The sequence below is a fragment of the Arthrobacter arabinosi genome (assembly GCF_054511115.1).
This window is the reverse complement of the sequence record NZ_JBTNDF010000002.1, coordinates 56,104-286,789: the sequence shown is the minus strand read 5'-3', so window position 1 is coordinate 286,789 and position 230,686 is coordinate 56,104. Positions and strand designations below refer to the sequence as shown.

The window sequence follows — 230,686 nt, the reverse complement described above, 5'->3', positions numbered from 1 at the left end:
CGGCCTACGAGGTCGTGGCGCTCAACGGCGGGATGGCCCAGGCGCGGCTGTCGGCGATCGCGGAGGACGCCGTGGCGCAGCACCTCGTGCGGCGCGGGCTGCTGCGCGCGCCCGGTGCGGCCGCTCGCTCCCTCAGGGTGGCGCACCCCATGATGGCGCGCGTCGTCCGGGCCCTCGTCCCCGCCGGGCGCAGCGCGGACCTGCGCAGCCGCGTCCTCGACGACGGCTTCCACCTGCCGGGCGTCGACGAGGGAATGATCGACTATCTGGACTGGGCCCTCGACTGCGGGGTGACGGTGCAGCCGGACGTCCTTCTGGTGGCTGCCCGGACCGCCGCGCACGTCTCCCGCCCGGAGTCCGCCCTGCGGTTCGCGAACGCTGCACGGAGAGCCGGGGAGGAGTGGGCGGGGGCGGTCGAGGAAGCCCGGGTCCGCGTCACCCTCGGGGAGTACGCCGTCGCCCTGGAACTGCTCGATCGGGTCCTGGCGGGCCCCGCACGCCCGGTCGTCGCCGCCGATGCCGCCGCGCTCAAGGCTCTGGCCTGCCTCCAGCGGGGCGACCATCCGGCCGTCGTGCACACGATCGCCGACGCGTGCGCGGAGCGATCGACCGCCGTGTCCGATCAGGAGCAGGCAGGGCATGCCCACGAGATCGGGCAGGCCCGGCAGGCACTGGGGTTGCTGCATGTCCTCGGGTGGATCCTCGAGGGTGAGTTCGAGACTGCCCGCGCCGAGGTGGACGCCCTCGACGCCACCGCCGTTCCTGCGGAGGCAGAAGGGACCGGGTCACCACTGCCGGTGCTCGTGTTGCTCTTCCGTGGCGAAGCCGATGCCGCGCTCGGCCGGTACGACTCCGCCCTGGCCGAGATCCGGACGGCCGTGGACGCCGTGGACCGGTCCCGCGGAGACCTGGAGCACCTGCGTCCGCGCGCCGTGGCGTGGTACGTCAGCACGCTGATCCATGCCGGCGAGTTCGCCGCCGCACGTGAGGCGCTGGAGGAGTACCGGCAGCGACCTGTCGTGGACCTCGGCTACATCGGCGGTCCCTTGGCGGCGCTCGAGGCCATCCTCGAGGCGCGTCGCGGCAAGTTCCGCACCGCGCTGCACCTCCTCGAGCCCGCCCTCGCATCCCTGCGCCAGGTGGACTCCGAGATGCTGCTGCCGTATACGCTCGGTGTCGCGGCGTGGGCGGCGCATTCCCTGGGGGAGTCCGGGGCTGCTGCGGCCTTCGAGAAGGAGTTCAGCGGCGTGGCCTCGATCGGGAGCCGCCCGCGGCTCCTCCTCGCCCGGGCGTTCCTCGCCGCCGCGAGCACCGGCGGGTCCGACGGCCCGGGCGATTTCAGCCGGCTCGAAGAACTGGCCGAGTCCGCGCGGGAGGCGTCCTTCCGCTCGTGCGAGAAGGACGTGCTGGAACTCCTCGCGGTACTCGGCGACACGGCGACGGCGTGGCGTCTGGCCGAACTGGCCGACCAGTTCGAGGGCTCGGAGGCGCAGGTCCTCTCCCGGTACGCGCACGCCCTCGCCGACCAGGATGCGGACGCCCTGCTCGCAGCGGCGGACCGCGCGGAGGGTATCCAGAAGGTCCCCCTCGCGGCGGAGGCGTCGGCGAGGGCCATGCACCTCTTCGACGTGCGGGGCGACGGCCGGGCCCGGCGCATGGCCCTGCGGGCGGTCCGCCGCCGGCAGTCCATGCTCGAGGGGTTGCTGCCGCACGAGGAAGGTGACCTCCGCGGTTCCCACGAACTGACGGCCAGGGAGCGGGAGATCGCCCGACTCGCAGCGGACGGCGCCTCGAACCGCGCGATCGCCGAGGCTCTCGTCCTGTCCACGCGGACGGTGGAGGGGCACCTCTACCGCATCTACGGGAAGCTCGGGATCACCACCCGTGAGGAACTCGTGGGCGAGATGAACGCCTACAACGATGAGCATTGAGCTCCGTCGTGGCGTCCACGTAGTCAGCATCCCGCGTTGAGGTAGTACGAGAGCGATCTTGCGTATTCTCCCTCAGAACACGAGTAGTCGGCACTGGTGAGCGGTTCCCATGCGCTGCGTAGGGTTGCATTTGTTGAACCGATGACGCTTCGACAGCAGGGCTTCGGCCCTTACTCGCCTGAAGAGCGGGTCCCGGATCGGGGCCAGCGGCAAAGGAGTCTTCCTGAGACCAAGACTCCGTCCCCAGCTGCCGCTGGCCTCTTCCCGTTTAACCCTGACATTTGTGCCGGACACGCAAAGGCCGGGTCGGAGCAGATGCTCCGACCCGGCCTTGAGTACGCAGTATTGCGAGGGTTATGCCTCGGCGGAGCGGCGACGTGCCACGAGGATGCTGCCGGCGCCCAGGCCGAGTGCACCGATGCCGGCAGCTCCCCAGAGAAGCATTGCGGAGTCGACGCCGGTGTTGGCCAGGCCATTGGACGAAGACGACGTGCCGCCGGTGGTTCCGGCGGTCGTGCCGCCGACAGCGTTCGCGGAGTCGACGACCACACGGGCGGTGACCACAGGGGAGCCGTCCAGTGCAGCGGCGGTCAGCGTGTAGTCGCCTTCTTCGGTGAGCTGGACGTCGAAGGAGAAGTTGCCGTTGGCATCGGCGTTGATGGTCTTCTCCAGGACGATCTGGTTGAGCACGATCAGGCCTCCGCGGGCCGAAGCAGCACCGCCGGGGCCGAAGCCGGCGGCCGAGGGCGTCCCGGCGGTGCGGTCGACGGTGATGCGGATGGCTTCGCCGGGCTCGAAGAGGCCGTCCGTGCTGCTGAAGGTGACGGTCTCGCCGGGAGCGACGGTGCCGTCGCTGACGGTGCCCGTCTCGCCGGTGACGTAAGCGGGGGTGGAGACGGGAGCGGCCTGCGCTGCGCCGGCTCCGAGGAGTGCGATGGTTCCGGCGATGGTCAGGACTGAAGCGGTCTTGTTCATGATGTGGTCCCCATAAAGGTGTTCGAGACGAGAAAAGCGTGGAGTGACCGGGCGGTCGTTCCCCAAACGCCCGGCGCCTACTTCCGTCACCCTATAGGACCCGCCCCAATTACTCGAATTAGGAGGGCTTACTACTTGGATCTGGTAGTACGCCTACTTAGAAGATAGCAACGAACCCTAGGTGGCGGAAGACCTGGATGGCTCCTGGCCGCGATGTAACGCAGTGTTAATCTGGGGGTCGCGTCGACGGTCGGGCCCGGCGTTCTCAGCCGCAGGACTTGAGGCCCTCGGAGGGTAGGAGGACGTCGGCGGGGTCCTGCACGGTGGGCGTGACGTCGAGGACCGGTTCCGTCTCCTGCACCACCTTGGAGAAGTCCATCTCGAGGGTCACGGTCTCGCCCGGGCCTATTTCCGTGGTGAGGATGCCGACGGGCCGGTTACCGTGTGCGAAGGACCCGACCGGTACGTCCTCACCGTTGATCCTCGCCTGCTGCAGGAGCGACTGCGCGGGTCCGTAGCTGACCGTGTTGGTCTTGATGCGTCCGGGGTCCACCCCGAAGCCTCCGTTGCCGGTGACGTACGCCGGTAGAGACATCGCTGCGTCCTCAGGGGCCGTGTTGGTCAGCGTCACCTTGGCCGTGTACAGGGAGTACCCGTCGCCCGGGCAGCTCTTCACGAGCTGCACGGTCCGGCGTACGTAGTAGTCCATCTTGGCGCCGGTGCCGTCGTTGAAGTACACCCCGAATGCCGCTCCGCCCACCGTGGCGCCGAGGGCCGCCCCGGCCAGGCCGGTCCGGGAGATGACGTCCTGCTCGTCCGCGGTGGCCGACCACACGTACAGGCGGCCCTGCGCGGCGCTGGTCACCAGGGCGTCGACGAGCTGCGTGCCGTCGCCCTGCACGTCCGTGAGCGCACCGAAGACCCTGCCCGCCACTGCCGCGAAGTACTCGTCCTGCAGGGCCGGCTCCTCGATCTCGGCATAGACGTCCGAGAGGAGGGTGGGCACCACGTTGGTGGAATCGAGCGCCGTGGGCAGGGAGGTCTGCGCGACCAGGGCGTCGACGACTGGATCGCCGACGCTCCCGAGTTCCACGGGTCCGGTTGCCCCGAGGATGTTCGCGAGGACCACGGGATCCAGGGCGATCACCCCGTCGATCCGGGAGTCAGGGTGCCGGTCCTGCCACATCTGCCGTGCGGTCGACGCGGCGGTGGGGAAATCGGGTGTGAGGTTGACGCTCTGCATGAAGGTGGCCATGCGGTAGGAGTAGATCTGTTCCTGTCCGGGGTCCACCGGGACCGCGGGGGCAAACCTTCCCATCTCGGAGGCGCTGCCCTGATCGGTCAGGGTTATCCGCCCGTCATCGACGGTGAGCACCACCAATGCGCCGGAGATGCCGCCCGTGGCGCGGACCTCGGCGCTGTTCTGCACCAGCACGAGGTAGTTGCGGGTCCCCTCGGCACCGAGCATGGAGGGCAGCAGCTCGCCGGCCCGGGAGGCGCTGCCGAGGGGGCCGCGCACCTCGCCGATCGCTTCGACGGCGTCCTCGAGCGGAGCAGCGATCTGCGGGAGCAGGTCCGAGCGGTCGATTCCTTCGAGGCGGCCGTATGACAGCTCGATGGTCGTGGCCGCTGTGGACAGGGTCGGCGCGATGTCCGCCAGGGGAGCGGTGTCGATGCGGCCGTCGACGGGTGCCAGGGAGTTCCAGTCCAGGGCCGCGGTCTTGTCGACCATGGGGGCAACGGCGCGTTGCACGACGTCGTCGGCCGACGCCGTCACCTCCGACACCGCGCGGAAATTCTGCCCGACGAAGGGGACGAGGCCGGCGGCTTTCCACAGCGGGTCCGTGCCGGCGGCACGTGCTGCGGTCGTGTGGTCCTGCAGTCGAGAGGTCACCGCGCCGGCCCGGTCGGTATCACGCCCGACGACGGCCGCCCGCAGTTCGGGGATGAGGGCCATGCTGCTCTCGAGGTTGCTGTGGATCTGCTGGGCCCTGTGGGCCAGCCACCCCCCGACTATCGCGAGAACCAGCAGCGCGATACCTGCGCCCACCAGGACCCGCCGAAGCACCGGACGGCCGGATCCCGGCGAGCGTTGGGTGCGAATCCTCGGCGCGCGCTCGTCTGCTCGTGCTGCTGCCGTGGGGCTGCTCGGTGTCACTCGTGGTCCTATCGTGCGGCACGCCGGTACACAGGGTGCGGGGAGGGTTTGACGGTCAGGCCGCGCCGTGGCCGGCGAAGACCGCCTTGAAGGTCTTGAAGAGGATGACGATGTCCTGCATGAGGGACCAGTTCTCCACGTAGTACAGGTCCAGCTTGATGGACTCCTCCCACGTGAGGTTGGACCGGCCGCTGACCTGCCAGAGGCCGCTCATCCCCGGGCTGACGTAGAGGCGGCGATGCGCGGCGTCGTCGTACAGTGCCACTTCGCCTGCTCGCTGGGGCCGCGGACCGACGAGGCTCATGCTTCCTCGCAGGACGTTGAACAGTTGGGGGAGCTCGTCGAGCGAGTACTTGCGGAGCGCCCTGCCGACACGCGTGATGCGGGGATCGTCCTTCACCTTGAACAGGGGTGTGTCCGCACTGCCCTGGGAAACCAGGAGCGTGGCGAGCTGCGCGTCGGCGTCCTGTTTCATCGAACGGAACTTGATCATCCTGAAGGTGGCGCCGCCCACCCCGATGCGTTCCTGGGTGTAGAAGACGGGGCCGGGGCTGCTCAGTTTCACGAGGACGGCGAGGACCAGCAGGAGTGGCGAGAAGACGATCAACAGGCCGGCGCTGCCGGTGATGTCGAACAGGCGCTTGAGGACACGCGATCCGCCGGTCAGCTTCGGCGTCGAGACATGGACCAGGGGCAGTCCGGCCACCGGCTGCGTGTGGATGCGGGGCCCGGCGATGTCGGTCAATGCGGGGGCGAGGATGAGGCGGGTCTCCTGTGCGGCCAAGGCCCATCCCAGCCTGCGGAGGACATCCGGATCGAGATTGGACCCGGCCGAGACGGCAACGGAGTCGGCTCGGCACGCTTCGATGGCGTGCATGATCGACGCGACATCCGATCCGGATCCGATCACGGCGATGTCCGGGTTGGCGCGCAACGAACCGCTGCTACCACTGGTTACATAGGCGGCGACCGGGGTGTACCCGGCGAGGGGGTTCTTGCGCAGCGAGGTGGCCAGGTGGTCGACGGCGTTGGCGCCGCCCACGATCAGGACCTGCGACGAGCTCCTGCCGTGCCGGCGCTCGCCGCTGAGAATCTGGCGGACCATCCACCGAGCCACGAGCAATCCGATCACGCCTGCGGGCAGCGCAAGGCCCACGTATCCGCGTGCCGTGTCGTAGCGGAACGCGTAGGAAAGGATGGCGATGAGGCCGAACAGCCAGAGCGAGGCACCGAACACCCGCTTGTACTCCTCGGCACCGGATCCCAGCACGCGGGGACTGCGCGAGTCCCAGGCGCCGAGCATGACCCACCACGCGAGACTCAGGATCACGCTGAACACGGCATAGGTCTGGAGCGGTTCGGCCCCCGTGTCATCGGCGAGACCGAACCGGATGAGGAAAGCCCCGGCGGTGGCCCAGATGACCACGACGGCGTCGATCACGGCGAGGCGCCGAGGATAGCGCCTCATCCAAGTGAGACCTTGTCCCACGGTATGCTCCTTCCCCACAGCGGGAGCGTCGTGCAGCACTAGTCGCGTGCCGAACGGTGTAGTGGTTGTGGTCTCAGTCCCAGCGCCTCGTCGAAGGGAGCCCGCTGGGGAACCGCCGTGGTGACGGGGGCGCCGGCCTGGTCCTCCAGAGCGAGGTGGGAGTCCGGATGGGACTCGTACGAGTGGTAGCTGTAGGAGTAGGCGTCCGGGCCCTTGGTCGGCAGGAAGTTGATCACCACTCCGAGCAGGTCGGCGTCTACCATCTCCAGGTTTCCGAGCGACTTCTGCAGGTCGGGGAGCTTCACTTTCGAGGAGCCGATGACCACGACCACCCCGCCCACCTGCCGCGAGAGAACCGCCGCATCGGTCACCGGGAGCAGGGGAGGGGCATCGATGATGACGGCATCGAACTTCTCCTCGAGCCGGGAGATCAGCTGCTTCATGGCGTCGGACCCGAGAAGTTCACTGGGATTCGGGGGAATCTGCCCGGCCGTCAGGATGTACAGCTCGTCCGTACCCCAGGGCTGGAGAAGGTCTTCGACATCGGCCCGGCCGATCAGCGCTGTGGTCAGACCGGCATTGCGCTCGAGCCCCAAATATTCGTCAACTCGGGGACGGCGAAGATCGGCGTCGACCAGTACGACCGACTGGCCACCCTGAGCAATGGCGATCGCCAGGTTGGTGGCGGTCGTGGTCTTCCCTTCACCGGGAAGGGATGACGTCACGAGCATGGCCTTGGACCTGTGGCTCACGTGTGCGAACTGGAGATTGGTCCGGATCTGACGGAAGGACTCGGCGCGAGGGCTCTGCGTGGGTGCCTGCGTCAGGAGGGGCTTCTTCTGCGCGTCCGCGTCGAACGAGATACCGCCCAGCAGAGGCGCATCGCTGATACGGCGTACATCGGATTCGCTGCGAACCCGAGTGTCCAGGGTGGTTCGCAGGACGGCGGCGCCGACGCCGAGTGCCAGGCCCACCAGCAGTCCCAACGCGAGATTGAGCCGTGTGTTCGGGGCGGAAGGCTCCGATGGCGCCGTAGCCGGCGTGATGACCGTCAGGTTGACGGGGGAGGCCGCGCCGTCACCCGTGCTCTCGAGGCTCTCGACCGACTGCACCAGGCTCTCCGCCGTGGCCTGTGCGATGGCCGCTGCCTGCACAGGGGACGTGTCTTCCACGACGATGGTGATGATGACGGTGTTGAGGTCGGCCGTGGCAGTGACCTTGTCGGAGAGCTGTGCAGGGGTGAAATCGAGTCCGAGGGAGTCGACCACCGGCTGCAGGACCAAAGGTTCAGTGACGGTCTCCACGTAGGACTGGACGCGCGCCTGTGTGAAGGTGTTGCCCTGCTGGAGCTCCTGCACGCTTCCGGAGTTCTGCGTCGCCACGAAGAGCTTCGTCTGGGCGGTGTAGGTGGGCCGAATCGCGAAAGAAGCCGCGGCTCCTAAGAGCAGGCCGGTCATGGCGCAAATGGTGATCAGCAGCCAATTGCGCCGCAGAATCCGAAGGTAGTCGCTCAGCTCCAAAGGAGACCTCTCTAGATACTTGCTTCTGAGACCGGTGCCACAGAGACCGATGGCTGTATCGAGCAGCAGGACTGTGCTCGACAGCGAGTGTATCCGCCAATCGGCAGCAGCCGCGGATGATCGCCTCGCAGAGCCGCAAATGATCACCTCGGCGAGCCGCGCAGACGAGCGCATCGTCCTCCTATCCCGACACCAGAACGTGTCGCAGCAGCTAGGCTCATGCGGTTACTCAGCGAGGGGCTTGCTGATACGCACTTCCCGGTCGTGTCACTGAGTTCAGGTCGTCTGGTCCAGTGCGTACTGCCAATCACTCGCGATCAACCAACACCTTCCGTTCCTCCGGCCCTGGCAGTGGTACTGTCTGCACCGAACAAGACCGACTGACCAAGTTCAGGATGGGCCGAACTCGACCAGTTGGAATGGGGATGGAATGACAGGCCTCGTAGTACATGAATGGATTGAAAGCGCCGGAGGCTCCGAGAACGTAGTTGAAGCTGCTTTAAAAGCACTTCCGAGCCCCGAACTGTACTGTCTATGGAACGACGACCCGACCCGCTTTCCGCATGTGGAGGTCACGGAGACTTGGCTTTCGCGCACGCCGCTTCGCCGAAGCAAGGCTATTGCCCTTCCATTCCTGATTCCGACGTGGAGGCGATCCCGCCTGGCTAAGCAATACGAGTGGATGTTAGTAAGTTCCCACTCGTTCGCGCACCACGTTACTCTCGGTGATCAACCGGACATCCCCAAGTTCGTGTACGTCCACACGCCTGCCCGATATGTCTGGGAGCCCAGCGTCGACCATCGAGGTCGAAACCCGCTGGGTCCGCTCATCCGACCTCATCTCAGGAGAATTGATAGGCGGGGGGCACAACAAGACAAAGCAAGCCACCTTGTAGCCAACAGCCATTACATCAGCGAGCGGATAGGCCGGTGCTGGGGACGGGAATCACAGGTTATCTACCCTCCAGTTGAGGCTAGGGCGATTGCTAGCGTCGAAGATTGGACGATCCACCTGACCGACGGTGAGGCAGATGCACTGCATGACCTCCCGGAGCAATTTATCCTCGGCGCTTCTAGGCTCGTCCCCTACAAGAGGCTGGACGCGGTTATAAATTTCGGCAATGCTGTGGATACTCCCGTAGTGATTGCCGGGGCCGGGCCAGACGCGGCCCGGCTTCAAGCTCTCGCTGATGAATCATCAGTGCCGGTAACATTTCTGGGACGGGTGAGCAATCCACTTTTGTATGCCCTCTATCAGAGAAGCCTAGCACTCGTGTTTCCACCGGTAGAAGATTTTGGAATCATGCCGGTCGAGGCAATGGCCGCGGGCACCCCCGTTATTGGATTACGCGCAGGCGGCGTGGCTGAAAGCGTGCTCCATGGAACAAGCGGTTATCTCCTGGAGGATTTTGGCGACGAGTCAGCGATGGTAGAGGCGATGGAAGGAGCTTTGGCTGTGCGACCCGAGTCATGCAGAAAGCAGGCGGAAACCTTCGACGTCGCCGTTTTTCAAGCCGCAATCCGCTCTTGGGTAGTGGGCGGTGCGACTCTGTGAGCCAAGAGTCGGATGTCCAGCGCAAACAATCGTTCGCTTGCGCCCGTTCGTTCGTGGTTGACGACCGCTGGACTGGGCACTCCGGGATCGGTCGGTATTCAACGGAAGTGCTCGGCAGGATCGAGCTCCCCTTCAGCCGGTTGACCTCCAAAATCTCACCCTCGTCACCTGTTGACGTTCTCAGCCCCGGACGCATGCGAGTCGCAGCAAACAGCATCATTTACAACCCTGGGTACAACGCCGGCATTGCCCGTTGCACGCAACTCATAACGCTCCACGACCTTATACACCTATCGGGCAATGACACGTCGAGCAGACTCAAAAGGCGTTATTACGATCATGTTGTGAGGCCAGCGGTCGATCGTGCCGGAGCTGTCATGACCGTCTCGGCTACTTCGGCCGAGGCGATCACAAAGTGGCTAGGTGATCCCCACATAGAAGTAGTGAACGTTGGCAATGGCTGCTCCGACGTATTTTTGCAACCGGCGAGGGAGGAAGTTCGCCAGAAGAACTCCTTTCTCTATGTGGGGAATCTTAAATCACATAAGAACGTGCCGACTCTTATCGGCGCGCTACTGCTCCGCCCCACCGCAAAACTTACCGCCGTGATCGGCGATACAGAGCGGGCAAAGCAGATATTCTTGGAGGCAGGCGTCATGAACCGAGTGAAGTTACTCAGCAACGTTTCCGACCCTGAGTTGGCGTCTATCTACCGTCGATCGACCGCTCTCCTGATGCCCTCGTCGCTCGAGGGTTTTGGACTGCCAGCGGTTGAGGCTCTTGCGACACAGACCCCCGTCTGCTACTGGCAGGGATGTTCAAGCATCGCCGAAATTGTGGGGGAGAGAGGATTGGCTTTAACGAGTGCGAACGACGCGGAAGAATGGTCTCAGTCCCTGGATATCTTGAATGACTTCGGGCCCATTTTAGGCAACGTCGAAGACGTCAGAACGCGATTCAGTTGGGCCTCCGTGGCCGGGCGAGTTGGAGGTTTCTTGAGTGATTACGTCAATAGTTGAAGTCTTGTCAAAGCCGATTGATGTTCTCTTTCTTAGCCACTCGCCTGATGACGGCACCTTCAAAGTTGGCAGTCATCACTTGGCCCGTGAATTCTCGAAGTCAGGTCTGAGGGTGGTTCACCTTTCCACGCAGCGATCAGTCATACATCTGCTGAGAAATGTTGCGAGAGGGACCCCCATCTCGACGCGCGGACTGTGGACGGACGAACACGGGACCGTGCACTTTGTGCCAACAAGTCTTCTGCCTGCACAGTGGACACCGGCGTTGCACCCGACTCTGATTGAGAGGGTCTACGACTCCATGAAACCTGAAGTCGTTCTCGTCGATCAACCGCTCCTTTCAGGACTGCCGCGGAAGTATTTCCCGACGGCAAAGCTTGTCTACCGCCCGACTGATACATATAGCAAGGGTGCGGCGGCGTCTCGCCAGGAACATCTGCTCAAGCGGGCGAGCGGGATCATCGCAACCTCACTTCCCGTATATGCTGCTCTGGACGCCGATCCTTCGCTTCCCTATAAGGTCGTGGAGAACGGTGTTGAACTTAGTCGCTTCAGTCTGGTCGAATCCTATGAACGGCAGGGCTTTGTATACATTGGGGCGCTAGATTATCGATTCGACTGGGCGCTAGTAAAGACTCTTGCAGAGAAGTTCCCGTCCGAGCGAATAGATCTTTACGGGCGAGTGTCGGTGCCTCATCCAAACCTACCGTCGAATGCAACATTGCATGGACCCATCAGTTACAACTATATTCCTAGCATTTTAAATCAGTACCGAGTAGGGCTCATTCCGCTCGGACCAGCCGATGTCAATGCAGGACGCAGTCCAATGAAGTACTTTGAGTACCTCGCGGCTGGGTTATATGTCGTTGCTACGTCTACACCAGCCCTTAGTGGGCGGGGCGTCCCAGGAGTTTTTCTCTATTCTGACCCAAATTCCGCCATTGCGGCAGCGAGTGAGGCAATATCCTTTCCGCACCACAACGTGCCGGGAATTAAAGCGGCAGCACTCGAAGATTGGAGCGAGAAGTCGAAACAAATCCTGGCCTTCGTCCAACGGTTGTAAATTCGAGCGAGCATCCTCGTGTTGGTTTGATGGCGGCCGTCTCTTTCGCGTTTATATTGCTAATGATCTCGAGATCAGTGTTTTCGCCAGGCGTAGTCACTGCGTACGCTCCTTTGTTGGCGTCTGTTGCGCTTATAGTCTTGGGAGCGAAGGCTGCATTCTCAATGTTGCTTCCGCCCAGTGTGCTCTGGCTTCTTCTATTTTCACTGCTGTACGTTGCGGTGACCGCATTGAACGGGGATTTGTCTAAAACGGCCGTGGCCGCCTCCCAAGCCGTCATGTGGGTCGCAGTAAATCTGTACTTCAGTAACTTGAACAATGCCGAACTGAAGCTCTTACTGCGTGCGGGACTTACAATCGCTGCTCTGCAGGTGTTGATCGCCGTGTTTGAATCCGTCTTTCAAACCGGATGGGTGCAGCAGTCAATCGCTGCAGCAGTGGACCGCGGTTATCCTTTCCGGTCGAACCGAATCCTCGGACTACCATTCATCAGGGCGCAAGGCACGTTTGGCTATCCGATTGCCTTTGGCCACTTTGCCGCCCTTGGCGCTCTTGCTTCATTTATATTCAGCGTGAGGTGTCGAAGCAGGTCGGCAGGCCTGCTAACGCTCTTCCTATTCGGCGGCGTCCTTCTAAGTGGGACTCGGTCGGCGCTTGTGGCGCTGATCTTCTCGGTCATCGTTTACGCCTCCCTTTCCTTCGCCCGCAACTCATTATTGAAGAGGGCGAGTATGGTTCTCGGAGTGACAACTTCTGCTGCGTTCGTGGTCCTGACGTTAGGCCAAGATTTTCTGGCGGACGACATCTCCGTGCTGCATCGGGCGGGGGTCATTTCAGCTCTACCACGTTTCCGCCTATTGGACTTCACTCAGGTACTTTTCGGCTCGGGTTACGATTCTCATGAGACTCTATTCCAGTCGGGCATTATTCCGAACCACGGTACGTACGCTGTTGACAATGCATTCATTACTTTCCTCATTACCAGTGGTTTAGTAGGACTGGTCTTGATTTTGTTCCTGTTGGTGGGCGCATGGCGCAGGGGAGACAATGCGGCAAAGGCAACGTTGGTGCTCTTTGTAGCTATGTTCATGTCCTATGACGTGCAGAACTGGCATGCAGTTTCCTTCTTGCTCTTTGCGTGCACGGGAATTGCCTATCGCAGCAGAGTAAGTGCCTTGATCTCATCGCCGACCAAAAGAGTCCACGAACAGGCGGGTGCCGGTTTTTATGGGAGAAACTAATGGCAGCGTGGCTATCGTGGCGTCTACTGAGTATTTGGGCGGCGCGGAGCTCTACATCGCTCGTTTAGCCTCGTTGCTTCACAACGAGGGAATGAACGTGCGCCTTATTGGTAGCCTCCGCAGTTGGCCGTGCGAGCTTCCGCAGGACGATCCCGGATTCGGATCAAAGTGGTCCCTGCGTACCCTTCCTTTGGGCCTACTGAGAAGTTTGAGCGAGCGGCGCAGGCTGAAGGGTACATTGAGATCTACAAAAGCAAAGGTATTCAACTGCCATTTTAAGCGTGAGCAGATCGCGCTGACCTCGGTACTCGCCCGTAATGGACGGGTAGTGTGGACCGAGCACGGACTTTTCCCCTCCGGTATTTTCGGATTCCTAATCCGTCCTCTTTACTGGTTTGCCGCCCGCAACTGCTCAGAAATCGTGTGCGTATCGGATCGGGTCGCGTTGAGCATCTTACCTAGGGTGCCCAGGGGCACCCCCATCCGCACGATCGCGAGTGCGGTCGATCTGAGTAGGTGGAACTCAGCTAGCGAAGGTGACGCGGAGGCGGCGAGACGGGAACTGGGGATCAGTAACACCAGTCGTGTCTGCGTCTTCGTCGGCCGCCTAGATCCGGGAAAGAGGCCCGACCTGGCTATTGAGGCGGCACTGGCCTCAAGGTCGACCATCGTGTTGGCGGGGGATGGTGCCATGGCTGAAGCGCTCAAGCAGCGCTACCGGGACAATGAACGCGTCCTCTTCCTCGGGCACACCGCCGATCTTCGGTTCGTCTACTCGGCTGCGAATTTTCATTTGTTCACCTCCAATGGGAAAGGCGAAGGATTCCCCACCGTGCTATTAGAGGCAGCTGCAAGCGCAGTTCCGACGGTTGCTTGCGACGATGCTGGATTCTCCGCGGAAATTCTGCGGGCGGGCGGAAAGGTTGCGCGGCCCACAGTTTCGGAGTTGTCTCGAGCCATCGAGGGAATGACTGTTATACAGGAGCGTCGAGACGCTGCTCGAGCGTGGGCCATGACTAGAGACCTTGAAGGATGGATTCGGTCCTATTCAGAGGTGTTCCGCGCCCGTAACGACGCTGGTGGAGGCGTGGCGCGGCAAATTGGTTAGTGGCGCCAACGCGAGGAACGCGGCAGTGAGTATCGGTGGCCAGGCCGCCCGGTTCCTTGTGAAATTCATCGGACTGGCTGCTATCAGTCGCATCCTTGAACCGGATGAGGTGGGACTCGCAGCTCTCGCATTAGCCATCGTCGGCATAGCCGGCATCGTCGGTGACTTCGGTCTGTCTTTGGCAGCTATTGCTGCCCCTGCTTTGAGCCAGAAGCAGAGCAGCAACCTCTTCTGGTGCAACCTGTTAATAGGCGCTTGCCTCGCAACTGCCATGGTGTTCATGTCGCCATTAGTTGCCGAGTTATATGGGCGAGATGACTTACGGCTTGTGATCGTGGGGCTAGCGCCCGTTTTCTTGCTTACAAGCGCGGGCGTACAACACCGAGTGCTCCTGACACGGAGTCTCAGCTATCGCACATTGGCAGTATGTGAGGCGCTAGCTCCGCTAGGCGGGGTTACCATCGGAGTCATCTGCGCTCTAAACGGCGCCGGAGTTTTCGCGCTGGTAATTCAGGAGCTCGGAATTGCGGTTTTATTGCTTGCCGGTTACTACATGGGATCTCGCTGGGTGCCCTCGCCGCCAAGCCGGGCTGCAGGCATTCGACAGTTCTTTGGCTTCAGTATGGCTACAACTGCAACGCAGATTGTTAATTACGTGAGCACATATATGCCGCAATGGATTCTGGGAGCCGTTTTCAGTCCTGCTGCTGTTGGTCAATTCTCCAGAGCATTTCAAATCCTCATGCTTCCAATTCAGCAGTTTGCAGGCCCGCTCACGCGCGTAGCCCTACCGCTCCTGTCCCGGTCTGACGACGCAGCTTTCCGTGAGAGTTTTCACAAAGTGCAGACGCTCCTTACCTACGTTCTCTGCATTCCACTCCTCGTTATTTCGATCTTGGCACATCCAATCGTCTTGCTGGCACTCGGTCCGGGCTGGGAGACTGCAGCGTCAATTCTAGCGATTCTCTGCGTAGGCGGGTGCTTCCAAAGCGCAGGTTACGCGCTGTACTGGGGTTTTCTGGCAAGAAACAAAGCCCGAGAACTTTTCGTTGCGGAGATGTATGGTCGCGTCCCAATGATGGGTCTCATCGTTGTGGGCTCATCAATCGGCGTCGAAGCGGTGGCGGCAGCTTTCTCGGCCGGACTTGCTCTGGTGTGGCTTGCTAGCTCAATCTACGCAGGAGTGAAGCTCCCTATATCGGGGAGACGTAGTTTCGAGGTCTTCTGCAGAGGCGCAGGAGCAGGCTTGGCTGCATATGGCGTAGCGCGAGTGACAACCGTTTTTTTTGCCGCGAACATACCGACGGGGGTTGCCCCCTACGTCACACTAGTGCTTTTCCTGGGCCTGTATGCTCTTACACTCCTGTCAGCGAAAGTGCGGGCAGATTTGGCGCTTGTACTTTCAGTCTTGACCTCTCTCCGGCAACGATGATACTGCCTTTCGTTTTCCCGGGTATTCTGCCGTTCCACTATTTCCATCAGTTCTGAAATGCAATCGTTCGAAGCGATTCCAACAATTTCGCTGTGTGCTCTGGCCTACCAGGCCTTGGAATCCGTTCCGGTTGATGGTTCGCCATCTTGAATATTGCGCGCTGGAGAACTTTCGACCAAATTGCTGGATCGAGGCTCTCCACTTCGAAGTCAAGTTGCTCGCCGAGACCCCCGACTCGGTGCCCGATCACTTTCGCTCCATACGCGTGAGCAAGGGCGGCCACTCCCGATTGACTCGCGACGCTGTAGGGAAGAGCAACAAGTCCGCACGAGGATACAAGAGCGGCCATCTCCTCAATCGGATAGTAGCCCGGGAAGAGCAGATCCTCTCCCAGTCCGAGGAGGGACAACTCAGCTTTCACATCGGCGAGACCGCCCGTGTCCTGACCCATGATTGCTACATGGCTTCCTGCCTTTGATGCTGCCAACGCGAGCATCGGCAAGTTCTTGTCAGTTCTGATCTGTCCTACTGAACAAACGCCGACTCCATGACGAGCTATCAAGGCGGTCCATCTAGTCATGATCTCCTCTGGTATGACGGGTGCATAAGCGAAAAGATGGGTTTGCATCGCCCTTCTGCTCCGACGCCGCAAAATTTGGTAGTCGACGTCGTTGTATGCCATCACCGCGGGGGAATTCAGCACACACAGATTGAGAAGAATTTGGTCCACCCTCCCCCCGTGCCGGCTGAACAGGTTGTGCGGGCTGAATAGTGTTTTTTTCCGCAGTGCAGCAGATAGCATTATCAGCAGAAGTGTGAGAGGTGTTCGAAAGGTCCCTTGAATCCAGAGTATTCCCTTCTGAGCAAGGATATGAGGTATGGTACGCAATGCGTACCAGGCTGCTCTCTTTATCCCGCGACTCGATCCTTTATACTCGTCCCATCGGATACAGTGACAATAATCAACTCGAGCGTCTTTTATTTCGGGTGAACTTGCGGTGTGGAGAATTACGTTCTGGCCACTCTCGGAAAGGAGGGCAGCCAAGGCCAGTGAGTGTTGGAAAACGCCCCCTTCTCCTCCTGGTTCGAATAAGTGAACGGAAATGGTTTCGCTGGAACTGTTCACGGCTTAGTTTCACCATGTAGAAAGTTAGAGCCGTCATTCCCGGCGGTCGTTGCAACCAGACGAGCTGGGTTCCCGGCCCATACTTCGTGGTCCTGAATGTCGGTTAAAACGACGGCATTCGCACCAACCATGGCTCCTTGGCCAATTCGAAGCGTCGACCCTGAACGGAATAGTACGGCCGCGCCAGCTCCAATGATCGCGTTGTCTCCGATCGAAATTCCTCCGCCGGGCCGCAACAAGTGCTCGGGCAGATGTACGTCGGCTCTCCCCAAAGTTACGTTTTGATAAAGAGTGACGTTATCTCCAATGACACTGTCTTGGTGTAGAACCAGGCCGAATGAGTTGTGGGGAAGCTTGAGATTCTCGCCGATCTGTACAGTGGGCGGAACACTTAGACCCAGGGCGAGGAGAATGCCGCGGGCCACTCGGCCCAGTAGTGGAACATTCCGAAGGCTAATTATCCGTCCGATGGCGTTCATGGCTCCTCATTCTTCGATTTTCGACTGACAGTCGTCTTCGTCGTTTATGGCTCTCACCAGTTGGTCAGCGCGAGGATCGCGGGATTCAACTGGTCGAGCATCCGCCTGTACACATCGTCGGTCCGTCCATAGGGATCGACCACATCGTCTTCCTCGGGGGGGCCTGCGTGAATCGACCGGACGCGCAGTGCCTTAGGTGGAGTGGCGCTCCATCGGTCTGGTCCCTGGAGGGCATCCTCTATCGCGATCCTCGGCAGCAGACGTGCCAACTCGCGGAGGGTGAAGGTCTTCCGAAGCATTATTGGCGACATTTCGACGATCCTGCTGCGATGCTCGCGGGTGAGCGCTAGTACCAAATCCTGTCCCTGAAGGATCTGCGGGCTCAGTTGTCGAGCGGCGAACTGGTCCGCATTTCCGCCGAGAACCCGGACGAAGCCGGCTACGCGAGGATCGATCGCGTTTCCTACGAGGGCGTTGGTACCCGCGCTCTCGACAACGAACTGAGCCGGGAAACGCGCGTCCAGCCCTGCCTGCAGCAGTCGCTCCGCCATTGGGGACCGGCAGATGTTGCCCGTACACACCGTGAGGATACGAAAAGGGGATGTCCCGCGTGGTGTCTCGGCGCGGATGTCTCTCATGGCCTACGGCCTGCCGATTCCCTTGTAGTTCCAGCCCGCGGCGCGCCAGATCGACGGGTCCATCACATTGCGGCCGTCGAGGATGTTCCTGGTGCGCACGAGGGGGTTGACCTGCTTCGGTGTGAGGTCCCGGTATTCCTGCCATTCGGTCAGGAGGAGGAGTGCATCGGCCTTCTCAATGGCGCGGTTCATGTCCTCTTCGTAAGTGAGCTCGGGGAAGCGGTTACGAGCGCCCTCAATGGCTTCCGGGTCGGTCACCGTCACGTCTGCCCCCTGTAGCTGCAGCTGAGCCGCGATGCTGAGCGCGGGGGAGTCGCGGACGTCGTCGCTATTGGGCTTGAACGCCGCTCCGAGTACGGTGATGCGCTTGCCGAGGAGGGAACCGCCGACGAGGACACGGGCGAGTTCGACGACTCGGATGCGGCGGCGGACGTTGATGTCGTCAACTTCGCGGAGGAAGGTGAGTGCTTGATCCGCACCGAGCTCGCCCGCGCGCGCCATGAATGCTCGGATGTCTTTGGGCAAGCACCCTCCGCCGAAGCCGATGCCTGCGTTGAGAAATTTGCGCCCGATGCGCTCGTCCATGCCTATGGCATCGGCGAGGACAGTCACGTCGGCGCCGGTCACCTCGCACACCTCGGCCATTGCGTTGATGAAGGAGATTTTCGTCGCCAGGAAGGAGTTGGCCGCGGCCTTGACTAGTTCGGCCGTGGCGTAGTCAGCAATGAGCCGCCGTGTGCCCATTGAGAGGGGAGTGTTGTACACCTCATCGAGGGCCGTCGTCGCGCGGGCGCCCGCATCCCCATCGGGTACTCCGTAAACGAAGCGATCGGGGGAGAGGGTGTCCTTCACGGCGAAACCTTCGCGGAGGAATTCCGGGTTCCAGGCGAGGACTGCGTCCGGGTGGGACTCTGCAAGCTCATCGGCCAAGCGGGTGGCTGTACCAACGGGAACCGTCGACTTGCCTACGATCACGTTGCCGGGCTCGAGGGAGTCCAGCAGGGACCGAAAGGCAACATCCACGTAACGCATGTCCGCTGCATACTCGCCCTTGCGTTGAGGGGTGCCAACGCACAGGAAGTGGACTTCGGCTCCCTTGGCATCGTCCAAATTGGAGCTGAATTTCAGCCGACCAGTGGCGAGTACTTCATCGAGGAGTTCAGGGAGCCCCGGCTCGAAGAATGGCGCACGGCCAGACTGCAATTCGTCGATCTTCCGCGCGTCGACGTCTATGCCCACCACGTCATGCCCCAATTTGGCCATGCACGCTGCGTGCACTGCCCCCAGATAGCCGCAACCGATCACGGATATGCGCATGTGCTTGTCCCCCAAAAGAAGTTCCCCAGTGAGCACGATCCTAATGGAGCAGTTGAAGCCCGGCCGTTCCCCACGCCCGCCTGAAGGGCAAATACCCCGTGAACTACCGCGGCGCAGAACTGATTGCGGGCCGTATACGGAGCAGCAGCCAGCCCGTTCCGCAGCCCAGAACAGCGCCGAGAGTGTTGGCGAGCACGTCCGATGGCGTCGCAACGCGCTGGGGAAGTAGGAGGAACTGCGTCAACTCGATCAGGAACGACAACACGAATCCGGCCAGAGGCCCGGCCCAGCGCCAGCCCCGCGGCGCGAGAATGAACCAGAAGAGGCCGAACGGCACGAACATCAGGATGTTGGACGCGAATTCGACCTTCCTGTAGGTGATGGCGCCCGGCAGGCCGCGGGCGTGCAGATCGTTGAGAACGCGGCTCAGCCACTCTCCGCCGGCTCGGTCCACCGGCGTCGGCCACAGCACGATCAGCGCCACCGTCAGGAGCCACACCACGCACAGGGCGGCGGTCACGGTCCTGTAGCGGGGGGAGGGAAGCGGTGCAGTACTCAGGGGAATCCTTCGGGCGCGGGCCGGGCGGCGATGATGGAGAGGCTTCATTATGGCGGACCGGGGCCGGGTGCAGCCCACCGCTCGCGCTCCTGTAGGATAGACCGCGATGCCTAGGCGAGGGAGCGGGCCGGATCGCAGGATTTCCGGCCGTACTCCGTGATCGACGGTGGCTAGCGACTCGACTTGTTTCTAGACAACTGCCCCACTCGCGTGTTCCTTCCGCCCCGGCTCTTGTCCCAGCGCTCACGCAACCCTGCGGGGAGCCGCACTACGTCCAGGAGAAGCCATGTCCGAGCAGAAGCTCGCAGCACACGTCCGCACCGAATTCGGCAAGGGTTCGGCCCGCCAGGCCCGCCGTGCCAACATGATCCCCGCCGTCATCTACGGCCACGGCGCGGATCCCATCCACGTGCTCCTGCCCTCCAAGGCCACCACCCTGGCCGTGCGCACGCCCAACGCACTGCTCACGCTCGAGATCGACGGCGAGGACCACCTGGCCCTCGTCAAGGACATCCAGCGCAACCAGCTCAAGCGCATCGTCGAGCACCTCGACCTCCTGACCGTCCGCCGCGGCGAGAAGGTCCAGGTCGACGTCGCCGTGCACGTCGAGGGCGAGCCCGCCGTCGACGTCGTCTACAACCTCGAGGCGACCACTGTCCTCGTCGAGGCCGAGGCCACGCACCTTCCCGAGACCGTCACGGTCAGCGTCGAAGGTCGCGAGATCGGCGAGCACCTCCACGCCTCGGACATCGTTCTGCCCTCCGGCGTCACCCTGCTCACCGATCCCGAGACGCTCGTCGTCAACGTCATGGCGCCCACCGTCCAGGATCTCGGCGAGACCGACGAGGCCGACGTCGACACCGAGGCCACCGCCGAAGGCGCGACCGCCGGCGACGCCGACGAGAACGCCGTCGTCACCGACGCCGACGAGAAGTAAGCAAGGACCGGTGTCCACCGACACCTGGCTCGTGGTCGGGCTCGGGAATCCCGGGCCCGGCTACGCGGGCAACCGCCACAACGTGGGCCAGATGGTCCTCGACCTGCTCGCCTCCCGGATGAGCGGCCGCTTCACGTCCTCTAAGGCGCAGGCCGTCACCCTCGAAGGCCGTCTAAACATCGGCGGCCCGCGCCTTGTCCTGGCGAAGCCGCTCACCTACATGAACATCACCGGCGGTCCCGTCTCCACGCTGGCCCGCTTCCACGACGTCGCGCCCGATCACGTGATCGCCGTGCACGACGAGATCGACATCCCCTTCAACACGCTGAAGCTCAAGCTCGGCGGCGGGGAAGGCGGCCACAACGGTCTGCGCGACATCAGCAAGGCCCTCGGCACGAAGGACTACCATCGGGTGCGCGTGGGTGTGGGACGCCCGCCGGGGCGCCAGGATGCCGCTGACTTCGTGCTGAAGGACTTCGGCACGGTGGAGAAGAAGGAACTGCCGTTCCTGCTCGACGACGCCGCGGACGCCGTCGAGCTCCTCATCCGCGACGGTCTCCTCGAAGCCCAGCAGAAGTTCCACCCCCAGAAGTAGCCGGAGCACGAGACCGGCGCCCACGACTCCGCCAGCCCGGCCCGCGTAGGGCCGGACCGCTTCTGAGTAGTTCCCCGCCCAGCACTGCGGGTGAGACGAGTACCACCCCTCCGACCCTCGGTAGGTCCCACTCGTGTCCCCGGACCACCCTCTTCCTAGGGTGAAGGCAGGTCTTTCGCTGCATTCTCTGGGGACAGGACGGCGCCACTGTGGAGTCTCGGACGCACGCTTTCATCGGCACGGATACGCCCGCCCTCGCTGCGCCCACGGCCGGTTCGCCGGGGGAGCAGGCCTTCTTCGCGGTGCGGACGGACCTGATCGACGCCGTGCTGGAACGCATCCAGGGGCCCGGGCACGGGGGCGCCGTGCTCAGGGGCGAGGAGGGCAGCGGCAAGACGGCGATCCTCCGGGCCGTCGCCCACCGCGCCTCCCGGACCCACCACGTGGTGCGGATCTGGGCCTCCCGACGCGCCTCGGCGGAGCCCTACCGGGCGATCGCCTTCCTGCTCGCGGAGCTCGAGTCCGGGGACACCCACCATCCCCTGACCATCATCCAGGGAGTCCGGGCCCTCCTCGAGGAACAGTCCGCCGGACGCCCTGTGCTCCTCGCCATCGACAACGCCGCCTACCTCGACGCCGAATCCGCGCTGGTCGTCAGCCGGCTCGTGGTCGCCGGGACGGCGTCCCTGCTTATCGCCGCCGAATCGCTCCGGACCGTGGACGCCTCCTTCTCGGACCTGTGGCGCGACGGCGACCTCGAGTGCTTCGACCTCCCGCGCCTCGGCCGGCAGCAGATCCGCGCCATCGCCGAGGCGGCGCTGGGGGCCCCCGTGTCCCCGGACGGCGTCGCGCTGCTGGAGAGCTCGAGCGAGGGCAACGCCCGCAACCTCTGCTCCGCCCTCGAGGACCTGCCGCAGCAGGGCATCACGCTGCGGGGCGGGGCGTGGGTCGCCGCCTCGGACCGGCTCCTCGTCCCCTCCGCCGTGCGGGACAGCGCACGCTCCACCCTGGCTGCCCTGCACGAGTGCGAGCAGCGGGTCGTGCTGGCGCTCGCGTTCGCCGGCTCGCTTCCCATGGCCGCCGTCCGGCACCTCGCGGGCGGGCCGGATACACCGCCGGATCCGCCGTCGCACGAGTCGTGGAGGGCAACGACAGGCACGGGCGCTGAGGCAGCCCATCTCGACGCCCTGCAGCCCCTCATCGTGACCGGGGGTAGCGGGGGAGCCTCCATGGTGAGCCTGCGCTCCGCACTCTTCGCGGCGGCGATCCGCGAGCAGACGAGGTCGGAGGAGGCCGCGGCGCTCCACACGCTCCTGCTCGGCGCTTCGGGCCGCGCCGTCGATCCCGCCGCCGTCGAGCCGGCGGTGCTGGACCCGGCGGAACTCGACCCTGTGCTGCACGCGGACTGGCTGCTCGCCGCCGGCCTCGCGGTCCCCGCGGACCTGTCCCTCGCGGCCGCGCGTCGATGCGCCCTGCTCGGCCTCCACGGACGGGCACTGTTCTGGGCCTCCCGGCACTCCGACGACGGCCCGGAGCACCTGCTCGTGGCGGCAAGCGCCGCCCTCGCCCTCGGGCACGGCGAGGAGGCCGAGGCACTGCTGGCGCAGGGACCGGTGGCGCCGGACGGCGCGTCCGTTCCCGTGCAGGTCGCGCTCCTCCTGCTCCGCAGCCGCGCCTCACGCCTCACCGGCGGGCCCGCGGCCACGCGGACAGCGCTGCTCGACGACGCCGACGGGCTTCTCGTGCGCGCCGAGCGGCGATCCGGCGCGTCGGGCCGCCCGGACCGTCAGCTCCTCGCGTGCCGCGGCGACGTGACCGTCGAGCGTGCGGAGGATGCTGCGTTCGACGGCGACTACCCCGCGGTCCTCAGGCTGCTGCAGGGCACCGACCGCACCGGGTGGACCCCGGACCAGGAGGTGCTCGGCGACGGGCTCCTGTGCGAGGCCCTCGCGCTGACGGACCAGCAGCTCTCCGCCGTCGGACTGGCCCGGGGACTGCGGGCCCGCCGCGAGGCGTCCACGTCCAGCCGGTGGGTCCACGACGTCACGCGTCTGCGGATCGCCGTCGCCCGGTACGCGGCGGGCAGCGCCGAGCGTGCGGGAGCGGGCGGACCGGACACCGTGGCCGGATCCTCATCCGGCCCGACGGCGGCCGCCCGCGCAGGTGTGTCCGCATCCGGCCCCGACATGCTGCAGGACCTGGTCACCGGGGTGGGCGCGGTGCTCCAGGGCCGGCCCGCCGAGGCACGCGCGCTCCTCCTACCGGTGGCACGTCAGCTCGAGCTGCTGGATCCGTACGGCCTCCTGCCCCTGGCCTCGGTGGTGCTCACCGGCAGCGACGGCCCGGTGGGAGCGGGGGAGGGCCCGGTCGCTCTGCCCCGGGTGCGGGCCGCACGCCCGTCGTCGTGGCTGGTGACCGCCGTGGCCGGCCATCTGCGGGCGGTGTCGGCGGGGCCCCGTGACCCCCGGGCGGAGACCTCCGCACGGCTCGACCGCCTCGCGCAGGCGGCGGAGTCGCGGGGGGCGTCCCTGCTGGCGATGACACACCGGCTGGCCGAGGTCCGATCGGGCGATACGCGGGCCGCCACGTCCCTGGCTTCAGCGGCCGCCCGTATCGAAGGGGCCTACGCCGACGCCTGTGAGCTGTACGCGAAAGCGGTCGGCGCCTCGGACGCGGAGTTGTTCGCCCAGGCGATGGAGGGCGCGGCGCGCGCGGGGGACAGCGGCCTGTCACGGGAGTGCGCGGCCCAGGCGTTGCAGACCGCGCAGCTCTCCGGCGCCCGCGGTGTCCTGCGGGACATCCAGCGGCGCGCCCGCGGGCTCTTCGGCGACACCTCGGACCTGGAACTGGGGGCAGCGCTGGAACGCCTCACGCGGCGGGAGCGGGAGGTCGCGCAGCTGGTCGCCGCCGGGCAGAACAACAGGGACATCGCCCTCGCGATCGGCGTCACCACCCGGACCGTCGAGGGGCATCTCTACCAGATCTTCTCGAAGCTCCACCTCAGCGCCCGCAGCGAGCTCGCCGACCTCGTCCCGGCCGGGGGGCGATGAACTTCCTCCGCACCGACGACCTGCTGCCCTGCCGGCAACCCGTCGTCGACACGCTGCTGGAGGTCCTGCGGCGGGAGGATCGGCAGGGGGCGCTGGTCCTCGGAGAGACCGGCATGGGCAAGACGTTCCTGCTCCGGGCGCTTGAGCGCTCCCTCCCCTCCGGCGGACGCCGCCAGCTGGTGCGCGCAACCCGCGCGCTGCGCACCGTGCCCTACGGTGCCCTCGGCGACGTCCTCGCCCGTGTCCCGGCACGGGACCTCGCCGGTCCCGTGCCCATGCTGCGCGCCGCACGGCAGCGGCTGCGCGGGTCCGAGGGCGGCGACGTCGGCACGGTGCTCGTGGATGATGCGCAGTTCCTGGACGAGGAGAGCACGTACGTGCTGACGCAGCTCGTGGTCATGGGAGTGATCCGGCTGGTCGCCTTCGCCGACCACTCCCTGCCCTCGTCCGCCGGGCTCCACGGCTTCGCCGCCGAGGGATACCTCGACCGGGTGCAGCTCGAATCGCTCACCGATGCCACCCTGCGCGCGGTGGCGGAACACGCGCTGGGGTCCGGTCCGCTGGGAACCCGCGCCCTCCTGCGCCTCCGGGAGGCAACCGGCGGCAACCCGATGCTGCTCAGGGCAGTGCTCGACCACCGCGCGTCGGAGGGCGCGGAGACCGCGGAGACCGCGGAGGTCGTGGAGGACCGGACATGGTCCCTGGACGTCGGGCGCCACCCGCCGGGCGGCGCCCCGGCCGATCTCGTCGCGTCGGTCCTCACGCCACTGTCCGAGGCCCAGCGCACGGCCCTGGACCTCCTGGCCCTCGGCGGAGCGGTGCCCGCGGCCGACGTCGAGCGCCTGACCGGGAGCGAGGCCGTCCGCTCCCTGGTGGACCAGCGGTTCGTGGTCCCGCACCCCGCCGACGCCCGCTACCTGGCGTTGCGTCACGGCCTGTACGGCGAGACCCTTAGGGCAACCCTGCCCCTCGGGCGGAAGGTCCTGCTGCGCGAGGAGCTCTGCGGCCCTGCGTTCGTTCTTCCCCCGTACGGGTGCCACCGCCTCCGCCACCTCGAGTGGGCGGTGGAGACGGGGGCGCCGGTGGAGGCGGCAGTGCTCGTCGATGCGGCGAGGGTCGCCACCGAGCTGGGACGGCTGGAGGCGTCGGACCTGTTCCTGCACGCCGTCCCCGCGGGGCACGGCGCCGCCGTCGAGCGCGCACGCCTCCTCACCGCACAGGGTCGCCCGGCGGAGGCCGTGCACCTGCTCGCCGGGAGGAACGCGGGGGATCAGGACGTCATCGCGCAGGGGGCGGCGCTGCGGCTCGCCGGTGCATGCCCGTCCACCGTCCTGGCCCTGCTCGATTCCGCCACCGCCCGCACCGACACCCGGGTCGACGTCGCGGCCCTGCCCGACTCCGAGACCGCCCGTCGCGGTGCGCACCGCACCGTCGACGCCGGGCCGCTCGCAGCGGACCTCCTGAGGGCGCAGCTCCTCCTCGACCAGGGGGAGCCCGCCGCTGCGGACCGGCTCCTGACCGGGGACCTGCAGCGGACCGAGGACTGCCCGCGCCCTGCGGCGTCGCGCGCTGTCGCCCTCTCGTTGCGCGGCGAGGCCCTGGGGATGCTGGGCCGGTCGGTCGATGCCGCGCAGTGGACGCAGGGCGCCCTCGACGCCGTCGTCGCGGATCCGTACCGGCTCGCCCACGTCCACGAGGAGGTCCTGGCCCGGCACGTCCTCGTTCTGGCGCACGCCGGCGGAGCCGGCCAGGCGCTCGCCGCGCTCGAGGAGGCCGAGACGGCCGCCCTGCCCTTCGGTCCGGTGGACGCCCTGCGGGGCATCGTGCTCGTCCGGCAGGGGTTCTTCGGGGCCGGCCTCCGCGCCCTGGTACCGGCGCTCGCCCGGCTGCGCAGGGTGGATCGGCAGCTCCTGCTGCCCTACGCGCTCGGGGTGGCCGCCTGGGGCGCCGCGGTGCTCGGCGAGAGGGAGCAGGCCGCAGCGCTGATCGAGGAGCACCGGGCGCTGCCATCCCGCGGTCGCCTCGACCTCGGGGTCCTGGGCCGTGCCTTCGCGGCGGCCGCGGCTTCCGTGGGGCGGCGAGGTCCGCAGCCCGCGCGCGTCGCCGCACTGGTCGCCGAGGACCGGCCCCCGCAGCTCCGTGCCTGCGAGAAGGACGTCCTCGTGCTCGCCGTCCTGCTCGGGGCGGCCGGTGCCGCCGGCCGGCTGGCCCGCGCGGCCGGCAACCTGCAGGGGGAGGAGGCCCTGATCCTCGCGGACTTCGCCGGGGCCGCGGGTGCGGGTGACGGCGCGCTGTTGGGTGAGGTCGCCGATCGTGCTGCCGCGGCCGGGTTGCCCCTGATCGCCCTGACTGCCGCGGCGCGGGCGGGGGAGCTCCAGGGGGAGTCCGGTCCCGGTGCCGACCGCCGCGCCGTGACCCGACGCCTCGGCCGGTACAGCGAGTCCTTCGCGGGAACATGGTTCGAGGTGCCAGGCGGCGCACGGCGGCTGACGGATCTCACGAGGAGCGAGAACGCCGTTGCGCGCCTGGTCGCGGGCGGGGGGAGCAACAGGGATGTCGCGGAGGCGCTCTGCGTCTCCGTCCGCACGATCGAGGGCCACCTGCACCGGATCTACGTGAAGCTCGGGCTCAGCGGCCGGGCCGACCTGATCAGGGAGGTGAAGGAGCGGGGGCCGAGCCTGCTGCAGAGCACTACCTAGGCGCCGCGGCGTGTCCACCGGGTACGAGGCGCTGTGACAGAGCAGGCTTCGCGCGGTACGAGCGGGTAATACAGCACTCGTTAAGTATTGGTGCGGGTAGACAATGACGTTATCTCGCGTATGATTCGGCGAGACCAACGTAGTGGCGGCGGGCCCTTCCCGAGGCGGGTGGGGGAGTCGATGCCCAGTCATACGGTCGATGGGGATGAGCGATGACGAAGCCAGGAGACACCGGGGGCCCACGCCGTGGGGTCACGCGCCGTGCTGGCGCACGGCCCGAACGCGGCGTCGATCATGCATGAGCCCATGGCGGGGGGTACCTGGCCCCTGGTGGGCCGCACCGCCGAGACGGATCGGGTGACGTCCGCCCTCCTCGACGCGGAGTGCTCGGGCGTGCTGCTCGTGGGGGCCGCCGGCCAGGGCAAGACGGCGGTGGCCCGACACGCCGTGCACGCCCTGCCCACCCAGCAGGAGATCCTGTACATCCGCGGTTCCAGCCTCGGTGGCCCCGTGGCCTATAGTGCGCTGACCGTGCTCCTCGTCGATCTCGACGAGGAGGTGACCGGCAATCCGCTGGCCCTGCTCACAGCACTCCAGACGCTGTTCACGCGCCTGCCCGGGGGCCGGCCCGTCGTCGTCGTCGACAACGTGGAGGACCTGGACCCGGAGTCCGCCACAGCCCTGGCGTTCCTCGCCTCGGCCGGGTCCCTGCGGCTCGTCGTCGTCACCGAGCAGCTCGCGCGCACCCCTGAGCCCTTCCTCGAGCTGTGGCGGAACCAGGTACTGGTGCGGGTCGACATCGAACCACTGACCTTCGACCAGACCCGGGACCTGCTGCGGAAGGTCCTCGACGGGGAGGTGTCCCGCGCCCTGGCCGTCGCCATGTGGCGGGCGAGCGGCGGCAAGGCAGGCACCCTCCGCGACCTGGTCCCGCTGGCACTGGAGTCCGGACGGATGGAGCGCCGGGACGGGATCTGGACGCAGTGCAGCGAGCGGACGGGGGAGGGCCTTCCCGACGCCGTCCTCGGGACGAGCGCCCTCGACGCCGCGACTGGCGCCGCCCGGCTCGCCCTCGCCCTCCTGTCGGTGCTGGAGGCGATGCCCGTACGGATGCTCCTCCAGTACATCCCCCAGGAGGAGATCGACGCCCTCCAGCAGCGCGGGGTCGTCGGCGTGGAGTGGAGCGAGGACCCCACGGCGGCCGTCGCGGACGCCTTCGCCGCAGCCGAACTCCGTGCCGCCCTCGCGCGCTCGCCGGAGCCCGCGGTCCTCGAGGTCCTCGACGAGATCGAACGGAACGGCAGCCTCCCGCCCGCTGCGGATGTAGCCCTCACCGCATGGCTGCTCGATGCGGGCGCCGCAGTCCCGGATCGGCGCCTCCTGCGGGCCGGGAAGCATGCGAACCAGCTCGCACGTCCCCGCGCGGCGCGGCGTCTCCTCTCCGCGCTCGACGACTGGCGGCAGCACCCGGCCGGGGTCGTCCAGTATGCGCGCCTGCCCCTCGACGACGCCGGCGCGTGTGTCGCCCGCACCGCGATCGGTACGCTCCTGGAGGATCCCTTCCTGACCCCGGCCGAACGGGCAGAGCTGCGACTGGAGGACGCACGGATGCGCCTTCGCCACGGACCCCCGGACCATGAGCTGCTGGAGGTGCTGGACCGGTGCGAGGCCGACTGCTCGGCCGTGCAGGGGCAGGACCGCGAGCACCTGCTGGCGGAGCTGACCCTCCTGCGCCTCGGGCTCGACCTGATCGAGGGGCGCTACCGTGAAGTCGTCCGCGACGCCTCGGAGCTGGGCGCCTCGATCCTCGACTCCTCGTCGAGGGCGATCCGCGCCAAAGGCATGCTCATGGTCGCCCTCGCCGCGACGGGGGAGCATGAGCGCGCCGACGTGCTCGGCACGGTCCTGGCGCAGAACCTGCAGACCGTCTCCCACCCCCGGGACGGCGAGGAGGCCCACCGGGCCGTCGTGCTGTCCCTCGCCCTGGCGGGACGCCTCGACGAGGCGATCGCACGGATGCACAGCCTCTCCGCCTCGCGGCGCGACGTGCAGGACGAGGCGTGGGCCGAGGCGCTGACGGGCATCCTGCTGGCGGGAGCGGGCCGCAGCCGGGAGGCACTCGCGGTGCTCCTGCCCGCGATGGCCGAGCTCGGGACCGAGGACCGCTCGGGGATGCTCCCCGCGGCCGAGGCCGGTGCGGCGTACGCGTACGCGCTGGACGGTCAGGACGCGGCGGCCCGGCGCTGCCTCGACACCGCGCGGCGGGACGGCCGCCCTACCGGCTGGCCCGCGGGGCGCTTCGTCGACTACTTCGCCGTCCTCACCGCGTCCCTGCTCGATGACCAGGGAGGCGCCGGGCAGGCCATGCTGCAGTTCGCGAATCGGGAGCGGGCGCTCGGCAGCAAGGGCCTCGAACTCCTCTTCCTCCTGCAGGCGGTCCGCCTCGGGGAGGCGTCGTCGGCGCACCGCCTGCTGGTGCGGTCGGGCGAGCTCGGGGGCCCGCTCGCCCACCTGTCCCGGCTCTTCAGCAGAGGCGTCCTCGCCCAGGACCCGGCGCTGCTGCTGGAGGCGGCCGAGGCAGCCCTCACCGCCGGCCACCACGACCTCGCCGGTTCGTCGTCCCTGCTCGCGGTGCAGCTGCGCGCGCGCGAGGACGACCCCCTGGTCTTCGTCCGCGCGGAACAGATCCTCCGCCAGACGTCCGTGGAGAGGCGACGGTCCCTGACCCGTCAGTCCCTGACGGAGCGCGAGCGCGCGGTAGCGAGGATGGTGGCCCGCGGGGCCTCGAACAGGGACATCGCCGCGGCCGAGCACCTGTCCATCCGCACCGCCGAAGGGTACGTCCACCGGGCCATGGCGAAACTGGGCATCCACAATCGCAAACAACTGCGCTCCGTGTTCGCGAAGCGATGAGGGGCCAGGGAGTGGGGATGCAGATCCTGGGCGGGAGATCTGCCCTCGTGCGGACGGTCGCCGGTGGGCTTGCGACGCCGGACGCCGTGGGCGTCGTGCTCGTGGGCGAGGCCGGCATCGGGAAGACCGTCATCGCGCGCCAGGTGTCGCACGAGCTGCAGGACGCGGGCCGGGTCATCCCGGTGACGGGCGGGACGGGCCTGCGCTCGATCCCCTACGGGGCGCTGTCCCGCTACCTCGTGGGGCTGTCGCCGGCCGACACCGGATCACCCTCCGTGGTCCTCCGCCACTTCCTGAGGCATATCGCACCGGAGCTGAAGGCCCAGGCGCTGCCCGTCATCCTCGTCGACGACGCCCATACCCTGGACAACGAGTCGGCCTTGCTCATCATGCAGCTGGCCACCGCACGCAAGGTGAGGATCCTGGCCACCGCACGCCAGGTACCGGGCCCGGTGGGGGAGTTCGCCCGCGCCGCGAAGGACGGCCTGCTGGCCTACCACCTCGTCGAGCCGCTCACCCTCGCCGACGTCCGGGAGCTGTGCGGGCAGGTGCTCGGCGGTCCCGTCCTCACCGGCACCGTCCGGATGCTCGCCACGACCACCCGGGGGAATCCCCTGCTCCTGACCATGCTCCTCGAGCAGTTCAGGGACCAGGGTCACCTCGTCGCCGAGCAGGGTGTGTGGCGCACGCGGGGGCCGCGCCCGGCCATCGCCGCGCCGCTGGCCGACCTCCTGCTGCACGGACTGGGGGAGCGCGGCAGCGACGAGCTGGCAGTCCTCGAAGCCGTCGCCGTCGACGGGTGTATCCCGCTGGCCTCCCTCGAAGCCGAGGTGGAGCGCGGCGTCCTCGCGCGGCTGGCGCAGGAGCGGCTGATCGAGGTCGATCCCACGAACGGGCAGTCCGTCTCCCTCCGGCACCCCCTGCACGCCGAGGCGCTGCGCCTCGGTGTCCCCGCAGCCCGCGCCCTGGCCCATGCCGAGACGGTGCGGGCCGCGGTGCCCGAACCGCCCCGGGACCCGAACGGGCTCACCGACTGGGTCGCCTCGGCTCTCCGGACGTCCGCACCGGTCGCGGACCCGGTGCTGCTGCGGGCCGCGAGGGCGGCGAACCGGCTCCACGATCCGGCCCTGGCGCTGGAGGTGCTCAGGGCGGTCGGCGAGCCCGGTCCCACACCCACCTACCTGCTCGAGACGGCCTGGGCGCAGGAGGCAGGCGGCAACCGTCAGCTCGCCCGGGTGCTCCTCGACGAGGCATTGCGGACGGCCGCCGACCCCGCCGTCGTGCGGGACGCGACAGTGCTGTCCCTGCACCTGCGCCGCCATGCGCGGGAGGGGAAGCGCGCGCTGCACCAGGACGTCGAACGCTGGGCCCGCCGGCTCGATACGGCGGGCGACGTCGGCGGCGACCCGCAGGGCCGCGACGCTGCCCGCTCCGCGGCCCGCCTGCTCCGCACCGCCGTGGGGATCCTGGACGGGAACCTGTACGCACTGCCGGACCTCGAGGCAGCGCCGCCCGATCCGGACCTGCCGGCCGAGGTGCGGCTCGGCCACCTCACCCTGCTCGCCCATGCCCTGACCCGGTCCGGGAAGCCGCAGGCCGCGTCCCGAACGCTCGAGGAGGCCCAGCAGCTGCTCGAGGATGGTCCCGAGCACCTCCTGACCTACCGCGACGCCGTCGCCGGGGAACACCTGATCTCCCTCATCGGCACCGGCGCCTGGGACCACGCCCGCGGCCGCTTCCACCGGTGCTACCCGCCGGACGCCCGCAGCTCCTTCCTCCTCAGCGGGTGGCTCGACGTCATCGACGGGAGCAGGAGCCTGCGGACCGGGCAGTTCCGCGACGCCCGGGAACACCTGGTCCTGGCGGTCGAGGCCTTCCGCGACAGCGACGGCCTGCACCTCCTCGAGTGGGTCTCCGGTGCCGCCGCCTACGCCTGCGCCCGCGCCGGGGACGCGCGCGGCGCCGAAACCCTGATCGACGCCTACGGACCGGCGGAGGGCGGCTCCGACGCCGTCGCCCGCCGCATGGGGGACGCACACCTCGCTGCGGCACGCGGACACCTGGGGGAGGAGGGCGCCGTGGCCCGCCTCCGGTCCATCGCCGCCCGCGCCGAGGGCCGGCAGTCGCTCCTGGTGGCCGCCACCGCACTCGACCACGCGGCCGTGCTGGGCGACCGGACGGCGCTGGGCCCCCTCGCGGAGGTGACCCGCGCGTTCGACGGCGAGGCGGGTGGCGCGCTGCACCGCTTCGCCGCCGCCGCCGCGGCGGGCGACCGCGAGGCGCTGCTCGCGGAGAGCGACGCGTCCCGGCGGCGGGGCTACCTGCCCCTCGCCGTCCGGTGCCTGGAGGAGGCATCGCTGGCCGGACCGGCCGGGGCAGCGGCCCGGGGCATCGACCGCCAGCTGGCGGCACTGCGCGCCGAACTGCGCGTGGTGCCCGGCGGCAGCGCGGTGTCACCCGTGCACGGGGCCCGACTGACGCGCGGGGAGGAAGTCATCGTGAAGCTCGTCGCGGCGGGGCACACGAACCGGGAGATCGCGGAGATCCGCGGGATCTCCACGCGTACCGTCGAAGGACACCTGTACCGCATCTTCGCGAAGCTGGGGATCAGCCGGCGTGAGGTCCTGCAGCAACCCGACCTCGTCCCGTAGCCGGCGGCACGAGCCCTGCGAATACTGCGGGAGCCTTCCGTAGGTATAAGTAGTCGCCTTCTCTGAGTACGAGTGGCGTGCGGGTGACCGGAACGTAAAGCAGTGTCGATGAACGCGTATATACCACTCGTGTGGTGACCAAACCCGATCCTTACGATCTCCGAAAGGGCTTGAAGAAAAAGCTGGGGAACACTCGAGAATCGGGTCTCGTCCATGGATCGTCCATCTTGCGACAGTTGCCGCGCTACACGACATGATATTCGACGTCTCCCCTTTCCCCGCGCCGTGGGCGTTCGGGATGCATCGTCGGTCACCCGGTTCTGCCTGACGGGCACCACAGCCGCCGCCGGGACGACATGGGACCGGCGATGACGCAGGTGCAGAGTGCCGTCGGCACGTCCACCGCACTGCCGGGGATCCAGGCCTTCAACCAGGCCGTCCCGCTCTCCGGGACGGCCTGGCGGCGGCGGTACCAGCTCTCACTGGCGACCACGGATTCGGTCCTGATCCTCCTGGTCCTGTCCGCCAGCGCGGTGGCGCTCGATGCCGCTGTCGAGCGGGAGCCGGGCATCCTGACGCTCGGAGGAGCCGTGGCGGCCGTATGGATGACTGCCATGTCCCTGGCCCGCACCCGGGACTCCCGGGTCGTCGGTACCGGCGCGGTCGAATACAAGAAGGTGGTACGGGCGAGTATCGGCACCTTCGCCGCCACGGCCGTCGTCGTCGTCGTCCTGGATCTCGAGCACTTCCGGGGACTGCTCCTCCTCGCATTGCCGGCCGGCACGCTGCTCCTGCTGTCGAGCCGGTGGATGTGGCGCCAGTGGCTGCTCCACCAGAGCCGGCTGGGCCACTACCTCTCGAAGGTCGTCGTCGTGGGGCAGCCCGCGGACGTCCGCTACGTGGCCGCGCAGCTCGCGAAGAAGTCCGGTCCGGCGTACACGGTCGTGGGGGCCGTCTACGAGGGTAAGGCCAGCCCCGCCGCCCTGCGGACCGGAGACCGCCTGGTCCCCGTGATCAGCGGACTCCGCAAGATCGAGGGTTTCGTGGCACAGACGGGTGCGGACGCCGTCATCATCGCCGGACCCCTGCACAAGGGCAGTTCCTACATCCGGGAACTCGGGTGGCGCCTCGAGGAGTCCTCGACCGAACTGGTGCTCGCGTCCGCGCTCACCAACGTCGCCGGCCCACGCATCACCATGAGGCCGGTCGAAGGCCTCCCCCTCATGCACGTCGAACTGCCCCACTTCACCGGCGGACGCCACGTGCTGAAGAGGGCCATGGACATCGTCGTCTCAGCCACGGCTCTTGCCGTCCTGGCGCCGCTGTTCCTGCTGCTGACGATCGCCGTCCGACGCGACACCCCGGGTCCGGCGTTCTTCGTCCAGGAACGGGCCGGCAAGGACTCGGCAGTGTTCCGGATGGTCAAGTTCCGGTCCATGGTCACGACGGCCGAGGACGAGCTCGAACTGCTCAAGGAGCAGAACCAGGGCCACGGCGTGCTGTTCAAGCTGCGGGACGATCCGCGGGTCACCCGGACCGGGCGGATCCTCAGGAAGTACTCCCTCGACGAGCTTCCCCAGCTCTGGAACGTCCTGCGCGGCGACATGTCCCTCGTCGGGCCCCGACCACCGCTCGTGAGCGAAGTGTCCGCCTACGAGCAGCACACGCACCGTCGTCTCCTGATCAAGCCCGGGCTCACAGGCCTCTGGCAGGTCAGTGGCCGGTCGGACCTCGACTGGGACGAAAGCATCCGCCTGGACCTCTGGTACGTGGAGAACTGGTCCGTGATGGGAGACCTGATCATCCTGTGGCGCACCGTCAAGGTCGTCCTCGATCCCGTAGGAGCCTACTGATGACCATCCGGATCGGATATGCGGCAGGGGCGTTCGACCTCTTCCATGTCGGACACCTCAACCTGCTGCGGCACGCGAAGAACCACTGCGACTTCCTCATCGCGGGCGTCGTCTCCGATGAACTGCTCGAGACGAACAAGGGAAAGCGACCGGTCATCCCCCTGATCGAACGTCTCGAGATCGTCCAGAGCGTGCAGTTCGTCGACCGAGCCGTCGCCGAGACCGCACCGACCAAGCTCGACATGTGGAAGCAGCTCGGGTTCAACGTCTTCTTCAAGGGGGACGACTGGAAGGGCACCCCCCAGGGCCTCAGGCTCGAGGAGGCCTTCGCACGGGTGGGCGTCGAGGTCGTCTACTTCCCGTACACCGTCCATACCTCGAGTACCGTCCTGCGCCGGACCCTGGAGCTTCTCGATGCTCCTGCGGTCCATGAAGCGGCGCTCTGATCCGAGAACCCCTGCACCTCCGATGGGGAGCCTGCACACACCGACTGGGAGTCCATGATGTATCCGCTGTCGTCTCACTCAACGCCCGTCCGTATCGCCCTCGTCGGGACCCGCGGGGTCCCCGCCCGCTACGGCGGCTTCGAGACCTGCATCGAGGAAGTGGGGCAGCGGCTCGCTGCGCGGGGGCACGAGGTCGTCGTCTACTGCAGGACGACGGATGGGACGAACCACGCCGAGACCGAGTACAAAGGCATGAAGCTCGTCCACCTGCCGGCGCTCAGGAAGCGCTCCCTCGAGACGCTCAGCCATACCGGACTGTCGGCGTGGCACCTGTTCTTCCGCCGCGTGGACGTCGCGATCGTCTTCAACGCCGCGAATTCGCCGTGGCTGCCGGTGCTCCGCGCAGCAGGAATCCCCGTCGCCACCCACGTCGACGGGCTGGAGTGGAAGCGTGCGAAGTGGGGGAGCGTGGGCAAGCGCTACTACCGGGTCGCCGAGTCCCTCGCCGTCCGCTGGTCCGATGCGCTGATCGCCGATGCGGCGGGGATCCAGGACTACTACCGGCAGGAGTTCGGCGTCGAGAGCACGTATCTCGCCTACGGCGCGCCGATCCTCGAGTCCGGTGCGTCCGACCGGCTGGCCGACCTGGATCTCACACCGGGGGGCTACCACCTCGTGGTGGCCCGCTTCGAGCCCGAGAACCACGTCCACGTCATCGTCGACGGCTATGTGCGCAGCAAAGCCGAGCTGCCCCTGGTCGTCGTCGGCTCATCCCCCTACTCCGACGAGTACACGCGTCTCGTCACGTCCCTGGGGGATGCGCGGGTGCGCTTCGTCGGCGGGATCTGGGACCAGGAGCTCCTCGATCAGCTCTACGCCAACGCGAGGATCTACTGGCACGGGCATTCCGTCGGCGGTACCAACCCGTCGCTGCTGCGCGCCATGGGCGCCGGCGCCGCGACCAACGCCTTCGACGTCAACTTCAACCGGGAGGTCCTCGGTGCCAACGGCGAGTACTTCGCCGATGCCGCGGGCATCCCCGCACTCGTGCACGCGGGGGAAGCCTCGGAGTCGGACACGAGGCTCCGTGGGAAGAAGTCACAGGCGGATGCCCTCGCCTACGACTGGGACCGGGTAGCGGAGGGCTATGAGCTGCTCTGTCGTGAGCTCGTCGGCCGCCGCGGCGCCCGCGGCCGTCGCTCCGGGGCCTTCCCCCTCACCACGGCGCTTCCCTGAGGTCCCGACGCCGTCCAGGTGGTTCGCACACCCTGTCCGGGGAATTCACGTAGTCGCTACTCGTTTCCTGTCACCTGGCGGGCTCTACGCTTTCCACAGCTTTCCGTCCGCCGGGGACACACCGAAAGATTGGTCTCACATGGATCACCGATACGTCGCTCATGGCCGGCAACCGCGCCTTCGGCTGGTGCGCTCCGATGGGACGTAGCGTCCTGCGGATCCTGCCGGTCGGCCTGGCGGCAGTCGCCCCGTGCACCCAGGCCGCCGGCAGCCTGCTGCTGATCCTCGTCGCGAGCAGGACCATGGACCTGGCCGGCCTCGGTCGCCTCAGTCTCCTGTACGGGTTCCTCGTGCTGGCTTCCGGTCTGGTCAGCGGTTTCGTCGGGGACAGCCTGACCGTGCTGGACCGTGCGGCGCGGCCTGTCAGGGGAGCGCTGCAGGCCTGGTTCCTCATCCTGGCCGGCTCCGGTGCGGTGTTCCTGGCGGGAGCGGGTCTCCTCGCCGGGTTCACCGATCCGGTGCAGTCGCTGGTTCTGGGCCTGGCGGGATTCGCGTTCGTCAGCGAGGAGGTCGTCCGGCGCCTGCTGATGGCCGAGCTGAGGTTCGGGCGGGTCACCCTCGTCGATCTGGCGATGATCGTCGGGACGGGCCTCGCTCTCCTTGCTGCCGTCGGGGGCGGCCTGCACCTCATCGACTTCGTCCACGCGATCCTCGTCGGACAGGTGACCGGAGCGCTGGCCGGGGTCCTCCTGCTTCCCCGGCCGGAGCGGTACCTCGTCCCGCTGCGGGGATCGGCCCTTCGCCAGGTGGCACGATTCGGTGTCTGGCGGGCAGCGCAGCAGGGCCTGAGGCCCACCCTGCTGACCGGGCTCCGCTTCGTCGTCATCCTGTTCGTCGGTCTGGCTGCTGCAGGCGAACTGGAAGTCGCGAGGGTGTACGCGGCACCCGCGCTTCTGCTCGTGGGCGGTTTCTCGTCGTTCCTCTTCTCCTCCTACGCACGGGATGCGTCCAGGCCGCTGCAGGAACTCGTCTCCCGCGCCGACCGGGCCGTGGCCGCCCTCGCCGTCTTCACACTCCTCGGCTCGGCCGTCGCCCTTCTCCTGCTGCCGGTGGCGGGGCCCATGCTCACCGGTCGGACGCCGGATCCCACGGCCGTGACCGGCTGGCTGTGCCTGACCCTGGGCATCGGCGCGAGCATCCCCTACGGCTCGCTCGCCGCCGTCCGGGGGAGGGCCTCGACCGTGTTCGGCGTCCGCCTGGGTGAGAGCGTCCTGTCACTGGCCCTCGCCGGAGGGGTCGTGGCACTGTCCGATTCCTTCGTCCTCGCCCCGCTGTGCGCGGCCCTCGGCTCCGTGGGCGGCGCCGTAGTGCTTCGTGTCGTCGTCCTCGCGCGGCCCGTCCGCGTGGGATTGCCCGCCCACTCATCGGGTGCTCCACCGACCCGAGGACCGGAAAGGAGCAAGAACGGAACCGTAACCCTGATCGACACCACGGACACCTGAACACCGTTATCAGGTCCACAGAGGACGAAGGACAGTCATGACCATGCGACTTGGGGCGCACTCGAAATTCCGTGAGGCACTGGAATCTCTCGCCGGTGCGCAGAAGACATCGAAAGGGGCTCCCGCCTATTCCCGTTACATCAACAGGAGGCTGGGCAGGATCCTCGCGGCAGCCGCCTACACCCGTGGCCTCACTCCGAACCAGGTCACGGTCGTCAGTGCTGCCGCCACACTGTCCGGACTGGCGTTCCTGGTCCTGACGGATCCGACGACGGGCACCGCCTTTCTCGTCGCCGGCCTGCTGGCTCTGGGGTATGCGCTCGACTCCGCGGATGGTCAGCTCGCCCGGCTGACAGGGAAGGGATCGGCGGCGGGGGAGTGGCTGGACCACACGGTGGATGCCTTCAAGCAGGGGAGCGTCCACCTGTGCGTCCTCGTGTGCTGGTGGCGCTACTTCGATCTGGACAGCGCCTGGCTGATCGTTCCGCTCGTGTTCCAGGTGCTGGATACGGTGCACTTCTTCTCCACCCTCCTCATCGACCACCTGCGCAGGGCCCGCCGGTCCGGACAGAGCGTGCCCGCGACGGGACGGTCCTCGTCGGCTGCCTACTCGCTCGCCGTGCTGCCGACGGACTTCGGCCTGCTGTGCGTCCTGTTCGTGCTCCTCGTCGCTCCTCCCGTCTTCGTCGGGGCCTACACCCTCCTCATGCTCGCCAGCGCCGCGTTCCTGGCACTGGCCCTGCCCAAGTGGTACAGGGAGGTGAAGTCGTGGAGCTGAACGAGTACGCGCGGATCTTCCGGCGCCGGTGGGTCCTGATCCTCGTCTCGACTCTCTGCGGCGTGATCGCCGCCGTCGTCGCAACCGGTCTCACGACGCCGACGTTCGAGGCCCAGGCCGCTCTCTTCATCCGGGCGGATTCGGAAGCCAGTTCCAGCTACGAGAATTCGCAGTTCGTCCTGCAGCGCGTGAAGTCCTACCCGGATCTCGTCGACAGTCCCGAGGTGCTCATGCCGGTGCTGCAGGAGCTGGACTCCTCCGAGACCCTGCCCGAACTGATGAAGCGTGTGAGCGCGAGCAACCCCACGGAGACGGTGTACGTGAATGTCACGGCGACTGCCACGACCGCCGACGAGGCAGCCGTTCTGGCCAACCTCGTGGCGTCGAACCTGCGTGACGTCATCCGACAGCTGGAGGGGGGCAACACCGCACGGAATGCAGCGGTGGAGGCGTTCGTCACCGTGCCCGCGGTCGCCCCTGACGCGCCTGCCTCTCCCAACAGCCTGCTGAACCTCGCCATGGGGCTGCTGGCCGGGCTCGCCGTGGGGCTCATCGGTGCCATCCTGCTGGGAGACTCGGGTCGGAGGATCCGGGGGAGCGCCGACGTGCCCCGTTCGTACAACACACCCGTGATCGCCCGCGTCGACAGCCGGCGCGCCCCTGGACGGGCGGCGTCGTCCACGGAGGCCGGGCTCCAGTACCGGAGATTGTTGAGCGCGCTTCTCCTCGCGCGCGGCGGGCACCTGCCCAGACTCCTCCTGCTGGCGGCGGTCGGACAGCACGATGATGCCCAGGCGGCATTCGGTCCCCAGTTCGCGCGCTTCATCGGTGATTCCGGAGCCCGCACCTGCGTCATCGATTCGACGCGGGCGCGCGTCCCCTCCGGGGGGAACGGGGGTGCGGAACCCGGATTCTCGGAGGTGCTCCTGGGTGAGGCAGCAGTGCACGACGTCGTCTCCGTCACCGAGGACCACGCGGCGTACCGGATTCCCATCGGGTCGTCGGCCGACAGGATCACCCGCTCCCGGGCGGCGCGGCAGGGAGCGAGCATCCTGAAGGAACTGGGCGACGACTTCGACGTCACGCTCGTCACGACGTCGTCCGACTCCCATCCGCTGGCGACGTCGACGGTCGCCCCGGTCTCCGAGGCCGCGCTGGTCCTGGTGTCCTACGGCACCCCTGTCACGAGACTGGAAGACGCCCTGCGGGAGCTGCAGGCGGGGGGTGTCGAGGCGGTGGGCGTGGTGCTTCTCCGCGGACCGCGCCGGCGGAGGGTGCGCGAGGCCGGGCACGCCCACGTGAAGGTCCGGACCGTCGGCCGTGGGTGAGACCAGGCCACGCACAGCGATCGCCGTCGTCCTCTGGATCGTCCTGATCGTCGGCGTCACCGAGTGGCGGAAGGGCGTCTACTTCGAGGGCGGCGTCGACGGCGTGGTCCTCGCCAAAGGTGCACTCCAGGCAGGCGCCCTTGTCGCGGCCCTGCTCCTGAGGAGGGCGACGGCCACCGCGTTCCCGGTGGTCGGCGGGCCGCTGCTGGCCGTGCTCGCAATGCTGGCGGTCTCCATGCTCGGTGCGATCCAGTACGGGAACATCGCCGCTTCGGCGGTCCTCGCCGTGCGGATCGTCCTCCTCCTGGTGACGGTCGTCGTGCTCGTGTCCATGTTTCCCCGGGACGAGGTCCTCATGCAGCTGGCCCTTGCCGCAGGAACAGTGGGTGCCGTCCTCGTCGTCTCAGGCATCGGCACGGTCGGCGGCGGCGGCCGGCTGGAGGGGACGATCATCCCGGTGAGCCCCAATGGCCTGGTGGTCCTGTGCGCCCTCCCCGCCCTCGCGGCCATCCACCGCGTGGTCTCCGGGCGTGCGACGATCGGGTCCGTCGCCGCCGCCTGCTTCTTCACCCTGGCGTGCGTAGCGACCCAGTCCAGGACAGCCCTGCTCGGTCTGGCCGTGGCGATCGCCATCCTCGTCCTCTGTATCCAGAGGCTTCAGCGGTCCGTCGCCGTCGCGATGATCGTGTCCGTGCCCGCCCTCGTCCTGCTCGCAGTCCACACCGCCCTGTTCGAGGCCCTGCTCAACAGGGGAGGGAGCGCACCCGATCTCACGCTGAACTCACGCACCATCGCCTGGCAGGTCGTGCTGCAGACCCCTGTGGGGTCCTTGCAGAAGTGGGTGGGAGGCGGGCTGTCCGTCAAGACCGTGCAGGTGCGAGGACAGTACTGGAACGAGCAGGTCCTGGATTCCAGCTGGGTCTCGGCCCTCGCACAGACGGGGCTGATCGGGACGGCCATCCTCGCCGTCGTCGTCACCGCGGTCCTGATCGCCAACCTGCGGGGAGGACGCGGGAATGCGCTGCCGGTCGCCCTCCTCGTCTTCCTCCTGATCAGGTCGTTCCTCGAGACCGGCCTCCTCGACTCGAGCGTCACCTTCCTGGTCTTCGTCGCTCTCGCGTCCACCGTCCCACCCGCGCCTCAGCCGCGGACCGGTCCCACCAGAAGGGTCTCCGACGGGACGCGCATCAGCGCGGCGACGTGACCCGGCAGCGGCCGGGCGACCCCTGACGACCCGACCCCGTCGCTCACGCGGAAGGTCACAGGGTCTGCGACCTCGACGCCGATGAGCTCCAGGTCGTGCGTCGCTTGTCCGGTCGCGGTCCTGAAACTCCCGAGGGTCGGATAGACGGCCGGATCACCGGCCCCCCGTGACCAGACCACGAGCCAGGCCGGGCTGGAACCGGAGACACGATGGAACACGTTCCCCGCCGTCGTCACCCCCATGTCCTCGGCCGATGATTCCTCCGAGTAGTCCTCGACGCACAGCAGGCAGTCGCCCGTCGCGTCCGCGAGCACGTTGTTGCGTACGGCGACCGGTCCGTTGATCCACGTCATCGACGGGTCGGGGAGCAGCCGCCTCGGGTCGTGTCCGGGCGTCTCGCCGTCCGCTGCTCGTCGGGAGTCCTGCACGATGTTGATCGCACGCCCGTTGCCGATGAACGAGTTGTTCCAGATCTCGACGTCGCTGGTGTTGTTGATCTTCAGGCCGCTGCCCTCGTTCTCGGCGACGACGTTGTCCGCGATGACGGCACGGGCGGAGATCTCGACGGAGATCCCGTGGGCGCTGTTGCCGATGACGTCGTTCCCCGACACGGTCATGTCCTCCACCGATTCGTCGAACCAGAGCCCGGTGCCTTCGTTCGCCTCGAACAGGCTGTCCTGCACGCGCACCGTCCGGGTACGGCCGATCTTGAACCCGCCGGCCACGGGGGAAGGGTTGAAGCCCTCGGTGTTGTTGTCCGTGACCTTCAGATCGATCACGGACAAGCCGTCCGCATAGGTGGCGGATGCACCCAGCATGCCGTTCCCGGTCAGGGTGATCCCCTTCAGCCGGGCATCCGGCCCCGACACCGCGAGCCCGGTCGTGGAGGTCTGCTCGATGACGACGTTCTCGATCGAGATGCCGCTGCTCTCCACCGTCACCGCGCCCATGCTGGGCACGGAGGGAGCGAAACGGCGGACACCTATGCCTCTGACGGCGGATCCTCCCGACTGGATCGAGATCGCCTTGGCCAGGGCGCTCGCCCGCACCTGCTTCCCGGACGGATCCGACCCCAGGACCAACCGGTCGCTGTCGTAGTCGACGAAGAAGGAACCGGGGGCCACGTCCTCGGGTGAACCCACCTGGCGCTGCGGCTCCCCGTCGATCCACACCTGGTCGGGATGGGAGGCCATCGGACGCTCGTCATTGACGAACGTCCAGCCCGGCGTCGTGCCGTCCGCCCGGCCGCGCGCGTACGTCGGGCTCGCATCGAACTCGACGGTCCACCCTTCGGCGACGAAGGTTCGCCCCTCCGGCTCGAAACCACGCACCCGTCGACTCCCGTCCAGCCAGACCTCCTCCCCGGGATAGGACTGGAGCGTGATCCGCTTCGTCGTCGGTATCTTCACCTGTTCGTGGTACGAACCGGCCCGGACGACGATGGTCTGCCCGCTGACCGCCCGGCGGACGGCTGCCTTGATGGTCCTCAGCGGGGAATGCCGCGTCCCGCGTGCCGAGTTGCTGCCGGACCGGGACACGAAGAGCGCATCATCGGGGATGGCGTACGCGGTGGACCCCAGAGGGGCGGAGCCGGCACCGGTGCGTCGGTCGGGGGGCTCCGCTCCGGTAGCAGGGTCCGCTTCCGGCTGCGGGAGCCGGACTCCGAGCGACTCGGCGAGAACGGAGTCGGACCACGATCCCGGGCGCCCGCTCGACGGGCTGCTGTCCACCACGGCGCCGGCGACGGCCGCGCGGGCGTCTGCCCGGGGCGGCGCGGGGAGAACGGCTGCCGACACCAGGACGACGGTGCCGAGCAGCACGGCACGGCCGAGCCGACGACCCCGGACCCGCCGATTCCGCTCGATCATGACGTCCCTTCGGCACCCGACGGGGCATCGGACCAGGTTCCGCCGATGTGAGTACCGCCACTCGACAGCATAACCGTCGGGAGGTGAAGGGGGGAGAGGCCGGATGGATGCCGGTCCGGGCCCGCGCCGCGTGCGGTCCGCCGGGATGGCCGGGAGGCCACCTAGGATGAGGACCACGGAGGGGAGGATGTGTTCCGACCCATCCGCATTCGTCATCCCAACGGCTAGCCGAAGGTTCCCATGGACTTGACCGGACAGAAGATCGTCATCGCGCACCCCTCGGCCGACCTGTACGGATCGGACAGGATGATGCTCGAGACCCTCGAGGGGCTGGTCCGGTCGGGTGCGGGCGTCGTCGTCGTGGTCCCGACGGACGGGCCACTGCTGTCCCACGTCCGAGCCAGGGGTGCGGTGCCCCTGGTGGTCAGGACCCTGGTGCTGCGCAAGAATCTCCTGTCGCTGCGGGGGGCCGCGTCGCTGCTCGTCCAGAGCGCCCGGTCGGTCGCCGCCATCGCCCGCTTCCTGGCGCGGCACCGGCCGGACATCGTCTACGTGAATACCGTGAGCATCCCCTGGTGGCCCATCCTCGCGCGCCTGGCCGGGTGCCGCGTCCTGGTGCACGTCCATGAAGCGGAAGGTCACGTGCGTCCCCTCATCCGGCACCTGCTCGCCCTGCCGCTCCTCTTCTCCTCGGAGGTGATCGCCAACAGCCGGTACACCATCCGCGTCCTCGGCCAGTCACTGCCCGGCACGGCGTCGCGGGCGCAGCTCGTCTACAACGGAGTAGCCGGGCCGCTGTCCGTGACGGACCCCCGTGGGCAGCTCGACGAGCCGGTGAAGCTCGTGTACATCGGCCGGATCTCCCACCGGAAGGGCGTGGACGTCGCGATCGACGCTGCCGCGGAACTCCGCCGGCGAGGACGGACGGTGCGGCTGGACGTCGTGGGAGCGGTGTTCGGCGGCAACGAGGAGTACGCGCGCGGCCTCGCCGATCGGATCTCCGGTCAGGGCCTCCAGGACTCCGTCCGGATGCTGGGGTTCAGGGAGGACATCTGGGACATCGTCGAGGACGCCGACATCGTCCTCATCCCCGCGCGGCTCGACGAATCCTTCGGCAACACCGTCATCGAGGCCATGCTGGCGGCCCGGCCCGCCGTGGTCTCGGCCATGCCGGGCCTCCTCGAAGCGGGAACCGGCTACGGCAGTGTCCGGTTCGTCGACCCCGATGACCCCGGCCTGGTCGCGTCGGCCGTGGAAGTGATCATCGACGACTGGTCCCGCTGGAGCGCACTCGCCGTCGACGACCGGCTGCGCGCCCAGGAGCAGCATGCTCCGACGAAGTACCGGGACGAGGTCGTCGCGTCCATCGCCGGGACGGGGACGAGCACGGCCGGGTAGCACCGATCGGTAGCGGTGCCAGGGGGCGCCGGGGCCACCTTAGGCAACACTGGGATGCCGCGGGCCGTCCGGGGTGGCACGATTAGAGCAGAGAATTCTTGCGTAATTGCCGCAGGGGACACCCGACCCGAGGAGCCCGCCGTGCCCGTGATCGACACGCCCGTCACGCTCACCCCGTCCGGGGCCGGGCTGTCCGACGCCGAAGTGCACCGCATCCGCAACGATTTCCCGATCCTCGGCACCGAGGTCAACGGCAGGCCGCTGGTCTACCTCGACTCCGGCGCCACCTCCCAGAACCCGGTGAGCGTGATGGAGGCGGAGCAGGAGTTCTACGAGCAGCGCAACGCGGCTGTGCACCGCGGGTCGCACGCCCTCGCCGTCGACGCCACGGATGCCTACGAGGACGCCCGCGCCGCCGTCGCCCGGTTCATCGGCGCCCGCACCGACGAGCTCGTCTGGACCTCCAACGCGACCGAGGGCATCAACCTCGTCGCCTACGCGATGTCCAACGCGACCCTCGGGCGCGGGGGAGAGGCGGCACGCCGCTTCGCCCTCGGCCCCGGCGACCGCATCGTCGTCACGGAGATGGAACACCACGCCAACCTCATCCCCTGGCAGGAACTCGCGGCCCGCACCGGCGCCGAACTCCGCTTCATCCCCGTCGCCGAGGACGGGACGCTGCGCCTCGAGGAGGCGGAGGCCGTCATCACGCCGGCGACGAAGCTCGTCGCCTTCTCCCACGCGTCGAACGTGCTCGGCACCATCAACCCGGTGGCCGAACTCGTGCGCCTCGCGCAGCGCGTCGGCGCGCTCACCCTCCTGGACGCCTGCCAGTCCGTGCCGCACCTCCCCGTCGACGTGAGGGCCCTGGACGTCGACTTCCTGGTGTTCTCCGGGCACAAGATGCTCGGCCCCACCGGGATCGGTGCCCTGTACGGCCGCAGGGAGCTGCTCGACGCGCTGCCGCCCTTCCTGACCGGCGGCTCCATGATCACCACCGTGACCATGGAGCGCGCGGAGTACCTGCCGTCCCCGAACCGCTTCGAAGCCGGTACGCAGCGCATCTCCCAGGCCATCGCCCTCGGCGCCGCAGCGAACTACCTCGCCGAGACCGGCATGCAGCGCATCGAGGCGTGGGAGACCGCGCTCGGAGCACGCCTCGTGCAGGGACTCGGCGCCGTCGACGGCATCAGGGTCCTGGGGCCGGAGCCAGGCCGTCCCCGCATCGGGCTCGCGGCGTTCGACGTCGACGGCGTGCACGCCCACGACGTCGGGCAGTTCCTGGACGACAAGGGCATCGCGGTGCGCGTGGGCCACCACTGCGCCCAGCCGCTGCACCGCCGCTTCGGGCTCACCGCGACCACCCGCGCGAGCACCTACCTGTACACGACGACGGAGGAGGTGGACGCGTTCCTCGACGCCGTCGCGCTGGTCCGTCCCTTCTTTGGAGCACACCGATGAGCACGGGCCTCGAACAGCTGTACCAGCAGATCATCCTCGACCACGCGAAGGCGCGGCACGGCTCCCCGCTGCGGGACTACGACGGCGCCGGCCGCACGGGCGAATCCCACCAGCTCAACCCGGTGTGCGGCGACGAGATCACCCTGCGCGCAGCCGTGGCCGACGGCACCGTGGACTCCGTGAGCTGGGACGGCGCCGGGTGCGCCATCTCCATGGCCTCCGCCTCCGTCCTCACCGACCTCGTGCAGGGCCTCGGCCGGGACGAGGTGATCGGCCTCGTGGACAGCTTCCGCGAGGTGCTGCGCTCGCGCGGCAGGATCGAGGCGGACGAGGAGGTCCTCGGCGACGCCGCGGCGTTCTCCGGCGTCTCGCGCTTCCCGGCCCGGGTGAAGTGCGCCATGCTCGCGTGGGTCGCGCTCGAGGAATCCCTCCTGGCGGCCAACGCGTAGCAGCGCAGCGGCCATCGGGCCGACCGCCGGTCAGGGGGCCGGCTGCGGGATCAGCATGCTGAAGCACGTCCCGCGGCCCGCCTCGCTCGTCACGGTGATGGACCCGCCGTGCTCGCTGACGATGCTCTTGGTGATCAGCAGCCCCAGCCCCACGCCCTCCACCGACGACGAGCGGGCCGACGACGACCGGAAGAACCGGTCGAAGACCTGGTCCAGCTCCTCGGCCTCGATGCCGATCCCCGTGTCCGCCACGCGGACCGTCAGCCCGTCCTCGCCGAGGGCGGCGTCGAGCGTGATGCTGCCGCCGCGCCGGTTGTACTTGACCGCGTTGCTGACCAGGTTGTCCACGGCCTGCGCCAGCCGTACCGGGTCGGCCACCGCCGCCAGGGTCCGCGGCGCCTCGTTCACCAGGCGCACCCCCGCGCGGGCCGCCCGGACGGCGCCCGACGACGTCGCGTCCGCCAGGATCCTGCCGACGTCCGTGGGGACGGGGTCCACCTGGAACGTGCCCGCGTTGATCGCGAGCAGGTCCTCGACCAGACTCTCGAGGCGCACCGCGTTGCGCCTCGCCACCGCGACGAATCCGGCCACGTCCTCCGGGAGGTCGGCTCTCCGTTCGGCCGTCAGTTCGAGGTACCCGAGGATCGACGTCAGGGGCGTCCGGAACTCGTGGGAGACGTTGGAGAGGAAATCGTCCTTCGCGTGCAGGGCCCGCAGCAGTTCGGTGACGTCGTTGAAGGACACGACGGTCCCCGCGTACGCGCCGTCGTCGTCGTGCATGGAGCGCGAGGAGATACTGAGGGCACGCTGTGACCGTCCCGTCCCCGCCCACACCTGTTCGCCCTCGAGGTCCTCACCGGCGATCGCGCGGAGCACCGGCCGCCGGCCCGGCGGGAGCGGCGTCACCCTGTCCTCGCCGAAGAGCAGCAGCTCGGCCTCGTTCGGGTCGTCGTTGCCGGGTGGCGCGGCCGCGGCGTGGCCCTCGCGCTGCCGGGCGTTCATGAGGATGCCGTGGCCCCGGGCGTCGACCGCCAGGACCCCCACGCTCACGGTATCCAGGACGGTGCCGAGCAGGCGCTCGCGTGCCCGCCCGGCGTCGGCGCTCTCCCGCAGGGCGGCCTGCGAGGCACGCAGGGCTTCCTGCCGCCGCCGATTGTCCTTCGTCAGCTCGCTGACGAACCAGGCGAGGCCGGTGAGCATGATCGGGAGGAGGATGGGGTCGATCACGGCGTCGAAGGTCATCGGTTCGGGCCGGGCGATCAGCGGGAACCAGATGATCGCCAGGGAGGCGACGACGGTGATGGCGACGGCGGTGGCCGTGCGCACCCGGGATGCCGCGATCCAGACCACCGGGAAGGCCGCCAGCAGTCCCACCCCCGCAAGGGCGTCGCCTGCCGCCGCCCGGGCCAGTCCGACGGCCACGAAGTCCAGGAGCGGCACCAGGATGACCCAGCGGCTTGAGATCCTGGACCAGGGCAGGGTGCAGCACAGGGCGAGGACGACGAGGTTCAGGGACCACCCGGCGAGGAAGACGGTCGTCGAACTGAGAGCCTCGCGCTGGGACAGACCCAGGGCGGCGGCCAGGGTGAAGGTGATGGTGAGGGCGAGTTCGCTGAGGATGATACGGCGGCGGTTCCGGGACCGCCCCGCAGTGCGGCCCGAGCTGCCGTCGGCGACCAGGAGGTCGTCCGCTCCCCGCGGCCAGCCGGTGTCCGTCATGGACCGATCCTAGTTCCCGCGCTCCTCGAAGACGTCGGGAATGCCGTCGGCGTCGGAGTCGATCTTCTCCTCCTCGTCGATCCGCCGGTAGTACTTGTTGCGGGCGCGCAGCACCACGCTCGCCAGGAGTGCCGCCAGCACGGACGCGGCGAGGATGGCGACCTTCGCGTGGTCGTCGTGCTCGCTGCCCGCGCCGAAGCTGAGATCGTTGACCAGCAGCGAGACCGTGAAGCCCACGCCGGCGAGGACGCCGACGCCCAGCAGGTCCCACCAGCTCAGCCCCGGATCGAGGTTGGCGCGGGTCAACTTCGTGACGACGAACGTGGTCAGCAGGACGCCGAGGGGCTTGCCGAGGACGAGGCCGAGCACGATCCCGATGAACACCGGATCGGTGACCGCTGATGCGAACCCGTCGACGCCGCCGATCGCCACGCCCGCTGAGAAGAAGGCGAAGACCGGGACGGCGAAGCCCGTGGAGAGCGGACGGAACCGGTGTTCCAGGACCTCGGCCAGGCCGGGCCGGTCCGAGGTCGGCAGCGTCGGCTTCCCGTCGGACTTGTGGAGGACGGGCACGCAGAAGCCGAGCAGCACGCCCGCGACCGTCGCGTGGACGCCCGAGGCGTGCATGAGGGCCCAGGTGGCGATGCCGAGCGGCAGGAGGATCAGCCATGGGCCGCGCGTGGTGGTGCCGAAGAACCTGGGCCGGCGCTGGGCGAGGAGCGCGAACAGCCCGAGCGGCAGCAGCATCCAGAGCAGGTAGACGAAGCTGACGTCCTCCGAGTAGAAGAACGCGATGATCGCGATGGCGATGAGATCGTCCACGACCGCGAGGGTCAGCAGGAAGATGCGCAGGGCGCCGGGCAGGTGTGAGCTGATCACGGCGAGGACGGCCAGCGCGAAGGCGATGTCCGTCGCGGTGGGGATGGCCCAGCCGCGCAGGGTGTCCGGGGAGGACAGGTTGACGGCGGCGTAGATGAGGGCGGGGACGACGACCCCGCCGAACGCCGCAGCCACGGGGACGATCGCGCGGCTGATCCGCCGGAGGTCGCCGGCCACGAACTCGCGCTTGAGCTCGAGTCCCGTGAGGAAGAAGAACACCGCCAGGAGGCCGTCCGACGCCCAGTGGCCCACGGAGAGCTTCAGGTGCCACGGCTCGTAGCCGAACTCGAAATCGCGGATGGCGAAGTAGGAGTCGGAGAACGGGGAATTGGCCCAGATGATCGCGAGGGTCGCGGCGATCAGCAGCAGGATGCCGCCCACGGTCTCCTTGCGGAGGATCTCGGAGATGCGCAGGTACTCGGGGTAGCTGGAGCGCTGCAGGATCACCGGGTGGGAGCCGGCTGGCTTCGGGGACTCGTCGTGGGCCATGGGGTCTCCTGGATGGGGGGCTGCGGCGGGCGCCGCTAGGCGACGAGGGCGCGCACGCCGATCACGGCGGTCGCGGCGCCCAGGATCATCGACGTCGAGATGAGCATGACGTGCACCGTCAGGAACCGCGTGGCGGCGCCCTTCTCGTCGCGGGCGCGCGGGTCCTTGAGGATGCGCCGCAGGAACGGCGGCCACACGATGAGCGTCCAGACGCCGGCGAGGATCAGGACGAGGGCGAGGGGAGTGGGGAGGTCCATGGCGTGCGCGGGTCTTTCGGGTCGACGGGGTGGTGCCGGGGGGCGGGGCCGGTCAGCGCTTCTCGAGCCACTTCCGGGCCTCGACGGCCTGGACGTTGAGGGCCTTGCCGATCATCGGCTCGGCGGCACCGGCGATCTTGCCGCCGAGGAAGGGGATGGAGGAGGTGACGTTCCCCTGCAGGTCGACGACGGTGTCCGAGCCCTGGGTGATGAGCCGCTGGACGGCGGCCACGTTCAGCGGGACGCCGGCGACCGTCATCTCCAGCTTCGCCTCGCGGGAACCGTCAGCGGACGGTGCGCTCCAGTGCTCCGTCTGGGTGACGGAGAGGGTCTCGCCGACGAACTTGCGGGCCATGTCGGGGAGGCGGTCGGTGGGCATGGTGCGGACCGCCGTGAGGACGAACGGGCCGGAGGTGTCGCCATCGACCGTGAGGGACTCGAGGGATCCGCCCACGTACTCGCTCATGTGCCGCACGAAGCCCTCGTCCGTGAAGACGCCGAGCACCGTCCCGGTGTCGTAGGGGAGCGTGGTGGACGCGTTCAATGCCATGGTTCCTCCGGAGATTCAGGGCGGGTGCCGCGGGGGCGACAGGGTCTGGGGTCTCCCGCAATCCTACGGCCTGGCCTCCGCCGGTGCGGTGCCGGATACGAGCCCACGACGGGCCACGGAGAGCGTCGGTGGGGATTGGTAGTGTGGAAGCGTCCCCGGGAACGCACCATGTTCTCGGGCTTTCGTGCTGTCGTCACACCGTTTCCACCCGCTGCCCGAGGAGTCCCACCAGATGAGCCTGAACGGATTGCGCGCGGCGCTCGCCGAGGATGCGTCCTACGCACGCGTGCGGACGAACGCATCGCGCCGTGTCGACGAGCGCAGCGCGGACCTGCAGATCGGCGCACCGGCGGGGATGCGCGCACCCCTGATCGCGGAGATGGTGGACGGCCTCGACGCCGTCCCGGGAACCGACGGCACCGCGCAGGGCGCGGTCCCGGTGGTCCTCGCGATCACCGCGACAGGACGCGAGGCGGAGGACCTGGCGTCGGCGCTGCGCAGCTACCTGCCGGAGAGCGCCATCGAGGAGTTCCCCAGCTGGGAGACCCTGCCGCACGAACGCCTGTCACCGCGCTCCGACACCGTCGGCCGGCGCCTGTCGGTGCTGCGCCGCCTGGCCCACCCCGGGGGTTCCCCCGTCCGGGTCATCACCGCGCCCGTCCGCGCCGTCGTACAGCCACTCGTCGCCGGGCTCGGCGACCTCGAGCCCGTGTCGCTGAAGGTCGGCGACGAGGTTGCCTTCTCCGACGTCGTCAGGGCCCTCTCCGACGCCGCGTACGCGCGCGTGGACATGGTCACGCACCGCGGGGAGTTCGCCGTCCGCGGCGGCATCATCGACGTCTTCCCGCCCACCGAGGACCACCCGGTCCGCATCGACTTCTTCGGTGACGAGGTGGACCAGATGCGCTGGTTCGCCGTCGCCGACCAGCGGTCCCTCACCTCGGGCGAACCGCCGACCGCCCTCTACGCCCCGCCCTGCCGGGAGATCCTCATCACCGCGTCCGTCATGTCCCGGGCCGCGAAGCTGCGGTCCGAGCTGCCCGCGGCCGCATCCATGCTGGAGAAGATCGCCGGCGGGATCGCCGTCGAGGGCATGGAGTCGCTCGCGCCCGTGCTCGTGGACGCCATGGTGCCGTTCATGGGTGAACTGCCGCCCGGCTCGATCGCGGTCGTCCTCGAACCGGAGAAGGTGCGTACCCGGGCCCACGACCTCGCGGCCACGAACGAGGAGTTCCTCGCCGCGGCGTGGTCCACGGCGTCCGACGGCGGCGCCGCGCCGCTGGATCTCGGTGGCGCCCTGGGCGCCGACCTGCAGGAGGCGAGCTTCCGTTCGCTCGCCGACACACGGGCGACGGCGCTCGCCCACTCCGTCGCCTGGTGGGGCATCACGTCCTTCGGGGCCGACGAGGAGCTCGCCGACGTCGACAGCTTCACCCTGCACGCCCGGGAGCCGCGCGGCTACCAGGGCGACGTCGCCGAGATGATGGACTTCATCGGGGGGCGGGTCCGCGACCAGTGGCGCGTCGTCGTCGCCACGGAGGGCCCCGGCCCTGCGCAGCGCCTCGCGGAACTCTTCCACGACAACGACATCCCGACGAGCCGCGTCGAGTCCCTCGAGGCCACCCCGCAGCCGGGCATCATCGAGATCACCACGGCGTGCGCGGGCCGCGGCTTCGTGGTGGACGGGCTCAAGCTCGGACTGCTCACCGAGGCCGACCTCCTCGGCCGCACGAGCGCTTCGGGGACGCGCGACATGCGGAAGATGCCCTCGCGCCGCCGCAACGCCGTCGACCCCCTCCAGCTCAAGGAGGGCGACTTCGTCGTCCACGAGCAGCACGGCGTCGCGAAGTTCGTCGAACTGCTGCAGCGCTCCACCGGGGCAGGGCCCACCCGGACCACGCGCGAGTACCTCGTGCTCGAGTACGCGCCGTCCAAGCGCGGGGCCCCCGGGGACCGGCTGTTCGTGCCCACGGACCAGCTCGACCAGGTGACGCGCTATGTCGGCGGGGACGCGCCGGCGCTGAGCAAGATGGGCGGCTCCGACTGGAGCAGGACCAAGAACCAGGCACGCAAGGCCGTCAAGGAGATCGCCGGCGAGCTGATCCGCCTCTACTCCGCGCGTATGGCGTCGAAGGGGTACGCGTTCGGCCCCGACACGCCCTGGCAGCGCGAACTCGAGGAGGCGTTCCCGTACGTCGAGACACCCGACCAGCTGACCACCATCAACGAGGTCAAGGCGGACATGGAGCGCGAGGTCCCCATGGACCGGCTCGTCTCCGGCGACGTCGGCTACGGCAAGACGGAGATCGCCGTCAGGGCCGCGTTCAAGGCCGTCCAGGACGGCAAGCAGGTGGCCGTGCTCGTGCCGACCACCCTGCTGGTCCAGCAGCACTTCGAGACCTTCTCGGAGCGCTTCTCCGGGTTCCCGGTGCGCGTGCGCGCGCTCTCGCGGTTCCAGACCGCCAAGGAATCCCGCGAGACGGCGGCGGGCCTCACCTCGGGGGCGGTCGACGTCGTCATCGGCACGCACCGCCTGCTGTCGAAGGAGATCTCGTTCAAGGACCTCGGGCTCGTGATCGTGGACGAGGAGCAGCGCTTCGGCGTCGAGCACAAGGAGGCGCTGAAGAAGATGCGCACCAACGTGGACGTCCTCGCGATGAGCGCCACACCCATCCCGCGGACGCTCGAGATGTCCCTCACCGGCATCCGCGAGACCTCCACACTCGCGACGCCCCCGGAGGAACGCCACCCGGTCCTCACCTACGTGGGCCCCTACACCGACAAGCAGGCGTCCGCGGCGATCCGGCGTGAACTCATGCGCGAGGGCCAGGTGTTCTTCGTGCACAACCGCGTCTCCTCGATCGACCGCACCGCGGCGCAGTTGCGGGAGCTCGTACCCGAGGCCCGCATCGCCGTGGCGCACGGCCAGATGACCGAGTCCCGGCTCGAACAGATCATCGTCGACTTCTGGGAGAAGCGGTTCGACGTCCTGGTCTGCACCACGATCATCGAGACGGGCCTCGACATCTCCAACGCGAACACGCTGATCGTGGACCGCGCCGACTCCTACGGGCTGTCCCAGCTGCACCAGCTCCGGGGCCGGGTGGGCCGCGGGCGCGAGCGGGCCTACGCCTACTTCCTCTACCCGTCGGAGAAGCCGCTGGGCGAGGTGGCCCTCGAGCGACTCAAGGCCGTGGCCTCGCACAACGAGCTCGGCGCGGGCATGCAGCTGGCCATGAAGGACCTCGAGATCCGCGGCGCGGGCAACATGCTCGGCGGCGAGCAGTCCGGGCACATCCAGGGCGTCGGGTTCGACCTCTACATCCGGCTCGTCGGCGAGGCCGTCGCGAGCTTCCGCGGCGAGGCCGAGGAGAAGGCGGCGGAGATGAAGATCGAGCTGCCCGTGAACGCGCACCTGCCCCACGACTACGTGCCCGGGGAGCGGCTCCGCCTCGAGGCGTACCGGAAGCTCGCCTCGGCGGTCACGGACGAGGCGATCGACGCCGTCGTCGCCGAGCTCGACGACCGCTACGGGGAGCCGCCGGCCGCCGTCGTCAACCTCATCTCGGTGGCGCGCTTCCGGGTGTCCGCCCGGGCCCTCGGCCTCACGGACGTGGCGCTGCAGGGCAACTTCATCAAGTTCGCCCCGGCCGAGCTGCCGGAGTCCAAGCAGATGCGCCTCACCCGGATGTACCCGGGCTCCACCGTGAAGCCCGCGCTCAACGCCGTGCTGGTCCCGAAGCCGAAGACCGCGAGGATCGGCGGGCGCGACCTCGTGGACGCCGAGATCCTCGACTGGGCGAGGAACGTGCTCGACGCCGTGTTCGCCGCGTAGCCGTCACCCCGGCGGCCGCACGCGAGGAGGCGGCATGGACGTCAGCCGCCTGACCCGCTTCGTCGGCCGTTCCTGCGACGCTCCGCCACCGCGCCGCCACGCGGGTCGACGCGCAGCCGGCGAAGGGCCTCCACCGTCACCGGCACGAGTGCCAGATGGCACAGGGCCAGCGCGACCGTGCTTCGCCCGTCGAAGTCGGCGGGGATCGTCAGGGCGAAGATCGTGCCGATCTCGAGGACGGGGGCGACGATCAGGGCGACGCCCACCACCCACGGCCACCGGGGACGCAGGACGGCGACCACGGCGAGGCCGAGCGCCAGCGGGATGATCGTGAACGCGGCGACGACGACGGCGTCGACCGTCGCCGGCCCCGCCGGCGACGTGAACGCGTAGCCGGCTCCGGCCAGTACGCCCACGAGGAAGAGGACCAGGTTCGCGAGGACCGCCACGCCTACGGCGGTGGCAATGACCCGGGCGGGCGCTGGAGCAGCTGTCGTTCCGGTCATGGGTCCGTTCCTTTCTCGTCGTCCCCGGACTGTTCCGGGGACCGGAGCAGGCATCGGGGCCGTCCAGCCGGCGCCCCCACGCCGATCCATGCGATCCACTGTGAGGCGATCGTCGGACGGGATCAAGGGGCGGCGGGACATGAGAAGAGGCCGCCCCTGCAGGGACAGCCTCTTCTCGCGAGAAACGGGAGCGGCGGGTACGCCGTCGTCGTCGTTACGAGCTGACGCCCGCCGACGTCTCCTTCTCGTCGGTCTGCCTGCCCTCGGCGAGGTTGTACCCGGTGTCCGCGCGGCCCAGGATCCCCTGCGGGATGAAGAACACGAGGAACGAGAGGACGAGGATGGCCGCCATCGGCCAGACGGCGTCCAGGGTCAGCCAGTTGAGCAGGTAGATGCCCAGCAGGAAGGCACCCATGATGATCACGAACACCACGATGTTCCCGATGAGGTGGCCTTCGCCGGCATGCGCAGGCTGCCGCTCCGCGCTGAGGTCGTGTGACATTGGTTCTCCTTGAATGCGTTCGTGCCGTGGGGTCGTGCGGGGGCCGGGTGCTGCGGTCGTGTCAGTAACCTGCCGCGCCCTGTTCGCCCTTAACGATAGCGACTCCGGAGCTGGCCCCGATACGGGTGGCTCCGGCGTCGATCATGGCGCGTGCGTCCGCGAGGGACCGCACGCCGCCCGAGGCCTTCACGCCGAGGTCAGGGCCGACCGTCTTCCGCATGAGGGCGACGTCCTCCACCGTGGCGCCGCCGCCGTTGAAGCCCGTGGACGTCTTCACGAAGTCGGCGTCTGCCTCGACGGCGGCCTCGCAGGCAAGCACTTTCTGCTCGTCCGTGAGCAGGGAGGTCTCGATGATGACCTTGAGGATGGCGCCGTGCTCGTGGACCGCCTCGGCGACCGCGAGGATGTCCCGCACCAGGAGCTCCCGGTCCCCGGCGCGTGCGGCGGCGATGTCGATGACCATGTCGATCTCGTCGGCGCCGTCGGCCACGGCGCCCTGCGCTTCGAAGACCTTGACCTCGGTGGTGGTGGCGCCGAGGGGGAACCCGATCACCGAGCAGGTGAGGACACCGGTGTCCTTCACCGCCGTGCGCACGGTGCTGACCCAGACGGGGTTCACGCAGACGGACTTGAAGGAGTACTCGACCGCCTCGCGGCACACCGTGAGGATCTGCTCACGGCCGGCGTCGGGCTTGAGGAGCGTGTGGTCGATGTAGGAGGCGAGGGATACGTCGTTAGGCATGCTCCCATCCTTCCATGCCGGTCCGAGCCCGCCGTCGAGGGAGCGCAGAAGACCGGCAGGACGGCGTGTTGCCGGTCCTCTCCGCCCTCTCGGCGAGAGATCAGAGGCCGAGGGCCCCGGCGACGTCGCGCTTGACCGCTTCCAGGCGCACGCGGGCGGTCTCCTTGGCGTCCCCGAGCCCGGCGGGGGATCCGACGGGCTCCACCACCTCCAGGTAGCACTTGAGCTTCGGTTCCGTGCCGCTGGGGCGGATGATGACCCGCGTCCCGTCCTGCGTGAGGTACAGGAGCCCGTCCGTGGGCGGCAGGTGCGCAGAGCCCTCGGCGAGGTCCTCGGCGACGCGGACGGGGGAGCCGGCGAAGGACGACGGCGGGTCCTCCCGCAGCCTGCCCATCATGGTGCCGAGCAGGCCGAGGCTCTCCACGCGGACCGAGAGCTGGTCGGCGGCGTGCAGCCCGTGCTCCAGGGAGGCGTCGTCGAGCAGGTCGAAGAGGGTGCGGCCGGCGGCCTTCGTCGCGGCGGCGAGTTCGGCGAGCAGCAGGCCGGCGGAGATGCCGTCCTTGTCCCGCACCAGGTCCGGGGCCACGCAGTAGCCGAGGGCCTCCTCGTAGCCGAAGGTGAGGCCGTGGACGCGGGCGATCCACTTGAACCCGGTGAGGGTCTGCGCGTGACGGATCCCGGACGCCGCGGCGATCCGGCCGAGCAGGCGGGAGGAGACGATCGAGTTCGCGAAGACCGCGGGCCCGGCGGCGTCGCCGCGGGTCTGCCCGGCGGCGGCCGCATCGGTGCCGAACCGGGCCGCGAGGTGCAGTCCGAGCAGCGTGCCGACCTCGTCGCCGCGCAGCATGCGCCATGCGCCGGTCGAGGGTTCACGCGCGGCGAGGGCCACGCGGTCGGCGTCGGGGTCGTTGGCGATCACGAGGTCCGCGTCGACCTGCGCCGCGGTCCCGAGGGCGAGATCGAGGGCGCCCGGCTCCTCCGGATTGGGGAACGCGACGGTGGGGAAGTCCGGGTCCGGTTCGGCCTGGCGTTCGACGACGGTGACGTCGTCGAATCCTGCCGTCGCGAGGACCGCCTGCGCGGTCCGGCCGCCGACGCCGTGCAGCGGCGTGAGGACGATGCTCAGGTCCCGGTCCGTCAGGGCGGGGTCGGCGAGGGCCGAGACCGCGGCCACGTAGTCGGTCTCGATGGCCTCGGGGAGGACGGTCCACCCGGAGGCCGCGAGCCGGATGTCGCGGACGGCGGCGATGTGGGCGGCGATCCCGGCGTCGTGCGGGGCCACGATCTGGACGCCGCGGGCGTCCTCCTCGACCGCCCGCCCGCCGAGGTAGACCTTGTATCCGTTGTCCTGCGGCGGGTTGTGGCTGGCGGTGACCATGATGCCCACCTCGCAGGCGAGGGCGCGGATCGCGTAGGCGAGCACCGGCGTCGGCAGTTCGCGGGGCATCAGGAACGTCTCGATGCCGGCGGCGGTGAGGATGGCCGCGGTCTCCTCGGCGAAGATCCGCGAGTTGTGGCGGGCGTCGAACCCGACGACGGCGCGGGGTGCATACGCGCCGGCCGCGAGGTCCAGCGCGTGCGCGGCGACGCCGGCGGCGGCCCGCCGGACCACGACGCGGTTCATGCGGTTGGGGCCGGCACCGAGGGCTGCCCGCAGCCCGGCCGTGCCGAACAGGAGCGGCCCGGAGAAGCTGTCCTGCAGTTCCTGCACCGCGGAGGGGTCGCCTGAGCGGACGCGCCCGGTCAGGGTCCGGAGTTCCTCCGCCGTCCGCGGATCCGGGTCGGTGTCCGCCCAGGCGTCGGCGGCGGCGAGGAGCGTGTCCGGTGCGTCGGTGATCATGCGGGTCCCTTACGTGGATCGGCGGTTGCCCGGCACGCCCGCGGGGAGGGCGGGCGCGGGCCTGGACCGCGGGGTGGCGGAGGCTAGAGCGTGGCGACGATGTCGGCGAGCAGGCGCGAGATACGCGGTCCCGCCGCCGTACCGGCCTCGAGGACCTCGGTGTGGCTGAGCGGGACGGGGCTGATTCCGGCCGCCAGGTTCGTGACCAGCGAGATCCCGAAGACCTCCATGCCGGCGTGCCGGGCCGCGATGGCCTCGAGCGCCGTGGACATGCCCACGAGGTCGGCGCCGATGCGCTTGGCGTACCGGACCTCGGCCGGCGTCTCGTAGTGGGGGCCCGTGAACTGCGCGTAGACGCCCTCCTCGAGCGTCGGGTCCACCCGGCGGGCGAGATCGCGGAGGCGGGAGGAGTAGAGATCCGTGAGGTCCACGAACGTCGCACCCTCGAGCGGCGACGACGCCGTGAGGTTGATGTGGTCGCTGATCAGCACCGGGGTGCCGGGCTGCCAGTGCTCCTGCAGGCCACCGCACCCGTTGGTGAGGATCATCGTCGTCGCGCCCGTCGCGGCCGCCGTGCGGACGCCGTGCACCACGGCCCGCACGCCCTTGCCCTCGTAGAAGTGGGTGCGGGCCCCCAGGACCAGCGCGCGTTTGCCGTGGGGGGTGAGGACGGAGCGGATGGTGCCGGTATGGCCGACGACGGCGGGCGCCGAGAAGCCGGGGATGTCCGCGGCGTCGAGGGTGTGCGTGGTCTCGCCGATGAGTCCCGCGGCCTCCCCCCAGCCGGAGCCGAGGACGAGCGCGGTGTCATGCCGGTCGATGCCGGTGGCGCGGGCGATGTGGTCGGCGGCGTCGCGGGCCAGGTCGAAAGGATCAGAAGTCACCGCTACAACTTACCCTCTGCGGAAAAGGATCCGGGTCAGGCCGCGGCATGGGCCCCCTGACGCGCGTGCACGGCATTTCCCGCGTGTCAGTGGCATGCGCGATGATGAGACCGTGACGAACCAACTCGATCTCAGTTCACTGCGCCTGGCGATCCTGGGCGGCGGGCCCGGCGGCTACGAAGCGGCGCTGGTCGCCGCGTCCCTCGGCGCGAACGTCACCATCGTGGAGCGCCAGGGCCTCGGCGGGTCGGCCGTCCTCACGGACGTCGTGCCCTCCAAGACCCTCATCGCGACGGCCGACACCATGACGCGCTTCACGGACGCGAGCGGGCTCGGTGTGCGGTTCTCCGAGGACAGCAAGGTCTACGCCGACCTCGACAAGGTCAACCAGCGGCTCCTGAAGCTCGCCGTCGAGCAGTCCTCCGACATCCGCGCCACCCTGGAACGCCTCGGCGTGCGCGTCGTCATCGGCACCGGCAGGCTGCTCGACAACCACCGCCTCGAGGTGCAGTCCGGGGGCGAGACGAGCATCGTCGAGGCCGATGCCGTGCTCCTCGCGGTCGGCGCCACGCCGCGCGAACTGCCCAGCGCCATGCCCGACGGCGAGCGCATCTTCAACTGGACGCAGCTCTACAATCTCCGGGAGATCCCGGACCACCTGATCGTCGTCGGCTCGGGCGTCACCGGGGCCGAGTTCGCCAGCGCCTACAACGGGCTCGGCTCCAAGGTCACCCTGATCTCCAGCCGTGACCGCGTACTGCCGGGCGAGGACGCCGACGCCGCCGAGGTCCTCGAGGGCGTGTTCAAGGACCGCGGCATGACCGTCCTGTCCAAGTCCCGGGCCGAGGCCGTGGACCGCACCGACGACGGCGTCGTCGTGCGCCTGTCCGACGGCCGGACGGTCGAGGGCAGCCACTGCCTCGTGGCCGTCGGCGCGGTCCCCAACACCACGGGCATCGGCCTGGAGGACGCGGGGGTCGCCGTCAGCGAGTCAGGGCACATCACGGTGGACGGCGTCTCGCGCACCACGGCGTCCAACGTGTACGCGGCCGGCGACTGCACCGGTGTCTTCGCACTGGCGTCGGTGGCAGCGATGCAGGGCCGCATCGCCATCGCCCACCTCATGGGCGATTCCGTGAGCCCCATCAAGCTCAAGCAGGTCGCCTCGAACATCTTCACCTCCCCGGAGATCGCGACCGTGGGCGTGACCGAGGAGGACATCGAGTCCGGGCGGTACCAGGGGGACGTCGTCAAGCTCTCCCTGCACACCAACGCGCGCGCCAAGATGATGAACGTCAAGGACGGCTTCGTGAAGGTGATCTCCCGCAAGGGCTCCGGCACGGTGATCGGCGGCGTCGTCGTCGGTCCGCGGGCATCCGAGCTGATCTTCCCGCTGGCGCTCGCCGTGACCAAGAAGCTGCACGTGGACGACGTCGCCAACACGTTCACCGTGTATCCGTCGCTGACCGGGTCCATCTCGGAGGCCGCACGCCGCCTGCACGTGCACACCTGATCCCCTCGGGTGGCGGGTCACCGATGTCCGGATGGTGGACACACTTATCCACCTGATGGACGCCGGTGGTCAGATGTTGGCATTCACCTGACGCACGGACACCGTGCTGCGTGAGGCCCCGGGCCCCGCGGCGGCGTCCCGTTCCACGAAAGCCGACATCCATGACCTCCTCCACTGCCGCCAGCGCCGGCGGAACCACGAAGCCGCTGAACTCGCGGGGCAAGGTGATCTTCGCCAGCCTCATCGGGACGACGATCGAGTTCTACGACTTCTACATCTACGCCACGGCCGCCGTGCTGGTGTTCCCGGCCCTGTTCTTCCCGAACCAGACCTCCGCGAACCAGCTGCTGAGCTCGTTCGCCGTCTTCGGGGTCGCGTTCGTCGCCCGGCCGCTCGGGTCCGTCGTCTTCGGCCACTTCGGCGACAAGATCGGGCGCAAGGCCACCCTCGTGGCCTCGCTGCTCACCATGGGGATCGCGACGTTCCTCATCGGCCTGCTGCCGGCGGCGACGAACGACGGCTGGGTCTTCCTGGCCCCGCTGCTGCTCGTGGTGCTGCGCTTCCTCCAGGGCCTCGCGCTGGGCGGCGAGTGGAGCGGTGCGGCCCTGCTGGCCACCGAGAACGCCCCCCAGGGCAAGCGCGCCATCTACGGGACGTTCCCGCAGCTCGGCGCGCCGATCGGCTTCATCCTCGCCAACCTGCTGTTCGTCCTCCTCAGCACCGTCCTCAGCCCGGAGGAGTTCCTCGAGTGGGGCTGGCGCGTGCCGTTCCTGCTGAGCGCGGTCATGGTGCTCATCGGCCTCTACGTCCGGCTCAAGCTCATCGAGAGCGCGTCCTTCCAGAAGGTCCAGAGCGAGGGCAAGGTGGTGAAGGTGCCGCTCGGAACCACGTTCCGCCTGCACTGGCGGGCACTTATCCTCGGCACGTTCATCATGTTCGCGACCTACGTGCTGTTCTACTTCATGACCGCCTTCACCCTGACCTACGGGACCTCGCCGTCGAGCGTGGAGCAGGCCCGGGCGAGGGCGGAAGCGGCCGGCAAGGAGTTCACGGACGCGCAGGCGGCCTCGTTCGTGCCGGGCCTGGGCATGGACCGCACCGACTTCCTCTGGATGCTGATCATCGGCGTCGTGTTCTTCGGCATCTTCACGCTCGTGTCGGGGCCCCTCGCCGAGCGCTTCGGCCGGCGCAAGATGCTCCTCGTGACCACCGTGGGCATCGCCGTGTTCGGTCTCCTGTGGGCGCCGCTGTTCGGGGCCGGGACCGTGGGTGCCATGGCGCTGCTGATCATCGGCTTCATCCTGATGGGCCTGACCTTCGGCCCCATGGCCGCCGTCCTGCCCGAACTCTTCCCCGCCAACGTCCGGTACACGGGCTCGGCGGTCGCCTACAACGTCTCCAGCATGATCGGCGCCGCACCGGCCTCCTTCATCGCCGTGGCGCTGTGGCAGGCCGCGGGCGGGAGCACCGTCCTCGTGGGCGCCTACCTGAGCGTGGCCGCCGTCGCCACGTTCATCGCCCTCTGGGTCTCGCGGGAGACCCGGGACCACGACTACGAGAACAACGTCGCCTGACCGGTCCCGCCCCCGGGCCACGCCCGACGGCGCCGCACCTGCCCGGGTGCGGCGCCGTCGTCGTTCCTGCGGTGGTCCTGGGGTGGTCCTGCGGCATCCTGCACGGCACGGCCGGCGTCGCGCCCCGACCAGCGGCGTGTCCTGACGCGGCATGCATCCCGGCCGGCCGGGCGCGTGCACGAGGCCACCATTTTCCCCGGCTCCCTGCCCGGCCCGTACACTGGACCGGAAGTCGGCTGACCACATTCCCGGACGCGCGCGGATCGTCCGCGCCCGGAACGTCGCACGGCGGGGTAGCGGAAGCAGGTGGCATGGAGAAGCAGGCACTGGCCGGGAGGTACGCCCTGGGCGAGCGTGTCGGCTCCGGCGGGATGGCGGACGTCTACTCGGCCAGGGACACGCGGCTCGACCGGGATGTCGCCGTCAAACTGTTCCGCCCTGGTATCGCCGGCGGTATCGAACGGGGTTCCGCCGAAGCCCGGATGCTCGCCGGGCTCGACCACCCCGGATTGGTCCGTGTCCTCGACATGGACAGCGGTGACGACGCCGGCACCACCGCGGATGCCGCGGACACCGGACGTACGGCGTATCTGGTCATGCAACTCGTCGAGGGGCCGGATCTCGGGGTGCTGCTCAGGAGCGGTGGTCCGCTCGCCCCCGAGGAGGTCCGGCTCCTGGCCCTCGACCTGGCCCGCACGCTGCACTACATCCACGGCCGCGGCATCGTGCACCGCGATCTCAAGCCCTCCAACGTCCTGACCCGCCAGGCCGATCCGCACAGCGGCCTGTTCCGCTACCTGCTGACGGACTTCGGGATCGCCCGCTTCTTCGACGGTTCACGCCTGACGGACACCGGTCAGGTGATCGGCAGCGCCGCCTATTTCAGCCCCGAACAGACCCGGGGCGACGGGGTGGGTCAGCCCTCGGACATCTACTCGCTCGGGCTGGTACTGATCGAGGCCCTCGCGGGGGAGCGCGCCTTCCCCGGGACCGGTATCGAGAGCGCACTGGCACGACTGCACCGCAGCCCGTCCATCCCGCACTCGGCCGGCCCTGCCCTGTCGGCGCTCCTGGTAGCCATGACGCTCGACGAGCCGGCGGACCGGCCCGACGCCGCACGCCTGGTGCAGGCGCTGACGGCCATGGGCCCCCAGCACGACGGCGGGAGCGCGGCGACCACCGTGCTGTCCGCCGGTGCATCGACGACGACGGCCCTGCCTCCGGGCGGCGCGGCGCGGCGCACGACCGCCTGGGACGTGCAGGAGCCGACCGCGGAGACAGCCGGTACCGCGGCCACACGTGCAGCGGACCCGGGGAGCGCCACCGCTGCCACGGCCGCCGGGCCTCCCACCGTCGCCCTGGATGTGTCGGACCCCATGGACCGGCCCGCGGACGAGCGCTCGCCTTCCACGCCGGAGCCGGCGGCCACCGCCCGCCCTTCCGGTACCCGCCGTCCTCCCGCTCGCCGTCGCCACGTCCTTCCGTGGCTGGTCACGCTGCTCGTCGTCGGCCTCCTGGCGGGTGCGCTGTGGGCCTTCACCCTGACCGCCCCGGACCCGGGACCGGACGTCCAGCCATTGCCGGCAGTACCCGGCGAGACAGGCGAGAAATTGCAGGAACTCTACGACAGCGTGCAGAGATGATGGGCGTCCGCAGGCCCATGCTGCCCGTCCTGATCGGTGCCGCGCTCCTCCTCGCGGGCTGCGCCGGAGACGCGATCGACCCCGGCGCGGCCGGAGACCTCCAGGCCGACGTCCGCGCCATCGCCACGACGGCTGCCGCCGGCGACGCCGACGGCGCCATCGTCCTGGCCCAGCAACTGAAGGGCGAGGTCGACGCCGCCCGGACCGACGGCAGTGTCACCGAGGACCGCGCCACCCTGATCGACCTGCGCATCGATGCCCTGATAGCGTCCCTCGAGGCGGGCCGGGTATCCACGGGGGCACCGGACGGAGCACCGGCGGACGGTGGGCCGCCGGACGAGGCCGCGCCGGCCGATCCCGTGCCGGCCACGACCCCCGCGCCACCGGACCAGGAGCCCGTCGTCCCGTCGACCCCCGCCCCCGAGCCGGCTGCTCCGGATCCCGCAGCCCCTGCCCCTACCGTCCCGGCACCCGCCGACCCGGTGCCCGACGACGGCGCCGGTGACGGCAGTGACGACGGCGGCGACAGCGGTGACGACGGCGACGACGGCGGCGACGACGGCGTGGGTGGCGACGCCGCCGGGAGCGGCTCCACGGACGGTCAGGGCGCGGCCCGCGATACGCCGGCGGGCGGGGCAGCGACGGGGCCCGGCACCGGTGGCGAATCGCAGGACCCCGCGGGCGAGCGACAGCGCAAGGCGAACGAGAAGGCCGCCGAGAAGGCGCGGGAGGCGGCCGCGACACGGGCGGAGCAGCCGCCCTCGAAGGGCCCGGCCGACAAGTAGCGTCAGCCGGGCCGGTGTCCGGGAGCGCTAGTCGCGGATTGTGGCGATGACGGAACCGGCGGACACCGTGTCACCCGGCGTGGCCTTCAGGCCGGACAGCGTCCCGGCCCTGTGCGCCGTGAGCGGCTGCTCCATCTTCATGGCTTCGAGGACCACGACGAGATCGCCTTCCGCGACCCGGTCGCCGTCGGACACCGCGACCTTCACGATGGTGCCCTGCATGGGGGAGGTCAGGTCGTCGCCGCTGACGGCCGTCTTGCCGGCGCGGGCCCGTGAGGACTTCTTGGACTTCACCGGCGCGGCCGTCTTGCCGTTCGACGGCGTGCCGAGCCCGGCGGGCAGGACCACTTCGAGGCGGCGCCCGCCGACCTCCACGGTGACGCGCTGGCGGGCGTCGTCGTCCGCGGCGGGGTCGGCCGGTCCCTTCCACGGCTCGATGGTGTTGTCGAACTCCGTCTCGATCCAGCGCGTGTGCACCGTGAAGGGGCCGTCCGCAGGAGCGAACGCGGGGTCAGCGACGACCGCGGCGTGGAAGGGCAGGACGGTCGGCATGCCCTCGACCACCATCTCCGTCAGGGCGCGGCGGGCGCGCTGGAGGGCCTGGTCGCGGCTCGCGCCGCTGACGATCAGCTTGGCGAGCATGGAATCGAAGTTGCCGCCGATCACCTCGCCGGCCTCGACGCCGGAGTCGACGCGGATGCCCGGGCCGGTCGGGAGGGTGAGGGTCTGCACGGTGCCCGGTGCGGGCATGAAGCCCCGGCCGGCATCCTCGCCGTTGATGCGGAACTCGAACGAGTGGCCGCGGACCTCGGGGTCCCCGTAGCCGAGCTCCTCGCCGCGCGCGATGCGGAACTGCTCGCGCACGAGGTCGAGGCCCGTGACCTCCTCGGAGACCGGGTGCTCCACCTGCAGCCGCGTGTTCACCTCGAGGAAGGAGATGGTGCCGTCCTTGCCCACGAGGAACTCGCAGGTACCCGCGCCCTGGTACGCCGCTTCGCGCAGGATGGCCTTGGAGGACTCGTACAGGCGGGTGACCTGCTCGTCGGACAGGAAGGGGGCGGGCGCCTCCTCGACGAGCTTCTGGTTGCGGCGCTGCAGCGAGCAGTCGCGCGTGGAGACGACGACGACGTTCCCGTGGGCGTCCGCGAGGCACTGGGTCTCGACATGGCGGGGCGCGTCCAGGAACCGCTCGACGAAGCATTCGCCCCGCCCGAATGCCGCCGTCGCCTCGCGCACCGCGGAGTCGAACAGCTCGGGGATCTCCTCGTGGCTGCGGACCACCTTGATGCCGCGCCCGCCACCGCCGAACGCCGCCTTGATCGCGATGGGCAGGCCGAACTCGGCAGCGAAGTCGATGACGTCCTGCACGGACCCGACCGGGTCGCTGGTGCCGGGCACCAGCGGCGCGCCGACCCGCTGCGCGATGTGCCGCGCCTGGACCTTGTCGCCGAGCTGCGAGATCGAGTGCGGTGAGGGCCCGATCCAGGTGATGCCGGCGTCGAGGACCCGCTGCGCGAACTCGGCGTTCTCGGAGAGGAAACCGTAGCCGGGGTGGATGGCGTCGGCGCCGCTGCGTTCCGCGGCCTCCAGGATGCGGTCCATCACGAGGTAGGACTCGGCGGCGGTGTCCCCGCCGAGGGCGAATGCCTCGTCGGCCATGCGCACGTGCAGCGCGTCGCGGTCGGGTTCCGCGTACACGGCGACCGACAGGATCCCCTCGTCGCGGGCGGCGCGGATGACCCGGACGGCGATCTCCCCGCGGTTGGCGACCAGGACCTTCGTCACCCGATGATGCTGCCCGGGGTCGGTGCCGGCGCTGGGGCCGCGGGCGGGGGTGGGCTCGGACGGGCTGAGGGGGGACTGGCTCATGGGGGGTCGGACTCCTTCTTCTCTCGTCGGAGCCTAGCTCGGTTTGGTGGCTTCCGCCCATGGATCGTGCCGTCAGGGAGTGTTGAACCGCGATCCTTTGTAGGGAACCTACAAGGACGTCGCAGGCGCCCAGAGGTCGGTCACGGACACGCCGGCTGCGTGCAGGAGGGCACGCAGCGTGGAGATGCTGAGCCCGACGACGGCGTGCGGATCACCGTCGACGCGCTCGATGAAGGCGCCGCCCAGTCCGTCGATGGTGAAGGACCCGGCGCAGTGCAGCGGCTCGCCGCTGGCGACGTACGCCTCGACCTCGCCGTCGGTCATGGCGCCGAAATGGACGGTCGCCGAGGAGACCGCCCCGATCGTCGCCCCGGACCCACCTGCCCGCGTGTCCACGAGCCAGTGACCCGTGTGCAGGACGCCGGAGCGCCCGCGCATGCGGCCGATGCGTTCGATCGCCACCGCCGGTTCGTACGGCTTGCCGTGCGCCTCGCCGTCGAACTCGAACACGGAGTCGCACCCGATGACCAGGGCGTCGCCCGCGTCCGGCACCGCCGCGACGGCCTCGGCCTTCGCCCGCGCGAGCAGCAACGCGGTGTCGTGGGGGTCGAGGTCGCCGTAGGCGGCGACGACGGCCGGCTCGTCGACGTCGGAGACGAGCACCGAGTGGCGGATGCCGGCGTCATCGAGGAGCCGGGTGCGGGCAGGGGACTTCGAGGCGAGGATCAGGCGAAGGGTCATGGACCAAGCCTAGGCAGGATCCTCACCAGCGGTGCGCGACGTCGACCACCACCCGCGATCCGGTACCGGGCCCCGGCAGGGCGAACACCCTCATCGGGAGGCGCGCCCGGACGCCGAGCCCGACGCTGGAATACCCTTCATAGCTCCCACCGAACGCGACCTGCCGGAAGGTGGAGTACCCGGCGACGTCGACGAGCTCCATCCTGTTCGCGGGCCTGTAGGTGGGTTGCCCGGCACTGGTGTAGGCCGGAGCCTTCACCGTCACGGACAAACGCGCGCCGCCGCGGAGCGGGATCGGCAGACCGGACGCGATGCCGGTGTACTGAGGGACATACCGGACGCTGTACCCGGGCGCACGTCCCCGCACATCGATGACCATGCGGTCGAAGCAGTCGTGCCGGCCCGCGCGGACGTTGGTGAGGGGCGCCGTGGAGAGGGTGGGGGCGGTCTTCGCCAGAGAGCCCCACGTGATGCCGCAGTACGCGGCGGATGCCGGAGGTCCCCCTGCGAGGCCGAGGCCTGCGGTGAGGGCGAGGGCGGCGAGTGTGGCGGAGAGCTTCCCCGTCATGCGCGGGTTCTTCATGGCGCACCACCTGGTCGAACTGGATAGGGACGTCAATCGTCCTCCCGTGTCCAGCGGAAAGCGCCGGTCCAGACCGATCGGCGCCGAATCGTTAGAGGACGCACCACGGCCCGCCCCGGGCGGGTGCGGGGCGGACCGAGGGTGCAGCGGACAGGCAGGGGCGGTCGGGGCGCTGAACTCAGGAGACGAGTGCGCGGCGCAGCGTGTCGAGTCCGACGGAGCCCAGGTTGAGGGCCCGCGTATGGAAGGCGCGGAGGTCGAAGGCGTCGCCCTCGGCGGTCCGGACCTCGTCGCGGATCTGCTCCCAGAGGCGCTGGCCGATCTTGTACGACGGCGCCTGGCCCGGCCAACCGAGGTAGCGCGTGAACTCGAAGCCGAGCTGTCCCTCGCTGATGGCGATGTTCTTCTTCAGGAAGTCGTAGCCCTTCTCCGGTGTCCAGGTGCCCTCGCCCCAGCGCTCGGGGACCTCCAGTTCGAGGTGGACGCCGATGTCGAAGACCACCCGGGCGGCGCGCATGCGCTGGGCGTCGAGCATCCCGAGGCGGTCGCCCGGGTCGGACAGGAAGCCGAGTTCCTGCATGAGGCGCTCCGCGTACAGGGCCCAGCCCTCGCCCTGCCCGGAGACCCAGATGGCGTTGCGGCGCCACGGGTTGAGCAGCGCACGCTGGTACGTCGCCGTCGCGACCTGGAGGTGATGACCCGGCACGCCCTCGTGGTAGACGGTGGTCGTCTCCTTCCAGGTGGTGAAGGAGTCCTCACCCTCGGGGACGGACCACCACATGCGGCCGGGCCGTGAGAAGTCGTCGCTGGGACCGGTGTAGTAGATGCCGCCCTCGTTGGTCGGCGCGATCCTGCACTCTAGGCGCCGCATCACGTCGGGGATGTCGAAGTGGACGCCGGCCATGGCGTCCACCGCCTTGTCGGAGAGGCCCTGCATCCACGCCTGCAGGGTCTCCGTACCCTGCAGCTGGCGCGCGGGATCCTCGTCGAGGACGCGGATGGCCTCCTCGATCGAGGCACCCTCGCGGATCTCGTTCGCGACGGCCTCCTGTTCGGCGATGACGCGGTCGAGTTCCTCGACCCCCCACCGGTAGGTCTCCTCGAGGTCGACGGCGGAACCGAGGAACACGCGGGACATCAGGGCGTAGTGGTCCCGGCCGACGGCGTCCTTCTCCGGGGCGGAGGGGAGGAGGTCGTCCTGCAGGAACGACGCGAGCGTGCGGTACGCCCCGCGGGCGGCCTCGGCCCCGGACCGCAGCCGGTCACGGACCGGCTCCGGCAGGTCGCCGTCGTCCGCCGTGGTGGTCGCTCCGAGGGTGTCGAAGAATCCGCCGTCCTCCGCGTACTTGGTGGACTGCTCGATCACGATGGCGACCTGCCGGCGGGCTGCGACGAGGCCCCGCCCGCGGCCGGCCTGCAGCGAGGCGACGTAGCCGTCGATCGCGCCCGGCACGTTCGCCATGCGTCCGGCGATGTGCCCCCAGTCCTCGGCGGTGGCGGTGGGCATGAGATCGAAGATCGCGCGGATGTTCTGGGCGGGGCAGGCGATGTTGTTCAACTCGGAGTAACCGAAGCCGGCGTCGTGGATCTCGAGGTCGAGTCCGAGCCTCTCCCGCATGGCGTCCAGGGTGACGGCATCGACGTCGTCGGCCGGCCGGAGGTCCTCGAGCCGGCGGAGGGTGGTGCGGGCGGCGTCGGCGAGGGCGTCGATGCCGGCGGGCGAGTAGTCCTGGTACTCCGTCTCGTGGCCGGGGAGGCCCAGCTCGGTGGCGAAGTTGGGCCTCAGCTCGAGCAGGGTCTCGTAGTACGACGTCGCGACGGCGTCGATGGCCGTGGCCTGCCGTGCGGGCTGCTCGCTGGGGGACGGGGTGGGGGCTGGGGTGTCGTGGGTCACGTCCCGAGCCTAGCCGCAGACCGTTGCCGGAGGCTACCGAGTCGGCGCCGGACCGGGACCGGGCCCCGCGCCGCACCGTCAGACCGCGTTCGCATACGCCTCCGCGAGCCATCCGAGGACCTCGCCATCCAGTTCGTCCGCCCCGTGGAGCTCGATGTGGTGCATCCACACGGTCGCCGACGGATGGGCGACTTCCTTGACGCGGGCGGAGGTGAGTTCGCGGGACAGCGCGATGGACAGCACGGCCGGGACATCACTGTCGATGTACTGCCCCGGCCGCCAGATGTACGCGAAACCCCGGCGACGCCGGAAGGCGACCTGGCTCGTCGTCACCGCCATCGACGCCTCGCCGATCCCGGCGATGGCTTCCCGGGCCGCGCGGCAGATCGCACGGCCGGCCGGGAACCCGGCGAAGGGATCCTCGGCGCTCCGTTCGTGCTCGTCCTCCACGGGCCGAGGGTAGGTTCCCGTGCGCGCCGGCGCAACGAGGACCTCCCGCCCGCAGCCCATCAGAGGGACGCGAGCAGCTCTCCCATCTCGTCGATCTCGGCCTGCTGCGTCGTCGCGATGGTCTCGGCCAGCTCGATCGCGTCCGGATTCTCGCCGTTCCCGATCTCCTGCCGGGCCATGTCGATCGCGCCCTCGTGGTGGACCGTCATGGATTCGAGGAACAGGCGTGACGCCTCGGTGCCCTCGGCACGCTCGAGCTCGGCCATCCCGTCCTCGCTGAGCATGCCCTCCATGCCCCCCATGTGGTTCGACCCGGATCCTGTGCCGTCTCCGTCGCCCATCCCTCCCATATCGTGGCTCTCCATGCTGTCCGGACCCATGGCCTCGTCCCAGGTCTCCAGCCAGCCCTTCATGGTCCCGATCTCGGGCCCCTGTGCGTCCCTGATCCGCGTCGCGAGGTCGCGGATCTCGGGGCTGATGCTGTCCTTGGCGAGCATGAGGTCGCTCATCTCCACCGCCTGCTCGTGGTGGGGGATCATCATCCGGGAGAACATCACGTCCGCCTGGTTGTGCTCCTCGGACACGGTGCTGGTGCCGGTGGAGGCGCTGCTCGGCGCCGGTGTCGAGGGCGACGTCGTCGAGCCTGGGCCGGTGCCCGCGTCTGTGCCCGCGTCTGTGCCTGTGGTGACGCAGGCGGAAAGGGCGAGGGCGGCCGCGAGGCCCGCCGCGGCCATGGGAAGGTTTCGCTTCATGATGTTCAGGTCCTTCAGTACTCAGAGGATGGGATCAGCTGTCCGTGCCGTCGGTGAGGGCACAGGGGATGCGGCCGTATCACCGCGGAGAGCGGAACGGGCCGCGGATCCTATGTCCGGCTGATGCAGAGCTGGGTCAGTGAAGGGGCAGGCGCAGGTCGGGACATCCGAGCCAGTGCAGGGGGAGCCCGACCGCCCGGAACGGACAGGAGGGCGCGGCCCCCGGGGGTCAGCAGGCCGGCGATGCCGACGGCGATCATCGCCAGCGCGCACATGCCCAGCATCATCCCGTCGGCGCAGTCCCCGGTGCACCCGAACGGCACTCCACCCTCCGGGGCTGCGGCCGGGGCGGTGTCCGCGGCGTTCAGGGCAGTCGGCCCGACCGCTGTCTCGGCAGCCATCATCGCCGTCGACAGGGCGTGGACGTGGCCGGTCCCGCCGCCCGCGTGCGCGTCCGCGGTGTGACCGGCTGCGATGTCTGTTCCGGCGCCCGGCAGGATGCCCGTGGTGGTGCCCGGGGTAGGGGCGGCGACGTGGTGGGAGGTGGACCCGTGGCCGCCCATCCCGACGTGCATCGCGAGGATCCCGACGATGACGGCCGTCAGGCCGACGAAGGCGACGATCGCCGGCACCGCGGCGCACAGCAGGGAGCGGATGGCACGTGATGCCCGGTTCCTGGTCACCGTATCCGTCCTCTCCCTGTCCGCGTGGTCGCTGACGCCTGCGCCCAGCGGTGGTCCTCTGTCCGTTCTGCCCCACCAGCCTAACGAGACGGCAGGATCGTCCTGTTCACGACGCCACCCGATCGACGTCCGGGCCCGTCCATGCGGTCTCCGATGAGCCCGGGCTCACGTCCTGATGGGCTCTGTATCCACTGTCCCGGGGCCGGTCCGGTCGGTGGTGATCCGCTCCGGGCGGAGGTCGATCCGCCGCAGGAGCTGCGCGTTCAGGGCGACGACGATCGTGGAGACGCTCATCAGGACGGCGCCTGCCGCGGGGGAGAGGAGGATGCCCGCGAAGGCCAGCACCCCTGCGGCCAGGGGCACGGCCAGTACGTTGTACCCGGTGGCCCAGACCAGGTTCTGGATCATCTTCCGGTAGCTCGCGCGGGACAGGTCGATCATCGCCAGCACCGATCGTGGGTCGTTCCCGGCCAGGACGACACCCGCTGATTCCATGGCGACGTCCGTGCCGGCTCCGATCGCGATGCCCACCTCCGCGCGTGCGAGGGCCGGGGCGTCGTTCACGCCGTCGCCGACCATCGCGACCCTGTATCCACGCGCCTGCAGTTCGGCGACCGCGGAATCCTTGTCCCTCGGCAGGACGTCGGCGAACACCTCGTCGATGCCGAGGTCCGCTCCGACGGCGTCGGCCACCTGCCGGGCGTCGCCGGTGATCATCGCGACCTTCACCCCCCGGGACCGAAGGGCCTGCACGGCGGCCCGGGATTCCTCGCGGACCTTGTCCTCGAGCCTGACCGCGCCGATCACGGCGCCGTCGCTGATGACGTGCAGCACCGATGCGCCGCGGTCCACCCATGCCTGCACGGTGTCCCCGATGTGCGCCGGAGTATCGAGGCCGAGTTCCCGGAGGAGATTCGGGCCCCCCACCAGCACCTCGCGGCCGCCGACGGTGGCCCGCACGCCGCGACCGGTCATGGAACTGAATCCGGTTCCCGTGGAGGAGAGGGCAGCCGCGGCGGGGTCGGCCTGTGCGGCGCTGACGATGGCGCGCGCGACGGGGTGCTCGCTGTCCGCTTCAGCGGCCCCGGCCAGGGCCAGCAGCTCGGCCTCGGAGACGCCGTCGACGGCGGTGGTCGCCGTGACCGCGGGGCGGCCCTCGGTGAGGGTGCCGGTCTTGTCGAACAGGACGACGTCGACCGTGCGCATGCGTTCGAGGGCCATACGGTCCTTGATCAGCACCCCGGCCTTCGCTGCACGCTCGGTGGAGATCGCGATGACCAGGGGGATCGCCAGTCCCAGGGCGTGGGGGCAGGCGATCACGAGGACGGTGACGGTGCGGACCACGGCGTCGTCCGGGCTTCCGAGGAGCAGCCACGCGAGAAAGGTCAGGATGCCTGCGCCGAGCGCGAAGTGGAACAGCAGGGCCGCGGCCCGGTCCGCCAGGGCCTGGGCCTTCGAGGAGGACGCCTGCGCTTCGGCGACGAGGCGCTGGATCCCGGCCAGGGTGGTCTCCGAGCCGACGGCGGTCACCTGCATGCGGATCGCGTTGTCGGTCGCCACGGTGCCGGCCACGACCGTCGCGCCGACGCCGCGGGAGACGGTGCGGGACTCCCCGGTGATCATCGATTCGTCGAACTCCGCCGCCCCCTCGACGATCTCGCCGTCGGCGGGTGCCCGGGCGCCGGAGCGCACGAGCACGACGTCCCCGGTCACCAGCGAGCCCACCGGAACGGTCTCGACGCCGTCCGCCGTGACCCTGTCCGCCTCGTCCGGAAGCAGTGCGGCCAGGGCGTCCAGGGCGCCGGCGGCGGAGCCGAGGGCCCGCATCTCCATCCAGTGCCCGAGCAGCATGATGACGATCAGCAGGGCCAGTTCCCACCAGAAGTCGAGGTCGAACCCGCCGATGCGCAGCGTGGTGCTCCACGACGCGACGAACGCGACGCTGATCGCCATCGCGATCAGCAGCATCATGCCAGGCCGCCGGGATCTCAGTTCCGCCACCCCGCCCTTCAGGAACGGCGTGCCGCCGTAGGCGAAGATCGCCGTGCCCAGGATCGGGGGGATCCACGCCGCACCGGGGAACCCGGGTGGCATGTATCCGAGGAGCATGGCGAACATGGGGCTGAACGCCACGACGGGGATCGCGAGGGCGAGGCTGATCCAGAAACGCTTCCTGAACATCGCCGTGGAATGCCCTGCGTGCTCGCCGTGGGAACGGACCCGATGATCCTCGTCCACGCCGTGATGCTCGTGCCCCGCGGTCGGCGGGGCTTCGGTGAATCGATTGCTGTCCATGGGTTCCTCTCCTCCTCCGGTGGCCGTAAAACTATACCCCCCAGGGGTATACGTCAAGAGGTGGGAGCACCCACTGCCATGGCCATTTCCCGGGGCCGCGCCTACCGTGGGGGGATCACGCGAGGGGGGATCCCATGAAGCTGTCCAGGGCGCCGGTGGCGCGCATCGTCGTCGAGCCGGGCCGGTATCCGGAGGCGGAGGACGCCCTCCGGCGCTCGGCCTTCCGGCTGGGGGCAGCACTCGCCGCGGACCCGACCGGCAACCAGGTCACGAGCCCGGTCAGCGCGCTCTACGCCCTGTCGATGCTGCGGGCAGGGGCGGGCGGGACGACGGCGGAGGAGCTGGACGCGGTGCTGGGTCTCCCCGCCGAGCACCACGCGGCGATGAACGCGCTCCTCGCGACCCTGCAGTACTTCGACGGTGATCCCGTCACCGTCGACGAGGAGGACCCGCCGCGCCAGCCCCTCGTGCATCTCGCGAACGCGGTCCTCGTCCCCGAGGGCGGCGCGATCGGGGCGGGGTTCCTCGAGGTACTCGCCCGGTCCTACGGCGCGGGGGTCCACCCGGTGGACGTCGCCGATCCCGGCACCGCCGGGATGATCGACGACTGGGTACGGAGGGAGACCGGAGGCCGCGTCGCGAAGGCCCCGCTGGTCGTCGGTCCGGACACCGGGCTGTCCCTGCTCAACGCCGTGTACTTCGCCGCGGCCTGGGACGAAGCGTTCGATCCGGCCGGGACGGGCGAGGACCCCTTCACCCTGGCCGGCGGCACGCAGGTCATCGTCCCGACCATGCACGGCTACCGTTGGGCGCGCTATGCCGCGGGACCCGGCTGGACGGGCATCGACCTGCCCTACGGGGATGGTTTCTTCCTGCGGCTCCTCCTGCCCGCCGAGGGCGCGTCTCCGGCGTGGGACGAGCAGGACCTGCTGGACATCGCGGACGCGCTCGAGGCAGCGGGGACGATCCGCGTGGACCTGTCCATGCCGAGATGGGAGCACCACCACGCCCAGGACCTCATCGGCGTGCTGCAGGCGCTGGGGCTGGAGCGGACCTTCGGCCCGGGCGCCGACCTCGACGCCATCCAGCCGGGGCTCCACGTCTCGGGGGCCGCCCAGTCCGCGACCGTCACCGTCGCCGAGAAGGGGACCATCGCCGCGGCCGTCACCCAGCTGGTCATGATGACGAGCGCCCCCGTCCCGCCCGACGTCGCGCTCTCCGTCGACCGGCCCTTCGGCTACCAGATCGTCCACGAGGACACCGGGCTGCCGCTCTTCCTCGGGACGGTCGCCGATCCGCGCTGAGCGGGACCCCGCCGACCGGCAGGGGTGTCAGCGGACGCTGCGCCGCCAGGAGCCGGGTCCCGGCGTCGGGCCCAGGCGCAGCAGCGCCCGCCGCAGCCAGGAACGCCCGTGCCGCGCGCGGTCGTCCTCGTCCCCGCCGCCCTGCAGTGCCACGACGACGGCGGTGAGCGCCGCGAGCTCCTCGTCGGTGGGAGTGCCGGACACCACGGACAGCACCACGTCGTCGTCCCCGGCGGCCGCGCCGTCCCGATCGGAGCCGCTCACAGCGGGATGTTCCCGTGCTTCTTGGCCGGGTTGGCGGAGCGCTTGTCGCGTAGGGCGCGGAGCCCGCGCACGATCTGCAGCCGGGTCTCGGACGGGGCGATGACGGCGTCCACGTACCCGAGGGCGGCCGCCTGGTACGGGTTGAGCAGTTCCTCCTCGTACTGCTGGACGACGTCGGCGCGCGCGGTTTCGACGTCCCCGCCGGCGTCGGCGACGGCCTTGAGCTGCCCCCGGTACAGGATGTTGACCGCTCCCTGGGCCCCCATCACCCCGATCTGGGCGGTGGGCCAGGCGAGGTTGAGGTCCGCGCCGAGCTTCTTGGAGCCCATGACGATGTACGCGCCGCCGTAGGCCTTGCGCGTGATGACGGTCAGCTTGGGGACGGTGGCCTCGGCATACGCGTAGAGCAGTTTCGCGCCGCGGCGGATGATGCCCTGGAACTCCTGGTCCTTGCCGGGCAGGAAGCCCGGCACATCCACGAGGGTCAGGAGGGGGATGTTGAAGGCGTCGCAGTGGCGCACGAAGCGCGCGGCCTTCTCCGAGGCGTTGATGTCGAGGGTCCCGGCGAACTGCAGGGGCTGGTTGGCGACGATGCCGATGGTGTGGCCCTCCACGCGGGCGTACCCGGTGATGATGTTCGGCGCGTACAGCGCCTGCATCTCGAGGAAGTGGGCGTCGTCCACGACGGCCTCGATGACCGCGTGCATGTCGTAGGGCTGGTTCGCGGCGTCGGGGATCAGGGTGTCGAGCGCGAGGTCCGCCTCCGTCTCCTCGGGCTCCTCGGCGAACGCCGTGAGCGGCGCTTCCGCGAGGTTGTTCGAGGGCAGGAAATCGAGGAGTTCGCGGACGAATCCGATGGCGTCGGCCTCGTCGGTGGCGAGATAGGCGGAGGTGCCCGTCGTCGTGTTGTGCTGCCGCGCCCCGCCGAGGGTCTCCATGTCCACGTCCTCACCCGTCACGGTCTTGATGACGTCCGGGCCGGTGATGAACATGTGGGAGGTCCTGTCCACCATCACCACGAAGTCGGTGAGCGCGGGGGAGTAGGCGGCTCCGCCGGCGCAGGGGCCCATGATGAGGGAGATCTGCGGGACCACGCCGGATGCGTGGACGTTGTTGCGGAAGATGTCGGCGAACATCGCCAGGGACGCCACGCCCTCCTGGATGCGGGCTCCGCCGCCGTCGTTGATGCCGATCACGGGGCAGCCGTTGCGCAGCGCGAATTCCTGCACCTTGACGATCTTCTCGCCGTTCACCTGGCTCAGCGAGCCGCCGTAGACGGTGAAGTCCTGGCTGTAGACGGCGACGAGGCGGCCGTCGACCGTCGCGTACCCCGACACGACGCCGTCGCCGAGGGGTTTCTTCTTCTCCATGCCGAACGCCGTGGAGCGGTGGACGGCGAGGGCGTCGAACTCGACGAAGGAGCCCTCGTCCACGAGCAGGTCGATGCGCTCGCGCGCCGTGTTCTTGCCGCGGGCGTGCTGCCGCTCGATGGCCTCGCGCCCCGAGGGCTGCTCGGAGAGCTCCTTGCGCCTCCGGAAGTCGGCGAGCTTCCCGGCCGTCGTGGTGAGGTCGGGCTGCAGGTCCTGATGCATGAATACTCCGGTCGGCGGGTCGAAGGAGGGCGGGCACCGCGGGGGACCCCCAGCCGCGACTGGAGGGTTCCGACAACGAACGGCGCGTTTCTCCCAGTCTAGTGAGGATCGCAGGCCCCGCCGTTGTAGGACGTCTACAGTTTCCGCCGGGATCACTTAGCCGGGCCGTCGATGTTACCGGCGGGTAACATCGGTGCGTCGGGAGCCGTCCGGGGCGTGCGGCTGCTTATGGTGGAGCCATGACCGAACGCAACGAAGCGCAGGAATCCACCGCCCCCGCAACCCTCGCCGGGCGCACCGTCCTGATGTCCGGCGGCAGCCGCGGCATCGGACTGGCCATCGCCCTGCGCGCCGCGCGTGACGGCGCGAACGTGGCCATCATGGCCAAGACCGGGGAGCCGCACCCGAAGCTCGAAGGCACCGTGTACACCGCGGCCGAGCAGATCGAGGCAGCGGGCGGGATGGCGCTGCCGATCGTGGGGGACGTCCGGAACGACGACGACGTCGCCTCCGCCGTGGACGAGACCGTCCAGGCGTTCGGCGGCATCGACGTCGTCGTGAACAACGCCTCCGCGATCGACCTGTCGAAGACGCCCGACGTGGACATGAAGCGCTACGACCTCATGGCCGACATCAACGTCCGCGGCACCTTCATGCTCAGCAAGTTCGCCCTCGACGCGCTGCGGGGCTCGTCGAACCCGCACATCCTCACGCTCTCCCCGCCCCTGAACCTCGCGCCGAAGTGGGCGGGCCTGCACCTGGCCTACACCATGGCGAAGTACGGGATGAGCCTGACCACCCTCGGCCTCGCCGAGGAGCTGAAGGACGACGGCGTGGCCGTCAACTCCCTCTGGCCCGCCACCCTGATCGACACCGCGGCCATCCGGAACATGCCGGGCGGAAGCCGCCTGGTGCAGGCGGCGCGCAGCCCGGAGATCGTCGCCGATGCCGCCCACGCCGTCCTGGTCCGCGCCTCGCGCGGCTGCACGGGGAACTTCTTCACCGACGAGCAGGTGCTGCGCGAGGAAGGCGTCACCGACCTGGCCCGGTACAGCCTCGGGGCGCCGGAGGACCGGCTCGTCCCCGACATCTTCCTCTGAGGCCCGGTCCGGGCCGGCCGGGGCCGGATAGGATCGATGTCATGTCCTCCCCCTACTCCAATCTCGAGCGCCCCGGCCTGAACCTCGGCGCCCTGAGGACAGCCCTCTGCATGCCGTCCGGCCCGTTCTCGCGGCTCGACATCGTCGCCACGACCGGCTCCACCAACACCGACCTCGTGGAGCACGCCCAGGTGGAGGCGGCCGGCTGGCCGGACCTCAGCGTGCTCGCCGCGGAGACGCAGACCGCGGGGCGCGGGCGCCTCGACCGCAGCTGGACGGCACCCGAACGCTCCTCGCTGTTCGTGAGCGTGCTCCTGCGTCCCTTCAACCGGCACGGACGGCCCGTCCCCACGACCGCCTACTCCTGGTTCTCGCTCCTCGCCGCGCTCGCGCTCGCCGAGAGCGTCGAGGAGCGCACGAAGATCTCCCCCCAGCTCAAGTGGCCCAACGACGTCACGGTGGACGGCCGGAAGCTCGCCGGCGTCCTGGCCCAGTTCGTGCCCGGCGCGGGCGCCGAGCCGCCCGCGGTCGTCGTCGGGGTGGGCCTGAACGTGAGCCTCACCGACGACGAGCTCCCCGTGCCCACCGCCACGAGCCTGCTCCTGGAGTACGCGGGGACCACCGACCGCAACGTCCTGCTGAAGTCGTTCCTGCGCACCTTCGCCGACCACTACCGCGCCTTCTGCGACGTAGACGGAGACGCCGGCGTGCCGTGGGGGGCGGGGCCCTCGCTCCTCGCGCGCATCGGCGCCCGGATGGCGACGCTGGGCCAGGACGTCCGCGCGGAGCTGCCGGGCGGCGTCGTGCTGGCGGGGCGCGCGCTGTCCCTGGACGCCGGAGGCGGGCTCGTCGTGCGCGACGACGACGGCGAGCGGCACACGATCTCGGCCGGCGACGTGGTGCACGTGCGCCCCCAGGTGTAGCCCGTGCGGATCAGACTGCTGCCCGGGGAGCGCGTCCTCGTCCGCACCCGGCCCAACCCCCTGAACCTCGCCGGGCCGGTGGTCGCCGGGTTCGTCCTCCTCGCCGTCGGGGCCTTCGCGCTCGGCTACCTCGCCCGGCGGGACCTGCCCCGCGGCCTGACGGAGTGGCAGCCCGTGCTCCTGCCGGCGGTGCTCGCCGTCGTGGTGCTGCTGCTCCTCCGCGTGACGGTGCGTCCGCTCGTCCGCTGGTCGGGGAACCGGTACGTGCTCACGAGCATGCGGCTCATCCATCGGAGGGGCACCACGCGGCGCACGGAGCACCAGATCAACCTGTCGGCGATCTCGCAGCTCCAGACCGAGCAGGGGCTGCTGCAGCGGATGGTGGGCAGCGGGACGCTCGTCGCCGACCTCGGTTTCGACCGGTCGCACGCCTACCGGCACGTTCCGCGGATTGCAACGTTCAAGAACTATGTGGTGCAGGCGATCGGTGAGCTCCCGCTGACCCGCATGTTCGACGGAGTGGACATGGAGATCGATCCGCAGTACGCCCGCGGCGGGACGCCCCGGGTACAGCAGGAATGGAGGCACGAGCAACCGTGACAGTCGAGGAGCGCCGCGAGGCCGGGCAGTCCTACGATGCCCCCGAGGCTGCAGCATCGACGGCGCCGAAGGCCGTCTGGCAGCTGCAGTCCGACATGGCGACCGGCGGCGGCCCGGAGCCCGCGGGCTCGGGCGCGGCCCCGATCGAACTCGACCGCGAGACGATCCGCCGCCTGGAACGCGAGCTCCTCGGTGCGGAGCGCACGCTCAAACGCCGCGACATCGCCGCGGGTGCGGGCGTGTCCCTGCTGTCCGCCCGCAAGCTGTGGCGTGCCATGGGCTTCCCCAACATCGGCGACGACGACATCGCGTTCACCGAGAAGGACCTCGGGGCGCTCACCACGATCATCGACCTGGTGCGCCAGGAGCAGCTCACCGAGGACGCCGCCATCTCGATCACGCGGGCCGTCGGCCAGATGACGGACCGGATGGTGGTGTGGCAGATCGAGGCCATCGTCGAGGAGATGGTGGCGCAGCGCGGGCTCTCCGACGCCGAGGCACGCAAGGTCCTCGTGTCCGAGCTGCCGGACCTCATCGAGCCGCTCGAGAAGACGCTGGTCTACGCGTGGCGCCGGCAGATGAACGCCGCCGTCCAGCGGCTGGCACTCCGCGCCGAATCGGGCCTGGCCGCGAGCGAGACGGGCCGCGACGGCGACGAGCAGGACGCCCCGCTGCCGCTCGCCCGCGCGGTCGGGTTCGCCGACCTCGTGTCCTACACGAGCCTGTCGCGCCAGATGAACGAGCGCACACTGGCGCAACTCGTCCAGCGGTTCGAGAACAAGAGCGCGGAGATCATCTCCGTGGGAGGCGGACGGCTCGTGAAGACGATCGGCGACGAGGTCCTGTACATCGCCGAATCGCCGGAGGCCGGGGCCGAGATCTCCCTGGCACTGGCCAAGGCCTTCTCCGAGGACGAGTTCCTTCCCGCCGCACGCTGCTCCCTCGTCTGGGGCCGCGTGCTCTCCCGGCTCGGGGACATCTACGGGCCGACGGTCAACCTCGCGGCGCGCCTCACCGCGCTCGCGGAACCCGGTGAGGTCCTCGTGGACTCCGGCACCGCCGGGACCCTCACCGCCAACGACAGGTTCGTGCTCACGCCGCACGAGCCACGGCAGGTGCGCGGCTTCGGCGAGGTGCAGCCGGTGACCCTCGCACGCGGGACCGGCACGGGAATCGTCCTCGACTGATCCGCTCCGTCCGCCGTGCCCGGACGGCGCGTCGGCTACTCGGACCGGGCAGAGGGCAGAATGGGGAGCATGACAGACCAGCACGCCTGCCTCCACGCGCCGGCCGTCCTGCCGCGCAGGCCCCTGACCGGGCCGGTTCCCTCCTCACGTCCCCGGGCGCCGCATGAGTGAGCCGCGGGCGAACGGCTCCCACGCCGTCGATCCGGCCTCCATCGGCACGAGCACCGCCCCGCACGGGCAGGGCCGGAGGACGGCCCGAGATCCGGGCGTCCGGCTGGCCTACGGATTCGGCACCGACCGCGGGCTGCGCCGTGAACTCAACGAGGACTCCTTCCTCGCCGCCGAGCCCCTCTTCGCCGTCGCGGACGGGATGGGCGGGCACGAAGCCGGCGAGGTGGCCAGCAGCGTCTGCATCCGCACCCTGGAAGCCAGCGGCATCCCCGGGACCAGGCTGCCGCAGCTCACGGCGGCGGACCTCGAGGACCTCGTCCACCATGCCGACCAGCGGATCCGGACCGAGGCCGGCGGGCACGCGGGGACCACGCTCACGGGCGTCGTGCTCGTCGAGGAGTCGGGGACCCCGTCCTGGCTGTTCTTCAACGTGGGGGACTCCAGGGCGTACCGGTTGAGCGGCGGGACCTTCGGGCAGATCTCCGTGGACCACTCCGAGGTCCAGGAACTCGTGGATCTCGGGAGCATCACCGAGGAGGAGGCCCGGACGCACCACCGCCGGCACGTGGTGACCCGAGCCCTCGGCGCCGGGGACGACGCCGACCCGGACGTGTGGCTCCTGCCGGTGGAGGACAGCGACCGCGTCCTGCTCTGCTCGGACGGACTGAGTGGCGAGGTGACCGACGAGGACATCCATGCGATCCTCACCACCGTCGCCGATCCGCAGGAGGCGTGCGACGAGCTCATCGCGGCGGCCCTCCGCTCCGGGGCCCGGGACAACGTGACGGTGATCGTCGTCGACGTATCGGCTCCCGACGGGGAGGGGAGCCGACCCGGCGCCGCTGCGGGAGGCCGCTTCGCCGCCGACGGCGACCAGCGGGCCCTCGACCGGCCCGACGCGGAGCGCTGACAGGGGTCGCCGGGTAGCCCTGTCGGCGCGGTGGCCGGTGTCCGGGGCGTAGGGCAAGATAAGGAAAGTGACCACAGGAACCGAAGACGCAGCCCGGACCGCCGGATCCGCCGACCGTCAGCCGCCCAGCAGCGAGCTCCGCGAGGAGTACGCGCAGCTCGCCCAGGACGTCCGCGCTCACCGCATCGCGTACTATCAGGACGCCGCGCCCACGGTCTCCGACGCCGAGTTCGACGCCCTGTTCCGGCGCCTCGAGGAGCTCGAGGCACTCCACCCCGAACTCGTCGCGAACGACTCGCCGACCCAGGAGGTGGGCGGCGAGGTGTCGGCCGCCTTCACGCCCGTGGACCACCTCGCCCGTATGTACAGCCTCGAGGACGTCTTCTCCCTCGACGAACTGCAGGCCTGGCTGGACCGGGCGAGCGCCGGCGTCGAGCAGCGCAGCCCCGGGTCCACCATCGAGTGGCTGACGGAGCTCAAGATCGACGGCCTCGCCGTCAACCTGCTCTACCGCAACGGCGAACTGGTGCGGGCCGCCACGCGCGGCGACGGAGTCACGGGGGAGGACATCACCCACAACGTCCTCACCATCGCATCCGTCCCCCGTCACCTCGCGGGCACGGGACACCCCGAGGAGGTGGAGATCCGCGGCGAGGTGTTCTTCCCGACCAAGGAATTCGGCCAGCTCAACGAGCGCATGGTGGCGTCCGGCAAGGCGCCCTTCGCCAACCCCCGGAACGCGGCGGCCGGTTCCCTGCGCCAGAAGGATCCGGCGATGACGGCGGAGCGGCCCCTGGACATGTACGTGCACGGCATCGGCGCCCGGACGGGGTTGTCGGCCCGGACCCAGTCGGAGACCTACGAGCTGCTGAAGGGGTGGGGCCTGCCGACGTCGCCCTACTACAGGGTGCTCGCCACGCAGGACGAGGTTCTCGACTTCATCGGGCACTACGGAGACCACCGCCACGACCTGCTGCACGAGATCGACGGCATCGTGGTCAAGGTGGACAGCTTCGCGCTGCAGCGCGCCCTCGGCCACACCTCGCGCGTCCCGCGGTGGTCCGTGGCCTACAAGTACCCGCCCGAGGAAGTGAACACGAAGCTGCTCGACATCCTCGTCAACGTCGGGCGGACCGGCCGCGTGACGCCGTTCGGCCTCATGGAGCCGGTCAAGGTCGCGGGATCCACGGTGAGCATGGCCACGCTCCACAACCAGGAAGTGGTGAAGGCCAAGGGTGTCATGATCGGTGACATCGTGGTGCTCAGGAAGGCCGGCGACGTGATCCCCGAGATCGTGGGTCCCGTCATGGCGCTGCGCGACAAGCAGGACCCACCGGTCCGCGAGTTCGTCATGCCGACCGAGTGCCCGTCCTGCGGCACCCCGCTGCAGCCGGCGAAGGAGGGCGATGTCGACATCCGCTGCCCCAACGCGCGGTCCTGCCCCTCGCAGCTGCGCGAGCGGGTGTTCCACCTCGCGGGCCGCGGCGCCTTCGACATCGAAGCGCTCGGCTGGGAGGCGGCGATCGCCCTGACCCAACCGTCCGAGCCCGAGGTGCCGCCCATCACCACCGAGGCCGACATCTTCGACCTGACCCCGGAGAAGCTCGCCGACGTGAGGATCGAGCGGGACAAGAAGGTCAAGGGTGTGGTCACCGGACGCGAACTCGTGCCCTACTTCTACTCCAAGGGCACCGCGAAGAAGCCCTCGGAGCCGAGCGCCACCACCCGCAAGCTCTTCACCGAACTGGAGAAGGCGAAGACGCAGCCGCTGTGGCGCGTGCTCGTGGCCCTGTCCATCCGGCACGTCGGTCCGACCGCGTCGCGCGCCCTCGCCACCGCTTTCGGCTCCATGGCGAGGATTCGCGCCGCGAGCGAGGAGGAGCTCGCGAACGTCGACGGCGTCGGCCCGACCATCGCCGCCGCGCTCACCGAGTGGTTCGCCGAGGACTGGCACCGCGAGATCGTGGACCGGTGGGCGGCTGCCGGGGTGCGCATGGAGGACGACGTCGACGAGAGCACGCCGCGCACCCTCGAGGGACTCACCGTCGTCGTCACCGGCTCGCTCGAGCGGTACAACCGCGACGAGGCGAAGGAGGCGATCATCACGCGCGGCGGCAAGGCGGCCGGCTCGGTGTCGAAGAACACGAGCTTCGTGGTGGCCGGGGAGAACGCGGGCACCAAGCTGGAGAAGGCCGAGACGCTCGGGATCCCCGTCCTCGACGAGGAGGGCTTCATCGCCCTCCTCGAGAACGGGCCGGCCGGTGCCGGGTCCGACGACAACGCGAACGGTGGAGGGGAGGACGGCTCGGGCGACGGTGAGGAGAGCGAGGACACCGAGGTCGCCGAGGAGCTGGAGGCCGGGGCCGGCACGGATCCCGAGGGGCGGGCGTGACCGCGCCGTCCTGGCAGAAGGTCCTCTCCACACTGGCCGGCGGCCGTTCCCGCGAACTGTATGCGCGCGCCGTGCTCGGGCAACCACTCGACGCCGCACCGAAGGAGGTGCAACGCCTGATCGACGCCGGCCTCCTCACGCCGGACGGCAGGGTGGACGGACAGCTGTTCAAGGAGGTGCTCGCCGTCGCGGCACCCGCCACCCCGAAGGGGGTGGACCGGTTCTTCCGGGAGGGGAGGATCGACGGCCTGCCGCGCACGGGGCAGGACCGCAAGGTTCTGTTGGAACACCTCGCCGAGCGCCTTCTTCCGACCGACGAGGCGCTGGGTGAACCCGAGGTCAACAGGCTGCTCGCGACCGTCACGCGTGACATCCCGACCCTGCGCCGGGCGCTCGTCGATCACGGCTTCCTGGAGCGCCGGCCCGACGGGACCGGCTACCGGCGGGTGCCCGGGGAGTCCTGAGGGCCACCGGGGCTACCCGGTCGGGGCTGCGGGGTGGGCAGACCCGCGCCCCCGTCGACCGGATGTCACGCGGGCGTCGCGAACGACGGGAAGATCACCGGGGGAGCGCGATCCCGAGCCGCGCGATCCGGCGGTAGATCGTGGCGCGGCTGATGCCGAGTTCGGCGGCCGCCGCGGTGACCGTCGCTCCCGGTTGCGCCAGGCACCGGACGATCTCGTCGCGCTCGACCGCCTCGAGGCGGCTCAGCTGCGATCTGTGCCTGCCGAGGATGTAGGCGGGTAGATGGTGGAGGTCGATCCGCTCTGCGCGGACGGCCGCGTCGTGGACCACCGTGAAGAGCTCGTCGACGTTGTCGGGCCAGTCGTGCGCCAGGAGTGCCCGCTCGGCGGCGGCCGTGAAGTCGATGTCGCGCAGCCGGGCCCGGCGGGCGGCGTACCGGGCCAGCTGGAGGACGTCGTCGCCTCGGTCCCGCAGCGGCGGGACGGCAACCACGGTGTCGACCGCGCCGGCCAGGGGACGGGGGATCGCGTCGAGGTCGGCGGCCGTGACGGCCCACGCGAGGGTCGGTGCGGTCCCCGTCCCCGAGGGCTGGAGCGCCCGCAGCGCCCGGACGGCGTGCCCCTGCAGCTCCTGGGCGGCCCAGGCGGGCAGGAGATCGATGTTCTCGACGATCACCACCGTGTCCGCCTTGGCCAGTTCGGGGGTCCACAGCGACAGCCAGGCTTCGACGTCGTGCGGTGCAGGTGCGGCGGCGCACAGGATGCGTGCGCTCGGCCGTGCGGCCCGGAACGCCTGGGCCAGGAGCATCGCCCGCCCCGCACCGTGCTCCCCGACGGCTGCGACGACGCGGCCGGCCGACAGCGCCTGGGTCGCCCGGTCGAGCGCGCCCGTCCAGGACGAGGACAGGGCGCGCAGGGTCCCGGCGGCAGGCTCGAGCCCGCCGCGCGGCATCCGGAAGACGCCGCCCTTCGGGCCCGGATTCGTCCGCCGTCCGCGGACCCGTGCGAGCATCAGCGCCGCCGTGTTCCCGGCCGCCGACTGCGCGAATGCCAGGAGCAGCGCGGGGGACGCATCGGACCATGTGGTGATGTTGACGCTGCCCTCGAGGTGTCCGCTGACGGGGTCGAAGACGGGTGCCGCGGCACACGTGTAGGTGCGCAGGCTCGCGCTGTAATGCTCCTCCGCGCGGACCAGGGCCGGAGCCCGGTCCGCCAGCGCCAGTCCCATCCCGTTCGTCCCGGCGTCGCGCTCCGAATAGGTGAACCCGGGGGCCAGGTGCACCCTGTCGAGTGCCTGCAGGAGGGTGGAGCTCCCGCTCAGCCGCTGGAGAAGCAGGCCGTCGGCGTCGGTGAGCATGAGGCTCAGGGGCTCGTCCGCCACCGTGCCGCGCAGGGCCGTCAGTACTTCCTGCCCGCACTGGAAGAACAGGGAGTCGGTCGGGCCGGAGCCGGCCCACCTCGGGTCCACCTCGTCCGCAGACACCCCGTACTCCTCGCTGCGCTGCCACGAGGCGGCCAGGCGTCTGCCCGTGACGAGCAGTCGTCCGGTGCCGGTGGCCCTTCCCGGCGGAAAGAGTTCGTCCTCCTGGTTCGGCACCATTGCCGCCCTCCTCGTTCGATGGTCGAGGCTGCTGATCCGCGTGCCACCCATCAAAGGTCGATCGTCTCAAGATGAGACACCTCCCGCGCGGTGGAAGCCATTTTCGCACCTAACGTCGGTCCTGTCGCGACTACGGCGGTCGCCAGGAGGAGATCGGACATGTACAGCAAGGACGGCGAGGACTACTTCATTGTCGACGCGCACATCGCCCTCTGGGACGCCCGTCCCGAGAACCAGCGCAACATCCACGGCAAGCAGTTCATCGACTGCTTCTACGACTACCACCGCAACCTCTCGCCGGAGGCGGAGACCTGGACCTACGAGGACTATCTCTACCAGGGCGGCGAACGCCTGATGAAGGACCTCTTCACTGACGGGTATGTCGACCACGCGATCTTCCAGCCCGCGTACCTCGGCGAGTTCTACCACCGGGGATTCGGGCAGACCGAGGAGGCCTACGGTCTGGCCGCGGCCCACCCGGACAAGCTCACCTACAACCACTGCTTCGACCCTCGCAACGGCGAGGCAGGCCTGGACCAGCTGCGTGCCGACCACGAGAGGATGGGCTTCAAGGGCGTGAAGCTGTACACGGCGGAGTGGCACGGGGACTCGCGCGGCTACAAGCTGTCCGACCCGTGGGCCTCCCGGTACTTCGAGGAGTGCCGCGCGCTCGGGATCAGGAACATCCACGTCCACAAGGGCCCCACCATCCGGCCCCTCGACCGGGACGCCTTCGACGTGTCCGACATCGACCACGCGGCCTCCGACTTCACCGATCTCACTTTCGTCGTGGAACACGTAGGGCTGCCCCGGCTGGAGGACTTCTGCTGGATCGCCACACAGGAACCCAACGTCCACGGGGGCCTGGCCGTCGCGATGCCCTTCATGCACACGCGTCCGCGGTACTTCGCCCAGATCATCGGTGAACTCATCTACTGGATCGGGGAGGACCGCATCCAGTTCTCCAGCGACTACGCGCTGTGGACGCCGCGCTGGCTCGTCGAGCAGTTCGTGGACTTCCAGATCCCGGAGGACATGACCGAGTACGCGCAGCTCACCACCGCGCAGAAGAAGAAGATCCTCGGGCTCAACGCCGCGAAGATGTACGACCTCCCGGTCCCGGCAGAGCTCCGGCTCCCCGACGCCGAGGAGACCGCGACGGGGCCCCGGCAGCCGGAACGGGCCGATCTCGCGAGCGCACAATGACCACTGCGCACGCCGAACCGGTGGGCAGCGTGCACGGGATCACGGAGGAGGACGTCCGCCGGAGCCTGGGCGCGGTCTTCGACCCGGAGCTGGACGAGCCGATCACCGAACTCGGGTTCGTGCGCTCCGTCCGGGTGGACGTCGGGACGGAAGTGAGGACGGACACCGAAAGTGAGGTGCATCCGGACGCCACGGTCCTGGTGCACCTGCGCCTGCCCACCTCCTTCTGCTCGCCGAACTTCGCCTACCTCATGGCGTCCGACAGCAAGGACGCCGTCTCGGCCCTCCCCGGTGTGGCCGCCGTCGTCGTGGAACTGGACGACCACCACGACTCGGACCTCATCAACAGGGGGCTCGCGGCGGACGCCGGGTACCGCGGCACGTTCCTCCACGAGGCCGAGGACAGCCTCGAGGACCTGCGGTGGACATTCCGCCGCAAGGCCCACACGGCCGCCATGGAACGCTGCCTCACCGGCCTGCTGCGCGCGGACCGCGACCTGCCGATGGAGGAGCTCGGCCGCGTACGCCTCCAGGACCTCCCGGCGGGCCGCGAGAAGGATGCCCTGCTCCGACGGCGGACTGCACTCGGGTTGTCGGAGAACGCAGGGGCGCTCGTCATGGTCGACGACGACGGCCGCCCGTATCCCGCCGAGGCGGTCCCTCTCGCCCTGCGCCGCGCCCGGTCCACCCGCATCTCCATCGACGGGAACGCGCACTTCTGCCGCGGGCTCCTGCGCACACGCTACGAAGGATCCGGCGCTGACCAGGCGTTCCGGCCCGAGGGCGCAGAGGCCGCCGACCGCCGCACACCACTTCCCTTCACCGTCAAGGAGTCCCCATGAGCACCATGCGAGCAGTCCAGGTCGTCGGCTACCACCAGGCGCTGAAGATGGCCGAGGTGCCCATGCCGGTGGTCACCGGCCCGTTCGACGTCATCGTCAGGATCGGCGGGGCGGGCGTCTGCCGCACCGACCTGCACATCCTCGAGGGCCAGTGGGCGGAGAAGTCCCAGGTCCACCTGCCGTACACCATCGGGCACGAGAACGCGGGCTGGGTACACGCCGTCGGGAGCGCCGTGACGAACGTCGGCGTCGGCGACAAGGTGATCCTGCATCCCCTCGTCACGTGCGGACTGTGCCGCGCCTGCCGGTCCGGGGACGACGTGCACTGCGAGGTGAACCAGTTCCCGGGGATCGACACCGACGGCGGCTACGCCGAGTACCTCCTCACCTCGGCCCGGTCGGTCGTCCGGATCGACGACTCCCTCGAGCCGGCCGACGTCGCGGCGCTCGCCGACGCCGGTCTCACCGCCTACCACGCGGCAGCGAAGGCCGCGAAACGGCTCACGCCACGGGACACCTGCGTGGTGATCGGTGCCGGCGGTCTCGGACACATCGGCATCCAGGTGCTGAGGGCGCTCACGCCGGCGCGCATCGTCGTCGTCGACCGCAACGCCGCGGCCCTCGACCTCGCCCGGGGGATCGGGGCTCACGAGGCAGTCCTGGCCGACGGCAGCCAGGTGGAGAAGGTCCTGGCACTCACCGGCGGGAACGGCGCCGAGTCCCTGATCGACTTCGTCGGCGAAGGCGGCGCCACCGCGCAGGGCATCGCGATGCTGCGGCGGGCCGGGGACTACTACGTCGTGGGGTACGGCGAGAACATCGACGTCCCGACCATCGACATCATCTCCACCGAGATCAACATCATCGGCAACCTCGTCGGCTCCTACAACGACCTGCAGGACCTCATGGCCCTGGCCGCCCGCGGCGCCGTCACCCTCCACACCCAGAAGTACGCACTGGAGGACTTCCAGCAAGCCATCAGCGACCTGGACGGCGGTCGGGTGAGAGGCAGGGCCATCCTCGTGCCCTGACAGAACTGCCGCTTCGTCCCGAGGAAACCAGCCCGCACCACGCAATCCAGGAGGTCAGCATGTCCACCGCCAGCCCCATCCGTTCCGTCATCAGCCCCGGCCGGTATGCGCAGGGTCCGGGGGCCATCTCCCGGCTCGGCGAATACCTCGCACCGATCGGGAGCACGCCGCTCGTCGTCGCGGACGACGTCGTCTGGGGCTTCGTGGGCCACGACGTGACGGCGTCCCTCCAGGCTGCCGGTCTCCCCGTCACGCGGGAGGCCTTCGGAGGCGTGCCGTCCGCCAAGGAGATCGACCGCCTCGTCGAGGTGATCAGGCGGACGGAGGCCGACGTCGCCGTCGCGGTGGGCGGGGGAAGCACCATCGACGCCGTCAAGGCCTCCGGGTTCCTCGCCGGCATCCGGTGGGTCACGGTCCCCACGGTCGCGTCCACCGACGCCCCGACGTCGGCCCTCGCCGTGGTCTACACCGAGGACGGCACCTTCGAGGAGTACCGATTCTTCCCGCGAAACCCGGACCTCGTGCTCGTCGACTCCCAGATCGTCGCCAACGCCCCGGCGGCCTTCCTCGCCGCGGGGGTGGGAGACGCCCTGGCGACGTGGCTGGAGGCGCGGGCCACGGCGGCGTCGAGTTCCCCCACGATGGCGGGAGGGCTTCCCACCCTCACCGGTACGGCCCTCGCACGCCTGAGCTGGGACGTCCTCTGGGACAACGCGCTGCCGGCCCTCGACGCGGTCCGCGACCACCTCGTGACCCCGGCCGTCGAGAAGGTGATCGAAGCCAACACGCTTCTCTCGGGGCTCGGTTTCGAGTCGGGAGGCCTCGCGGCGGCCCACGCCATCCACAACGGGCTCACCGCGGCGCCGCAGACCCACGGACTGGCGCACGGCCAGAAGGTGAACATCGGCTCCGTGACGCAGCTCGTCCTGGAGGGCGCCCCGACGCAGGACATCCGGGACTTCATCGAATTCACCACGCGGGTGGGGCTCCCCACCACCCTCACGGAGATCGGCCTGACGCCGGAGGACACGAAGGAACTCGAGCTCGTCGCCACCACGGCGACCGTGGCGGGCGAGACCATCCACGCGATGCCGTTCGAGGTCCGGCCGGAGGACGTCGTCTCCGCGCTCACCTCGATCGAGCGCTTCGCGCGTCGGGTCCGGGAGGAGGCCGGGCTCCCCGCTCCGGCGCCGTACAGGGCCAGGCACTGAGATGCGCCGTCCGGCGGAACACCACGGGGCAGGTGGGGGTCTTTCGTCCCTGTCCGCGCGTGCGGAGCCGGTGTTCACTCGGAGGACGCGGCCCTGACCGGGCCGGTCCCACCAAGTGTCTGGAGTGTGTCATGACTGATGTGCGGCGATGGCCTCCGTTCGGTTCCAGTCGGCGGAGCTTCCCCTTCAACGCCGGCAGCAGGTCCCCCATGGAACTGCTGGATTCGATGGAGCGGCTCTTCGAGTCGTCGTCGTCCGGGCCGGCCTCCATCCGGATCGAGGAGTTCGTGGACGGCAAGGACATGGTCGTCCGCGCCGAGATGCCGGGACTCGATCCCGAGAAGGACATCGAGGTCAGCATCGAGAACGGCTTCCTGAGGATCCACGCCGAGCGCGAGGAGAAGGAGGAACACAAGGGCAAGGACCGGTACCGGTCCGAGTTCCGGTACGGATCCTTCCGGCGGGACATCGTGCTCCCGGACGGCGTGCGGGACGAGGACATCCGGGCGAGCTACGTCGACGGCGTACTCACCGTCCGGACGCCGCTGCCGGACGACACGAGGCGCGAGGGACCGAGGAAGCTCCCCATCTCGCGGGGCTGACGCCGGGTGGCAGCAGGACAGGCGCCCGCGGGGACGACGGCGTCCCGGCGGGGGCCGCTGCATGACAAGATGGGCCGGTGACCACCGCACCCTCCGGGCACGCCCTGTCCGATGCCCCCATCACTATCCGGCCCATCCAGCCCGAGGACTACGACGACGTCCGCCGCATCACACGCGGCGCCTACCTCGAGGCCGGCTACTTCACCGACGAGGCGCACCCCTACATGGCCGTGCTGGCCGACATCGAGCATCGTGTCGAGCACGCCGAGGTCTGGGTGGCGGAGCGCGACGGCGTCGTCGTCGGGTCGGTCGCCCTCACGTTCGCGGGCCAGCGGTACACGGACATCGCCGTCGAGGGCGAACTGGAGTTCCGCATGCTCGCCGTGGACCCGGCCGTGCAGCGCGGCGGCGTGGGCCGCGCCATGGTGGAGCGCATCGTCGAGCACGCCCGCACGCTCCCCGGGATCGAGGCCGTGAGCCTGACGAGCGGCTCCGACATGGTCCGGGCGCACCGCCTCTACGAGTCGATGGGCTTCGTCCGCGTACCCGGGCGCGACTGGGAGGTCCCGAACGAGGACATCCTGCTCTGGGTCTTCCGCCTGCCCCTGTAGGCGCGCGCGCCCGGCGACGTCGTGGGCCGCCCCGCTGATGCCGGGCGCCGACCGCGCCAGCACTAGACTGGGAGCAGAAACCCACCTCCGACTTCCAGGGGAGATCCATGGCTGAGATCAACCGGGACGACGTCGCGCACCTTGCGCGGCTCGCCCACATCGACATGACCGACGACGAGCTCGACCGCATGGCCGGGGAACTCGCGGTGATCGTCGATTCCATCAAGAGCGTGAGCGAGGTCGCCGGCGACGACGTCCCCGCGACGAGCCACCCGATCCCGCTGAGCAACGTGTTCCGCGACGACGTCGTGGGGGAGACCCTCAGCAACGAGGAAGCCCTCCTCGGCGCCCCCGACAACGCCGACGGCCGTTTCAAGGTCCCTGCAATCCTGGACGGGGAGTAACCCATGACAGACCTGATCCGCCTCTCCGCCCACGCCCTCGCGCAGAAGCTCGCCGCGAAGGAGGTCTCCGCCGTCGAGGCGACGCAGGCCCACCTGGACCGCATCGACGCCGTCGACGGCGCCGTCAACGCGTTCCTGCACGTCAACACCGACGAGGCGCTGCTCGTCGCCGCCGGGGTGGACAAGGCCCGCTCCGACGGCGACACCCTGCACCCGCTCGCCGGCGTCCCCATCGCCGTGAAGGACCTCATCGTCACGCGAGGCCAGCCCACCACGGCCGGCTCGAGGATCCTCGAGGGCTGGCAGAGCCCCTACGACGCCACCGTCGTCCGGAAGCTCCGCGCCGCACGGATGCCGATCCTCGGCAAGACGAACCTCGACGAGTTCGCCATGGGCTCCTCGACCGAGCACTCCGCGTTCGGCCCCACCCGCAACCCGTGGGACCTCGACCGCATCCCCGGCGGGTCCGGTGGCGGGTCCGCCGCCGCCGTCGCCGCGTTCGAGGCGCCCCTCGCGCTCGGTACGGACACCGGCGGGTCCATCCGCCAGCCCGGCGCCGTCACCGGCACGGTCGGGGTGAAGCCCACCTACGGCGGCGTCTCCCGCTACGGTGCGATCGCCATGGCGTCCTCGCTCGACCAGATCGGCCCCGTCTCCCGCACGGTCCTCGACAGCGCGCTGCTGCACGAGGTCATCGGCGGCCACGACCCCCACGACTCGACGTCGCTCACGGATCCGGTGGGCGCGCTCGTCGAAGCCGCGCGCCTCGGCCAGGTCGACGGCATGCGCATCGGCGTCATCAAGGAACTCCAGGGCGAGGGGTACCAGGCCGGCGTGCTCACGCGCTTCTCCGAGTCGCTCGAGCTGCTGCGTTCGGCAGGCGCGGAGATCGTCGAGGTCTCCTGCCCCAACTTCCGGTACGCGCTCGCCGCCTACTACCTGATCATGCCGTCCGAGGCGTCCAGCAACCTGGCCAAGTACGACGGCGTGCGCTTCGGCCTGCGCGTCGTCCCCGAGGGCACGCCCACCATCGAGCGCGTCATGGGCGCCACCCGGGCGGCCGGCTTCGGCGACGAGGTCAAGCGCCGCATCATCCTCGGCACCTACGCGCTGAGCGCCGGCTACTACGACGCCTACTACGGATCCGCGCAGAAGGTGCGCACCCTGATCCAGCGGGACTTCGCCGCCGCGTTCGAGCAGGCCGACGTCCTGATCTCCCCGACCGCCCCGACCACGGCGTTCAAGCTGGGCGAGAAGCTCGACGACCCGCTGGCCATGTACCTCAACGACGTCGCCACCATCCCGGCGAACATGGCCGGCATCCCCGGGCTGTCCCTCCCCGGCGGGCTCGCGGACGAGGACGGGCTGCCCGTCGGCATCCAGCTCCTCGCCCCCGCCCGCAAGGACGCCCGCCTCTACCGTGTGGGCGCCGTCCTGGAATCGCTGCTCGAACACACGTGGGGCGGCCCGCTGCTGGCCCAGGCCCCCGAGATCACAGGTGGTAAGTAATGACTGCTGGAACCGATGAGATCCTGACCTTCGACGAGGCCATGGAGAAGTACGACCCCGTCCTCGGGTTCGAGGTCCACGTGGAGCTCAACACACGCACGAAGATGTTCTCCTCCGCGCCCAACGCGTTCGGGGACGTCCCCAACACCAATGTGACCCCGGTGGACCTCGGCCTGCCCGGCGTCCTGCCCGTCGTCAACGGCGTGGCCGTCGAGTCCGCGATCAAGATCGGCCTCGCGCTGAACTGCAGGATCGCCGAGAAGTGCTACTTCGCCCGCAAGAACTACTTCTACCCGGACACCCCGAAGAACTTCCAGACGTCCCAGTTCGAGGACCCGATCGCCTACGACGGCAGCATCGACATCGAGCTCGCCGACGGCACCGTGTTCACCGTCGAGATCGAGCGCGCCCACATGGAGGAGGACGCCGGCAAGCTCACCCACATGGGTGGCTCCACGGGCCGCATCCAGGGCGCCGAGTTCTCCCTCGTGGACTACAACCGCGCCGGCGTCCCCCTCATCGAGATCGTCACGAAGCCGATCGTCGGCGCAGGCTCACGCGCCCCCGAGCTGGCCAAGGCCTACGTCGCCGCGATCCGCGAGATCGTGAAGAACCTCGGCGTCTCGGACGCCCGCATGGAGCGCGGCAACGTGCGCTGCGACGCGAACGTCTCCCTCAAGCCGAAGGGCCGGGAGACGTTCGGCACGCGCACCGAGACCAAGAACGTGAACTCGCTGCGCGCCGTCGAGCACGCCGTGCGGTACGAGATCCAGCGGCATGCCGCCGTCCTGGACTCCGGCACGCCGATCCAGCAGGAGACGCGCCACTGGCACGAGGACACGCGCTCGACGACGTCGGGGCGCCCCAAGTCCGATGCCGACGACTACCGCTACTTCCCCGAGCCGGACCTCGTGCCGGTCGTCACGAACGACGCGTGGATCGAGAAGCTCCGCGCCGAACTGCCCGAGCCGCCCGCCGAGCGCCGCAAGCGCCTGCAGGCCGACTGGGGCTACTCCGACGCCGAGTTCCGGGACGTGGTCAACGCCGGGGTCATGTCCTCGATCGAGGACACCATCGCCGCCGGCGTGAGCGCCGCCGTCGCCCGCAAATGGTGGATGGGCGAAATCTCCCGCCGCGCCAAGCTGGCCGACGTCGAACCCGCCGAGCTCGGCGTGACACCCGAACTGATCGTGGAGCTCAACGCGCTCATCGAGACCGGCAAGATCAACGACAAGCTGTCCCGCGACGTGCTCGACGGCGTCCTCGCCGGCGAGGGCACCCCCGCGGAGGTCGTCGAGAAGCGCGGCCTCGCCGTCGTGTCCGACGACGGCCCGCTGCTCGAGGCGATCGACGGCGCCCTCGCGGCCCAGCCCGACGTCGCCGACAAGATCCGCGGCGGCAAGGTCCAGGCCGTCGGCGCGATCGTCGGCGGGGTCATGAAGGCCACCCGCGGGCAGGCCGACGCGGGGCGTGTGCGCGAGCTGATCCTGCAGCGCCTCGGCGTCGAGGGCTAGCGCCGGCAGCATCGACGGGGAGGGCACGATGGCGGTTCTGCCGAGGGCGGAGGTCGACATCGCGCCCTCCCTCGTCATGTCGCTGCTCGCCGAGCAGATGCCGGACCTGGCGGACCTCCCCCTGCGGTCCGTCGGTCACGGCTGGGACAACGGGCTGTTCCGGCTCGGGGAGGACCTCGTGGTGCGCCTGCCCCGGCGGACGGTGGCCGACGCGCTCACGGTCACCGAGCAGCAGTGGCTGCCGGGTCTCACCGCGTCCCTGACGGTCCCGACGTCGGTGCCGCTGCGCCCCGGTGTCCCCGGCGCCGGCTACCCCTGGCACTGGTCCGTCTGCCGGTGGATCGACGGCAGCAGCGGCATCGCCGTCCCGCGTGCCCGCCGGACTCCTGCCGCCGTCCCGCTCGCGCGCTTCCTCGCCGAGTTCCAGCAGCCCGCGCCCGCCGACGCCCCCGTCAGTCCCGTGGGGCGCGGGGGGCCGCTGGCGGCGCGCGACGACGTCGTCCGGGCGCGGTTGCAGTCACTCCGGGAGATCCCGTCACTCCGGGAGATCCCGTCGCGCGAGGGGATTCCCGGAGTACCCGCGGAGCCCCTCGAGCGCGCCTGGGAGTCCGCCCTCGCGGCACCGGCCTGGTCCGGGGAGGCGCTCTGGCTGCACGGCGACCTGCACCCGGCCAACGTCGTCCTCGCGCCCGACGGCGCACTGGCCGGCGTCGTCGACTTCGGTGACCTCTGCTCCGGCGACCCCGCGACGGACCTCGCTGCGGCGTGGCTGCACTTCGACGCCCCCGGCCGGGCGGCGTTCCGCGCGGAGACGGGACGCCTCCGCCCGGTCGACGCCGCGACGTGGGAGCGGGCCCGCGGCTGGGCGCTGAGCATGGGGAGCGCGCTGGCGGCGTCCTCCGACGACTCCCCGGCGATGTTCGGCCTCGGCGTCGACATCCTGGCCGCGGTCCTCGAGGACTGAGCCGCTGCTACTGTTACTCCGGGCACATTCCGCCCAGGCACTCGTACCGCACGCCGTCGGCGCAATCCGCCGGGGCAGGCGCGGCATGGAAGGAACCGTTCAGTGAAGGCGCTGTACAAATCCGGGGCGCACCCCGGCTTCGAGCTCGTGGACCGGCCCGAACCCGACGCGGGCCGGGGCGAGGTCAAGATCCGGGTCATCACCACCGGCATCTGCGGCACGGACCTCCACATCGAGAGCTGGGACGCCTGGGCGCAGGGCATGATCGACGCCCCGCTGATCCCCGGCCACGAGTTCTACGGTGAGGTCGTCGCCCTCGGGGAGGGCATCAGGGACGTCCGCATCGGCGACCGCGTCTCCGGCGAAGGGCACATCGTCTGCGGGATCTGCCGTAACTGCCGGGCGGGGCGCCGCCAGATGTGCATCCACACCTCCAGCGTCGGGGTGCAGCGCGACGGCGCGTTCGCCGAGTTCGTCGTCGTCCCCGAGACGAACGTGTGGGTGCACGACGCGAGCATCACGCCCGAGCTCGGCGCCGTCTTCGATCCCTTCGGCAACGCCGTCCACACGGCCCTGAGCTTCCCGCTCGTCGGGGAGGACGTCCTCATCACCGGGGCCGGCCCCATCGGCCTGATGGCCGTCGCCGTCGCACGCCACGCCGGGGCCCGCAAGATCGCCATCACCGACGTCTCCGCGCCCCGGCTCGCCCTGGCGTGCGGGGTCGGGGCGGACATCGCCATCGACGTCAGCCGGATGCGCGTCGCCGACGCCCAGCGCGAGCTCGGCATGAAGGAGGGCTTCGACATCGGGATGGAGATGTCCGGCCATGCTACCGCCCTGCCCGAGATGATCGACAATATGAACCATGGCGGGAAGATCGCCATGCTCGGTTTGCCGGCGGGCCCGATCTCCATCGACTGGGGGAAGGTGGTCACCCATATGCTCACCCTCAAGGGCATCTACGGCCGGGAGATGTTCGAGACCTGGTACGCGATGAGCGCCATGCTGCAGTCCAACAGGACGCTGCGCGAGGCCGTCTCGTCCGTGGTCACCGACTGCCTGCCCGCCCGGCAGTGGCAGCAGGGATTCGCGACAGCGCGCAGCGGCGCGAGCGGCAAAGTGGTCCTCGACTGGACCACCTTCTAGGAGGCTTGGAACACCATGTATTCAGCAGTCCGCGACCAGCTCGCCGGAGAACTCGACGAGATCCGCAGTGCAGGCCTGTTCAAGCAGGAGCGCCGCATCTCCTCACCGCAGTCCAGCCACATCACGGCCGGCGCGCTCGGGGCCGACGGCGCCCGGGTCCTGAACTTCTGCGCCAACAACTACCTCGGCCTCGCCGACCACCCGGACATCATCGCCGCGGCCAAGACGGCCCTGGACGAGCGCGGGTTCGGCATGGCGTCCGTGCGCTTCATCTGCGGCACCCAGGACCTCCACCTCGCGCTCGAACGCCGCGTCTCGGAGTTCCTCGGCACCGAGGACACCATCCTGTTCTCCTCCTGCTTCGACGCGAACGGCGGCGTCTTCGAGTCCCTCCTCGGCGCCGAGGACGCCGTCATCTCCGACGCCCTGAACCACGCGTCCATCATCGACGGCATCCGCCTGTCCAAGGCGCAGCGCTTCCGCTACGCCAACCGGGACATGGCGGACCTCGAGGCGAAGCTGCAGGAGGCGTCGGGGGCACGCCGCCGCCTGGTCGTCACCGACGGCGTCTTCTCCATGGACGGCTACCTGGCCCCGCTCGAGGCCATCTGCGATCTCGCCGAGCGCCACGACGCGATGGTCATGGTGGACGACTCGCATGCCGTCGGCTTCCTGGGAGCCACCGGCGCCGGCACGCCCGAGCATGCCGGCGTCGCCGACCGCGTGGACATCTTCACGGGGACGTTCGGCAAGGCACTCGGCGGGGCGTCCGGTGGCTACGTGGCCGCGCGCGCCGAGATCGTCGCGCTCCTGCGGCAGCGTGCCCGCCCCTACCTGTTCTCGAACTCGCTCGCGCCGTCGATCGTCGCCGCGACCCTGACCGCCCTGGACCTGGTGCAGAACAGCACCGCACTCCGCGGGACCCTGACCACCAACGCCGCGCTGTTCCGCCGCCGCATGACGGAGGAGGGCTTCGACCTGCTCGCGGGGGAGCACGCGATCGTCCCGGTCATGTTCGGCGACGCCGTCCTCGCGGCCCGGACGGCCGACGCCATGCTCACGCACGGTGTCTTCGTGACGGCCTTCAGCTACCCGGTGGTCCCGAAGGGTGCCGCCCGGATCCGCGTCCAGCTCTCGGCAGCGCACACCGCCGAGGACATCGAGGCCTGCGTCCAGGCGTTCGTCGCCGCGCGCGCCGACGTGGCCGCGGGCGGATCGGGAGCCGCTGTCGACAGCGCTGCGGGCGCGCACGTGGGCCGACCCGGGTAGGGCCGGTCGGGGGAGGGCGAGCCTAGGATGACGGGATGAGCTCCCTCGAGTGCGATGTCCTGATCATCGGCGGCGGCGTCGCCGGCCTCTCCCTGGCGTCCGCGCTGGCCCCGTTCTCCAGCGTGGTCCTCGTGGAGTCGGAACCGACCCTCGGGTACCACACCTCCTCCCGTTCGGCCCGGCAACTCATCCCGAGCTACGGCCCGGCCCCCGTCCTCGACCTGACCCGGCGCACCCTCGACCTGCTCGACGGCGTCCGGTCCTCCACCGGCCTGCCCCTCACCGTTCCGCGGTCCTTCGTCCTCGTCGGGTCCGAGGCCGACGTCGACGCGCGGTCCAGCACCTCGATGCACCGGATCACGCACGCCGAGGCCCTCGGGCTCTGCCCGCAGCTCCGCCCGGCATCCTTCGCGGCCGCCGCCATCGACACGGACTGCGTGGGGACGGACACCGACCTGCTCCTCGAGTACCACCGGCGGAGCGCGAGTGACGACGGCGTCCTCATCCTCACCGGGGCGCAGGTCACCGCGGCCCGCTACGACGGCGCATGCTGGAACGTCCGTGCGGGTTACCGTCCGATCACCGCGGAGATCGTGGTCGACGCCGCGGGGGCCTGGGCAGACGGCGTCGCCGCACTGTGCGGCGTCGCACCCCAGGGACTCGTGCCGCTCCGGCGGACCGCCGCGATCGTCGCCGCGACCAACGCACCCCCCGTGGGGTCCCCGATGGTCGCCGCCGCGGACAACTCCTTCTACTACCGCCCGGACGCCGACGGCGTCCTCGTCTCGCCCAGCGAGGCGGAGCCGGCGGAGCCGGGGGACGCGCAGCCCCACCCGGGCGACGTCGAGCGCCTCATCGAGAGGCTCGGGACCGTGACCACCCTCGGGATCACCGCCGTCCGCCGGGCCTGGACGGGCCTGCGGACCCAGCGGGACTCCACCCTGCCGGTCGTCGGGTTCGACCCCGGGCACCCCGGCTTCTTCTGGCTCGCGGGGCAGGGCGGGTACGGGTTCCAGACGTCGTCGGGCATCGCCGAACTGGCCACCGTCCTCCTCACCGGCGCCGATCCCGCCGATCTCGGCGCCGATCCGACCCGCGTGGCCGCTGCGGCCGCCGCGCTCCGGCCCGCCTGAGACCCCGACGCGCCCGGAACGCCTGCCCGTCCGCCCGCAACCGTGCTCCTCCGGCATGCTGTCCTGCCCGTGACAGGCGAGGTTTCCGTACAGTAAGGGCCGGAGGCAGCCCCGCGCCCGGCGGCGTGCCTGATCATCGACGGACCATCAGCCGCAGCGGCGGATACGAGAACGGAACGCATCATGTCAGCCAGTGGAGGCAACAAGGCGATCATCGCGGCCCTCGCCGCGAACCTCACGATCGCCGCACTCAAGTTCGTGGCCTTCGCTCTCACGAGGTCCTCGTCCATGCTCGCGGAGGGCATCCACTCGGTGGCGGACTCCGGGAACCAGGTCCTGCTGCTCGTCGGCGGCAAGCGTGCCAAGCGCCAGGCCAGCCCCGAGCACCCTTTCGGCTACGGCCGCGAACGGTACATCTACGCGTTCATCGTCTCGATCGTCCTCTTCAGCGTCGGCGGCCTCTTCGCGCTGTATGAGGCCCACCACAAGTACCAGGACCCCCACCCCATCGAGGGCCCCTTCTGGTGGGTGCCGCTGGCCGTCCTCATCGGGGCGATCATCGCCGAGTCCTTCTCGCTCCGCACGGCCGTCCGGGAGTCCAATCCTGCGCGGGGCGGCATGAGCTGGGCGCGCTTCGTCCGAACCGCCAAGTCACCCGAACTGCCCGTCGTCCTCCTCGAGGACACCGGCGCCCTCCTGGGCCTCCTGTTCGCCCTCTTCGGCGTCTCCCTGACCCTGCTCACCGACAACGGCCTGTGGGACGCGGCAGGGACGGCGATGATCGGCCTGCTCCTGGTGGCCATCGCCGCGATCCTCGCCGTCGAGACCAAGAGCCTGCTCCTCGGGGAGAGTGCCTCGGCCGCCGACATCGCGAAGATCGAGGAGGCGATCGCCGGCGACGGCGCCACCCGGATCATCCACCTCAAGACCCTGCACCTGGGCCCCGACGAGCTGCTCGTGGCGGCCAAGATCTCGGTGGGCAGCCGGGAGAGCGGCACCCAGATCGCGGCGGACATCGACGGCGCCGAGAAGCGCATCCGGGCCGCCGTGCCGATCGCCAGGGTCATCTACCTGGAGCCCGATCTGTACCGGTCGGAGGCCGCCTCGACGCCCTCGGCGAACGGCCGCCCCACACGCACCCTGCCCGCCGGCGAGTAGCCCCCGCGGGTCTAGGATTGCTGCATGAACGTCATCGAAACGCGCCTGCCCGGCATCGGGGTCCGGCGTGAGATCGTCACCGGGTCCGGCCGGAGGGTGGGCATCGTCGCGCAGCGCGACGGCGAGCTCGACCTCATCATCTCGAAGGCCAACGACCCGGATGCCTGCGTCGCGTCCATCCCGCTGACCCCGGACGAGGCCGCGACGATCGGCAACCTCCTCGGCTCGCGGCAACTCATCGCGCAGCTGACCGAGGAGCACCGGGACCTCCCGGGGGTCTCGACGCGCCAGTTCCTGATCGAGCGGGGGTCGCCCTTCGACGGCCGCGTCCTCGGGGACACCAGGATGCGGTCCCGCTCCGGCGCGTCCCTCGTCGCCGTACTCCGCTCCGGCCAGGTCCAGGCCTCACCCACACCCGACTTCCTGCTCGCCGCAGGTGACCTGCTGGTGGCGGTCGGGACCTCGGAAGGGCTGGACGCGGCAGCGGACATCCTGCGCAACGGCTGATCGCCGCCTATGCACACGACTGCCCTGACCCTGATCGAACTCGGCGCCATCCTGCTGTTCCTCGGGGTCCTCGGGCGGCTCGCGGGCCGGATCGGGCTCTCACCCATTCCCCTCTACCTCCTCGGCGGCCTGTTCTTCGGGCAGGGCGGCTTCCTCCAACTCGAGGGGGTCGTCGACTTCAGCGAGGTGGCCAGTGAGATCGGCGTCGTGCTGCTCCTCCTGCTGCTGGGCCTGGAGTACACGGCCAAGGAACTCGTCACCGGGCTGCGGCAGTCATGGCTGGCCGGGATCGTGGACCTCGTCCTGAACTTCACGCCGGGTGCCCTCGTCGCGGTCATCCTGGGGTGGGGGCCCGTCGCCGCGCTCGCCATGGGAGGCGTCACGTACATCTCCTCCTCCGGCATCGCCGCGAAGGTCATGAGCGACCTCGGCCGGCTCGGCAACAGGGAGACCCCCACCGTCCTCGCGATCCTCGTCTTCGAGGACCTCGCCATGGCCGTCTACCTGCCGGTCCTCACCGCGGTGCTGGCAGGACTGAGCTTCGCCGGCGGCCTCGGCACCGTCGGCATCTCCCTGCTCGTCGTCACCCTCGTGCTCGTCGTCGCGCTGCGCTGGGGGAACGCGGTCTCGGCCGTCGTGGACAGCAAGGACCAGGAGGTCTTCCTGCTGACCCTCATCGGGGCGGCCCTCCTCGTCGCCGGTCTGGCCTCGGCCCTGCAGGTCTCGGCCGCGGTCGGTGCGTTCCTCCTCGGCATCGCGATCTCCGGCGCGACGGCGGAGAACGCGGCCCGCCTCCTCGAACCGCTGCGCGACCTCTTCGCGGCCATCTTCTTCGTGGTCTTCGGGCTCAACACCGACCCGGCGTCGATCCCGCCTGTGCTCGGGGTCGCGCTGCTCCTCGCGTTCGTCACGACGGTGACGAAGATCGCGACCGGCTGGTGGGCGGCCCGCCGCCAGGGCATGGGACGCCTGGGCCGGGCCAGGGCAGGCACGGCCCTCGTGGCACGCGGCGAGTTCTCAATCGTCATCGCGGGGCTCGCCGTGACCTCGGGTGCCGTGCTCCCGGAGCTCGCCGCCCTCGCCACGACCTACGTGCTGATCATGGCCGTGCTCGGGCCCGTGCTGGCACGCCTCGCCGAACCCGCCATGGAACTCGCCCAACGCCTGGTGGAGCGCCGGACGCGGACCCTCCCGGCGGCCTGACCCCGGTCGAAGGACCTTCCCGCGCTCGTGGGTCCTTGGGCCCTACCGCAGCCGGCCCCGGGATGGTCTGCTGACATCGACGTCGGCATGTCCACTTCTCCCGCGGGGAGCGCGATGAGGAAACCCAGGCAGCTCCTGATGAGAGCACGTCGATCGGACCTCCGGGCGGCGTACCTGCTGACCGCTCTCGCCGCCATCGCCATGGCGTCCTCGTCCGCGGGCGGACTCGTCGCCACCGACCGGCTCTATCGCGACAACGCCCTGACCACGGCCACCTTCCGAGGTCAGGACACCGTCACCCTCCTGGTCGCCGTCCCGTTGCTGCTCATCGGGCTGGTCCTGGAGGTCAGGGGATCCCGCAGGGGCCGGCTGCTGTGGCTGGGCATGCTCTTCTACGCGATGTATGCGTACCTGTTCTACACCGTGGCCGCGGCATTCAACCCGTTCTTCCTCCTGTACGTCGCATCCTTCGGCCTCCCGCTGTATGCCCTCATCCTCTCCGTGCCGCGCCTCGACCTCGGCAGCCTCGGCGACGCCATGGGCGGGACCACCGCTCGCGTCGTCGCCATCGCCTACACGAGCGTGGTGGCTGCCGGTCTGGGCATCCTGTGGAGCGGGATGTGCCTCAGCTACCTCGCCACCGGCGACGTCCCCCGGCCGATCCTGGACTCCGGTCACCCCACCGCCGTCGTCTTCGCCATCGACCTGGTCTTCATCGTGCCGCCCATGCTCCTCGCGGCCACCTGGCTGGTGCGCCGCCGCGCGATCGGCTGGGTGTTGGCCGGTGTCATGAGCGTGGGAGGGAGTGTCTACACCCTCAGCCTCGCCGCCGCGAGCGTCGAAGTCGCCCGCCAGGACGCGGGATCCGGAGCGGAGTTGCCCCTCTGGGCAGCGTTGACCGCCATGGGTGCAGCGACGGCCCTGCTGCTGTTCCTCTCCATGGCCGGACCCGGCGCCCCACGGAGTCGTCCCCGGACGATCCGGCGACCCCATGCCGTCCACCGCTGATCCGTCACGACCGATGAGGCGGCGCGACGGCGTCCGGTCACCTACCGGTCGTCGTCAGCGACGAGGGAGAACGCAGGGTCACGGGTGCCTCCGACGCGGTACCGGACGGCCGGCCCGCTGCCCGGTGTGCGGCGGCTGATGCACTCCGCTGACATCGCCATCGTCCCCGACGCGCACCACGTCGCCGCCGTGGAACGACGCGAGGCGGTCCCCGCCCGCCTCCCCGACCTCCTCGCCACCGGCGACCTAGTCGAGGATCCTGCCGATCGGTTCACGTTTCTCCGCCTGGAAGGTGTCCTCCTCGCGGCCGTACGCCCAGTAGCCCGACAGCGAGACGTGCGAGCGGTCGAGCCCCTTCTCCTTGAACAGGATGTCCCGCAGCGCCTTCATCGCCCCGCGCTCCCCGTGGACGAAGGCGTCGACGCGCCCCTCGGGCCACGGGCCGGCGGCGACGGCGTCCGCGAGCAGCGTCGTCGTGCCCGGTTCCCGCCCGTCCCGCGTCAGCCAGTGCAGCTCCACTCCCGCCGGAGCAGCGAGCGGAAGGACGTCGGCGTGCGTGTCCACCTCGAGGTAGGCATGCCCGACGGCGGCCGGGTGCAGTGCCTCGAGGCCGGCGGCGATCGCGGGCAGCGCGGAGTCGTCCCCGGCGAAGAGGTGCCAATCGGCGTCCTGGTCCGGGGACCACTTGCCGGAGGGGCCCATGAGCACCAGGGTGTCGCCGGGCGAGGCCTGCGCCGCCCACGGGCCGGCGACGCCGGCGTCGCCGTGCACCACGAAGTCGATGGCGAGGCGCTCGGACGCGGCGTCGAGCCACCGGACGGTGTAGGTCCGTTTCACGGGGCGGTCGCCGGCGGGCAGCGCGTGCTTCAGGGCATCGAGATCGTAGGGCGGAGCGAGCCCGAGTCCCGGCTTCACGAACAGCAGCTTGGCGTACCGGTCCGTCGCGTGGCATTCCTGCAGGTCCCGGAAGCCCGGTCCTCCTGCCACGACCCGCACGAGGTGGGGGCTCAGCCACTGCGTCCCGAGCACGGTGAGGACCGCCTGGGGGCGCGGGGGCTTGCGGGAGGGGGGTGCGGGGGAGGACATGGCGGGGCGCCTTCTTCTCGGGGGTCTCAGCCCACCCTAACAAGCCCTACAGGAAGGGCGCTGGGAGGGCTCCCCGGGCCGCGTCGAGCAGGGAGCCGTCGTCCACCAGGAGCCGTGCGGCCTCGATCTCCGGGGCCAGGTAGCGATCGGTGCCGGGGCCCTCGACGTCCTGCCGGAGCCGGGCACGGACGGCGGAGATCGCCGCTGAGCTGCGCAGGCCGACGGACGGGCCGCCGTCGCGCATGTCCAGGGCCCGCGCCGCGGTGAGGATCTCGATCGCGAGGACGCGCGTCAGGCCGTCGACGGCCCGGCGCAGCTTCAGGCCGGCGGCCCAGCCCATCGACACGTGGTCCTCCTGCATGGCCGAGGAGGGGATGGAATCCACGGACGCCGGGGCGGCGAGACGCTTGAGTTCGGACACGATCCCGGCCTGCGTGTACTGGGCGATCATGTGGCCGGAATCGACGCCCGGATCGTGGGCGAGGAAGGCGTTGAGGCCGTGACTGCGCGCCTTGTCGAGGAAGCGGTCGGTGCGGCGCTCGCTCATGGAGGCGACGTCCGCGACGGCGATCGCGAGGAAGTCCAGCACGTAGCCCACCGGAGCGCCGTGGAAGTTGCCGTTCGACTCGACCCGGCCGTCGGGCGTGATGACAGGATTGTCGATCGCCGACCCCAGTTCGACCGCCGCCACCGCGTCGGCATGCGCGAGGGTGGCGCGGGCCGCGCCGTGGACCTGGGGTGCGCAGCGCAGCGAATACGCGTCCTGGACGCGGGTGAAGCGGTGCCGTCCGGTCTCGGACGTGAGTTCGTCGGCGACGAGCGGCGACCCCGCCAGCAGGGCCCGGATGTTCGCGGCGGACGCCACCTGTCCGGGGTGCGGGCGCAGGGCGTGGAGATCCTCGGCGAACACGGCGTCCGTGCCCAGCAGCCCCTCGACGCTCATCGCCGCGGCGAGGTCCGCCGTCGCGAGCAGCCGGTGCAGGTCCGCACCCGCGAGGACGAGCATCCCGAGCATGCCGTCCGTGCCGTTGATGAGCGCCAGGCCTTCCTTCTCGCGCAGCTCCACCGGGGTGATGCCCGCCGCCGCGAGCGCCTCCGACGCCGCCACCCGCTCCCCGGCGCCGTCGCGTACCTCGCCCTCGCCCATCAGCGCCAGCGCGATGTGGGAGAGCGGCGCGAGATCACCGGAGCAGCCCAGCGAACCGTACTCGCCGATGACCGGCGTGATGCCCGCGTTCAGCAGCGCGGCGTAGGTGGAGGCCACGAGCGGACGCACCCCCGTGCGGCCCGTCGCGAGGGTGGAGAGGCGACCGAGCATCAGGCCGCGCACCACCTCGCGGTCCACCTCGGCACCGGAGGACGCGGCATGGCTGCGGATGAGGCTGCGCTGCAGCCGGGTGCGCTGGTCCAGGGGGATGTGCCGGGTGGCCAGCGCGCCGAAGCCGGTCGAGATGCCGTAGTGCGGCGTGCCGTCGTCGACGAGCGCGTCGACCACCGCCCGGGACCCCGCCATCGCGTCGACGGCGCCGGGCGCCAGATCCACCCGGACGCCGTCCCGTGCCACCGCGACGACGTCGGCGGGGGACAGCGGGCCCGTGCCCACGATGACGGTCTGCTGATTCACACTGCGCCTCGGTTTCCGCGGCTCCCGCCGCTCTTGCCATTGAGTGAAAAGGACGTTTCAATAAGTGAAATACACGTCGACCGCTTATGCAAGGAGGCGCCATGGCCGAATCGTCGACCCGCACCGTCGAGCGGGCCCTCGTGCTCCTCGGGGCGGTCTGCGGGGCCGGGTCGCTGACGCTCGCGGACGCGGCCCGCGAGGCCGACCTGTCCGCGTCGACGGCGCTGCGGCTCCTGCGCACCCTCGAGGGGACGGGCTTCGTCCGCCGGGACGCCGCCGGCGCCTACCGGCCCGGCCTCCGTGTGGTGCAGCTCGGCGCGCAGGCGCTGGGCCACGAATCCCTGGTCTCCCTCGCGGAGCCCGCCCTCGACCGCCTCGTGGAGCAGACCGGCGAGTCCGCCTACCTCAGCGTCCCCTCGCACGACGGCGAGGGCGTCTACCTCGCGATGCGGGAAGGCACCCACTCGGTGCGCCACGCCAGCTGGGTGGGGCGCAGCATCCCGCTCGCGCACACCGCCGTCGGCGCGGTGCTCACGGGCGGGCCCCCGGACGGCGGCTTCGTCGTCGTGCGTGACGGCGTCGAGGCGGACGTGACGGCCATCGCCGCGCCCGTCTCACCCGGCGGCCGGGCGATCGCGGCGCTCAGCGTCGTCGTGCCCAGCTACCGCATCACCGACGCGGAGTCCCGCCGCATCGGCTCGCTCGTCGCACAGGAGGCGGTGGCCCTCCTGGCGGAACCCGCTGCGGGCACCGTCCCCGTGCCCGAGGACCTGACAGGAGAACCGGCATGACCACCCCGACCCACGATTCCTCCCGCTCCATCCGGGCCGCGCGCGGCACCGCCCTGACCGCGAAGAGCTGGCAGACCGAGGCGCCGCTGCGGATGCTCATGAACAACCTCGACCCCAAGGTCGCCGAACGGCCCGAGGACCTCGTGGTGTACGGGGGGACAGGACGCGCAGCGCGCAGCTGGGACGCCTACGACGCCATCGTGCGCACCCTCGAGACCCTCGAGGACGACGAGACGCTGCTCGTGCAGTCCGGCAAGCCCGTGGGCGTCTTCCGCACGCACCCGTGGGCGCCGCGCGTGCTGCTGGCCAACTCCAACCTCGTGGGCGACTGGGCCACCTGGCCCGAGTTCCGCCGCCTCGAGGCGGAGGGTCTCATGATGTACGGGCAGATGACCGCGGGGTCCTGGATCTACATCGGCACGCAGGGCATCCTCCAGGGCACCTTCGAGACGTTCGCCGCCATCGCCCGGAAGCGCTTCGGCGGCACTCTCGCCGGCACCCTCACGCTGACGGGGGGCTGCGGCGGGATGGGCGGCGCCCAGCCCCTCGCCGTCACGCTCAACGGCGGGGCCGTCCTCATCGTCGACGTCAGCGAGGCGCGCCTGCGCCGCCGCGTCGCTAAGCGCTATCTGGACACCGTCGCGGACACGCTCGACGACGCCGTCGCGCAGGTCCTCGCCGCGAAGCGCGACAAGCGGGCGCTGTCCGTCGGCGTCGTCGGCAACGCGGCCACCGTCTTCCCCGAGCTGCTCCGGCGTGGGCTCGACGTCGACATCGTCACAGACCAGACCTCGGCCCACGACCCGCTCAGCTACCTGCCCGAGGGGATCGCCGTCGACGAGTGGGAGCGGGAGGCCGCGGCGGACCCGGACGGCTTCACGAAGAAGGCCCAGGCGTCGATGGCCCTGCACGTCGAGGCGATGGTCGGCTTCCTCGACGCCGGCGCGGAGGTCTTCGACTACGGGAACTCGATCCGCGACGAGGCACGGAAGGGCGGCTACGGCAGGGCCTTCGACGTCCCGGGATTCGTCCCCGCCTACATCCGCCCCCTGTTCTGCGAGGGACTCGGCCCGTTCCGCTGGGTGGCCCTCTCGGGGGACCCGGCGGACATCGCCGTCACCGACGCCGCCCTCAAGGAGCTGTTCCCGGACAACGGGCACCTGCACCGCTGGCTCGACGCCGCGGCCGAGCACGTGGAGTTCGAGGGCCTGCCCGCCCGGATCTGCTGGCTCGGCTACGGGGACCGCGCGAGGGCCGGCCTGCTCTTCAACCGGCTCGTCGCCGAAGGGAAGGTGTCGGCCCCGATCGTCATCGGCCGCGACCACCTCGACTCCGGGTCCGTCGCCTCGCCCTACCGGGAGACCGAGTCCATGGCGGACGGTTCCGACGCCGTCGCCGACTGGCCGCTGCTGAACGCCCTCCTGAACACGTCCTCGGGGGCCACCTGGGTGTCCATCCACCACGGCGGCGGCGTGGGGATCGGCCGCTCGATCCACGCCGGGCAGGTCTCCGTCGCCGACGGGACGGACCTCGCGGCGCAGAAGCTCGAACGCCTCCTGACCAACGACCCCGGGATGGGCGTGATCCGCCACGTCGACGCCGGGTACGAGCGTGCCCGCGAGGTGGCCGCCGAGCGCGGGGTGCGCATCCCCATGCAATCCTGAAGACTCCCCGACCGGAAGGTGCACCCGTGCAGACCGTCTCCTCAGTCCTCGACTCCATCAGCGACGTCGGCCGCGATGCCGAGCGCGGGGGCTACTCGCGCGGCGTCTTCACACCCGCGGAGTCCTCGCTGCGGGAATGGTTCACCGCGGCGGCGGAGACCCGGGGCCTCGCCGTGGAGACGGACCGCAACGGCATCCTCTGGGCCTGGTGGGACGCCACGGACAGCCGTGACGGTGCGCTCGTCACGGGCAGCCACCTCGACTCCGTGCCCGGCGGCGGCGCCTTCGACGGCCCACTCGGCGTCGCCTCCGCCCTGGTGGCCGTCGACCTGCTGCGCGAGCGCGGTGTCCGGCCGCAGCGCTCGCTCGCCGTCGCCGTGTTCCCCGAGGAGGAGGGGTCCCGGTTCGGGGTGTCCTGCCTCGGGTCGCGCCTGCTCACCGGCACGCTCGACCCCGATCATGTCCGGTCCCTGACGGACACCGACGGCACCACGTTCGCCGAGGCCGCCCGGGCCGCCGGCGTCGACGCGTCGCACCTGGGCCGCGACGAGGAGGCGATCCGTCGGATCGGGGACTTCGTGGAACTCCACGTCGAGCAGGGGCGCGGGCTGATCGACCTCGATTCCGCCGTCGCCATCGGCTCCACCATGCTGGGCCACGGCCGTTGGCGCCTCTCCATCACCGGCCAGGGCAACCACGCCGGCACCACGCTCATGGCGGACCGCGTCGACCCCATGGTCGCGGCCGCCCAGGTGGTGCTCGCCGTCCGGAAGGCCGCGGCGGAGCAGGACGGCGCCCGCGCCACGGTCGGGCGGCTGCGCCCCGTGCCGGGCGGGACGAACGTCATCGCCTCCCGCGTGGACCTGTGGCTCGACGTACGGCACGAGGAGGACGCCGTGACGGCCGCCCTCATCGAGCGCATCCACGGCCAGGCCCAGAAGATCTGTGCCTTCGAGGGCTGCCGTGCCACCCTCACCGAGGAGTCGCGCAGTGGCACGGTCCACTTCGACGGAGCGCTCCAGCGCACGCTCGGCAACGCCCTCGGCCGTTCCTTCCCCGGAGCGCCGACCCTGCCGACCGGCGCGGGGCACGACGCCGGCATCCTCGGCGCCGTCGCACCCACCGCCATGCTGTTCGTCCGCAACCCCACCGGCGTCAGCCACTCGCCGGAGGAGTTCGTGGAGCGCGACGACGCCGACGCCGGGGCCACCGCGCTCGCGGACGTCCTCGACGACCTGCTGTGAGCGGGACCGTGGCCGATCACGCCCGCGCCGTCTGGTGCGAGCACGCGTGGCTGGGCGCCGGAGGTATCGCAGCCTCGGTCCGCGTGGAGATCGACGACGCCGGGACGGTCATCGGCGTGGTACCGGGCGTCCCGGTGCGGGACGACGACGTCGTGCTCCGCGGGGTGGTGTTCCCCGCCGCCGCCAACGCGCACTCGCACGCCTTCCACCGGGCCCTCCGCGGCCGCACCCACGCCGGCGGCGGGACCTTCTGGACCTGGCGGGAGGCCATGTACCGCGTGGCGGGAGCCCTCACGCCCGAGCTCTACGAGGAGCTCGCCACCGCGGTGTACGCCGAGATGGTCGCGGCAGGCTGGACGAGCGTCGCCGAGTTCCACTACATCCACCACCGGCCCGACGGGACGCCGTACGGGCAGGGGGGCGACGACGGCGACCACGACGACGGGCCGCACGCGATGGAGCTCGCCGTCGCCCGCGCGGCCGTCCGTGCGGGCATCCGGTTGACGCTGCTCGACACGTGCTACCTCGCCGGCGGCTTCGGGACCCCGCTCGAGGCGGGCCAGCGCCGCTTCTCGGACGGGACCGCGGGGCGCTGGCTCGCACGGCTCGCCTCGCTACGCACCGCGATCTCCTCGCTCTACCCCGACCACCAGGTCACGGTCGGGGCGGCCATCCACTCGGTCCGCGCGGTGCCGGAGGAGGACCTCGCCGTGATCGCGCAGCACCTGCCCCCGGACCTGCCCCTCCACATCCATGTGTCCGAGCAGCCCGCCGAGAACGAGGACTGCCTCCGCGCCACCGGCTGCACCCCGACGGCGCTGCTGCACCGGCACGGACTCGTCGGGCCCCGTCTGTCCGCCGTCCACGCCACCCATGTCAGCGGCGCCGACATACCGCTCCTCGGCGACGCCGGGGCGACCGTCGTCCTCTGCCCCAGCACGGAGGCCGACCTCGCGGACGGGCTCGGCCCTGCCGGCGACTTCCGGGAGGCGGGAGCGACGCTCGCCCTCGGCACCGACCAGCACGCCGTCGTCGACCCGTGGCTCGAGATGCGGGCCCTCGAGCACGGCGAGCGGCTGCGCACCGGACGGCGCGGTCGCTTCACCCCGGACCAGCTGCAGGGCATCGCGTCCCTCGGCGGCGGACGATCGCAGGGCCGCACGGGAGCAGGGTTCCAGCCGGGCCGCGCCGCCGACTTCATGGCCGTGGACCCCTCCACCGCCCGGACGGCCGGGTCCGCCTGGGAACAGCTCGCCTACACGGCGACGGCGCAGGACGTGACGGGCGTCGTCGCCGGGGGAGTCCTCAGGGCCCGGGACGGCGTCCACACGACGCTCGGCGACTCCGGGCCCCTGCTCGCCGCGGCGATCACCCGCCTCGACGCCGCGATCGGCGCGGCCGCCGCCCGGGAGCAGCCCTGATGTCCGTCCTCGTCACCAACATCGGAGAACTCCTCACGCAGGACGCCGACGCCGCCGTCCTGCGGGACGCCGCCCTGGTCCTCGAGGGCGAGCGGATCAGCTGGATCGGCCCGGCCGCCCGCGCTCCCGCGGCGGACGAGGCGTACGACGCGGGCGGCAGGGCGGGGTTGCCCGGCTGGGTCGACAGCCACACACACCTGGTGTTCGCGGGCGACCGGACCGCCGAGTTCGAGGCCCGGATGGCGGGCCAGGCGTACACCGCGGGAGGTATCGCGGTCACCGTGGACGCCACGCGCGCCGCGGGGGACTACGACCTCACGCGGCTCCTGCTGGCCCGCGTCGCCGAAGCCACGGCGGGCGGGACCACCTGTCTCGAGACGAAGACGGGCTACGGGCTCGACGTCGCCCAGGAGGCACGCTGCGCGCGGATCGCGGCGGGCGTCGTGGACGAGGTGACCTTCCTCGGCGCGCACGTCGTGCCGGCGGGGGAGGACGCCGAGGACTACATCGATCTCGTGTGCGGGCCGATGCTCGACGCTGTCCGCCCGCACGTCCGCTGGGCCGACGTGTTCTGCGAGACCGGGGCCTTCACCCCCGACCAGTCACGCCGGGTCCTCGAGGCCTGCGCCGCAGCAGGCCTCGGCCTGCGCGTCCACGGCAACCAACTCGGTCCGGGCGACGGCGTCGCCCTCGCCGTCGAGTTCGCGGCCGCCAGCGTGGACCACGTGAACCACCTCTCCGGCGCCGACGTCGACGCGCTCGCCGGCACCTGGTCCGGCGTCTCCGCGGGAGGCACCCCGGGGACCGTCGCCACGTGTCTGCCCGCCTGCGATCTCTCGACGCGCCAGCCGTTCCCGCCCGCGCGGCGGTTGCTCGACGCCGGGGCGCCGATCGCCCTCGCGAGCAACTGCAATCCGGGGACGTCCTACACGAGCTCCATGGCGTTCTGCGTGGCCACCGCCGTCCTGCAGATGGGCTTGACGGTCCACGAGGCGGTCCGCGCCGCCACCTACGGGGGAGCCCTGGCGCTGCGGCGCCACACCGGACGGGACGCCGACGGACTCCGCGCCGTCGGGTCGCTCGCCGTCGGGCACCGCGCGGACCTGCAGCTGCTGAACGCGCCGTCGGCCACGCACCTCGCCTACCGGCCCGGGATGCCGCTCGTGCACGCCGTCTGGCGCGCGGGTACGCGCGTCCGGTAGGAGGAGTGGGAACCACCCGGCCTCCGCTGGGAGGATGGCGTCATGACTGCCGAATCCTCGTCCTCCACCGCCCCGCCCGCAGCGGACGGCCCCGCGGGTTCCATCCCGGGACGGCGGATCACCGCCGAACTGCTGATCGTCTTCGGGCTCTCGCTCGGGCAGTCGGGCGTGTACGCCGCCGTGAGCCTGGCGGACAAGCTCACGCGCGGGCCGCTCGCCGGCCAGACCACCACCCTGAACCCGGTGCTGAACGAGCGCGAGTACTTCGACCTCGCCTATCAGCTGCTCGACATCCTCTTCGCGCTGGTGCCCGTGGCGCTCGTCCTGTTCCTGCTCGGCGGCTCCGGCGTCTCGGGTGTCCGGCGCCTGGGTCTCACCGTCGAGCAGCCGCTGCGCACCGTCGGCTTCGGAGTGGGCCTCGCCGCGATCATCGCCGTCGGCACGCTCGGGGTGTATGCGGGGGGCCGCGCGCTCGGGATCACGACGGCGATCGTGCCGGCCGCGCTCGACGACTACTGGTGGACGATCCCGGTGCTCGTCCTCTCCGCGCTCCGGCACGCGGTGCTCGAGGAGGTCATCGTCGTGGGCTACCTGTTCATCCGCCTGCGGGAGCTCGGCTGGTCCACACCGGCGATCATCGTCACGAGCTCCCTCATCCGCGGCAGCTACCACCTCTACCAGGGGTTCGGCCCGTTCATCGGGAACGTCCTGATGGGCGTGCTGTTCGCGTGGTTCTACACCCGGACGCGGCGCGTCATGCCCCTCGTGGTCGCCCATGCGCTCCTCGACATCACCGGGTTCGTCGGGTTCGCGCTGTTCGGGCCGGCCCTGGGGATCGGCGCGTGACCGGCTAGATCTCCACGCGCCCGTTCTGCGTCTCGAACGTCACCGACATGACGCCGGGCGTCCCGTTCGGGGCGATCCACTGGACCTGCACGCCGTCGAGGGTCTTCTCGACGTCCGTGCCGAGCCAGCGGGTGACACGCTCCGACGAGCCGGCGATGGTTAGGCAGTCCAGCTTCACCGACGCGGGGCGGGCCTTCGACGGGTGGAGGTCCTCCGTGCCGTCGTCCCAGCGGAGCAGGTAGGGGACCTGCGGGTCGGCGATGAGGCCCTTGATGCCGATCTGCTGCCAGGTGAGTTCCTGGCCGTCCGGGAACTTGCGGTTGCCGGGCACGGCGCTGCGTCCGAGGCGCTCCTCGAACGGTGCGAGATCGTCGACGGCGACGCACCAGCCCATCCAGCCCCCGCCCGCTTCCGAGCGGGCGCGGACCGCCTGGCCGAACGGCGCCTTGTCCGACGCCGGGTGGTTCAGGACCTCCACGACCTCCAGGTACTGGCCGTTGACCAGGGGGAAGATCATGTTCCGGGTGCCGAAGCGGGGGTGCACACCACCCTTCACCGGCTCGACGCCGAGCCTGGCCGAGATTCGATCGGCCGTCGCGGCAAGTCCGTCAGATTCGCAGGCATAAGATACATGGTCCAGGCGCATGCGGCTATCTTGGCACTAAGTGATCTGTGTCTCGACTAAGGCTTGCCTTACCCCGGGCGAGGGGCTCGGACAGCCGATCAGGAGCGGACTCCCCGTGCACGGGTGACGCGCCCGCAGGCGGCTTAACGGAGGGTCATACGCTTGCCGGATCCGCCCCGATCCGCTTTCATGAGTGCAGGTCATGAGTGCCAGCACACAGCCCCGGCTTGCTGGCCGGCAACCCTCCAACCGCGGTGGGGTGCCCCGGGTGAGGACCAGGTCCGGCGTCCCATCGGCGCCGTTCAAGCGCGGGCTCCTGCGGGGTCCGGTCTCCCGGTGCGGCATGCACCCGCCGGAGCCGGGCAGGCGGAGCCCCTGATCAGAGGGAACACCATGTCCAACGATTGGTCCTTCGAAACACGTCAGATCCACGCCGGCCAGGTGCCGGACGCGGCGACGGGGGCGCGTGCGCTCCCCATCTACCAGACGTCGTCGTTCGTCTTCCCGAGCGCGGAGAGTGCCGCGAACCGGTTCGCCCTCACGGAACTCGCCCCCATCTACACGCGGATCGGGAACCCGACCCAGGAGGCGGTGGAGACCCGCATCGCGAGCCTCGAAGGCGGCGTCGGCGCCCTGCTGCTGGCGTCCGGCCAGGCCGCGGAGACGTTCGCGGTGCTGAACATCGCGGAGGCGGGGGACCACATCGTGGCCAGCCCCAGTCTCTACGGCGGCACCTACAACCTCTTCAAGCACACGCTGAAGAAGTTCGGGATCGAGACCACGTTCGTCGAGGACCCGGACGACCTCGAGCAGTGGCGGGCCGCGGTCCGGCCGAACACCAAGCTGTTCTTCGGCGAGGTGGTCTCCAATCCGCGGCAGGACGTCCTCGACCTCGAAGCCGTCAGCGGCGTCGCCCACGAGCACGGCATCCCCCTGATCGTCGACAACACGCTCTCCACGCCGTACCTGATCCGTCCCATCGAATGGGGTGCCGACATCGTGGTGCACTCGGCGACCAAGTACCTCGGAGGGCATGGCAACGCCATCGCCGGAGTCATCGTGGACTCGGGTAACTTCGACTTCGCGCGGTACCCGGACCGGTTCCCCGGTTTCAACACGCCGGACGAGAGCTACCACGGGCTCGTGTACGCGCGCGATCTCGGGGTCGGCAGTGCGCTCGGCGCGAACCTCGCCTACATCCTCAAGGCACGGGTCCAGCTGCTGCGCGACCTCGGTTCCGCCGTCTCCCCGTTCAACGCCTTCCTGATCGCGCAGGGACTGGAGACCCTCAGCCTGCGCCTCGAACGCCACGTCCGGAACGCTCAGGCGGTCGCGGAGTGGCTGGAGGGGCACGACGACGTCGAGCGCGTCACCTACGCGGGGCTCCCGTCGAGTCCCTGGTACGAGCGCGGGAAGAAGTACGGGCCGATCGGCACGGGGGCGATCGTGAGCTTCGACATCGCCGGGGGACTGGACGCCGGCAAGCGCTTCGTCGACGGGCTCGAGCTCCACTCGCATGTCGCGAACGTGGGCGACGTCCGCTCGCTGGTCATCCACCCGGCATCGACGACGCACAGCCAGCTCGGGGCGGAGGCGCAGCTCACCGCGGGGGTGCGCCCCGGCCTGGTGCGGCTGTCCGTGGGGCTCGAGAACATCACCGACATCCTCGCCGACCTCGACGCGGGGTTCCGCGCCGCCAAGGGAGCCTGACCGTTCGTGACCACGTACCCTCCTGCTCCGCTGCCCTCCTGGCTCGGCGACGCGCCCCCGTGCGGGGACGGGCTGCTCCGCTTCGCGTCCATCGGCCCGCTGGTCCTCGAGACCGGGGGTGAGCTGCCCGACGTCCAGCTGGCCTTCGAGACCTGGGGCCGGCTGGACCGGGAGCGCTCCAACGCCGTCCTCGTGCAGCATGCCCTGACCGGCAGCTCGCACGTGGCCCGCGGCGCCTCGGAGGAGGAGGGCTGGTGGGACTCGCTCGTGGGCCCCGGCCGCACGGTGGACACCGATCGCTACTTCGTGGTGTCCGTCAACATGCTGGGAGGCTGCTACGGCTCGACGGGGCCGGCCAGCCCCGCGCCCGACGGCGGACCGTGGGGCGCACGGTTCCCCTTCGTCACCATCCGCGACGCGGTGCGCGCGGAGAGCCTCCTCGCCGACCAGCTCGGCATCGATCGCTGGCACTCCGTGCTCGGCGGGTCCATGGGCGGCGCCCGGGCCCTCGAGTGGGCCCTGATGTTCCCGCAGCGTGTGGAGAGGTGCGCCGTCATCGCCTGCACTGCCGCCAGTTCGGCCGAACAGATAGCGTTCGCCCAGGCGCAGCTGCAGGCCATCCGCCTCGACCCCGCCTACCGTGGCGGCGACTACTACGACGGCCCGCATCCGGATGCGGGCCTCGGCGTCGCCCGGCGGATCGCGCACATCACCTACCGGGCGGAGCAGGAACTCGAAGGCCGCTTCGGTCGCGCGGAGCAGGACGCCGAGCAGCCCCTCGGGGCCGTCCTGCCCGCCGACCGGGGCCGCTACCGGGTGGAGAGCTACCTGGACCACCAGGCCGACAAGCTCGTGGACCGCTTCGACGCCAACAGCTACGTGATCCTCACGGAGGCGCTCATGAGCCACGACGCGGCGCGCGGGCGGGGGAGCCTCGAGGACGTCCTCGGGGCGGCGACGTCGGAGTTCTTCATCGCCGCCGTGGATTCGGACCGGCTCTACTTCCCGTGGCAGTCGCACCGGCTCGCGGCAGGGCTGCCCGGCGACGTCCCCGTCCACGTGATCTCCTCGCCGATGGGCCACGACGCCTTCCTCACACAGATCCACCAGCTCGACGACCAGCTCCGATCCGCCTTCTACAGCCGGTAGCCGAGCCCCCCGACGAGGACCTAGGGTGGAAGTAAGCCTGCTTACGGTTTGGTGGCGGGCACGGCCGGGGCGTGGCTCCGGACGGATCGATCGGCGATGAAGAGGAGCTGTTCATGGAACTGAGCACGATTGGCTGGAACCAGGAAGCCCGCGACAAGATCCTGCTCGACGCGGATCGCGCGCTTCAGGAAGCGGTCCGGGAGGCCGCGGAGACCCTGGAGGGGAAGTCCCGCGACGAGGTCTACGAGTTCCTCTTCCAGAAGCTGCAGCCGCAGTTCGTGGACTTCAAGCCCGGGCCGGACCTCAGCGCCTGTGCCGATGCCGTGGCCAGCGGTGACGTCTCGCTCGACGGCTAGGACCCGCACGGCGGGCTAGTCCGCCGTGCCCGGCGGCATGCCGGGGCCGAAGATCGGCCCCGGCTCGGGACGCTTGGCGATCACGCCGTCGCCGGAGGACTGGTGCCGGAGCCGCCGCAGGACCCAGGGCGCGAAGTACCTGCGCGCCCAGACGAGGTCCTCGGCGCGCGCCGTCCGCCAGCTCCGCGCGGGCAGGTCCTTCGGCTGCAGGGGCAGCAGGGTGTGCGGGACCGCGAGGGTGTCGAGCACCATGGCGGCGATGGTGTGGTGCCCGAGGGGCGAGAAGTGCAGCCGGTCGGTGGACCACATCTGCGGGTTGGTCAGCTGGCGGAGCGCCCACATGTCGGCGACGACGGCCTCGTGCCGGGCCGCGATGGTGCGGAGATTCTCGTTGTAGATGGCTGTCTTCGACCGGATGGTCCCGAGGACCGTCTCGCGGACGTCGGGTCCCGTGAGCAGCACGATCGTCGCCCCCGACGCGGCGAGGGTCCCGACGACCGGGTCGAGTTTCTCGGCGAGCAGGTCCGGGTCCCCGCCGCGGCGCAGCAGGTCGTTGCCGCCGGCCGAGATGGTGACGAGGTCCGGGTGGAGCGCCAGGCCGGGTCCCACCTGCTGGTCGATGATCTGCTGCAGCAGGCGCCCGCGGACCGCGAGGTTCGCGTAGGCGAAGCCCTCCTGGCCGCGCGCGAGCTCCTCGGCGGTCCTGTCCGCCCAGCCCCGGTTACCCCCGATGCTCTCCGGGTTGGGGTCGCCGATGCCTTCCGTGAACGAATCGCCCAGCGCCACGTACCGGTGCCACGGATGCGCTTCGGGATCGGGCCCGGCATCGATGGCGCTCGGTAGCGGGGTCTCGGCATTGGAAGGGCTCACCGGGACATTCTGCAACCGGCGGCCGCCCCGGCGCCAGCCTGCCCGGACGGCAGGAGCGGGTGGGGACGTGGAAGGATAGGAGCCATGACTGAATCTGCCGCCGGCACCGCCATGCCCTCCACCGAGTCCTGGGCCCCGGTGGTCCTGTGGTCGAAGCCGGAACCCGAGCGAGGGGGGACGCCGCTGCTCGTCCTGTTCCACGGCTACATGGCGGACGAGCAGGACCTCATGGGTCTCGCCGACCACCTGCCCGCCGACTTCACCGTCGCCTCCGTGCGCGCACCCCTGCCGGCGGGCCCCGGCTACTCCTGGTTCCCCCTGTCACGCGAGGCCGACTACTCCGTGGACCGCGTCGTCGAGAGCGCCACGGCGGTGTCCGGGTGGCTCGACTCCGTCCGGGGCGACCACACCAGTGTCAGCATCCTCGGCTTCTCGCAGGGTATGGCGGTCGCGACGTCGCTCCTGCGGCACAGGCCCACGGACTTCGCCTGCGTCGTCGGGCTCTCCGGCTTCACCGTGCCGTCGGAGGGCCACGCGTTCTTCCGCGACGAGGAGGCCGCAGCGATGCCCGTGCCGTTCTTCTGGGGACGCGACCAGGAGGACCAGGTCATCACGCCGGAGCTGATCGGGATCACCCACGCCTGGCTGGTGAAGCACACGAAGCTCACCAAGATCCTCTACCCGAACATGTTCCACAGCATCAACCAGCAGGAGCTCGCGCACGTCCGGGAGTTCCTCACCATGACGGTCCTCGGCCGCCGCTGAGCCGTCGCCGGGGCCGCGTCACGCGTCCGCGCGGCTGATCCGGACGGTCTGCCCGTTGACGCTGACGGTGTCCCCGGCGTGCAGCTGCCGGCCGCGGCGCTCCTCGATCTCACCGTTCACCTGCACGAGTCCGTTGTCGATCAGCGTCTTGGCCTCGACGCCGTCCTCCGCGAGCGCGGCGAGCTTCAGTGCCTGCCCGAGCCGGATCATGTCGTCGCGGATGGTCAGGTCGGCGGTGCCTGCGTCGTCGGTCATGCATCCCATCATGCCGGATACGCCGGACTAGGCTGTACGGGTGTCTGATGCCCGCGCGCTGCCCCCCCGCCCTCGGCGTACCCCTCGCGCTGGCCGCCGGGCTCGCGATCCCCGTCCAGGGCAGGATCAACGGCGCCCTCGGCGCCGTGCTCGACGACGGCATCGCCTCGGCGCTGATCAGCTTCGGCACCGGACTCGTCGTCATGGTCGTCGTGACGCTCGTGCTGCCGAGCGCGCGGGCCGGCGCCCTGCAGATCCTCCCGTCCGTCCGGGAGCGGCGGTTCCCTCCCTTCTACATCGCGGCGGGCGCCATCGGCGCGTTCTTCGTGTTCTCCCAGTCGCTGACCATCGGGATCCTCGGCGTGGCCCTCTTCACCGTGGCGACCGTCATGGGCCAGTCCCTCAGCGGACTCCTCGTGGACAGGGCCGGGATCGGCCCGGGCGGCAAGCGGGCCGCGACGCCGATGCGCCTGATCGGGGTCGTTCTGACGGTCCTGTCCGTGGTGTGGGCGGTGTCCCCGCGGTTCGGGGCGGCCGGGGAGGTCTCGGCCTGGCTGGTCCCGGTCCTGCTGCCCGTCGCGGCCGGCATCCTCATGAGCTTCCAGCAGGCCATGAACGGGACGGCGGCGCTTCACTACGGCACCCCGCTCGCCGCCACGCTCATGAACTTCATCGCCGGCACGACGGTCCTGCTGGCCGCGTGGCTGATCAAGGTCGCCGTCGCGGGATCCGGCAACCCGCTGCCGGGCGAGTGGTGGTACTACCTCGGCGGGCCCATGGGGTGCATCTTCATCGCGCTGGGTGCGCTGCTCGTGCGCAGCCTGGGCGTCCTGCTCACGGGGCTGTGCATGATCGGCGGCCAGCTCGTGGGATCGCTCCTCCTGGACCTCCTGGTCCCCGCCCCCGGCACCGTCGTGGTGTTCGCCACGGTGGCCGGCACGCTCCTGACCCTCGGGGCGATCATCCTCACCACGCTGCCCTGGCCGCGCCCCGTCAGGATCGGGCGCCGGCGGGCGTCCGCACGCAGCAGGGGCTGATCCCGGAGGACCAGCCCCTGCTGCGTCGCCGTTCGACCTAGCGGTCCGCCAGCTCGTGGTCGTGGTCGTCCTCGGGGTGGAGGCCGCCGCCGCTCTCGGTGCCGCCGCCCAGGGGGTTCCCCGCGAAGCGCTCCTTGGGACCCTGGCCCTTCACGGGGGCTCCGGCGCCGTTCACATCGAAGGTGCTCATGGCGTACGTCAGGGTGAGGTGGGCGACGGCGTCGCTCAGCTGGTCGAGGGCCTCGATGCTGAGGTTGTTGGTGTCGTCGCACGCCGCGTGGTAGCACGCGTCGTAGGGAGCGCCTGCGACGCCACCGAAGAGCACGGCCTGCTCGGCGGTCTTGATGCCCTCGGCACCCGTGAACAGCCCGCCGGCGGGGATGCCCTCCGCGATGAAGGGTCCGTAATCGCTGCGGCCGCTGAACGCGGTCTCACCGGACGCCAGGCCCTCGGAGGCGAAGTAGTCGTGGAAGTCCTGCTCGATCTGCCCGGAGCCGGCCGGTCCCGGTGCGGCACCCGGGCCCACGGGGAACGCCGAGTTGTCGCCGTCGTACACGAAGCGCCCGAAATTCGGCGAGCCGATCATGTCGAAATTGAGGTACAGGCCCACCGAGTCGAGCTGGTCCTTCGCGACGAGATCGGCCACGTAGTACTCGGAGCCCAGCAGTCCTTCCTCCTCCGCGCCCCACCACGCGAAGCGGACCTTGTTCGTCGTCTTGATCTTGCTCATGCCCTCGGCCACGGCGAGGATTCCCGCGCTGCCCGTGCCGTTGTCGTTGATGCCCGGGCCGGCGAGGACGCTGTCCAGGTGGGCACCGACCATGACGACGTTGTCGGGGTCGCCGGTGGCGGTCTCGGCGATCACGTTGTACGTCTCGCGGTTCTCGGAGATGGTGTCCACCACGACCTCGCCGGTCACGTCGTCGCCGATCAGGCTGGTGCCCGCGGCGTAGCTCGCCCCGACCACCGGGATGCCCACGAGGTCCGGCGCGCCGAGCGTCCCGGCCACGGCGCCGGTGTTCGCCCCCACCCCGGTGTTGAAGATGATGACGGCGGCGGCTCTCGCCGCCTCGGCGTTGGCGGCCTTCGTCGCGAAGGTGCACCCGCCGCGCTGGACGAGCGCGATGGAGCCGGGCGTGAAGCCGGCGAAGTCGGCCGCCTCGCAGCCGCTGGTGCCGGCGGCGCTCGCCGTGCCGGTCGTGTCGACCGTCTCGATCGGTCCCGAGGCCGCGCCGGCGCCGGAGTACACCATGGTGGCCACGTCGTCGGGGCCGTAGGTGACGTCGTCGGGGGTGGACTGGTGCAGGACGGCGGGGCTGAGCTCGGCGAAGAACGGGAAGCTGAAGGGCTGGACGGTGGGCGTGTAGCCCGCCGCGGTCAGTCTGCCCACGATGTAGTCGACGGAGTCGGAGTAGCCCTCGGTGCCGGACGCCCGGGTGTCGCCGTTGGCTTCGGCGATGGCGTCCAGAGCGGTGAGGTGCCCCACCACCTTCTCCACCGTGACGGCTGTCCGGAGCTTCTTCGAGGAGTTGTTGGTGCTGCTGTCGTAGGTCGGGGCGGCGTTGGCCGCGAAGCTGCCGCCGGCCACGAGGGCAACACTGCCGGCGAGGGCCAGGGCCGAGCGCCCGAGGCGGGCGCGCGGCGGTAGGGAAAGGGTCATGGGATTCCTCAGGGTGCGAGCGCCCGGTCGGTCCGGGCTGAAGTGACGCGGATCACACGTCACGATGGGTTCAACCTAGGAAGACTCCGGGCACCGCGTCAAGGGTCCACGCGGGCCGGTCCGCGGCGGGACGCCCCCGGAGTGGCCGGGCGGACCGGTAGGCTGGCCGGTAGCCTCCGTGCCCGCCCACCCGTGCCGGAGCTCGGATGTACGCGACCCCCACCAGCGGACCGCACCCAGCGGCCTGCCCAGAACTGGAGAAGACACCATGGCAGCAGCCAAGTCAGCACTCGACCCCATCATCTCGCTCGCCAAGCGGCGCGGCTTCGTGTTCCAGTCGGGGGAGATCTACGGCGGTTCCCGGTCCGCGTGGGACTACGGGCCCCTGGGTGCCGAGTTCAAGGAGAACATCAAGCGGCAGTGGTGGCAGACCATGGTGCGCGGCCGCGAGGACGTCGTCGGGCTGGATTCCGCCGTCATCCTCCCCCGCCAGGTCTGGGAGGCCTCCGGGCACGTCGAGGTCTTCAGCGACCCGCTGGTCGAGTGCCTCTCCTGCCACAAGCGCTACCGTGCGGACCATCTCGAGGAGGAGTACGAGGAGAAGAAGGGCCGCGCACCGGAGAACGGGCTGCAGGACGTCACGTGCGCGAACTGCGGGACCCGGGGCCAGTGGACCGAGCCGCAGGAGTTCTCCGGACTCCTGAAGACCTTCCTCGGCCCCGTCGCCTCCGAGGAGGGCATGCACTACCTCCGCCCGGAGACGGCGCAGGGCATCTTCGTGAACTTCAACAACGTGCTCACCACGGCGCGCAAGAAGCCGCCGTTCGGTATCGGCCAGATCGGCAAGAGCTTCCGGAACGAGATCACCCCGGGCAACTTCATCTTCCGCACGCGGGAGTTCGAGCAGATGGAGATGGAGTTCTTCGTCGAGCCGGGCACCGACGAGGAGTGGCACCGCTACTGGATCGACCAGCGCTTCTCCTGGTACACGGATCTCGGCATCGACCCGGACAACCTGCGCCTCTTCGAGCACCCGCTGGAGAAACTGAGCCACTACTCCAAGGGCACGACGGACATCGAGTACCGCTTCGGGTTCGCCGGCTCCGAGTGGGGAGAGCTCGAGGGCATCGCCAACCGCACCGACTTCGACCTGTCCACGCACTCGAAGCACTCGGGCACCGATCTCGGCTACTTCAACCAGGCCACGAACGAGCGCTACACGCCGTACGTGATCGAGCCCGCCGCGGGCCTGACCCGCTCCTTCATGGCGTTCCTCGTCGACTCGTACACTGAGGACGAGGCGCCCAACGCGAAGGGCGGCGTGGACAAGCGCACCGTGCTGAAGCTCGACCCGCGCCTCGCGCCGGTCAAGGCCGCCGTCCTGCCGCTCAGCCGCAACGAGGACCTCTCCCCGAAGGCGAAGGACCTCGCCGCCCAGCTGCGGAAGTCCTGGAACATCGAGTTCGACGACGCCGGGGCCATCGGCCGCCGCTACCGCCGCCAGGACGAGATCGGCACGCCGTTCTGCATCACGGTGGACTTCGACACGCTCGAGGACCAGGCCGTGACCATCCGCGAGCGCGACAGCATGGCGCAGGAGCGCGTGTCCCTCGACCAGGTGCAGGGGTACCTCGCCGCACGCCTGATCGGAGCCTGATGGCCCTCGAGTACCGCGCCTGGCAGGAGGGCGACGACCTCGAGCTCATCCAGCTGTGGGGCGGGCCCGAGTCCGCGACCTCGGAGCAGTTCCGCGGGTCCTTCCGGCCGCCGTCGGACGAGCCCTGGAACCGCTGCATCACCGTGGTGGACCAGGGCATCCCCGTCGCGGCGGGCTGCGTCTACGGCGCGGCACTGCACCCCGACAGGCTCTGGTGCTACATCGAGGTGGCGGAGGACCACCGGCGCGCGGGCGTCGGCTCGACGCTGCTCACGATGCTCCAGCACGAGGCCGCGGCCTCGCCGTCGGGCGTCACGGCCCTGCGGTCGAAGGTGACGCCGGGGACGACAGGCGCGGCCTTCGCCGAGGCCACGGGGTTCGGCGCCCTGCAGCGCTCGCGGTTCGTCGTCGTCGCCCCCGGAGCCCTTGCGGCGCCCGCGTTCGACGACGCCGCCGGTCCGCAGCTGGAGGAGGCTGCCACCGGGTCCGTGGAACTCACCCGGGCCCTCGCCGCGTTCTACGCGTCGGTCCACGCGTGGGACCGCGCGGACATCAGCCTGGGCCGTGCCCAGCAGCTGTTCCTCGGGGATGCCAGCGGCGCCGGGGGGGCGATCGTGCTGCGGGACCGGCCGAAGGCCGACGGCGGGGCCATCGCGGCGTTCGCGGTCAGCTACACGCAGGCGCGGACCGACGATCCGGCGGACGTCCTGCTCGGCTACGACACGACGCTGCCGCCCCCGGAGCAGCAGGCCGCCGTCGCCACCCTGATCGCGATGCTCGTGCACCAGTACCCCATCCAGCTCGAGGTCGACGACGCCATGGAGGCGCTCGTCGCCGTCGTCGACCCCCTGCTGGCCACGGGCGCGGCGCGCCTCGGCGGACCGGAGGCGCTGGTCGTCGCGACGGCCTGACCGGACCCGGCCCGCAGGTTCGTGCACGCCTTCGGTCAGGACATCGGCCGGTCATCGGCGCGTCGCGGACCGACAGGCACCTCCGGTGGCCGATGCCGTGCACGAGCCCGCAGCCGTGCGCGAACCCGGCCCCGGTCAGCCGCGGTCGTGCCGCCCGGCCTTCTGGTCCTCGAGGTCCGCGGCCTCCCGCTCGGTCCCCGTCATGGCCCCGCCGCCCAGATGCGCGGGCATCCACCAGGCGCCGGGTTCCGGGATCACCGGGAAATCGGCGATGCACGTCTCGATGCCGTCCTGGAGTTCCTGCCGGAGCTTCTCGGTCTCCTCGGCGACGTCGAGGCCGGGCGCGTGGCGGATGGCGGGGCTGATGTGGACGCGCACGGGGGATCTCCAGGCGCGCCGGACGGAGAAGCCGTGGCCGCGGGTCAGGAGCCGGTGGGAGCCCCACACGGACACGGGGATCACGGGGACGCCCGCCTCGGCCGCGAGGCGGACGGCGCCGGTCTTGAGTGCGCGGACGGTGTAGCTGCGGGACACGCCCGCTTCGGGGAGGATCGCCACGTACTCGCCGGCCCGCAGCTTCGCGAGGGCGTCGTCGTACGCGGCAGCGCCGGCCTTCCGGTCCGTGACGACGTGCCCGAGCCCGAAGACGAACGGGCTGACGAACCAGTGCTCCGCCGCCCGCTTCGAGATCATGTAGCGGGCCTGGATGCGCGCGTGGTTCCACAGGACGAGTTCCGCGAAGGCGAAGTCCAGGTAACCGAAGTGCGTGATGGCGACGACGGCGCCGTGACCGGGCACCGCGCGGCGCGAGCGCCCGTTCAGCGGGTCCGAGGCGGGCAGGTTCTCCGTCCCGGTGACGGCGACCGGCAGCCGCAGCGCCGCGAACGCGGTCTTGCCCGCGTAGACGACGAACCGGTACATGCGGTCGCTCTGCCGCGGCTTCCATCCCATGATCGGATACCTCTTCCTGCGTTCGGGGGTCGCGGGAAGAACCCGCTGGTGCTCGGTACGTACTCTTTGTACCCCGGCCGGGCGGCCGTGCGCTGCCGGGGCAGGGGAGTTGCGGTCGTGGCGGCGGTCACGCGGTGATGCCGAGCGGGTCCGTGGTGCGGTAGAGCGGCGCGGACCGCTCGAGGACGCGGGGGTCGATCACGGCATGCGTGTCCTCCGCGAAGCGGCGCAGGAGGAACGAGGTGCTCATGCCGTGCCAGACCGGCACGGTGCGGAACATGAAGTGGCCGGCGCCGAGCATCCGCACGTAGCGCACGTCCGTCGCCACGGCCTGCGCGCGCTGCGCGAAGGAGAGCGACGACGTCGGGCTCGTCCACCGGTCGGTGTCCCCGTGCATGATCAGCAGGCTGCGTCCGCGGACCGGCTCGACGGGACTCGAGGGCTCCAGCCACGGGGCGAGGGCCGCGACGGCACGGACCTGAGGGTGGCCCGCGGCGGCGAGCGCCGTGAGGCCACCCATCGAGTGGCCGAGGAGGTAGACGGGCACGTCGGGGTGTTCCGCTGCGATCCGCCCGAGCGCCCAGCGGGCGTCCCGGAGGGCCGACCGGTCGGGGCCGTTCCAGCCGCGGACCCGGTTGCGCAGCGTCCACACCGCGAGCCCCTGGCCGCCGCCGCCGGCGGCGAGGCGGGCGGCGAAGGGGCGCATGCGCAGGGGGCTGAGGTGCCGGGCCCGGACGGCGTCGTAGCTGTCCGCCCGGCCGCCGTGCAGCACGAGCGCCACGCCACGCACCGCCGACATTGCACCGCTCAGGGAGAGCACGGGCTCCCTGTCCCGTGCGTGGAGTGATGCCTTCGCTGCCATGTACCGCCTCCCTCCGCCCCGGACGGGGCTGCGTCCGTCCCGGGCTCCCTGCGTAGAATCGCTGACGGTGCCCGGAGCACCTGTCAACGGACCATTCTGTCCGACCAGCCCGACCACCGAGGGGAGCCCGGCGCATGACGAACGCGTGGCGGAAGGCGGCCAGGGCTGACAGGGGGCGCAGGCGCACAGCGAACGGCGACCCGGGATTTGCGGGTGCTTGCGACAATGGAGGGGTGACCGCAGTTTCGACCCTCCCCCTTCCTCCCGGCGATCCCGTCTACGGCGACCGCGCCGATGCGCTCCCCGACCCGACCGACAGCGCGCTCAGGCTGGACCTCCCGCCGCTGAGCCTCGGCCCCATCACCGTGCACACGCCGGTGATCCTCGCCCCGATGGCCGGGATCACCAACAAGGCGTTCCGCAGGCTCTGCCGCGAGTACGGCGGTGGCCTCTACGTGTCGGAGATGGTGACCTCCCGGGCGCTCGTGGAGCGCAGCCCGGAGTCGATGCGGATCATCTCGCACGACGACGACGAGGCGGTGCGCTCCGTGCAGCTGTACGGCGTCGACCCGAAGACCGTCGGAGCCGCCGTCCGCCTGCTCGTCGAGGAGGACCGCGCCGATCACATCGACCTCAACTTCGGCTGCCCCGTCCCGAAGGTCACCCGCAAGGGCGGCGGCGCGGCCCTGCCGTGGAAGCTGGACCTCTTCACCGGGATCGTGCAGACCGCCGTCCGTGAGGCGTCGAAGGGGAACGTCCCGCTGACCATCAAGATGCGCAAGGGCATCGACGAGGACCACCTCACCTTCCGCGAGGCCGGGAAGATCGCGCGCGACAGCGGGGTCGCCGCCGTCGCGCTCCACGGCCGCACCGCCGCGCAGTTCTACTCCGGCCAGGCCGACTGGAACGCCATCGCCGAACTGCGCGAGGCCCTGCCGGACATCCCCGTGCTCGGCAACGGCGACATCTGGAGCGCGGAGGACGCCGTCCGGATGGTGCGCGAGACCGGCGTCGACGGCGTGGTCATCGGGCGCGGCTGCCAGGGGCGGCCGTGGCTCTTCGGCGACCTCATGAACGCCTTCGAGGGCAGTTCCTCCCGGTACCGGCCCGGCCTCGGGCAGGTCGCCGACACCGTGTACCGGCACGCGGAGCTCCTCGTGGAGACGTTCGGCAGCGAGATGATGGGGCTGCGCGACATCCGCAAGCACATGGCCTGGTACTTCAAGGGTTACGTCGTGGGCGGGGAGCTGCGCGCGAAGCTCGCCACGGTGCCCACCCTCGAGGTGCTCCGCGGGCTCCTGGACGAGCTCGACAAGGACTCGCCGTACCCGGGGCAGGACGCCGAAGGCCCCCGCGGCCGCGCCGGCTCGCCCAAGAGGACAGCGCTGCCCGAGCACTGGCTCGACGGCCGCGTCCTCAACGACGCGCAGCAGGCGGACATCGCCGCAGCCGAGGTGGACGTCTCCGGGGGATGACCGCCGTCCCGCCGTCCACATCGGTGCCGGCCGGCATGCCTCCCCTTCTCCGTTGCGCTAGAAAGGCACCATGACCTCCCGCGATTCGTCCCTTCCCCCCGGCTACAGTGCCGCGGACACCGAGCGGTGGGTGGAGGAACCGCCCAAGAGCTCGCACCGCACCGACTTCGAGCGCGACCGCGCGCGCGTGCTGCACTCGTCCGCCCTGCGACGCCTCGGGGCGAAGACGCAGGTCGTCGCGCCCGATACCGACGACTTCGTGCGCACGCGCCTCACCCACTCGCTGGAGGTCGCCCAGGTGGGCCGCGAGCTGGGCCGGACCCTCGGCTGCGACCCGGACATCGTGGACACCGCATGCCTGGCGCACGACCTCGGGCACCCGCCCTTCGGGCACAACGGAGAATCGGCGCTCAACGACCTGGCGCACGGCATCGGCGGGTTCGAGGGCAACGCCCAGACCCTGCGACTCCTCACGCGGCTCGAGCCGAAGGTCCTCGCCCCCGGCGGTGGACCCGCGGGGCTGAACCTCACGCGGGCCAGCCTGGACGCTGCGTGCAAGTACCCGTGGACGGCGGCGGCAGCGCCCGTCATCAGCGGCCAGCGCACCACGAAGTTCGGTGCATACGACGACGACCTCCCGGTCTTCGCGTGGCTGCGCGACGGCGCGCCGGAGGGGAGGTCTTGCCTCGAGGCGCAGGTGATGGACCTGGCGGACGACATCTCGTACTCGGTGCACGACGTCGAGGACGCCATCGTCGCCGGGCACCTGCAGCTGCGGTGGATGGACAGCGCCGACGCCCGCGCCCGCGTGGTGGGCTACACGCAGCAGTGGTACCTCCCCGGCAGTGATCCCGCCGCCGTCGACGCCGCCCTCTCCCGGCTCGAGAAGACGCCGGTCTGGGTGCGCGAGGCCGACGGCACACGGCGGTCCATGGCGGCCCTGAAGAACATGACGAGCCAGCTCATCGGCCGGTTCTGCCTGAGCGCCATGCAGTCCACGCGGTCCATCTACGGTCCCGATCCGCTCACCCGCTACAACGCCGAGATGGTGGTCCCCGAGGAGACGGTCATGGAGATCGCCGTCATGAAGGGCCTCGCCACCACCTACGTCATGACCACCGACCACCGGCAGCCCCTCTACGAACGCCAGCGGGAGATCCTCGCAGCCCTCGTGGCGCAGGTCCACGCCGACGGGGACCGTCACCTCGAGCCGATGTTCGCCGCGGACTGGCGGGAGGCGGCGGACGACGCCGCCCGGCTGCGCGTCGTCGTCGACCAGGTGGCCTCGCTCACCGACGTCTCCGCCCTGAGCCTCCACGAGCGCATCGTCGGGCCGGTCCCCGCCCTCTGGTAGGCCTCGCTCCCGCGCCCGCCCACAGGCGCCCGACGGCGGTCGGAGTGTCGGTGGGGCGGGCCTAAACTGGGGTCATGGCCGGACTCATCAAGCGCGAAGACATCGATGAGGTACGCCAGCGTACGGACATCAAGGAGGTCGTCGAGGCCTACGTGACCCTGAAGTCCGCGGGCATCGGCTCGTGGAAGGGACTCTGCCCGTTCCACGACGAACGGTCGCCGTCCTTCCACGTCCGGCCGCAGATGGGCTCCTACCACTGCTTCGGGTGCGGCGAGGGCGGGGACGTCATCAGCTTCGTGCAGAAGCTCGACCACACCTCCTTCAGCGAGACCGTCGAGAAGCTCGCCGCGCGCATCGGCTTCGAACTGCATTACGAGGACGGCGGGACCGGCCCGCGCCGCGAGGACGTCGGCCGGCGGCAGCGGCTCCTGGACGCGCACAAGATCGCCGCGGAGTTCTTCCGCGACCAGCTCCTCACACCCGGTGCCGGCACGGCCCGCCAGTTCCTGCAGGACCGCGGCTTCGACCGTGAGGCGGCCGCGCACTTCGGCGTCGGCTACGCACCCCAGGGCTGGGACGGCCTGCTCACCCACCTCACCGGGCGTGGTTTCACGCTCGACGAGCTGAAGCTCACCGGCATGTTCAGCGCCTCCTCGAGCAACGCCGGGCGCTTCTACGACCGCTTCCGGGGGCGCCTGATCTGGCCCATCCGCGACATCACCGGGGACACCGTGGGCTTCGGTGCACGCAAGCTCTACGAGGACGACCAGGGGCCGAAGTACCTCAACACGCCCGAGACCTCGCTCTACAAGAAGTCCCAGGTCCTGTACGGCATCGACCTCGCCAAGCGCGAGATCGCCAAGAACCGGCAGCTCGTCGTCGTCGAGGGGTACACGGACGTCATGGCCTGCCACCTCGCGGGCATCGGCACCGCGGTCGCCACGTGCGGCACGGCGTTCGGCACGGACCACATCAAGATCGCCCGCAGGCTCCTGTCCGACGACGGCACCGGCGGCGAGGTGATCTTCACCTTCGACGGCGACGCCGCCGGGCAGAAGGCCGCGCTGCGCGCGTTCGAGGAGGACCAGCGGTTCAACTCGCAGACCTACGTCGCCGTCGAGGCCTCCGGCGCGGACCCGTGCGAACTCCGGCAGACCCGGGGCGACGACGCCGTCCGCGAACTGATCGCCGACCGCCGGCCCCTGTTCGAGTTCGCGATCAAGGCGTCCTTCGCGACCTTCGACCTCTCGTCCGGCGAGGGGCAGGTCAAGGCACTGCGCCACGCGGCGCCGATCGTCGCGCAGATCCGCGACGTGTCGCTGCGGTCCACCTACACGAGGGAGCTCTCCCGCTGGCTCGGGATGCAGTACGTGGGGGAGGACCAGGTGGCGCGCGCGGTGTCGGCGGCCGTCCGCCGGGAGAACCCGCCGCCGGGCGGCACGGGCGGCCGCCAGCAGGCCACCCAGGGGAGCCCGGGCCGGCAGGGCCAGCCGGGGACTCCGGCGCCGGCCGGTGCCGGGGCGGACGCCCCGAACGACCCCTTCTTCGAGCGGCCCGACCCGCGGGACCCGATCGCCCGCATGGAACGGGAGGCGCTGGAGGTCGTCCTGCAGCAGCCCACGCTCCTCACGGCGCCGCAGTGGGAGAGCTTCTCCACCATCCGCTTCACCGTCCCGGTCTACGAGGCCCTGCACAACGCCGTCCTCGCGGCGGGTGAGGCAGGCACCGAGCTGTCCCGCTGGGTGGAATCGGTGCGCGAGGGCGTGCCGGACGTCCTGCGTCCCCTCGTGAGCGAACTGGCTGTCCGTCCGCTCCCGGCCAAGGACGCCGAGGCGATGGTGAACTACTGCCGGGACATCCTGAACCGGCTCACCGAACTGCGGATCACGCAGCAGAAGGCGGAGAAGCTCGGGCAGCTCCAGCGCATGGAGCCCGCGGCCGATCCGGCGCTGTACAACCAGCTGCAGAGGGACCTGATGGAGCTCGAGATGCAGCGGCGGCAGCTCCGTGAGGACTGACCCCGGGCCGATTTCACTTCGAACCTCAGGGTATGTAAAGTAGAGACCGCGCTTTCCTCCGTAGCTCAATTGGCAGAGCATTCGACTGTTAATCGAAGGGTTACTGGTTCAAGTCCAGTCGGAGGAGCAACGAAGGGTCGGTGGCCGGGGTGATACCCGGGTCACCGGCCCTTTTCCTTTGCCCGGGTAGGGGAGGACGGGCTCCAGGGACCTGTCAGAGCGCAGGCGTAGGCTTCGGCCATGGACACTGAACGTACTGACGGCAAGCTCATCCTGGTGACCGGGGCCACGGGATACATCGGCGGCCGGCTCGTGACGAAGCTGGTCGCGGAGGGGCGCCGCGTGCGCGTCGTCGTCCGGTCCCCGCAGAAGCTCAAGGACGTCCCCTGGGCGGGGTCGGTCGAGATCGTCGAGGGAGACCTGCAGGACCGCGAGGTCATGCGCAGGGTCACCCGGGGCGTCGACATGCTCTACTACCTCGTCCACTCCATGGGTTCCGGCCGGAACTTCGACAGGCGCGAGGCCGACATCGCAGCCATCGTCTCCGAGGCCGCCACCGCAGCGGGAGTGCGCCGCATCGTGTACCTCGGCGGGCTCCATCCCGAGGGCGTGGAGCTGTCCACCCACATGCGGTCCCGCACCCAGGTCGGCACGATCCTCCTCCAGTCCGGCACGCCGACCATCGCCTTCCAGGCCGGCGTCGTCATCGGGTCCGGATCGGCGTCGTTCGAGATGATCCGCCACCTCTCCGACGTCCTGCCCGTCATGCCCGCGCCCAGGTGGGTCCTGAACCACATCGAGCCCATCGCCGTCCGGGACGTCATCCACTACCTCATCGGGGCGCTCGACCTCCCCGAGGGACTGAACCGGACGTTCGACCTCGGGTCCCGCGAGGTCCTGACCTACGCCGAGATGATGAACCAGTACGCGGAGGCCGCCGGGCTGCCGCGCCGGAAGATCCTGGCGCTGCCGGTCCTGACGCCGCGCCTGGCCGGGCACTGGGTGAACCTGGTCACGCCCATCCCGCGCGCCATGGCCATGCCCCTCATCGAGTCCCTCCAGCACGACGCCGTCACCTCCGAGCACGACATCGACCAGTACATCGCCGTGCCCGAGGGCGGGCTGACGGGCTACCGCCGGGCGGTCGACCTCGCGCTCGGCAAGATGCGCGGGGGAGAGGTGGAGACGAGCTGGGCCGGCGCGACGCAGGAGGACGCCGAAGCCGACCCGCTGCCCTCGGACCCCCAATGGGCGGGCCACACCGTCTTCACCGACGTCCAGACCTACAGTTCGAGTGCGTCGCCGGACAAGCTGTGGAGCGTCGTCGAGGGGATCGGCGGCGAGAACGGCTGGTACTCGTGGCCCGTGGGGTGGGCGGCCCGCGGCTGGATGGACAAGCTCGCCGGCGGAGTGGGCCTCCGCCGCGGACGGCGCGACGCGAAGGAACTGCTGACGGGGGAGGCGCTGGACTTCTGGCGTGTGGAGGAACTCGTGCGCGGTGAGCGGCTGCGGCTCCGCGCGGAGATGAAGGTGCCCGGCAGGGCGTGGCTGGAGTTCCGGATCACGCCGGACGGCTCCGGCAGCTCCTACTACCAGCGCGCGGTCTTCTTCCCGCGAGGTCTCTCCGGACGGCTGTACTGGCTGGCCGTGCTGCCCTTCCACGGCTTCATCTTCAAGTCCATGGCACGCAACATCGCCAGGACGGCGGAGGCCCTGCCCTCGGACACAGGGACGGAGTCGCAGACCGCCCCTGCCTGAGGGGACGGCTACTGCAGGGCGGGGACGGTCCGGGGCCGCACGACCGTCCAGAGGAAGACCACGCCGAGGGCGATGCACGCCGCCATGACGAGGGCCATGGGCGTGGCGGAGTCGATGCCCTCGCCCAGCAGGCCGACGAGCGGGGAGATCAGGCCCGCCGTCCCGAAGGTCACCGCTCCGAGGAGGGACGCCGCAGTGCCGGCCTGCGCCCCGTTGTTGATCAGGGCGAGGACCTGCACGCAGGGGAAGATGAAGCCGGTGGCCATGATGTAGAACCACAGCGGCAGCGCCGTCCCCCAGAAGCCGAGGCCCAGCTGGTCGAACGCGATGATCAGCACGGCCATGACCAGCTGGACGACCGTCGCCGTGGCGATCACCCATTGCGGACCCACGCGGCGGAGGACCCTGGCACCGATCTGCACCCCGGCGACGATGCCGAGCGAGTTGACGGCGAACAGCAGCCCGTACTGCTGTTCGTTCAGGCCGTACGGGCCCTGGAACAGGAAGGGCGATGCGGAGAGGTAGGAGAACAGGCCGGAGAAGTTCATGCCGCCGACCAGCAGGATCCCGATGAAGATGCGGTCCCCGAGGACCGTCCGGTACCGCTGGGCGACGGTGAGCCCGGACCGGCGGCGGTTCTCCTCGGGGAGGGTCTCGATGATGAACATCGACACGGCGATGATCACCAGGACGCCGTAGCAGGCGAGGAACCAGAAGATCCCGGGCCAGGGGAACAGCAGCAGCAGCTGCGATCCGATGACCGGCGCGAAGATGGGTGCCATCCCGTTCACGAGTGCCATGTAGGACAGCATCCGCACGAGGGTGTAACCGCCGAAGAGGTCGCGCACCATCGCCATCGCGACCACGCCGCCACCTGCGGCGCCGATGCCTTGGAGCACACGGAACAGCATGAGCATGGTGATGTCCTCCGAGGACGCCGCGCCGATGGACGCGCCGACGTGCAGGGAGGTCGCGAGGATGAGCGGCAGGCGACGGCCGATCGTGTCACTGAGCGGTCCCACGAGAAGCTGTCCGCACGCGAACCCGATGATCGTTCCCGTGAGGGTCAGCTGGACTGCGGCCTCGGAGACACCCAGGTCGGATCGCAGCGCCGGGAAGGCGGGCAGGTACAGGTCGATCGTGAAGGGCCCGAGGGCCGTCAGGGTGCCGAGGATGAAGACGTAGATGATCTTCTCGCGGCGGGACAGGGTGTCGCCTGGATGGGTGATGGTACTCAAGGTCTGCCTAACGGAAACGGTGGTGCTGCAGGGATGCGCGGCGGGTTGAACAGGGGAGGGATCGACTGCGGCGGCCCGGCGACGACGGCGGAGCGGCTCACGACGTGCAACTGATCGTCCACGGTGGGAGGATTTGGTTGCTGCGACGAATCAACGTCGCTCCTATCCTATGACCCCCGTCAACACCCGCGTCCTTCTCCGGCGTCCGGTCGCCCGCCGGAGCCGCTGCTGAGCAGGCTCCGGGCTGACGTAGGGTGATGGAGGACCGAACGAGCAGGGAGAACCGACCATGAGCGACCACGACGCCGGCACAGCGGATGCGGCTCCGCCGCGGCACCTCGCGCGGGTCATCGCCATCACGATCGCCGCCGCCGTCGGAGGGCTCCTGTTCGGCTTCGACACGGCCGTCATCAACGGGGCCGTCGACTCGATCCAGGCCGACTTCGAGCTGAGCGCGAGCGTCCTCGGTTTCACCGTGGCCATCACGCTCCTCGGCTGTGCTGCGGGCGCATGGTTCGCGGGCGGCTTCGCAGACCGCTGGGGGCGCAAGAAGGTGATGGTCGCGGCAGCCTTCCTGTTCGCGGTCAACTCGGTGGGGTCGGCCCTCGCCGTCTCCGAGTGGGACCTCATGGCCTGGCGGCTCGTCGGAGGCGTGGCCATCGGCATCGCCTCCGTCATCGTGCCCGGGTACATCGCCGAGATCGCGCCGTCGAAATGGCGCGGGGGGCTCGCCTCCGTGCAGCAGCTCGCCATCACGATCGGCATCTTCGTCGCCCTGCTCTCCGACGCCTCGCTCGCGACTGCCGCCGGCGGCGCCGCGAACGACTTCTGGTGGGGCCTGTCCGCCTGGCGCTGGATGCTCCTCGTGGGCGTCGTCCCGGCCGTCGTCTACGGCGTCCTCGCCCTCGTCATCCCCGAGTCGCCGCAGTTCCTCATCCGGGCGAACCGGGACAGGGACGCCGCGCAGATCCTGTCACGGGTATCCGGCGTCGAGGACACCGAGGCCAGGATCCGCCAGATCCGGGAGAGCTTCGACCGCGAGGACCGCGCGAGCTACCGGGACCTCCGCGGGCCGGCGCTGGGGCTGCAGCCCATCCTGTGGGTCGGCATGGCCATCGCGGCGCTCCAGCAACTCGTCGGCATCAACGCGATCTTCTACTACTCCACGACCCTGTGGAAGTCCGTCGGCTTCAGCGAGAGCGATTCCTTCACGACGTCGGTGATCACCTCGATCATCAACGTGGCCATGACGTTCGTCGCCATCTTCTTCGTCGACCGCATCGGGCGCCGCAAGCTGCTGCTCGCCGGGTCCATCGGCATGACCGCCGGGCTGCTCGCGGCGACCCTCGCGTTCCTCCAGGCGGACGGAAGCGGCGAGGACCTCGCCCTGCCCGGGATGTGGGGTCCGATCGCCCTCGTCGGCGCCAACCTGTTCGTCATCTTCTTCGCCGCCACCTGGGGACCTGTCATGTGGGTCACCCTCGGCGAGATGTTCCCCAACCGCATCCGCTCGATCGCCCTCGGCGTCGCCACGATGGTCAACTGGGTCTTCAACTTCATCGTCACGCTCACCTTCCCGTGGGTCAGCGAGAACTTCGGTCTGTGGGTCATGTACGCGGCCTTCACCGTCTTCGCCGTCCTGTCCTTCGTCTTCGTCCGGACCAGGCTCCCGGAGTTCGCCGGCAAGGATCTCGAGGACAACGCCGAGCTGGCATCAGCGAGGTGAGCAGCGCAGCGGGCCGGCGTCGGGGATCGAACGCCAGTACCGCATCGCGGCGCGTCGTGCTCCCGACGGCGGGGAGGACGGCGCGCACCGGCCCGATGGTAATTTTGGTTCAGCGAATGTCCAGCAAGACACACACGAATGGAGGCAGGGCCTATGAACAGCTCGGCTAGTACGCGCGGCAAGCGGTCCACAGGCTCACTCTCGCTCTACGGATTGATCAGGCTGCTCGCGCGCCTGACCCCCAGGCAGGTCAGCGACGAGTTCTCGATCGCCGTCGCACAGCTGAAGCAGAAGGGCGTCAAGGCCGGGATCGCGGCGGCCTTCCTCGTCGTCGCCCTCGTCTTCGTGCTGTTCTTCGCCGTCGCCCTCGTCGTCGCAGCCATCATGGGCCTTGCCGAGATCATGCCGGCGTGGCTGGCCGCGCTGCTGGTCGCGCTGCTCTTCCTCGTCATCGGCGGCATCCTCGCGCTGATCGGTGTCTCCCGCCTCAAGAAGCAGCTGCCGCTGCTGCCCGAGGACGCGATCCGGGGCCTCCGCTACGACCTCGGCGTGCTCAAGGAAGGCCGCAGCTTCGACCCGGCCACGCTGGACGTCAAGAAGCCCAAGGAGGACAAGAAGCCCAAGGACGACGTCACCAAGGACACCAAGCCGAAGGAGCCGACGCCCTCCTACGAGGAGCTGCGTGGCCGGACCGGCGAGCGCCGGATGCACATCGCCGACGCCCGCGACTCGCTCGGTGCCCGCGCCGACGTCAAGACACGCCTCGACAAGGCCCGCCACCGCTCGCCGCAGGCCGCGACGTCCGTCGGCAAATCGCCGGCCACCGGGTCCGCAGGCAACGGGAACGTCGCCGCGGTCGCCGTCCGCCGGGACGTCCCCCTCAACACGACCCTCGCCGACCGCTGGAAGCCGCTGAGTGTCCTCGCCGCGTCCGTCGCCGCGATGCTCGTGATGCTGCGGCGGCTCCTCAGCAGGTAGCAGCCAGCCTGACCCGCCAGGCGGTCGGTCCCCCTCCCAACCCGCAGTCCGGGCAGGGGACGGGGATCGGCCGCCTGCCTGCATAATGGGGTGGGGAGGCACGGGTGATGAGACTGATCGGGGCCGGAGGACGGCCGGGCAACGAGGGTACGGTGCTTGCGACCGCCTGGACCCTGCCGAACCTCGTCACGATCGTCCGGTTCCTCGGCGTCCCGCTGTTCGTCTGGTTCATCACGCAGCAGCGCTACGGGGCCGCGGTCATCACGCTCGTCGTCATCGGTTCGACCGACTGGGTCGACGGGTATCTCGCCCGGCGGCTCAACCAGGTGTCCGTCGTCGGGAAATGGCTGGACCCGGTCGCCGACCGCACCGCGCTCATCGTCGTCGCCGTGACCTTCGTCGTCGACGGCATCGCGCCCGCGTGGCTCGTCTGGACCATCGTCATCCCCGACATCATCCTCATCATCAACGCGCTCGTCCTGTTCCGCGGCCCGCTGCACCTCCCGGTCGTCACGGTCGGCAAGATCCGCACCGCGCTGCTGCTGGTGGGCGCGCCGCTGCTCCTGCTGCACGAGGTCGAGGGTTTCGGGCAGGAGTGGATCCTGGTGGTGGCCCAGGTCCTCCTCGCGGCGGGGTGCGTGCTGCACCTCGTCGCGTTCTGGGTGTATTTCACCGCAGCGCACCGCACGTACCGGCTGGAGCGGGCCGAGCAGCAATCGTGCCCGCCCTAGCGGTCGCGCTCGCGCTGCTCGGCGCGGTCTTCCTCGCGTTCGGAGCGCAGCGCCAGGGCAGTGCCGTGCGGGCGAACACGGGCGGGCTGACCCTCAGCTCGTCCGGCTTCGCCCGGCTGCTCACCAATCCGCGCTGGCTGTTCGGGCTCGTCCTGCTCGTCACGGGGACCGCCCTGAACGTGGTCGCGCTCGCGCTCGCCAGCCTCACGGTGGTGCAACCCATCGGGGCCATAGCGCTCGTCATCACCACGATCGTGAACTCCCGCGACCAGGGCATCCGGATCAACCGCCCCACCATCGCGGCGATCACCGCGTGCGTGACGGGGAGTGCCTTCTTCGTCGTCCTCGCCGTGAACGTCACCCGGCAGAACCACGCGGTCGAGCCCGCACAGGAACTGGCGGTGGTGCTCCTGCTGGGTGCCGCCGTCCTGCTCTTCGGCGCCCTGGCCGCGGTGGGGAGGCATCGCCTCAACGCGTTCGCCTACATCCTCGGGGCCGGTGTCCTGTTCGGGTTCGTCGCCGTACTGACGAAGATCGTCGCCGGCCACCTGCTCGACCCGAACGGCCGGTTCCTGCTCAACGTCTCCCTCCCCACGCTGCTGGGGCTCGCGGCCGCCGTGGCGCTGGGCATCTGGTTCGTGCAGAGCGCCTACGCCACCGGACCGCCCGACCTCGTCATCGCGGGGCTGACCGTGATCGACCCGATCGTGGGCATCGCCGTGGGCATCACCATCCTCGAAGAACTGCAGCCGGATGTCCGGACGGTGACGGCGCTCGGCATGGGCGCTGCAGCCCTGATTGCTATTGTTGGGGTCGTTGCCCTGTCCCGACACCATCCCGACGTCGTGAAGCGGCAGCGCTGATCCGAGCCATCCGAGCCATCCGAGCACTGTCCAGCACACCGACGTAGGGGATCCTCGCGTGAGTTACCCGGCTGATTACAAGCCCCTGACCATCCTGATCGCCGCGGACACATACCCGCCCAACGTGAACGGTGCCGCCCAGTTCGGCTACCGCCTGGCGAAGGGCATGACGGGACGCGGCCACGCGGTCCACGTCCTCGCACCCGGCGCGTCCAGCGGCCCGAGCTTCACCGAGCCGGACGGAGACTGGTTCGTCCACCGCCTCCGCTCGCACGGCGTCCCCACGCACGACTACTGGCGGATCTGCCTTCCCTGGGAGATCAAGCGGGACATCAGCCTGCTCTTCGACCGGGTCCAGCCCGACGTCGTCCACATCCAGTGCCACTATATGGTCGGGCAGTACGCGCTGTACGAGGCCGTGCAGCGCGGCATCCGGGTCGTGGCCACGAACCACTTCATGCCCGAGAACCTCAACCCGTTCCTCCCCTTCCCCGAGTGGTTCAAGAGGATCGTGGCGAAGAACTCGTGGAGGGACATGGGCAAGGTCATGGGCAAGGCCGCCGCCGTCACCACCCCCACGCCACTGGCCGCCAAGGCCATGCACGACCACGCCTTCCTCCGGGAGGTGCTGCCCGTCTCCAACGGCATCGACGCCGCCGCCTACGAGATCCGACCCGGCGAGGTCGTCGAACCGCCTGAGCACCCGACGGTCCTCTTCGTCGGGCGGCTCGCCGAGGAGAAGCACGTCGACGTGCTGATCGACGCCGTCGCCCGGACTCCCGACCATCTCGGCGTCCGCCTCGAGATCGTCGGAGGCGGCGAGGTGAAGCCGGCACTGCAGGCGCAGGCCGCCCGCCTCGGGATCAGCGACCGCGTCACCTTCCGCGGCCTGATCGACGACGACGAGCTCCGCAGGTGCTACATCCGTGCTTCGCTGTTCTGCCAGCCCGGCACCGCCGAACTGCAGTCGCTCGTCACCCTCGAGGCGATGTCGGCGTCCACGCCCGTGCTGCTCGCCGACGCCATGGCGTTGCCACACCTGGTGTCCGACGGCGAGAACGGCTACCTGTTCGAGCCGGGGAACGCCGACGAGCTGGGCCGGCGCATCACCGAGATCCTCAGCCTCCCCCTCGAGGACCAGCGGACGATGGGCGCGGCAAGCCGGGCCATGGTCGGCAAGCACGACATCAATGCGACGCTGGAGACCTACGAGGGCCTGTACTACGGGATTCTCTCCTCACAGGGACTGAGCCTCCGCGAGGCGGACGCCGGGGTCCGCATACAATGAAGGCTGCGGCCGGCGCCGGGACGGATCGTCCCGGCTGCGGCGCACCAGGGGCTGCGCGCTCCTGGGGGCTGTAGCTCAGCTGGTTAGAGCAGCGGACTCATAATCCGTTTGTCCTGGGTTCAAGCCCCAGCAGCCCTACCCACCCGGTCGACGACGACCCCACGCATGCGCCGCCCGTCACCGCGGGCGGCGCATGCGTCGTCCTCCGCTCTGCGGCACACTCTCCGGCCTGCCACTGGCGCCCTAAGTTACTGGCGGGTAACATGAGGGCGTGGGCGTCAGCCCGCACAGGACTGAGCGTGGTCGAGGAACAGTGCTGGTCGCCGCCGACCAGAGTGAGGGGAACCCCATGAGCAAGACGACGATCGACGTCGACAACCTTCCGTACGCCGATGGCGACTTCTACGCCTTCGAGGAGCTGTTGTCCGACAAGGAGCGCTCCCGGCTGCAGGAGATCCGATCCTGGCTCACCCGGGAGGTCCGCCCCCACGCCGTCGACTGGTGGAACCAGGGTGTCTTCCCCCGGGACCTCATCCCGAAGATCGCCGAGCTGGACGCCGTGAGCCCGGTCCACCGCCAGGGCTACTCCAACCTCTTCGCCGGCATCACCCACGCCGAGTTCACCCGGGCCGACACCTCGTTCGCCACCTTCATGGGCGTCCACGACGGGCTCTTCACCGGCTCCATCGAGGCCCTCGCCTCGAAGGAGCAGCAGGACGAGTGGCTGCCGGACATCTACGCGATGAAGAAGATCGGCGCCTTCGGCCTCACCGAACCGCTCGGCGGCTCCGACGTCGCCGGCGGGACCCGGACGACGGCGCGTCGCGACGGCGGCTCGTGGGTCCTCAACGGAGCCAAGCGGTGGATCGGCAATGCGACGTTCTCCGACTGGGTGGTCGTCTACGCTCGGGACCTCGAGGACAACCAGGTCAAGGGCTTCCTCGTGGACACCACGCTCCCGGGCTTCTCCTCGACGAAGATCGAGAACAAGATCGCTCTGCGCACGGTCGAGAACGCGGACATCGTCCTCGACGACGTGGTCGTCCCCGACGACTTCCACCTGAAGGGCGCCAACAGCTTCCGTGACACGAACAAGGTCCTCAAGGTCACGCGTCTCGCCGTGGGCTGGCAGGCCGTCGGCCAGCAGCTCGCCGCATTCGACGTCGCCCGCCGGTACGCGGTGGAGCGCGAGCAGTTCGGACGGCCGATCGCCAGCTTCCAGCTCGTCCAGCAGCAGCTCGTGCAGATCCTCGGCAACGCGATGAGCTCCATGGGCATGATGGTGCGCCTGTCCCAGCTCGAGGACGCCGGCGTGGCCAAGGACGAGCAGTCCGCCCTCGCCAAGGCCTTCACCACGGCCCGCATGCGCGAGAGCGTCGCGGCGGGGCGTAACATCCTCGGCGGCAACGGGATCGTCACCGACTACGGGATGGCGAAGATCTTCTCCGACGCCGAGGCGATCTACTCCTACGAGGGCACGCAGGAGATCAACACCCTCGTGGCGGGCCGGTCGATCACGGGCATCGCCGCGTTCGTCTAGTTCCCGAACGGAAGCAGGACCGACGGGCGCCGGTCCATCACGAAGGACAGCGGGTCCACGTACTCACCGTCCACGCGGACGCCCCAGTGCAGGCACGGCTCCGGGCAGTGCCCGAGGATCGGACCGCCGACGGGCCGGGGACCGGCGGAAGCGCGGAGTGCTGCGACCACCTGCCCCCTGCCGGCGCGATCGCCCCGCACCAGGTCGGTGGTGACCGGTTCGAAGCTGCTGACCCGTCCGTCCCCGTGGTCGATGGACAGGACGCCGCGATCCACCACCGTCCCGGCGAAGGACACGATGCCGTCGGCGGGACTCACCACCTGGACGGCCGTGCCTCCACCCGCGGACAGGTCGACGCCCCGGTGTCCGCGCTTCCACTTCTGCGGCGGCTTCTCGAACGGGCGCAGGACCTCCGGCACCGGGTCCAGGGGCCAGGTCCACTCCGGGACGAACGGGCCCGGACCGGACCCCTCGTCGACAGCGGACGCAGGCGCGGCGGCGTCGGCAGGGGGAGGGGAGCCGGGCCCGGGCGACAGGAACAGCAGCACCGCGAGGAGGGCGACGCCCACGGAGCCGACAGGACGCTCCCGTGCACGGGAGCGCCGTGGACAGGGCCGGTGTGCTGGAGGATCGAGGGGACTGGCCATGGGCCCATCCTCCATCCCTGGTCGGCGGGGGACGCGCTCCGCCGCCCTTATGTAGACAGCCGGGGTCGTGGGCCGAGCACCCCTCCCGGAGGGGTCGCGGAGCCCCCGCCCGAGGCCCGACGTCGGCCCGATCCCGCAGTCCCGCTGTAGTACACTGGACCCAGCAGCCTGCTGCTCCCTCCTCCGTTTGCCCCGCGCATCGATGGGTGATGGAGATTTTCAGGCTGACTACGCGTGCCTGCGATTCTTCGCCTCCGCATGGCGTCGAAGTGCCCGCCCTGCGGTCCGGACCAGTCCGGTAGGGGAGGGCATGTCCACTCGACGACCGGGTACCAGGACGTACCGGCCACCCCGGCCGGCACCGAGACAACCGTCAACAAGCTTCAGGCGGCGCCACGCGCCCGAGCCGAAGCTGAAGAAAGGCAGAACATGCCAGTCGTAACCATGCGCCAGCTGCTCGACAGCGGCGTCCACTTCGGTCACCAGACCCGCCGTTGGAACCCGAAGATGAAGCGCTTCATCTTCACCGAGCGCAACGGCATCTACATCATCGATCTGCAGCAGTCGCTGGGCTACATCGACCGCGCGTACGAGTTCGTCAAGGCCACGGTCGCCCACGGCGGGACCGTGCTCTTCGTCGGCACCAAGAAGCAGGCCCAGGAAGCGATCGCCGACCAGGCGACGCGGGTCGGCCAGCCCTACGTCAACCAGCGCTGGCTCGGCGGCATGCTCACCAACTTCCAGACGGTGTCCAAGCGCATCCAGCGCATGAAGGAACTCGAGGAGATCGACTTCGAGGACGTCGCCGGTTCGGGTCACACCAAGAAGGAGCTCCTGCTCCTCAAGCGTGAGCTCACCAAGCTGCAGAGCAACCTCGGTGGCATCCGCAACCTGACCAAGGCACCCTCCGTCGTGTGGGTCGTCGACACGAAGAAGGAGCACCTCGCCATCGACGAGGCGAAGAAGCTCAACATCCCGGTCGTCGCGATCCTCGACACCAACTGCGATCCCGACGAGGTCGACTTCCCGATCCCGGGTAACGACGACGCCATCCGCGCCGTCAACCTGCTGACGCGCGTCGTCGCCGACGCCGTGGCCGAAGGTCTCATGGCCCGCCACAACCGCTCCGGCAACAACGAGGCCGCTGCCGACGAGCCCATGGCCGAGTGGGAGCGCGAACTGCTCCAGGGCAGCCCCGACGCCGCTGCCGCAGCGCCCGAGGCGGCAGCTCCCGAAGCTGCAGCGGACGCCCCCGCAGCCGAGGCTCCCACCGAGGTCCCCGCCGTCGAGGAGGCGCCCGCAGGTCTGCAGGCCCCCATCGCCGAGGAAGTCCCCGAAGCAGTAGCTCCCGCCACGGAAGCCGCCAGCGACAACAAGTAGTCCTCGATGCGTAAGGGGTGTGGGTCAAACCATGCCCCTTACGCATGTTCCGATCCACCTCAACTTAGGAGTTCATATGGCAAATTTCACTGCCGCTGACATCAAGGCCCTGCGCGAGCGCACGGGCGCAGGCATGATGGACGTCAAGAAGGCTCTCGACGAAGCCAACGGCGACGCCGACAAGGCCCTGGAACTGATCCGCATCAAGGGCCTCAAGGGCGCGACGAAGCGCGAAGGCCGCTCGACCGCCGAGGGCCTCGTCGCCGCTCGCGTCGAGGGCAACGTCGGCGTCATGGTCGAGGTCAACTGCGAGACCGACTTCGTCGCCAAGGCCGGCCCCTTCATTGAGTTCTCCAACAAGGTGCTCGGTGCGGCCATCGAGTCCGGCGCCTCCGACGTCGAGACCCTCCTCGCGTTCGAGCTGGACGGCAAGCCCGTCTCCGAGCACGTCATCGAAGCCGGTGCGCTGCTCGGCGAGAAGGTCGACATCCGCCGCGTGGCCCGCGTCGAAGGCCAGATCGTCGACGCCTACCTGCACAAGACGTCCAAGGACCTCCCCGCCCAGGTCGGCGTGCTCTTCGCCGTCGAGGGTTCGGGCGACGCCGCCGCCACGACAGCGCACGACGTCGCCGTCCACATCGCCGCGTACTCGCCCACCTACCTGACGCGCGAGGACGTCCCCGCCGAGCTCGTCGAGTCGGAGCGCCGCATCGCCGACGAGACGGCCCGCGCCGAGGGCAAGCCCGAGCAGGCTCTCGCGAAGATCGTGGAAGGACGCCTCACCGGCTTCTTCAAGGAGGGTGTCCTGCTCGACCAGGCCTTCGCCAAGGACGCCAAGAAGTCCGTCGCCGCGGTCCTCACCGAGGCCGACGCCAAGGCCACGGCCTTCGCACGGTTCCGCGTCGGGGCCTGATCCCTCCGGCCACGTCCACAGCACGACGGTGAAGGGCGGCCGCCCTCGAGGTGGCCGCCCTTTCCTGCGCTCGGGAGGCGCGCCCTATCCTGTAACGGGTCCGGCACCATCCCACCCGCATGATCGGCCGTCCCACCAGGACCGGCCCCACTACTATGCCCGGGAGGCATTTCATGGACACCACTTCCACTGTTCCGACGGATGGTCCCGCGGGTCGGCGCCGGGTCCTGCTCAAGCTCTCCGGTGAAGTCTTCGGCGGCGGCAAGCTGGGCGTCGACCCCGATACGGTGCGGTCCATCGCCCAGCAGATCGCCGCCACCGTCGGTGACGTGGAAGTCGCGATCGTCGTGGGCGGCGGCAACTTCTTCCGCGGCGCCGAGCTGTCGCAGAGCGGCATGGACCGCTCCCGTGCCGACTACATGGGCATGCTCGGCACGGTCATGAACTGCCTGGCCCTGCAGGACTTCCTCGAGCAGGCGGGCGTCGAGACCCGCGTCCAGAGCGCCATCACCATGGGTCAGGTCGCCGAGGCGTACATCCCGCGGCGCGCCATCCGGCACCTCGAGAAGGGCCGCGTGGTCATCTTCGGCGCCGGGGCCGGACTGCCCTACTTCTCCACCGACACCGTCGCCGCCCAGCGCGCCCTGGAGGTGCACGCGGACGAGGTCCTCATGGCCAAGAGCGGCGTCGACGGCGTGTACACCGCGGACCCGCACAAGGACCCGACGGCGGAGAAACTCGACACGCTGTCCTACGACGAGGCCCTGCGCCGGGACATCCGCGTGATGGACCAGACCGCCATGACGATGTGCAAGGACAACAACCTCACCATGGTGGTCTTCGGGATGCAGGGCGAGGGGAACGTCACGCGTGCCATCCGCGGCGAGAAACTCGGGACCCTCGTCACCATCTGACTCCCCGGGGGGCGGGGCAGGCCACGCCGCCGGGAGCGGCGCGCCGTTGAACTAGGATGAACCACTGGAACGGTTGCCGTGCAGCCGACTGCGGAGCGAAGGAGACATTGTGATCGAAGAGACCTTGCTGGAAGCCACCGACAAGATGGACAAGGCCGTGGAGGTTGCAAAGGAGGACTTCGCGACGGTCCGTACCGGCCGCGCGAACGCCTCCCTGTTCTCCAAGGTGGTGGTCATGTACTACGGCGCACCCACCCCGCTGCAGCAGCTCGCGTCCTTCCAGAACCCGGAGGCGCGCACCCTGCTGATCACGCCGTTCGACCGCGGCTCCCTCAACGACATCGAGCGTGCCCTGCGCGACTCCGACCTCGGCGCCAACCCGTCCAACGACGGCAACGTGATCCGCGTGGTCCTGCCCGAGCTGACGCAGGAGCGCCGCAAGGAGTACGTGAAGCTCGTGAAGACCAAGGCCGAGGACGCCAAGATCTCCATCCGCAACATCCGCCGCAAGGCCAAGGACGGCATCGACAAGGTCGTCAAGGACGGCGACGCCGGTGAGGACGAGGGCTCGCGTGCGGAGAAGGAACTGGACGCGATGACCAAGGCGCGGGTGGACCTGATCGACGAGCTGCTGAAGCGCAAGGAAACCGAGCTGCTCGAGGTCTGATGGCGGACCACGATCTCCCCGGTGCGGACCTCGCCTCCCCGTCCCGCCATTCGCTGCGGGCCCGCGGTACGTCCGTCCTCGGAGTGCTGAAGCGGCGACGTCCCGCCCGGGACCCCGGAACGCCGTCCCGGGCGGGACGCAACCTCCCCGCGGCCATCGGTGTCGGCGCCGGTCTCCTCATCCCGGTCCTCGTGGGCCTGCTGTTCTCCCCGATCGTGTTCGTCGGCATCGTCACGCTGTTCGCCGTCCTGGGGGTCTGGGAGATCTCCCGGGCCCTTGGGCTGCGCCGCATCCGCGTGCCGCTCGTGCCCACCCTGGCGGGCACGCTCGTGCTCCCGGCCTCCGCCTACGTCGGCGGGCCCCAGGGGCTCGCCGCGGCCATCACCGCCGTCGTCGTCGTGATCTTCCTCTGGCGTTCGCTCGACCCTGCGCCGGACGCCGCGAAGAGCCTGATGGCCGGGACGTTCACCGTGCTCTGGGTCCCGTTCATGATGAGCTTCGCGGTGCTGCTGATGCGCGCCGACGGGGGCTTCCTCATCATCGCCACGCTCCTGCTGCTCGTCGTCGCGAACGACACCTTCGGGTACCTGATCGGCGCGTTCTTCGGCAAGCACCCCATGGCGCCGAAGATCAGTCCCAAGAAATCCTGGGAGGGCTTCGGCGGCTCCATCGGCGGAGCGCTGATCGTGGGCGGGCTGTGCGCAGTCCTCCTGCTCGGGCAGCCGCTGTGGGTCGGCCTGGCGCTGGCCGTCGCCACCGTCGCCTCGGCGACGGCCGGCGACTTCGCGGAATCGATGATCAAGCGGGAGCTCGGTGTGAAGGACATGGGCACGATCCTCCCCGGCCACGGCGGGGTGATGGACCGCCTCGACTCGATCGTCCTGGCCTCCCCGGTGGCGTACCTGCTGTCCGCTACATTGGTGCCGGGATTGCTCTGACCGCAGGCAGGCGGGGGGATCCCGGGGCCCCCGGGCTCCCTGTCCCTGGAGGTCTCGGCAGAAGGATCAGCACACATGGACGTCGCCCGCCCGGGTAGCTCCCCGTTCGCCCGCGTCGGACGCCGGGAACTCGGCTACAAAACCCGCCAGGTCGACCGCTTCCTGGCCAGGGCGCGCGGCTCCTACGACGCCGATGACCCGGACGCGGACGCCGTCACCAGCCGGGAGGTCCGGGCCATGGCCTTCGACCCGGCCCGCGGCGGCTACGAGACCCAGGCTGTCGACGCCGCGCTGGACCGGCTCGAGGACGCCTTCGCACTGCGCGAGCGCGACCACCTGATCAGCACCGAGGGTGAGGACGCCTGGCTGCGGCAGATCGGCCGGACCGCCGCCGTGCTGCGTCGGAGGCTCCACCGCCCGGCGGGCGAGCGGTTCCGCCGGCCCGTGAAGCCGGGCAGCCCCAGCTACGACGTCGAGGACGTCGACCGCCTGTGCGACGACCTCCTGCAGTACCTCGAGAACCACGTCCCCCTGAGCGTCGACGCCGTCCGCCGCGCCGTGTTCCGTGAGGCCAGGGGAGCGGACGGCTACGAGGAGAACCAGGTGGATGCGTTCCTGGACCGGGTCATCGACCTCATGGCCGGCATCGACTGACCCCGACCCGCGGCCGTGTCCCGGCTACCGCGGCTCCGGGCTGTGGAGGCGCGCGAGGACCCGCGACGCCGTCGCCGGTCGCCGCCCCGCCGTCGCCCGCGACACGAGCACCATGGCCAGGAACGCCGCCGGCACCGTCCACAGGGCCGGCTGGCCCAGCCACACCCAGCGGTCGCCTGCCCCGGGGCCCAGCAGGGCCGTCGCGGCGATCGACCCGCCGCACAGGACCGCGCCGACGAGCATGCCGGCGATCGCTCCGGCGTCCGTGAGGCCTCGCCACCAGATCCCGAGCAGCAGCAGGGGGCAGATGGTGGAGGCGGTGAACGCGAAGACGGATCCGACGCTGCCGGCCAGCGCGAGGGTGTCCGTCAGGAGGGCGATCGTGAGGGGGACGACCGTGGACAGCAGCGCGGCCCGCCGGAACCCTGTCACGCTGCCCTGGAAGAACTCCTGGCTGATCACCCCTGCCAGTGACACCACCAGACCGCTCGTCGTCGACAGGAACGCGGCGAAGGCGCCCGCGGTCACCAGCGCGGACAGCAGGTCGCCCGTGGCGCCGTCGAAGATGCGCCCGGGCAGCAGGAGGACCGTGGCGTCCGAGGCGCCCCGCGCCGCGAGTTCAGGGGTGTGGATCCGGCCGAGGATCCCGTACACCATGGGGAACAGGTAGAAGACCGAGAGCAGGCCCAGCACGAGCACCGTGGTCCGCCGCGCGGACGCCCCGTCGGGATTGGTGTAGAAACGCACCAGCACGTGCGGGAGTCCGAGGGTGCCGAACAGGAGCGCGATGACGAGCGAGAGGGTGCCGTAGAGGGACGCGTGCGCCGTCGTGTTCAGGTCGGCCGTGAACGCGCTGCCTCCCGCGGTGATCTGCGCACCCTCGGCGCCGAGGCGGAACAGGATGAACGCCGCCGGGACGGCGAGGGCCGTCAGTTTCAGCCAGTACTGGAAGGCCTGGACGAAGGTGATGGAGCGCATGCCGCCCGTGACGACGCTCAGGCACACGACGACGACGACGGCGAGCGGCCCCACCCACGACGGCAGGCCCGTGGTGATCCGCACCGTCAGGGCGGCACCGTGGAGCTGCGGCACGATGTACAGCCAGCCGACGACGACGACGAGCATGCTGGTCACGCGGCGCACCAGCAGCGAGTCCAGGCGCGCCTGCGCGAAGTCGGGGATGGTGTAGGCGCCCGAGCGGCGCAGGGGAGCGGCGACGAACAGCAGGAGCATGAGGTAGCCGGCCGTGTAGCCGATCGGGAACCAGAGGGCGTCCACCCCGGAGATGAGGATGAGCCCGGCCACGCCGAGGAAGCTCGCGGCGGACAGGTACTCGCCGCCGATCGCGGAAGCGTTCCACCAGGGGCGGACCGTCCGGGAGGCGACGTAGAAATCGCCCGTGGTCCGTGAGATGCGCAGCCCGTAGATGCCGATGAGCACGGTGCTGAGGGCCACGAGGAGCAGGGCCGTGTAACCGACGGCGGGGCTCAGGTGCAGGCCGGCGGCATCGAGCGCGTCAGTCATCGACGAGGTCCTGGAAGCGCCGCTCGTTGCGGGAGGCGCTGCGCACGTAGAGCACCGCGCAGCCGATGACCAGCGGGTAGACCCCGAGGCCGAGGATCAGCCAGGGGACGGGGACCGTCAGGACCGTCACCGTCTCGATGGCCGGGAACACCGCGAACAGGACCGGGATACCCATCAGGATGACCAGGAAGCCGCCGGCCACCACGAGGGCGAGGCGCAGCTGCGACCGGATGAGGGAGGCGACGAACACCTGGCCCACCTCGGACTGCTCGGCCATCTCGCGGGCCACGGGGAAGGACGCCCCCGTGGCGCGGGCGGCCGTCCGCGGGGCGGTCACCCGGACGCGGCGGGGCGACCCGGCCGCGTCCGGGGCCGCCGGGGGGTCGGCCGCCGGGGGTCGACGGGATTCCTCGGGGATCACTGGCCCGGGCGGAGGCGCGTGGCCTCGAGTTTCTCGCGCACGTCCGGCAGATGCCGTCGGCTGACCGGCAGCTCGGCGTCGCCGACGAACAGGCTCGCGCGGCCGGCGCTGATCCGGACCTTCCGGACCTGGTCCATGGCCACGAGGTAGGAGCGGTGCGTCCGCAGGAACCCGGCGTCGGCCCACTGGCGCTCGAGGTCGTTGAGCGGGATGCGGATGAGGTAGCTCGCCTCGGAGGTGTGCAGGCGGGCGTAGTCGCCCTGCGCCTGGACGTAGCGGACGTCGTCGCGTCGGATCATGCGGCTGACGCCGCCCTGGTCCACCGTGATGACCTCCGGAGCGGGAGTGGAGCCCTCCATCAGCTCGCACACGCGCCGCACGGACTCCGCGAGGCGCTCCGCGCGGACGGGTTTCAGGAGGTAGTCGACGGCGCGCAGTTCGAAGGCCTCCAGGGCGCGGTCCTCGTCCGCGGTGATGAACACGACCGCGGGCGGGCGGCTGGAGCGGGAGATCACCCGGGCGATGTCCAGGCCCGAGAGGGCCGGCATGTGGATGTCGAGGAAGAGGGCGTCGACGGGGTGCTGTTCGAGGGCCCTCAGTGCCTCCGCACCGCTCGACGCGCGGTGGATGGTCCCGACGCGCGCGTCCCGGCCGAGCAGGAACGCCAGTTCCTCGACGGCGGGGAGTTCATCGTCGGCGATGATGACGTTCAGCATGCGTCCTAGATTACGCGCCTCATGCCTGGTGATCCGGCTGGGACTTGGGTACACGCATCGTGATGAGCGTGCCCGCACCGGGCGCGGTGTCGATGATCAGCCCGTGGTCGTCGCCGTACACCTGGCGCAGGCGGGAGTCGACGTTGCGGAGGCCCACGTGCACGCCCTCGGTGTGCCCGGCGAGCACGGACCGGAGGTGCTCGGGCTCGATCCCCACGCCGTCGTCCTCGATGGTCACCTCGGCGAAGGCACCGACGTCGTGCGCCGTGATGGTGATGTTCCCGATGCCGTCCTTCGAATCGAGCCCGTGGCGCACCGCGTTCTCCACGAGCGGCTGGAGACTGAGGAACGGGATGACCGTGCTGAGCACCTCGGGGCCGATCTCGAGGGAGACCTTCAGCCTGTCGCCGAACCGTGCGCGTTCGAGGAGGAGGTAGCGGTCGATGCTGCGCAGTTCCTCCGCCACGGTGGTGAAGTCGCCATGGCGGCGGAACGAGTAGCGCGTGAAGTCCGCGAACTCGACCACGAGGTCGCGGGCGCGCTGCGGGTCCGTGTTGATGAAGGACGCGATCGCGTTGAGCGAGTTGTAGATGAAGTGCGGGCTGATCTGGGCGCGGAGGGCCCGCACCTCGGCCTCCGCGAGGAGCCGGCGGGAATAGTCCAGTTCGGCGAGTTCCACCTGGGTGGACACCCAGCCGGCCAGCTCGTTCGTGGCCCGGACGAGGCCGGCGTTCACGTCGTCGGCCACCGCTCCGACCGTCCCGACCACGCGGTCGTCCACGCGGATGGGGGAGAGCACCAGCTCGCCGGGCTCCGCGAGGCCCGCGGCCTCGAGGTGCTGGCGGCGGAACACCTGCGTGCGGCCGCTCTCGAGGACCTGCCGGATTAGGGGCATCAGGTCCGGCGGCGTCCCGCGTCCGCCGTCCCAGGCGAGCACACCGGCGTCGTCGCTGATCATGAGCACGTCGCACCGCAGGAGCCCGTGCAGGTACCGGCTCGCCTTCGAGGCACCCGCCGGCGTGAGGCCCTCGCGCAGGTGCTCGGAGGCGAGCGACGCGGTATGGAGCGTGGCGTAGGTGGCGCGGTCGGCGTCGGACCCGAGGTCCCGGTACGAGCGCGACAGGCGGAAACCGAGGGAGGCGACCACGGCGAGGGTGACGACGACGACGGCGCACACCAGGGCGGTGTCGACGGCGGCGCTGAACATTGCTCCACAGTAGCCGCCCGGGTTCCCCGCCCGGCGCCTCCGGTGACCGTTCACCGCATCCACCGGCGCGCTCGGCGACGGACGTCCGTGTCCGGCTGGTGCACCCCGCAGCCGTCCCGCACAGTGATGGGAGTCACACCGACGTGCCTTCCTGCGTTGCGACGGTGCCGCCCTCGCGGCTGGAGTGACTCCCGAGAAAGAAGGAGGAACCATGGGCTCGCACCCAGGAGAGCCGATCGCCGGCTCCGGTCCTGCCGTCGACTTCACCGACGTCCAGCAGACCGAGCAGTTCAGGGAACTGCGCAAGCGCCACCGCAGTTTCGTCTTCCCCATGGCAGTGTTCTTCCTGCTCTGGTACTTCGCCTACGTGCTGCTGGCCGCCTACGCGCACGACTTCATGGCCACACCGGTGATGGGCAACATCAACATCGGCATCGTCCTCGGACTGCTGCAGTTCGTCAGCACCTTCGCCATCACCATGTGGTACGTCAGCTACGCCAACCGGCGCCTCGACCCGATCGCCGCGAACCTGCGGCACGAGCTCGAGGAAGCGGCACCCGAAGCGTTCATCGACCCGTCAGGCGGAAAGAAATGATCCCTCTCATGAGTGCGGGCGTCCGCGTACCGCTCCAGGCCGCCGAGACGACGACCGTCGGCTCGCCGCTGCTCAACATCACCATCTTCGGACTGTTCGTCGCCGTCACCCTGGTGATCGTGCTCAGGGCGAGCCGCAACAACAAGACCGCGGCCGACTACTACGCCGCCGGCCGCTCCTTCACCGGCGGACAGAACGGTACCGCCATCGCGGGGGACTACCTCTCCGCGGCGTCCTTCCTCGGCATCGTCGGCGCGATCGCCATCAACGGCTATGACGGGTTCCTGTACTCGATCGGGTTCCTCGTCGCGTGGCTCGTGGCCCTGCTGCTGGTCGCGGAACTCCTCCGCAACACCGGCAAGTTCACCATGGCCGACGTCCTGTCCTTCCGCCTGAAGCAGCGTCCCGTCCGCATCGCGGCGGCCATCACCACGCTGGCCGTCTGCTTCTTCTACCTCCTCGCGCAGATGGCGGGCGCCGGCGGGCTCGTCTCCCTCCTCCTCGGCATCGACGACCGCCTCGGCCAGTCCCTCGTCATCACCGTCGTCGGCGTCCTCATGATCATGTACGTCCTCATCGGCGGCATGAAGGGCACCACCTGGGTGCAGATCATCAAGGCCTGCCTGCTGATCTCCGGCGCGTTCATCATGACCGTCTGGGTCCTGGCCCTGCACAACTTCAACTTCTCCACCCTGCTCGGCGCGGCGATCGAGACCTCGGGCAACGCGGCCATCACGAGCCCCGGCCTGCAGTACGGCCTCAGCGCCATCACGCGGCTCGACTTCCTCTCGCTCGCGCTCGCGCTCGTCCTCGGTACCGCCGCCCTGCCGCACGTGCTCATGCGCTTCTACACGGTCCCGACGGCGAAGGAGGCCCGCCGGTCCGTCGTCTGGGCCATCTGGCTCATCGGCGCGTTCTACCTCTTCACGCTCGTGCTCGGCTACGGTGCCAGTGCGCTCATCGGTTCGGAACGCATCCTGGCCGCTCCGGGCGGCGTGAACTCGGCGGCCCCGCTGCTCGCCTACGAGCTCGGCGGATCGATCCTCCTCGGACTCATCTCCGCCGTCGCCTTCGCCACGATCCTCGCGGTCGTCGCCGGCCTGACCATCACCGCCGCGGCCTCCTTCGCCCACGACATCTACGCGAGCGTCATCCGCAAGGGCCGGGTCGACCCGGACGGCGAGGTCAAGGTGGCCCGCCGCACCGTCATCGTGATCGGACTGCTCTCGATCGCAGGCGGCATCGGCGCGCAGGGCCAGAACGTGGCGTTCCTCGTGGCGCTCGCGTTCGCCGTGGCGGCCAGCGCCAACCTGCCGACCATCCTCTACTCGCTGTTCTGGAAGAAGTTCAACACCCAGGGTGCGGTCTGGAGCATGTACGGCGGCCTCGGCTCGGCGATCCTGCTGATCGCGCTCTCCCCGGTCGTCTCCGGCGGCGAGAAGTCGATGATCCAGGGTGCCGACTTCTCGGTGTTCCCGCTCAGCAACCCGGGCATCGTCTCGATCCCGCTGGCGTTCTTCCTGGGCTGGCTGGGCACCACGCTCTCCCGCACCCCGGAGGACCCGATGAAGCAGGCCGAGATGGAGGTGCGCTCGCTGACCGGTGTCGGTGCCGAGAAGGCCACCGACCACTGATCCGCGGATCCACGCACGAGCGAGGCCGCCCCACCGCACGGTGGGGCGGCCTCCTCCGTTCCGGGGCGGCCCGGTTCGTTCCGGGACGGGCCGTCAGCCCGTGGGGCGCGGTCCGCGGGCCAGGAGCGGCTCGACCCGGAACGGGATGAGCTCACCCATGGCCAGGGACGTGTCGCAGCGTTCCACGCCGTCGCAACCGAGGATCTTGCCGTTGATCCGGAAGAGGTCCTCGGCGTCGAGGGCGACCACGCGCACCAGGATGTCGGCCTGCCCGGTCAGGCCGAAGGCCTCGATCACCTCGGGCACCGCGGCGATGCTGCGGGTGATGTCCGCCAGCTTCTGCTGCTGCACATGGACGTGGATGAACGCGGTCAGGGGATAGCCCAGGGCCACGGTGCTGATGCGCCGCTCGAAGGAGAGGAAGACCCCCTTCTTCTCGAGCTGCGCCATCCTCGCCTGGACCGTGTTGCGGGACAGGCCGAGCTTCTGGGCGAGCGCGACGACGGTGCGCCGGGAGTCCTTCGCCAGGGCCTGCAGCAGGCGGGTGTCGGTGAGGTCGAGGGGTTGCATAGTGCGCAACGCTAACACGGCCCCCGAGGCCCTGACCGCGCAGTCTGCTCAGTCGAGGACAGGATGGTTGTGCCACCTGTGCGGTGTGAGTAGGGTCACAACCACTCCGGGTGAAGGCGCCCGGAGCCCTTCCAGCCGCGCTGACCGCCGGCGGAGGGTCCGCTGCGAATGCGAAGGTTGCGTGCAATGGCCCAGGACGGCGCCCGGCCAGGATCGGGATCCACCGGCGAGATCGACGCCGGACCAGGAAGCGGGACGGTGCTCCCCGGCCCCGCCCACGCCCGTGCGGACGACCTCGTCCAGCTCATCGACTCCCACGGCCGCCGCCACCCCCACGCGCACTACGACGCGCTCGTGGCGGACGTCGACGGCGCCGCACTGCAGGGGCTCTACGAGGACATGGTGGTGGTGCGGCGCATCGACGCCGAGGCCACCGCGCTGCAGCGCCAGGGGGAACTCGCCCTCTGGCCGCCGCTGCTGGGCCAGGAGGCGGCCCAGATCGGGTCCGGCCGCGCGCTGCGCTCCGACGACTTCGTGTTCTCCAGCTACCGGGAGAACGCCGTCGCCTATTGCCGCGGGGTGGACCTCACCGACATCCTCCGGGTCTGGCGGGGCAACGCCTCCTCCGGCTGGGACCCCTACACGATCAACATGGCCACCCCGCAGGTCATCATCGGGGCGCAGACCCTCCACGCCACCGGGTACGCGATGGGCATCATCAACGACGGCGCCGACTCCGTGGCCGTCAGCTACTTCGGCGACGGCGCCACGAGCCAGGGCGACGTCAACGAGGCCATGGTCTTCGCCGCCAGCTACCAGGCGCCGGTCGTCTTCTTCTGCCAGAACAACCACTGGGCCATCTCCGAGCCCGTGGGGCTGCAGGCCCACGTGCCGATCGCGCGCCGGGCTCCCGGTTTCGGCATCCCGTCCGTGCGCGTGGACGGCAACGACGTCCTCGCGTGCCTCGCCGTGACCCGTGAGGCCCTCGCACGAGCCCGCTCCGGCGGCGGACCGACCTTCATCGAGGCCGTCACCTACCGCATGGGCCCGCACACGACCGCGGACGACCCCTCACGCTACCGGGACCCCAACGAACTCGAGGACTGGGCGGCGCGCGATCCGCTGGCACGCCTCGCGACCCTGCTCGATTCCCTCGGGCTGCTGGACGCCGACTACACCGACTCCGTGAAGACCACGGCCGACGCCGTGGCCGCCACACTGCGCGAGGGCTGCCTCTCGATGCCCGAACCCGCGCCGTCCGACGTGTTCAAGCACGTCTACAGCACACCGAACTCCTGGCTGGACCGCCAGCAGGACCACTACGAGCGCTACCTCGCCTCCTTCACCCGGGCACCCCAGGAAGGACAACGCTGATGTCCACCATGACCTTCGGCCGCGCGATCAACGCCGGCCTGCGCCGCGCCATGGACGACGATCCCAAGGTGATCCTCATGGGGGAGGACATCGGCAAGCTCGGGGGCGTCTTCCGCATCACGGACGGGCTGCAGAAGGACTTCGGTCCGCACCGCGTCATGGACAGCCCGCTCGCCGAGGCCGGCATCATGGGCACGGCCGTCGGCATGGCCTACCGCGGGTACCGCCCGGTGGTGGAGATCCAGTTCGACGGTTTCATCTATCCGGCGTTCGACCAGATCGTGTGCCAGGTGGCGAAGCTGCACTACCGCACGCAGGGCGCCGTGAAGATGCCGCTCACCATCCGCGTGCCCTTCGGCGGCGGCATCGGCTCGCCCGAGCACCACTCGGAGTCGCCCGAGGCGTACTTCACCCACACCTCCGGCCTGCGCGTGGTCAGCGTCTCGAACCCGCAGGACGCCTACACGATGATCCAGCAGGCCATCGCCAGCGACGACCCCGTGCTGTACTTCGAGCCCAAGCGCCGCTACCACGTCAAGGGCGAGGTGGACGAGGCAGCGGATCCAGCGTCGTCGGACATGGGGGCCGCACGCGTGGTCACCGAGGGGACGGACGTCACGCTCGTGACCTACGGCCCGCTCGTGCCGACCGCCCGCGACGCCGCCGTCGCCGCGTCCGACGACGGCATCTCGATCGAGGTGATCGACCTCCGGTCGCTCGCCCCGATCGACTTCGCGACCGTCGAGGCGTCCGTCCGCAAGACGGGGCGGCTCGTGGTCACGCACGAGGCCGCGCAGTCTGGCGGGCTCGGTGCGGAGATCGCCGCGAGCATCACGGAGCGGTGCTTCGACTACCTCGAGCACGCCCCCGTCCGCATCACGGGCTTCGACATCCCCTACCCGTACTCCAAGCTCGAGTTCCACCACCTCCCGGACCTCGACCGGATCCTCGACGGCGTGGACCGCGTGATGCGCCGACCGAACTCGCTCAGCGGACTCGACCACCCCCACAGCAGCCAGGGAGCAGGACAGTGACAGTGACCACGCCACCGAGGACCACCAGGATCCGCGAGTTCCGCCTGCCCGACCTCGGGGAGGGGCTGACCGAGTCGGAGATCGTCCAGTGGCACGTCGCCGAGGGCGACACCGTGGAGCTCAACCAGATCATCGCCGACGTCGAGACCGCGAAGGCCGTCGTCGAACTGCCGTCGCCCTACGCAGGCGTGGTGGTGCGGCTGCACGAGGCGGCGGGGACCGTCGTCGACGTCGGAGCGCCGATCGTCTCGTTCGAGGTGGCCGACGCGCCGGGCGAGAGTGTCCCGCTGTCGCCGTCGCCCGCCGGCGGGCAGGTGGCTGACGAGCCGGCGACTGACGGCCCTCCCCTTGCCGAGCCTGCACCGGCCCGGCGCGAGCCGAACCTCGTGGGCTACGGGGCCGCGGTGGAGAAGGGCGGGCGCCCGCAGCGGAGGAGCCGCGTCCTCGCGGCGACCCAGGCCCCCGAGACCCCTCCGTCCCCGGCTGCGCCGCCCGCCGCCGCGGCCCCCGCGGCATCCGCGCAGTACCGGGAGCGTCCGCGGTCCACGCCGCCCGTCCGCAAGCTCGCGCGCGACCTCGGCATCGCCCTCGACACCCTCACGGGCACCGGTGCCGGAGCACTCATCACGCGGGCCGACGTGCTGGCCGCGCTCGCGGGAGCGCCGTCTGCCCCTGCCGCGCCGGTGGCGCCCGCTGCCCCGCCGGAGCCCGTTCCTCAGGCCGTAGGGTCCGCCGGCGGGGAGACCCGCACGCCGATCCGCGGCATGCGGAAGCACACGGCCGCGGCCATGGTGGCCAGTGCGTTCTCGGCCCCGCACGCCACCGAATTCCTGACCATCGACGTCACGCCGACCATGGACCTGCTCGCGGAGCTCAAGGCGAGCCGCGCCTTCGAGGGGACCAGGGTGACGCCCCTGACCGTCGTGGCGAAGGCGCTGTGCATCGCGATCGCCCGCAACCCGAGCCTCAACTCGTCCTGGGACGAGGGGGCGCAGGAGATCGTGCAGTACGCGGACGTCAACCTCGGGATCGCCGCCGCCACGCCGCGCGGGCTGCTCGTGCCGAACATCAAGGCCGCGCAGGCGCTGACCCTGATGGGCCTCGCGCAGGCGCTCGGTTCGCTGACCGAGACCGCCCGGGCGGGCAGGACGCCGCCTGCCGATCTCGCGGGCGGCACCATCTCCATCACGAACATCGGTGTCTTCGGGATCGACGCCGGCACCCCGATCCTCAATCCGGGGGAGGCGGCCATCCTCGCCATGGGAGCCGTCCGCAGCATGCCGTGGGAGTACCGGGGCGAGATCGCCCTGCGGTCCGTGATGACGCTCAGCCTGTCCTTCGACCACCGGCTCGTCGACGGCGAGCAGGGTTCGCGCTTCCTGGCCGACGTCGGCACCATCCTCAGGAACCCCGCGATGGTCCTGACCATGGTGTGACCGGTCCGGGGCGCGGCGCCCTAGGGCAGTTCGAGGATGAGTTCCCTGACCACGGCGCCGCGCGCCGCCGCGAAGCCCTGCGTCTCGCCGACCTGGCGGAAGCCCCAGCGCTCGAGGATGCGGATCGAGCTCACGTTGTCGGCGACCGCGCGTGCCCGGATGGGCCGCTGCGTGACCTCGTTCAGGAACTGGCCGACGGCGGCCGTGGTGATGCCCTGCCCCCAGCGCGACCGGTCGATCCAGTAGCTGATCTCGGGTGTCTCGCCGTCGCGGTACGCGAGGATGCTCCCGACGACGTCGCCGTCGGAGAGGATGGTCCGCACGGTGATGCGGCGGTCGTTGAGGATCTCCTGCCAGTGGTTGTCGAACACGCCGCGGTCGGACGGGTTCTTGGCCCCGAAGGCGGCCATGTGGTTGGCGCTCGGGTCCAGCTGGTGTGAGAAGAACTCATCGAGGTCGGCGGCTTCAACGGGACGTAGCGTGATCACGGCGGGTCTTTCAGTCGGTGGAGGGCCATGCGGTCGGCGCGGCCAGGACTTCTCGTGCTTCAGCGTACTAGGCGGAGCCTGCGGGGTCGGAGGGGCGGCCCGTCACACCGTCAGCGCCGCCCACGCCATCTCCTCGAGCAGGTCGCGGAACAGGGCCAGTTCGCGCGCGGAGCCGGTGCGGCTCGTCGTGTGCGGGGTCGAGTTGATCAGGCCGAACACGGCATGCACCTTCCGCCGCAGCAGCGAGGTCTCGGTGTCCGGGCGGTACGTGGCCAGTTCGTCCACCCACACCTGGACGTAGCTGCGCTGCAGGGAGCGCACGGCGCGCTGGTCGTCGGCGGCCAGCGCGCCGAGGTCGCGGTCCTGGACGCGGATGACGTCGGCGTGGTTCAGGGCGAACTCCACCTGGAACCGGATGAGGCCCCTGAGTGCGTCCTCCGGCGATCCGGCCGCCGCGGCGACCTCCCGTCCGCCGTCGAGCAGGTCCTCGCTGACCCCGGTGAGCAGGGCGGCGAGCACGGACGGCTTGCCCGCGAAGTGCCGGTAGACGGCGGGTCCGCTCACGCCCGCCGCGGCACCGAGGTCCTCGATGGACACGCCGTTGTAGCCGCGCTCGGCGAACAGCTGGGCGGCCGCCTCCAGCAGCGCGGCGCGCCGCGAGGCCTTGGCGATGCTCCGGCCGGTCACGCGCTCTTCGATGGGCGATGCCTCCATGCGCTTCCTCGTCGTCCGGTGTGGGGCACAAGTGGTGCGGATCGTCCCGGGAGGGGAGATCGTCCCATCATTCTCATGGACTTCCTGGTTAATGACCACTAACCTGAAACCGGTTAGCGCGTGCTAACTGAACCGTGCTCGAGGAAGTAGTCGATGGAGACCCTGACGTCGAAGGTCGATCCGCTCTCACCGGCGTTCACCGCGAACCATGCCGCCCAGACCGCGCTCGTCGAGGACCTCCGCTCGCGCCTCGCCACCGCCGCCCTCGGCGGGCCCGAACGGTCGCGGGAGCGGCACGTCGCACGCGGCAAGCTCCTTCCGCGCGAGCGCATCGACCAGCTGCTCGACGACGGCAGCCCCTTCCTCGAGGTCGCGCCGCTGGCGGCGGACGGCATGTACGACGACGAGTGCCCCGGTGCCGGCGTGATCGCCGGGATCGGCCTGGTGCACGGGCGCCACGTCCTCGTGATCTCGAACGATGCGACCGTCAAGGGCGGCACCTACTACCCGATGACGGTGAAGAAGCACCTCCGGGCGCAGGAGATCGCGCTCGAGAACAACCTGCCGTGCGTGTACCTCGTGGACTCCGGGGGAGCGTTCCTCCCCCGCCAGGACGAGGTGTTCCCCGACCGCAACCACTTCGGCCGCATCTTCTACAACCAGGCCACCATGTCGGCGGCCAAGATCCCGCAGATCGCCGCGGTGCTGGGAAGCTGCACCGCCGGCGGCGCGTACGTGCCCGCCATGAGCGACGAGACCGTGATCGTCCGCAACCAGGGCACCATCTTCCTGGGCGGACCGCCGCTGGTGAAGGCAGCCATCGGCGAGGTCGTGACGGCCGAGGAGCTCGGCGGCGGCGACGTGCACTCCCGGATCTCCGGCGTCACGGACCACCTGGCCGAGAACGACCAGCACGCGCTCGAGATCGTCCGCGACATCATCGCCACCCTGCCGCCGCCCCTGCCGGCCGCGACCGCGCCGTCCGCCGCGGTCCTCGCGCCGGCCGTGGCGGAGGACGAGCTCTACGGGGCGGTGCCGACGGACGTCAACGCCTCCTACGACGCCCGCGAGATCATCGCGCGCCTCGTCGACGGATCGCTCTTCCACGAGTTCAAGCGCGAGTACGGGACCACGCTCGTCACCGGCTTCGCCACGATCCACGGTCACCGGGTCGGCATCGTCGCCAACAACGGCGTGCTGTTCAGCGAATCGGCGCTCAAGGGAGCCCACTTCATCGAGCTGTGCGACCAGCGCGGGGTGCCCCTGGTCTTCCTGCAGAACCTCTCCGGCTTCATGGTCGGCAAGGACTACGAGGCCGGCGGCATCGCGAAGAACGGCGCCAAGATGGTCACCGCCGTCGCGACCGCCCGGGTGCCGAAGCTGACCGTCGTCGTCGGCGGGTCCTTCGGTGCCGGCAACTACTCCATGTGCGGCAGGGCGTTCTCGCCGCGGTTCCTGTGGATGTGGCCCGCGAGCCGCATCTCCGTCATGGGAGGCAACCAGGCGTCCTCGGTCCTCGCCACCGTCCGCCGCGACCAGCTCGAAGCCCGCGGCGAGGAATGGCCGCTCGAGGACGAGGAGGCGTTCCGCGCGCCGATCCGCGACCAGTACGAGGCGCAGGGCAACCCCTACTACTCGACCGCCCGGCTCTGGGACGACGGCGTGATCGACCCCGCCGACACCCGCACCGTCCTCGGCCTCGCGCTCGACGTCTGCGCCAACGCGCCCCTGCCCGATACCTCCTTCGGCCTCTTCCGGATGTGACCAGATGACCTCCCCGACCCCTGAACCCTCCACGACTGCGTGGCCCTTCGACACCGTCCTCGTGGCCAACCGCGGGGAGATCGCCTGCCGCGTCATCCGCTCCGTCCGGGCGCTCGGACTGCGTTCGGTCGCCGTGTACAGCGACGCCGACGCCGGCGCCCGGCACGTCCTCGAGGCCGACGTCGCCGTCCGCCTCGGTGGCGCCGCCCCGTCGGAGAGCTACCTCTCCATCCCCGCCGTCGTCGAGGCCTGCCGTCGCACGGGAGCCGGGGCGGTGCACCCCGGATACGGGTTCCTCAGCGAGAACGCCGCCTTCGCCGACGCTCTGCAGGAGGCCGGGATCGTCTTCATCGGCCCGAGCGTGCACTCCCTCGACGTCATGGGGGACAAGATCCGGTCCAAGAACCACGTGGCAGGCTTCGGCGTGCCGGTGGTCCCGGGCATCGCCGAGCCGGGCCTGACCGACCAGGACCTCCTCCGTGCCGCCGCCGACGTCGGGTTCCCGCTGCTCATCAAGCCCTCCGCGGGAGGCGGGGGCAAGGGGATGCACGCCGTCCACCGGCCCGAGGACCTGCCGGAGGTGCTCACGACCGCCCGCCGCGTCGCAGCGCGCGCGTTCGGGGACGACACCCTGTTCCTGGAGCGCCTCATCGAGAGGCCCCGCCACATCGAGGTGCAGGTCCTCGCGGATTCGCACGGCACGGTGATCCACCTGGGCGAGCGCGAATGCTCGCTGCAGCGCCGCCACCAGAAGGTGATCGAGGAGGCGCCGTCGGCCCTGCTCGACGAGGCCACGCGCCGGCGCATCGGCGAGGCCGCGTGCAACGCCGCCCGCAGCGTGGACTACACGGGTGCCGGGACGGTGGAGTTCCTCGTCTCCGACGCCGCGCCGGACGAGTTCTTCTTCATGGAGATGAACACGCGCCTGCAGGTGGAGCACCCCGTCACGGAACTCGTCACCGGGGTGGATCTCGTCGAATGGCAGATCCGCGTCGCCGCGGGGGAGCGGCTGCCGCTGACGCAGGACGACGTCGTCCTCACCGGCCACGCCGTCGAGGCACGCGTGTACGCGGAGAACCCGGAGGCGGGCTTCCTGCCCTCGACCGGCAGCATCCTCGCCCTCACCGAGCCCGCGGGTGACGGGATCCGCGTGGACAGTTCGCTGCTCCCCGGCGGCACCGTCTCGCCGTCGTACGATCCGATGCTCGCCAAGGTGATCGCCTGGGGCACCGACCGCGCCCAGGCGCTCGCCCGCCTCGACGCCGCGCTCGCCGGCACCGTGGTGCTCGGCGTGGACACCAACCTCGAGTACCTGCGCCTGCTGATCGGGGACGACGACGTGCGGGCCGGGCGCCTCGACACCACGCTGATCGAGCGGAAGCTCCCCGCGCTGGGCTTCCGGCACGTCACCGCGCAGGACCTGGCGCTCGCCGCCGTCCTGCTCGTCGAGGCTTCGGATCCGCCCGGGGTCCGTGGCGGATCCGCCTGGGGTCGGGGGGACGGCTTCCGCCTCGGCACGACGCGCCCGCGCACCGTGCCACTCGAGTACGACGGCGGGCCGGCGACCGTCCGGCTGCTGCGCGCAGGCGCGGGATGGACCGCCACGGTCGACGACGTGACCTGCTCGGTCGCCGTCGAGCCCGGGGTCCCCGGTGCGGTCATCGACGGCGTCCGGACGCACCGCCCGCACGCCGTCGACGGTGACACCGTCTGGATCGGCGACGCCGGCTGGTCCACGCGCATCCGGCGGCCCGGCCGCCGCGAACTCGTCGACGCCGCACGGTCCCGCATCACGCGGGAGGAGGGTGCTGCGGACCCGTTGGTCCGCAGCCCCATGCCGGGGACGGTCGTGTCCGTCGCGGTCGTGGACGGAGCGACGGTCGAGGCCGGCGACGTCCTCGTCGCGGTCGAGGCCATGAAGATGGAACACCAGCTCACCGCCGGCCTGTCCGGCGTCGTCCGCCTGTCCCTCAAGCCCGGGGACCTCGTGAAGGCACAGCAGATCGTCGCGACCATCGAGGCGGCTCCCGCCACCGACTCCAGCACCGCCCCCAGCCCCGCACCAGGTTCCACGGAAGGGAACGCAGCATGAACTTCGAACTCAGCGAGGAATACCAGGACCTCGTGGACACCGTCCGCGCATTCGCCGACGAGGTGGTGGCCCCGGTCTCCGCCAAGCACGACGCCGAACACAGTTTCCCCTACGAGGTCGTCAAGCAGATGGGCGACATGGGCCTGTTCGGGCTCCCGTTCCCCGAGGAGTACGGGGGCATGGGCGGCGACTACTTCGCGCTCTGCCTGGCCCTCGAGCAGCTGGCCCGCGTGGACCAGTCGGTCGCCATCACGCTCGAGGCCGGCGTCTCCCTCGGCGCCATGCCCGTCTACCGGTTCGGCACCGAGGAGCAGAAGCAGCAGTGGCTGCCGTCCCTCGCGTCGGGTTCGGCCCTGGGCGGTTTCGGCCTCACCGAGTCGGAAGCGGGTTCGGACGCGTCCGGCACGAAGACGACGGCGAAGCTCGAGGACGGCGTGAACGGCACGGGTGGATCGGAGTGGGTCATCAACGGGACGAAGGAGTTCATCACCAACTCCGGCACCGACATCACGTCGCTGGTGACCGTCACCGCCGTCACGGGCACCTCCGAGCGGCCCGACGGCACGGTGAAGAAGGAGATCTCCACCATCCTCGTGCCCACGGACACGCCAGGGTTCACCGCGGAGAAGGCCTACAACAAGGTGGGCTGGAACGCCTCGGACACGCACCCGCTGACCTTGAAGGACGTCCGCGTCCCGGAGGCGAACCTGCTCGGCACCCGGGGCCGCGGTTATGCCAACTTCCTGCAGATCCTCGACGAGGGCCGGATCGCCATCGCGGCGCTCGCCACCGGCGCGGCCCAGGGGTGCGTGGAGCAGTCCATCCGCTACGCCGGGGAGCGCATGGCGTTCGGCAACACCATCGGCGCCTACCAGGCCATCCAGTTCAAGATCGCCCGCATGCAGGTCCGCGCCCACACCGCGCGCCTCGCCTACTACGACGCCGCGTCCCGCATGCTCGCCGGCAAGCCGTTCAAGACGCAGGCCTCCATCGCGAAGCTCGTGGCCGGCGAGGCCGCCATGGACAACGCCCGCGATGCGACACAGATCTTCGGCGGCTACGGTTTCATCAACGAGTTCGTGGTGTCCAGGCACTACCGTGACTCGAAGATCCTCGAGATCGGCGAGGGGACCACGGAGGTCCAGCTCATGCTCATCGCGAGGGAACTCGGCCTCTAGGCACATCCAGTCGGCGGCAGCGGCGACACGAAGGAGAAGCAGTGATCAACAAGGTGGTCAGCAGCGCGGCGGAGGCCGTGGCGGACATTCCCGACGGCGCATCGCTCGCGGTCGGCGGGTTCGGCCTCTGCGGCATCCCGGCGACCCTGATCGACGCCCTGCACGCCCAGGGGACGGCGGAGCTCGAGACGGTGAGCAACAACTGCGGAGTGGATGACTGGGGGCTCGGGATCCTGCTGTCCGACCACCGCATACGCCGGACCATCAGCTCCTACGTCGGGGAGAACAAGGAGTTCGCCCGGCAGTACCTCGCCGGTGAGCTCGAGGTGGAGCTCACGCCGCAGGGCACGCTCGCCGAGAAGCTGCGCGCCGGGGGTGCGGGCATCCCGGCGTTCTACACGACGGCGGGCGTCGGCACCCAGGTCAGCGAGGGCGGCCTGCCGCAGCGCTACGACGCCGAGGGGAACGTCGTCGTCGCCTCGAAGCCCAAGGAGGTCCGGTCCTTCGACGGCGTCGACTACGTGCTCGAGGAGTCCCTGCGCCCCGACTACGCGCTCGTCCACGCGTGGAAGGGCGACCGCCACGGCAACCTCGTCTTCCACGCCACCGCGATGAACTTCAACCCGCTGTGCGCCCAGGCCGGGCGCATCACCATCGCCGAGGTGGAGGAGCTCGTGGAACCCGGCGAGCTCGACCCCGGGCAGGTCCACACGCCCGGCATCTTCGTCCAGCGCGTCGTCGTCGCCCCCGGGACCGAGAAGCGCGTCGAGAAGCGGACCGTCTCGCTGGCCGCGCCCACCGCACCCGCTCCGTCCTCCGCGTCCGAAGGAGCATGACCATGGCACTGACACGCAACGAACTCGCCGCCAGGGTCGCGCAGGAGCTCGAGAACGGCCAGTACGTGAACCTCGGGATCGGTATGCCGACCCTCATCCCGAACTACATCCCGGACGGCGTCGAGGTGGTGCTGCATTCGGAGAACGGCATCCTCGGCGTCGGGCCGTACCCGGCGGAGGACGCCGTGGATCCCGACCTCATCAACGCCGGCAAGGAGACCGTGACCGCCAATGCCGGGGCCGCGTTCTTCGACTCGGCGTCCTCCTTCGGCATGATCCGCGGCGGGCACGTGGATGTCGCGGTGCTCGGAGCCATGGAGGTGGCGCGGAACGGCGACCTCGCGAACTGGATGGTGCCCGGCAAGATGGTCAAGGGCATGGGCGGCGCCATGGACCTCGTGTTCGGGGCCAAGCGCGTGATCGTCATGATGGAGCACGTGGACCGCGCGGGCCGGCCGAAGATCGTGGACTCCTGCTCCCTGCCGCTCACCGGCAAGGGCTGCGTGGACAGGATCATCACCGACCTCGCCGTGATCGACGTGGAACCCGACGGCCTCGTGCTGCGCGAGACGGCGCCCGGGGTCAGCACCGAGGACGTCCTCGCCGCCACCGGCGCGCCGCTGCGCGTGGAGCTCGGGGGAGCAGCGGCGTGAGCGGAACTCCGGCCGGGCGCCACGTCATCGAGCAGCGTGGCCTGTACGTCGACGAGCTCACCGTCGGCACGGTGTACGCGCACCGGCCGGGCCGCACGCTCACCGAGGCCGACAACGTCCTGTTCACCACGCTCACCATGAACACGCAGGCACTGCACCTGGACGCGGCGTGGTCGGCGGGTCAGCCGTTCGGTCAGCGGCTCGTGAACTCGATGCTGACCCTCGCGACGCTCGTCGGGCAGTCGGTCTCCCAGCTGACCCAGGGCACCATCGTGGCGCAGCTCGGACTCACCGATGTCGCGTTCCCGAAACCGCTCTTCCACGGCGACACCCTCTATACGGAGACCGAGATCACCGGGGTGCGTCCGTCGTCGTCCCGTCCCGGGCAGGGCATCGTGACCATGGCCCACACCGGGCGCAACCAGCACGGCGACGTCGTGGCGACGGCGACCCGCAGTGTGCTCATGTGGTCCTCGACCGCGCCTCGGGACGGACTGGCATGAGCGGCCTCGCCATCCCCCTGGCGCTCGGGCCGGCACTGCTGTTCTGCCCGGCGGACCGCCCGGAACGCTACGCCAAGGCGATGGACCGCTCCGACACCGTCATCCTCGACCTCGAGGACGCCGTCGCGTCGGCTGCCAAGGAGGCCGCCCGGGACGCGCTCGCCGCGTCCGCTCTCGACCCGGAGCGCACCGTGGTGCGCCTGAACGCCGTCGGTACGTCCGACTTCGCCCTCGACTGCGACGCCGTCCGCAGCACGCCCTACCGCACGGTCATGCTCGCCAAGACGGAGTCGTCCGACGACGTCGCCGCTGTCCGTGGGGCCCTCGGCGACGTGGACGTCATCGCGCTGTGCGAGACCGCGCGCGGCGTCGTGAACGCCGTGGGCATCGCCCGCGCCGACGGCGTCAGTGCGCTCATGTGGGGCGCCGAGGACCTCGTGGCCTCCCTCGGCGGTACCTCGAGCCGGCGGCCGGACGGCGCCTACCGGGACGTCGCGCTCCACGCGCGCTCGCAGGTGCTGCTCGCAGCAGGAGCCGCGGACCGTCAGGCCATCGACGCCGTGTACGTGGACATCGCCGACCTCGCGGGCCTCGCAGCGGAGGCCGACGACGCCGCCGCCTCGGGATTCGCGGCGAAGGCCTGCATCCACCCCGGCCAGGTCGCGGCCGTCCGTGCCGCGTTCGCCCCCGTCGAGGCCGAGGTGGAGCGGGCGCGGGCGCTCCTTGCTGCGGCCGCGAACGAACGAGGGGTCTTCACCTTCGAGGGGCGCATGGTCGACGAACCGATCCTCCGCCATGCCCGCAGCGTCCTGGGCAGGGCGTCGGGCAGCTGAGGGGTTGTGCTCCGCGCCGATTTTCGTACGCTGGGGCGATGCAGCCGTTGCGCTACTCCATCAACGTCACCCTGGACGGGTGCTGCGACCACCGTGTGGGCGAGGCCGACGAGGAGCTGCACCGTCACGCCGTGGAGAACCTCCGGCGGGCCGATGCCCTCCTGTTCGGTAGGGTCACCTACCAGCTGATGGAGGCGGCGTTCCGGGCGCCGCGGCCTGACGACGCGGGGCCTGCGTGGACCGAGCCCTTCGCCCGCACCATCGATGCGGCGAAGAAGTACGTCGTGTCGAGCACGCTGGAGCGCGTCGACTGGAACGCCGAACTGCTGCGTGGCGATCTGGCGAACAGTGTCCGGGAGCTCAAGCAGGCGCCGGGCAGGGGGCTGTTCACGGGTGGGGTGACGCTCCCACTGGCCCTGGCGGAGCTGGGCCTGATCGACGAGTACGAGTTCGTGGTGCACCCACGGATCGCAGGCCATGGCCCGACACTGTTCGCCGGCCTCCCACAGCACCTGGATCTGCGCCTGGTGGATCGGCAGGAGTTCGGCTCGGGCGCGGTAGCCCTGACATACGAGCCGCGGAGGTAGTCACACACCGTATACCCTGGGCCCGCTGCCGCCCTGCTCAGAGAGGTACCGTCTTCCGTACCGGAAGGAGGGGGCGACGAGGTGGTCCCTGCTGGCCGCCTGGGCGGCTGACCTCAGAAGGGTGGCAGGGCTTCAGCGTCGGGCACCTGCTCAGAACCCATTGCCGCCTGGAGCTCGTGCAGGATGCGTGCGGTTGCCGACGAACTGGGATCGTCGGGCGGTGGCTCGGGCGGCGTCGTATAGGTCCGTCCGCCCGGCGACAGCCAGGCCAGGCCGCCGTCGGGATCGGGGCTCGGCGTCCAGTCCGTCTGGTGCTTGATCATATGGTGTCGTCTGCAGACGGGGAACAGGTTGTCCGCACTGGTCGATCCGTCGTCGCCCCAGGACATCAGATGGTCGAGATCGCAGCGGCTCGCGGGTCGGGAACAACCGTAGAAGCTGCAGGTCTTCTCCCGGAGCTGCACCCAGGTCCGCAGATCCTCGCTCGGGCGGTACCGGGTCCGGTCCGGCCCGAGGACAGCACCCGTGTACGGGTGGGTGAGCAGGCGCATCCACGACGTGGCATCAGCAGCCAGCTTCCGGGCAGTATCAGCGGGGATCGGTCCGTAGCCCTCGAGTTCGGCCGGCTCCTCGGTGAGCCCCATCAGCGAGAACACCGGGACGGTGACCACGATCTTCGCCGTCGGAGGACGCACGCCCTGACTGGCAGACGAATCCGCGCCTGTGAGTCCGCCGGCGCCGAGCAGCATGTCCGCCAGGACGTCGGCCCGCAGCTGTGGCAGCGTCCGCGGATCGTCACCGCTGCGCAGGGCACGAGCCGCCGCGTCGACCGACGTGTGGAGGGCCAGGGCCTGCTCCGCCGGCAGATACGCGCTCAACCAGGCCATCCCGTCGCGGTCCGGCTCGAAGACGACGCAGCGATCGGCAGCCGCCCTCACCCGGCGCGCGGTCAGTGTCTCCGGGTGGAGTGTCTCCCGCAGCCGACGGCATCGTGCCGTGAGCCTCGGCCGGTTCAGGTTCCCTGCAACCTTCAGGATCTCGGTCTCGAAGGGGACGACGGACTCATCGGGGAGGGTGCGGGACTGCTCCACGATGACCGACGCTCGCCCGGGGCAGATCTCACCCTTCTCCAGGGCCGCCAATGTGTTCGTCAGCTCGCCGGCCAGGGTCAGTGATTCCGAGACGAGCCGCGCAGCGGAACCCTCGGACAGCGTCAGGAGCGCTGCGGTCTCGGCGACCGTCTCGGTGAAGGCCAGGGACGAGGCAGAGCCCGACCAGGAATGATGGTCCGGATTGCTGAAGGTGTGGACCCGGGCGACCAGGCGGGCCCGCTGCGCGGCGGCCCACGACGTCAGCCGGTCCGCAGCCCGCAGCAGATCGAGGGTGGCGGCGAGACCGGAGGGATCGATCGCACCGGACGCCGCTGCCTGCAGGTCACCGACGAGGCCGAAGGGCGATGCATTCTCGATGCGCGCCCGGGCGTGCTCGTCGACCCCGTCGTCGTTGAATTCCCCCTCCCAACCGAGAAACTCGTCGAACGCATCCGCGGGCCAGCCCTCGAGCGCCTCGCGATAAGCGTCCTGGAGAGTCAGCAGCACCGGTTCGGTGGTCATGGCGACAGCCAATCACCTCGCACCGACAGAACAGGCCGTAATCGAGGTGGGTGATGGGCTTATGTCCCAGCTCCTCGACCGAGGTCCGCCGTGCACCAAGACCACCCGATCCGGACCCTGATGTGAGCCCGACCGCGCACCCCGAAGGATCAGCACAGGGAGTCTGCGGGATACTGGGGCCATGGATCTCAGCAACCCCACCCGCGGGCATCGGCGCGTCACCATCCTCGGCTCCACCGGCTCGATCGGCACCCAGGCACTCGACGTGATCGCCGCCGCCCCGGACCGCTTCGGCGTCGCCGGTCTCACTGCGGGAGGTCGGAACCTCGAACTCCTCGCCCGCCAGGCCGTCGCCGTCCGCGCCACCGCCGTCGGCGTGGCGTCCGGCACCGAAGCCGACCTCGAGCACGCGATCACCCGGGCCGCCGACGACGCCGGCGTCACCGGGTACGCCCCGCACCTGTTCGCCGGCGACCGGGCCGCGGCCGACGTCGCCGCCTGGCCGGACGCCGACGTCGTGCTCAACGGCATCACCGGGTCGATCGGCCTGGAGCCGACCCTCGCCGCGCTGGGCGCCGGGCACCTGCTCGCGCTCGCGAACAAGGAGTCCCTGATCGCCGGGGGAGCCCTCGTGCGTGCGGCCGCCGCCCCCGGGCAGCTCGTCCCCGTGGATTCCGAGCACTCGGCCATCGCGCAGGCACTGCGCGGGGGCACGGCGGACGAGGTGGACCGGCTGATCCTCACAGCCTCGGGCGGCCCGTTCCGCGGCATGACCCGCGGGCAGCTGCAGCACGTCACCCCCAGCCAGGCGCTCGCCCATCCGACCTGGGACATGGGCCGAGTCGTCAGCACGAACTCGGCGTCCATGGTCAACAAGGCCCTCGAGGTGGTCGAGGCGCATCTGCTCTTCGACATCCCGCTGGAGCGCATCGACGTCGTCGTGCACCCGCAGTCCGTGATCCACTCGATGGTCCAGTTCGTCGACGGATCCACCCTCGCGCAGGCATCGCCGCCGGACATGCGCCTCCCGATCGCCCTCGGCATGGGCTGGCCGTTCCGCGTGCCGGGGTCGGCGAGGGCGTGCGACTGGAGCCGCCCCGAGGAGTGGACCTTCGAGCCGCTCGACGACGACGCCTTCCCCGCCGTCGCGCTGGCCAAGCGGGCCGCGGCCGAGGGCGGCACCCGCATGGCCGCCTTCAACGCGGCGAACGAGGAGGCCGTCGATGCCTTTCACAGGGGAGTGCTAGGTTTCACTGACATCGTGGACCTGGTCTCCGCTGTCGTCGACGAGCAGCGTGCCCAGGACGGTGGCGCTGCCGGCGGTGAGCTCACCCTCGACGCCGTGCTCGCGGCGGAACGGTGGGCACGCCGGAGCGCCCGTGCCCGTTGTGGGCTCGGGGGGTCTCCCTTGCCGGAGAGCGCAGGGGATGTGCAAGGCCAGAAGGAAACGCTGTGACTGTTCTGCTGTTCATCATCGGAGTGCTGTTCGTCGTCGTCGGGATCGCCGCGTCGATCGCGCTGCACGAGGTGGGCCACCTGGTGCCCGCGAAGCTCTTCCGTGTCCGCGTCACCCAGTACATGGTCGGTTTCGGTCCCACCCTCTGGTCGAGGCGCCGCGGCGAGACCGAGTACGGGCTCAAGGCGATCCCGGCCGGTGGTTACGTCTCCATGGTGGGCATGTTCCCGCCCCCGACGTCGCAGGCCGAGGCCGTCCGCCAGTCCAGCACCGGCATCTTCCAGCAACTGTCCGACGACGCACGGAGGGCCGCCGCCGAGCAGCTGCAGCCCGGCGACGAGGACCGTGTGTTCTACAAGCTGCCCATCTGGAAGCGCATCGTCGTCATGCTCGGCGGGCCGCTGATGAACCTCCTGATCGGGACCGTCCTCTTCGCGGTCCTCATCATGGGCTTCGGCACCGCGCAGGCCACCACCACGGTCTCCGAGGTCTACCGCTGTGTGGTGCCCGCCAGCCAGCAGGCCGCCACGGGCCAGACCGACTGCGGAGCCGACGACCCCGCCGCGCCCGCGTTCCAGGCGGGCCTGCAGCCTGGCGACCGCGTGATCGCCTTCGACGGCCGGGAGGTCACCGGCTGGGACGAGCTGTCCGGCTGGATCAGGGACGCCGCCGGGCGCGAGGTGGCCATCTCCTACGTCCGCGACGGCGAGACCATCGACTCCAGGATCACGCCGCTGCTGACGGAACGCCCCGTCGCCGCGGAGGACGGGACGGCGGCGGTCGACGACGACGGCACCGCGGTGACCGAGGAGGTCGGCTTCATCGGTGTCGGTTCCACGCAGGAGCTGGTGCCCCAGCCGGCGACCGAGGTGCTGCCGGCCGTCGGCGATTCCCTCGCGCGCGTGGCCGGCGTGGTCCTGAACCTGCCGCAGCGCGTGGTCGAGGTCGGCCAGGCGGCCTTCTCGGACGCCCCGCGCGATCCCGAGGGGCCCATCAGCGTGGTCGGCGTCGGCCGGATCGCGGGGGAGATCTCCGCGATGGAGGAGGTCCCCGTGGCCTCCCGCGCGGCCACCCTCATCGGCCTCGTCGCCGGCGTGAACCTCGCCCTGTTCGTGTTCAATCTGATCCCGCTCCTGCCGCTCGACGGCGGCCACGTGGCCGGGGCGCTCTGGGAAGGGCTCCGCCGCGGCATCGCCCGCCTGTTCGGGCGCCCCGACCCGGGCCCGTTCGACATGGCGAAGCTCCTGCCCCTCACCTACGCCGTCGCGGTCCTGCTGATGGGCATGGGCGTCCTGCTGATCTACGCCGACATCGTGAAACCCGTCGACCTGTTCGGCTGACCGGTTGTAAATGGAAATTCAACCCCATACGGTTGAAAAATGTTCGTCCTCACGATCGACCAGGCTTCCAGTCGCACTTCTCCGGATCGCATCCCTGAACTGCTGGACCTCCTGCGCCCCGTCGGCGCCGTCCTGCCCTGGGAGCGGTCGGTGGGGGACGAGGCGCAGGGCGTCCTGGCCGATCCGACCGACGTCGTCGACGCCGTCCTGCTCTGCCTGCGCGCGGGCGGCTGGTACGTGGGGATCGGCGTCGGCGCAGTCGAGGAACCCTTCCCGCCCTCACCGCGGGAGGGCCGGGGATCGGCGTTCGTCGCCGCGCGCACAGCCGTGGACCGCGCCAAGAAGACCGGTGACCGCGCGCCGCTGGCCGTCGTGGGACCGGACGGGTACGCCGACGTCGCAGGAGAGGCCGAGGGGGTGCTCGCGCTGCTCGGCAGGCACGTCATGGGGCGCTCCGAGGCGGAGTGGCGCATCCTCGACCTCCTGCAGCCCGGCGAGCGCGGCACCCAGACAGCCGTCGCGCGGACCCTCGGCATCAGTCCGCAGGCCGTGAGCAAGGCAGCCGCGCGCGCGGCCTGGCACGAGGAGCATGCCGTCCGCAACGCCGCCGCACGACTCCTCGCCTGGACCGACCGGAGCCACCGAGCCCTGGCCCACCCCGGGGGTGGCGTGCTGTAGACATGACGGGAGACGGTGAGCGGCACGGTCGACGACGGTTCGGGAGGTATCGGTGGACGCACTGTGGATCGCGGTGGCCCTCGTCGCCGCGGGCGGGCTGGGCTCGCCCGTCACCATGCTGGTCTTGCGACTGGCGCGTTCGGTCGACACCGCCGAACGGCGCCGGGAAGTGCCCGAGCCCGCCGACCAGCCACAGCTCGAGCTCCCCGAGCCGCCGGCCCACCCACCCCAGGCTCCGGTCGATGCCCTGCCTCCCGGGGTGCTCCGCGGCGGGCTGGTCATCGGTGTGCTGGAACGCCTCGCGGTGACCGTCGCGATCCTCGGCGGCCAGCCCGTGGCCATCGCCTACGTCGTGGCGGTCAAGGCCCTCGGCCGCTACGCCGAGCTGAAGGAGACCCCCGCCGCGGCGGAGCGGTTCATCATCGGCACACTCTCCTCCCTCCTGTGGGCCGCCGGCGTGGCGACGATCGTCAAGGTCTACCTGCTGGGAGTCCCGTAGGGTGAAACCCATGAGCATCTTCGCCGTCGAGTACGTCTACAACCCTGATCACGACCACCTCCGTGACGAGCACCGCCCGGCGCACCGCCAGTGGCTGGAGGCGCTCGTCGGGGACGGCCGCGTCCTCGCCTCGGGCCCCTTCGCCGACGGGACGGGAGCACTCCTGCTGTTCACCTCCGCGACCGAGGCCGATCTCAACCAGCTGGTGAGCGAGGACCCGTTCGCGCGCGCCGGGGCGATCTCCGCCGTCAAGACCACCGCATGGAATCCCGTGATCGGAGCCTTCCGGGACCTTGTGTGACCTGTATCCCTGCAGGAGGACGCTGCCCCGGGTCGGGTGGATAATGAAACCACGTATGTCGTCACACGCGCGGCCAGGGCCGCCAGCATGGAGGAAGTTTTGACCTCGGTCAACCTAGGAATGCCAGCAGCACCGCCGCCCGTCCTCGCTCCCCGGCGCAAGACCCGCCAGATCAAGGTCGGCTCGGTGGGGGTCGGATCCGACTTCCCCATCAGCATCCAGTCGATGACCACGACGCCGACCACGGACATCAACGCGACGCTCCAGCAGATCGCCGAACTGACGGCCACCGGCTGCGACATCGTCCGCGTCGCCTGCCCGTCCGCGGATGACGCCGCGGCCCTGCCGATCATCGCGAAGAAGTCGCAGATCCCGGTCATCGCGGACATCCACTTCCAGCCGAAGTACGTGTTCGCCGCGATCGACGCCGGCTGCGCGGCGGTCCGGGTCAACCCGGGCAACATCCGCAAGTTCGACGACCAGGTCAAGCAGATCGCCGACGCCGCGAAGGCCGCCGGCACCTCGATCCGCATCGGCGTCAACGCCGGGTCGCTCGACCCGCGGCTCATGGAGAAGTACGGGAAGGCCACCCCCGAGGCGCTCGTCGAATCGGCCGTCTGGGAGGCGTCCCTGTTCGAGGAGCACGATTTCCACGACTTCAAGATCTCCGTCAAGCACAACGACCCCGTGATCATGGTGCGCGCCTACGAGCTCCTCGCCGAACGCGGCGACTGGCCCCTGCACCTCGGCGTGACCGAGGCGGGACCCGCGTTCCAGGGCACCATCAAGTCCGCCACCGCGTTCGGTGCGCTCCTGGCCAAGGGCATCGGCGATACCATCCGCGTCTCCCTCTCCGCCCCGCCGGTCGAGGAGATCAAGGTGGGCAACCAGATCCTGCAGTCCCTCAACCTGCGCCCCCGAAAGCTCGAGATCGTGTCCTGCCCCTCGTGCGGCAGGGCGCAGGTCGACGTCTACACGCTCGCCGAGGAGGTGACCGCCGGCCTCGAGGGTATGGAGGTCCCGCTGCGCGTGGCTGTCATGGGGTGTGTCGTCAACGGGCCGGGTGAAGCCCGCGAGGCCGATCTCGGTGTCGCGTCCGGTAACGGCAAGGGACAGATCTTCGTCCGGGGAGAGGTCATCAAGACCGTCCCCGAGGACCAGATCGTGGAGACACTGATCGAGGAAGCCATGCGGCTCGCGGAGGAGATGGGGGAGGCTGATGGCGAAACTGCTGGCCAGGGTGGCCCCATGGTTACCGTCAGCTAGGCCCGAGCCCGACCCGGAGGGGCCGTGGTCCTTCCGGGTGCTCGGCGCCGATGACACCCCCGATCTGTGGGCCCTCGTCAACGAGGACCCCGTGGCCAACGTGTTCGTCGCCTCGCACCTCGAGGTCACCGGGAGCGCCGCGCCGTCGTTCGCCGGGGGCGAGATGATCGGGATGTTCCGCCACCACGAGCTCCGCGCCGCCTGCTGGGCGGGCGTCAACCTCGTCCCCGTCGGCGTGACGGACGAGACCGGCGCCATCTTCGGCGACCACCTCGGCCGCTCCGGGCGCTCCTTCTCCTCGATCTTCGGCCTGTCCGAGGGGGTGATGGATCTGTGGTCCACCCTCGAGGACTACAGCGCGGAGCCGTTCGACGTCCGGCCCACGCAGCCCCTCATGGCCATCGACACGGACCCCCTGATCGCCCCCGCGCCCGACCTGCGCTTCACGCGTCCCGACGAGCTCGACCGCCTGCTGCCCGCGTGCGCCGCCATGTTCGAGGAGGAAGTGGGCTACTCGCCGTTCCTCGGCGGCTCCGACCACTACCGCCGGCGCGTCGCCTCCCTGATCAGCCGCAGGCACTCGCTCGCGGCATTCGACGACGACGGCGCGGTCGTCTTCAAGGCCGAACTCGGTACGGTGTCGTCGCAGGCCGTCCAGGTGCAGGGGGTCTGGGTGAATCCCGACCACCGCGGCAGGGGGCTCAGCGCCGCCTACATGGCCGGCGTCGTCGTCGCCGCCCGCTCCCTCGCGCCCACCGTGAGCCTCTACGTGAACTCCTACAACGCGCGCGCCATCGCGGCGTACAAGCGCGTGGGCTTCGAGCAGGTGGACACCTTCGCGACGATCCTCTTCTGAGGCGGTCTCGGTGACGGCGGCGGGGCCCGGCGACCGGCTAGATTGGTACCTGTTGTCTCCCGCCGGACGGCGGGGGAGTGAATGGCAGTGCTCGATCCAGCAGTGCTCGATACATACGAACGGACACCCGCGTGGTCTTACGACTCTCGACCCTTTTCCTGCGCACCCTGCGTGACGATCCAGCCGACGCCGAGGTCGCGAGCCACCGCCTCCTGGTGCGGGCCGGCTACATCCGGCGTGCGGCTCCCGGCATCTACAGCTGGCTGCCGCTGGGACTGAAGGTCCTCGCGCGGGTCGAGGGCATCGTCCGCGAGGAGATGGAGGCCATCGGTGCGCAGGAGGTCCACTTCCCGGCGCTGCTGCCGAAGGAGCCCTACGAGGCCACGAACCGCTGGAGCGAGTACGGCGACGGCATCTTCCGGCTCCAGGACCGCAAGGGCGCGGACTACCTCCTGGCCCCCACGCACGAGGAGATGTTCACGCTGCTCGTGAAGGACCTGTACAGCTCGTACAAGGATCTCCCGCTCAGCCTGTTCCAGATCCAGACCAAGTACCGCGACGAGGCACGCCCGCGTGCCGGGCTCCTCCGGGGCCGCGAGTTCATCATGAAGGACTCCTACTCCTTCGACATCGACGACGACGGCCTCGAGGCCAGCTACCAGCTCCACCGCGGTGCCTACCTGCGGATCTTCGAGCGTCTCGGCCTCGAGGTCATCCCCGTGACGGCGACCGCCGGAGCGATGGGCGGCTCCAGGAGCGAGGAGTTCCTGCACCCCACACCCATCGGCGAGGACACCTTCGTCCGCTCGGCGGGCGGCTATACCGCTAACGTCGAGGCCGTCACCACCGTGGTGCCCGACGCCGTCGACTTCTCCGGCGCCCCGGCCGCCGAGGTGCGGGACACCCCTGACACGCCGACCATCGACACCCTCGTGGATCACGCGAACGCCGCGGTGGCGCGCGTGGACCGTCCGTGGACCGCCGCGGACACGCTGAAGAACGTCGTGCTCGCCGCCGTGCTGCCCACCGGGGAACGCGAGATCGTCGTCGTCGGTGTGCCCGGCGACCGCACGGTGGACCTCAAGCGCATCGAGGCGAACATCGCCGGCCACCTGGAGACGGGCGGGGAGGTGGCCGTCGAGGCCGCCACCGAGGACGACCTCAGGAAGCACCCGGGCCTCGTGAAGGGCTACATCGGCCCGGGCCTCACCGCTGACGCCGCCGTCCTCGGCGCCGAGTCCGGCACGGGCCTCCGGTACCTCGTGGACCCCCGCGTCGTCAGCGGCACCTCGTGGATCACGGGCGCCAACGAGCACGGCAAGCACGTCTTCGGCCTGATCGCAGGCCGCGACTTCACCTGGGACGGCGTCGTCGAGGCCGTCGAGGTACGCGAGGGCGACGAGGCGCCTGACGGCTCCGGACCGCTGGTCGCCGCACGTGGCATCGAGATGGGCCACATCTTCCAGCTCGGGCGGAAGTACGCCGAGGCGCTGGGCCTGAAGGTCCTCGACCACAACGGCAAGCTCGCCACGGTGACCATGGGCTCCTACGGCGTCGGCGTGACACGCGCCATCGCAGCCCTCGCAGAGTCCAACCACGACGACCGCGGCATCGTCTGGCCGCGCAACGTCGCGCCCGCCGACGTGCACATCGTCGCCACCGGCAAGGGGGCCGAGGTGTTCGAAGCCGCCGAGAAGCTCGCGGCCGAGCTCGAGTCCTCCGGCCTGACCGTGCTGTACGACGACCGCCCCAAGGTCTCCCCGGGCGTGAAGTTCGGCGACGCCGAGCTCATCGGAGTGCCCACCATCGTCGTCGTCGGGCGCGGACTCGCGGACGGCGTGCTCGAGGTCAAGGACCGCCGCACGGGCGAGGCGCAGAACGTGGCCGTGGACGAGGCCGTCGCGCTGCTGCGCGAACTCACCGCCCACTGATCTTGGGGGGTTCGGGACTCGAGGAGCTGCAGCTCGCCACGATCCTGCTCGTGGTCGTCGCCGGGTTCGCGGCGGGCTGGGTGGACGCCGTCGTGGGGGGTGGCGGCCTGCTGCAGCTGCCGGCGCTGCTCCTCGTGCCCGGCATCGCGCCCGTGGAGGCCCTGGCCACCAACAAGATGGGGTCCGTCTTCGGGACGACGACGAGCGCCGTCACCTACTACCGGCGCGCCCACCCGGACCTGCGGACGGCGCTGCCCATGGCGGGCGTCGCCCTCGTCGGCAGTTTCGGCGGGGCCGTGCTGGCATCGTCGCTGCCGTCGTCGGTGTTCAAACCGATCATCGTGGTGGCGCTCATCGGCGTCGCGGTGTTCACGGCCCTGAAGCCCTCCGTCGGGACGCTCACGAAACTGCGGCACCAGGGCGCCCGCCATTACGCGACGGCCTGCGCGATCGGGCTCGTCATCGGGTTCTACGACGGGCTGATCGGCCCCGGCACCGGGTCCTTCCTGATCATCGCCATGGTCACGCTGCTCGGCTACAACTTCCTCGGGGCCAGCGCCAAGGCCAAGATCGTGAACATGGCGACCAACGTCGGAGCCCTGATGTTCTTCCTTCCCAATGGTTCCCTCCTGTGGGGCCTGGGGCTCCTGCTCGGCGTCGCGAACATGGCCGGCGGCTACACCGGATCCCGCATGGCCATCAGCCAGGGCAGCCGGTTCATCAGGATCGTGTTCCTCCTCGTCGTCGGCGCGCTGATCGTCAAGCTCGGCTACGACGTGTGGGTCGAGAACGTCCGTCCGCTGGTGGCAGGAGGCTGACCGGAGGCAGGCCGTCCAACGTCCGTCCCAGGACCGAGCTCGCCACCCAGAGTGACCGCTGCGCGTCCCCGGTGAGGCCGTGGGCCAGGGAGGCCAGCGCGTTGCGGACCTCCCGGACGACGGTCCACCCCCGCGCCAGTTCCTCGTCGAGGCCCGCGGCCGCCGCGAGCGCCCGGCCGTGTGTCTGCAGGTGGCCCACGGGGTCGGCGGCATCGAGGTCCCCGAGCCTGTTCCACAGCATGGGTGCTACCGCGTATTCCGCGTCGCCCAGCACGGGCTTGGGATCGATCGCGAGGAAGTCTCCGAGCGTCTCCGGGGAGGACGGCAGGAGGTTGTCGTAGTGCAGGTCCGCGTGCACGAGGACGTCGCGCTCGGACCGCCGGCCGAGGACACCGCGGAACTGGCACACCTCCAGGGCGGCTTCCATGAGCCAGCGGGGGAACGGTTCGCGGAGGTCGTCCCACTGCGCCGGGAGCGTGTCCGTCCACTGCTCGGCCTCCGACGCCAGGTGGGGGAACGCCGCCCACCGGGCGCTGTCGTCCGCCGGGAGGCACAGTCGCCGCAGCACCGAGCCCCACGGTGCAGGGGTCTCGTCGAGGGGCACGTCCTGCAGCGAGTGGTCCCCGTCGAGACGCTGCAGCAGCAGCGCGTAGTCGGGGCGCGACGACGCCATCAGGCGGACCGCCCCCACGCCGTCCCACAGCGCCAGGGCGTCGGGCTCGGGCAGGGCCTCGTCGTGGGGGATGCCCAGTTTCAGGACGGCGTCGGCGGCTCCGCCCGCGCTGTCCTGACGGCGGCGCACCACCGGCACGACGACGGCGCACCGGCCCGCCCACGCGGGCTGCCCCGGGCGGAGATCGAGGTCGAGGTCCCACGCCTCGAGCCGTTCCGCGAGGATGCCCTGCCACTCCCGCACCCACCGGGCCCCGCCGTCGATCCTCCGCGCGGACCGGACCAGGGCCGGCGGGAGCTCCGGGAGAGCCGCGAGCCGTCCGGAGGCCGAGTGCCGCCCGCTCGCACCGGCACCGGATCCGCTAACCACCGGGCTGCTCCGGCGGCGCATCGGTCGAGGCGGGCGCGGGTGTCGCCGCCGGCGCGCTGCCGGCCAGTCCGGGCAGGGCGTCCAGGGGCGTGCCGGCGTCGACGCTGCGCTGGGCGGCGGCGCTGAAGGACGTGATGGCCCAGGCCCGGGACCCAGGACCGACCGTCGCGATGAGTCCGGCGTACAGCTCGGCATGGTCCTGTTCGATCGAGCGCATGGCGGTGAGGGGATCGGCGCGGAAGTCGGGCCCGAGCGCGTAGCCGGCCGGCGCGGGAGCCGCGGGCACGCACAGGGCGGCGAGGCGAGCGGTCGCAGCATCCGCCGCCGCCCGGTGGGTGGCCGCGAGGCCCAGGGCGCGCGCAGGCTCCGGGAGCAGCGCCGCCGCGACCTCGTACGCGTACCGGGCCTGGTCCTCGGCGGTCCTCGCCTCGAGGAGGGCGCGGCGGTCCGCATCGGGGCGGAGCGGCGTCCCGGCGCACTCGGCAGGTGGGGTGGGGGAGGCGGCAGCGGGGGAGGCCGGCCCTGCGACCGCCGCGAAGGGGCCGGTTCCGGCGGCGAGGTCGGCGGCCGACAGCGCGTCAGGGGCGGGCAGCCCCGGATCCATGCCCAGGGCGTGGCCGAGCTGGAGGGCGTGCCGCCACTGGTTCACGCCGGACGCCGCCAGGACACGGCCCGGCCCAGGCTCCGCGCCGGCGGCGTCCCGGAGGCTTCGCAGCGCGCTGTCGCGCAGCAGAGCCAGCAGGGCCGGCGCGTCCGCCGTCGGGCCGTCCGCCGTCGTGCCGCCCGGGGTGGGGCCGCCGGGAGTGGGGTCGGTTGTCGCCGCATCGGCAGCGCCGCCCTCCGGCCCTGGGGAGCGCGGCAGGGCGACGGCGTCGGCCTGCACGTCGAGGTCGGCGGCGGCGGCGGCCAGTTCCGCTGCCGCCTCCGGGGCCAGTGCCGGGTCGGCCGCCGTGCTCCGCGCCTGGTCCGCCGCGGCGCGGTAGCGCTGCTCGGCGTCGAGCTGGGCCTGCTCGGTGGCGGAGAACGCGCGCTCCCGGGGCTCGGGGGACCGGACACCCAGACCCACGCCGACCACGAGGAGCATCACGGCGAAGAGCGCGACGAGGCCCGCGGCCCGTCGCGCCAGGCGTCCGGCGGGGGACCCGCTGCGCGCCGCACCGGCCTGCCGTCCGTCCGTCCCCGCCCGCTTCGTCACAGTTCCCGATGATGTCACGGGATGCCCCGTTCCACCCGGCGATACAGCCGGTGCCGCGGAATGTCGGTACTCTTGGAGCACAACATCATCGAGTGGGAGGCAGTCATGACGGTCCGGTCAGGGAACGAAAATCACGCCTCGACCCGCAAGTCGGCCTCAGAGGTCGAGCTGCAGGCCGAAGCGCAGCGCCTGCGGACCGAACTGAAGCCGGTGGTCGACCAGCACAACCTCTATCTGGAGGATGTCGAGGTCAAGGTCGCAGGGTCCCACCGCACCGTGCACGTCGTCGTCGACCTGCCCGAAGACGCCACGGGAAGCGTCGGCTTCGACCTGATCTCCGCGGTCTCCACGGACCTCTCCACCGCGATGGACGGCCTGGAGGACGACGACCGTCCCTACAGCCTCGAGGTCTCCTCGCCCGGGGTCTCCCGCCCGCTCACCGAACCGCGGCACTGGCGCCGCAACATCGGGCGCATGGTCGAGGTGAAGCCCGTCACCGGCGACACCATCCTCGGCCGCCTGCAGGAAGCCACGGACACCGGGATCCGGCTGATCCCGCAGTTGCCGGTCAAGAAGGGCATGAAGCCCAAGCAGGGCGATCCGCTCGCCCTCGAGTTTTCCAGGATCCGCAAGGGGACCGTCCAGGTCGAATTCGCGCATCTTGAGGATGAACACCACGATGACAGCGATGGGGCCGATCCGGACATCTCCGGCGCCGTGCACCACGCGTAAGGAGAACCCCATGGACATTGATATGAGCGCACTGAGGCTCCTCGAGCACGAGCGCGAGATCCCCCTCGACAAGCTGGTCCCCACGATCGAGCAGGCGCTGCTCATCGCCTACCACCGGTCGCCCGGCTCCCACGAGACGGCCCGCGCCGAGCTCGACCGCCGCACCGGGCACGTCACCATCTGGGCCACCGAGAAGGACGAGGACGGCGCGCCCGTCGGCGAGTTCGACGACACCCCCACCGGTTTCGGGCGGATCGCCGCGAGCACGGCACGCCAGGTCATCCTCCAGCGCCTGCGGGACGCCGAGGACGACAACATCCTCGGCGAGTTCCGCGGCAAGGAGGGCGAACTCGTCGCGGGCATGATCCAGCAGGGCACCAACCCGCACATGATCCAGGTCAACCTCGGCTCGGTGGAGGCCGTCCTGCCACCGCCCGAGCAGGTGCCGGGGGAGAAGTACCTGCACGGCACCCGGCTGCGCGCGTTCGTCGTCGACGTGCACCGCGGGATGAAGGGCCCCTCCATCACGCTCTCCCGCTCGCACCCCGGCCTCGTGCGCAAGCTCTTCGAGCTGGAGGTGCCCGAGATCGCCGACAGGACGGTCGAGATCGTCGCCCTCGCCCGCGAAGCCGGGCACCGCACCAAGATCGCCGTGAAGGCGAACGTCCAGGGCGTGAACGCCAAGGGAGCCTGCATCGGCGAGATGGGCAGCCGCGTCCGCGCGGTCATGAACGAGCTCAACGACGAGAAGATCGACATCGTCGACTACAACGACGACGCCGCCGCGTTCATCGCCAGCTCCCTCTCGCCGTCGCGCGTGACGTCCGTGACCATCACGGACGAGGCCACCCGGTCAGCGCGCGTCGTCGTCCCCGACTACCAGCTGTCCCTCGCGATCGGCAAGGAAGGCCAGAACGCGCGCCTCGCCGCGAAGCTCACGGGCTGGCGGATCGACATCGTGTCCGACGCGGCCCAGGCCTCCGCGGCCAAGGCCTAGGCCGCCGGTCGGGAGGCAGTACCGGAAGGGGTAGAATGGGAGGGACTGATGTCGAGTCGCGCCCGGCCGAGGCCTATCCGATACGCACCTGCGTAGGATGCCGCCGGCGGGACCGCCAGTCACACGTGATGCGGGTTGTTGCACGACCGATCGACGGGCAGGTCATCGCCGTCGTCGATGAGCGGCGCCGGCTATCCGGACGGGGTGCTTGGCTGCACCCCGACCCGGCATGCATGGAAACAGCCGTCAAGCGGAAAGCCTTCAACAGGGCCTTCCGCGGCCCGGTGGACACTGCGCAGTTGGCAGCGTCCTTCCACGCACACCTGGAGCGTCGAGATGAGCGCTCCGACACACCACCGTCCTCCCTGAAAGCGGGTCAGTACCCTCATGGAAACCCGATGAGCACCCAGCGATGAGTGCGCGACGATGACCAATCCGTTGCGCTCTGCATTCGATCTGCCGGCCGCGCTTGCGACCGGGATCAGCAGTAGGAAATAGACGGTTCGTGCCTGACTCGGTGCGGACCGAGACAGGAGAAATGTGGCCAAGGTCCGCGTACACGAGCTCGCGAAAGAGCTCGGTATAACCTCGAAAGACGCAGTTGCGAAACTGCAGGAACTGGGCGAATTCGTTCGTTCAGCCTCTTCCACCATTGAAGCCCCCGTCGTGAAGAAGCTTCGCGGCGCCTTCCCGGACGCCGCGCCCAAGGCAGCCGCCGCACCGACGCGCCCCTCGGCGCCGTCTCCGGGCCCGAAGCCGGGCGCCGCGCAGGCAGCTCCGGAGGCAGCGGCAGCTCCGGAGGCACCGGCAGCTCCGGCAGCTCCGGCGCCGGCTGCCCCCGCCGCGGAGGCAGCACCAGCCCCGGCCGCTCCCGTCGCCCCGCAGGCGTCGCCGTTCTCCAACGGTTCCGTCCCCGCTCCGGCCGCCCCGGCACCGGCTGCGGAGCAGACCCCCGCGCCCGCGGCACAGGACACCCCCGCGCAGCAGACCGCGCAGGGCGAGGGCTCCGGGGAGGGAACCCGCCCCGCGCCCCGTCCTGCCACCCCGCCCGCTGCACCATCGGCAGGGACGACGCGCCCCACGAGCGCCCGTCCCGGTGGCACGCCGCGCCCCGGCAACAACCCGTTCGCGCCGTCGCAGGGCATGGGCTCGCGCCGCGGCGAGACCGATCGCGGAGTCGAGCGCGGAGCGGACCGTCCCCCTCGTCCCGGCAACAACCCGTTCGCCCCGTCGCAGGGCATGCCCCGCCCCGGTCGTCGCGACGACGCCCCGCAGCGTCCTGCTGCCGGTGCCGGTGGACCCCGTCCCGCAGCCGGTGCGGGCGGACCCCGCCCCGCAGCCGGTGCCGGCGGACCCCGTCCCGGCGCACCGCGTCCGGGCGCACCCCGCCCCGCAGGAGCCCCGGGCTCGCGCCCCACGCCCGGCATGATGCCGAACCGCACCGAACGTCCCGCTGCCCCCGGCCGCGGAGCACCCGGCGCGGCAGGTGCCGGACCGCGTCGCGGACCCGGCGGAGCACCGAACAGCCCCAGCGGGGCGCCCGCCGGTGGCGGCTTCGGAAAGGGCGGCCGCGGACGCGGCGGCACCGCCGGCGCCTTCGGCAAGGGTGGAGCAGGCCGCGGCAAGCAGCGCAAGTCGAAGCGTGCGAAGCGGCAGGAACTGGAGCAGATGTCGGCTCCTTCGCTGGGCGGCGTGAGCGTACCCCGCGGAGACGGCACCACCATCGTCCGCCTGCGCCGCGGTTCGTCCATCACCGACTTCGCCGACAAGATCGAGGCGAACCCCGCCGCGCTGGTCACCGTGCTGTTCCACCTCGGTGAGATGGCCACGGCGACGCAGTCCCTCGACGAGGACACCTTCCAGGTCCTCGGCACCGAGCTCGGCTACCTGATCCAGGTCGTCTCGCCCGAGGACGAGGAGCGCGAACTCCTCAGCAGCTTCGACATCGACTTCGATGCCGAACTGGAAGCCGAGGGCGACGAGCAGCTCGAGGCACGCCCGCCCGTCGTCACGGTCATGGGTCACGTCGACCACGGTAAGACCCGACTGCTCGACGCCGTCCGGAACACCAAGGTCGTCGAGGGCGAGCACGGTGGCATCACCCAGCACATCGGTGCCTACCAGATCCAGCACCTCCACGAGGACGCAACCCGCGCCATCACCTTCATCGACACCCCGGGCCACGAGGCGTTCACCGCCATGCGTGCCCGTGGTGCGAAGGTCACGGACATCGCGGTGCTCGTCGTCGCGGCCGATGACGGCGTCATGCCGCAGACCGTCGAGGCGCTGAACCACGCGCAGGCGGCCAACGTGCCGATCGTCGTGGCCGTCAACAAGATGGACAAGGAAGGCGCGAACCCGGACAAGGTCAAGGGCCAGCTCACCGAGTACGGACTCGTACCCGAGGAGTACGGCGGCGACACGATGTTCGTGCACGTCTCCGCGCTGCAGGGAATGGGCATCGACGAACTCCTCGAGGCCGTCCTGCTCACCGCCGACGCCGCGCTGGACATGCGGGCCAACCCGAACAAGGACGCCCGCGGTATCGCGATCGAGGCGAACCTGGACAAGGGCCGCGGAGCGGTCGCCACCGTCCTCGTCCAGTCCGGAACGCTGCACGTCGGCGACACCATCGTCGCCGGTACGGCCCACGGCCGTGTGCGGGCGATGTTCGACGAGAACGGCGACGTCGTCACGACGGCGGGACCGTCGCGTCCGGTCCAGGTCCTGGGCCTGTCCAACGTCCCCCGTGCCGGTGACACGTTCTTCGTCACCGACGACGAGCGCACCGGCCGCCAGATCGCCGAGAAGCGTGAAGCGGCGGACCGCAACGCGGCCCTCGCGAAGCGCCGCAAGCGCATCAGCCTCGAGGACTTCGACCAGGCCGTCGCCGAGGGCAAGGTCGACACCCTCAACCTCATCCTCAAGGGTGACGTGTCGGGTGCCGTCGAGGCCCTGGAGGACTCGCTGCTCAAGATCGACGTCGGAGAGGGCGTGCAGCTGCGCGTCATCCACCGTGGCGTCGGCGCCATCACGCAGAACGACGTCAACCTGGCCACGGTCGACAACGCGATCATCATCGGCTTCAACGTGAAGCCGGCGGAGCGCGTGGCGGACCTCGCCGAGCGTGAAGGCGTGGACATGCGCTTCTACTCGGTCATCTACGCCGCGATCGACGACATCGAGCTGGCCCTCAAGGGCATGCTCAAGCCGGAGTACGAGGAGGTGCAGCTCGGTACCGCAGAGGTCCGCGAGGTGTTCCGCTCCTCAAAGTTCGGCAACATCGCCGGTTCGATCGTCCGTTCGGGCATCATCCGACGCAACACGAGGGCCCGCGTCCTGCGCGACGGCAAGGTCATCGGGGACAACCTCTCCGTGGACTCGCTCAAGCGCTTCAAGGACGACGCCACCGAGGTCCGCACCGACTTCGAGTGCGGTATCGGCCTCGGTTCGTTCAACGATGTCAAGGAAGGCGACACCATCGAGACCTTCGAGATGCGGGAGAAGCCCCGCGCCTAGCAGGTAGGACAGGACGGGCGCCCCGGGTCTCCGGGGCGCCCGACCTGTCGGACCGCCGGGACCCCTCACGGAGTCCCTCACCAGACCAGCTTCAGTAGGAGTAACAGCAATGGCAGATCCGGCCCGCGCCGCGCGGCTCGCGCAGCGCATCAAAGTCATCGTCGCCGAGGCACTGCGGCGCCGCGTGAAGGACCCCCGGCTGGAAGCCGTGACCATCACGGACGCCCGTGTCACGAACGACCTCCAGCACGCCACCCTGTACTACACCGTGCTCGGGGACGCCGAAGAGCAGCAGGCCACCCGGATGGCGCTCGAGTCCGCCCGCGGCGTGCTGCGGTCGGAGGTCGGCAAGAACATCACCGCACGCCTCACCCCGACCCTCGAGTTCGTCCCCGACGAGGTGCCGGTCAACGCCAGCCACCTCGAGGAACTCCTGCAGAAGGCGCGCGAGCGCGACGCCGAGGTGGCCGCGATCGCCCAAGGCGCGGACTTCGCCGGCGACGCGGACCCGTACCGCACCTCCGAGGACGACGAAGCGGCGCGCTAGCCGCTGACCCGTCCGGACCACCTGCGGAAGGCAGCCGACCCCGCGGGGTCGGCTGCCTTCCGCATCCTCAGGAGTGGGTCAGGCCTGCCGGGCAGGGGAGGGGAGCCTGGACAGTCCTTCGACGAGATCCTCGGTCCGGCCGCAGAGGGCGATCCTCACCCATCCCTCACCGCGGGCCCCGAAGGCCGTTCCCGGCGCGAACGCGACCCCCCGCTCCGCGAGGAACGAGCGGGTCCAGGTGCGGACGTCGCCGGCGGTCGCGTGGGACAGATCCGCCCACAGGTAGAAGGCCCCGCGGGCGTCGAGGTAACCGATCCCCAGCCGGTCGAGGACGGCGGTCGCCGCGTCGCGGTTCGCCCGGTAGTGCTGCAGCGCCGTGGCCACGTAGTCCTGGGGTCCGGTCAGGGCGGCGACGGCGGCGTACTGCGACGACGCCGAGACGCAGGACACCGTGGCCTCCATGATGTTGCTGAGCAGCGGCTCCATGCCAGGCGGCGTGACGAGCGCCCCGATCCGCTGGCCCGTCAGGCCGTACGTCTTGGACAGCGTGAGCGACGTGATGACGCGAGCCTCCCGGGCCTCCGGCACCGCCTCGGGACCACCGGCATCGAACCGTGCAGGGCTGACGTGGGGGACGTCGTAGGTGAAGGCCTCGTAGCATTCGTCGGAGATCACCCACAGATCCTGCTCGTGAGCGAACCGCACGAGGTCCCGCGTGAGCCCGTGATCGAACACCGAGCCGAGCGGGTTCGACGGCGAGTTGAGCATGAGCACCCTCGTCCGGTCGGTGACCAGCCCCCGCAGGTCCTCGATCCTCGGCTGGAAACCATGTTCGGGTACCAGGGGGTAGGGCACCGGGACGCCGCCGAGCAGGCCCACGGTCATCGCGAAGGTCGGGTAGCCCGGATCGGGGATGAGGACCTCGTCACCCGCCCCGATGAGGGTGCTGAGCGCCAGGTGGAGTCCCTGCTGCGCGCCGGCGACGACGAAGACGCGCGAGGGATCGTCGTCGACCCCGGAGAGGCGCGCGAACCGTCCCGCGAAGGCGGCCCGGGCCGGGGCGATGCCGGCGTTCGGCGTGTAGTTGGTGTCGTCCCGGTCCAGCGCGGCCATGCCCGCCTCGAGCACGTGCCGTGCCACCGGGAAGGCCGGCTCGCCGATGCTGAGCACGATGGCGTCGGGCGTCGCCCACGCCGCCTGCGTGATCTCGCGGATCTGGTTGACCGGGACGTTCACGACATGGGCTGGGGCGGAGGGCATACGGAGGATGCTATCGCGCACGGTGCGCCCCGACGCGGACCATATACTGGGAGCGTGAATGCCGGGCAGGTCCACTCAGGGCTGATCATCGTGGACAAGCCGCAGGGCTGGACCAGTCATGACGTCGTCGGACGCCTCCGCCGCCTGGCCGGGACCCGGAAGGTCGGCCACGCCGGCACCCTCGATCCGATGGCCACCGGGGTCCTCGTGGTCGGGATCAACCGGGCGACGCGACTGCTGACCTTCATCGTCGGGACCACGAAGACGTACACCGCCACGATCCGCCTGGGCCAGTCCACCCTCACCGACGACGCCGAGGGCGAGGTCACCGGCGGGAGCATCGCCGCGGCGGTGACAGAGGAGGACATCCGGACGGCCGTCGCCGCGCTCACGGGGGAGATCCAGCAGGTGCCGAGCAGCGTGAGCGCCATCAAGGTCAAGGGCGAACGGTCCTACACGCGCGTCCGCTCCGGCGAGGAGGTCCACCTCCCGGTGCGTCCCGTGACTGTCCACCGCTTCGACGTCCACGCCGTGCGGCGCGTGAGCAACGGCCGCCTCCAGGACGTCGATGTCACCGTCGAATGCAGCTCCGGGACGTACATCCGCGCCCTCGCCCGCGACCTAGGCGCCGCGCTGGGCGTCGGCGGCCACCTCACCGCGCTCCGCCGGACCCAGGTGGGGCCGTACACGATCGAGCACGCCCGCACCCTGGAGCAGCTCGCCGAGGAGCTGGACGTCCTCTCGCTCGAGGACGCCGGGCGCGCGCTGTTCCCCGTCCGCGAACTCTCGGACACCGAGACGGCGGACGTGTCGCACGGCCGGAAGGTGGCCCCGAACGAGAATCCGGAGGCGCCGGTCGCGGCGTTCGCGCCGGACGGCACCCTCGTGGCGTTGCTCGAGAACCGCGGCGGGGCCGCGCGCACCGTCCTCGTGTTCGCCCCCGGGGGCAAGGAATAGGCGTGGATCCCTTCTTCCTCATCGGGGTGCTCACGTGTGCCGTGTCCGCGGTACTGTGCGCCGGCGCCGGCGTGCTGCGCCGGCCGCCCAACGACATCACCATCCTCTCGATCGCCGCCGTGGAACTCTTCCTCCTCGCCTACACCGTCGGCGCCGTGATCCGCCAGCTGGCCGGAGAGCCGGTCCTCGGGGAGGCCTGGGAGTTCTGGGGCTACCTGCTCACCGCGCTCCTCGTGCCGGTGGGGGCGTTCTGGTGGTCGATCCTCGAGAGGACACGGTGGAGCAATTTCGTGTTGGCCGCGGCGGGACTGACGGTGTTCGTCATGCTCTTCCGCATGGAACAGATCTGGGATGGAGTGGCGGGATTGTGAGCGATCGCCAGGAGCAGCAGGGAAGCGCCCCCGCCACGGGCGGGACGAGCCGTGCCCAGGGACCCGGCCGGCTGCTGATCGCCGTCTACGGGGTCTTCGCGCTGGCAGCGACGGCGCGCGCCACGTTCCAGATCCTCACGAAGTTCGACGAGGCGCCGCTGGCCTACCTCCTCTCCGCCCTCGCGGCCGTGGTGTACGTCGTCGCCACCGTCTCCCTGGCACGGCCGGGCGCGCGGGCCTACCGCGTCTCCGTCGTCGCGGTGACCACCGAGCTCGTGGGAGTCCTCGCCGTCGGACTGCTCAGCATCTTCGACGCCCGGGCGTTCCCGAGCGAGACCGTCTGGTCCGTCTTCGGGCGCGGCTACGGCTTCGTCCCGCTCGTCCTGCCGATCCTCGGCCTGGTCTGGCTGCGCAGGAACAGGCCCGGCCGGACCTGACGGCGGGACCCGGCCGACCGCCGACTGCAGCCGACGTGGTGGACGGGGGAATCCCCGTCCCGTGCTGCCGGCGGTGCTTCCCGCCGTGAGAGTATGGCGCTAGAGCATCATCCAGCCTGCCTCCAGGGAGCGACATGACCAGCAACAGCCCCGAGCACGACAACTCCTCCGCCGGCGGCGGACGGCCCGCGGGGACCTCCCCGGCGCGTGCGGCGACGCCCGGGTCGGGGACAGCGGACGCCCCGTCCGGGACGAAGGGCACCACGGCCGCCACGGGCGGCACCCCGACCAAGGGCGGGAACCCGGGCAAGGCGTCCACGGGCGGCGACTGGAACGTGTTCCGCACCGTCGTCGTCCTGGTGGGCCTGGTCCTCGCGGGGTTCGGCGCCTACTACCTGATCCTCGGGACGGCGGGCCTGCCGGACACCGAGGGCAGTCCGGTCAACCCGACCCTCGAGAGCCAGTTCCGTTTCTTCTCGGCCATGATGGTCGGCGTCGGCGCGGCCTTCATCACCATCGCCATCAAGTTCCAGTGGGCCAACATGCTCTGGCTGGTGTGCCTCATGGTGTTCATCGGAGGTATCGGGCGCGTCCTGTCCTGGGCGTTCTCGGGCACCCCGAACTACGTCATGATCGTCCTCATGGTCGTCGAACTGGCCTTCCCGCCGGCCCTGCTCGTGTGGCACAAGTACATCGCGAAGACGAGCAACATGCGCAAGGAATTCGACCGGCGCAGCTAGCCGGGCGACGCACCACGCCCGGCCCTGCCGGGTCCGCCGCAGCGGGGGCACGATGCCGTCCGGGACGCGGCTTTCGGCCATAATGGGATCGGCGACCCGCCGGACCCTCCCCGCGGTCCCGGGGATCGGCCGAATCCGCGAAGGAGATGCGTGTACTACTGGAGAGACCTGGACAGCGTGCCCGAGGACTTCGGGCCCTCCGTCCTGACGCTCGGCAACTTCGACGGCGTGCACCGGGGCCACCAGCGGGTCCTGCAGCAGGTCGTCGAGGCGGCACGGCAGCGGTCCGCGGCGGCCGTCGTCGTGTCCTTCGACCCGCATCCCGCCCAGGTCCACCGGCCGGACTCCGCCCCCGAACTCATCATGGGTCTCGACGACCGCGTCGAGACCCTCGCCGAGACCGGCATCGACGCCCTGCTGATGATGCACTACACCCTCGACCTCGCCTCCGACTCGCCCGAGGAATTCGTGGAACGCGTCTTCGTGCGGACGCTGAAGGCCAGGGCCGTGGTGATCGGCCACGACGTCCGGTTCGGCCGGGGCAACAGCGGCGACCTCGACACGATGCGCGAGCTCGGCCGCGCGCTCGGCTTCGAGGTCATCACCATCGACGACTTCGGTGCGAGCTACCCCGCGGACGCCACGGACGCCGACGGCGACCGCCGCTGCTCCTCGACGTGGGTGCGGGAGGCCCTCGAGGCCGGTGACGTGGCCACCGCGGCCCGCGTGCTCGGCCGCCCCCACCGCATGCGCGGGGAGGTGGTGCACGGTGCCGCGCGCGGCAGGGAACTCGGCTACCCGACGGCGAACCTGGCCGCCTCCGCCCAGGGGTTCATCCCCGCCGACGGCATCTACGCGGGCTGGCTCATCGACGGCGCGGGTACGCGCTGGCCCGCAGCGGTGTCCGTGGGCTCCAACCCCACCTTCGACGGCGTGGACCGCCAGGTCGAGGCGCACGTCATCAACCGTCCGCCCGAACGCGTGCAGGACTTCGACCTGTACGGGCAGTCGGTGGTGGTGGAGTTCGTGGAGCGCCTGCGCGGTCAGGTGACCTACACGGGGCCCGAGGCGCTGATCGAGCAGATGAGGCTCGACGTCGACCGCGCGCGCGGCCTGCTTTCGACAGAACATCAGCCCAGACGCTAGACTTGACGGAGATCCGGCTGCAGTCCGTGGTGGCTGGATTTTTCTGTGTCGTCGTGCAAACGACGCTCAGCACCTGTTCACGGTACAACTCTAGGAGTTACTCGTGGCCCTTGACGCCGCCATCAAGCAGGAGATCATCAAGGCATACGCCCTGGCCGAAGGTGACACCGGTTCACCCGAGGTACAGATCGCGATGCTCTCCCGCCGCATCCTCGACCTGACCGAGCACCTGAAGATGCACAAGCACGACCACCACACGCGTCGTGGCCTGCTTCTTCTCGTCGGTCGCCGCCGTCGCCTGCTGGACTACCTGCGGGACACCGACATCACGCGTTACCGGTCGCTCATCGAGCGCCTGGGCCTGCGTCGATAACCAGCATCTGAAGGCGGCACCCTCTCCCCGGAGGGGGAGCCGCCTTTTGCGCTGGAGACAGCACGAAGTACCCCACGCACAACAGGAGTCAACCGGCACCACGCATTCGCGGTCCTCGGTAGTGATCTCCGGACGACGCCGGACCGGCCGTTCCGTGGATCTCGATCGAAGACCGGGTGCTGTGGCCGTCCACGAGGGACGGGCCACGTCGGGTGCCGGTTGCCCCCGCTACCAGGAAACGGAGGTGACTCTCTTGGAGGGTCCCGAAATTCAGTTCGCCGAAGCAGTGATCGACAACGGTCGCTTCGGAACACGCACCGTCCGCTTCGAGACCGGGCGGCTCGCCCAGCAGGCCGCAGGCTCTGCCATGGTCTACATCGACGAGGACACCGCCCTGCTCTCGGCCACCACGGCCGGCAAGCACCCGCGCGAAGGATTCGACTTCTTCCCGCTGACCGTCGACGTCGAAGAGCGCATGTACGCCGCGGGCCGCATCCCGGGCTCGTTCTTCCGCCGCGAGGGCCGCCCCTCGACGGAGGCCATCCTGGCCTGCCGCCTGATGGACCGTCCGCTGCGCCCGGCGTTCGTGAAGGGCCTGCGCAACGAGGTGCAGGTCGTCGTGACCATCCTCGCGATCAACCCGGACGTGCGCTACGACGTCGTCGCCATCAATGCGGCGTCGATGTCCACGCAGCTCTCCGGCCTGCCCTTCTCCGGGCCGATCGGTGGCGTGCGCGTCGCCCTCGTCTCCGACGGCAGTGGCTCCGACCAGTGGATCGCCTTCCCGAAGCACTCCGAGCTCGAGAACTCCGTCTTCGACATGGTCGTCGCCGGACGCATCGCCGGTGACGACGTGGCCATCATGATGGTCGAGGCCGAGGCCACCGACAACTCCTGGACGCTCATCAAGGAGAACGGCGCCACCGCCCCCACCGAGGAGATCGTCGCCGACGGCCTCGAGGCCGCGAAGCCGTTCATCCGCGCCCTGTGCGAGGCGCAGGCGGACCTCGCCGGCCGCGCCGCGAAGCCGACCGTCGAGTTCCCCGTCTTCCTCGACTACCAGGACGACGTCTACGCCGCGATCGAGTCCGCCGGAGCCGAGAAGCTCGGGCAGGTCTTCCGGATCGCCGACAAGCAGGAGCGCGAGAGCGCCTCCGACGCCCTCAAGGCCGAGCTCATGGACGCCCTCGGCGCCCAGTTCGAGGGACGCGAGAAGGAACTCTCCGCAGCCTTCCGCTCGCTCACCAAGGCCGTCGTCCGGCAGCGCATCCTGAAGGACCAGGTCCGCATCGACGGCCGGGGCCTCAGCGACATCCGCAAGCTCACGGCCGAGGTCGAGGTCCTGCCGCGCGTGCACGGGTCCGCGATCTTCGAGCGCGGCGAGACCCAGATCATGGGCGTCACCACGCTGAACATGCTCAAGATGGAGCAGCAGATCGATTCGCTGTCGCCCGTCACGCGCAAGCGCTACATGCACAACTACAACTTCCCGCCCTACTCCACCGGTGAGACCGGCCGCGTCGGTTCGCCGAAGCGCCGCGAGATCGGCCACGGAGCACTGGCAGAGCGCGCCCTCGTGCCCGTCCTGCCGACGCGCGAGGAGTTCCCCTACGCGATCCGCCAGGTCTCCGAGGCGCTGAGCTCCAACGGCTCGACGTCGATGGGCTCGGTCTGCGCCTCCACGCTGTCGCTGCTCAACGCCGGCGTCCCCCTGCGCGCACCGGTCGCCGGCATCGCCATGGGCCTCGTGTCCGACGTCGTCGACGGCCAGACCCGCTACGCGGCACTGACCGACATCCTCGGAGCCGAGGACGCCTTCGGCGACATGGACTTCAAGGTCGCCGGCACGTCCGAGTTCGTCACGGCCATCCAGCTGGACACCAAGCTCGACGGCATCCCCGCCTCCGTGCTCGCCGCGGCCCTGAAGCAGGCCCGCGAGGCACGGCTGCACATCCTCGGCGTCCTGCAGGCCGCGATCGACACCCCGGACGAGCTCTCCGAATTCGCGCCGCGGATCATCTCGGTGAAGATCCCCGTGGACAAGATCGGGGAGGTCATCGGCCCCAAGGGCAAGATGATCAACCAGATCCAGGAGGACACCGGGGCGGACATCTCGATCGAGGACGACGGCACCGTGCTGATCGGTGCGACGAACGGCGAGTCGGCGGAAGCCGCCCGCGCCGCGGTCAACGCCATCGCGAACCCGCAGGTCCCCGAGATCGGTGAGCGCTACCTGGGCACGGTCGTCAAGACCACGACCTTCGGTGCGTTCGTCTCGCTGACCCCGGGCAAGGACGGCCTGCTGCACATCTCCGAGCTGCGCAAGCTCGCCGGTGGCAAGCGCGTCGACAACGTCGACGAGGTCGTCTCCGTGGGCCAGAAGATCCAGGTGGAGATCACCAAGGTCGACGACCGCGGAAAGCTCTCGCTCTCGCCCGTCGTCGCGGATGACTTCTCCGAGGACACCGGCATCGAGCTGCCCGAGGCCACCGAGGGCGACGACTGACCTGTTGCCCGGCTCTTCCCGAGCACCGTACGGCCCCGGCGCGTACCGATCGATCCGATCGGCGCCGGGGCCGTCTGCCGTTCCCCGACCTGTCGAGAGACCAGAAAGTCCAGGATGTCCCAGTCCTCCATAGTGTCCCTGCCCCTGCTGCCGACCCTCCCCACGGGCGGGGAGGCCGACCCCACGTTCGTCGCCGGTGATCCGGGCGGGAACGTCGTCCGGCGCAGCGTCCTGCCCGGCGGGGTCCGCGTGCTCACCGAGGCGATGCCGGGCCAGCGCTCGGCCACGATCGGGTTCTGGGTGGGTGTCGGATCCCGCGACGAGGCCGACGGCCAGCACGGCTCCACCCACTTCCTCGAACACCTGCTGTTCAAGGGGACGGCGCGCCGCAGCGCGATGGACATCGCGTCCGCCTTCGACGAGGTGGGCGGGGAGTCCAACGCCGCCACCGCGAAGGAGAACACCTGCTACTACGCGCGGGTCCTGGACTCGGACCTGCCGATGGCGATCGACGTCATCGCGGACATGGTCACCTCCGCGGTGCTCGACCCCGAGGAACTCGAGCAGGAACGCGACGTGATCCTCGAGGAGATCGCGATGGACAGCGACGACCCCGCCGACGTCGCCCACGAGCGGTTCGTCGAGCTGGTCCTGGGGGAGCACCCCCTCGGCCGGCCGATCGGCGGGACGCCCGAGGCGATCCGCGCCGTGCCGCGCGACTCCGTCCTCGCGCACTACCGGCGCTACTACACCCCCGCCGAACTCGTCGTCACCGCTGCGGGCGGGCTGGACCACGACGTCGTCTGCCGGCTCGTCCAGGAGGCGCTCGAGTCCGCCGGGTGGACCCTCGACGAGGGCGCCCTGCCCGTGCCGCGCCGCGGGACGACCGAGGTCCCCGTCGAGGGGGCCACGGGCGTCCACGTGATCCGGCGGGCCGTCGAACAGTCGAACATCCTGATCGGGTGCCCGTCCCTCACGGCGACCGACGAGCGCAGGTTCGCGATGAGTGTCCTGAATGCCGTCCTGGGCGGCGGCATGTCCTCGCGCCTGTTCCAGGAGATCCGCGAGAAGCGCGGGCTCGTCTACTCCACCTACTCGTTCTCGGCCGCCTACGCGGACGCCGGCTACTTCGGCATGTACGCCGGATGCTCCCCGGCCAAGACCGGCCAGGTCATCGACCTGCTCGGCGCCGAACTGGACCGGCTCGCCACGGACGGCATCGACGCCGAGGAGCTCCGCAAAGCCGTCGGCCAGCTGTCGGGCGGCCTGGTCATGGCCCTGGAGGACAGCAGCTCCCGCATGTCGCGGCTCGGACGCTCGGAGCTCGTCTCCGGCGAGTTCGTCGACATGGACGCCTCCCTCGACCGCATCCGGTCCGTCACGGCCGGCGACGTCCAGGCGCTGGCCCGGGAACTGGCCGCCGCGCCGCGCACAACGGTCGTCGTCGGGCCCTTCGACACGGAAGCCGACTTCGTCCGCCTGAGCACCTGACCAACCGGGCCGTCGAGACACGACCCGTGCCTCGCTGAAGGAGGAGGCCCGAAAGCCTACCCATTCGGGCTGGAAGGAGGCATGCTCGAGCAATACCCTTCTCAGGCAAGGACCCACCATGCAGGCAACACTTCTGTCCCACGGCGCCTTCCGGCCGCTGCCGCTCGTCAGTGCATCAGCGTGAGCCCGGTCGAAGCGCCGGGCCGGCCCGTCATCGCCGGCTATGACGGCTCGGACGGCTCCCGCCGCGCCGTCGTCTGGGCAGCCCACCATGCGGCCGCAGCCGGACTGTCCCTCGTCGTCGTGCACTGCTGGGTCTGGCCGTTCTTCACCCGGGAGCTCGGCCCGGTCGGCGACATCAAGGACAGCGGCCTCAAGCGGGCCGCCGAGCGCACGAGTGCCGAAGGCCTCGATCTCGCCAGGCAGGCCGAACCCGACCTCGACATCGGTGCCCGGCTCATCACGGGCTTCCCCTCCGAGGTGCTCACCCGGCTGTCCGCCGAAGCCGCCCTGCTCGTGACCGGCACCCGGGGGCTCGGCGGATTCGGCGGCCTGCTCATCGGGTCGGTCAGCCTCCACCTCGCGGCTTCCTCCTCCTGCCCCATCGCGGTCATCCGCGAGGACGAGCCCGGCGAGGGCGACGTCCTGGTCGCGGTCGACGGTTCCCCGGAGAGCGATCGTGCCGTCACCGAGGCGGCGCTCCTCGCGAAGACCCTGCGTGCGCCGCTCCGCGTGCTCCATGTGAGGTCCTACAGGCGGCACGCCGGGACGCTGCCGTCCGACCCCGAGCGCGACCCTGTCGTGCAGCGGGCCCTGAATCTGCTGCCCACGGACACAGACCTCACCGTCATCGAGGACTCCTTCGCGGAACCGTCCGTGCCCGCGGCCATCCTCCACCAGGCGCATCGTTCGGCCTGTGTCGTCATCGGCGCCAAGGGCACCAACACGCTCGGCGCCCGCCTCGGATCCACGGTGCACGCCGTCCTCCATCACGCGCGAGGCAACGTCCTCGTCGTCCGGTAGGGATGGACCCCGAGGGTCCACGCCCGCAGCACGGCTGGCGTCGCCCTCGTCGGTCCCCGCCGATCCGCGGTCGCTCCGTGCCGGCACCCTCCCGGTCGACGGGTCCGCCCTGACGGGGGAGTTCCGTCCCGTCGGACAAGCGCGCGGCATCGGCTCCTGCCGCCGGCAGCATCGGTGGCCGTTCGGACACCGTGTTCCCCGGCGTCCTTCTCCGTGCGGACAATCTGCGGAGAAGCTGCGGGTGCCGGCACGTCCGGGACTCCCGCTGGTCCGTAGGATGAGAAGCTGACAACCATTGTGCCGGGGAGCTGATAGGTATCGATGATCGAGGTGCCGAGCGGGTGGTGCACCCGGGTGCAGGCCCGGGGCGGGCGTCCGGACACGACCGGCCGGTGAGGATGTCCGCGGCCGGGGGCAGGGCGACCCTCAGCCTGCTCCGGCCTGCCCTGATCCGCCTGACCTGGGCCCCCTGCACCGAGGTGCAGGGGACCGACGCCAGGGACGTCCTCGAGCGGAGCCTGGAGCTGGTCGGCCACGTCCCCTACGCGGTGCTGGTGGACATGCGCGAGATCACGATCATCACCGCGGGGGCGCGGGCAGCCTACGGTTCGGAGAGGATGGTCCTGGCTGCCGCGATGCTCGGGCTCACGCCCGTGGACAGGGTCATCGCCGCGTCGGTGCAGCAGTCGGTGCACGAGGTCCGTTTCTTCACGGAGGAGGGTGCGGCGCTGGCCTGGCTGACAAGCCACCTTCCCGACCACCCCGGTCCGACAGCCCGCGACCGGGTGCAGGCCGACCCGACGGGGGAGCGCACAGGATGATCAGCAGGGAACCGCGGGTGGCCGGTGAGCCGTTCACCGCGACGATGCGGGACGGTGTCCTGTGGGTCGAGTGGCTCGACGGCATGAGGGTCGGTGACGGGGATGCCCGCGCCCTCGTCGAACGCGCCGGTGCGATCAGCAGGGACGTGTGTCCGCCGATGCTGGTCGGGCTCAACGGCATGGTCACCCTCAGCCGGGATGCTCTCCGCCGGTTCGCCGGGGACCTCGACATCGCTGCGATGGCGATCGTGGGACCGACCGCCGTCGACCGGACCCTCGCGGAATTCTTCGCCGAGGTCCACGATCCGCCCTACCCGACCCGGTACTTCCCCCAGCGGACCGTGGCCCTCCGCTGGCTCACGGGCTGCCCCCACGCACCCTGACCCCGCGGACTGCTGACGCCGGGCGGGGTGCCGGTATACAGTGCCCTATGCACGCTGATCCGGTGGTCGAGATCGAGCGGAAGTTCGACGTCGACGTCGACGCCGCGGTTCCCCTGCTGCACGACCTCCCGGGGATCGGACGGGTGGACCAGCCGGTCGAGTACCGGCTCGAAGCCGAGTACTTCGACACCGAGGACCTGCGCCTGGCCGCCCGGCGCATCACCTTGCGACGGCGCACCGGGGGTGAGGACGCCGGGTGGCACCTCAAGTTCCCCGTCGGTCCCGACGAGCGCCACGAGCACCATGAGCCGCTGGGCGGGACGCCGGACTCCGTCCCCGAGGCACTCCTGGACCTGATCCGGGTGCGCATCCGGGACACGGCGCTGGTGCCCGTCGCCCGGTTGACGACGCGGCGCATGGTGCATCGCCTCCGGGGCGAGGAGGGTGGTGTCATGGCCGACCTCATGGACGACCACGTGGAGGCCCGGGCGCTCCGTCCCGAACCGGCGAGCCTGCAGTGGCGTGAGTGGGAGATCGAACTCGTGGACGGGACGAGGGATCTGCTCGACGCCGCGCAGGACCGGGTCCTGGAGGCCGGGGCGCGGCCCGCGGCACACGGTTCCAAGCTGGTGCGCACCCTGGGTTCCCGGCCGCGGACGGGGCCCGACGAGCCCCCGGCGCCGACGTCGGACGGGCCGGCCGGGGACGTCCTGCTCGCCTGCCTCCACGAGCAGCTGGACGTGCTCGAGCAGGAGGATCCCCGGGTGCGCCTGGACGCCCCTGACGCGGTCCACCGCATGAGGGTCGCCACCCGGCGCATGCGCTCGGTCCTGGCCACGTACCGGAGCCTGCTGGAGGACGCCGACGGCGTCCGGTTCCTCCGCGACGAACTGAAGTGGCTGGGGGCCGTCCTCGGCAAGGCGCGGGACGCCGAGGTCATGCATGCGCGCCTCAGGGGGATGCTGGCCGCCGAACCGGCGGAGCTCGTCCTGGGCCCGGTCGAGCGCAGGGTCGACGTGGAGCTGGGTGGCAGCTACCGGGAGGCCCACGCCGGGGTCCTCGAGGCGCTGGCCGGGCAGCGCTATTTCCGGCTGCTCGACACGCTCGAGTCCCTGCTGGCCGCCCCCGAGCTCACCCCCCGGGCCGCCGAGCCGGCGGGCCGCGTGATCCCCGAACTCCTGAACCGGGACATCCGGCGACTGCGCGCGGCGGTCCACGAGGCGCGGGACCACCCCGCGGGGGTCGGCGACCACCCCGCCCTCCATCAGGCGCGCAAGGACGGGAAGCGGCTGCGGTACGCGGCCGAGGCCGCCGCCCCCCTCGGCCGGAAGAAGGTCACCCGCCTCGCCGAGGCAGCCCTGAAGATCCAGAAGATCCTGGGGGAGCACCAGGACAGCGTCGTGACCCGCGACCTGCTGCGGCGTCTCGGCGCAGCAGCGTCCCGCCAGGGTGAGAACGGGTTCACCTACGGGCGGCTGCACGCCCTGGAGCAGGTCGCCGCGGTGCGAGCCGAATCCCGGTTCCGCAGCGAATGGACGTACTTCCCTCCGGCGCTCCGCACCGGGTGACGGCACCCGCCATGGCGACCTACCCGCGCTACGAGACCGTCAGCTTCCTCCGGCCGGCGGGAGCCGGCTACCTCGACGGCCTGGTCCTGATGCGGTACGCCCGGAAGGCCATCGAGGACCGCGGGCTCGACGCCCACGAGCGGGTCGTCCACGTCGAGGTGTGGGGCGAGGAGACCTCCGGGGTGAGCTATCACCACGGTCACCCGGTGGACCTGACCCGCGACCGCAAGACCATCTACTGGTACCGCGTCACCATCGATGGACAGCCGCAGGAACAGCGCCTGCTGTCGGACGCGTCAGCGGGGGAGTCGGCCCCCTAGCCCCCTGCGAAGGGCGGCAGGACGTCCAGGACATCGGCGTCGGCGAGGACGGTGGAGGCGTCCCTCAGGGCGACCTCGTTCAGCAGGAAGCTGCTGCGGTCCAGGACCACCGCCAGCGACGGACCGCCGGGGGGTACCGGGCGTCCGCGCAGCTCCTCGAGGACGGCGGCGAGCGAGCGCCCGGCGGGCACCCGTTCCTCGGCCACACCGGTGGCAGCCTTCGCGGCCCCGAAATACCTCACGAGCACCTCAGCCACCGATGGCGCTCATCGACCGGTCGGGCTGCACGAAGTCGTCGGCGCCGAGCCCGGTGTGGCCCATGCCGTGCGCCTTCGGCTTGAGCCACATGGCGTCGCGCCACCGCTGGGCCACGGCCTCGTCGTCCGCGTCCGAGCGCAGTAGGCCGCGCAGATCCGTCTCCTCGTGGGAGAAGAGGCAACTCATGATCTTGCCCTCGGCCGTCACGCGCGTCCGCCGGCAGTCCGCGCAGAACGGTTCCGTGACCGAGGCGATGATGCCCACGGTCCCGAGGACGTCGTCGGGAGCGGCCTTCGCCCTGACCTCCCACCGCTCGGCGGGCGCGCCGTCGCGGTTCCGGGGGTCCGGGGTGAGCACGAAGCGGGTCTCGACGAGCGCGCGCATCTCCGCAGCGGTCACCATGCCCTCCTTCGTCCACCCGTGGTCCGCGTCGAGGGGCATCTGCTCGATGAAGCGCAGTTCGAACCCGCGGGACACCGCCCATTCCACGAGGTCGGGTGCCTCATGGTCGTTGATGCCGCGCATCAGCACGGCGTTGATCTTCACGAGGCCCAGCCCGGCGTCGGCAGCGGCCTCGATGCCCCGGAGCACGCGGTCGAGGAACGGCCGGCGGGTCAGCCGGGCGAAGGTCTCGGGGTGCAGCGAGTCCATGGAGACGTTGATACGCGTGAGCCCGGCGTCCTTCAGCTGCACGGCACGGCGGTCGAGGCCGAGGGCGTTGGTCGTCATCGAGATCGGCAGGTCGGCGTGATCGGCGCGGATGTCCCGGATGATGTCCAGCAGATCCGCCCGGACCAGGGGTTCCCCGCCCGTCAGGCGCAGTTCCCGGATGCCGAGCCGGTCGACGCCGATGCGCACGAGGCGGACGATCTCGTCACGGGACAGGACCTGGTCCTTCTGGAGCCAGTTCAGGCCCTCCGCCGGCATGCAGTACGTGCACCGCAGGTTGCACTTGTCCGTCAGCGACAGGCGCATGTCCGTGGCCTGCCTGCCGTGGGTGTCCAGAAGCCCCGTGGTCGCGCCCCCGCGGCCGGCACGCGGCATGCCCAGTTGGATTCCCATGGACACGAGGTTACGCCCTCCGTGAGCCCCCGCCCTACCCGGGGCGCAGGGGCGTCCGGCTCTTCCGCCCGGGACCGCGGACCTGTAGAACGCGGGGAACCTCCGTCCACCCGCGGTCGTGTAACGAGCGGACCGGCCCTGCACGACGGGAGCCGGGATCCCACGGAGAGGCAGGCATCCCCAGTGAGCATGAGACCCCGCGCGTGGGCCGCAGTCTCCGGAGCCCTGTCGGTGGGGCTGGGCGTCATCGCCGGTGAACTCGCGGCAACCGCGGTGAGCCCCTCCGTCACCCCGGTCAGCGCGGTGGGTGGGTCCGTCATCGACGTCGTCCCCCCGGCCGTCAAGGACTGGGCGATCGCCTGGTTCGGGACCGCCGACAAGGCCGTGCTCCTCGCGACGATCGCCGTGGTCATCGTCGGGATCGCCCTGGCCGCCGGCGTGCTCGAGTACCGGCGGGCGTTCGCGGGCCGGGCGGTGATCATCGCCTTCGGGGTGCTCGGCGCCTTCGCCGTGGCATCGCGCCCGCAGTCCTCCGGCATCTCCCTCGCGGCGCCCGTGATCGCCGCGCTCGTCGCGGTCCTGGTCCTGGCCGCGCTCGTCCGGGCGCTGCACGCGTGGGCCGGGACGGGCGACGACGGCGCAGCGGGCACGGTCCCGGCACGCCGCCGGTTCCTCCAGGGAGCCGGAGGCGCGGCGGTCGTGGCCGTCGCCACCGGGGCGGCGGCCACCGGGGTGCGGTCCTCCCGGTCCGCCGTGACGCAGCGGCGCTCGTCGATCACGCTGCCCGCGCCCGTCGATGAGGTGCCCCCGCCCGCCGGGTCCTTCGTCCCCGAGGGCGCGGACCTCGGCATCGAGGGCGTCAGCGAGCTCGTGACCCCGACCGCGGACTTCTACCGGATCGACACAGCACTCGTGGTGCCCGTCGTCGACGCAGCGCAGTGGTCCCTGAAAGTCACGGGACTCGTGGACCGTGAGGTGGAGGTCACGTTCGACGAACTGCTCGCGCTGCCCCTGATCGAGCGCCACGTGACCCTGGCCTGCGTGTCCAACCCCGTCGGCGGCGACCTGACGGGCAATGCCCGCTGGCTCGGCTGGCCCGTGCGCGAGCTCCTCTCCCGGGCCGGCGTCCGCCCGGGAGCCGACATGGTGCTGTCGCGGAGCGTCGACGGTTTCACGGCGGGCACGCCCCTCGAAGCGCTGACCGACGCGCGGGATGCACTGCTCGCCGTGGGCATGAACGGGGAGCCGCTGCCGGTGGAGCACGGCTTCCCCGTCCGGCTCGTGGTCCCGGGCCTCTACGGTTTCGTGTCCGCCACGAAGTGGGTGACCGAGCTGAAGGTCACGCGCTTCGCCGACGACACGGCGTACTGGTCCACGCGCGGCTGGTCCGAGCGCGGCCCGGTGAAGACGTCCTCCCGGATCGACGTGCCGCGGCCGAACGCGAGCGTCCCCGCCGGCGACGTCGTCGTCGGCGGGGTGGCCTGGGCGCAGCACCGGGGAGTCGAGGCCGTCGAGGTGAGGGTGGACGGCGGAGCGTGGCAGCGGGCCACGCTCGCCACGCCGATCTCCACCGACACCTGGTGCCAGTACAGCGCCACGCTGCGGCTGTCCGCCGGATCGCACACCCTCCAGGCACGGGCGGCGGACCGCGAGGGCGGAGTGCAGTCCGAGGATCCCGCCGCCCCGGCGCCGGACGGGGCGGAAGGGCTCCACACGGTAACGTTCACGGTGACCTAGACCACCCGCCGGATGGTCGGGAGACGAGCAGCGAGCGGAAGGCACCCATGAGACGAACCGTCGCCGACCACCAGGTGGCCGTGGCCGGACTCCTGCGGAGCAGCGGGTACGACCGCACCGCCGCCGACGTGCTCCCGCTCCGCGACGCCCTCGGCCGGGCCCTCGTCGAGGACGTGCCCGCGCCGGTGAGCCTCCCGCCCTTCGACAACTCGCAGATGGACGGGTACGCGGTCCACGCCGCCGACCTCGCAGGAGCGCCCCTGCTGACGGTGGCGGAACCCATCCCCGCCGGGTCCGTGCCGCCGCCCCTCGATCCCGGGTCGGCCGCGCCGATCATGACCGGCGCCATGCTCCCGGCCGGGGCCGCCGCCGTCGTGCCCATCGAGCGCGCGCGGCCCGCCCGGTTCCACTCCGCCGCGGAGCGGTCGGACGGGACCGTGACCGTGCGGCTGCCCGACGCCGTCGACGCCGGGCAGTACGTCCGGCGGGCCGGCAGCGACATCGCCGAGGGCGCGATCGCGCTCCCGGCGGGCACCCTGCTCGGTCCCGCCCAGCTCGGCCTCCTCGCCGCCTGCGGCGTGGGGGAGGTGCGGGTCACCCCGCGCTTCCGCGTGCTGCTCCTGTCCACGGGCGACGAGGTGGCCGAGCCCGGCACCGATCTCGCCCCGGGACGGATCTACGACGCCAACACCACCCTCCTCGAAGCCGCGCTGCACGACGCCGGCGCCCACGTCACCTCTCACCGCCTGCTCGGGGACGACCCCGCCGTCCTCCGGGAGGCCCTCGCCGCCATCACCGCGGACAGCACCGACCTCGTCCTCAGCACCGGGGGGATCAGCCAGGGAGCCTACGAGGTGGTGAAGCAGGCGCTCGCGGACAGCCGCGTCGAGTTCTCCTCCGTGGCCCTGCAGCCCGGCGGGCCCCAGGCGCACGGCACCATCTCCGGGGTACCGTTCCTCGGGTTCCCCGGCAACCCGGTGAGCGCGATCGTCTCCTTCGAGATGTTCCTCAGGCCGGCCCTCCACCGGCTGACGGGCGCCCCGGCACCGCGCCCCGTGCTCGAGGCCGTCCTCGCCGAGGCCGTCGACAGCCCTCCCGCCAAACACCAGGTGCGCCGCGGCGTCTACCGCGACGGACGGGTGGCGCTCGTGGGCGGGCCCGGGTCCCACCTGCTGCACGCCCTGGCCGCCGCCAACTGCCTCGTCCACCTGCCGGAGGGCGTCGCCTCGCTCGCCGCGGGCGACCGTGTGGAGGTCACGCTCATCGGAGCCGTGCCGGTCGGGGCGATGGCAACCGCGGACCCGTGCGCCGCGGACGAGGCCGGATCTGGTGGAATGGACTCCGCAGAAAGGACTCCATCATGAGCACCCCACCCCCCACCGAAGGCCTCACCCACGTCCGGTCCGACGGCACCGCCCACATGGTCGACGTCTCCGGCAAGCAGGCGACCGTCCGCGAGGCGGTCGCCGAGTCGACCCTGGAGACCACGCCCGACGTCGTCGCGCTCATCGCGGACGGCAGCCTGCCGAAGGGCGACGCCCTCGCCGTGGCCCGCGTCGCCGGCATCATGGCGGCCAAGCAGACCTCCACGCTCATCCCGCTGTGCCACCCGCTGCCGCTGTCGAAGGTGACCGTGGACTTCGAGCCCGACGGCGGCCGCGTGCGCGTCGTCGTGCTCGTGAGGACCACCTCGCTCACCGGCGTCGAGATGGAGGCCCTCACCGCCGCGTCCGTCGCGGCCCTGACCCTCTACGACATGATCAAGGCCGTGGACAAGCACGCGGTCATCACCGGCACGCGCGTGCTCTCGAAGTCCGGCGGCAAGAGCGGGGACTGGACCGTATGACACCCCTGCGCACCGCCGCCGTCGTCATCGCCTCCACCCGGGCCGCCGCGGGCACCTACGAGGACGAGTGCGGCCCGGCCATCGCCGGATGGCTCTACGACCACGGCTACGCCGTCGCCGATGCCGTCGTCGTCCCCGACGGCGACGCCGTGGGGGCCGCGATCGGCTCCGCCCTCGAAGCCCGCCCGGCCGTGCTCATCACGAGCGGGGGGACGGGGCTCAGCCCCGACGACGCCACCCCCGAACAGACGGCGCCGTACCTGACGCGCAGCCTGCCCGGCATCATGGAAGCCGTCCGCCGCGCCGGCGCGGACGCCGTCCCGACGGCCGTGCTCAGCCGCGGACTGGCGGGCACCGCGGGCACCACCTTCGTCATCAACCTGCCCGGCTCGCCCGGGGGAGTCCGCGACGGCCTGGCCGTCCTCTCACCGCTCATCGACCACATCTGCTCCCAGCTGGAGGGCCACCATGACCACCGGTGAAGTCGTGCACGCCGCCGTCGCCGACACCCCGATCACCCCCGAGGAGGCGCACGCCGGCGTCGACTCCCCGCACTGCGGGGCCGTCGTCGGCTTCAGCGGCGTGGTGCGGGACCACGACGGCGGCCGCGACGTCAGCTCGCTGAGCTACTCCGCGCACCCGAGTGCCGACCGCGTGATCCGCGAGGTCGCCGAGGAGATCGCCGCCCGCCACGACGGCATCCGGATCTGGGTGGCCCACCGGGTGGGACCCCTCGCGATCGGGGACCAGGCGCTCGTCGCCGCGGTCGGGGCCGCGCACCGCGGTGAGGCCTTCCGGGCGTGCTCCGACCTCGTGGACCTCGTGAAGGAGCGCGTCCCCATCTGGAAGGAGCAGTTCTTCGCGGACGGCACCGTGGAATGGGTCGGGGCAGGAGCGGAACAGTAGGCTGGAGGGCATGACTGAACTGACGCCGGTGGCCGTGCTGGGTGCACGGGGTCGCATGGGAGCCGAGGCCGTCCGTGCGGTCGAGGCGGCGGAGGACCTCGAGCTCGTCGCGGCCCTCGGCAGCAGCGACCCCCTCGAGTCGCTCGTCGCGGCGGGAGCCCGCGTCGTCGTCGACCTGACCGTCCCCGACGCCACCGAAGGGAACGTCGGCTTCGCCGTCGAGCACGGCATGCACGCCGTCGTCGGGACGACGGGCTGGACGGCCGACCGCCTGGCCCGGCTCGAGACCCTCCTGGCCGCCACGCCGGCCACGGGCGTCCTCGTCGCGCCGAACTTCGCGCTCGGATCCGTGCTCGCCGCAGCCTTCGCCGCCACGGCGGCCCGCTACTTCGAGTCCGTCGAGATCGTCGAGCTCCACCACCCCGACAAGGTCGACGCCCCCTCCGGCACCGCCGTCCGGACGGCCCAGCTCGTGGCCGCCGCGCGCGCCGCCGCGGGCGTGCCGCCCGCACCGGACGCGACGCGGGACCAGCTCGACGGCGCCCGCGGCGCCGCCGTGGACGGCGTCCCCGTGCACTCCGTGCGGCTCCGTGGCCTGACGGCCCACCAGGAGGTCCTGTTCGGGAGTGCGGGGGAGCAGCTGACCATCCGCCACGATTCCTTCGACCGTGCCTCGTTCATGCCCGGCGTCCTGCTCGGGATCCGCTCGGTGGCACGGCACCCCGGCCTGACCGTCGGGCTCGACGGCTACCTGGACCTGCAGGCCGGCGGGAGCCGGTGACGGCCGTGGGCTTCTACCGGCAGTACAAGGCCAGGATCGGCGTCCTGCTCATCACGGCGCTCCTCGTCTTCTGGCTCGCCGTCGCCTTCCAGCGCAGCTTCCTGCTCCTCGGCGACCCCGAGCCCGTGGCGAAGGCCCTCGGTGCCGGGTACCTCCTGCTCCCGTGCATCGGCGCGTGGGCCCTGATCCGGGAACTGCTCTTCGGCGCGCAGACCCAGCAGATGGCCCGCCGGCTCGACGCCGAGGGCGGCCTGCCCGTCGACGACCTCCCGAGGACTCCCTCCGGGCGGATCGTGCGGTCCGCGGCCGACGCCGCGTTCCCCGCCTACCAGGCCGAGGTGGAGGCGGACCCGGAGAACTGGCGGAGCTGGTTCAGGCTCTCCTGCGCGTACGACGCCGCGGGCGACCGCAGACGCGCCCGGCGGGCGATGCGCGACGCCTCGAAGCTGTACCGCCGGCACGAAGCGGACACCGCTTCCTAGCCGGGACGCGGGCGGGCGCCGGTCGTCAGCGCCGGGCCTCGGTGCGCCCGTCCCTCGCCGCGTTCGCCGCACCGGAGGCGAGCAGCTCCAGGGGTCCGCGGGACCGCAGGCGCTGGAACAGGATGCCGAGGGCGATCGCCGCGACGACCTGCAGCCAGAGGAGCAGCAGCGGGTCCGGCAGGGGGACCAGCTTGTCCGCCCAGCTCATCACGCAGATGTGGAGGCTGTACAGCGTCAGGGTCATGGCCCCGGGCGCGGAGAGCGGCAGGAGCGCCTGCGGGAACCGCCGCGTGAGCAGCAGGCACGCCGCGACGACGGCGGCCGCGGAGCCCGCCACGTGCACGAGGTCGAACGTCGTCCCCGAGTGGGGTGCGCTGACGGCGAGCCACCACCAGGACCCCGACTGGTCCACCCCGGCCAGGCCGACGTCGAGCATCGCCTCCAGCGGGTAGCGGCTGCCGTCCGGCGTCGCGAGGAGGGCGGCGAGCCCGCCCTGCCCGAGGAGTTCCGCACTGAGCAGCCTGGCCCCGACGGCGGCGATCAGGCCCGCGCCGAGGAGCCCCAGCTGCACGCCGAGCCGGAACAGGTCCAGCCGCCCGATCACGAGCCCCACGAGGAGAAAGCCGAGCCACTGCAGGACGGGGTAGTAGCCGGTCAGGAAGAGGTCCGCGGCGAGCGTCCGCGGCTCCAGGAAGTGTTCGAAGACGGGGTTCCCCCCGACGGACGGCGGGTCCACGGCCCCTGTCACCAGGGGCCGCAGCAGGTAGGCGGCCACCGGGGCGAGCAGCAGCCAGCCGGCCGTCCATGCCACGAGGGCCCGGAGCCGCAGCCCCACGAAGGGCAGCGCCAGGAGGAAGAGCACCCCGTAGTGGACGAGGATGATCGCGATGTTCGTCTCCACGCCGCCGAGGACGAGCCCGATCAGCGCGATCACGACGGCGCGGACGGCGATGCCCGTGCGGTCGGCGGAGAGCGTCCGGTCCCGGTGGGGGGAGCGCCCTCCCGTCAGCAGCGCCAGGCCGATGCCCGCGACGACGGCGAACAGGCCGGACGCCCGGCCCGAGAACGCGAGGGCGGTCCAGGTGGCCTCCGTGGTGCCCGGCAGGTAGAGGGGCAGGATGTGCGTGCTCATCATGCCGAAGAGGGCCACGCCGCGCGCCGCGTCGATCCCGGTCAGGCGGCGGGGCGCGGACGTCGAGTGCATCCAGCCATGGTCCCACAGGCACCTCCGCCGTCCCGGGTGCGCAGTCCCACCCGGTCCCGCCCGACCGGGTAACGTTTCACCCATGGCTGACACCCCCTCCCGCATCCTCCCGTTCGGTTCCCTCGTGGCCGCCATGGTCACGCCCTTCACCGCCGACGGCGGCGTCGACTTCGACGCCACCGCGGCCCTCGCCGCCAGGCTCGTCGACGACGGCTGCGACGGCCTGGTCGTCTCGGGCACGACGGGTGAGACCTCCACGCTCGAGGACTCCGAGAAGGAGGACCTCTACCGGGTCGTCGTCGAGACCGTGGGGGACCGCGCCCGGGTCATCGCCGGTACCGGGACGAACCACACCTCCCACTCCGTGGAGATGGCGCGCCGCGCCGAGCGCGCCGGTGCCCACGCGCAGCTCGTCGTGACGCCCTACTACAACAAGCCCACGCAGTCCGGCGTCCTGGCCCACTTCACGGCGGTGTCGGAGGCCGCCGACCTGCCGATCATGATCTACGACATCCCCGGCCGCTCCGCCATCCCCATCACCACCGAGACCATGCTCCGGCTCGCCGACAACCCCCGGATCGGCGCGCTGAAGGACGCGAAGGCGGACTTCGCCGCCGTCACCCGCGTGCTCGCGAACACCGACCTGGATGTGTACGCGGGCGACGACGGCCTCACCCTGCCGTGGATGGCCGCCGGGGCCGTCGGGGTCGTGAGCGTCAGCGCGCAGGTCGCCACCGCCGCCTTCCGGGCCCTGGTCGACGCCGCCGCGGCCGGCGACTTCGCCGAGGCCCGCCGCATCCATTTCGAGCTCGACCCCGTGGTGCGCGCCGTCATGACCCACATCCCGGGCGCCGTCTCCGCGAAGCAGATCCTGCACCGGCGCGGCCTGCTCCCGAACGCCGTCGTCCGCCTGCCCCTCGTCGAACCGGACGGGCACGAACTCGCGCCGGTCCTCGCCGACCTGGCCGAGGCCGGAGGGGACTTGGGGTCCACCGAGGCACACCCGGCAGCCCGGGCATGAGCGACGCGGCCGGCGTCGGTCCCGCCCCACGGACCCCGCCCCCGCCCCTGGAGCCGGGCACCCTGCGGATCGTACCGCTCGGCGGACTGGGCGAGATCGGCCGCAACATGGCGGTGTTCGAGATCGACGGCAAGCTCCTGATCGTCGACTGCGGGGTGCTCTTCCCCGAGGAGACCCAGCCCGGCGTGGACCTGATCCTGCCCGACTTCTCCTCCATCGAGGACCGGCTCGACGACGTCGTCGGCCTGGTGCTCACCCACGGCCACGAGGACCACATCGGCGCCGTGCCGTACCTCCTGCGCCTGAAGGCGGACATCCCCCTCGTCGGATCCCCGCTGACCCTCGCGCTCGTCGAGGCGAAGCTGCAGGAACACCGCATCCGCCCCTACACGCTCACCGTGTCCGAGGGCCAGATCGAACAGCTCGGGCCCTTCGAGTGCGAGTTCGTCGCCGTCAACCACTCGATCCCGGACGCGCTCGCCGTGTTCCTCAGGACCGAGGCCGGCACGGTCCTGCACACGGGCGACTTCAAGATGGACCAGGTGCCGCTCGACGGTCGCATCACCGACCTGCGGGCCTTCGCCCGCCTCGGCGAGGAGGGCGTCGACCTCCTCATGGTCGACTCCACGAACGCCGACATCCCGGGCTTCACGACGGCCGAACGCGAGATCGGCCCCGTCCTCGAGAACCTCTTCGGGCAGGTCCGCAAGCGCATCATCGTCGCCTCCTTCTCCTCCCACATCCACCGTGTCCAGCAGGTCCTCGACGCCGCGCACGCCCACGGCCGCTTCGTGTGCTTCGCGGGCCGGTCGATGGTGCGCAACATGGCGATCGCCGCGAAACTCGGGTACCTCAAGGTGCCGGACGGCATCCTGGTGGACATCAAGAACGTCGACGACCTGCCGGACGACCGCGTGGTCCTCATGTCCACCGGATCCCAGGGCGAACCCATGGCCGCGCTGTCCCGCATGGCCAACGGCGACCACCGCATCACGGTCGGCAAGGGCGACACCGTGATCCTGGCCTCCTCGCTCATCCCCGGCAACGAGAACGCCGTGTACCGCGTCATCAACGGGCTCCTCAAGCTGGGCGCCGACGTGATCCACAAAGGCAACGCCAGGGTGCACGTGTCCGGCCACGCCGCGGCGGGCGAGCTGCTCTACTGCTACAACATCCTGAGGCCCCGGAACGTCATGCCGGTGCACGGAGAGACCCGGCACCTCATCGCGAACGGGAAGCTGGCCCAGCAGACGGGTGTCCCCGCGTCGCACGTGCTACTCACCGAGGACGGATCGGTCGTCGACCTCAGGGACGGCAGGGCGCGCGTGGTCGGGGCCGTCGAGTGCGGCTACGTCTACGTGGACGGGTCCACCGTGGGGGAGATCACGGACGCCGATCTCAAGGACCGGCGGATCCTCGGCGAGGAGGGCTTCATCTCGATCATCACCGTCGTGAACCGCAGCACCGGCACCATCGTGTCGGGGCCGGACATCCACGCGCGGGGGTTCGCCGAGGACGACACCGTGTTCGACGAGATCAAGCCGAGGATCGCACGCGCACTCGAGGAGGCCGTGACCGCCACGCCCGACCACACGACGCACCAGCTGCAGCAGGTGGTGCGGCGCGTCGTCGGCACCTGGGTCAACCGGGGCTACCGACGGCGGCCGATGATCATCCCGGTGGTCCTCGAGGCCTGAGGTCGTCGGGTCCGGAGAGCCCGCGAACGTGCGGGAATTCGACGGATCGGGGGAGTGGTCCGGTACCGTGAGGAGCATGGCCACTCGAACGTCCCCTGCCCCGCGGGGGCATCAGACCCGCAGCAAGGGAGCGTCCGCCGTGACGGCATCCTCCCGGACCAAGGCGCCGGGCAAGGCCCCGGCCAAGGGGGCCGGCCGTGCCCCGGCGAGGACGCGGCAGGCACCCGCGACCCCTGAACCGCCGCACGAGGACCACCTCGCCCTGCCGCTGCGGGCCGTCCGCGCGGTCTGGATGGGGACCGCGCGCGTCGTCGGCTCCGGCGTCCGCACGTTCGGCCACGACGTGGCCCCGGACCGTGAGCTCCGCCGCGACGGGTCCGGCTTCTTCCTCCTGCTGCTGGCCCTGGCCGTCGCCGCCGTCGAGTGGTGGGCCCTCGGCGGCAGCGCCGCCGACATCGTGCACGCCGCCGCGGGCGGCACCTTCGGCTGGATGGCCCTGCTCGTGCCGTTCCTGCTCGGGATCGGCGCTGTCCGCCTGTTCCGGTACCCCGAGCGGCATCGGGCCAACAACCGCATCAGTATCGGTCTGCTCGTCATCCTCTTCGCCGGCTCCGGCATCGCCCACCTCGTCGGCGGGCGGCCCGGCCTCTCCGACGGCCTCGACGCCCTCTGGCGGGCCGGCGGCGTCGCAGGGTTCCTCACCGCAGGGCCGCTCAGCAGCGTCCTCACGGCCTGGCCCGTCGGCGTCCTGCTCGGGGCGGCCATCCTCCTCGGCCTACTGATCGTCACGGCCACGCCGTTCCGCCACATCCCTGCCCGCCTGCGTACCCTGTACGAGCACCTCATGGGCCAGGACCCGGACAGTGCCGGGTCCCGGCGCGACGACGGCCACGACCAGAGCTACCTGTACGAGACCCACGGCGCCACCGCGCGTCCCGAGCCGAAGCGCCGCAAGCGCCTGTTCGGCAAGGACAAGCCCGAGGCATCCGAGGATCACCACGAGCAGCACGACGCCGACGGGGACGGCTACGTGGGCGACGAGGCGTTCGAGCGTGCCGTCATCGAGGACGAGGAACGCCGCGCCCGCGAGGCCGAAGCCGCCATCCCGCCCGGAGTCCGGCGGCCCACCCGGCAGGAACTCGCCGCGGAGGACCTCAAGCGGTCGCAGGGGATCGGCGCGCGGGAGCGTGCACCGGAACGCGCCCCGGAGGGAGCCACAGAGGCCATCGACATCGTCCCCGCCGCGAAGGCGCTGATCGTCCCGTCGACCCCGGTGCAGCCCCAGGTCCCGCCGACCCCCATCCCGCAGCGCACCGAGCAGCTGCAGCTCGCGGGCGACGTCGCGTACACCCTGCCGCCGTCGGACTACCTGCCCGCCGGCACCCCGCCCAAGGAACGGTCGGAGGCCAACGACGCCGTCGTCGCCGCCCTGACCCACACCATGGACCAGTTCAACGTGGACGCGAAGGTCACCGGGTTCTCACGCGGCCCGACGGTCACGCGGTACGAGATCGAACTCGCTCCGGGCACCAAGGTGGAGCGCGTGACCGCGCTGTCGAAGAACATCTCCTACGCCGTCGCCAGCTCCGACGTCCGCATCCTCTCACCCATCCCCGGCAAGTCGGCCATCGGCATCGAGATCCCGAACACCGACCGCGAGACGGTGTCCCTCGGTGACGTGCTGCGCTCCGGCAACGCCCGCAAGACGGACCACGCGATGGTCATGGGCGTGGGCAAGGACGTCGAGGGCGGATTCGTCGTCGCGAACCTCGCGAAGATGCCCCACCTGCTCGTGGCCGGCGCCACGGGTGCGGGCAAGTCCTCGTTCGTGAACTCGATGATCACCTCGATCCTCATGCGGTCGACGCCGGACGAGGTGCGCATGGTCATGGTCGACCCGAAGCGCGTGGAGCTCACGGCCTACGAGGGCGTGCCCCACCTGATCACGCCCATCATCACGAGCCCCAAGAAGGCCGCCGAGGCGCTGCAATGGGTGGTCCGCGAGATGGACACGCGCTACGACGACCTGGCGAACTACGGCTACAAGCACATCGACGACTTCAACAAGGCGGTCCGGAACGGGAAGGTCGTCCCGCCCGAGGGGTCGAAGCGGGTGGTGCGGCCCTACCCGTACCTGCTGGTCATCGTGGACGAGCTCGCCGACCTCATGATGGTCGCGCCGCGGGACGTCGAGGACTCGATCGTGCGCATCACCCAGCTGGCGCGCGCCGCGGGCATCCACCTCGTCCTCGCCACGCAGCGGCCCTCGGTCGACGTCGTCACCGGCCTGATCAAGGCGAACGTCCCCTCCCGCATGGCCTTCGCGACGTCGTCGGTCACCGACTCGCGCGTCGTGCTGGACCAGCCGGGCGCGGAGAAGCTGATCGGTCAGGGCGACGCGCTGTTCCTGCCCATGGGCGCGTCCAAGCCCATGCGCGTGCAGGGCGCCTGGGTCACCGAGTCGGAGATCCACCGCGTGGTCGAGCACGTGAAGGGCCAGCTGCAGGCGGTGTACCGCGAGGACGTCGCCGTCGACGCGCCCAAGAAGCAGATCGACGACGACATCGGGGACGACCTCGAGGTCCTGCTGCAGGCCACCGAACTCGTGGTCACGACCCAGTTCGGGTCCACGTCGATGCTGCAGCGCAAGCTCCGCGTCGGGTTCGCGAAGGCCGGACGCCTCATGGACCTCCTCGAGTCCCGCGGAGTGGTCGGTCCCTCGGAGGGATCGAAGGCCCGCGACGTGCTGGTCAAGCCCGACGATCTCGCCCCGGTGCTCGCGGCCATGCGCGGCGACGAGCCGTCGGCAGCCGTGCCCGCGCAGCCACGTCCGCAGGCGCCGATCGACCTCGTGGCGGACGATCTCGCCTCGCGCGCCCAGGCCGTCGATTACCACGACGGCGCCGACGCGTCCGGGGACGGCGATGGTGGCGACGACGGCGAGGACACAGACGCCTGGAACCTCACCGGCAGGTAGCCTGAGAGGGTGAACAGCTCCCCGAGCCCGGCCGTTCCGGTCCTGAACATCGCCAACGTCCTCACTGTCGTACGGATCCTGCTGGTCCCGTTCTTCGTGTGGTTCCTCCTCCTCGACGACGGCCGCGCCGGCCTGTTCCGCTGGCTCGCCGTCCTCGTGTTCGTGGTGGCGATCTACACCGACAAGCTCGACGGCGACCTGGCCCGCAGCAGGGGCCTCATCACCGACTTCGGCAAGATCGCGGACCCGATCGCCGACAAGCTGCTCATCGGCTCCGCCCTCATCATGCTGTCCGTCCTCGGCGAACTGTGGTGGTGGGTCACCATCGTCATCCTGGTTCGCGAGATCGGGATCACCCTCCTGCGGTTCGCCGTGATCCGGTACGGCGTCATGCCGGCGTCGCGCGGGGGCAAGCTGAAGACGGTCGTCCAGACCGTGGCCATCCTGCTGTTCCTCATCCCCCTGCAGGCCGTGGCCGGGGAATGGGCGTGGTGGGCGGCCGTCGCCGTCATGGCGGTCGCCGTGGCGATCACGGTGGTGACCGGCGTCGACTACGTGGTCCAGGCCATCCGGCTCCGCGCCCGGGCCCGTTCATGACGGGCGCAGGCCCGGCAGCCGACGTCGTCGCCCTCGCCGCGCGGCGCGGGCTCACCGTGGCCACGGCCGAGTCCCTGACCGCCGGCTCGGTGGCGGCCGCGCTCGCCGGGATCCCCGGGGCGTCGTCGGTCCTCCAGGGCGGGATCATCGCCTATCAGGTGTCTGTCAAGCAGAACCTCCTGGGCGTCGACGCAGAACTTCTTTCGAACGCCGGGGCCGTCGACGCGCGCGTCGCGGCAGCGATGGCGGAGGGGGTACGGACCGCGCTGGCCGCCGACGTCGGCGTCGCGACGACCGGCGTCGCCGGCCCGGCCGCCCACGAGGGGAAGCCCGTCGGGACCGTGTTCACGGCGATTTCGACGTCCTCGGGCACGGAGACGTTCGAGCATCACTTCCCCGGGGACCGCGACGCCGTCCGGGCCGCGTCCCGCGACGCAGTGCTCGGCGAGCTCCGTGCGGCGCTCGGCGAGGGAACAAACATTCGCCGGAGGTAGTTATAAACACTGCCGGCCGTTGATAGGGTTGGCGACTCAAGCTCAAGCAGAACGGGCAGGTCATCATCACGGAGCGGACGTCCACCGGGCGCCGCACCATTATGAGGGAGCAAGGCGATACAGATGGTAAAGCAGCCCGTGTCCGTAAACGGCGTGGTCCGTTGGCGTGATGTGGGGTTGGCGGATGATGCACAACGCAAGCCCAAGGAGCGCAAACTGGTGGTTCTCCGCCACGAGATCGGCGACGTCCTCCGTGACGTTCGCCAGCGCCAGGGCCGCACCCTGCGCGAGGTGTCGCACAGCGCGAGGGTCTCCCTCGGCTACCTCAGCGAGGTCGAGCGTGGACAGAAGGAAGCATCGTCCGAACTCCTCTCATCAATCTGCAGTGCACTCGAGGTGCCGCTCTCCTCGATGCTGCGGGAAGTCAGCGACCGCCTGGCAGAAGCAGAAGGCGTGTCCATCCCGGACACCGTCCCCCAGGAGTTCTCCCGCGAATTCGGAGACGACCTCACCGACGAACTGAACGACGACTTCCGTCGGGGGCTCGCGGCCACGAACCGCTAGCCACCCCACGTCAAGGAAGGCCCGTCCCCGGCATGATCCACGGGACGGGCCTTCCTGCTGTGTGCTACCAGTTGTCCTTGGTGTACGTGTTGTTCAACTGGGCGATCAGCGTGCCCAGGCGCGTCAGGTCCTCGACGTCCCAGTCCTCCATGAGCTGGTGGAACGCCTGCTTGCGGGCCGTCTGCGCGGCCACGAGCTGCCGTGTGCCGGCGTCCGTCAGGGAGATCGACTGCGCGCGTCCGTCGAGGGGGTCGGCTTCCTTGCTGACCAGGCCCAACTGCTCCAGCATCGCGATCTGCCGGCTGACGGAGGGCTTTCCCACTCCCACGCTCGCCGCGATGTCGGTCAGGCGCATCGAGCCCTCCCTCTGCAGGATCACGAGGAGTCCGTACGCCGCCGGTTCCATGTCCGGGTGCACCCGACGGGCCACCTTGTAGGAATTCGACCGGGCGCGACGCCACAGCATGCTCAGCTGCTGTTCGAGGGCCTCGATGGCCGAATCGGTGTCTGCATCCTCCCCGGGGTAGCCCGCACGGCCCGGGCCGGGGTCGGTGGTGCTCGGCTTCGCGTTCATGGGGCCATTCTAGGGTCCTGCAGGGGCTTGATCACCATGCTGCGGCGCCCTATTCTCCGGACGGGCCGCGAATCCCGTGTCGCGTCGTCCGGTAGGGCAGCCCCGCGGCGCACCGGGCGGTCGGCGCAGGTCGCCGTGCCCAGCCGCCAGAATGGTGGGAGAGGGGCGGGCGACCGCCCGACGACGAGAGCGAGGAACACCGCATGCGGCTGAGCGACTTCTGGCGACTGATGGACGACGAGTTCGGGGAGCGGTATTCGCGGACCCTCGCCCGCGACCTCGTCGTGGACCGGCTGGGGGACAGGACGGCGTCCGAGGCGCTCGGCGCCGGCGTCGACCCCAAGGCCGTGTGGGAGGCCGTGTGTCTGGCGCAGGACGTCCCGAGGAGCCGCTGGCTCGGCCGGGACGTCAGGCCGCGCTGACCTGCTCCCCGGCCGGACGACGACGCCCGGGACACACGGAGGAACGGCCGAATAATCGAATACCTGTTCGGACAGGGATATGATGGGGGGACGCCCCGAACGCTGTTATGCACATGGTGACGGCCCTCCGCCAAACTGTCGGTGGGGGCCCCTACAGTCGAATTGAACACGTACACACCGGCCAGTTGGCCATGAACAACCGAGGTGAAGAATGGCCGCTCCAGACCGCGAGAAAGCCCTAGAAGCTGCTCTCGCCCAGATCGACAAGCAGTACGGCAAGGGTTCGATCATGCGCCTGGGCGACGAGACCAGGGCGCCCATCGAGACCATCTCCACGAGCTCGATCGCCCTGGATGCGGCGCTCGGCATCGGTGGCCTGCCACGCGGAAGGGTCGTCGAGATCTACGGCCCCGAATCGTCGGGCAAGACCACCGTCGCCCTGCACGCCGTCGCCAGCGCCCAGCGCAACGGCGGCATCGCGGCGTTCATCGACGCCGAGCACGCCCTGGACCCCGAGTACGCCAAGAAGCTGGGCGTCGACACCGACGCACTCCTCGTGTCGCAGCCGGACACCGGTGAGCAGGCACTCGAGATCATGGACATGCTCATCGGGTCCGGGTCCATCGACATCGTCGTGATCGACTCGGTCGCAGCCCTCGTACCGCGGGCCGAGATCGAGGGCGAGATGGGCGACAGCCACGTCGGCCTGCAGGCCCGCCTCATGAGCCAGGCCCTCCGCAAGATCACCGGCAGGCTCAGCCAGACCAAGACCACGGCCATCTTCATCAACCAGCTCCGCGAGAAGATCGGCGTGTTCTTCGGCAGCCCCGAGACCACCACGGGCGGCAAGGCGCTGAAGTTCTACGCGTCGGTGCGTATCGACGTACGCCGCATCGAGACGCTGAAGGAAGGCGTCAACCCGGTCGGCAACAGGACGCGCGCCAAGATCGTCAAGAACAAGATGGCCCCGCCGTTCAAGCAGGCCGAGTTCGACATCCTGTACGGCCACGGCATCTCCCGTGAGGGCGGTCTGATCGATGTCGGCGTGGAGAACGGGCTGGTCAAGAAGTCCGGCGCCTGGTTCACCTACGACGGCGACCAGCTGGGGCAGGGCAAGGAGAACGCCCGCAAGTTCCTGAAGGACAACCCCGGTCTCGCCGACGAGCTCGAGCAGAAGATCAGGGTCAAACTGGGCATCGGAGTGCAGCCGGAGGAGCCGGAAGCCCCCAAGCTCAAGGCCGTCAGCGGCGAGTAGGCGTCCGTGGCATCGGAGGCCGGGCCGGAGCAGGCCGGATGGGGGATCTCCTACGACCTGTTCGGCTCGGACAGTTCCGCCGATCCCGACGCATCCGCTGCGCCGGCCCGGTCGCGGTCCGATCGCCAGGGGTTGTCGCGGTCCACGTCGTCCTCCTTCGGCAAGGCGTCCTCCTTCGGCAGGACGACGGCCGCGCGGAAGCGCGGGACCTCGCGCCGCCGGGTTCCGGCGGGTCGGACGCCGTCCGACGACCCGTTCGGTCCCGTCGTCGGCGGGTCGGCCGAGGCCTTCGAGGAGGCCGATGCCCTTGATCCGACCGATGCGGTCGAGACCGTCGACGGACCTGCCGGCGAGGTGGACGGGAAGACCGGCCGGTCCCGCCGGCGGGTAGGTGACGGCTCGGGCGAATCGTCGTCCCGCGGGCGTCGCGGGCGTCGCGGAGCCGCGGGGTCCCGCAGCGCCACCGACGGTACAGGCCCCGCCGACGGCGCAGGCGCGGAGGGGGAGGATGCCCCGGGTCGGACCGATGAGGAATGGACGTCGCTGGCGCGATCCGTCCTGCTCCGCCAACTGGCCCTCGGGTCGCGGAGCCGCCACCAGCTCGATCGCAAGCTCGCCGAGCGGGACGTGCCGCCGTCGGTGGCTTCGGCGCTCCTCGACCGGTTCGAGGAGGTGCAGCTCATCGACGACGCCGAGTTCGCGCGTATGTGGGTGCGCACCCGTACCGCCGCCAAGTCGCTCTCCCGGGCCTCGCTGCGCCGCGAACTCGCGGACAAGGGCATCGACCCGGAACTGGCCGAGGACGCACTCCTCCAGCTGTCCGACGAGGACGAGGACGAGCAGGCCCGGGAGGTCGTCCGCCGGAAGCTCCGCGGCAGCGCCGATCTCTCCGATCGCACCGTGCGGGAGAAGGAGGTCCGGCGCCTCGTCGGCGTCCTCGCCCGCAAGGGGTACAGCCCCGGAACCGCGTTCTCGATCGTGAAGGACGTCATCGCCGACGCGGGATGACCCGACGGCGGACGGCGCGATTGTGGGCGCCCACCGCGTCAGCCGTACGCTTGAGGACGTGAGCACGACACTTCCTGTCTCCCTCGACGAGGCACCCCGCAGCACACCCGGCCCGCCGGAGGGCGACCCCCGGAACGATGCGGCCGCCCGGCGCACCTACGAGGTGCGGACGTTCGGCTGCCAGATGAACGTCCACGACTCCGAGCGCATCTCCGGGCTGCTCGAAGGGGCGGGTCTCGCCCGCGTGGAGGGTGGCCAGGCGGACGTCGTCGTCTTCAACACGTGCGCGGTCCGCGAGAACGCGGACAACAAGCTGTACGGCAACCTCGGGATCCTCAAGGCGGTCAAGGAAGCCCGGCCGGACCTGCAGATCGCCGTCGGGGGATGCCTCGCGCAGAAGGACCGGGAGACCATCCTCCGGAAGGCTCCCTGGGTGGACGCGGTCTTCGGGACGCACAACATCGGCGCCCTGCCCGCGCTCCTGGAGCGCGCCCGCCACAACCAGGACGCACAGCTGGAGATCCTCGAGTCCCTCGACGTCTTCCCCTCGACCCTGCCCACCCGGCGGGAATCCGTCTACGCCGGCTGGGTCTCGATCTCCGTCGGCTGCAACAACACCTGCACCTTCTGCATCGTGCCGTCCCTGCGTGGCAAGGAGCGCGACCGCCGGCCGGGGGAGATCCTCGCCGAGATCGAAGCCCTCGTCGCGGACGGCGCGGTCGAGGTCACGCTGCTCGGCCAGAACGTGAACTCCTACGGCGTCGAATTCGGCGACCGGGGCGCCTTCGCGAAGCTGCTGCGCGCCTGCGGGTCCGTCGAGGGCCTCGAGCGGGTCCGGTTCACGAGTCCCCATCCCGCGGCTTTCACCGATGACGTGATCGATGCAATGGCCGAGACGCCCAACGTGATGCCCCAGCTGCACATGCCCCTGCAGTCGGGCTCGGACCGCATCCTGAAGGTGATGCGCCGGTCCTACCGGTCCAGCCGCTTCCTCGGCATCCTCGACCGCGTCCGCGCCCGGATGCCGCACGCCGCGATCTCCACCGACATCATCGTGGGGTTCCCGGGCGAGACCGAGGAGGACTTCCAGGCCACGCTCGACGTCGTCGAGCAGTCCCGCTTCGCCACGGCCTTCACCTTCCAGTACTCCAAGCGCCCCGGTACCCCCGCGGCGGACCTCCCCGACCAGCTCCCCAAGGCCGTGGTGCAGGAGCGGTTCGAGCGACTGACCGCGCTGCAGGACCGCATCGCCCGCGAGGAGAACGCCCGCCAGGTCGGTCGGGTCGTCGAGGTGCTCGTCACCGACCAGCAGGGCCGCAAGGGCGCCGAGACGCACCGGCTGACGGGCCGTGCGCGGGACCAGCGGCTCGTCCACTTCTCCGTCCCCGAGGGTGCGGCCGTGCCCCGGCCGGGCGATGTCGTGACCCTGCCCGTCACGGAGGCGGCGTCCTTCCACCTTTTGTCGGATCCGGCCCCGGAGCAGTACGTGCTGCGCCGCTCCCGGGCGGGCGACGCGTGGGACAGGAGCCAGGCCGATTCGTGCGGCGTTCCCTCGTCGCCCGCGAGCGTCGCCGGCGGTGCCCCACGGCCCGTCCCGTTGGGCATGCCGTCGCTGCCGGTCCGTGGAGGGGCTTCTTGACCCTTCCCGTGGTCGCGGTCGTGGGACCGACCGGTTCCGGCAAGTCCGCGCTCGGTATCACCCTGGCCCGGCTCCTCGGCGGCGAGATCGTCAACGCCGACGCACTCCAGTTCTACCGCGGCATGGACATCGGAACCGCCAAGCTGGACCCGGCGGAGCGGCAGGGTATCGAGCACCACCTGCTCGACACCCTCGACGTCACGCAGGAGGCGAGTGTCGCCGCCTACCAGGAGGATGCCCGCCGGATCATCGCGGACATCCAGGACCGCGGGCGGGTGCCGATCCTCGTCGGTGGGTCCGGCCTGTACCTCCGGGCAGCCCTGGACCGGCTGGAGTTCCCTCCCACCGACGCCGCCGTGCGCGCCCGGCTCGAGGAGGAACTCGCCACCACCGGACGGGAGGCGTTCCGGGAGAAGCTGCGGGCCGTCGACGCCGCGTCCGCCGAACGGATCGACGACGATCGCCGGCTCGTCCGCGCGCTCGAGGTGCACGAGGTCAGCGGGCGGCCCTTCAGCGCCTTCATGCCGCGCCGGGAGTACCACCAGCCCGCCGTGCAGATCGGCCTCGCCGTCGACAGGGACGTCCTGCGCGCCCGTCTCGCCGACCGCGTGCACGCCATGGTGCGCAACGGCCTGGCCGAGGAGGTCCGTCGCCTCGCAGCGGCCGGACTCCGCGACGGGCGCACGGCGTCCCGCGCCCTCGGGTACGGGCAGTTCCTGAGGGTGCTGGACGGTTCCCTGTCGGAGCAGGGCGCCGTCGAGGACACCATCGCTGCGACCCGCCGGTTCGCCCGGCGCCAGCTGACCTGGTTCCGCGGCGACCCCCGCGTGGCCTGGACGGACTGGGAGGCGCCGGGTCTCGTCGACCGGGCGGTCGAACTCGTGCGGCAGCACGGGGACCTATCCTAGGACTGTGACAGACCACCCCGCCCCCGCCCCGTTCTCCTTCACCAAGGGCCACGGCACCGGCAACGACTTCGTCCTGACGCTCGACCCCGACGCCTCGGCGCCCGACGACGCCGCCTTCGTCGCCGCGCTCTGCGACCGCCACCGCGGGATCGGCGCCGACGGGTACATCCGCGCCGTGCGGTCCGCGGCCCTGCCGGAGGGGCGGGCGCTCCTGCTGACGGAGCCCGACGCCGAATGGTTCATGGACTACCGCAACGCGGACGGCTCGGTGTCCGAGATGTGCGGCAACGGGGTACGCGTCTTCGCCCACTTCCTGCTCTCCTCGTCGGTCGCGGACCTGCCCGACGGCGGTGAGCTAGCCATCGGCACCCGGGCCGGCGTGAAGCGCGTGACCCGCTCGCACGACGGGTACGCGGTGGACATGGGCCCGTGGGAGTTCATCTTCCCCGAGGCGGCCGTGTCCCGCGGCATGGACTCGCTCGTGGAGATCGGCGGGCTCGACGTCGACCGCCCCGCACTATCGGTCAGCATGGGCAACCCGCACACCGTCGTCGCGCTGGCCGAAGCCGCCGAACTGCACAGGACCGAACTGCACCGGGCACCCGTTGTGCAGCCGGTCCCGCCGGAGGGGACCAACGTGGAGCTCGTGGTGCCCTCCGATCCGCTGGTGGGGGAGGACGGCGTCGGCCGTCTCACCATGCGCGTCCACGAGCGTGGCGTCGGCGAGACGCAGTCCTGCGGGACGGGCGCCTGCGCCGCCGCGGCGGCCACGCGGTTCTGGGCCGGCCAGGGGGCTCCCGCGCAGTGGCGGGTGGCCGTCCCGGGCGGCGTCGTCGGGGTGACCTTCTTCGACGGACCGGACGGCCGCGAGCACGTGCAGCTCAGCGGCCCGGCCGCCCTGGTGGCCGAGGGCGTGCTCCTCCCCGCAGCCTGAGCGGCCGGTCCCCGACACCGCGCGTCACTCCGTCCGATGCACCTCCAGGATGCGGAAGGACTTGGACGTCTCCGCACGCCGGACGCTGAAGCCCTCGGGGAGTTCCCCGCCGAGCCAGCGCTGCAGCGAGTCGGCGCCGAGGTTCTTCTGCACCACCAGCCAGGCCCGCCCGCCCGGAGCGAGGCGCGGGAGCCAGCGCAGCAGCAGCGCGTGCAGTTCCTGCTTGCCGATGCGGATCGGCGGATTGGACCAGATGGTGTCGAACTCGAGGGCGTCGTCCACGGCATCGGGCGTGCCGGCCACCACGTTGCCCAGTCCGAGCCGTGCGGCGTTCTCCCGGGTCAGCGCGACGCACCGTTCGTTGACGTCGACGGCGTGGACCACGGCGTCGGGCGCGCGCAGCGCCATGGTGAGGGCGATCGGCCCCCACCCGCTCCCGACGTCGAGCATGCGGTGCCCCTGCGGGTCCGGAACGGTGTCGAGCAGGATCGCGGTGCCCTTGTCGACGCCGTCGGGGCTGAACAGGCCCGACGACGTCACGAGGTCCCGGCGGGCGCCGTCCAGGACGACGGAGAGCGGCCGGCGCGTGTCCGGTCCCGCAGGCTGGGCGCTGAAATAGTGCTGAGACTCCATGGGCAGAAGCCTATCGGCACGCCGGGAGCCGGCACGGGAGGGCGGGTTTCGCGCTGGGAGAATACGCTGGAGTGCGCCGGGCAGTCAGCCGTAGGATTGAAGTCCACTGAACTAGGGAGACCATGACCGAGAATCACGGACATTCCACCGGCGCCGACATGGGCCCGGAGGAGATCCAGGCCGTCATCGACCGGATCCTCGCCAGCGACGAAGCTGCCGTGGCCAAGGCGAAGAACGGAACACCGGGCACGGAGGAGCCGTCCGTGCCGACCGAGAAGACCTGGCGGTCACGGGCCCTGGCCCTCTCGCAGGACGACGGGCCGTCGGGCGCCGACGGAGACCAGGAGGACCTCGCGGAGCGCCGCGCGCTCCGCCGCGTCGCGGGCCTGTCCACCGAACTCGAGGACGTCACCGAGGTCGAGTACCGGCAACTCCGGCTGGAGCGCGTCGTCCTCGCCGGCCTGTGGAGTGAGGGGACCGCGCAGGACGCCGAGAACTCCCTGCAGGAGCTCGCCGCGCTGGCTGAGACGGCCGGGTCGGAGGTGCTCGACGGCATCGTCCAGCGGCGCCTCAAGCCGGACCCGGGCACGTTCCTCGGCTCGGGGAAGGCCCAGGAGCTCAAGGGCATCGTCCAGGCCACCGGGGCCGACACCGTGATCGTCGACAGCGAGCTGTCGCCGTCGCAGCGCCGCGGGCTGGAGGACATCGTGAAGGTCAAGGTGATCGACCGGACCGCCCTGATCCTCGACATCTTCGCCCAGCACGCCAAGAGCCGCGAGGGCAAGGCGCAGGTGGAACTCGCGCAGCTCGAGTACCTGCTCCCGCGCCTGCGCGGCTGGGGTGAGTCGATGTCCCGCCAGGCAGGCGGCCAGGTCGGCAGCGCGGGCGCCGGCATGGGCTCGCGCGGTCCCGGCGAGACGAAGATCGAACTCGACCGGCGGAAGATCCGCACGCGCATGGCGAAGCTCCGCCGCGAGATCGCCGGGATGAAGCCCGCGCGGGAGACCAAGCGGTCCAACCGCCGGCGCAACCAGGTGCCCTCCGTGGCCATCGCCGGCTACACCAACGCCGGGAAGTCGTCGCTGCTGAACCGGCTCACCGACGCCGGCGTCCTGGTCGAGAACGCGCTGTTCGCCACGCTGGATCCGACGGTCCGCAGGGCGGAGACGCCGGACGGGATCGGGTACACCCTCGCCGATACCGTCGGGTTCGTCCGCTCCCTGCCCACCCAGCTCATCGAGGCGTTCCGCTCCACGCTCGAGGAGGTCGCCGACTCCGACCTGATCCTGCACGTCGTCGATGCCTCCCACCCCGACCCCGAGGGTCAGATCGCCGCGGTCCGCGCCGTCCTGACCGAGGTCGACGCCCGCAAGGTGCCCGAGATCATCGTGCTCAACAAGGCCGACGCCGCCGACCCGTTCGTCATCGAACGCCTGCGGCAGCGCGAACCCCGGTCCGTCGTCGTCTCCGCACGGACGGGAGCGGGGCTGACGGAACTCCGCCAGCTCATCAGCACGAGCATCCCGCGCCCGGGCGTGAAGCTGGACCTGATGGTGCCGTACGAGCGGGGCGAGATCCTCAGCCGCCTCCACGAGGAGGACGTCGAGATCCTCGGCCTCGAACACGTCGGTGAGGGCACGCGCCTCGAGGTGATGGTCCGGGAGGGCCTGGCCGCCGAGCTGGAGGCATACGTCCGGCATGAGTGAGAGCACGCGGTCCGGCGCCGGGGCGGCGTCGGACGCGGCTCCCCCCTCGGCTGAAGCCCGACAGGCCCTGGAACTGCTCGACGCCGCGGTGGGGGCCATGGGCGGGGAGATGCGTTCCGGCCAGCACGAGATGGTCCGCCAGGTGAGTGAATCGATCCGGTCGGGCGAGCACCTGCTCGTCCAGGCCGGCACCGGCACCGGGAAGTCGCTCGCGTACCTGGTGCCCCTGATCGCGCATGCGATGGACAGCGACCGCCCCTCCATCGTCTCCACCGCCACGCTCGCCCTCCAGGCGCAGATCGTGGGTCGGGATCTCCCGCGCCTCCTCGAGGCCGTGGGACCCGCCCTCACGCGCCCCGTCGACGTCGCCCTGCTCAAGGGCCGGTCGAACTACGTCTGCCTCCACAAGACCGGCGGCGGCTTCCCCGAGGAGGACGCCCCCGGCACGCTGTTCAGCCTCGGCGAGGACGCCGCTCCGCACCCGGCCCCGGCCACCGACGGCCCGTCCTCGGCGCTGGGCAGGGACGTGGTGCGGCTGCGCGAATGGGCCGAGGAGACCGGAACCGGCGACCGCGACGACCTCGTGCCGGGCGTGAGCGACCGCGCGTGGCGGCAGGTGTCCGTCTCCAGCATGGAGTGCCTTGGCGCCGCCCGGTGCCCGATGGCCCAGGAGTGCTTCAGCGAGAAGGCCCGCGCCGCGGCAGCGGACGCCGACATCATCATCACCAACCACGCCATGCTCGCGATCAGCGCCTTCGAGGGACTGGCCGTGCTGCCGGAGTACGACGTCGTCGTCATCGACGAGGCGCACGAACTCCACGACCGCGTCACCGGCGCCGTCTCCGGCCAGCTCTCCGCCCCGATGGTGACCGCGGCCGCCGCGGCCCTCCGCCGCCACGCCTCGATCACCACCGGCGCCCTCGACACGGCGGCCGACGCGTTCGAGGCGGCCGCCGAGCTCGTCCCCTCGGGCCTGCTGCCGGGAGGACTGCCCGAGGATCTCGAGCAGTCCCTCGCCCAGGTCAGGGATGCTGCCCGCGCGGCGCTGTCGGACACGAAGACGGACGGCAAGTCCGAAGCCGACGTCGACGGCGGACGGCAGGTCGCGCGGTCCCGCACCACGCTGGTCTTCGAGCTCGCCGAGCGGATCCTCGCGGCGTCGGACCTCAACGAGGTCGTCTGGGCGTCGCGGCCCAGCACTTTCACGCCGGGCTCCGGCTACTCGCAACCCGACGAGAGCGCGCCCGCGACGCTGAACGTCGCGCCACTGTCCGTCGCCGGACGGCTGCGGGAGGGACTGTTCGAGGACCACACCGTGATCCTGACGTCCGCGACCCTCGCGATCGGTTCCGAGTTCGGTCCCGTCGCGGGATCGCTGGGCCTCAGCGGTCCCGGCGCGCCCGCCTGGACCGGCATCGACGTCGGGAGCCCCTTCGACTACCCGCGGCAGGGCGTCCTCTACATGGCGAAGGACCTGCCCAAACCCGAGCGCGGCACCTCCGACGCGCAGCTCGAGGAGCTCCTGCGGCTGCTCACAGCGTCCCGGGGAGGCGCCCTGGGACTGTTCTCGTCGAAGCGTGCCGCCGAGGAGGCGGCCGAGGCGCTGCGCCCGAAGGTCGACTTCGAGATCCTGTGCCAGGGGGAGTCCTCGCTCAACGCGCTGGTCACGCAGTTCGCGGACGAACCCGACACCTGCCTGTTCGGCACCATGTCGCTGTGGCAGGGCGTCGACGTGCCGGGGCTCTCCTGCCGGCTGGTCGTGATCGACCGCATCCCGTTCCCGCGGCCGGACGATCCGCTGATGACCGCGCGCACCCGGGCGGTCGCCCGCAGCGGCGGCAACGGGTTCATGAGCGTGTCCGCCACCCACGCCGCCGTCCGGCTCGCGCAGGGCGCCGGCCGACTCATCAGGGCGACGGAGGACCGGGGTGTCGTCGCCGTCCTGGACAGCCGCCTCGCCACCGCGAGGTACGGGGGCTTCCTGCGGGCCGCCCTCCCGCCCTTCTGGACGACGACGGACCGCGCCACCGTCACGGGGATCCTGGAGCGTCTCGCGGGGCGCTGACGCGTCCCGGCCCGCTCCCGGCGCTACCCGGCTACAGGGCGCGCATCACCGAGACCACCTTGCCCATGATGCTGGCGTGGTCACCGAGGATGGGTTCGTAGCGGGTGTTCTGCGGCAGGAGCCACGTGTGGCCGTCACGCTGCCGGAAGGTCTTGACCGTGGCTTCGTCGTCGAGCAGGGCCGCGACGATGTCGCCGTTCTGGGCGCTCTGCTGACGGCGGACGACGACCCAGTCGCCGTCGCAGATGGCGGCATCCACCATCGAGTCCCCCGAGACCCTGAGCATGAAGAGGTCCCCGTGGCCGACGAGCTGGCGGGGCAGGGGCATGACGTCCTCCACCATCTGGTCTGCGAGGATCGGTCCACCCGCGGCGATGCGGCCCACGAGCGGCACCAGGGCGGTGTCGACGGCGATCTGGTACTCGGAGGGTTTGCCCGGGGTCGATCCGACCGGGCCCGCGGACGTGTCCGGGGCGAGGGTGAGGGGGAGCAGGACCTCCATGGCACGGGGACGTTTCGGGTCCCTGCGCACATAACCGAGCCGCTCGAGCTGCGACAGCTGATGGGTCACGCTGGACAGGCTTGCGAGGCCGACGGTGTCGCCGATCTCCCGCATGGACGGCGGGTAGCCCTTGTCGGCGATCGACCGCTGGATCGTCTCGAGGATCGTCAGCTGCCGGGCGGTCAGGCCCTTGGATGCGGAGCGGCCGCGGGGCCTGCCCCGGCCCGCTGAGATGGGCACGGCGCCTGCCGGAGCATCGGCGGTGTTCGAATCCTGCCGGGCTGCCGCTGTTGGTTCCGCCACTGTCGCGCCTTTCGCCTGGGATCGCCGATCCCGTCGTCACCGCCGTTCGGCATCCGTGGACCGGAAACCGTATTTGTCAGAGGCGGCTGGTTGTGTAGGGGATGTCGGCTCGGGAAGCGCCCCGGAGGGGCAGCATCCGCGGTCGACATCCTGTCCCCTTCACGCTAGGACAGACGGGCGCAGTTATCAAACATGTGTTCGACCGAGTCTCGACACGGGTCGTTGCTAAGTGCTAGAAATAGGCAGAGCCAAATAGAACGTGTGTTCGAATCAGGCGGTTGACCTGACCGGAGCATTCGAAGGAAAGAGGATCGGCAATGGTTGTAGCACCTGTACTGCACGGCAGCTCGCTGTGGACGCCCAGCCGCGGTGACGGCCGCCTCCGGCTCGTCCCCTCGCCTGATGCGTCCACCCGCCCCTCCGTGCCCTCGTCCTTCGCCGCCCCCTCCCGTGCCGACTCCGCCCGTACCTCCATGCAGCCCCGTTCCTCCATGCAGCCCCGTACCTCCACGCAGCGGAGTGCGGAAGGCCCCCTGACGCTCACCCGGCGAGGGCGCCTGCTGCTGGTCGGACTGCCGATCGCCCTCGGCGTCGCCGCCCTGATCCTCCTCGGAGCATTCCTCACCTCCCAGGCCCAGGCGGGGGAATCGGCGCCGACCACCACGGCGACCGTCGAGGTGAGCGTCGCGGCCGGGGAGACCCTCTGGGACCTCGCCATGCAGTACGCGCCCGAGCGCGACCCCCGGGACACCGTGGCGGAGATCGTCGAACTCAACGACCTGCCGAACTCCGTGGTGCAGGCCGGGCAGCGCGTCGCGGTACCCACCGAGGGCTGACCGGCTCACGCCGCCCATTGGTCCCCGGACGACGGCATCCCTTAAACTCGACGGGTGCCCTCCTCCGTCGACGCCCTCGCCAACCTTCCCCTGCGTGACGATCTCGTCGGGCTGCACCCCTACGGTGCTCCCCAGCTGGACGTCCCGATCCTGCTCAACGTCAACGAGAACACCCATGGCGTGCCGGCGGACGTCCACGCGGCCATCGTCGAGGCTGTCGCCGAGGCGACCCGGGGGCTCAACCGTTACCCCGACCGCGAATTCACCCAGCTCCGGAAGAACCTCGCCGGGTATCTCGGGCACGGCCTCACGCCCGACCAGCTGTGGGCCGCCAACGGCTCCAACGAGGTGCTCCAGCAGGTCCTCCAGGCGTTCGGTGGTCCCGGGCGCACCGCCATCGGCTTCCCGCCCACCTACTCCATGTACCCTCTGCTCGCGAGCGGCACCGGGACGCGCTACATCACCGCCGACCGCGGCGCCGCCTACGCGATGACGCCGGAGGACACCGCGCGCGCCGTCCGGGAATCGGGCGCGAACATCGTGTTCCTCTGCTCACCGAACAACCCGACCGGCACGGCGCTCGGCCTCGACGTGGTGGAGGCGGCCTACGCGGCCGGCGAGGACGCCCGCGCGATCATCATCGTGGACGAGGCCTACGGGGAGTTCGCCCAGGAGGGCACGGAGAGCGCCCTCACCCTCCTTCCGGGACGCCCGCGGCTGCTCGTTTCGCGGACCATGAGCAAGGCGTTCGCCCTCGCCGGCGCGCGGATCGGCTACCTCGCGGCCGCGCAGGAGGTCACCGACGCCCTGCGTCTTGTCCGGCTGCCCTACCACCTGTCCGCCATCACCCAGGCCGCCGCGAACGCAGCCCTCACCCACGCGGACACGCTGCTGGCGAACGTCGAGGCGATCAAGGTGCAGCGGGACCGCATCGTGCGCGAGCTCGAGGGCCTCGGTCTCGCTCCGGCCCCATCGGACGCCAATTTCGTGTTCTTCTCCGGCCTCGAGGACCCGCATCGCGTCTGGCAGGGACTGCTCGACGCCGGGGTCCTCATCCGCGACGTCGGTATCCCCGGCTCCCTGCGGGTGACCGCGGGCACCGAGGAGGAGACGACGGCTTTCCTGGAAGCGCTGGCGACCCTGCTCTGACGCCCGCGCCGCACCCCGTGCGGGGGAGCCCTTCCGGGTCTTGCGCCACCTGCGGGCATCGCCCATCATGTGTCGCATGGAGCGTCCGATCTTCGACGAGGCGCAGTCGTTCTTCGCGCGGCTGGAGGCGGACAACTCCCGCGACTTCTGGGCCCGTGAACGACGCCTGTACGAGGACGGTGTCCGCCCGGTCTTCACCGCGGTGTGCGCGGCCCTGACGGTCTTCACGGAGTGGCGGATCTACCGCCCGCACAACGACCTCAGATTCCGGGCGGACAGCCCCCCGTACAAGACCTTCATCGGCGCGGTCGCCGATCGGCCCGACGGCGTGGGCGCGTTCATCCGCGTGAGCAGCCTCGGCCTGCTGGTCGCCACCGGCCTGCCGCTGCCCGCAGCCGACCAGCTCGCCCGCTTCAGGTCCGCGGTGGCCGACGCCGTGTCCGGCCCCGCCCTGGTCGCCGCGATCAGGGCGATCACCGGAGGCGGGATGATGCTCCGCCCCGGCCGCGCCGAACCGCTGAAGCGGGTGCCGCGCGGGTACCCGGCGGACCACCCCCGGGCGGACCTGCTGCGCTGGAAGGGCATCGAGGTCAACCACCGCGTCCGGCGGCCCGCCTGGGTGGATGTCGCCTCCGCGTCCTCGGGCATCGACGCGCTCCTGCGCGAACCCGTCGCCTTGCACGAGTGGCTGAGCCGCTACGTGGGTGCGTCCGCCCTGACCGCGGAGGAGCGGTTCGGACCGCCGGGCGGCGCCCGGGCGCGGTGACGGGCGGACGGCCCGGGCGGGTGCACCTAGAATTGAAGGGCAGGACCGCGAGGTGGCATGCGCCATCCGCCCTGGTCCCACGTCGATCCGTGCCCGAATGACGCGCACAGAAGGAAGAAGCCATGACAGTTGATGCCGCCCGCGGCCGCACGGCCCGCATAGAGCGCGTCACCAGCGAGTCCGATGTCCTCGTCGAGCTCGACCTCGACGGCACGGGGATCTCCTCGATCGACACCACGGTGCCGTTCTACGACCACATGCTCACGGCCCTGTCGAAGCACTCACTCATCGACATGACCATCAAGTCCTCCGGCGACACGCACATCGACGTCCACCACACCGTGGAGGACACGGCCATCGCGATCGGCGAGGCACTGCGCCTCGCCCTCGGCACGAAGGCCGGGATTCGGCGCTTCGGCGAGGCCACGGTCCCGCTGGACGAGGCGCTGGCCAACGCCGTCGTCGACATCTCGGGACGCCCGTTCCTCGTCCACGGCGGGGAGCCGGCCGGCCAGGAGTACCACCTCATCGGCGGACACTTCACGGGATCGCTGACGCGCCACGTCTTCGAAGCCCTCGCCCTGCACGCACAGATCTGCCTGCACGTCACCGTCCTCGGCGGCCGCGACCCGCACCACATCGTCGAGGCCCAGTTCAAGGCCCTCGCCCGGGCGCTCCGCGCCGCCGTCGAACCGGACCCGCGCGTCGAGGGAATCCCGTCCACGAAGGGAGCGCTGTGACCGCCCGCACCGTCACCGTCCTCGACTACGGATCGGGCAACGTCCGCTCCGTGGTGCGTGCCCTCGAACACGTGGGCGCCGACGTCGTCCTCAGCGCCAAGCCGGACGATGTCCTGAACGCCGACGGGCTCCTCGTCCCCGGCGTCGGTGCCTTCGCCGCCGTCATGAAGGGCCTCAAGGACGTCGACGCCCTCCGGATGATCGGACGCCGCGTCGCCGGTGGACGCCCCGTCCTCGGGATCTGCGTGGGCCTGCAGGTGCTGTTCGACGAGGGCGTGGAGCACGGCGTGCGCACGCCGGGCATGGGCGAGTGGCCCGGAACCGTGGAGCGGCTGCAGGCCGACGTCGTGCCCCATATGGGCTGGAACACCGTCGAGCCGCCCGAGGACACCGTCCTGTTCGACGGCATCGGCGACGAACGGTTCTACTTCGTGCACTCCTACGGCGTCCAGGACTGGTCCTTCGACGTCACGCAGCCGGCCATGAAGCCGCCGCAGGTCACCTGGTCCCACCACGGCGGCCCGTTCATCGCAGCCGTCGAGAACGGTCCGCTCAGCGCCACCCAGTTCCACCCCGAGAAGTCCGGCGACGCGGGGGCCCAGCTCCTGCGCAACTGGATCGACGGGCTGCGGTGACCCGATGGTGAGCCTCGTGCTCATGGGCGTGGCCGGGCTCCTCATCGGCGGCGCCTTCTCCCTGCGCGGACAGGAGTTCCCGCG

The 230,686-nt window shown here is 70.4% G+C and carries 206 protein-coding genes, 2 tRNA genes and 1 riboswitch (2 of these 209 running past the window's edge); of the genes, 151 read left to right on the top strand and 57 right to left on the bottom strand.

Going from position 1 to position 230,686, the window contains the following annotated elements; all coding sequences use genetic code 11:
* Window positions 1-1,931 carry the 3' portion of a helix-turn-helix transcriptional regulator gene (locus tag ACX80P_RS05515; protein ID WP_459277050.1) on the top strand. 772 nt of this gene lie to the left of the window's left edge, so only the last 1,931 of its 2,703 coding nucleotides appear in the window; the start codon falls outside the window, past its left edge; it ends in the stop codon at window positions 1,929-1,931.
* 354 nt (window positions 1,932-2,285) lie between these two features.
* Here the strand turns inward: ACX80P_RS05515 and ACX80P_RS05510 are convergent, their stop codons facing one another.
* The 4 genes from ACX80P_RS05510 to ACX80P_RS05495 all read right to left on the bottom strand — a co-directional run bounded on the left by ACX80P_RS05510 (window position 2,286) and on the right by ACX80P_RS05495 (window position 8,073).
* A complete protein-coding gene (locus ACX80P_RS05510; protein ID WP_459277048.1) occupies window positions 2,286-2,906 on the bottom strand; it encodes an LPXTG cell wall anchor domain-containing protein in 621 nt (206 codons plus the stop codon).
* Window positions 2,907-3,171: 265 nt separating this feature from the next.
* Window positions 3,172-4,956, bottom strand: a complete 1,785-nt coding sequence (locus ACX80P_RS05505; protein ID WP_459277046.1) for a DUF4012 domain-containing protein — start codon at window positions 4,954-4,956, stop codon at window positions 3,172-3,174.
* A 163-nt stretch (window positions 4,957-5,119) separates the two neighbouring features.
* A complete protein-coding gene (locus tag ACX80P_RS05500) occupies window positions 5,120-6,532 on the bottom strand; it encodes a sugar transferase (protein ID WP_459277044.1) in 1,413 nt (470 codons plus the stop codon).
* 59 nt (window positions 6,533-6,591) lie between these two features.
* Complete coding sequence (locus ACX80P_RS05495) at window positions 6,592-8,073, bottom strand: tyrosine-protein kinase domain-containing protein (protein ID WP_459277043.1); 1,482 nt, start codon at window positions 8,071-8,073, stop codon at window positions 6,592-6,594.
* 430 nt (window positions 8,074-8,503) lie between these two features.
* On the opposite strand from ACX80P_RS05495, the gene ACX80P_RS05490 reads away from it, so the two are divergent.
* The 6 genes from ACX80P_RS05490 to ACX80P_RS05465 all read left to right on the top strand — a co-directional run bounded on the left by ACX80P_RS05490 (window position 8,504) and on the right by ACX80P_RS05465 (window position 15,491).
* Complete coding sequence (locus ACX80P_RS05490) at window positions 8,504-9,628, top strand: glycosyltransferase (protein WP_459277042.1); 1,125 nt, start codon at window positions 8,504-8,506, stop codon at window positions 9,626-9,628.
* Window positions 9,629-9,735: 107 nt separating this feature from the next.
* A complete protein-coding gene (locus ACX80P_RS05485; RefSeq protein WP_459277040.1) occupies window positions 9,736-10,647 on the top strand; it encodes a glycosyltransferase in 912 nt (303 codons plus the stop codon).
* A gap of 301 nt (window positions 10,648-10,948) precedes the next feature.
* Window positions 10,949-11,710: a glycosyltransferase family protein gene (locus tag ACX80P_RS05480; RefSeq protein WP_459277039.1), complete on the top strand. Its 762-nt coding sequence runs from the start codon at window positions 10,949-10,951 to the stop codon at window positions 11,708-11,710.
* A gap of 116 nt (window positions 11,711-11,826) precedes the next feature.
* Window positions 11,827-12,951: an O-antigen ligase family protein gene (locus tag ACX80P_RS05475; protein WP_459277038.1), complete on the top strand. Its 1,125-nt coding sequence runs from the start codon at window positions 11,827-11,829 to the stop codon at window positions 12,949-12,951.
* Window positions 12,952-12,958: 7 nt separating this feature from the next.
* On the top strand, window positions 12,959-14,059 hold the full coding sequence (locus tag ACX80P_RS05470; RefSeq protein WP_459277037.1) for a glycosyltransferase family 4 protein: 1,101 nt from the start codon (window positions 12,959-12,961) through the stop codon (window positions 14,057-14,059).
* Complete coding sequence (locus ACX80P_RS05465) at window positions 14,031-15,491, top strand: lipopolysaccharide biosynthesis protein (protein WP_459277504.1); 1,461 nt, start codon at window positions 14,031-14,033, stop codon at window positions 15,489-15,491. The genes ACX80P_RS05470 and ACX80P_RS05465 overlap by 29 nt, the downstream gene beginning before the upstream one ends.
* Window positions 15,492-15,537: 46 nt before the next feature.
* Here ACX80P_RS05465 and ACX80P_RS05460 read toward each other — a convergent pair whose 3' ends face one another.
* The 5 genes from ACX80P_RS05460 to ACX80P_RS05440 all read right to left on the bottom strand — a co-directional run bounded on the left by ACX80P_RS05460 (window position 15,538) and on the right by ACX80P_RS05440 (window position 19,571).
* Entirely contained in the window at window positions 15,538-16,071 is a 534-nt protein-coding gene (locus tag ACX80P_RS05460) for a glycosyltransferase (RefSeq protein ID WP_459277036.1), read from the bottom strand.
* Between the two features lie 542 nt (window positions 16,072-16,613).
* Window positions 16,614-17,096 (bottom strand): serine O-acetyltransferase, encoded by a 483-nt coding sequence (locus tag ACX80P_RS05455; RefSeq protein WP_459277034.1) that lies wholly within the window; start codon window positions 17,094-17,096, stop codon window positions 16,614-16,616.
* A 53-nt stretch (window positions 17,097-17,149) separates the two neighbouring features.
* Complete coding sequence (locus tag ACX80P_RS05450) at window positions 17,150-17,734, bottom strand: arsenate reductase/protein-tyrosine-phosphatase family protein (RefSeq protein ID WP_459277033.1); 585 nt, start codon at window positions 17,732-17,734, stop codon at window positions 17,150-17,152.
* A 3-nt stretch (window positions 17,735-17,737) separates the two neighbouring features.
* Window positions 17,738-19,051 carry a UDP-glucose dehydrogenase family protein gene (locus ACX80P_RS05445; protein ID WP_459277503.1) on the bottom strand — a complete coding sequence of 438 codons (1,314 nt, stop codon included), beginning with the start codon at window positions 19,049-19,051 and terminating at the stop codon, window positions 17,738-17,740.
* A 103-nt stretch (window positions 19,052-19,154) separates the two neighbouring features.
* Window positions 19,155-19,571, bottom strand: a complete 417-nt coding sequence (locus ACX80P_RS05440) for a VanZ family protein (RefSeq protein ID WP_459277032.1) — start codon at window positions 19,569-19,571, stop codon at window positions 19,155-19,157.
* Between the two features lie 325 nt (window positions 19,572-19,896).
* Here ACX80P_RS05440 and ACX80P_RS05435 point away from each other — a divergent pair, with 325 nt between their 5' ends.
* From ACX80P_RS05435 to ACX80P_RS05375, 13 genes are all read left to right on the top strand, one after another.
* Window positions 19,897-20,547 carry a 50S ribosomal protein L25/general stress protein Ctc gene (locus ACX80P_RS05435; protein WP_459277031.1) on the top strand — a complete coding sequence of 217 codons (651 nt, stop codon included), beginning with the start codon at window positions 19,897-19,899 and terminating at the stop codon, window positions 20,545-20,547.
* Between the two features lie 10 nt (window positions 20,548-20,557).
* A complete protein-coding gene (pth, locus tag ACX80P_RS05430) occupies window positions 20,558-21,142 on the top strand; it encodes an aminoacyl-tRNA hydrolase (RefSeq protein WP_459277030.1) in 585 nt (194 codons plus the stop codon).
* Window positions 21,143-21,351: 209 nt separating this feature from the next.
* The gene (locus ACX80P_RS05425; RefSeq protein ID WP_459277029.1) at window positions 21,352-24,192 is read left to right on the top strand and encodes a LuxR C-terminal-related transcriptional regulator; all 2,841 of its coding nucleotides are present in this window, start codon (window positions 21,352-21,354) and stop codon (window positions 24,190-24,192) included.
* Window positions 24,189-26,891, top strand: coding sequence for a LuxR C-terminal-related transcriptional regulator (locus tag ACX80P_RS05420; RefSeq protein WP_459277028.1), 2,703 nt, complete (start codon window positions 24,189-24,191; stop codon window positions 26,889-26,891). Before ACX80P_RS05425 ends, ACX80P_RS05420 begins: the two co-directional genes overlap by 4 nt.
* Before the next feature lie 306 nt (window positions 26,892-27,197).
* Entirely contained in the window at window positions 27,198-29,804 is a 2,607-nt protein-coding gene (locus ACX80P_RS05415) for a helix-turn-helix transcriptional regulator (RefSeq protein ID WP_459277027.1), read from the top strand.
* Window positions 29,805-29,821: 17 nt separating this feature from the next.
* Entirely contained in the window at window positions 29,822-32,455 is a 2,634-nt protein-coding gene (locus tag ACX80P_RS05410; RefSeq protein WP_459277026.1) for a LuxR C-terminal-related transcriptional regulator, read from the top strand.
* A gap of 368 nt (window positions 32,456-32,823) precedes the next feature.
* Window positions 32,824-34,308, top strand: a complete 1,485-nt coding sequence (locus tag ACX80P_RS05405) for a sugar transferase (protein ID WP_459277025.1) — start codon at window positions 32,824-32,826, stop codon at window positions 34,306-34,308.
* Window positions 34,308-34,754: an FAD synthase family protein gene (locus ACX80P_RS05400; RefSeq protein ID WP_459277024.1), complete on the top strand. Its 447-nt coding sequence runs from the start codon at window positions 34,308-34,310 to the stop codon at window positions 34,752-34,754. Before ACX80P_RS05405 ends, ACX80P_RS05400 begins: the two co-directional genes overlap by 1 nt.
* 57 nt (window positions 34,755-34,811) lie before the next feature.
* Entirely contained in the window at window positions 34,812-35,990 is a 1,179-nt protein-coding gene (locus ACX80P_RS05395; RefSeq protein ID WP_459277502.1) for a DUF1972 domain-containing protein, read from the top strand.
* Window positions 35,991-36,151: 161 nt separating this feature from the next.
* Window positions 36,152-37,492, top strand: coding sequence for an MATE family efflux transporter (locus ACX80P_RS05390; RefSeq protein ID WP_459277023.1), 1,341 nt, complete (start codon window positions 36,152-36,154; stop codon window positions 37,490-37,492).
* A gap of 37 nt (window positions 37,493-37,529) precedes the next feature.
* A complete protein-coding gene (locus ACX80P_RS05385; protein ID WP_459277022.1) occupies window positions 37,530-38,270 on the top strand; it encodes a CDP-alcohol phosphatidyltransferase family protein in 741 nt (246 codons plus the stop codon).
* Complete coding sequence (locus ACX80P_RS05380; protein ID WP_459277021.1) at window positions 38,261-39,598, top strand: Wzz/FepE/Etk N-terminal domain-containing protein; 1,338 nt, start codon at window positions 38,261-38,263, stop codon at window positions 39,596-39,598. The genes ACX80P_RS05385 and ACX80P_RS05380 overlap by 10 nt, the downstream gene beginning before the upstream one ends.
* Window positions 39,591-40,802 (top strand): O-antigen ligase family protein, encoded by a 1,212-nt coding sequence (locus ACX80P_RS05375; protein ID WP_459277020.1) that lies wholly within the window; start codon window positions 39,591-39,593, stop codon window positions 40,800-40,802. The genes ACX80P_RS05380 and ACX80P_RS05375 overlap by 8 nt, the downstream gene beginning before the upstream one ends.
* Here the strand turns inward: ACX80P_RS05375 and ACX80P_RS05370 are convergent.
* Window positions 40,739-42,670 (bottom strand): right-handed parallel beta-helix repeat-containing protein, encoded by a 1,932-nt coding sequence (locus ACX80P_RS05370; protein ID WP_459277019.1) that lies wholly within the window; start codon window positions 42,668-42,670, stop codon window positions 40,739-40,741. The genes ACX80P_RS05375 and ACX80P_RS05370 overlap by 64 nt on opposite strands.
* A 240-nt stretch (window positions 42,671-42,910) precedes the next feature.
* Here ACX80P_RS05370 and ACX80P_RS05365 point away from each other — a divergent pair, with 240 nt between their 5' ends.
* From ACX80P_RS05365 to sufU, 3 genes are all read left to right on the top strand, one after another.
* On the top strand, window positions 42,911-44,068 hold the full coding sequence (locus tag ACX80P_RS05365; RefSeq protein ID WP_459277018.1) for a glycosyltransferase: 1,158 nt from the start codon (window positions 42,911-42,913) through the stop codon (window positions 44,066-44,068).
* A 141-nt stretch (window positions 44,069-44,209) separates the two neighbouring features.
* Window positions 44,210-45,529, top strand: coding sequence for a cysteine desulfurase (locus ACX80P_RS05360; RefSeq protein WP_459277017.1), 1,320 nt, complete (start codon window positions 44,210-44,212; stop codon window positions 45,527-45,529).
* Window positions 45,526-45,978: a Fe-S cluster assembly sulfur transfer protein SufU gene (gene sufU / locus ACX80P_RS05355; protein ID WP_459277016.1), complete on the top strand. Its 453-nt coding sequence runs from the start codon at window positions 45,526-45,528 to the stop codon at window positions 45,976-45,978. The genes ACX80P_RS05360 and sufU overlap by 4 nt, the downstream gene beginning before the upstream one ends.
* Window positions 45,979-46,008: 30 nt before the next feature.
* Here the strand turns inward: sufU and ACX80P_RS05350 are convergent, their stop codons facing one another.
* From ACX80P_RS05350 to ACX80P_RS05335, 4 genes are read right to left on the bottom strand one after another with little or no spacing between them, the layout of a single operon-like run.
* Window positions 46,009-47,697, bottom strand: coding sequence for a sensor histidine kinase (locus tag ACX80P_RS05350; RefSeq protein ID WP_459277015.1), 1,689 nt, complete (start codon window positions 47,695-47,697; stop codon window positions 46,009-46,011).
* Between the two features lie 9 nt (window positions 47,698-47,706).
* A complete protein-coding gene (nhaA, locus tag ACX80P_RS05345; RefSeq protein ID WP_459277014.1) occupies window positions 47,707-49,065 on the bottom strand; it encodes a Na+/H+ antiporter NhaA in 1,359 nt (452 codons plus the stop codon).
* Window positions 49,066-49,100: 35 nt separating this feature from the next.
* Entirely contained in the window at window positions 49,101-49,322 is a 222-nt protein-coding gene (locus ACX80P_RS05340) for an SCO4848 family membrane protein (protein WP_459277013.1), read from the bottom strand.
* A gap of 52 nt (window positions 49,323-49,374) precedes the next feature.
* Entirely contained in the window at window positions 49,375-49,872 is a 498-nt protein-coding gene (locus ACX80P_RS05335; RefSeq protein ID WP_459277012.1) for a DUF2505 domain-containing protein, read from the bottom strand.
* Window positions 49,873-50,104: 232 nt separating this feature from the next.
* On the opposite strand from ACX80P_RS05335, the gene mfd reads away from it, so the two are divergent.
* The gene (mfd, locus tag ACX80P_RS05330; RefSeq protein ID WP_459277011.1) at window positions 50,105-53,707 is read left to right on the top strand and encodes a transcription-repair coupling factor; all 3,603 of its coding nucleotides are present in this window, start codon (window positions 50,105-50,107) and stop codon (window positions 53,705-53,707) included.
* A gap of 41 nt (window positions 53,708-53,748) precedes the next feature.
* On the opposite strand, the gene ACX80P_RS05325 is transcribed toward mfd, so the two are convergent.
* The 5 genes from ACX80P_RS05325 to ACX80P_RS05305 form a co-directional block, all read right to left on the bottom strand.
* Window positions 53,749-54,213, bottom strand: coding sequence for a hypothetical protein (locus ACX80P_RS05325; protein ID WP_459277010.1), 465 nt, complete (start codon window positions 54,211-54,213; stop codon window positions 53,749-53,751).
* A gap of 214 nt (window positions 54,214-54,427) precedes the next feature.
* The gene (locus tag ACX80P_RS05320) at window positions 54,428-54,715 is read right to left on the bottom strand and encodes a hypothetical protein (RefSeq protein WP_459277009.1); all 288 of its coding nucleotides are present in this window, start codon (window positions 54,713-54,715) and stop codon (window positions 54,428-54,430) included.
* A gap of 61 nt (window positions 54,716-54,776) precedes the next feature.
* Complete coding sequence (deoC, locus tag ACX80P_RS05315; RefSeq protein ID WP_459277008.1) at window positions 54,777-55,457, bottom strand: deoxyribose-phosphate aldolase; 681 nt, start codon at window positions 55,455-55,457, stop codon at window positions 54,777-54,779.
* 100 nt (window positions 55,458-55,557) lie between these two features.
* The gene (locus ACX80P_RS05310; RefSeq protein ID WP_459277007.1) at window positions 55,558-57,297 is read right to left on the bottom strand and encodes a phospho-sugar mutase; all 1,740 of its coding nucleotides are present in this window, start codon (window positions 57,295-57,297) and stop codon (window positions 55,558-55,560) included.
* A gap of 83 nt (window positions 57,298-57,380) precedes the next feature.
* Complete coding sequence (locus ACX80P_RS05305; protein ID WP_459277006.1) at window positions 57,381-58,181, bottom strand: purine-nucleoside phosphorylase; 801 nt, start codon at window positions 58,179-58,181, stop codon at window positions 57,381-57,383.
* A gap of 112 nt (window positions 58,182-58,293) precedes the next feature.
* On the opposite strand from ACX80P_RS05305, the gene ACX80P_RS05300 reads away from it, so the two are divergent.
* The 4 genes from ACX80P_RS05300 to ACX80P_RS05285 all read left to right on the top strand — a co-directional run bounded on the left by ACX80P_RS05300 (window position 58,294) and on the right by ACX80P_RS05285 (window position 63,696).
* On the top strand, window positions 58,294-59,694 hold the full coding sequence (locus tag ACX80P_RS05300; RefSeq protein ID WP_459277005.1) for an NAD(P)H-quinone dehydrogenase: 1,401 nt from the start codon (window positions 58,294-58,296) through the stop codon (window positions 59,692-59,694).
* A gap of 161 nt (window positions 59,695-59,855) precedes the next feature.
* Window positions 59,856-61,268, top strand: a complete 1,413-nt coding sequence (locus ACX80P_RS05295; protein WP_459277004.1) for an MFS transporter — start codon at window positions 59,856-59,858, stop codon at window positions 61,266-61,268.
* Between the two features lie 311 nt (window positions 61,269-61,579).
* On the top strand, window positions 61,580-62,911 hold the full coding sequence (locus ACX80P_RS05290; RefSeq protein ID WP_459277003.1) for a serine/threonine-protein kinase: 1,332 nt from the start codon (window positions 61,580-61,582) through the stop codon (window positions 62,909-62,911).
* The gene (locus ACX80P_RS05285; RefSeq protein ID WP_459277002.1) at window positions 62,908-63,696 is read left to right on the top strand and encodes a hypothetical protein; all 789 of its coding nucleotides are present in this window, start codon (window positions 62,908-62,910) and stop codon (window positions 63,694-63,696) included. Before ACX80P_RS05290 ends, ACX80P_RS05285 begins: the two co-directional genes overlap by 4 nt.
* 27 nt (window positions 63,697-63,723) lie before the next feature.
* Here ACX80P_RS05285 and ACX80P_RS05280 read toward each other — a convergent pair whose 3' ends face one another.
* From ACX80P_RS05280 to ACX80P_RS05245, 8 genes are all read right to left on the bottom strand, one after another.
* Window positions 63,724-65,565, bottom strand: coding sequence for an acetyl/propionyl/methylcrotonyl-CoA carboxylase subunit alpha (locus ACX80P_RS05280; RefSeq protein ID WP_459277000.1), 1,842 nt, complete (start codon window positions 65,563-65,565; stop codon window positions 63,724-63,726).
* A gap of 108 nt (window positions 65,566-65,673) precedes the next feature.
* A complete protein-coding gene (locus tag ACX80P_RS05275) occupies window positions 65,674-66,306 on the bottom strand; it encodes a Maf family protein (protein WP_459276999.1) in 633 nt (210 codons plus the stop codon).
* A gap of 22 nt (window positions 66,307-66,328) precedes the next feature.
* The gene (locus ACX80P_RS05270) at window positions 66,329-66,874 is read right to left on the bottom strand and encodes an AMIN-like domain-containing (lipo)protein (RefSeq protein ID WP_459277501.1); all 546 of its coding nucleotides are present in this window, start codon (window positions 66,872-66,874) and stop codon (window positions 66,329-66,331) included.
* A gap of 193 nt (window positions 66,875-67,067) precedes the next feature.
* Window positions 67,068-68,783: a DUF885 domain-containing protein gene (locus tag ACX80P_RS05265; protein WP_459276998.1), complete on the bottom strand. Its 1,716-nt coding sequence runs from the start codon at window positions 68,781-68,783 to the stop codon at window positions 67,068-67,070.
* 78 nt (window positions 68,784-68,861) lie between these two features.
* Complete coding sequence (locus ACX80P_RS05260) at window positions 68,862-69,233, bottom strand: DUF5655 domain-containing protein (protein ID WP_459276997.1); 372 nt, start codon at window positions 69,231-69,233, stop codon at window positions 68,862-68,864.
* A 59-nt stretch (window positions 69,234-69,292) separates the two neighbouring features.
* A complete protein-coding gene (locus tag ACX80P_RS05255; RefSeq protein ID WP_459276996.1) occupies window positions 69,293-69,985 on the bottom strand; it encodes a DUF305 domain-containing protein in 693 nt (230 codons plus the stop codon).
* Between the two features lie 110 nt (window positions 69,986-70,095).
* Complete coding sequence (locus tag ACX80P_RS05250) at window positions 70,096-70,668, bottom strand: hypothetical protein (RefSeq protein ID WP_459276995.1); 573 nt, start codon at window positions 70,666-70,668, stop codon at window positions 70,096-70,098.
* A gap of 165 nt (window positions 70,669-70,833) precedes the next feature.
* Complete coding sequence (locus ACX80P_RS05245; RefSeq protein ID WP_459276994.1) at window positions 70,834-72,963, bottom strand: heavy metal translocating P-type ATPase; 2,130 nt, start codon at window positions 72,961-72,963, stop codon at window positions 70,834-70,836.
* A gap of 134 nt (window positions 72,964-73,097) precedes the next feature.
* Here ACX80P_RS05245 and ACX80P_RS05240 point away from each other — a divergent pair, with 134 nt between their 5' ends.
* A complete protein-coding gene (locus ACX80P_RS05240; protein WP_459276993.1) occupies window positions 73,098-74,267 on the top strand; it encodes a serpin family protein in 1,170 nt (389 codons plus the stop codon).
* A gap of 27 nt (window positions 74,268-74,294) precedes the next feature.
* Here the strand turns inward: ACX80P_RS05240 and ACX80P_RS05235 are convergent, their stop codons facing one another.
* Together ACX80P_RS05235 and ACX80P_RS05230 are read right to left on the bottom strand one after the other, a co-directional pair.
* Complete coding sequence (locus ACX80P_RS05235) at window positions 74,295-74,531, bottom strand: acyl-CoA carboxylase subunit epsilon (protein ID WP_459276992.1); 237 nt, start codon at window positions 74,529-74,531, stop codon at window positions 74,295-74,297.
* Window positions 74,528-76,111 carry an acyl-CoA carboxylase subunit beta gene (locus tag ACX80P_RS05230; RefSeq protein ID WP_459277500.1) on the bottom strand — a complete coding sequence of 528 codons (1,584 nt, stop codon included), beginning with the start codon at window positions 76,109-76,111 and terminating at the stop codon, window positions 74,528-74,530. Before ACX80P_RS05230 ends, ACX80P_RS05235 begins: the two co-directional genes overlap by 4 nt.
* A gap of 251 nt (window positions 76,112-76,362) precedes the next feature.
* Here ACX80P_RS05230 and ACX80P_RS05225 point away from each other — a divergent pair, with 251 nt between their 5' ends.
* From ACX80P_RS05225 to ACX80P_RS05195, 7 genes are all read left to right on the top strand, one after another.
* Complete coding sequence (locus tag ACX80P_RS05225; protein ID WP_459276991.1) at window positions 76,363-77,223, top strand: SDR family oxidoreductase; 861 nt, start codon at window positions 76,363-76,365, stop codon at window positions 77,221-77,223.
* Between the two features lie 41 nt (window positions 77,224-77,264).
* Complete coding sequence (locus ACX80P_RS05220; RefSeq protein WP_459276990.1) at window positions 77,265-78,146, top strand: biotin--[acetyl-CoA-carboxylase] ligase; 882 nt, start codon at window positions 77,265-77,267, stop codon at window positions 78,144-78,146.
* Between the two features lie 3 nt (window positions 78,147-78,149).
* Window positions 78,150-78,746: a PH domain-containing protein gene (locus tag ACX80P_RS05215; protein WP_459276989.1), complete on the top strand. Its 597-nt coding sequence runs from the start codon at window positions 78,150-78,152 to the stop codon at window positions 78,744-78,746.
* Between the two features lie 95 nt (window positions 78,747-78,841).
* Window positions 78,842-79,933, top strand: a complete 1,092-nt coding sequence (locus tag ACX80P_RS05210; RefSeq protein WP_459277499.1) for an adenylate/guanylate cyclase domain-containing protein — start codon at window positions 78,842-78,844, stop codon at window positions 79,931-79,933.
* A 163-nt stretch (window positions 79,934-80,096) separates the two neighbouring features.
* Window positions 80,097-81,014 (top strand): PP2C family protein-serine/threonine phosphatase, encoded by a 918-nt coding sequence (locus ACX80P_RS05205; protein WP_459276988.1) that lies wholly within the window; start codon window positions 80,097-80,099, stop codon window positions 81,012-81,014.
* Between the two features lie 67 nt (window positions 81,015-81,081).
* The gene (gene ligA, locus ACX80P_RS05200) at window positions 81,082-83,406 is read left to right on the top strand and encodes an NAD-dependent DNA ligase LigA (RefSeq protein ID WP_459276987.1); all 2,325 of its coding nucleotides are present in this window, start codon (window positions 81,082-81,084) and stop codon (window positions 83,404-83,406) included.
* The gene (locus tag ACX80P_RS05195; RefSeq protein ID WP_459276986.1) at window positions 83,403-83,870 is read left to right on the top strand and encodes a DUF2087 domain-containing protein; all 468 of its coding nucleotides are present in this window, start codon (window positions 83,403-83,405) and stop codon (window positions 83,868-83,870) included. Before ligA ends, ACX80P_RS05195 begins: the two co-directional genes overlap by 4 nt.
* A 94-nt stretch (window positions 83,871-83,964) precedes the next feature.
* On the opposite strand, the gene ACX80P_RS05190 is transcribed toward ACX80P_RS05195, so the two are convergent.
* Window positions 83,965-85,470: an AAA-type ATPase lid domain-containing protein gene (locus ACX80P_RS05190; protein WP_459276985.1), complete on the bottom strand. Its 1,506-nt coding sequence runs from the start codon at window positions 85,468-85,470 to the stop codon at window positions 83,965-83,967.
* 159 nt (window positions 85,471-85,629) lie between these two features.
* Between ACX80P_RS05190 and ACX80P_RS05185 the strand changes: the two genes are divergently transcribed.
* The 17 genes from ACX80P_RS05185 (at window position 85,630) to ACX80P_RS05105 (ending at window position 102,788) form a co-directional block, all read left to right on the top strand.
* Entirely contained in the window at window positions 85,630-86,676 is a 1,047-nt protein-coding gene (locus ACX80P_RS05185) for an amidohydrolase family protein (protein ID WP_459276984.1), read from the top strand.
* Window positions 86,673-87,518: a metal-sulfur cluster biosynthetic enzyme gene (locus tag ACX80P_RS05180; RefSeq protein WP_459276983.1), complete on the top strand. Its 846-nt coding sequence runs from the start codon at window positions 86,673-86,675 to the stop codon at window positions 87,516-87,518. The genes ACX80P_RS05185 and ACX80P_RS05180 overlap by 4 nt, the downstream gene beginning before the upstream one ends.
* Window positions 87,515-88,549, top strand: coding sequence for an NAD(P)-dependent alcohol dehydrogenase (locus ACX80P_RS05175; RefSeq protein WP_459276982.1), 1,035 nt, complete (start codon window positions 87,515-87,517; stop codon window positions 88,547-88,549). The genes ACX80P_RS05180 and ACX80P_RS05175 overlap by 4 nt, the downstream gene beginning before the upstream one ends.
* A 59-nt stretch (window positions 88,550-88,608) precedes the next feature.
* Entirely contained in the window at window positions 88,609-89,760 is a 1,152-nt protein-coding gene (locus tag ACX80P_RS05170; protein ID WP_459276981.1) for a glycerol dehydrogenase, read from the top strand.
* Window positions 89,761-89,891: 131 nt separating this feature from the next.
* Entirely contained in the window at window positions 89,892-90,362 is a 471-nt protein-coding gene (locus ACX80P_RS05165) for an Hsp20/alpha crystallin family protein (RefSeq protein WP_459276980.1), read from the top strand.
* Window positions 90,363-90,439: 77 nt separating this feature from the next.
* Window positions 90,440-90,973, top strand: coding sequence for a GNAT family N-acetyltransferase (locus ACX80P_RS05160; protein ID WP_459276979.1), 534 nt, complete (start codon window positions 90,440-90,442; stop codon window positions 90,971-90,973).
* 107 nt (window positions 90,974-91,080) lie between these two features.
* A complete protein-coding gene (gene gatC, locus ACX80P_RS05155; protein WP_104168350.1) occupies window positions 91,081-91,377 on the top strand; it encodes an Asp-tRNA(Asn)/Glu-tRNA(Gln) amidotransferase subunit GatC in 297 nt (98 codons plus the stop codon).
* Window positions 91,378-91,380: 3 nt separating this feature from the next.
* Entirely contained in the window at window positions 91,381-92,886 is a 1,506-nt protein-coding gene (gene gatA, locus ACX80P_RS05150; RefSeq protein WP_459276978.1) for an Asp-tRNA(Asn)/Glu-tRNA(Gln) amidotransferase subunit GatA, read from the top strand.
* On the top strand, window positions 92,886-94,400 hold the full coding sequence (gatB, locus tag ACX80P_RS05145; protein WP_459276977.1) for an Asp-tRNA(Asn)/Glu-tRNA(Gln) amidotransferase subunit GatB: 1,515 nt from the start codon (window positions 92,886-92,888) through the stop codon (window positions 94,398-94,400). Before gatA ends, gatB begins: the two co-directional genes overlap by 1 nt.
* A 28-nt stretch (window positions 94,401-94,428) precedes the next feature.
* Window positions 94,429-95,364, top strand: a complete 936-nt coding sequence (locus ACX80P_RS05140; protein ID WP_459276976.1) for an aminoglycoside phosphotransferase family protein — start codon at window positions 94,429-94,431, stop codon at window positions 95,362-95,364.
* Window positions 95,365-95,466: 102 nt separating this feature from the next.
* Window positions 95,467-96,510 (top strand): L-threonine 3-dehydrogenase, zinc-binding type, encoded by a 1,044-nt coding sequence (gene tdh / locus ACX80P_RS05135; RefSeq protein WP_459276975.1) that lies wholly within the window; start codon window positions 95,467-95,469, stop codon window positions 96,508-96,510.
* 15 nt (window positions 96,511-96,525) lie between these two features.
* The gene (gene kbl / locus ACX80P_RS05130; RefSeq protein WP_459276974.1) at window positions 96,526-97,779 is read left to right on the top strand and encodes a glycine C-acetyltransferase; all 1,254 of its coding nucleotides are present in this window, start codon (window positions 96,526-96,528) and stop codon (window positions 97,777-97,779) included.
* A 35-nt stretch (window positions 97,780-97,814) separates the two neighbouring features.
* A complete protein-coding gene (locus ACX80P_RS05125) occupies window positions 97,815-98,912 on the top strand; it encodes an NAD(P)/FAD-dependent oxidoreductase (protein ID WP_459276973.1) in 1,098 nt (365 codons plus the stop codon).
* 183 nt (window positions 98,913-99,095) lie between these two features.
* Window positions 99,096-100,070, top strand: coding sequence for a cation diffusion facilitator family transporter (locus ACX80P_RS05120; RefSeq protein WP_459276972.1), 975 nt, complete (start codon window positions 99,096-99,098; stop codon window positions 100,068-100,070).
* Window positions 100,071-100,094: 24 nt separating this feature from the next.
* Window positions 100,095-100,577: a cation:proton antiporter regulatory subunit gene (locus tag ACX80P_RS05115; protein ID WP_459276971.1), complete on the top strand. Its 483-nt coding sequence runs from the start codon at window positions 100,095-100,097 to the stop codon at window positions 100,575-100,577.
* A gap of 9 nt (window positions 100,578-100,586) precedes the next feature.
* Entirely contained in the window at window positions 100,587-101,780 is a 1,194-nt protein-coding gene (locus tag ACX80P_RS05110; RefSeq protein WP_459276970.1) for a cation:proton antiporter, read from the top strand.
* 138 nt (window positions 101,781-101,918) lie between these two features.
* Window positions 101,919-102,788: a hypothetical protein gene (locus ACX80P_RS05105; protein ID WP_459276969.1), complete on the top strand. Its 870-nt coding sequence runs from the start codon at window positions 101,919-101,921 to the stop codon at window positions 102,786-102,788.
* Window positions 102,789-103,034: 246 nt separating this feature from the next.
* Here ACX80P_RS05105 and ACX80P_RS05100 read toward each other — a convergent pair whose 3' ends face one another.
* Window positions 103,035-103,874: a siderophore-interacting protein gene (locus ACX80P_RS05100; RefSeq protein WP_459276968.1), complete on the bottom strand. Its 840-nt coding sequence runs from the start codon at window positions 103,872-103,874 to the stop codon at window positions 103,035-103,037.
* Between the two features lie 46 nt (window positions 103,875-103,920).
* Window positions 103,921-105,498: a histidine ammonia-lyase gene (gene hutH / locus ACX80P_RS05095; RefSeq protein ID WP_459276967.1), complete on the bottom strand. Its 1,578-nt coding sequence runs from the start codon at window positions 105,496-105,498 to the stop codon at window positions 103,921-103,923.
* 101 nt (window positions 105,499-105,599) lie between these two features.
* Here hutH and ACX80P_RS05090 point away from each other — a divergent pair, with 101 nt between their 5' ends.
* The 6 genes from ACX80P_RS05090 to ACX80P_RS05065 are packed head-to-tail and all read left to right on the top strand — an operon-like array spanning window position 105,600 to window position 112,666.
* On the top strand, window positions 105,600-106,289 hold the full coding sequence (locus ACX80P_RS05090; RefSeq protein ID WP_459276966.1) for an IclR family transcriptional regulator: 690 nt from the start codon (window positions 105,600-105,602) through the stop codon (window positions 106,287-106,289).
* Window positions 106,286-107,953 (top strand): urocanate hydratase, encoded by a 1,668-nt coding sequence (gene hutU / locus ACX80P_RS05085; RefSeq protein ID WP_459276965.1) that lies wholly within the window; start codon window positions 106,286-106,288, stop codon window positions 107,951-107,953. The genes ACX80P_RS05090 and hutU overlap by 4 nt, the downstream gene beginning before the upstream one ends.
* A 26-nt stretch (window positions 107,954-107,979) precedes the next feature.
* Window positions 107,980-109,197: an allantoate amidohydrolase gene (locus ACX80P_RS05080; RefSeq protein ID WP_459276964.1), complete on the top strand. Its 1,218-nt coding sequence runs from the start codon at window positions 107,980-107,982 to the stop codon at window positions 109,195-109,197.
* Window positions 109,194-110,618, top strand: coding sequence for a formimidoylglutamate deiminase (locus ACX80P_RS05075; protein WP_459276963.1), 1,425 nt, complete (start codon window positions 109,194-109,196; stop codon window positions 110,616-110,618). Before ACX80P_RS05080 ends, ACX80P_RS05075 begins: the two co-directional genes overlap by 4 nt.
* Window positions 110,618-111,820 (top strand): imidazolonepropionase, encoded by a 1,203-nt coding sequence (gene hutI / locus ACX80P_RS05070; RefSeq protein ID WP_459276962.1) that lies wholly within the window; start codon window positions 110,618-110,620, stop codon window positions 111,818-111,820. Before ACX80P_RS05075 ends, hutI begins: the two co-directional genes overlap by 1 nt.
* Before the next feature lie 42 nt (window positions 111,821-111,862).
* On the top strand, window positions 111,863-112,666 hold the full coding sequence (locus ACX80P_RS05065; RefSeq protein WP_459276961.1) for a CPBP family intramembrane glutamic endopeptidase: 804 nt from the start codon (window positions 111,863-111,865) through the stop codon (window positions 112,664-112,666).
* Between the two features lie 4 nt (window positions 112,667-112,670).
* Here the strand turns inward: ACX80P_RS05065 and ACX80P_RS05060 are convergent, their stop codons facing one another.
* Window positions 112,671-113,312, bottom strand: a complete 642-nt coding sequence (locus ACX80P_RS05060) for a VOC family protein (protein WP_459276960.1) — start codon at window positions 113,310-113,312, stop codon at window positions 112,671-112,673.
* A gap of 177 nt (window positions 113,313-113,489) precedes the next feature.
* A riboswitch (SAM riboswitch) is annotated at window positions 113,490-113,606 on the top strand.
* Window positions 113,607-113,684: 78 nt separating this feature from the next.
* On the opposite strand from ACX80P_RS05060, the gene ACX80P_RS05055 reads away from it, so the two are divergent.
* The 3 genes from ACX80P_RS05055 to ACX80P_RS05045 all read left to right on the top strand — a co-directional run bounded on the left by ACX80P_RS05055 (window position 113,685) and on the right by ACX80P_RS05045 (window position 116,506).
* On the top strand, window positions 113,685-115,001 hold the full coding sequence (locus ACX80P_RS05055) for a bifunctional o-acetylhomoserine/o-acetylserine sulfhydrylase (protein ID WP_459276959.1): 1,317 nt from the start codon (window positions 113,685-113,687) through the stop codon (window positions 114,999-115,001).
* A 6-nt stretch (window positions 115,002-115,007) separates the two neighbouring features.
* Window positions 115,008-116,150 carry a homoserine O-acetyltransferase MetX gene (gene metX / locus ACX80P_RS05050; protein ID WP_459276958.1) on the top strand — a complete coding sequence of 381 codons (1,143 nt, stop codon included), beginning with the start codon at window positions 115,008-115,010 and terminating at the stop codon, window positions 116,148-116,150.
* A 113-nt stretch (window positions 116,151-116,263) separates the two neighbouring features.
* The gene (locus ACX80P_RS05045) at window positions 116,264-116,506 is read left to right on the top strand and encodes a hypothetical protein (protein WP_459276957.1); all 243 of its coding nucleotides are present in this window, start codon (window positions 116,264-116,266) and stop codon (window positions 116,504-116,506) included.
* Between the two features lie 15 nt (window positions 116,507-116,521).
* On the opposite strand, the gene ACX80P_RS05040 is transcribed toward ACX80P_RS05045, so the two are convergent.
* Entirely contained in the window at window positions 116,522-117,337 is an 816-nt protein-coding gene (locus ACX80P_RS05040) for an SGNH/GDSL hydrolase family protein (protein ID WP_459277498.1), read from the bottom strand.
* 123 nt (window positions 117,338-117,460) lie between these two features.
* On the opposite strand from ACX80P_RS05040, the gene ACX80P_RS05035 reads away from it, so the two are divergent.
* Window positions 117,461-118,141 (top strand): alpha/beta hydrolase, encoded by a 681-nt coding sequence (locus ACX80P_RS05035; protein WP_459276956.1) that lies wholly within the window; start codon window positions 117,461-117,463, stop codon window positions 118,139-118,141.
* 18 nt (window positions 118,142-118,159) lie between these two features.
* On the opposite strand, the gene ACX80P_RS05030 is transcribed toward ACX80P_RS05035, so the two are convergent.
* On the bottom strand, window positions 118,160-118,396 hold the full coding sequence (locus ACX80P_RS05030; protein ID WP_459276955.1) for an RNA-binding S4 domain-containing protein: 237 nt from the start codon (window positions 118,394-118,396) through the stop codon (window positions 118,160-118,162).
* Window positions 118,397-118,443: 47 nt separating this feature from the next.
* On the opposite strand from ACX80P_RS05030, the gene ACX80P_RS05025 reads away from it, so the two are divergent.
* Window positions 118,444-119,433 carry a DMT family transporter gene (locus ACX80P_RS05025; protein ID WP_459276954.1) on the top strand — a complete coding sequence of 330 codons (990 nt, stop codon included), beginning with the start codon at window positions 118,444-118,446 and terminating at the stop codon, window positions 119,431-119,433.
* Between the two features lie 37 nt (window positions 119,434-119,470).
* On the opposite strand, the gene ACX80P_RS05020 is transcribed toward ACX80P_RS05025, so the two are convergent.
* Window positions 119,471-121,093 (bottom strand): M28 family peptidase, encoded by a 1,623-nt coding sequence (locus ACX80P_RS05020; protein WP_459276953.1) that lies wholly within the window; start codon window positions 121,091-121,093, stop codon window positions 119,471-119,473.
* A gap of 268 nt (window positions 121,094-121,361) precedes the next feature.
* Between ACX80P_RS05020 and ACX80P_RS05015 the strand changes: the two genes are divergently transcribed.
* A complete protein-coding gene (locus ACX80P_RS05015; RefSeq protein WP_459276952.1) occupies window positions 121,362-122,750 on the top strand; it encodes a glycine--tRNA ligase in 1,389 nt (462 codons plus the stop codon).
* The gene (locus ACX80P_RS05010; protein WP_459276951.1) at window positions 122,750-123,661 is read left to right on the top strand and encodes a GNAT family N-acetyltransferase; all 912 of its coding nucleotides are present in this window, start codon (window positions 122,750-122,752) and stop codon (window positions 123,659-123,661) included. The genes ACX80P_RS05015 and ACX80P_RS05010 overlap by 1 nt, the downstream gene beginning before the upstream one ends.
* 135 nt (window positions 123,662-123,796) lie before the next feature.
* On the opposite strand, the gene ACX80P_RS05005 is transcribed toward ACX80P_RS05010, so the two are convergent.
* A complete protein-coding gene (locus tag ACX80P_RS05005; protein WP_459276950.1) occupies window positions 123,797-124,612 on the bottom strand; it encodes a lysophospholipid acyltransferase family protein in 816 nt (271 codons plus the stop codon).
* A gap of 127 nt (window positions 124,613-124,739) precedes the next feature.
* A complete protein-coding gene (locus ACX80P_RS05000; RefSeq protein ID WP_459276949.1) occupies window positions 124,740-125,474 on the bottom strand; it encodes a dienelactone hydrolase family protein in 735 nt (244 codons plus the stop codon).
* A gap of 233 nt (window positions 125,475-125,707) precedes the next feature.
* Between ACX80P_RS05000 and dusB the strand changes: the two genes are divergently transcribed.
* The 5 genes from dusB (at window position 125,708) to ACX80P_RS04975 (ending at window position 132,079) form a co-directional block, all read left to right on the top strand.
* The gene (gene dusB, locus ACX80P_RS04995; protein ID WP_459276948.1) at window positions 125,708-126,949 is read left to right on the top strand and encodes a tRNA dihydrouridine synthase DusB; all 1,242 of its coding nucleotides are present in this window, start codon (window positions 125,708-125,710) and stop codon (window positions 126,947-126,949) included.
* Window positions 126,950-127,019: 70 nt separating this feature from the next.
* Window positions 127,020-128,303 (top strand): deoxyguanosinetriphosphate triphosphohydrolase, encoded by a 1,284-nt coding sequence (locus tag ACX80P_RS04990; protein WP_459276947.1) that lies wholly within the window; start codon window positions 127,020-127,022, stop codon window positions 128,301-128,303.
* 74 nt (window positions 128,304-128,377) lie between these two features.
* On the top strand, window positions 128,378-130,321 hold the full coding sequence (gene dnaG, locus ACX80P_RS04985) for a DNA primase (protein ID WP_459276946.1): 1,944 nt from the start codon (window positions 128,378-128,380) through the stop codon (window positions 130,319-130,321).
* 54 nt (window positions 130,322-130,375) lie between these two features.
* Window positions 130,376-130,448 (top strand) — tRNA-Asn (locus ACX80P_RS04980).
* 113 nt (window positions 130,449-130,561) lie between these two features.
* Complete coding sequence (locus tag ACX80P_RS04975) at window positions 130,562-132,079, top strand: SDR family oxidoreductase (RefSeq protein WP_459276945.1); 1,518 nt, start codon at window positions 130,562-130,564, stop codon at window positions 132,077-132,079.
* Between the two features lie 8 nt (window positions 132,080-132,087).
* On the opposite strand, the gene ACX80P_RS04970 is transcribed toward ACX80P_RS04975, so the two are convergent.
* A complete protein-coding gene (locus ACX80P_RS04970) occupies window positions 132,088-133,317 on the bottom strand; it encodes a multidrug effflux MFS transporter (RefSeq protein ID WP_459276944.1) in 1,230 nt (409 codons plus the stop codon).
* Between the two features lie 289 nt (window positions 133,318-133,606).
* Here ACX80P_RS04970 and ACX80P_RS04965 point away from each other — a divergent pair, with 289 nt between their 5' ends.
* From ACX80P_RS04965 to ACX80P_RS04935, 7 genes are all read left to right on the top strand, one after another.
* Entirely contained in the window at window positions 133,607-135,043 is a 1,437-nt protein-coding gene (locus tag ACX80P_RS04965; RefSeq protein WP_459276943.1) for a sugar porter family MFS transporter, read from the top strand.
* Window positions 135,044-135,196: 153 nt separating this feature from the next.
* Complete coding sequence (locus ACX80P_RS04960) at window positions 135,197-136,021, top strand: phage holin family protein (RefSeq protein ID WP_459276942.1); 825 nt, start codon at window positions 135,197-135,199, stop codon at window positions 136,019-136,021.
* A gap of 107 nt (window positions 136,022-136,128) precedes the next feature.
* Window positions 136,129-136,752 carry a CDP-alcohol phosphatidyltransferase family protein gene (locus ACX80P_RS04955; RefSeq protein WP_459276941.1) on the top strand — a complete coding sequence of 208 codons (624 nt, stop codon included), beginning with the start codon at window positions 136,129-136,131 and terminating at the stop codon, window positions 136,750-136,752.
* Window positions 136,740-137,615, top strand: coding sequence for a DMT family transporter (locus ACX80P_RS04950; RefSeq protein ID WP_459276940.1), 876 nt, complete (start codon window positions 136,740-136,742; stop codon window positions 137,613-137,615). Before ACX80P_RS04955 ends, ACX80P_RS04950 begins: the two co-directional genes overlap by 13 nt.
* 58 nt (window positions 137,616-137,673) lie before the next feature.
* Window positions 137,674-138,903 carry a glycosyltransferase gene (locus ACX80P_RS04945; RefSeq protein WP_459276939.1) on the top strand — a complete coding sequence of 410 codons (1,230 nt, stop codon included), beginning with the start codon at window positions 137,674-137,676 and terminating at the stop codon, window positions 138,901-138,903.
* Window positions 138,904-138,967: 64 nt separating this feature from the next.
* Window positions 138,968-139,041: transfer RNA gene (locus tag ACX80P_RS04940), tRNA-Ile, on the top strand.
* 211 nt (window positions 139,042-139,252) lie between these two features.
* Window positions 139,253-140,443: an acyl-CoA dehydrogenase family protein gene (locus ACX80P_RS04935; protein ID WP_459276938.1), complete on the top strand. Its 1,191-nt coding sequence runs from the start codon at window positions 139,253-139,255 to the stop codon at window positions 140,441-140,443.
* Here ACX80P_RS04935 and ACX80P_RS04930 read toward each other — a convergent pair.
* Window positions 140,440-141,090 carry a M23 family metallopeptidase gene (locus ACX80P_RS04930; RefSeq protein WP_459276937.1) on the bottom strand — a complete coding sequence of 217 codons (651 nt, stop codon included), beginning with the start codon at window positions 141,088-141,090 and terminating at the stop codon, window positions 140,440-140,442. The two genes, ACX80P_RS04935 and ACX80P_RS04930, sit on opposite strands and share 4 nt — an antisense overlap.
* Window positions 141,091-141,519: 429 nt before the next feature.
* Between ACX80P_RS04930 and rpsB the strand changes: the two genes are divergently transcribed.
* The 6 genes from rpsB to ACX80P_RS04900 all read left to right on the top strand — a co-directional run bounded on the left by rpsB (window position 141,520) and on the right by ACX80P_RS04900 (window position 146,556).
* A complete protein-coding gene (rpsB, locus tag ACX80P_RS04925) occupies window positions 141,520-142,470 on the top strand; it encodes a 30S ribosomal protein S2 (protein WP_459276936.1) in 951 nt (316 codons plus the stop codon).
* A gap of 76 nt (window positions 142,471-142,546) precedes the next feature.
* Window positions 142,547-143,383: a translation elongation factor Ts gene (tsf, locus tag ACX80P_RS04920; RefSeq protein WP_459276935.1), complete on the top strand. Its 837-nt coding sequence runs from the start codon at window positions 142,547-142,549 to the stop codon at window positions 143,381-143,383.
* A 173-nt stretch (window positions 143,384-143,556) separates the two neighbouring features.
* Window positions 143,557-144,297 (top strand): UMP kinase, encoded by a 741-nt coding sequence (pyrH, locus tag ACX80P_RS04915; RefSeq protein ID WP_459276934.1) that lies wholly within the window; start codon window positions 143,557-143,559, stop codon window positions 144,295-144,297.
* A 109-nt stretch (window positions 144,298-144,406) separates the two neighbouring features.
* Window positions 144,407-144,964 (top strand): ribosome recycling factor, encoded by a 558-nt coding sequence (gene frr / locus ACX80P_RS04910; RefSeq protein ID WP_459276933.1) that lies wholly within the window; start codon window positions 144,407-144,409, stop codon window positions 144,962-144,964.
* A complete protein-coding gene (locus tag ACX80P_RS04905; RefSeq protein WP_459276932.1) occupies window positions 144,964-145,902 on the top strand; it encodes a phosphatidate cytidylyltransferase in 939 nt (312 codons plus the stop codon). The genes frr and ACX80P_RS04905 overlap by 1 nt, the downstream gene beginning before the upstream one ends.
* 75 nt (window positions 145,903-145,977) lie before the next feature.
* Window positions 145,978-146,556: a DivIVA domain-containing protein gene (locus ACX80P_RS04900; protein ID WP_459276931.1), complete on the top strand. Its 579-nt coding sequence runs from the start codon at window positions 145,978-145,980 to the stop codon at window positions 146,554-146,556.
* A 24-nt stretch (window positions 146,557-146,580) separates the two neighbouring features.
* Here the strand turns inward: ACX80P_RS04900 and ACX80P_RS04895 are convergent, their stop codons facing one another.
* Genes ACX80P_RS04895 through ACX80P_RS04880 form a run of 4 tightly spaced genes read right to left on the bottom strand, consistent with a single transcriptional unit; the run spans window position 146,581 to window position 150,424 of the window.
* Window positions 146,581-148,047 (bottom strand): sodium/solute symporter, encoded by a 1,467-nt coding sequence (locus ACX80P_RS04895; protein ID WP_459277497.1) that lies wholly within the window; start codon window positions 148,045-148,047, stop codon window positions 146,581-146,583.
* A 25-nt stretch (window positions 148,048-148,072) separates the two neighbouring features.
* On the bottom strand, window positions 148,073-148,501 hold the full coding sequence (locus ACX80P_RS04890) for a DUF485 domain-containing protein (RefSeq protein WP_459276930.1): 429 nt from the start codon (window positions 148,499-148,501) through the stop codon (window positions 148,073-148,075).
* Window positions 148,498-149,217, bottom strand: a complete 720-nt coding sequence (locus tag ACX80P_RS04885; RefSeq protein ID WP_459276929.1) for a LytR/AlgR family response regulator transcription factor — start codon at window positions 149,215-149,217, stop codon at window positions 148,498-148,500. The genes ACX80P_RS04890 and ACX80P_RS04885 overlap by 4 nt, the downstream gene beginning before the upstream one ends.
* A 19-nt stretch (window positions 149,218-149,236) precedes the next feature.
* Window positions 149,237-150,424 (bottom strand): histidine kinase, encoded by a 1,188-nt coding sequence (locus ACX80P_RS04880; RefSeq protein WP_459276928.1) that lies wholly within the window; start codon window positions 150,422-150,424, stop codon window positions 149,237-149,239.
* Between the two features lie 211 nt (window positions 150,425-150,635).
* On the opposite strand from ACX80P_RS04880, the gene ACX80P_RS04875 reads away from it, so the two are divergent.
* Together ACX80P_RS04875 and ACX80P_RS04870 are read left to right on the top strand one after the other, a co-directional pair.
* Window positions 150,636-151,019: a DUF485 domain-containing protein gene (locus ACX80P_RS04875; protein WP_459276927.1), complete on the top strand. Its 384-nt coding sequence runs from the start codon at window positions 150,636-150,638 to the stop codon at window positions 151,017-151,019.
* Window positions 151,020-151,027: 8 nt separating this feature from the next.
* Window positions 151,028-152,653, top strand: coding sequence for a monocarboxylic acid transporter (locus ACX80P_RS04870; protein ID WP_459277496.1), 1,626 nt, complete (start codon window positions 151,028-151,030; stop codon window positions 152,651-152,653).
* Between the two features lie 93 nt (window positions 152,654-152,746).
* Here ACX80P_RS04870 and ACX80P_RS04865 read toward each other — a convergent pair whose 3' ends face one another.
* Entirely contained in the window at window positions 152,747-153,223 is a 477-nt protein-coding gene (locus ACX80P_RS04865; protein ID WP_459276926.1) for an Lrp/AsnC family transcriptional regulator, read from the bottom strand.
* Window positions 153,224-153,409: 186 nt separating this feature from the next.
* Here ACX80P_RS04865 and pdhA point away from each other — a divergent pair, with 186 nt between their 5' ends.
* The 3 genes from pdhA to ACX80P_RS04850 are packed head-to-tail and all read left to right on the top strand — an operon-like array spanning window position 153,410 to window position 157,067.
* Window positions 153,410-154,597: a pyruvate dehydrogenase (acetyl-transferring) E1 component subunit alpha gene (gene pdhA, locus ACX80P_RS04860; protein WP_459276925.1), complete on the top strand. Its 1,188-nt coding sequence runs from the start codon at window positions 153,410-153,412 to the stop codon at window positions 154,595-154,597.
* Entirely contained in the window at window positions 154,597-155,631 is a 1,035-nt protein-coding gene (locus ACX80P_RS04855) for an alpha-ketoacid dehydrogenase subunit beta (protein WP_459276924.1), read from the top strand. The genes pdhA and ACX80P_RS04855 overlap by 1 nt, the downstream gene beginning before the upstream one ends.
* Window positions 155,632-155,633: 2 nt before the next feature.
* Window positions 155,634-157,067 (top strand): dihydrolipoamide acetyltransferase family protein, encoded by a 1,434-nt coding sequence (locus ACX80P_RS04850; RefSeq protein WP_459276923.1) that lies wholly within the window; start codon window positions 155,634-155,636, stop codon window positions 157,065-157,067.
* Between the two features lie 20 nt (window positions 157,068-157,087).
* Here ACX80P_RS04850 and ACX80P_RS04845 read toward each other — a convergent pair whose 3' ends face one another.
* Together ACX80P_RS04845 and ACX80P_RS04840 are read right to left on the bottom strand one after the other, a co-directional pair.
* Window positions 157,088-157,555, bottom strand: a complete 468-nt coding sequence (locus ACX80P_RS04845; RefSeq protein ID WP_459276922.1) for a GNAT family N-acetyltransferase — start codon at window positions 157,553-157,555, stop codon at window positions 157,088-157,090.
* Window positions 157,556-157,657: 102 nt separating this feature from the next.
* Entirely contained in the window at window positions 157,658-158,269 is a 612-nt protein-coding gene (locus ACX80P_RS04840; RefSeq protein WP_459276921.1) for a TetR/AcrR family transcriptional regulator, read from the bottom strand.
* Window positions 158,270-158,422: 153 nt separating this feature from the next.
* Here ACX80P_RS04840 and ACX80P_RS04835 point away from each other — a divergent pair, with 153 nt between their 5' ends.
* The 8 genes from ACX80P_RS04835 to ACX80P_RS04800 are packed head-to-tail and all read left to right on the top strand — an operon-like array spanning window position 158,423 to window position 166,715.
* Window positions 158,423-160,033 carry a carboxyl transferase domain-containing protein gene (locus ACX80P_RS04835; protein WP_459276920.1) on the top strand — a complete coding sequence of 537 codons (1,611 nt, stop codon included), beginning with the start codon at window positions 158,423-158,425 and terminating at the stop codon, window positions 160,031-160,033.
* A gap of 4 nt (window positions 160,034-160,037) precedes the next feature.
* Window positions 160,038-162,125 (top strand): acetyl/propionyl/methylcrotonyl-CoA carboxylase subunit alpha, encoded by a 2,088-nt coding sequence (locus ACX80P_RS04830; RefSeq protein WP_459276919.1) that lies wholly within the window; start codon window positions 160,038-160,040, stop codon window positions 162,123-162,125.
* Entirely contained in the window at window positions 162,122-163,303 is a 1,182-nt protein-coding gene (locus ACX80P_RS04825; RefSeq protein ID WP_459276918.1) for an acyl-CoA dehydrogenase family protein, read from the top strand. The genes ACX80P_RS04830 and ACX80P_RS04825 overlap by 4 nt, the downstream gene beginning before the upstream one ends.
* Window positions 163,304-163,344: 41 nt before the next feature.
* Window positions 163,345-164,139, top strand: a complete 795-nt coding sequence (locus tag ACX80P_RS04820) for a CoA transferase subunit A (RefSeq protein ID WP_459276917.1) — start codon at window positions 163,345-163,347, stop codon at window positions 164,137-164,139.
* Window positions 164,140-164,141: 2 nt separating this feature from the next.
* Window positions 164,142-164,792: a CoA transferase subunit B gene (locus tag ACX80P_RS04815; RefSeq protein WP_459276916.1), complete on the top strand. Its 651-nt coding sequence runs from the start codon at window positions 164,142-164,144 to the stop codon at window positions 164,790-164,792.
* Window positions 164,789-165,295, top strand: coding sequence for a MaoC family dehydratase (locus ACX80P_RS04810; RefSeq protein WP_459276915.1), 507 nt, complete (start codon window positions 164,789-164,791; stop codon window positions 165,293-165,295). Before ACX80P_RS04815 ends, ACX80P_RS04810 begins: the two co-directional genes overlap by 4 nt.
* Window positions 165,292-166,128 carry an HpcH/HpaI aldolase/citrate lyase family protein gene (locus ACX80P_RS04805; RefSeq protein WP_459276914.1) on the top strand — a complete coding sequence of 279 codons (837 nt, stop codon included), beginning with the start codon at window positions 165,292-165,294 and terminating at the stop codon, window positions 166,126-166,128. The genes ACX80P_RS04810 and ACX80P_RS04805 overlap by 4 nt, the downstream gene beginning before the upstream one ends.
* 38 nt (window positions 166,129-166,166) lie before the next feature.
* A complete protein-coding gene (locus ACX80P_RS04800) occupies window positions 166,167-166,715 on the top strand; it encodes a dihydrofolate reductase family protein (protein WP_459276913.1) in 549 nt (182 codons plus the stop codon).
* Window positions 166,716-166,828: 113 nt separating this feature from the next.
* Here ACX80P_RS04800 and ACX80P_RS04795 read toward each other — a convergent pair whose 3' ends face one another.
* Window positions 166,829-168,328, bottom strand: coding sequence for an HNH endonuclease signature motif containing protein (locus tag ACX80P_RS04795; RefSeq protein ID WP_459276912.1), 1,500 nt, complete (start codon window positions 168,326-168,328; stop codon window positions 166,829-166,831).
* 181 nt (window positions 168,329-168,509) lie between these two features.
* Here ACX80P_RS04795 and dxr point away from each other — a divergent pair, with 181 nt between their 5' ends.
* From dxr to ACX80P_RS04750, 9 genes are all read left to right on the top strand, one after another.
* A complete protein-coding gene (gene dxr, locus ACX80P_RS04790) occupies window positions 168,510-169,784 on the top strand; it encodes a 1-deoxy-D-xylulose-5-phosphate reductoisomerase (RefSeq protein ID WP_459276911.1) in 1,275 nt (424 codons plus the stop codon).
* Window positions 169,781-171,124 carry a M50 family metallopeptidase gene (locus ACX80P_RS04785; RefSeq protein ID WP_459276910.1) on the top strand — a complete coding sequence of 448 codons (1,344 nt, stop codon included), beginning with the start codon at window positions 169,781-169,783 and terminating at the stop codon, window positions 171,122-171,124. Before dxr ends, ACX80P_RS04785 begins: the two co-directional genes overlap by 4 nt.
* 39 nt (window positions 171,125-171,163) lie before the next feature.
* Window positions 171,164-171,802 (top strand): MarR family transcriptional regulator, encoded by a 639-nt coding sequence (locus ACX80P_RS04780; RefSeq protein WP_459276909.1) that lies wholly within the window; start codon window positions 171,164-171,166, stop codon window positions 171,800-171,802.
* 52 nt (window positions 171,803-171,854) lie between these two features.
* Complete coding sequence (locus ACX80P_RS04775; protein WP_459276908.1) at window positions 171,855-172,301, top strand: hypothetical protein; 447 nt, start codon at window positions 171,855-171,857, stop codon at window positions 172,299-172,301.
* A gap of 10 nt (window positions 172,302-172,311) precedes the next feature.
* On the top strand, window positions 172,312-172,602 hold the full coding sequence (locus ACX80P_RS04770) for a YciI family protein (protein WP_459276907.1): 291 nt from the start codon (window positions 172,312-172,314) through the stop codon (window positions 172,600-172,602).
* A gap of 99 nt (window positions 172,603-172,701) precedes the next feature.
* Entirely contained in the window at window positions 172,702-173,868 is a 1,167-nt protein-coding gene (gene ispG / locus ACX80P_RS04765) for a flavodoxin-dependent (E)-4-hydroxy-3-methylbut-2-enyl-diphosphate synthase (RefSeq protein WP_459277495.1), read from the top strand.
* A complete protein-coding gene (locus ACX80P_RS04760) occupies window positions 173,822-174,724 on the top strand; it encodes a GNAT family N-acetyltransferase (RefSeq protein ID WP_459276906.1) in 903 nt (300 codons plus the stop codon). The genes ispG and ACX80P_RS04760 overlap by 47 nt, the downstream gene beginning before the upstream one ends.
* Window positions 174,725-174,855: 131 nt before the next feature.
* Window positions 174,856-176,655, top strand: coding sequence for a proline--tRNA ligase (locus tag ACX80P_RS04755; RefSeq protein WP_459276905.1), 1,800 nt, complete (start codon window positions 174,856-174,858; stop codon window positions 176,653-176,655).
* A 2-nt stretch (window positions 176,656-176,657) separates the two neighbouring features.
* Window positions 176,658-177,473: a sulfite exporter TauE/SafE family protein gene (locus ACX80P_RS04750; protein ID WP_459276904.1), complete on the top strand. Its 816-nt coding sequence runs from the start codon at window positions 176,658-176,660 to the stop codon at window positions 177,471-177,473.
* Here the strand turns inward: ACX80P_RS04750 and ACX80P_RS04745 are convergent.
* Together ACX80P_RS04745 and ACX80P_RS04740 are read right to left on the bottom strand one after the other, a co-directional pair.
* Window positions 177,415-178,515 (bottom strand): aminoglycoside phosphotransferase family protein, encoded by a 1,101-nt coding sequence (locus ACX80P_RS04745; protein ID WP_459276903.1) that lies wholly within the window; start codon window positions 178,513-178,515, stop codon window positions 177,415-177,417. The genes ACX80P_RS04750 and ACX80P_RS04745 overlap by 59 nt on opposite strands.
* On the bottom strand, window positions 178,508-179,710 hold the full coding sequence (locus ACX80P_RS04740) for a DUF4439 domain-containing protein (RefSeq protein WP_459276902.1): 1,203 nt from the start codon (window positions 179,708-179,710) through the stop codon (window positions 178,508-178,510). The genes ACX80P_RS04745 and ACX80P_RS04740 overlap by 8 nt, the downstream gene beginning before the upstream one ends.
* A gap of 105 nt (window positions 179,711-179,815) precedes the next feature.
* On the opposite strand from ACX80P_RS04740, the gene rimP reads away from it, so the two are divergent.
* The 5 genes from rimP to rbfA all read left to right on the top strand — a co-directional run bounded on the left by rimP (window position 179,816) and on the right by rbfA (window position 185,505).
* Window positions 179,816-180,442 (top strand): ribosome maturation factor RimP, encoded by a 627-nt coding sequence (gene rimP, locus ACX80P_RS04735; RefSeq protein ID WP_459277494.1) that lies wholly within the window; start codon window positions 179,816-179,818, stop codon window positions 180,440-180,442.
* A 10-nt stretch (window positions 180,443-180,452) separates the two neighbouring features.
* Window positions 180,453-181,439 (top strand): transcription termination factor NusA, encoded by a 987-nt coding sequence (gene nusA, locus ACX80P_RS04730; protein WP_459276901.1) that lies wholly within the window; start codon window positions 180,453-180,455, stop codon window positions 181,437-181,439.
* 35 nt (window positions 181,440-181,474) lie between these two features.
* Window positions 181,475-181,855, top strand: coding sequence for a YlxR family protein (locus tag ACX80P_RS04725; protein ID WP_459276900.1), 381 nt, complete (start codon window positions 181,475-181,477; stop codon window positions 181,853-181,855).
* A 124-nt stretch (window positions 181,856-181,979) separates the two neighbouring features.
* Entirely contained in the window at window positions 181,980-184,958 is a 2,979-nt protein-coding gene (infB, locus tag ACX80P_RS04720; protein ID WP_459276899.1) for a translation initiation factor IF-2, read from the top strand.
* A gap of 109 nt (window positions 184,959-185,067) precedes the next feature.
* A complete protein-coding gene (rbfA, locus tag ACX80P_RS04715; RefSeq protein ID WP_459276898.1) occupies window positions 185,068-185,505 on the top strand; it encodes a 30S ribosome-binding factor RbfA in 438 nt (145 codons plus the stop codon).
* 78 nt (window positions 185,506-185,583) lie between these two features.
* On the opposite strand, the gene ACX80P_RS04710 is transcribed toward rbfA, so the two are convergent.
* Entirely contained in the window at window positions 185,584-186,765 is a 1,182-nt protein-coding gene (locus tag ACX80P_RS04710) for a pyridoxal phosphate-dependent aminotransferase (protein WP_459276897.1), read from the bottom strand.
* Between the two features lie 54 nt (window positions 186,766-186,819).
* Here ACX80P_RS04710 and truB point away from each other — a divergent pair, with 54 nt between their 5' ends.
* The 13 genes from truB to ACX80P_RS04645 all read left to right on the top strand — a co-directional run bounded on the left by truB (window position 186,820) and on the right by ACX80P_RS04645 (window position 198,901).
* Window positions 186,820-187,722 (top strand): tRNA pseudouridine(55) synthase TruB, encoded by a 903-nt coding sequence (truB, locus tag ACX80P_RS04705; RefSeq protein WP_459276896.1) that lies wholly within the window; start codon window positions 186,820-186,822, stop codon window positions 187,720-187,722.
* A 2-nt stretch (window positions 187,723-187,724) separates the two neighbouring features.
* Window positions 187,725-188,093 (top strand): hypothetical protein, encoded by a 369-nt coding sequence (locus ACX80P_RS04700; protein ID WP_459276895.1) that lies wholly within the window; start codon window positions 187,725-187,727, stop codon window positions 188,091-188,093.
* On the top strand, window positions 188,090-188,530 hold the full coding sequence (locus ACX80P_RS04695) for a hypothetical protein (RefSeq protein ID WP_459276894.1): 441 nt from the start codon (window positions 188,090-188,092) through the stop codon (window positions 188,528-188,530). The genes ACX80P_RS04700 and ACX80P_RS04695 overlap by 4 nt, the downstream gene beginning before the upstream one ends.
* 134 nt (window positions 188,531-188,664) lie before the next feature.
* On the top strand, window positions 188,665-189,270 hold the full coding sequence (locus tag ACX80P_RS04690; protein ID WP_459276893.1) for a DUF4345 domain-containing protein: 606 nt from the start codon (window positions 188,665-188,667) through the stop codon (window positions 189,268-189,270).
* Between the two features lie 150 nt (window positions 189,271-189,420).
* Complete coding sequence (locus ACX80P_RS04685; protein ID WP_459276892.1) at window positions 189,421-190,416, top strand: bifunctional riboflavin kinase/FAD synthetase; 996 nt, start codon at window positions 189,421-189,423, stop codon at window positions 190,414-190,416.
* Between the two features lie 103 nt (window positions 190,417-190,519).
* Window positions 190,520-190,789: a 30S ribosomal protein S15 gene (gene rpsO, locus ACX80P_RS04680; protein WP_459276891.1), complete on the top strand. Its 270-nt coding sequence runs from the start codon at window positions 190,520-190,522 to the stop codon at window positions 190,787-190,789.
* A 253-nt stretch (window positions 190,790-191,042) separates the two neighbouring features.
* Entirely contained in the window at window positions 191,043-193,295 is a 2,253-nt protein-coding gene (locus ACX80P_RS04675) for a polyribonucleotide nucleotidyltransferase (RefSeq protein WP_459277493.1), read from the top strand.
* A gap of 114 nt (window positions 193,296-193,409) precedes the next feature.
* Window positions 193,410-194,786 (top strand): M16 family metallopeptidase, encoded by a 1,377-nt coding sequence (locus ACX80P_RS04670; RefSeq protein ID WP_459276890.1) that lies wholly within the window; start codon window positions 193,410-193,412, stop codon window positions 194,784-194,786.
* Window positions 194,787-194,966: 180 nt separating this feature from the next.
* On the top strand, window positions 194,967-195,809 hold the full coding sequence (locus ACX80P_RS04665) for a universal stress protein (protein ID WP_459276888.1): 843 nt from the start codon (window positions 194,967-194,969) through the stop codon (window positions 195,807-195,809).
* A 398-nt stretch (window positions 195,810-196,207) separates the two neighbouring features.
* Complete coding sequence (locus ACX80P_RS04660; RefSeq protein WP_459277492.1) at window positions 196,208-196,630, top strand: DUF7793 family protein; 423 nt, start codon at window positions 196,208-196,210, stop codon at window positions 196,628-196,630.
* A complete protein-coding gene (locus ACX80P_RS04655; protein ID WP_459276887.1) occupies window positions 196,627-197,013 on the top strand; it encodes a DUF7793 family protein in 387 nt (128 codons plus the stop codon). The genes ACX80P_RS04660 and ACX80P_RS04655 overlap by 4 nt, the downstream gene beginning before the upstream one ends.
* Window positions 197,014-197,060: 47 nt before the next feature.
* Complete coding sequence (locus tag ACX80P_RS04650; RefSeq protein ID WP_459276886.1) at window positions 197,061-198,581, top strand: CYTH and CHAD domain-containing protein; 1,521 nt, start codon at window positions 197,061-197,063, stop codon at window positions 198,579-198,581.
* Window positions 198,582-198,592: 11 nt separating this feature from the next.
* Window positions 198,593-198,901, top strand: a complete 309-nt coding sequence (locus ACX80P_RS04645) for a hypothetical protein (protein WP_459276885.1) — start codon at window positions 198,593-198,595, stop codon at window positions 198,899-198,901.
* On the opposite strand, the gene ACX80P_RS04640 is transcribed toward ACX80P_RS04645, so the two are convergent.
* Window positions 198,898-199,149 carry a MoaD/ThiS family protein gene (locus tag ACX80P_RS04640; RefSeq protein ID WP_459277491.1) on the bottom strand — a complete coding sequence of 84 codons (252 nt, stop codon included), beginning with the start codon at window positions 199,147-199,149 and terminating at the stop codon, window positions 198,898-198,900. The genes ACX80P_RS04645 and ACX80P_RS04640 overlap by 4 nt on opposite strands.
* 1 nt (window position 199,150) lies before the next feature.
* Window positions 199,151-200,221 carry a GTP 3',8-cyclase MoaA gene (gene moaA / locus ACX80P_RS04635; RefSeq protein ID WP_459276884.1) on the bottom strand — a complete coding sequence of 357 codons (1,071 nt, stop codon included), beginning with the start codon at window positions 200,219-200,221 and terminating at the stop codon, window positions 199,151-199,153.
* Window positions 200,222-200,410: 189 nt separating this feature from the next.
* Between moaA and ACX80P_RS04630 the strand changes: the two genes are divergently transcribed.
* The 7 genes from ACX80P_RS04630 to ACX80P_RS04600 are packed head-to-tail and all read left to right on the top strand — an operon-like array spanning window position 200,411 to window position 205,973.
* Complete coding sequence (locus ACX80P_RS04630; RefSeq protein ID WP_459277490.1) at window positions 200,411-201,958, top strand: molybdopterin-dependent oxidoreductase; 1,548 nt, start codon at window positions 200,411-200,413, stop codon at window positions 201,956-201,958.
* 47 nt (window positions 201,959-202,005) lie between these two features.
* On the top strand, window positions 202,006-203,322 hold the full coding sequence (locus tag ACX80P_RS04625) for a molybdopterin molybdotransferase MoeA (RefSeq protein WP_459276883.1): 1,317 nt from the start codon (window positions 202,006-202,008) through the stop codon (window positions 203,320-203,322).
* Window positions 203,319-203,804: a cyclic pyranopterin monophosphate synthase MoaC gene (gene moaC, locus ACX80P_RS04620; RefSeq protein ID WP_459276882.1), complete on the top strand. Its 486-nt coding sequence runs from the start codon at window positions 203,319-203,321 to the stop codon at window positions 203,802-203,804. Before ACX80P_RS04625 ends, moaC begins: the two co-directional genes overlap by 4 nt.
* Window positions 203,801-204,286, top strand: a complete 486-nt coding sequence (locus ACX80P_RS04615; protein ID WP_459276881.1) for a MogA/MoaB family molybdenum cofactor biosynthesis protein — start codon at window positions 203,801-203,803, stop codon at window positions 204,284-204,286. The genes moaC and ACX80P_RS04615 overlap by 4 nt, the downstream gene beginning before the upstream one ends.
* Entirely contained in the window at window positions 204,273-204,710 is a 438-nt protein-coding gene (locus ACX80P_RS04610; protein WP_459276880.1) for a molybdenum cofactor biosynthesis protein MoaE, read from the top strand. The genes ACX80P_RS04615 and ACX80P_RS04610 overlap by 14 nt, the downstream gene beginning before the upstream one ends.
* 10 nt (window positions 204,711-204,720) lie before the next feature.
* Entirely contained in the window at window positions 204,721-205,491 is a 771-nt protein-coding gene (dapB, locus tag ACX80P_RS04605) for a 4-hydroxy-tetrahydrodipicolinate reductase (protein WP_459276879.1), read from the top strand.
* Complete coding sequence (locus ACX80P_RS04600) at window positions 205,488-205,973, top strand: hypothetical protein (protein ID WP_459276878.1); 486 nt, start codon at window positions 205,488-205,490, stop codon at window positions 205,971-205,973. The genes dapB and ACX80P_RS04600 overlap by 4 nt, the downstream gene beginning before the upstream one ends.
* Before the next feature lie 25 nt (window positions 205,974-205,998).
* On the opposite strand, the gene ACX80P_RS04595 is transcribed toward ACX80P_RS04600, so the two are convergent.
* The gene (locus tag ACX80P_RS04595; RefSeq protein ID WP_459276877.1) at window positions 205,999-207,177 is read right to left on the bottom strand and encodes a heparan-alpha-glucosaminide N-acetyltransferase domain-containing protein; all 1,179 of its coding nucleotides are present in this window, start codon (window positions 207,175-207,177) and stop codon (window positions 205,999-206,001) included.
* An 82-nt stretch (window positions 207,178-207,259) separates the two neighbouring features.
* Here ACX80P_RS04595 and dapA point away from each other — a divergent pair, with 82 nt between their 5' ends.
* The 6 genes from dapA (at window position 207,260) to ACX80P_RS04565 (ending at window position 214,527) form a co-directional block, all read left to right on the top strand.
* Window positions 207,260-208,198, top strand: a complete 939-nt coding sequence (dapA, locus tag ACX80P_RS04590; protein WP_459276876.1) for a 4-hydroxy-tetrahydrodipicolinate synthase — start codon at window positions 207,260-207,262, stop codon at window positions 208,196-208,198.
* Window positions 208,195-209,895 carry a ribonuclease J gene (locus tag ACX80P_RS04585; protein WP_459276875.1) on the top strand — a complete coding sequence of 567 codons (1,701 nt, stop codon included), beginning with the start codon at window positions 208,195-208,197 and terminating at the stop codon, window positions 209,893-209,895. Before dapA ends, ACX80P_RS04585 begins: the two co-directional genes overlap by 4 nt.
* A 76-nt stretch (window positions 209,896-209,971) precedes the next feature.
* Window positions 209,972-212,872, top strand: coding sequence for an FtsK/SpoIIIE family DNA translocase (locus tag ACX80P_RS04580; RefSeq protein ID WP_459276874.1), 2,901 nt, complete (start codon window positions 209,972-209,974; stop codon window positions 212,870-212,872).
* A 9-nt stretch (window positions 212,873-212,881) separates the two neighbouring features.
* The gene (pgsA, locus tag ACX80P_RS04575; protein ID WP_459276873.1) at window positions 212,882-213,469 is read left to right on the top strand and encodes a CDP-diacylglycerol--glycerol-3-phosphate 3-phosphatidyltransferase; all 588 of its coding nucleotides are present in this window, start codon (window positions 212,882-212,884) and stop codon (window positions 213,467-213,469) included.
* Window positions 213,466-213,963, top strand: a complete 498-nt coding sequence (locus ACX80P_RS04570; protein ID WP_459276872.1) for a CinA family protein — start codon at window positions 213,466-213,468, stop codon at window positions 213,961-213,963. The genes pgsA and ACX80P_RS04570 overlap by 4 nt, the downstream gene beginning before the upstream one ends.
* A gap of 123 nt (window positions 213,964-214,086) precedes the next feature.
* Window positions 214,087-214,527 carry a helix-turn-helix domain-containing protein gene (locus tag ACX80P_RS04565; protein ID WP_459276871.1) on the top strand — a complete coding sequence of 147 codons (441 nt, stop codon included), beginning with the start codon at window positions 214,087-214,089 and terminating at the stop codon, window positions 214,525-214,527.
* A 64-nt stretch (window positions 214,528-214,591) separates the two neighbouring features.
* Here the strand turns inward: ACX80P_RS04565 and ACX80P_RS04560 are convergent, their stop codons facing one another.
* Entirely contained in the window at window positions 214,592-215,101 is a 510-nt protein-coding gene (locus ACX80P_RS04560) for a MarR family winged helix-turn-helix transcriptional regulator (protein WP_459276870.1), read from the bottom strand.
* Between the two features lie 203 nt (window positions 215,102-215,304).
* On the opposite strand from ACX80P_RS04560, the gene ACX80P_RS04555 reads away from it, so the two are divergent.
* The 6 genes from ACX80P_RS04555 (at window position 215,305) to dapF (ending at window position 221,267) form a co-directional block, all read left to right on the top strand.
* Entirely contained in the window at window positions 215,305-215,523 is a 219-nt protein-coding gene (locus ACX80P_RS04555) for a DUF3046 domain-containing protein (protein ID WP_459276869.1), read from the top strand.
* A 211-nt stretch (window positions 215,524-215,734) separates the two neighbouring features.
* Complete coding sequence (recA, locus tag ACX80P_RS04550; RefSeq protein ID WP_459276868.1) at window positions 215,735-216,778, top strand: recombinase RecA; 1,044 nt, start codon at window positions 215,735-215,737, stop codon at window positions 216,776-216,778.
* Between the two features lie 6 nt (window positions 216,779-216,784).
* On the top strand, window positions 216,785-217,786 hold the full coding sequence (locus tag ACX80P_RS04545) for a regulatory protein RecX (protein ID WP_459276867.1): 1,002 nt from the start codon (window positions 216,785-216,787) through the stop codon (window positions 217,784-217,786).
* A 58-nt stretch (window positions 217,787-217,844) separates the two neighbouring features.
* Complete coding sequence (gene miaB, locus ACX80P_RS04540; RefSeq protein ID WP_459276866.1) at window positions 217,845-219,425, top strand: tRNA (N6-isopentenyl adenosine(37)-C2)-methylthiotransferase MiaB; 1,581 nt, start codon at window positions 217,845-217,847, stop codon at window positions 219,423-219,425.
* Window positions 219,422-220,333, top strand: a complete 912-nt coding sequence (gene miaA / locus ACX80P_RS04535) for a tRNA (adenosine(37)-N6)-dimethylallyltransferase MiaA (protein ID WP_459276865.1) — start codon at window positions 219,422-219,424, stop codon at window positions 220,331-220,333. The genes miaB and miaA overlap by 4 nt, the downstream gene beginning before the upstream one ends.
* Window positions 220,334-220,337: 4 nt before the next feature.
* The gene (gene dapF / locus ACX80P_RS04530; protein ID WP_459276864.1) at window positions 220,338-221,267 is read left to right on the top strand and encodes a diaminopimelate epimerase; all 930 of its coding nucleotides are present in this window, start codon (window positions 220,338-220,340) and stop codon (window positions 221,265-221,267) included.
* Window positions 221,268-221,291: 24 nt separating this feature from the next.
* Here dapF and ACX80P_RS04525 read toward each other — a convergent pair whose 3' ends face one another.
* The gene (locus ACX80P_RS04525) at window positions 221,292-221,900 is read right to left on the bottom strand and encodes a class I SAM-dependent methyltransferase (protein ID WP_459276863.1); all 609 of its coding nucleotides are present in this window, start codon (window positions 221,898-221,900) and stop codon (window positions 221,292-221,294) included.
* A gap of 122 nt (window positions 221,901-222,022) precedes the next feature.
* Between ACX80P_RS04525 and hflX the strand changes: the two genes are divergently transcribed.
* On the top strand, window positions 222,023-223,606 hold the full coding sequence (gene hflX / locus ACX80P_RS04520; protein WP_459276862.1) for a GTPase HflX: 1,584 nt from the start codon (window positions 222,023-222,025) through the stop codon (window positions 223,604-223,606).
* Window positions 223,599-225,671: an ATP-dependent DNA helicase gene (locus tag ACX80P_RS04515; protein ID WP_459276861.1), complete on the top strand. Its 2,073-nt coding sequence runs from the start codon at window positions 223,599-223,601 to the stop codon at window positions 225,669-225,671. Before hflX ends, ACX80P_RS04515 begins: the two co-directional genes overlap by 8 nt.
* 31 nt (window positions 225,672-225,702) lie before the next feature.
* Here ACX80P_RS04515 and lexA read toward each other — a convergent pair whose 3' ends face one another.
* Window positions 225,703-226,413, bottom strand: a complete 711-nt coding sequence (gene lexA / locus ACX80P_RS04510; RefSeq protein WP_459277489.1) for a transcriptional repressor LexA — start codon at window positions 226,411-226,413, stop codon at window positions 225,703-225,705.
* A 380-nt stretch (window positions 226,414-226,793) separates the two neighbouring features.
* Between lexA and ACX80P_RS04505 the strand changes: the two genes are divergently transcribed.
* The 6 genes from ACX80P_RS04505 to ACX80P_RS04480 form a co-directional block, all read left to right on the top strand.
* Entirely contained in the window at window positions 226,794-227,312 is a 519-nt protein-coding gene (locus ACX80P_RS04505) for a LysM peptidoglycan-binding domain-containing protein (RefSeq protein ID WP_459276860.1), read from the top strand.
* A gap of 54 nt (window positions 227,313-227,366) precedes the next feature.
* Window positions 227,367-228,461 carry a histidinol-phosphate transaminase gene (locus ACX80P_RS04500; RefSeq protein ID WP_459276859.1) on the top strand — a complete coding sequence of 365 codons (1,095 nt, stop codon included), beginning with the start codon at window positions 227,367-227,369 and terminating at the stop codon, window positions 228,459-228,461.
* Between the two features lie 76 nt (window positions 228,462-228,537).
* On the top strand, window positions 228,538-229,227 hold the full coding sequence (locus ACX80P_RS04495) for a DUF2461 family protein (RefSeq protein WP_459276858.1): 690 nt from the start codon (window positions 228,538-228,540) through the stop codon (window positions 229,225-229,227).
* A gap of 122 nt (window positions 229,228-229,349) precedes the next feature.
* The gene (gene hisB / locus ACX80P_RS04490) at window positions 229,350-229,967 is read left to right on the top strand and encodes an imidazoleglycerol-phosphate dehydratase HisB (protein WP_459276857.1); all 618 of its coding nucleotides are present in this window, start codon (window positions 229,350-229,352) and stop codon (window positions 229,965-229,967) included.
* Complete coding sequence (hisH, locus tag ACX80P_RS04485) at window positions 229,964-230,602, top strand: imidazole glycerol phosphate synthase subunit HisH (protein WP_459276856.1); 639 nt, start codon at window positions 229,964-229,966, stop codon at window positions 230,600-230,602. The genes hisB and hisH overlap by 4 nt, the downstream gene beginning before the upstream one ends.
* A 4-nt stretch (window positions 230,603-230,606) precedes the next feature.
* On the top strand, window positions 230,607-230,686 hold the 5' portion of the coding sequence (locus ACX80P_RS04480; RefSeq protein ID WP_459276855.1) for a CG2302 family histidine operon protein. The gene runs 76 nt beyond the window's last position; 80 of the gene's 156 nt are visible here — the first part of the coding sequence; the start codon lies at window positions 230,607-230,609; its stop codon lies beyond the right edge, outside the window.

Coding starts and splice junctions, on each gene's coding strand:
- recA (WP_459276868.1), top strand. CDS start 215,735: ATGGCCGCTCCAGACCGCGAGAAAGCCCTAGAAGCTGCTCTCGCCCAG.
- ACX80P_RS05055 (WP_459276959.1), top strand. CDS start 113,685: ATGTCCAACGATTGGTCCTTCGAAACACGTCAGATCCACGCCGGCCAG.
- ACX80P_RS05060 (WP_459276960.1), bottom strand. CDS start 113,312: ATGCGCCTGGACCATGTATCTTATGCCTGCGAATCTGACGGACTTGCC.
- ACX80P_RS05290 (WP_459277003.1), top strand. CDS start 61,580: ATGGAGAAGCAGGCACTGGCCGGGAGGTACGCCCTGGGCGAGCGTGTC.
- ACX80P_RS04610 (WP_459276880.1), top strand. CDS start 204,273: ATGACCACCGGTGAAGTCGTGCACGCCGCCGTCGCCGACACCCCGATC.
- ACX80P_RS05120 (WP_459276972.1), top strand. CDS start 99,096: ATGTCAGCCAGTGGAGGCAACAAGGCGATCATCGCGGCCCTCGCCGCG.
- ACX80P_RS05365 (WP_459277018.1), top strand. CDS start 42,911: ATGGACTTGACCGGACAGAAGATCGTCATCGCGCACCCCTCGGCCGAC.
- ACX80P_RS05005 (WP_459276950.1), bottom strand. CDS start 124,612: ATGGGATGGAAGCCGCGGCAGAGCGACCGCATGTACCGGTTCGTCGTC.
- ACX80P_RS05065 (WP_459276961.1), top strand. CDS start 111,863: ATGACTGCCGAATCCTCGTCCTCCACCGCCCCGCCCGCAGCGGACGGC.
- ACX80P_RS05010 (WP_459276951.1), top strand. CDS start 122,750: ATGGCCCTCGAGTACCGCGCCTGGCAGGAGGGCGACGACCTCGAGCTC.
- ACX80P_RS05090 (WP_459276966.1), top strand. CDS start 105,600: ATGGCCGAATCGTCGACCCGCACCGTCGAGCGGGCCCTCGTGCTCCTC.
- ACX80P_RS04840 (WP_459276921.1), bottom strand. CDS start 158,269: ATGGAGGCATCGCCCATCGAAGAGCGCGTGACCGGCCGGAGCATCGCC.
- pdhA (WP_459276925.1), top strand. CDS start 153,410: ATGGCCCAGGACGGCGCCCGGCCAGGATCGGGATCCACCGGCGAGATC.
- ACX80P_RS04805 (WP_459276914.1), top strand. CDS start 165,292: ATGAGCGGCCTCGCCATCCCCCTGGCGCTCGGGCCGGCACTGCTGTTC.
- ACX80P_RS05170 (WP_459276981.1), top strand. CDS start 88,609: ATGTCCACCGCCAGCCCCATCCGTTCCGTCATCAGCCCCGGCCGGTAT.
- sufU (WP_459277016.1), top strand. CDS start 45,526: ATGAGCACGGGCCTCGAACAGCTGTACCAGCAGATCATCCTCGACCAC.
- nhaA (WP_459277014.1), bottom strand. CDS start 49,065: ATGGCCCACGACGAGTCCCCGAAGCCAGCCGGCTCCCACCCGGTGATC.
- ACX80P_RS05500 (WP_459277044.1), bottom strand. CDS start 6,532: ATGAGGCGCTATCCTCGGCGCCTCGCCGTGATCGACGCCGTCGTGGTC.
- ACX80P_RS04555 (WP_459276869.1), top strand. CDS start 215,305: ATGCGGCTGAGCGACTTCTGGCGACTGATGGACGACGAGTTCGGGGAG.
- ACX80P_RS05020 (WP_459276953.1), bottom strand. CDS start 121,093: ATGACCCTTTCCCTACCGCCGCGCGCCCGCCTCGGGCGCTCGGCCCTG.
- ACX80P_RS05275 (WP_459276999.1), bottom strand. CDS start 66,306: ATGACCCTTCGCCTGATCCTCGCCTCGAAGTCCCCTGCCCGCACCCGG.
- ACX80P_RS04880 (WP_459276928.1), bottom strand. CDS start 150,424: ATGTTCAGCGCCGCCGTCGACACCGCCCTGGTGTGCGCCGTCGTCGTC.
- ACX80P_RS04975 (WP_459276945.1), top strand. CDS start 130,562: ATGGACACTGAACGTACTGACGGCAAGCTCATCCTGGTGACCGGGGCC.
- ACX80P_RS04655 (WP_459276887.1), top strand. CDS start 196,627: ATGATCAGCAGGGAACCGCGGGTGGCCGGTGAGCCGTTCACCGCGACG.
- rpsB (WP_459276936.1), top strand. CDS start 141,520: ATGCCAGTCGTAACCATGCGCCAGCTGCTCGACAGCGGCGTCCACTTC.
- dnaG (WP_459276946.1), top strand. CDS start 128,378: ATGGCCGGACTCATCAAGCGCGAAGACATCGATGAGGTACGCCAGCGT.
- ACX80P_RS05405 (WP_459277025.1), top strand. CDS start 32,824: ATGACGCAGGTGCAGAGTGCCGTCGGCACGTCCACCGCACTGCCGGGG.
- ACX80P_RS05310 (WP_459277007.1), bottom strand. CDS start 57,297: ATGATCACCGACGCACCGGACACGCTCCTCGCCGCCGCCGACGCCTGG.
- deoC (WP_459277008.1), bottom strand. CDS start 55,457: ATGCCTAACGACGTATCCCTCGCCTCCTACATCGACCACACGCTCCTC.
- dxr (WP_459276911.1), top strand. CDS start 168,510: ATGGATCTCAGCAACCCCACCCGCGGGCATCGGCGCGTCACCATCCTC.
- ACX80P_RS04650 (WP_459276886.1), top strand. CDS start 197,061: ATGCACGCTGATCCGGTGGTCGAGATCGAGCGGAAGTTCGACGTCGAC.
- ACX80P_RS05210 (WP_459277499.1), top strand. CDS start 78,842: ATGGCGACCGGCGGCGGCCCGGAGCCCGCGGGCTCGGGCGCGGCCCCG.
- ACX80P_RS04505 (WP_459276860.1), top strand. CDS start 226,794: ATGGTTGTAGCACCTGTACTGCACGGCAGCTCGCTGTGGACGCCCAGC.
- ACX80P_RS04875 (WP_459276927.1), top strand. CDS start 150,636: ATGGGCTCGCACCCAGGAGAGCCGATCGCCGGCTCCGGTCCTGCCGTC.
- ACX80P_RS05025 (WP_459276954.1), top strand. CDS start 118,444: ATGCCCGCGCGCTGCCCCCCCGCCCTCGGCGTACCCCTCGCGCTGGCC.
- ACX80P_RS05285 (WP_459277002.1), top strand. CDS start 62,908: ATGATGGGCGTCCGCAGGCCCATGCTGCCCGTCCTGATCGGTGCCGCG.
- ACX80P_RS05395 (WP_459277502.1), top strand. CDS start 34,812: ATGTATCCGCTGTCGTCTCACTCAACGCCCGTCCGTATCGCCCTCGTC.
- ACX80P_RS05000 (WP_459276949.1), bottom strand. CDS start 125,474: ATGGCAGCGAAGGCATCACTCCACGCACGGGACAGGGAGCCCGTGCTC.
- ACX80P_RS05400 (WP_459277024.1), top strand. CDS start 34,308: ATGACCATCCGGATCGGATATGCGGCAGGGGCGTTCGACCTCTTCCAT.
- ACX80P_RS05125 (WP_459276973.1), top strand. CDS start 97,815: ATGAGCTCCCTCGAGTGCGATGTCCTGATCATCGGCGGCGGCGTCGCC.
- hutI (WP_459276962.1), top strand. CDS start 110,618: ATGTCCGTCCTCGTCACCAACATCGGAGAACTCCTCACGCAGGACGCC.
- ACX80P_RS05110 (WP_459276970.1), top strand. CDS start 100,587: ATGCACACGACTGCCCTGACCCTGATCGAACTCGGCGCCATCCTGCTG.
- ACX80P_RS04830 (WP_459276919.1), top strand. CDS start 160,038: ATGACCTCCCCGACCCCTGAACCCTCCACGACTGCGTGGCCCTTCGAC.
- ACX80P_RS05320 (WP_459277009.1), bottom strand. CDS start 54,715: ATGTCACACGACCTCAGCGCGGAGCGGCAGCCTGCGCATGCCGGCGAA.
- ACX80P_RS04990 (WP_459276947.1), top strand. CDS start 127,020: ATGACCTCCCGCGATTCGTCCCTTCCCCCCGGCTACAGTGCCGCGGAC.
- hutU (WP_459276965.1), top strand. CDS start 106,286: ATGACCACCCCGACCCACGATTCCTCCCGCTCCATCCGGGCCGCGCGC.
- ACX80P_RS04710 (WP_459276897.1), bottom strand. CDS start 186,765: ATGCCCTCCGCCCCAGCCCATGTCGTGAACGTCCCGGTCAACCAGATC.
- gatB (WP_459276977.1), top strand. CDS start 92,886: ATGACTGCTGGAACCGATGAGATCCTGACCTTCGACGAGGCCATGGAG.
- ACX80P_RS05045 (WP_459276957.1), top strand. CDS start 116,264: ATGGAACTGAGCACGATTGGCTGGAACCAGGAAGCCCGCGACAAGATC.
- ACX80P_RS05390 (WP_459277023.1), top strand. CDS start 36,152: ATGGCCGGCAACCGCGCCTTCGGCTGGTGCGCTCCGATGGGACGTAGC.
- ACX80P_RS05370 (WP_459277019.1), bottom strand. CDS start 42,670: ATGATCGAGCGGAATCGGCGGGTCCGGGGTCGTCGGCTCGGCCGTGCC.
- moaC (WP_459276882.1), top strand. CDS start 203,319: ATGAGCACCCCACCCCCCACCGAAGGCCTCACCCACGTCCGGTCCGAC.
- ACX80P_RS04965 (WP_459276943.1), top strand. CDS start 133,607: ATGAGCGACCACGACGCCGGCACAGCGGATGCGGCTCCGCCGCGGCAC.
- ACX80P_RS04580 (WP_459276874.1), top strand. CDS start 209,972: ATGGCCACTCGAACGTCCCCTGCCCCGCGGGGGCATCAGACCCGCAGC.
- ACX80P_RS05325 (WP_459277010.1), bottom strand. CDS start 54,213: ATGACCGGAACGACAGCTGCTCCAGCGCCCGCCCGGGTCATTGCCACC.
- ACX80P_RS04595 (WP_459276877.1), bottom strand. CDS start 207,177: ATGCACTCGACGTCCGCGCCCCGCCGCCTGACCGGGATCGACGCGGCG.
- ACX80P_RS05280 (WP_459277000.1), bottom strand. CDS start 65,565: ATGAGCCAGTCCCCCCTCAGCCCGTCCGAGCCCACCCCCGCCCGCGGC.
- mfd (WP_459277011.1), top strand. CDS start 50,105: ATGAGCCTGAACGGATTGCGCGCGGCGCTCGCCGAGGATGCGTCCTAC.
- ACX80P_RS04955 (WP_459276941.1), top strand. CDS start 136,129: ATGAGACTGATCGGGGCCGGAGGACGGCCGGGCAACGAGGGTACGGTG.
- moaA (WP_459276884.1), bottom strand. CDS start 200,221: ATGGGAATCCAACTGGGCATGCCGCGTGCCGGCCGCGGGGGCGCGACC.
- ACX80P_RS04690 (WP_459276893.1), top strand. CDS start 188,665: ATGACCAGCAACAGCCCCGAGCACGACAACTCCTCCGCCGGCGGCGGA.
- ACX80P_RS05460 (WP_459277036.1), bottom strand. CDS start 16,071: ATGACTAGATGGACCGCCTTGATAGCTCGTCATGGAGTCGGCGTTTGT.
- ACX80P_RS04495 (WP_459276858.1), top strand. CDS start 228,538: ATGGAGCGTCCGATCTTCGACGAGGCGCAGTCGTTCTTCGCGCGGCTG.
- ACX80P_RS05340 (WP_459277013.1), bottom strand. CDS start 49,322: ATGGACCTCCCCACTCCCCTCGCCCTCGTCCTGATCCTCGCCGGCGTC.
- ACX80P_RS04515 (WP_459276861.1), top strand. CDS start 223,599: ATGAGTGAGAGCACGCGGTCCGGCGCCGGGGCGGCGTCGGACGCGGCT.
- nusA (WP_459276901.1), top strand. CDS start 180,453: ATGGACATTGATATGAGCGCACTGAGGCTCCTCGAGCACGAGCGCGAG.
- ACX80P_RS04825 (WP_459276918.1), top strand. CDS start 162,122: ATGAACTTCGAACTCAGCGAGGAATACCAGGACCTCGTGGACACCGTC.
- ACX80P_RS05490 (WP_459277042.1), top strand. CDS start 8,504: ATGACAGGCCTCGTAGTACATGAATGGATTGAAAGCGCCGGAGGCTCC.
- tsf (WP_459276935.1), top strand. CDS start 142,547: ATGGCAAATTTCACTGCCGCTGACATCAAGGCCCTGCGCGAGCGCACG.
- ACX80P_RS04770 (WP_459276907.1), top strand. CDS start 172,312: ATGAGCATCTTCGCCGTCGAGTACGTCTACAACCCTGATCACGACCAC.
- hflX (WP_459276862.1), top strand. CDS start 222,023: ATGACCGAGAATCACGGACATTCCACCGGCGCCGACATGGGCCCGGAG.
- ACX80P_RS05225 (WP_459276991.1), top strand. CDS start 76,363: ATGACCGAACGCAACGAAGCGCAGGAATCCACCGCCCCCGCAACCCTC.
- ACX80P_RS04960 (WP_459276942.1), top strand. CDS start 135,197: ATGAACAGCTCGGCTAGTACGCGCGGCAAGCGGTCCACAGGCTCACTC.
- ACX80P_RS05115 (WP_459276971.1), top strand. CDS start 100,095: ATGAACGTCATCGAAACGCGCCTGCCCGGCATCGGGGTCCGGCGTGAG.
- ACX80P_RS05455 (WP_459277034.1), bottom strand. CDS start 17,096: ATGAACGCCATCGGACGGATAATTAGCCTTCGGAATGTTCCACTACTG.
- ACX80P_RS04815 (WP_459276916.1), top strand. CDS start 164,142: ATGGCACTGACACGCAACGAACTCGCCGCCAGGGTCGCGCAGGAGCTC.
- ACX80P_RS04660 (WP_459277492.1), top strand. CDS start 196,208: ATGTCCGCGGCCGGGGGCAGGGCGACCCTCAGCCTGCTCCGGCCTGCC.
- ACX80P_RS05295 (WP_459277004.1), top strand. CDS start 59,856: ATGACCTCCTCCACTGCCGCCAGCGCCGGCGGAACCACGAAGCCGCTG.
- ACX80P_RS05035 (WP_459276956.1), top strand. CDS start 117,461: ATGACTGAATCTGCCGCCGGCACCGCCATGCCCTCCACCGAGTCCTGG.
- ACX80P_RS05185 (WP_459276984.1), top strand. CDS start 85,630: ATGTACAGCAAGGACGGCGAGGACTACTTCATTGTCGACGCGCACATC.
- ACX80P_RS04930 (WP_459276937.1), bottom strand. CDS start 141,090: ATGGCCAGTCCCCTCGATCCTCCAGCACACCGGCCCTGTCCACGGCGC.
- ACX80P_RS04670 (WP_459276890.1), top strand. CDS start 193,410: ATGTCCCAGTCCTCCATAGTGTCCCTGCCCCTGCTGCCGACCCTCCCC.
- ACX80P_RS04760 (WP_459276906.1), top strand. CDS start 173,822: ATGGCGAAACTGCTGGCCAGGGTGGCCCCATGGTTACCGTCAGCTAGG.
- ACX80P_RS04865 (WP_459276926.1), bottom strand. CDS start 153,223: ATGCAACCCCTCGACCTCACCGACACCCGCCTGCTGCAGGCCCTGGCG.
- ACX80P_RS05140 (WP_459276976.1), top strand. CDS start 94,429: ATGGCGGTTCTGCCGAGGGCGGAGGTCGACATCGCGCCCTCCCTCGTC.
- ACX80P_RS04615 (WP_459276881.1), top strand. CDS start 203,801: ATGACACCCCTGCGCACCGCCGCCGTCGTCATCGCCTCCACCCGGGCC.
- dapB (WP_459276879.1), top strand. CDS start 204,721: ATGACTGAACTGACGCCGGTGGCCGTGCTGGGTGCACGGGGTCGCATG.
- ACX80P_RS04780 (WP_459276909.1), top strand. CDS start 171,164: ATGTTCGTCCTCACGATCGACCAGGCTTCCAGTCGCACTTCTCCGGAT.
- ACX80P_RS05480 (WP_459277039.1), top strand. CDS start 10,949: ATGAAACCTGAAGTCGTTCTCGTCGATCAACCGCTCCTTTCAGGACTG.
- gatA (WP_459276978.1), top strand. CDS start 91,381: ATGACAGACCTGATCCGCCTCTCCGCCCACGCCCTCGCGCAGAAGCTC.
- ACX80P_RS04905 (WP_459276932.1), top strand. CDS start 144,964: ATGGCGGACCACGATCTCCCCGGTGCGGACCTCGCCTCCCCGTCCCGC.
- ACX80P_RS04645 (WP_459276885.1), top strand. CDS start 198,593: ATGGCGACCTACCCGCGCTACGAGACCGTCAGCTTCCTCCGGCCGGCG.
- ACX80P_RS05335 (WP_459277012.1), bottom strand. CDS start 49,872: ATGGCATTGAACGCGTCCACCACGCTCCCCTACGACACCGGGACGGTG.
- ACX80P_RS04870 (WP_459277496.1), top strand. CDS start 151,028: ATGAGTGCGGGCGTCCGCGTACCGCTCCAGGCCGCCGAGACGACGACC.
- ACX80P_RS05175 (WP_459276982.1), top strand. CDS start 87,515: ATGAGCACCATGCGAGCAGTCCAGGTCGTCGGCTACCACCAGGCGCTG.
- ACX80P_RS05510 (WP_459277048.1), bottom strand. CDS start 2,906: ATGAACAAGACCGCTTCAGTCCTGACCATCGCCGGAACCATCGCACTC.
- ACX80P_RS05420 (WP_459277028.1), top strand. CDS start 24,189: ATGAACTTCCTCCGCACCGACGACCTGCTGCCCTGCCGGCAACCCGTC.
- ACX80P_RS05030 (WP_459276955.1), bottom strand. CDS start 118,396: ATGACCGACGACGCAGGCACCGCCGACCTGACCATCCGCGACGACATG.
- rimP (WP_459277494.1), top strand. CDS start 179,816: ATGACGGTCCGGTCAGGGAACGAAAATCACGCCTCGACCCGCAAGTCG.
- ACX80P_RS05205 (WP_459276988.1), top strand. CDS start 80,097: ATGAGTGAGCCGCGGGCGAACGGCTCCCACGCCGTCGATCCGGCCTCC.
- ACX80P_RS05350 (WP_459277015.1), bottom strand. CDS start 47,697: ATGACGGACACCGGCTGGCCGCGGGGAGCGGACGACCTCCTGGTCGCC.
- ACX80P_RS05245 (WP_459276994.1), bottom strand. CDS start 72,963: ATGGACAGCAATCGATTCACCGAAGCCCCGCCGACCGCGGGGCACGAG.
- ACX80P_RS05445 (WP_459277503.1), bottom strand. CDS start 19,051: ATGCGCATATCCGTGATCGGTTGCGGCTATCTGGGGGCAGTGCACGCA.
- ACX80P_RS04630 (WP_459277490.1), top strand. CDS start 200,411: ATGAGACCCCGCGCGTGGGCCGCAGTCTCCGGAGCCCTGTCGGTGGGG.
- ACX80P_RS04525 (WP_459276863.1), bottom strand. CDS start 221,900: ATGGAGTCTCAGCACTATTTCAGCGCCCAGCCTGCGGGACCGGACACG.
- ACX80P_RS05385 (WP_459277022.1), top strand. CDS start 37,530: ATGACCATGCGACTTGGGGCGCACTCGAAATTCCGTGAGGCACTGGAA.
- ACX80P_RS05435 (WP_459277031.1), top strand. CDS start 19,897: ATGTCCGAGCAGAAGCTCGCAGCACACGTCCGCACCGAATTCGGCAAG.
- ACX80P_RS05415 (WP_459277027.1), top strand. CDS start 27,198: ATGGCGGGGGGTACCTGGCCCCTGGTGGGCCGCACCGCCGAGACGGAT.
- pyrH (WP_459276934.1), top strand. CDS start 143,557: ATGGACACCACTTCCACTGTTCCGACGGATGGTCCCGCGGGTCGGCGC.
- gatC (WP_104168350.1), top strand. CDS start 91,081: ATGGCTGAGATCAACCGGGACGACGTCGCGCACCTTGCGCGGCTCGCC.
- kbl (WP_459276974.1), top strand. CDS start 96,526: ATGTATTCAGCAGTCCGCGACCAGCTCGCCGGAGAACTCGACGAGATC.
- ACX80P_RS04800 (WP_459276913.1), top strand. CDS start 166,167: ATGCAGCCGTTGCGCTACTCCATCAACGTCACCCTGGACGGGTGCTGC.
- ACX80P_RS05255 (WP_459276996.1), bottom strand. CDS start 69,985: ATGAAGCGAAACCTTCCCATGGCCGCGGCGGGCCTCGCGGCCGCCCTC.
- ACX80P_RS04625 (WP_459276883.1), top strand. CDS start 202,006: ATGAGACGAACCGTCGCCGACCACCAGGTGGCCGTGGCCGGACTCCTG.
- ACX80P_RS04795 (WP_459276912.1), bottom strand. CDS start 168,328: ATGACCACCGAACCGGTGCTGCTGACTCTCCAGGACGCTTATCGCGAG.
- dapA (WP_459276876.1), top strand. CDS start 207,260: ATGGCTGACACCCCCTCCCGCATCCTCCCGTTCGGTTCCCTCGTGGCC.
- ACX80P_RS04585 (WP_459276875.1), top strand. CDS start 208,195: ATGAGCGACGCGGCCGGCGTCGGTCCCGCCCCACGGACCCCGCCCCCG.
- ACX80P_RS05410 (WP_459277026.1), top strand. CDS start 29,822: ATGCAGATCCTGGGCGGGAGATCTGCCCTCGTGCGGACGGTCGCCGGT.
- ACX80P_RS04835 (WP_459276920.1), top strand. CDS start 158,423: ATGGAGACCCTGACGTCGAAGGTCGATCCGCTCTCACCGGCGTTCACC.
- rbfA (WP_459276898.1), top strand. CDS start 185,068: ATGGCAGATCCGGCCCGCGCCGCGCGGCTCGCGCAGCGCATCAAAGTC.
- ACX80P_RS04935 (WP_459276938.1), top strand. CDS start 139,253: ATGAGCAAGACGACGATCGACGTCGACAACCTTCCGTACGCCGATGGC.
- ACX80P_RS05180 (WP_459276983.1), top strand. CDS start 86,673: ATGACCACTGCGCACGCCGAACCGGTGGGCAGCGTGCACGGGATCACG.
- ACX80P_RS04900 (WP_459276931.1), top strand. CDS start 145,978: ATGGACGTCGCCCGCCCGGGTAGCTCCCCGTTCGCCCGCGTCGGACGC.
- ACX80P_RS04885 (WP_459276929.1), bottom strand. CDS start 149,217: ATGCTGAACGTCATCATCGCCGACGATGAACTCCCCGCCGTCGAGGAA.
- ACX80P_RS05270 (WP_459277501.1), bottom strand. CDS start 66,874: ATGACGGGGAAGCTCTCCGCCACACTCGCCGCCCTCGCCCTCACCGCA.
- ACX80P_RS05220 (WP_459276990.1), top strand. CDS start 77,265: ATGTCCTCCCCCTACTCCAATCTCGAGCGCCCCGGCCTGAACCTCGGC.
- ACX80P_RS04565 (WP_459276871.1), top strand. CDS start 214,087: ATGGTAAAGCAGCCCGTGTCCGTAAACGGCGTGGTCCGTTGGCGTGAT.
- ACX80P_RS04570 (WP_459276872.1), top strand. CDS start 213,466: ATGACGGGCGCAGGCCCGGCAGCCGACGTCGTCGCCCTCGCCGCGCGG.
- ACX80P_RS05105 (WP_459276969.1), top strand. CDS start 101,919: ATGAGAGCACGTCGATCGGACCTCCGGGCGGCGTACCTGCTGACCGCT.
- ACX80P_RS05450 (WP_459277033.1), bottom strand. CDS start 17,734: ATGAGAGACATCCGCGCCGAGACACCACGCGGGACATCCCCTTTTCGT.
- ACX80P_RS04855 (WP_459276924.1), top strand. CDS start 154,597: ATGTCCACCATGACCTTCGGCCGCGCGATCAACGCCGGCCTGCGCCGC.
- ACX80P_RS05190 (WP_459276985.1), bottom strand. CDS start 85,470: ATGGTGCCGAACCAGGAGGACGAACTCTTTCCGCCGGGAAGGGCCACC.
- ACX80P_RS04725 (WP_459276900.1), top strand. CDS start 181,475: ATGGGAGGGACTGATGTCGAGTCGCGCCCGGCCGAGGCCTATCCGATA.
- ACX80P_RS05165 (WP_459276980.1), top strand. CDS start 89,892: ATGACTGATGTGCGGCGATGGCCTCCGTTCGGTTCCAGTCGGCGGAGC.
- ACX80P_RS05015 (WP_459276952.1), top strand. CDS start 121,362: ATGGCAGCAGCCAAGTCAGCACTCGACCCCATCATCTCGCTCGCCAAG.
- ACX80P_RS05240 (WP_459276993.1), top strand. CDS start 73,098: ATGAAGCTGTCCAGGGCGCCGGTGGCGCGCATCGTCGTCGAGCCGGGC.
- hisB (WP_459276857.1), top strand. CDS start 229,350: ATGACAGTTGATGCCGCCCGCGGCCGCACGGCCCGCATAGAGCGCGTC.
- ACX80P_RS05100 (WP_459276968.1), bottom strand. CDS start 103,874: ATGTCCTCCCCCGCACCCCCCTCCCGCAAGCCCCCGCGCCCCCAGGCG.
- ACX80P_RS04560 (WP_459276870.1), bottom strand. CDS start 215,101: ATGAACGCGAAGCCGAGCACCACCGACCCCGGCCCGGGCCGTGCGGGC.